This window comes from Nonomuraea sp. CA-143628 (assembly GCF_050942315.1).
Lineage (GTDB): Bacteria > Actinomycetota > Actinomycetes > Streptosporangiales > Streptosporangiaceae > Nonomuraea.
Map to the genome: position 1 here is coordinate 10863772 of NZ_CP192072.1, position 230686 is coordinate 11094457.

Genomic DNA, 230686 nt, shown 5'->3' on the forward strand with positions numbered 1-230686 from the left:
GCAGCCGCACCGGGTGTTTCTCGGGGAGCTGGCGATGAAGGTGCTGCGGGCGTCGACGTGTCCCGTCACCGTGCTGCCGCGCGGATTCTCCTGACGTCCGCGTAATGCTCCAGGTCACCGTGCTGCCGTGCGAGCCCTCCCGACCTCCTCATACAGCTCCAGGTAGCGCTCGGCCATGACGGCCGGTGAGAAGCGGCGGCGGGCCTCCCGGCGGCACTCCTCGGGGTCGATCTCCGCCACCCGCAGCACCCACTCGGCCAGCTCCTCCTCGGTGTCGGCGAGGAACCCGGTCCGCCCGTGGTCGATGATCTCGGGCAGGCAGCCGCGGCGCAGCCCCACGGGCGGCACGCCCAGGGCGAGGGCCTCGACGACGGCGGTGCCGCCGGGCTCGTCCCACTGAATGGGGAAGAGGGCAGCGCGGGCCGAGGCGTAGAGCTGGTCGCGGGCCTCGCCCCCCACGGAGCCGACCCATCTGACCAGGTCGCCGTCGAGGTAAGGGGTGACCGCGTGCACGTGGTAGCGGACGTCGGGGTGGCCGTTCAGCGGGTGGTCCGGGTCCTGGACGACGGCGTCCAGCTCGGCGGGGGTGTTCAGGCCGCTCACCGGGCCCGCCAGGACCAGTGGGAGGCCGAGCTTCTGACAGAGTCTGGCCGCCACGTGCGTGCCCTTGAGCGCGCAGACACGGCCCATCGCGACGAGGTGCTCGCCGTGTTCGCTACGCACGTCGCGGTCGGCGAGCGGGGTGGCCAGGTGGATCGCGCCGAGCGAGGCGGCGCGCAGCGCGTCGGGCGCGCGGGCGAGCTGGGAGTTCGAGACGCCGTTGACCGCGATCGAGCGCGGGAAGGCCCCGTAGAAGGCGGCGTGCTTGCGCAGGTCCCAGTGCAGGGTGTGCAGGACCGGCGGGCCGCCGAGCGCGGACAGCACGGCCGGGCCGACCACCTCCAGGTGGTCGTGGACGAGGTCGAGGTCGTCGCGGCGGCCGATTTCGCGCGCCACGCGGGCCTGGTGCGCGTGCGCGAGGCCCATCACCTGGTTGTACGGCTTCTGCAGCTCGGCGAACTGGCCGTCGTCGAAGACGTTGATCAGCTCGTCCACCTCGAGCGTGCTCGATCCCACGGAGGCCAGGACCACCCGCACCCCGCGCTCGCGCAGGGCGGGGACCAGCGTGGCCACCACGTTCTCGATCCCGCCGTAACCCGGTGGCGGCACCCGCAGCCACGGTCCGGCGTTCACCAGGATGTTCATGCCACGTCCTCGACGGCGAGGGAGGCCAGCGGCGGGCGCTCGGCCACGGACATGTCCACCAGGTCGACCTGCCCGTCGAGCCCGAACTGCAGCAGCCTGCGGTCGGGGGACGTGGCGGACAGCACACGGCCCTGGCGCTCCAGCCGTGACCACGCGGTGAGCATGATCTGGCCGGCCATCCGGCCGAGCGCGGGCATGGCCTGGTGCCCGTGTGCCCGGACACCCAGGTCCACCTGGGCCATCGCGTCCAGCCCGACCAGCTCCAGCAGGTCCACCAGCAGCCCGAACTCCACCCCGTACTCGGTGACGAACGGGACCCGTTCCAGCGCCGCGCGACGGGCGGCGTACTCCCCGCCGAGCGGCTGGACGAAGCCGGCCAGCTCCGGCCAGAACATGTTGATCAGCGGCCTGGCGACCAGCTCGGTCACCCGCCCGCCCCCGCCGCGCCACACCACCCCGTCCGCGCCGGTGAAGGGCCGCTCGTAGGCGGCCTTGACGAACTGGATGGCGTTGTCGGCGAGCAGCGGCCCGAGCAGCCCTGAGACGAAGTGCGCGCCGAAATTACGCAGATCGGCGTCCACGAACACGACCAGATCCCCGCTGGAGGCCGCCAGCCCCTTCCACAGCGCCTCCCCCTTGCCGCTCAGCTGCGGCAGGTGCGAGAGAACGGCGCCCTGCGCCACCACGCGGGCCCCCGCCGCGGCCGCTCGAGCGGCGGTCGCGTCGGTGGAGTTCGAATCGACCACGATGATCTCGTCCACGAGCGGCGCCCGCTCGACGAGGTCGCGACGGAGCACGGTGACGATCTCGCCGACCGTCCGCTCCTCGTCGCGAGCGGGCAGGATGACGGCGACCGTGGTCCTGCCTTTGGCCCGGAGGAGCGCCTCTACCGGCCACTCGGCCGCAACGCTCGAGTGGGGTCCGTACCAGTCCTGGACCCTGGCCAAGGCGCGCAGATCTGTCTCCATACGGTTAGCCCCGATCTCATCTGGTCAGGTTGGCGGCATCTGCCCCGACGATGCATCGTCGAACATGTTTGTTTCATTCTCCGTAAATGTGGGATAAGCCGGTCTGTGTTCCCCATCACGCGGGTCGGCATCATCGGTGCCGGAAATGTCGCCGCTCGCCACGCGGAGGTCCTGTCAGGTTTCTCCGACGTGGTGATCGCGGGAATCGCCGACACAGATCCCCGAAGGGCCGGGGCTCTGGCCGCACGGCATGGCTCCCCTGCCTACGGCAGCCATGCCGACCTTCTGGATGCCGGCGGATTGGACGCGGTCTATATCTGTGTTCCTCCTTTTGCGCACGGTAACCCGGAAAAGGAGGCTCTAGCCTGCAACCTGCCGATTTTTGTAGAAAAGCCGCTTTCACTTGACCTGTCGACAGCGGAAAAGATCGCCGATGAAATTGACCGCCGGGGCTTGCCTTCGGCCGTCGGACATCATTGGCGTTACCTGGACATCGTTGACCAGGCACGCGAAGTACTGGGCGACCGTCCAGTACGGCTGGCCCTGGGCCACTGGCTGGACAAGGTACCGCCGGTCGGCTGGTGGCTGAAGCCTGAGATGTCGGGCGGCCAGCTGGTCGAACAGGCCATCCACATCCTCGACCTGGCCAGAGTCCTGGTGGGCGAGGTGACGATGGTGCATGCCGTACCGGCGGACAACGAGACGGACGGCGAGGTCGACCGGGCCACGGCGGCGGTGCTGCGGTTCGCGGGCGGCGCGGCGGGGCTGCTCGCCGCGACCAGCCTGCTCGCGCGCAAGCACCGGGCGGGGCTGGAGGTGCACGCCGAGGGCGTCTCGCTCGACCTGAGCGAGGACCGGCTGCTGGTGGACGGCGAGACCACCGTCCAGGACGGCGGGGCCGCGAAGGTACGGGTGGACCGGACCTTCATCGACGCCGTACAAGGCAAGGAGGCCGACGTGCGCGTGCCCTACCGGGAGGCGCTGAAGACCCACCGGCTCGCGCTGGCCCTGGCGCGGTCCGCGGCGTCACGGAAGCCGGTGACGACGAGCGATGGGTAAGGTGCTCGATGGGTGAGGTGCTGAGCATAGAGGCGCCCGGCGAGGTCAGGCTGGTCGGGGAGAAGCTCGGCGCCGTTTCCGAGGGCGGGTTCCGGGTGGTCACCACGCACAGCGGGATCTCGGCGGGCACCGAGCTCACCTACGTCAAGGGCAACAACCCTTACCTGGCCGCGACCTGGGATCCGGCGCTCGGCCTGTTCGCCGAGGGCACCCCGTCGATCGGCTATCCGGTGCGCGGCATCGGGTACATGCAGGTGGGCCGGGTGGTCGAGACGCGCACCCGGGCCGTCCGCGAGGGCGCGCTGGTCGCGATGGCCTACGGGCACCGCACCGGCTATGTGGCCGACCCGATGAACGACCGGTTCGTGGAGCTGCCCGGCGACCTCGACCCGATGCTCGGCGTCTTCGTCGCCCACATGGGGCCGATCTGCGCGAACGGGCTGCTGCACGCGGCCACCGACCTGCACGGTCCCGGTGTCGCGGAGCTGGGTGACGGGGTACGCGGGCGGCGCGTGGCCGTCGTCGGCGCGGGCGTGGTCGGCCTGCTCACCACCTCCTTCGCCCTCGCGTACGGCGCGGCGGAGGTCGTGGTGGTGGACGAGACCCCGGCCCGGCTGGACATCGCCGAGGCGCTCGGCGCCGAAACCCTGGCCTTCGACGAGGACCCGGCCATCGAGCTGAAGCGACGCTGGCGGCACGCGGCCGGCGACCGTGGCGCCGACGTGGTCTTCCAGTGCCGTGGCAGGCCCCGCGCCCTCGCTCTGGCGCTGAAGCTGCTCAGGCCGCAGGGCACGGTGATCGACCTGGCCTTCTACACCGACGGCGCCGACGAGGTGCGGCTGGGCGAGGAGTTCCACCACAACGGCCTGTCGCTGCGCTGCGCCCAGATCGGCCGGGTGCCGCGCGGGCTGGCCCACGCCTGGGACCGGGAGCGTCTGTCGTACGAGACGATCGCGCTGCTCAGGCGGCGCGGCGACCTGCTACGCGAGCACCTGATCACCGATGTCGTCGGTTTCGCCGACGCCCCCCAGCTCCTGGCCGATCTCGCCGCCCGCAGGAGGCATACCGTCCAGGCCGTGCTCCGCGACCACGTCGAGGATGAGCGCGGCTGACCAGCTGAAGTCGCGGCAGCCGTGGCCCTGGAGGGTGAACGGGTCGAAGTACTCGCGGAAGCCGGACTCGGTGACCGCCCTGATCATGCCGTCGGCCAGCGGATCGGCCAGGTCCGGGCGGCGCTCCCGCAGGCCCTGCCAGACCAGCCAGGTCAGGTTGATCCAGCTCGGCCCGCGCCAGTAACGCGCCGGGTCGAACTCCGGCGCGGCCGGTGCGAAGCTGGGCAGCACGCCGTCCTTCAGCCCGAACCGGTCGAGCGCCGTGCCGATCAGTGCGTTGACGATGTCGCGTGGCAGGTCGGGCAGCATGAGCGGGACCAGCCCGGCGGCGCTGTTGGAGCGGATCGGGCAGCCGGTGAGCACGTCGCGGGCATGGAACAGGCCGTCGTCGTAGAGGTGCTCGACCATGGCCGCGGTGACCGCGGCGGCCTCGCGCAGGTGCGGCTCCGGGTCGCCGCCGCACACCTTGGCGATCTCCGCCAGGGTCAGCTCCGCCACGCCGTACGCGGCGTTGAACAGCGGATCCTCGACGCAGAACTCGCCGGCCCGGCGGTAGCCGGTGTCGCGGTAGGCGCGGGCGAGCGCGATGTAGCGCTCGTAGTCCAGGTCGGTCGGCCGCTCGTCGGCGCTGACGGAGTCCAGGTCCCGGCGCGTGAACGCGACGGACCCCGCCTCGACGGCGGCCAGCGGGACGTCCCAGGCCGGGCTGTTGTCCATGCCCGACTCCCACGGGTGCACGATCGAGATCAGCCCCTCGGGAGAGCGCCGCGCGTTGCGCAGGTATTGCTGCTGCGCCACCAGCCGGGGATAGAGGCGGCGCAGGAAGGTCGGGTCCGGCTCGGCCTGGTGTACCCGCCAGACGGCCAGGGCGTGCACGGGCGGCTGCACGATGCCGGAGGTCGCCGACCCGGACGGGGCCTGTGACTGCCAGAACTCGGGGCCGGGGAAGTAGGCGCCCTCGGGCACCCTGGGGTTGAACGCGATGTGCGGCACCCTGCCGTCGCGCCACTGCGAGCCGAACAGGGCCAGCAGCTCCGACCTGGCCCGGCGCGGGGACCAGCGGGCGTTGCCGATCGCGACGAAGGCGGAGTCCCAGCTCCACTGATGGGGATAGAGACGCCGGGAGGGAACCGTGTAGCTGCCGTCCCAGTTGGCCACCAGCACGCGCACGGCGTCGCGGAGGATCACAGGAACTTCCTGATGAAGGCGGCCGTCTGCGGCAGGACGATCTCGGGCTCGCCGCGCAGGCGGCATTCGAGCGCGAGGTAGCCGTCATAGCCGAGGGCGTCGAGTGTGGCCAGCTGCGCGCCCCAGTCGAGATGGCCGGTCCCGGGCTCGTTCCGGTTGGACTCGCTGATCTGCATGTGCGCGAGGTAGGGGGCCGCCTCGATCAACGAACGGCAGGGATCGTCCTCCTCGATGTTCATGTGGTAGGTGTCGCCGACGACCTTGATGGAGTCCATCGAGCAGTAGGACACGGCGTCGGCGAGGGTGTTGACCATGTGGTTCTCGTAGCGGTTGAGCGGCTCCAGCATGATCAGCACGCCGTTGCGCTGCGCGTGCTCGCCGAGCACCCCCAGCGCCTCGGTGAGCACCTCGCGGTCCTCCGCCGCGCTGCGCGGCGGCTCGAACGGCGGCAGCCGGCGCGAGAACTGGCCCCAGGAAGCGGGCGTCATCACCCCGACACCACCGAGCTCGGCGATGACCGTGAGCTGCGATCTGAGCTGCTGGATCGCGTCCGTGCGCTTGGCGGGGTCGAAGTCGCCGATGAAGTGCGGCATGTCCACGCACACCGTCGGCATGACCACGCCGTCGGCCAGCGCCCGCTTGAGCTCGGTCAGGCGGTTGGCGAAGTGGAAGTCGCCCTTCCCGCGCAGCTCGATCGCGTCGAACCCGGCCTCGGTCGCGAACGCGAACTTCTCCTGCAGGGAACGGCCGGGCAGCAGCTGCTCCTGTGCCGCGAGCTTCACAGTGACTCCTCCTGTTGCGGTGCCTCTTCTCGCCAAGGCTCCTGCTCCTCTTCAAAAGCGAAGACGAGCTGGAGCACCTCGGACGGGTGCTTGTCGAGCAGATCGAAGGCCTCGGGAGCGCTGCCGACGGGTACGACGTGGCTGATCAGGCCGGTCACGTCGACCTCGCCCGTGTATATGAGGTCCATGAACGTGCGCTGCAGGCGTTCGACGTCCCAGCGGTGGGCCAGCCAGGAGGCGACGCCGCCGATCTGGGAGGAGACGAGCTGCACCTGGTTGTGGTGGAACTCCTCGCCCAGCCGCAGCCCGATGCCTTCGCCCTGGTAGAAGCCGCCGGCCACGACCCGGCCACCCTTGCGGACGGTCCTGATCGCCTCGTGCAGGCCCAGGTTGCTGCCGCTCAGCTCGATGGCGGTGTCGGCGCCCTCGATCCGCTTGCGGACGAACTCGGCGACGGAGCCGGACGCGATGTCGAACGTCTCGGACGCGCCGTATCGCCTGGCGAGTTCGAGGCGGGCGGGGATCGCGTCGGCGGCCACCACCCGGGCACCGCTCAGCACGGCGAGGCGGGTGGCCAGCAGGCCGATGACGCCCTGTCCGAAGATCGCGACCTGGTCGCCCAGGTGCACGTCGGCGGCGTGCACGGCGTTGAGCGCGATGGCGCCCACGCGGGCGAAGACACCTCTCAGCGGATCGGCGCCCGGCGGCAGCACGTGGCCGACCAGCTTCTCGGCGGGCACCACGGCCTCGGCCCGGTGACCCCAGACGCCCCAGACCAGGTGGCCGACCGGCGGATCGGTGACGTCGGGCGCCGCCTCCACCACCTCACCGACCTCCTGGTAGCCCCAGCCGGTCAGCGGGTAGGCGTGCGTCTGGCCGTCGAGGAACAGCCGCTGCTCCGTGTCCCACTTTCTGGTGAGATAGGGATTTGTGCCGCGATAGGCGGTCAGTTCGGTGCCGGCGGAGACGCCCGAGTAGATCGTGCGGACCCGCACGCAACCCGGTTCAAGCTCGGCGGGCGACTCCAGGCTGACGCGGACACGGCCTGGCTCTTCAAAGGTGATGACGCGCATTCCCCACACTTACGCTTTATGATCAATCGCAACTTAAAGGTTTAGTAGGTGTTTCTATACCATAGTTGCTCTCCCGGCACCCTTAAGTCAAATGACGGCCACCGCCGGCAACTTGCGAATTAGGGTTTCTCCCCGACGGTCTTCCGGTAAGCGATCTTACCGACATAACCCGCCCGGAGATCGCTTTCCGTGATCGACGCGCCAGAAAGCCCGGGACGGAACACGGACGGAGTACAGACGGATCTCGGAATCGCCTACGTAGTTGCGACTTCTCGCATGGGGGTAAGTCCGGCATATCCCCGGACGTAGGAGCGCGCCATGCCGAAGAAGGTAGTCGCCGTCCTCTCCATCGCGCTGCTGGCCGCCGCCTCGACCGCCGCGTGTGGCGATGACAGCAAGAAGGCCGCCAACGAGATCACGGTCTGGACCGAGGAGAACCTCGACGACCGCATGACCGTGCAGAACCAGATCATCGCCGACTTCACCCAGAAGACCGGCATCAAGGTCAAGCTGGTCGGCGTGGCCGAGGACCAGTTCAGTCAGGTGGTCACCGCCGCCGCGGCCGCGGGTGACCTGCCCGACGTGATCGGAGCCCTCCCCCTGGCCTCCATCAGGGAGCTGGAGGCCAACGACCTGCTCGACATGGAGACACCGGGCCAGGTCGTCGACAAGCTGGGCAGGAGCGACTTCTCAGCGCGGGCCCTGGAGCTCGACAGTGCGGGCGGGAAGCTGCTGGCCGTACCGAGTGACGCGTGGGCGCAGCTGATCCTCTACCGCAAGGACCTGTTCCAGAAGGCCGGGCTGGAGCGGCCCGACACCTACGAGGCGCTGGAGGCGGCGGCCGCGAAGCTCAACGCGAGTGGGGTCGCGGGCATCACGCTGGCCATCGCGCCGAAGGACTCGTTCACGGCGCAGAGCTTCGAGCATGTGGCGCTGGCCAATGGCTGCCAGCTGGTCGACAATTCCGGAAATATCACTCTTTCCTCCCCGCAGTGCGTGAAAGCGTTCGCGTACTACGCGAAGCTGGCGAAGGACTACTCGGTCAAGGGCAAGCAGGACGTCGACTCCACCAGGGCCACCTACTTCGCCGGCAAGGCGGCGATGACCATCTGGTCGTCGTTCATCCTGGACGAGCTGGCGGGGCTGCGTAACGACGCGAAGCCCAGCTGCGCCGAGTGCGGGACCGACCCCGAATGGCTGGCCAAGAACACCGGCGTGGTCACAGCGTTAAAGGGCCCCGACGGCACGCCCGCCCAGTACGGGGAGATCGTCTCCTGGGCCGTCACCCGGGACGCCGCCAAGGATGCCGCCGCGCAGTTCGTCACGTACATGATGGACGAGGGATACGAGCGGTGGATCGGAATGGCGCCCGAGGGCAAGTTCCCGATCCGGAAGAGCTTCGCGGACAAGTGGAACAAGCTGCCCGCCGGGGTCGACGCCAAGAAGCCGCTCGCGGACGTCTACCCGGCCGAGGTGCTCGACGCGCTGCGCGAGAGCCCTGACACCTTCGCCCGCTGGGGCATCCCCCAGAGACAGGGCAAGCTGGTCGGCGCCACGATGGGCGAGCTGCCGGTGCCCAAGGCGCTGAGCGCGGTCGTGGACGGCTCGCTCACCCCGCAGGCCGCGGCGGTGCGGGCCAAGACCGACGTGGAGACCATCAAGCGCGGGATCCGGCAGTGACGGGACGGCGTGGCGGGACACTACGGGAGCAGGAGGGCAGGGCGGGGCTGGCACTGATCTCCCCGACGCTGATCATCACACTCGTCGTGGTGGTGCTGCCGCTGCTCTGGGCGATCATGCTGGCGTTCCAGGACGCGCGGCTGATCAACGTCCGCCGGGTGGGCGTCTTCGGGCACTACACGCTGGAGAACTTCGGCTACGTCATGTCCGAGCCGGGATTCTGGACGTCCCTGGTCAACACGCTCGTCTACACGGTGGCGGGTACCGCGCTGTCGATCGCGATCGGGCTGGTGGCCGCCCTGGCGCTGCGCGACCGCTTCCGGGGCCGTACGTTGGTCAGGGCCTCGATCCTGGTGCCGTACGTGGCGCCGGTGGTGGCGGTGGCCTTCCTGTGGGACACGATGCTGAACCCCCAGTTCGGCATCCTGAACTCCTGGCTGAGCACCCCCATCGCCTTCCTCACCCAGGCCAAGGGCACCTTTCTCGGCATCCAGGTGCCGGTGGCGCTGCTCACCGTGATCGCGTTCGAGGCGTGGCGGTATTTCCCGTTCGCCTTCCTGTTCATCCTGGCCCGACTGCAGGCGCTGCCGGCCGAACTGGACGAGGCGGCCGTGGTCGACGGCGCCACGCCGACGCAGCGCTTCCGGCACGTGATCCTGCCGCAGCTCTGGCGGATCATCGCACTGCTGTCGGTGCTGCGGTTCGTGTTCACCTTCACCAAGTTCGACGACGTCTACCTGCTCACCGGCGGCGGGGCCGGCACGGAGGTGGTGAGCGTGCGGGTCTACAACTTCCTGACCGCGCGCGACGACATCGGCGCCTCGGCCGCCCAGGCGATCGTGCTGGCCGTCGTCCTGGTCGTGTTCCTGATCCTTTATCTCCGGTTCTTCTCGGGAGGTGAGCGCGACCGATGAGCAGGGATCGGTTCGAGCGCGCGCTGTTTCGGGTGCTGAAGCCGTTGGTGATCCTCTTTCTGTTCGTGATCACCGCTTTCCCGTTCTTCTACATGGTGACGCTGTCGCTCCGCGACATCCAGGAGCTGATCCTGGACCCCGGCTCGATATGGCCGCGCGGTCTCACTTTCGATACCTACGCGAACGTACTGACCAAGCAGGGTTTCCTGACCTTCATGCGAAACAGCGCCATTGTGGCGGTCACGTCAGTGGCGATCACGCTGCTGATCTCGATCCCGGGCGCGTACGCGGTGGCCAGGCTGCGGTTCTTCGGGCGGCGGCAGGTGCATTTCGTGTTCCTGGCCGTGTACCTGTTTCCGGCGATCGTGCTGGCCATTCCGCTGTTCGTGCTCTTCACGATGCTCGGACTTCGCGGGTCTCTGCTGGGTTTGATCCTGGTTTATTGCGCGCAGACGGTGCCGGTCACGGTATACATGCTCCGCAATTACTTCGAGACCGTGCCACAGAGCGTGGAGGAGGCGGCGGCAATCGACGGCTGCACGCGCCTGTCGACCATCTGGCGGGTGGTGCTCCCCTTGTCCAAGCCCGCGCTCATGGCCACCGGCCTCTACGCGTTCATGATCGCCTGGAACGAGTTCCTGTTCGCCTTGCTCTTCCTCGTCGAGAAACGGGAGAGCTGGACGGTCTCGCTGGGGCTCTCCCAGCTGGCGGGCAGTATCGAGATCCCGACGACGGTTCTCATGGCAGGATCGGTGGTTCTGACGCTGCCGATCGTGATCGTGTTCTTCGCCGGCGAGCGGCTCCTGACCGAAGGACTCACGGCGGGGGCGGAGAAGGGATAGACCATGCTGACGGCAGGGCAGATCCTTCAGCTGATCCGCGATGGCACCTGCCGTACCCGCAAGGAACTCATCGCCTACACCGGGCTGTCCCGCTCGACGATCACCGAACGGGTGGACCGGCTGATCGAGGCCGGATACATCCACGAGTCCGGCTTCGCCATCTCCGGGGGCGGGCGACCGCCCTCGGTGCTCGACATCGACGCGACGAAGCGCCTGGTGCTGGTGGCCGACCTGGGCGCCAGTCACGTACGGGTGGCGCTGACCGACCTCGCGGCCCGGTCGCTGGTCGACGAGCACACCGAGCTGCGCATCGACCGCGGCCCCGAGGCCGTCCTGTCCTGGGTACGCCAGGCGTTCCAGCGCCTGCTCGACCGCTCGGGACGGGCCTCTGACCAGGTGTGCGGCATCGGCCTGGACCTGCCCGGCTCGGTCGACCACGCCTCCGGCCGGGTGATCAGGTCGTTCCTCATGCCCGGCTGGGACGACCATCCGATCGGCCAGACGCTGCGGGAGGCGTTCGACGTGCCGATCCTGATCGAGAACGACGCCAACGCGATGGCCTTCGGCGAGTGGTGGTCCTCCTGGCGCCGGAGCCGGTCGCTGATCCTCGTCAAGGTCTCCACGGGCATCGGCACCGGCATCGTCCTGGACGGCCGGATCTACCGCGGCGTCGAGGACGCGGCCGGGAGCATCGGCCACGTCCGCCTGCGCGAGAGCGACGACCGCGTCTGCACCTGCGGCTCCCGGGGCTGCGTCGCCTCGCTGGCCAGCGGCCGGGCCCTCGCCGCCGACCTCGGCAGGCAGACCAGCCGCGAGGTCGTACGCCTGGTCCAGGCCGGCGACCCGACGGCCATCGCCCTCACCCAGGAGGCCGGCCGAACGGTCGGCATCGTCCTCGCCACGGCGGTCAGCCTGCTCAACCCCTCCGTCCTGGTGCTGGCCGGCGACATGGCCGAGACCAGGGAGCACTACCTGACGGGCATCAGGGAGAGCGTGTACCGCCGCAGCCTGCCGTTCACCACCCGCAACCTGGAGATCGTGACGAGCACACTGGGCGACCGCGCGGGGATCGTGGGGACCGCGGTGATCGTCATCGACCACGTGCTGTCCCCCGCCGCCGTGGACGCCGCCTTCGCCAGTCCCCCGACGACGAACGTCGTGTGACACCGCCGGTCGGCCGTCGGGCGACGCCGCCGGTCGGCCCGGCCTTCCGTCGGCCCTGGTGCTGTCAGCCCAGGTCCCGGAGGAGGCGGTCGCGCGCCTGGACGAGAGAGGGGCCGTACCAGGTCAGATCGCGTCCGCTCACCAGCGCGCACCGGTGGCCGGGAAACGACTCCGGCCCGTCCTCGGCGCTGAACGCGTAAGGCTCGTCGGGCAGGACCACCAGGTCGGCACCCTGAGCCACCAGCTCGGCCAGCGGGATCTTGGGATAGCGCTCGGCATGACCGGCGTAAAGGTTGCCCACCCCGAGCCGCGCGAGCACGTCGCCGGTGAACGTGTCGCGTCCCACCACCATCCACGGCCGCCGCCAGATCGGGATGATCGCCCTCCGGCGCACCTCCACCGGCTCGGCCCACACCGACTCCGCCCGGTCGAGCCAGCCGGGCCGCCCGGTGCGGCAGGCGTACCGGAACATCCGGTCGAGCGACCGGAACGCCTCGTCCACCGTCTCGATCCTGGTGACCCACACCGCGAGGCCCGCCGCCCGCAACGCGTCGACGTCCGGCTGCCGGTTCTCCTCGGCGTTGGCGAGCACCACGTCGGGGGCGAGCCGCCGGATGGCGTCGAGATCGGGGTTCTTGGTCCCCCGCACCCTGACCACGTCCAGGTCGGCCGGGTGCGAGCACCAGTCGGTCGCGCCGACCAGCGCCTCGGGGAGGGTCGCGGCCACGGACTCGGTGAGTGAGGGCACCAGCGACACGATCCGCCGGACGTCCGGAGGAACGGGGACGGGGACACCGGTGTCATCAAGGCTCACACTCGCACCTTAGACCGCCACCCGAACGACAAAAGGGACTAAAGGCAAGTAACGCCCAGCCTGCGGGAATATCATCGCAAGGCGGGTCACAAATCCGTAGAATCCCGAGAAAAGATCGTTAACTCTCGATCGGGGGATCGCTGGGTGGAGCGAGAACCGCTGGGCTTCGACCCGAACACGCCCAACGTCGCCCGGCTGTACGACTACTACCTCGGCGGGAAGGATCATTTCCCGGCCGACCGGCGAGCCGCTGAACGGCTGCTGCGGGTGGCTCCCGAGGTCCGTACGGCCGCCCGCGCCAACCGGGCCTTCCTCGGCCGTGCCGTACGCTTCCTCGCCGACGCCGGCGTCACCCAGTTTCTCGACATCGGTACGGGCCTGCCGACGCGGGGCAATGTCCACGAGGTGGCCAGAGCGGTCGCGCCGCAGTCGCGGGTGGTCTATGTCGACCATGACCCCGTCGTGCTGGTCCACGCCAGGGCGCTGCTGGCGGACAGCGAAGGGATCACCGTGGTGGACGGCGACCTCCGCGATCCCCACGATCTGCTGAAAAATCCGGACCTGGTGGGGGCGTTGGACTTCGACCAGCCGGTGGGGGTCCTCCTCGTCGCGATCATGCACTTCATCGGCGAGGCCGACGACCCCCTGCGCATCATGGCCGCCATCCGCGAATCCCTGGCCCCCGGCAGCTATGTCGTCATGTCCCACGGCACGAGCGACGCCCGCGCCGCCGCTGTCAGCAAGGGCACGGAGGTCTATCGCCGCGCCAGCGCTCCCCTGACCCTGCGTACCCGCCGGCGGATCGAGGAGCTGTGGGCGGGGTTCGAGCTGGTCGAGCCGGGCCTGACCTGGCTGCCGCAGTGGCGCCCCGACGAGGCCGACCTGATCGACCTCGCGGCCGGCCCCGAGTCGTCGCTCATCCTCTGCGGAGTGGGCAGGAAGAACTGAGACCCGGGGGCGGACCGGTGTGCGGCTTGGCCGAGCGCCGGAGCGGCCCGGCGGACGGCCTGATCGAGCGCCGGAGCGACCCGGCGGACGGCCTGGTCCGGCCTACTTGAGTGCGCTCAGCGCGCCCTCGTAGTCGGGCTCCTGGGTGATCTCGGGCACCAGCTCGGAGTAGATGACGCGGTTGTCGCCGTCGAGCACGACCACCGCGCGGGCGGCCAGGCCGGCCAGCGGCCCGCTCTCCTGCGCCACGCCGTAGTCGCGCAGGAACTCGCGGCCCCGCATGAGCGACAGCATGGTCACGTTGTCGAGCCCCTCGGCGGCGCAGAACCGCTTCTGCGCGAACGGCAGGTCGGCCGAGACGCACAGCACCGCGACGCCGGGGTGCGCGGCGGCCACCTCGTTGAACCGGCGCACCGAGGCGGCACAGACGCCCGTGTCGAGGCTCGGGAAGATGTTGAGCACCTTGGTCGCGGAGCCGAACCCGGCCAGCGTGGTGTCAGCGAGGTCCCCGCCCACCAGCTGGAACGCGGGCGCCTGGTCGCCGGGCTTCAGAAACGTCCCGCCCACGGTGACCGGGTTGCCCTTGAAAGTGACGTCTGACATGAATACCTCCAGTTAGCGATAGTGCGCTGACCCGCAATCCTATCGACGCCCACGGGACCCCCACGGAACCTCAATAGATCATCAACAGCCCCTCAACGGACCCTCAACAGATCCTCAACAAGCGCGAACCTACCTTCCTCTCATCAAGTACATCGAGAGAGGAACACGACCATGAACATCACCCTCCGCAAGTCGGTCGCCGCTCTGGTCATCGCCGGCGCCGCGTCCGCCGGCCTGGTCGTCGCCGCCCCCGCACAGGCCAGCGCGCTGGGCAATGTCCCGTCCTGCGTGAGCGTCTGGCAGCAGACGGGCACCATCCGCAAGACCGGCTACGCCTACAACGGATGCGGCCGCTGGATGAACATGAAGATCGTCTGGGCGCACGCCGCCGACGGGAGCTGCCAGTCCGTGGCGCCGGGAGCGACCATCAAGTCGCGCATCGGCAGGGGCCCGGCCACGTTCGACGGCGCCAAGTACTGCTGACCCAGAACGTCGCACCAGGTCAGAACGTTGCGCCGGTTCAGACGTTCCGGTGGGTCAGATGTTGCGGCGGTTCAGACGTTGCGGCGGTACTGTCCCCCGGCCTCGAACAGCGCGTCCGTGATCTGGCCGAGCGAGCAGACGCGGGCCGCCTCCATCAACACCTCGAAGGCGTTGCCATCGGTCATGGCGACGTCCCGCAACCGGGCCAGCGCCACGGGGGCCTCGGCCCGGTTGCGGTCATGGAAGGCGTGCAGGCGGTCGAGCTGGGACCGCTTCTCCTCCTCCGTCCCCCTGGCGAGCTCCACCTTCTGCTCGTGGGGCTCGTCGCCGCGCGGGTTGCGGAAGGTGTTGACGCCGATGATGGGCAGCGAGCCGTCGTGCTTGCGCGACTCGTACAGCATCGACTCGTCCTGGATCCTGCCCCGCTGGTAGCCGGTCTCCATGGCGCCCAGCACGCCGCCCCGGTCCGACAGCCGCTCGAACTCCTGCAGCACCGCCTCCTCCACCAGGTCGGTGAGCTCGTCGATGATGAACGAGCCCTGGAGCGGGTTCTCGTTGCGGGCCAGGCCCCACTCGCGGTTGATGATGAGCTGGATCGCCATCGCCCGGCGTACCGAGTCGGCCGACGGCGTGGTCACGGCCTCGTCGAAGGCGTTGGTGTGCAGGCTGTTGCAGTTGTCGTAGATGGCGATCAGCGCCTGCAGCGTGGTGCGGATGTCGTTGAAGTCCATCTCCTGCGCGTGCAGGGACCGGCCCGAGGTCTGGATGTGGTACTTCAGCTTCTGCGAGCGCTCCGCCGCGCCGTACTTCTCCCGCATCGCCACCGCCCAGACGCGGCGGGCCACCCGCCCGAGCACGCTGTACTCGGGGTCCATGCCGTTCGAGAAGAAGAACGACAGGTTCGGCGCGAAGTCGTCGATCCGCATCCCCCTCGCCAGGTACGCCTCCACATAGGTGAAGCCGTTGGCCAGGGTGAAGGCGAGCTGGCTGATCGGATTGGCCCCGGCCTCGGCGATGTGGTAGCCGGAGATCGACACCGAGTAGAAGTTGCGGACGCTGTTCTGGGTGAACCACTGCTGGATGTCGGCCATCATCCGCAACGAGAACTCCGTGGAGAAGATGCAGGTGTTCTGGCCCTGGTCCTCCTTGAGGATGTCCGCCTGCACGGTCCCCCTGACGGTGGCGAGGGTCCGCGCGCGCAGCTCGCGCTCCTCCTCCGCGGTCGGCCGACGCCCGTGTTCGGTCTCGAACCGGTCGAGGGTCTGGTCGATCGCGGCATTGAGGAAGAAGGCGAGGATCGTCGGGGCCGGGCCGTTGATCGTCATCGACACCGAGGTGCTGGGGCTCGTCAGGTCGAACCCGTCGTAGAGCACCTTCATGTCGTCCAGCGTCGCGATGGACACGCCCGACGTACCTACCTTGCCGTAGATGTCGGGCCGCAGGTCAGGGTCGTGCCCGTACAGGGTCACCGAGTCGAACGCGGTGGACAGCCTCGTCGCGGGCTGGCCCTCGGACAGCAGCTTGAAGCGCCTGTTGGTGCGGAACGGGTCGCCCTCTCCGGCGAACATCCTGGTGGGGTCCTCGTCGTCCCGCTTGAACGCGAACACACCGGCGGTGAACGGGAACCGGCCCGGCAGGTTCTCACCGCGCAGGAACCTGAGGAGCTCGCCGTGGTCGGTGTAGCGGGGCAGGGCCACGCGGGGGATGCGGTTGCCCGAGAGGGTCTCGCGCCAGAGGGGGGTGTGGATCTCCCGGTCGCGTACCTTCACGACCAGTTCGTCGGCGGAGTACTGCTCCCTGGTGGCGGGCCAGTCGTCGAGGAGCGCGCGGCTCTCGTCGCTCAGCTCCCGCTCGGTCGTGGCCGCGAGCTCGGCCAGCCTGTCCTCGGTCCGGCCCGGGTCGAGGCGACCGCCGGGCCTAGCGTCGGCGCTGTCGCCCGTACCCACGGCGCCGACGCCTGTACCGGCGGCACCGTCGCTCAGGAGGGCTTGGACGGCCGTGAGCTGCTGGCGGCGGCGAGCCACCTCCGCCTGGGCGAGCGTCTCCGCGTGATAGTCGCGGACGGTCTCGGCGATCTCGGCCAGGTAGCGGACGCGCGCCGGGGGGACGATCGCGGCGGCCACCTGGGACGTACGGCCGCGCACCGGTGCCAGCAGGCCCGGCCCGGCCCGCAGGCCCTTGTCCGCCAGCACCGCCTTCAGGTGGTGATAGAGCGCCGTGACACCGGCGTCGTTGTAGCGGGCGGCGATCGTGCCGAACACCGGCATGTCGTCGGGCGCCACCCCGAAGGCCGCGCGGTTGCGCACCATCTGGCGGCGGACGTCGCGCAGGGCGTCCTCGGCACCGCGCCGCTCGTACTTGTTGATCACGACGGCCTCGGCGAAGTCGAGCATGTCGATCTTCTCCAGCTGGGAGGCCGCGCCGAACTCCGGGGTCATGACATAGATGGGCACGTCCACGTGCGGCACGATCCCGGCGTCACCCTGCCCGATGCCCGGGGTCTCCACGATGACCAGGTCGTATCCGGCGGCCCGGCAGGCGGCGACCACGTCGTCGAGGCAGACGGGGACCTCGTTGGCGGCGCCCCTCGTGGCCAGTGAGCGGAAGTAGGTCTGCGGGCCGAGGCTGTTCATGCGGATGCGGTCGCCGAGCAGCGCTCCCCCGCCGCGCCTGCGGGTCGGGTCGATCGCGATGATGGCGACGCGCAGCTTGTCGTCGTTGTCCACCCGCAGGCGGTGCACGAGCTCGTCGGTGAGCGAGGACTTCCCGGAACCGCCCGTACCGGTGATGCCGAGCACGGGAGCGCGGTTGTCGCCCGAGCCGGGACCGGCGCGCAGGCCGTCCAGGAGCCCGGCCGGGGCGCGGCCCGACTCGATCAGGGTGATCGCCCTGGCCAGGGCCGCCTGGTCGCCGGAGCCGACGGCCTCGACCGAGGGAACGCCGTCCAGCTCGACGTCGCACTCCTCGATCAGCTTGTTGATCATGCCGGGCAGGCCGTACCGCTGGCCGTCCTCCGGCGAGAAGATGCGGGTGACGCCGCGGGAGTGCAGCAGGTCGATCTCGTCCTGGACAATGACGCCGCCGCCACCGCCGTAGACCTTCACGTGCCCGGCGCCGCGCTCGCGCAGCAGATCCACCAGGTAGCTGAAGAACTCCACGTGGCCGCCCTGGTAGGAGCTGATCGCCACACCCTGGACGTCCTCCTGGACGGCGGCGGTGACGATCTCGTCCACCGATCGGTTGTGCCCGAGATGGATGACCTCCGCCCCCTGCGACTGGAGGATCCGCCGCATGATGTTGATCGCCGCGTCATGGCCGTCGAACAGCGCCGCGGCCGTCACGAAACGGACAGGGTTCGCCGGAACGTGCACGCCTGATCACTCCTTTGTGAGGGGTCCCTTAACAAGATACTAGGACGTCCTACTAAATCCCAAGGCGTCAGGCGGGTAGCGATCCGGCATGCGAACAGGGCCAGGTTCTGGTTTCGGGAGGTCGTCAGCGATCTGTGCTGGTCAGGGCCGCTCGTACGGATTGCGGCGGGTGGTGGAACGATGGGCGGCCACGAGAGTTCTGGCCGGAGCGGGAGTCTCGTCCGGGTCGGGCGGACCACCCACCCGGACCGGCTCGGGCGGCGCCTCCGCGTAGCTGGCGGACCTCGTCTTCTTCCCGACGGCCTTCTTCTCGACGGCCTTCTTCTCGACGGCCTTCTTCTCGACAGCCTTCTTCTCGACAGTCGTCTTTCCGACGGCGGCAGCACGCGTCTCCGGCTTGCCGACGGCGGCACGCGTCTCCACCTTGACGTGGCTGCCGCGGCGGCGGCCCGCGAGACGTAAGGAGACCACGACCGTGGTGAGCACCATCATGGTGAGCAGGGCCAGCGGAGACCCCAGGACGTCCATCGGCGATCCCTGTGACACCGGCACCGGCTGGCGGGCCAGCGGCTGCTCGGTGGTCCGGATCTCGTTCAGCGTGGCGTTGGCCTTCACCAGGCGGGGTAAGCCGTAGCCCACGACCTTGTCCGTGTCACGGAACTTGCGCTTGAGCCAGACGCGGTCGACGTTGGCCTCGATCGTGTGGATCTTCTTGCCGTCGACCCGCTCCACGATGCCGACGTGGTCGATGCCCTTGTAGCTCTTGCCGCCGCCCCAGTCGTAGAAGACCAGGGCTCCGGGCTCGGGCTGCTGGGACCAGGCGCGCTGCTTGATGAACCAGGACGCGTGCGAGGGGGTCCAGGCGAACTGGCCGACGTAGTCACCGATTCCGGCCTTGTCGGCCGCCCAGGCGATGAACATGTCGCACCACGGCGCGTCCCGGTATTGCGGGTCCTTGACGCGATCCGCGTACCACTGCCCGAACTTGGTGAGCTGGCCGCCCTTCTCGCGGTAGCCGACTTCCCCACGCACCTCTTTCAGCAGATTTTCCGCGATCGGGTCCAGAGCCCACTCCTCCCAGAAAAACCGGCAGATCAGGATGGACTGTAATAGCGCTGTCCCATTTGTGCGCCGAACAATGGGAAAGTGTCAACCTATGAGCCGAAATTTCGGCTATGTGGCTGATGTGACTCCTGAGACTCCGTACTCAAGTGAGATCGTTTTCAGGCTCCCGCGCCCACCCGGAAGATCTGCTCGTCGCCCGCGCCCGGCGCCACCACGTCGGCGACGATCACGGTCACGTTGTCAGGGGAGCCGCCCTCGTTGGCCAGGTCGATCAACCGCTGGACGGCCGCCGCCGGGTCTGTCACCGTGGTCAGCACCTCGTGCAGGACCTCGGGCCCGAGCACGGTCGTCAGCCCGTCCGAACAGAGGAGGTAGCGATCATCCGGCTCGGACTCGCGCAGCGCCATGTCGGGCTCCGCCCTGCCCTCGCTGCCCAGCACGCGCAGCACCATCGATCGGCGCGGGTGCACGGCCGCTTGATCCTCTGTTATCCGTCCTTCGTCCACCATGGACTGCACAAGTGTGTGATCCTTGGTCATCTGGTAGAGAGCACCATCGCGCAGCAGGTATCCGCGGGAGTCACCAAGATGAGCAAGGGCGAACCGGTAACCGTCCCACAGCATGGCGGTCACGGTGGTCCCCATCCCCCTGCGCGCGGGGTCGATGTCGGCCAGCTCCACCAGCCTGCGGGCCGCCTCGTGCACGCCGCCCTCCAGGGCCGCCTCCAGGTCCGAGCCCGTCTCGGGAAGCGTGGCATCCAGCTCGCGCATGACTGCGATCGCGGCCGAGCTCGCCAGCTCGCCGGCCGCGTGTCCGCCCATCCCGTCGGCCACCACGAGCAATCGGCCACTCGCGTAGCCGGAATCCTCGTTCTGCTCCCTGCGGCGGCCCACGTCTGATCCGGCGGCATAGCGGATGTTGTGCTTCATACCCAGCAGTAAATCATTGGTTGAAAGACTTCACAAGCAGATGCACTGAAGACTCTTGTGAACTACTGTGGGCTCCATGACCCACGACCCGACCGTGAACGCCGGGGACATAGCCCGGCTCGCCGGTGTCGGGCGGGCCGCGGTGAGCAACTGGCGCCGCCGCCACGACGACTTCCCGCTGCCCATTGGCGGCACCGCCAATCAACCGTTGTTCTCGCTGCGCCAGGTCGAGTCATGGTTGCGGCGCTATGGGAAGTCCTACCAGGTCTCGCTGGGTGATCGCGTGTGGCAACGCCTGAAAGCCGCCGGCGATTTGCGGCTGGGCGAGTTGGTCGCGCAGGCCGGGCTGCTGCTGACCACGGGCGAGAGCAAGCTGGAGCCCGAGCTGGCCGGGCTGGTGTCCGAGCTGGCCGAGCAGCACGATCCCCTCACCGCCTACGAATTCCTCTGTGAGCGCTACCTGGAGGCGCATTCCAGGCAGCTGTCCGTCACGCGTGACGACGTGGCCGAGCTGATGGTCGGGCTGGTCCACGCCGACGACGCGACGATCCTCGACCCGGCCTGCGGCGTCGGCACGCTCCTGCTCAACTCCGGGGCGGTCAAGGTGCTCGGCCAGGACCTCAGCGAGACCTCGGCGGCCATCACCGCCGCGCGGCTGCGGCTGCGCGGCGCCGAGGCGGAGGTCGTGTCCGGCGACTCGATGCGCCACGACGGCTTCGCCGGTGTGAAGGCCGACGCGGTCGTCTGCGACCCGCCGTTCAACGAGCGGGCCTGGGGCTACGAGGAGCTGACCGGCGACCCCCGATGGGAGTACGGCCTGCCGCCGCGCGGGGAGCCGGAGCTGGCCTGGGTCCAGCACTGCCTCACCCACGTCAGGCCCGGCGGCATGGTGGCCGTGCTGATGCCCCCGGCCGCGGCCAGCCGTAAGGCGGGGCGGCGGATCCGGGCCAACCTGCTGCGCGCCGGCGCCCTGCGCGCCGTGATCGCGCTGACCGGCTCCGACCTGTGGCTGCTGCGCCGCCCGGCGGCGGGCGAGCGCCCGCCGTCCGACGTGCTGATCGTCGACGCCACGGCCGACCTGTCCGTCGTCGATCCCGCGTGGCGGGCCTACCTCGACGAGCGCTCTGACCAGACCGTACGCATCATCGACCTGCTGGCCGATGAGGTGGACATGACCCCGGCCCGCCACCAGCGCCGCGACGACCTCGGCCGGGCCTTCACCGAGGCGCGCGACCGGTTCCTGGCCGCGGCGGCCACCCCGCCCGATCTCAAGGTGCTCGACGAGCCGCTCGACCAGCCCGTCACCACGGTCGGCGACCTGATCAAGGAGGGTCTGCTGACCACGCTGCAGGCGCCGCCCAAGATGGCGACCGGCGGCGGCGACCTGCCGATGCTCACCGCCGACGACGTGACCGGCGGCGGCGCCGCCTCCGGCCGGGCTCCTGCGCAGCAGGGGCTCGTCCCGATCCAGCCGGGCGACGTGGTGGCGTCCTATTCCAGCGTGCGGGTGATGACCGAGGGCGGCTGCGTGCTCGGCCCGCATCTGACGCTCTACCGGGTCGACGCGCGCCGGCTCGACCCCGACTTCCTGGCCGGCCACCTGCGGGCCGCCGGCGGGCGCGCGACCACCGGCTCCAGCCGCTTCGACGTGCGCCGCACCCGCCTGCCCCGCCTGTCGCTCAAGGACCAGAAGTCCTACGGCGAAGCCTTCCGGCAGCTGGCGGTGCTCGAAGACGCCTTGCGTGAGACCTCGGCCCTCGGCCAGGCGCTGATCCGGCTCGGCCTCGACGGCCTGACCGACGGCCACCTGCGTCCGCAGTCCTGACGGTGTAGCTTTTTCCGGGAAAAGGCGGGGCTGGGAGGGGCAAATGGTCATCGGTGACCGCTATGTGCTCGACCATCTCCCGCTCGGTCAGGGCGGCATGGGCGCCGTCTACGCAGGTCATGATCGCCACCTCGATCGCCGGGTGGCGGTGAAGCTGCTCCACCTGCCGGGCGGCCCCGACGAGGAGCTCGAACGCCGCTTCATCCGCGAAGCCCGCATCCTGGCCCGGCTGGAGCATCCGGGCGCGCCGGTGCTCTACGACTTCGGCGCCCATGAGCAGCGTCTCTACCAGGTGATGCAGTTCATCGAGGGCGTCACGGTGGCCGACGTGGTCAGCGAGCACGGCCCGCTGCCCGTGCCATGGGCGGCCGCCATCGCGGCACAGGCGTGCGCGGTCCTGTCGGCCGCCCACGCCCTGTCGATCTGCCATCGCGACCTCAAGCCGACCAACCTGATGCTCTGCCCCGACGGCAGCGTGAAGGTGCTGGACTTCGGCCTGGCCCTGCTTCGCGACGCCGACGTCACCACGTTCACCAGGATCGGCCAGATCCTCGGCACGCCCGCGTACATGGCTCCCGAGCAGATCCAGCACGGGGTCGCCGAGCCGCGCAGCGACCTCTACGCGCTCGGCTGCGTGCTGCACGAGATGCTGACGGGGCGGCAGCTGTTCACCGGGCCGACCGACTACGTGGTCTTCGAGAAGCAGGTCAAGGAACGCCCGCCCGCGATCCCTGGCCTGCCGGACGCGCTGGGCGCGCTGCTGGCCGGGTTGCTGGAGAAGACGCCGGCCAACCGTCCCGCCGACGCCGACACGCTGTACGAGCGGCTGGAACCGTTCGCCGTCGGGCTGCCGATGCTGCCCGGCTTCCTGGCCAGGTCGCCGAGTCCGGGCCGGATGTACGCGCGGATGGTCGGCCGCGTCCTTAGTGGCTAACCGAAATCCTCTGCTCGTTCATGGGAAGAAATCTGTTAAGTCACCATACAATCGCCACAAAATGGTTACAGCAGGGAGCGGAGCCCGTTGGCTGATGCCATCTTCGGCGTCCTCGGTCCCGTTCGCGCACGTCACGCGACCGGGCGCCACATCCGTCTGAGCGGCAGGCAGCGCGCCGTGCTGGCCACCGTGCTGCTCAACGTCAACACGACCGTCTCCCGTGACCGCCTCATAGCCGCCGTCTGGGATGATCCGCCGCCGTCCGCCGTGGCCAACCTCCAGACGTACGTGGCCCAGTTGCGCAGGGCGCTGCAGCCGGAGGCCCGGCTGCACACCAGCGGAGCGGGATACCTCTTCGAGGCCGCGCCCGACGAGCTCGACCTGCTCCTGTTCGAGGACGAGGTACGGCGGGCCCGGGTCGAATCCGATCCCGCGTCGGCCGCCCGGCGACTGGAGCACGCCCTGGCCCTGTGGCGCGGCCGGCCCGCCGAGGACGCCTCGCTGGGCAACGCCATGACCCCCCGGCTGACCGAGCTGGAGGAGCGGCTGGCCGACGTCCGCGCCGACTGGGCCGACCTGCGACTCCAGCTGGGCATGCACGATGAGGTGATCGGCGCGTTACGCGTGTTCGTGGCCGAGCAGCCGCTGCGCGAGCGGGCCTGGCAGCAGCTCATGCTGGCGCTGGCGCGCTCCGGCCGCCGGGCCGAGGCGCTGGAGACCTACCGGCAGGCCCGCGAGACGCTGGTCACCGAGCTGGGCATCGAGCCCGGGCCCGAGCTGCGGCTGCTCCAGGCCGCCATCCTGTCCGGCACGCCGTCCGCGAACAGACCGGAGCAGCGGGGCGCGATCTGCCAGCTGCCGGCCGACATCGCCGACTTCGTGGGCCGGTCCGAGGAACTGACCACCATCACCACACTCCTGCGCCCCGAGATCACGCCCACCGCCCTCCCGATCGTCACCGTCACAGGGCCTCCGGGAGTCGGCAAGAGCACCCTGGCCGTGCGTGCCGCGCACCTGCTGCGCGAGGACTTCCCCGACGGCCAGCTCTACCTGCGGCTCTCCGGCGCCTCACCGGCGCCGCAGGAGCCCGGCGCGCTGCTGGCGGAGTTGCTGCGGGCCCTGCGCGTCGAGGGCGACTCGATCCCCGACACGGTGGCCGAGCGGGCCGCGCTCTACCGGTCGCTGCTCGCCGACAAGGCCGTGCTCGTGGTGCTCGACGACGCCGCCGACGGGCTCCAGGTGGCGCCGCTGCTCCCGGGTACGCCGCGCTGCGCCGTACTGGTGACGAGCAGGGGCCCGCTCATCGCGCTGCCCGGCGCGGTCGCGGTCTCGCTGGGCGTGCCACCGGAGCGCGAGGCCCGGGAGCTGCTGGAGAGCGTGGCGGGCGGCTCGCGCGTACGGGACGAACCCGACGCGGCGCGGGCCATCCTGCACGCCTGCGGGCGGCTGCCGCTGGCCGTCAGGATCGCCGGCGCCCGGCTGGCCGCCAGGCCCGCCTGGTCGCTGAAGGACCTCGCCAAGCGACTGGCCGTCACCGGGGCGCCGCTCGACGAGCTGTCGCTCGGCGCCCAGAACGTGCGGGCCCACTTCGTGGCGAGTTACGAGGTGCTGTCCGCGCCCGCGCGGCGCGCCTTCCGCCTGCTGGGGCTGGCCGGGCTGGAGAGCGCCGCGGACTGGAGCGTGGCGGCGCTGATGGGCGTACCGCGGCGCGAGGCGGAGTCCGCGGTCGAGACGCTGGCGCTGGCCGGGCTGGTCACGGCGAACGAGGTGGACGAGAGCGGCCAGCCCCGCTACCGCATGCACGACCTGCTGCGCGCCTTCGCCCGCGAGCGCGCGGAGGCGGAGGAGAGCCCGGCCGGACGGGCCGGCGCGCTCCTGGGATTCGTCGAGGAGTGCCTGGCCCGATTACGCGCGGCGGCGCTGGAGTACCCCCCGCCCATGAGGCCGCCCATGGACAGCGTGCCGCCGCCTGTGGAGTCCGCGCGGGTGGACGGCGGCTGGCAGCGGGCGTGGCTGCACGCCGAGCGCAAGACGCTGGCCGACGCCGTCGCGCTGGCCGAGCCCGTCACCGCCGCCGAGCTCGCCCAGCGGCTGGCGCCGTTCCTCGTGGCGCACGGCTTCTTCGCCGAGGCGATCGGCTTACTGGAGAACGTCGCCGAACGGACCGGCGACACCCATACGACCATGCTGATCCGCCTGGTCAGAGCCGACATCCTCACCGACCGCCGCCGGACCGCGCTGGCCGAGCCCGAGCTGCGGCTGCTGATCGACTACTTCGAGGGCGCGGGCGACCGGCACGCGGTCGCGTACGCGCTGGCCACCCTGGCCATCTGCGAGCTGATCTCCGGCCGGCACGAAAGCGCTCTCACGCTGGTCACCCGCTCCTTGCCGCTGTTCGAGGCGTACGGGGACACCAACGGGCTGATCAGCGCGCTGGTCACGACCTCCGGGATCCACCTCGACCGGGCCGAGTACGACCTGGCGATAGCGACCTGCCGGCGCGGCCTGGAGCTGGCGGCCGACCCGCGCTTCGCCGACTTCGCGATCAGATTCCGCCGCGTGCTCGGCATCGCGCACTTCGAGCTGGGCGAGGTCGAGACCGCGATCGGGCACTACGAGGCGAGCATCGAGGCCAGCCGTGAGCTGGGCTGGGGCACCGGCGAGCGGATGGCGCTGCGCAGGCTCGGCCAGGCGTACTCCGAGCTGGGCCGGTACGAGCTCGCCGCCACCACGCTCGACCGGTGCGCCGCCATGTTCGCTCAGGCGGGCGACGGCCATGGCCAGGGGATGACGTTCTACGCGCGGGGCGAGGTCAGTCTGAAGCAGGGCCGGCCCGACGAAGCGCTGCACTACTTCCGGCTCTGTCTCGACCTGGTCGAGGAGCCGATCTGGCGGACGAGGGCGGCCGAGATGGTCGAGCGACTGCGCCGCGACCCGGCCTGAACGCGCTCTCTCGACAACACGGATCGTTACCTAACTACCGTTGACAGTCCCGCGCTATGGCCACGAATCTGGCGAGAGAGCGCTCTCTCATGCAAAGTCACCCCCGAATTCTGGAGGGCTCCATGACCCCCCGCTTCCGGCAGCTCGCCGTACCCTTGCTCACCGCGTCCCTGCTCGCCCTGGCATCGGCGTGCGGAGGCGGCGCGAGCGATACCACCAACGCGGCGGCCCCACCCACGGAAAAGGTCAAGCTGACCGTCTCCCTCTTCGGCGACTTCGGCTTCAAGCCGCTCTACGAGGAGTACAAGAAGACCCACCCGAACATCGAGATCGCCGAGAACGTCACCCAGTTCAACGACCACCACAACAACCTGGTCAAGCGGCTGGCCACGAACGCGGGCGCGGGTGACGTCGAGGCCGTCGAGGTGGGCTACATCAGCACGTTCACCGCTCTGCCCGGCAAGTTCGTCGACCTCAAGCAGTACGGGCTGGACAAGCGGCAGAGCGACTACCTCGACTGGAAATGGCAGCAGGGCTTGAGCAAGGACGGGCAGCAGGTGCTGGGGCTCGGCACCGACGTGGGCGGCCTGGCCATGTGCTACCGCAAGGACCTGTTCAAGAAGGCCGGGCTGCCGACCGACCGTACCGAGGTGGGCGGGCTCTGGCCGACCTGGGAGCAGTACATCGAGACCGGCAAGAAGTTCGCGGCGGCGAACGTGGCGGGCACCAAGTTCGTGGACAGCCCCGGTGAGATCTTCCGCGCCATGGTCAACCAGGCGCCGGTCGGCCTCTACGACGCCCAGGACCAGCTCATCGTCGGCACGAACGCCGAGGTGAAGAAGGCGTGGGACCTGTCCAACCAGCTCACCCAGAACGGGCTCACCGCCAAGCTCGCGGCCTTCTCACCGCCGTGGAACACCGGCTTCGCCAAGGGATCGTTCGCCACGATCATCTGCCCGGCGTGGATGACCGGGTTCATCCAGGAGCAGGCCAAGGACGCGACCGGCAAGTGGGACATCGCTCCCGTACCCGGCGGTTCGGGCAACAGCGGCGGGTCTCACCTGATGGTCCCCAAGCAGAGCAAGCACCCCAAGGAGGCGGCCGAGCTGATCGACTTCCTCACCTCGAAGGACAACCAGGCCAAGGTGTTCAAGGAGGAGGGCACGTTCCCGTCGATCCCGGCGCTCTATGACGACCCATCGATCCAGAACTTCACCAAGCCGTTCTTCGGTGACGCGCCGATCGGCAAGATCTACTCCGAAGCCGCCAAGTCCCTCAAGCCCCAGCACCTCGGCCCGAAGGAGGCCGACGTCCGCGTGGTGATCGGGGACGGGCTCGGCCGGGTGGAGCAGGGCAAGCAGACCCCCGACCAGGCGTGGGCCCAGGTGCTCGAGGACGTCAAGAAGATCAAATGAGCTCCCTTCCGCTCACCGTCGCCAGGCGGCGCGGGCGAAGCGTGCGGCACACCCTCGACGTGAGGGTGTCGCCGTACGCCTACGTCGCGCCCTTCTTCCTGCTGTTCTGTGCCTTCGGGCTGTTCCCCCTCGCCTACACGGCCTGGGTGAGCCTGCACGACTGGACCTTGCTGTCCGAGGAGCACACGTTCGTCGGGCTGAAGAACTTCGGCACGCTGCTGGCCGACGGCTACTTCTGGAACGCGACGTTCAACACGCTGTCCATCGGGGTGCTGTCGACCGTGCCGCAGCTGTTGCTGGCCATCTGGCTGGCGCACCTGCTGAACCGGCGGCTGCGGCTGCAGACGCTGTTCAGGATCTCGCTGCTGCTGCCCAACGTCACCAGCGTGGTGGCCGTCGTGGTGATCTTCAGCCAGCTGTTCGGCCGGGACTTCGGGATGATCAACTGGGTGCTGTCCTGGTTCGGGGCCGGCCGCGTCGACTGGGCGGCGGGCACGGCGACCTCGCACATCGCGCTGTCCACGATGATCATGTGGCGCTGGACCGGCTACAACGCGCTGATCTTCCTCGCCGCGATGCAGGCCGTACCACGCGACCTGTACGAGGCCGCCACCCTCGACGGAGCGTCCGGTTTCACCCAGCTCCGCAAGATCACCATCCCGATGATCCGGCCCACGATCATCTTCGTCGTCATCGTCTCCACGATCGGCGCGATGCAGATCATCGCCGAGCCGCTGCTGTTCGGGGCGAGCAGCGGGGCCGGGGGCGGCGCCGCCAGCGGCGGGCCCGACCGGCAGTACCAGACGCTGGCGCTGTTCGTGTACGAGCAGGGGTTCACCAAGTTCGACTTCGGTTACGCCTCGGCGGCGTCCTGGCTGATGTTCCTGGCCGTGGTGGTCGTGGCGGGCGTGAACTACCTGCTGACCCGGCGGGTGAAGGGCGGGCTGGTATGAGGTTGCGCTATCTGACCTTGACCGCCGTGGCCTTCTTCTCGGCGTTCCCGCTCTACTACAGCGTGGTCGTGGCCTCCCGGCACAACTCGGCGCTGGCCGAGGTGCCGCCGCCGCTGCTGCCCGGCGGGAACTTCTTCGCCAACGTGGCCAGGGTCTTCGACACCGTGCCCTTCGGGCTCGCGCTGGCGAACTCGGTCATCGTGGCGGGGTCGATCTCGCTGGCGGTGATGTTCTTCTCGACGCTGGCCGGGTTCGCCTTCGCCAAGCTGCGCTTCCGGGGCAAGAACATCATGCTGCTGGTCACGGTCGCGACCATGATGGTGCCGACGCAACTGGGCATCATCCCGCTGTACCTGCTCATGGTGAAACTCGATTGGACCGGGACCAACTACGCACTGATCGTGCCGGCCCTGGTCAACGCCTTCGGCGTGTTCTTCATGACGCAGTACCTGTCCAGAGCCCTGCCGACCGAGTTGCTGGAGGCGGGCCGGGTGGACGGGTGCACGACGTGGGGCCTGTTCTGGCACGTCGTGCTGCCCGTCGCGCGGCCCGCGGCGGCGGTGCTCGGCATGCTGACGTTCATGTCGGCCTGGAACGACTACTTCTGGCCGCTGGTCGTCCTGACCCCGGACAACCCGACGGTGCAGGTCGCCCTGTCGACACTGGCCAGCGGGTACGTCAACGACTACGTCCTGGGACTGGCCGGCACCGCGGTGGGAACCCTGCCGCTGGTGGCCGTCTTCGCCCTGTTCGGTAAGCAGATCATCGGCGGAATCATGCAAGGAGCTGTCAAGGGATGATTTTCCCGGAGAACTTCGTCTGGGGTGCCGCCACCGCCTCGTACCAGATCGAGGGGGCGGTGAAGGAGGACGGGCGCGGCCAGTCGATCTGGGACACCTTCTCCCACGCCCCCGGGAACGTGGCGGACGGCGACACCGGGGACGTGGCCTGTGACCATTACCATCGGTATCGCGATGACGTCTCGCTGATGCGGGAGCTGGGGCTGGAGGCCTACCGGTTCTCGATCGCGTGGCCGCGGATCCAGCCCGACGGGCGGGGGAAGGCCAATCCTCAGGGGCTCGGGTTCTACTCCCGGCTGGTGGATTCGCTGCTCGACGCCGGTATTTCGCCGTACGTCACGCTTTATCACTGGGATCTGCCGCAGGCGCTTGAGGATGCAGGCGGATGGACAAACCGGGATATTTCATATTATTTCGCCGAATATGCCGCAGCCGTACACGAGAAGCTGGGAGACCGCGTCGCCCACTGGACCACCCTGAACGAGCCGTGGGTCGCCGCCTACCTCGGCTACGGCAACGGCGTGCACGCGCCCGGCCGCAGGCGGGCGGCGGACGCCATGCGCTCGGCCCACCACCTGCTCCTGGGCCACGGCCTGGCCGCCCGGCGGCTGCGCTCGCTGGGCGCCGAGAACATCATGCTCGTCGTCAACTCCGCCCCGGTGCTCACCCCCGCCCAGGTCAACGACCCGCAGGCGACCCCGGACGCGGCCGACGCCGCCGCCGTACACCGGATCCACACGCTGCTGACCAGGCAGTTCCTCGACCCGGCGGTCCACGGCGGCTATCCCGCCGAGGTCCTGGACGCGGCCGCCCGCAACGGCGGCACCGGCCACATCCTCGACGGCGACCTGGAGATCATCAACGCCCCGATCGACCAGATCGGGATCAACTACTACAACCCCTGCGTCGTGGAAGCGGGCCCCGGCTCCCCCGCCGACCCCGCGTGGCCGGGCTCGGAGGACGTACGCTTCAGCACCGCCGACGCGCCCACCACCGCGATGGGCTGGCCCATCGTGCCGAACGGCCTGTCCAGGCTGCTGGTACGGCTCTCGCGGGACTACCCGGGGGTCGGCCTGATGGTCACCGAAACGGCGCGGCCTTCGACGACGTCCTGGCGGACGGCCGGGTACACGACACCGACCGGATCGCCTACCTGGACGGACACCTGCGCGAGGTACACCGGGCCATCGCGGCGGGGGCCGATCTTCGGGGCTATCTGGTGTGGTCGCTGCTGGACAACTTCGAGTGGGCGGAGGGGTATCGGCGCAGGTTCGGGATCGTGCACGTGGATTACGGGACGCTGGCTCGGGTGCCCAAGGACAGTGCGCTGTGGTATCGGGACGTGATCGCCAGGAACGGCCTGTAGATTCCTTCCGTGCTCTCCCACATGGCGAACTCTCGCGCCGAGACGGTGGTGTGGCCGTGAGGCGGCCGACGCTGGAGGCGGTCGCCGCCCGCGCGGGGGTCTCGCGCGCCACCGCGTCCCGGGTCGTCAACGGGCAGACGACGGTGGCGCCGGACATCCGCGACGCCGTCCTGCGCGCCATCGACGAACTGGGCTACCTGCCCAACCCGGCGGCGCGCAGCCTGGTCACCCAGCGCACCGACTCCGTCGCGCTGGTCGTCTCCGAACCACCGACCAGGGTGTTCTCGGAGGACCCGCTGTTCGCCACAGCCATCCGCTCGGCCAGCGTCGAACTGGAGGCGGCCGACAAACAGGTCGTCCTCATGCTCGCCTCCTCCCCCAAGAGCCACTCGCGGGTGGAGCGCTACATCGCGGGCGGCCACGTGGACGGCGTCATGCTCATCTCCATGCACGGCGCCGACCCCCTCCCCACCGCACTGTCCCGCCTGCGCGTCCCGGTCGTCTCGTACGGCAGACCCGCCGTACCCGTCAACATCCCGTACGTCGACAACGACAACGTCGGCGGCGCCGAGGCGGCGGTCCGCCACCTGGTGGAGGCGGGCAGACGCCGAATCGCCACGATCGCCGGACCCCAGGACATGATCGGCGGTCAGGACCGCCTCACGGGCTACCGCAACATCCTGCGCGACTCCGACCGCCGCTCCATCGTCGCGGTGGGCGACTTCACCCGGCAGTCCGGCGCGGTGGCCATGCGCCAGTTGCTGGGCGACGACCCGAGTCTGGACGCCGTCTTTGTAGCGAACGACCTGATGGCGGTGGGCGCCCTGCAGTCACTCCGGCTGGCCGGACGACGGGTGCCGGACGACGTGGCGGTGGTGGGCTTCGACGACATAGAGGCCGCCAAGTACACCGAACCCCCACTGACCACGGTGCGCCACCCGGTGCCCGAACAGGCGGCGGCCATGGTGCGATTGCTGCTGGGCTTGTTCACAGGCGGCTCCGCCGAGCCCATCATCCTGCCCACCGAACTGGTCGTCCGCGAATCCGCCTGAAAGCAACGACCTCCCCTACGGGTCGGGCTGTGTTGCCGGGGGCTGACGCCCCCATTTACAAGCGCGGTCCTCGCTCTTCGCTCGGGCTGTTTTCCTAGGGGGCTTCGCCATTCGGCGGGGGCCTGCCGGCCCCCGCGGCCCCCGGCGGTTGACCACTTCCATGAGGGACTTTGATGACCCATGTCCCGAATGAGGCAATCTCGAGTCGAGTTCCCAGGCGAATGGCGCTCGCACCTGGTGAGTTCAGGCCGGGGCCGCGCCGGACGGCTCAGCGCGGCCCCGACTCGCCCGGAGACTGCGCTCCACCGGACGTATTGGTGGCGGCCCCGCGATGTCCCGCCGACCGCAGACATCGGGGCTGCGAGCCAACAAGTCGCGAGGCCACCAATCCCGACCCTCCTCGGCAAGGGGAGACGGACGGGCCGGGCGGCTTATGTGCCAAACAGGTTGTGGGCTCGGCAGTTGTGAACAAGGGCCGACTGCCAGGCCAGTGTGGCCGCCAGCGCAATCGCATCCGGTTGCCGAAGGCACTGCGCAACCCCGGCCGTCACCATGTCGAGGGTGATGGCTTGGCGCAATTCGGCTGTCCACCACATCCGGCCGGTCGGGTCGCGCTCGAAGCCGATGTCCCATCCGGGATAGGTGTGGCGCAGCACCGAGAGCTGGCGGCCTCTCAAGTCCTGCAGGACCGCCGCCTGCGCCATGGCGTCTCGGGCGCTCTGGCTGGCGTCGCGATGGAGGGCGATTAGCTCGTCATCGGTCATTGCTCCTCCGACAAATCCGCCTTTATCGACTATCAGGCTGCGGTCTTCCATTGCGTTCCGTTGCACGTATTCATCACAGCGTTACTTTTAGCCCTTGCGATAGGTGCGATTGGGGGACACTGAGGGCGGCAAGCGTGTCACCCGCTGCGATGAGGTGCGATGGCATGACCGAAGTCGGAAACGACGGGCTTCCCCCTTGGGCGGCGCGCATTCGCAACGAACGACGTATGCGGGGCTGGTCCCAGAAGCAGTTGGCCACACATATGTTCCAGGTCACCGGCAAAGACATCGTGCTGCCCGAATTCGACTCAGTTCTCCGCCGAATCAAAGATCACGAGGCGGGCAAGAACCGGCCGAAAGACCCGTACCCAGTGGTGTACTGCCGGACGTTCGACATATCGGAAGCTAAGCTGTTCGAGGCCCCGGAATCTCCACTGGTCGTTCTCGACGAGAACGACCATGACTCTGGGGCTGTGACGGTCACCTCACCTGCCCTACCTTGGATTTGGGAACCAGGACCGACAGCGGATGCCATATACGACATCACCAGAAGCGATCTCATGCTTGACCGCCGCCAAGCCGTAAAGGCCCTCGCGATAACAGCGGGTCTCCCGCTTGTGGACCCGGTGCAGCGCTGGCTTTCCAAGAGCGGGAACGAGCCCGTGACGACGTCTCAGGGCGGGCGGATCGGCACAGACGAGGTCGAACAGCTGGAGAAGAGCACCAATGTGTTCCGCACCTGGGACGACTCTCACGGAGGCGGGCTCGCCCGTAAAGCCGTGGTCGGCCAGCTGAACGAGGTGGCGGACCTCCTGAAGGACCACCATCCGCGCGAGATCACATTGCGGCTGTTCCACGTGATGGCGCAACTCTCGAAACTCGCCGCGACGATGTCTTGGGACTGCGGTATGCAGACTGCGGCCCAGAAGTACTACACGCTCGGCCTGCAGGCAGCCAAGCCCACCGGGGATCGGCCGTTCGGTGCGAGCATCCTCGCGTCCATGGCCCGCCAACTGCTCTACCTCGACCGGCCGCAGGATGCGCTTGAGCTGGTGCGTCTCGCGCTTGACGGTGTTCGTACCACTGCGACACCGCGACTGCGCGCCATGCTGCACACGCGAGAGGCGTGGGCGTACGCGAAGATGGGCAGACCCGAGGCTTTCCGCCGAACGACCGACGCCGCCGAGGTCGCATTCGCAGAGGTCCGATCGGACGACCCAGATCCGGACTGGATCGCCTACTTCGACGCTGCCGAACTCGCCGGAGTAACCGGCGGTCGCTACCTCGAAGTGTCCCAGCAGAAAGCTCAATACGCGTCCGACGCCCTCACCTACATCAGTCGAGCGTGTCAACTACGCCAGCGGTCGAGCATGCGCAGCCTCGCCCTCGATCAGCTAGGGCTGGCTTTCGCACACCTGATCAGCGGGGATCTCGACGAAGCTATTTCCGTAGGCAGCACTGCGACGGATACAGCTGGACAGGTCCACTCAGATCGGGTGCGTGTGCAGCTCCGCGAGTTCTACCTTGAAGTCAAAACTCGCAATGATCCAGCGGCGCTGGGCCTGAGCCAGCAGATCCGCGACACGCTGGCCCGGTAGGGATCACCTGACGTGAAGGGTATGGCTATGCGGATCGGCGTGACCGGCCACATGAATCTGACCGAAAGCACGAGTTCTCTCGTGTCCGCAGCGATTCGCGAACACCTCGCTCAGGTGGGCGACGACCTGACGGGCGTGTCCTGTATCGCTCGCGGCGCCGACTCGCTGTTCGCCGACGCCGTCTTGGCGGCTGGCGGCGCACTCGAAGTGGTCATCCCGTCGCGCGATTACCGGCAGGCCAAGGTGAAGGCGGACCACGCCGCGCAGTTCGACCGGCTGATAGGCGTCGCGAAGCTGGTCCGCGTCATGGACTTCGATCACGCGAACAGGGGTGCGTACGAGGCGGCCAATGAAGCCATGCTCGGGTCTGTGGACGAGATAGTCGCCGTCTGGGATGGCCGGCCAGGGACCGGGGCAGGCGGGACGGCTGAGGTGGTCGCCGAGGCTAGGACGCGCGGGGTGAAGGTGGTCGTGATCTGGCCAGAGGGTGCAGCCCGGGAATAGTGCAGTCCTGGGCCGGAGCCGCCTCGGCCCCGTCGGTGACGAAGGTGAACACATCAACGGTGGGACGGCTGTGGACACTGTCATGAATGTCCCTGGTCGGCGAGCTGGACATGGGGCAGCGGACAGTCAGGGCAGGCGCAGTGGGTCAGACTGTCGCGGCGGGCGGCGATCAGGCCGCGCCGCTCGTAATAGCGCAGGGTATGGATGCGGAGATCAGTTCCGTTCGCGACGGAAGTCGGCGGGGGTGCGGCCGTACCAGCGGTGGAAGGCGCGGCGCAGCGCTCGCACGTCGATGTAGCCGACGCGGGCGGCGATTGTGTCGATGGTGAGTCCGGTGTCGCGGAGAAGGCGGGTGGCCTCGGCCTCGCGGACTTTCTCCACCTCCTCGCGCCAGCTGGTGCCCTCCTCGTGCAGCCTGCGCTGAAAGGTGCGGGAGCTCATGGTCATCCGCTTGGCGACCCTGTCGAGCGCCGGTGGTCCGTCGGCGAAGCTCGCGGCGATCTCGGCGTGCACCTTGTCCAGCCAGCCCAGGATCAGCCTGGCGTTGGCGACCGCATGGACGGCATGGTCACGCACGATGGCCGCCAGGGCGGGGTCGGCGCCGGGCAGCGGCGCGGTCGCGTCGGGGGCGGAGAAGGTGACCGATGAGACCGGCGCGTTGAACTGGACGTCCGGCGTGCCGTACATGTCGAGGAGATCGCCGCGCGATCTGGGTGGCTCACCGGCGACGGTGATGGCGACGGGCGTGACTGGGCGGCCCAGCGCCGTGCCGGCCTGCTGGATCAGCAGGCCCAGGACGAACTCGCCGATCAGTTCGCCGACGCGGCCGAAGGTGGAGACCGGCCGGGTGGCAACGGTAAGGCGGCCCGCCGGGTCTTGCTGGACGATGAACGCGCTGTGGGGGTCGGTGATGGCGGGAATGTGCTGTGCCGCGAGTGCGAACGCCTCGGTCAGGTCGGCCGAGGACTTGATGACGTAGTCCCAGACGTGGAACCGGCCGGGAGTCCACAGCCGTGCGACCCGGGGAGCACCCCCTGCCTCGGCGAACGCGGCGGCGGAGATCTCCCAGACGCGCGTCAGCATCTTCGTCGGCACGCGGATGCCCTCCTGGTCGAGGACACCTACTCCGGGGAGACGCTTGAGCTCCTCCTCAGAGACACCCGCGGCTCTCGCCGCTTCGAGGACAAGGCGCACCACATGGGGGGGCATAGACCCTTTTGTCACGTATTGCACCCTAGGGCAGGCATTGGCGGATTCGGAGCCGTTCGTGGCGCGTTCTGGTCTCATCGCTGGCGCACCGCGATCCATACCGTTGTTCACACCGGCGACAAGTGTTCACAACGGCGACAAGGAGAGCGGAGACATCGTGCCGACCGCGAAGATGATCATCTATCCGGTCAGTGACCTCACCACGGCCAAGGAGGTGTTCACCCCGCTCATCGGGGTCGAGCCCCACGTGGACGAGGTCTACTACGTCGGTTACCGGACCGGCGATCAGGAGATCGGCTTGAACCCCCGGGGGCATCAGCAGGGCATGGCGGGACCGGTCTGCTACTGGCAGGTCGAGAACATCCGGCAGACCCTGCGGCGCCTCCTCGCCACCGGGGCCGTTCTGCGGCAGGACGTCACCGACGTCGGCGGCGGCCGCCTGGTGGCCACCGTTGCCGATGCCGACGGCAACGACCTCGGCCTCCTGCAGGACCAGTGAGCATCGCGCTCGCGACCAGTCTCACCGGCGAACAAACGCGCCGGGGTGACGTCCCGGGCCCTGCCTGCACATATCACCCAGCACCACATAACAAGGAGTAAGACATGAAGGCACACGTCAGCTCGATCCTTCTTGGCGTCCGGGACATGGACCGGGCCAAGCAGTTCTACACCGAGGGGCTCGGCTGGAAGATCCAGAGCGACTATGGCATCTCGGTGTTCTTCGAATCGGACGGCGCCTCGCCCGTCGGCTTCTACGGCCGCGCAGGCCTGGCCGACCAGGTGGGCACGGACCAGGAAGGCAGCGGCTTCAGCGGGTTGGTTCTGACCTATGTCGTCCGCAGTGAGGCGCGGGTCGACGAGATCATGGCGGAGGCCGAGAAGGCCGGCGCCACGGTCCTCAAGCCCGCCGGCGCTCTGCCGTGGGGCGGGTACGGCGGCACCTTCGCCGACCCGGACGGCTACATCTGGAGTCTCGGCTACAGCGCCCAAGGAACCGACCAGCCCTACGCGGAGTAGCCGCGACCTTTGTCTCACAGCCGTCCGGGGCGGCGGGGCGCGTGCCACTGCCGTCCCGGACAGCTGCGAGCCCGGGTGCGGGCATCGGGAGCACTGCCCTCCCGGACGGCTGTGACCTCGGGTGCGGGAAGCGGGAGCGGCGATCGGAGCCGGCCGGGCGGGATCCGTGGTGAACCGGCAGGACGAACAGGAGAAAGTCATGAAATTTCGGGCCTACGTTGAGCCACCTGAGCCCATGCGGGGTCTAGAAGTCCCGTCCGAGGTGGTGGCAGCGCTCGGCGGCACGCGGCCGCCGGTGACGATCACGGTCAACGGGCATTCCTGGAAGAGCCGGGTCGCCCTCCTGCGCGGCCGCCACTTGCTCGGCCTCAGCAATGCCAACCGGCGGGCCGCGGGTGTTGCGATCGGCGACGAGGTCGAGGTCGTACTGGAGCTCGACACCGAGCCGCGCGTCGTCGTCGAGCCAGAGGACTTCGCCCGCGCCCTGGACGAGGACCCCGTCGCCCGCGCCGCGTACGACAATCTCGCGTACAGCCACAAGCGCGAGCACGTGCGTGCGATCGAGAGCGCGAAGAAGCCCGAGACACGTCGGCGGCGTATCGAGCAGGCCATCTCCACCCTCGGGGCTGAACGCCGCTAATCGTGGCTGGTCTTTCCGGTGTGGGGTCCGCCGCACAGTCCTATCGTTGGCTGATGCGCACACACCATATTGACCGCCCAGCCGATCTCGACGTGGTACGTGAGTCCTATGACCGGGTAGCCGACAACTACGCCCACATGGTGCTGACGACGGGATTCGGCGACATCCGTACCCACCCATGGCTCAAGGCGTCAATCGACGCCTTCGCCGACACCGTGCGCGAGCTCGGGCCTGTCCTCGACGTCGGCTGCGGACCCGGAACGGTGACCGCCTACCTCACCGAACGCGGACTCGACGTGTCCGGGGTGGATCTCTCTCCCCGCATGATCGAGAACGCGCGCCGACTTCATCCGGAATGCCGCTTCAGCGTCGCCTCTGCCACCGATCTCGACCTTGATGAAGCATCCCTTGGCGGCGTGCTGGGGTGGTGGTCACTGTTCAATCTGCCCCGGGACGTCCTTCCTCAGGTTCTCGCCCTGTTCGCGCGTGCGTTGAAGCCAGGCGGACACTTCATCACCGCGACACACGTCGGCGACGAAGACGTGGTGCGCACCGAGGCCTACGGAGGTGTGCCCGTTCGTTGGACGACACGTAAATGGCGTCCGGAACAGCTTGTGGACCTGATCGAGCAGGCTGGACTGCACCCGGTCGCCGAACTTCGGCTCCCCGCGGATGAGCAGACCGGGCCGGGTGTGGTCGTCATGGCCAAGCGACCCGGCTGAGGATCAGGCGTCCTGGATCAATAGCCCGTTTATTAGGCCCCCGCGACGCCGGACCTCCCGGATCGGCCGGCGTCGCTGCCGTCCCAAAGGGCCTCTCAGGGGGTTCACGCCGACGAGACAGCCGCGTCGGCCTGCCGCTGGAGTGCGTCCAGCACGTCGACCCGCTGCTCGGGCACCCGAACCTCCAGGCCCATGGCGCCGTCGGCGATGCTGAGCGTGAAGGTGAAGAAGGAGCAGCAACCGTTCTCCCGGGCCGCCAGCTCAGCGGCCCGGGCCGCGTTCTCCGGGGTGAAGATCAGATCCAGCCGCAGCCGGGTAAGGTCTGGCCGGTGGACCGCCCGCACGACCTCGGCGAACAGCGCGTCGAACTCGGCCACCCGCAGCGGCTGCTCGGCGGTGGGCAGTGTGCATGCCGAGGGGACCCACTGCTGGCCAAGGACTATGTCCTGGTGTGTCATACCTCGACGGTAAACCTGAACCTCTACCGGACCACGCGGTACATCAGGTGCGTGACCAGACCGGTGCCCGACACCTCGCCGACCGGTTCAAGGTTGGTGTCCCCGACGCCGTCGAACAGCCGCTCGCCCCTGCCGAGGATCACCGGCGCGACATGCAGGCGCAACTCGTCGATGAGACCCGCCGCCAGGTACTGGTTCACCGTCTGCGCGCCGCCCGCGATGGCGACGTCGCGGTCTCCGGCGGCCTCGCGGGCCTGAGCCAGGGCCGCCTCGATCCCCTCAGTGACGAAGTTGAACACCGTGCCGCCCTGCATCGGCAACGGCTCGCGCGGGTGGTGGGTGAGGACGAAGACCGGCGCGTGGTACGGCGGCTCGTCGCCCCACCAGCCCTTCCAGTCCAGGTCCCAGGCGTCCCGGCCGGGGCCGAACATGTTGCGGCCCATGATGAAGGCCCCCGCCGCGGTGATGCCCTCGATCACGGCCGCGTGTGCCTCGGGCTCGTCGAACATCCAGCTGTGCAGGCGCTCCTCCGCGCCCTCGCCGAGCGGCTTCTCCAGGCTCTGGTTCGGTCCCGCTACGAAGCCGTCGACGGACATCGCGATGTCACAGGTGACCTTGCTCATCTCACTGCCTCCCACATTCCGGCGCTCGTCTCGCGCCGCTCATGAGGTAGTCGGAGCCCTCGGCGTGTTATGTACATGCCGGGCGAAATTCTTCCAGTGAGATGCCGGTCACATTCGCGGGGAACAGGTCACACTCCAGGGTGCGGCGCCGCTCTCCATTGATGACCCCGTGGCCAGGAAGGGAGGAGCGCACAATGAGCGAGCAGGCGACGAGCGTCTTCACAGGTTATCGCGAGCTGCTGTTCTCGATCGTCTACAACATGCTGGGCAGCGTCGCCGACACCGAGGACGTGCTGCAGGAGACCTGGCTGGCCTGGGCGCCCAGGAGCGAGACGGGCGAGGAGATCGTCAATCCGCGCGCGTACCTGGTGCGCATCGCCGTCAACCGGGCGCTGGCCCGGCAGGAGAGCATCAGCCGGCGCCGGGAGGACTACGTCGGTCCTTGGTTGCCTGAGCCGCTCATCACCCAGGAGCCCGATGTCGTGGATCCGGCGGTGCGGGCCGAGTCGGTGTCGATGGCGCTGCTCGTGGTGCTGGAGACGCTCACCCCGCTGGAACGGGCGGTGTTCGTCCTGAACGAGGTCTTCGGGTACGCCCACACCGAGATCGCCGGCATCCTGAACCGCAGCCCGACGGCGATCCGCCAGCTCGCTCACCGCGCCCGCGGGCACGTGCACGCCCGCCGCCCGCGCTACCAGGCCGACCCGCGGGTCCGGCAGGAGGTGACGGAGCGGTTCATCGCGGCCGTGGCCGGCGGTGACCTCGACGCGCTCATGCGGGTCCTGGCGCCGGACGTGGTCATGTGGGCCGACGGCGGGGGCAAGGCACGGGCCGCCGGGCTGCGGCCGCTCCACGGGCGGGACAAGATCGCCCGCCTGATCGTCGGCAACGCGACCCGGCATCCTGTCGATGATCTCAACATCCGCTTCCGGACCGTCAACGGCGATCCGTCGGCGCTGCTGCTGTCCGGTGACACCACGTTCGCGGTCATCGTCCTCGACCTCGTCCCCGACGGGACGCAGGTATGCGGCATCTACGCCGTCACCAACCCCGACAAACTCTCCCACTTGGAAAGAGGCACCGCATGATTCTGGTATCAGGAGCCACCGGCAACATCGGCCGTCCGCTCGTCGCCGAGCTGGCCGCCAAGGGTGTGAAGGTACGCGCCCTGACCCGTACCCCCGAGACGGCTCGCTTCCCCGAGGGAGTCGAGGCCTGCGACAGCGCCAAGCCCGACTTCGACGGCGTTACCGCCCTCGTACTGAACATCTCGGGCGGCTCCCTCGCCCTGCTGGAGGCGGCCAGGACGGCCGGAGTACGGCGGGTCGTCACCGTCTCGGCCCTGGTCGTCGCCGAGGAGGAGGATCCGGAGCAGGGCAGTAACGCGGCGATCCACCGCGAACTGGAGGTGGCGGTGGAGGCCGCCGTCCCGGAATGGACGCATCTGCGCCCCGGCGCCTTCGCCGCGAACTCCTTGCGCTGGACGCCCCAGCTCCAGGCCGGAGACGTGGTCCGCGGACCGTACGCCCAGGCTCGTACCTCGCCGATCCACGAGGCGGACATCGCCGCCGTCGCCGTGCGGGCCCTGCTCGGCGACGAACTGCTGGGCCAGGCGCCCACGCTGACCGGGCCGCAGGGGCTGTCCTTCGCCGAGCAGGTGGAGATCATCGGCTCGGTGGTGGGCCGGCCGCTGCGGTACGAAGAGATCACCCCGGAAATGGCCGCGCAGGCGATGATGGCGCACGGGGTGCGCAGGGAGCAGGCCGACTCCTTGCTGGGCTATTTCGCGGACAGCATCGGGAAGCCCGTGCCGATCACGGGCGAGGTGGAGCGGATCCTCGGCCGCCCCCCTCGCACCTTCGCCGAGTGGGTCGCTGACAACGCCGACGCCTTCCGGCAGTGACCCAGGCTGGTTACCTGCCCGTCTTCGTGGACCAGAGCGGCGTCCTGCCGTCGTAAATGACGACATTGCCGTCGTCCTGCATTTCGAGTCGTGCCCCGGGGTTCTTGCCGGTCTTGGAGTCCCACAGTGGCGTCTTGCCCAGGTAGACGACCAGATTGCCGTCCTTCTGCATCTGGGTGACGGCCCCGGGGTTGCCTCCGGTCTCGGAGCTCCAGAGGGCTCGGCGGGCGCGGTAGAGCACCAGATTGCCGTCCTCCTGCTGGACCAGCTGGTAGTCGCCGTTGCGGGAGCGGACGTACTGATTCGGCTTGAGCGCGTAGCCCGGGGCGAGCACGCTGATCGTGGCATGGCGGTTCCACACCGGCGTCTTGCCGTCGTAGATCACCAGGTTGCCGTCGTCCTGCACCGCGAGGCGGGCACCTGGGCTGTCTCCGGTGTTGGACGCCCACAGGGGCGTCCTCCCCCGGTAGACGACCAGGTTGCCGTCGCTCTGCATGGCGGCGAACGCGCCGGGGCTGTCGCCGGTCTGGCTGCTCCACAGCGGCGAGCTCCCCCGGTACAGCACCAGGTTGCCGTCCTGCTGCTGGTGCAGGACGTAGGTGCCATCGGACGAGCGTACGGAGTCGCCGGCCTTCAACGTCTGACCGGGGTTCAGCCACGTGGTACGACCGACGCTCACCGCCGCCGTCGCGCGCTCCGTCTCAGCCCAGGCCGCCGGCGAGATCGAGGCCACGGCCATCGTGCTCGCCAGCGCCAGCGCACCGATGTACATAGACGTTCTTCTCATGTGTTCCCCCTGATGGATGATCAAGCGAGAAGGACGCTATCCAGACATGGTCGACGATCGGTCCATTTCGAAATGCCTGGAACCTTCGCCGAGGTTGTCCGCGTCGGGGTCGATGATCGACAGTGGTCAGGACAGACCTGCTGATTCCTGGAGAACTCCGATGCTCACCGCGACCATCGTCCTGTCGCTACTGCTCGGCTTGCTGTTCATCGTGACGGGCGGGATGAAGATGTTGAGCGTTCCGCAGTCGCTGGCCATCCGCGACCATCTGGGCGTCAAGCCGGAGCTGTGGCGCGTAGTCGGCGTCTGTGAAGCGGCGGGCGGCGTCGGCCTCCTCGTCGGGCTCTCGCTGCCGGCCCTCGGCCTGGCGGCGTCCATCGGCCTGATCGTGCTCATGGTCGGCGCGATCGTCAGCAGAGTGCGGGTCTCCGACCCGGTCACGATGATCTCCGTCGACGTCCTGGTCCTGGCGCTGGTGGTCGCCCTCGCGACCGTACGCGCGCCGGCCGCCTGACCTCCCCCAGGCGAGGACGGCCGCGTTCGCTTCGTCACAGCGCTCCGATCACCATGGTGATCAGGATCAGGGTGACGAGGGTGAGGTGGAGGGCTGCGGCGAGGGCCGGGCGCGTGTTTCTCATGCGGGGCCCGGCCAGGGCGTTCTTCCGAAATGTAAACGACTGGCACACGTCATGCGTCAACCATAGGTTGACGTTGAGATGGCGTCAACCTCACGTTGACGCCATGCGGCCGCTCCGGCGTCAGTATCCGCTGGTGAGTCGTACGCCGGGGCCGATCGAGCGCGGGACGCCGACGTTGTCCACCAGGTTGCCGGTCGACGCGACGGACAGCGCGCCCCTGCCCCTCCTGAACAGCAGGCCGGTCTCCTGTCTGGTGCCGTGGCCGAGGATGGTGTTGCCCGTCACGGCGGCGTGTCCTCTGCCGTAGTTCACATCGTCGAGGGCGAGGAAGACGAAGCGGGCGTCCTGCTGTGCCGTCCTCGACTGGGCCATGTTGCCGAACTTGTGGATCCGATTGTTGGAGATCGTGGTGGCGGCTTCGCCCTGGAGGTCGCAGCGGACGCCGTAGTAGGTCTGCCTGGCAGCGGCCTTCGTGCCGAAGTCCTCGATGTAGTTGTCGCGGATGGAGGTGCCGAAGCAGCGGTGGGCGTCGATGGCGTTCTTCGGTGTCGCGTACAAGTGCAGGTCGCTGAACGTCCACCCGGCCGAGTTCTCCGCCTCGACGCCGCTCTCGCCGCTGAAGCCGATCCACGAGCGCTGGAACGTCCAGTCGGTCACCGCGTTGCCGGGGTCGACCACCTTGAGGCCGGAGCCGCCCGCCCGCTCGATGTAGACGTCGCTGATCACACTGTTGACCATGGTGTTGCGGAGTTTGGTGCCGTTCTTGGAGGGGTTGCTGACGCGGATGCCGTCGCTGGGTGTGCCGAGGATGTCCACGTCATAGATCCGGCTGTCCCACGAGCGCAGCATCAGGCCCACCGTGCCGGTGTTGTGGTCGCGGTTGCCGTCCAGTGTCAGGCGCTCGATGCGTACGGGGTCGGAGCTGTACGCCTGATCGGTGACCCAGGACTCCGAGGCCAGCATGGCGGGCAGGTTCGCGCCATCTGCCTGCTTGATCACCGTTCCGGCCTTGGCGTCGCCCCGGTACGTCCGGCGGCCGCGCAGGGTGATGGTCCGGTTGATCAGGCACGGGCCCTTGAGCACGACCTCGTCGCCCTCCTTGGAGGCGTCGATGGCGGCCTGGATGGTCCTGGCGTCCGCGGCCGTGTTGACACAGGTGGCGTTCACCCTTGCGGCTACGGCCGGGGCCAGTGGCTGGATCACCACCGCGCTGCCGGAGGCGGCCAGCGTCAGGGCGATGGCCCCCGCGGTCTGGCGTGGGCGAGGTTTAGGCACGTGCAATCCCCTTCCGGGCATTCCGGAAATGACCTGAGGACCGCGGCGTGTGAACGTCCCCCGACGCCCCTGCGGTCTCCGGTGCCGAGCCTCATGGAAGGACCCCGATCCGCTCGGGAGAACTCCCCAGACCTGCCCGAAATTTGGTGCCTACCGGGATCGTTCCAGGCGCTGGCGACCGTGCCTGCCGCACTCGCCCTGTGCGAGCGGGCCGGTCGACCTGCTCACGATCTCGCGAGAAAGCCGCCCACCTCCCTGGCGAACCCCTCCACGTTGTCGATCATGATGTTGTGGCCGGCGTCTGGGACGGCGATCAGCCGTACCCCGGAAGCCACCAGCTCGGCCGCCCGGATGGGCTCACCGTCGGCCTCCGGGTAGAGGTAGGCGCGTGGGATCGGCAGACTCCGCAGCCGTTCCCGCGCGTTCGCACGCGTGAGGTGGACCGCGCTCCGGTGCAGCGCCTCCCGTCCGGCAAGCCTCATTGTGGCCGCCCACCCTGGCCCGACCCGCGCCAGCGTCTCGTCCCAGCCGTGCCGTACGAAGTCTTCCTCGGTGTAGGTGGCGATGCCCGAGCTGCCCGGCCGTAGCGCGGGTTCGATCGGGTCCAGATTGGAGTCCACCAGCACCAGCTCGGCCACCAGTTTCGGATGACGCTCGGCCAGGCGCACCGCGATCGTCCCGCCCATGCTGTGCGCGACCACCTGCGCCGCGCGCACGTCCGCCGTCCGCAACGCGGTCGCGAGCGCGTCCGCGTGCTCCTCCATGGTGTAGCCGAACGTGGCGGGTCGATCGCTGGTCCCGAACCCCAGCAGGTCCACGAACAGGCTCCGGTGCCCGGCCAGCTCCGGCCGGCTGGCGACTTCCAGGAAGTACGGCGCCGCTGCCGCGCCCAGCCCGTGCACGTAAACCCGGACCGGCTCCCGCCCGGCCACCTCGGCCCAGCGGATGCGGCTCCCGTCCGGCAGCACCTGCGCCTCTCTCATGACTCTCTCTTTCGATATACCTAGTCATCGATATACTAAGACGTCGATGTAGCATAGCGGGATGATTGAGCTGTCGATCCTGGGGTTCCTCTACGACGAGCCGCTCCATGGGTACGAGCTGCGCAAACGCGTCGCCGCCCTGACCGGCCATGTCCGGCCCATCGCCGACGGCACCCTCTACCCAGCGATCAAACGCCTGGAGCACGACGGCCTGCTCGAACGCGACCTGCGGCCCGGCGCCCAGGCCGCGCCCAGGCACGTGCTCACCCTCACCGACGCCGGGCGCGCCGAGTTGCGGCGGCGGCTCGCCGAACCGGCTGAGCCGTTCATCACCGACGAGAACCGCTGGTTCACGATGCTGGCGTTCCTGCGCCACCTCGACGAGCCCGCGCTCCAGGCGGGTGTGCTGCGACGCAGACTGGCCTTCCTCACCGAACCGGCCAGCTTCTTCTGGGACGGCGACCGGCCCCTGCGGGCCGCCGACTTCGACGACCCGTTCCGCAAGGGGCTGTTCACGATCGCTACCGCGACCAGCAGGACCGAGATCGGCTGGCTGCGGGAAACCTTGGCCGCGCTGGGCGCCTAGGGCGGCGAGCATGCGCCGGGGCCGGTCGTACGTGGGATGCCCGACGCCGTCCGGCCGAAGGGTTCCAGTAATTCCAGTCGCGGCCAGGCCGCGCCCGGACGATGGCCGGGCGCGGACGGTCAGTGGGGTGCGGGTGCGAGGCGGACGGTCGCCGAGTTGTGGGTGATCGACAGCACTCGTACGGTCAGCGCGCCGACCGAGCCGTTGCCACCCACGCTCAGCTGCGTGGACGAATTGACGCCGGGCCCCGTGCCCTTGACCTCTACGGTGTAGCCGATGCGCGTGATCGACAGCGTGGTGAAGCCAAGGGTGCTGGAGACGGGGAAGCTCACCGGCTTGGTGATGGTGATCTTGCACTTCCCGTCGAAGCACTCGCTGACGTCGCGCGTCTTCCCCGCCGAAGCCGCGGTCGCGGCCGAAGCCGCGGCGACGGGCGCGCCGGAGACGATGACGGCGGCGGCGAGCGCCAGGCAGGTTGTGGCCATCCGATGCATGGTGTCCCTTTCGGTGGTCTCCGTGAGATCAAGTGACCTGATGTGACTGATCAGCTACCAAGGGTAGTGACGCGAAGAACGCCTGGACGCGGAAGACACGCAGCTGGAGTGCCAGCGTGGTGTCGCAGCCGACCAGCGTGGTCGGCTCGAACACCGGAAACGTGCTATCCGTTGGGGATGCCCAACGAAGATGATCTTTATATCGGAGTGTCGGAGGAGCACGGCGACGCCGTCACCGCGGTCGCGGTCTCCCCGGATGGCCAGGTCGGGGCGACCGGCGCGCGCTCCGGCGAGATCCGGCTGTGGGATCTGCGCCATGGCCTGCTGACCGCGTATGTGGGAGGGCTGCACGACGGACCTGTGGAGAGCGCCGCGTTCATCGGCGACGCCAAGCGGCCCCAGTTACTGACCACGGGCGGATCGGCCTCGCTGTGGACGGTGACGGCCGAGGTCCTGGAATGGCGGCAACTCCCTTGGGACGGCGGGCGGCGCCTCACATCCTCGGACCGGGAGGCGGTGCTCAGGCAGTGCGGAGACCTTCGCTGGCTGGGCTTCTTCGGCCCCCTCAACGGCCGCATCCAGTCGGACTCCCCGCTGGCATTGGGGCGCAGCGGCTCCGGTCTGATCGTCGTGAGCGGTGACGAGGGCCGGATCGAGGCCTGGCGACGGCCTTCCGGGGAGACTCATGGCGACGCCGGGCTCGTCTGGGCCTTCGGCGGAGGCGATGCGGCGGATCAGCGGCTGACGCGCTGTTGCGACCGGTGGCGGCTCGTGGTGTCCCCACGGCGCGGCCGGGTGGTCGTTCTCGACGCGGAGACCGGGGCGGCCGTGACCTCGTTCGCCCCGCCCGCCCGGCCGACGGCGATCTCGGCGCATCCGGACCGGCCGCTGGTGGTGCTCGGCGGGCGGGACGGTTCGCTGTCGTGGTGGGATGCCCGCTCGGGGCACTGCCTTGGGCGCGTTCAAGCGCATGGCGGCCGCGTCCGGGCGTTGGCGCTCGCCACCGGCACGGACCTGGTGATGTCGGTTTCCCAGGATGGGACCGCCGGGCTCTGGCGGCTGCACGGCCGTGGGCCCGTCGGCCGCTTCACGCCCCCCACACCCTCCGGCCCCCGGGAGCTGACCCGTGTGGCCGGTACGCCGGACGGGCGGTGCTGGTTGATCGGCGGGCGCGGCGGCCAGGTGCACGTTCTCCACTGGTCCGGCCATGCCGGGCTCGTACCGCGACGCGTCGGCCGCCCCTCCTGGGTGCTGGACGGTGGTGACGTGGAGACCCTGCTCGACGACATCCGCCACCACTGGGACGACGGCCCGGCGAGCGTGGCAGCGGTCCGCGAGCTGGCCTGCGGCGCCGCTTCGGCGACGGCCCCAGCACGTACGAGGAAAACGGCGAGCTTGTACAGGTCTACGAGCTACATCTTGCCGACTGCATCGACGAGAAGATCGCCGAGCAGATCAAGAGGTGATCAGCCCGCGGACGTGAGAGACGACCGCGGGTCAGCGTGGGGCGAGGCGGATGGTCGCCGACTTCTGGGTAACCGACGACACCCTCACGGACAGGTTGTTGATCGTCCCCCTGCCGCCCGAGCCGAGCACCACGGTCGAAGAGACGCCGGGCCCCGTGCCCCGCACCTTCACCATGCCGGAACCGACTCGCGCGATGGACAGCCGGGTGAAGCCGTACCGGCTGGAGATGCGGAATCTCACCGCCTTGGTGATCGTGATCTTGCACTTTCCGTCGAAGCACGCGCGTACGTTCGGCGGCTTCGCGGCCGCAGTCGCGGCCGAAGCCGGAGCAGCGGCGATGGGGATGGCAGTGAGGGCGGCGAAAGCGAGTGTCAGGCAGGTTGTGGCCGTTCGATGCATGTTGTCCCTTTCGTTGATCTCAACATACGGCGGGGACGGCTCAACGGCCTAGACACGGAAGACACGCAGTTGGAGTGCCAGCGTGGTGTAGTAGCCAACCAGCGTGGTCAGCTCGAACACCACGCGCTCCCCCAACCGCGCGTACTCCGCGTCGTCGAGGTCGGCCCGTGCCACCAGCGCCCTGGTGACGCCGAGCACCGCGGCCTCCTCCGGATCCGGCAGGTCCAGCGGCGCGCCGGTGCGCAGTGCCGCGAGTTCGTCGTCGGTCAGGCCGAGGCCGCGCCCGATCTCCTCGTGTACGCGCTGCTCGAAGGCGCTGTCACAGTGGCCGGCCACGACCAGGATCGCGATCTCCCTGGCGCGGGCGCTCAGCACGGATCGGTAGCGGATCGCCGCGCCGAGCTCCTGAAGCGCGTCGCCCACCGGCGGGCTGAGCAGCATCGCGTTGAACGGGCCGATCAGTCCGCCCGCGTCGTCGAGCATCGAGGTGCCGCGTGGGCCCTCGATGATCTTCTCGTAGAGGGCCAGGGCGTCGGTGTCGAGGTGGGCCGGTGGTTTGGACGGCAGGCGCTTCACGCCAGCGATGGTAGCCAGACGGCTTCACGCCAGCGAGGTCAGCCAGACGGTCGTGTCGGACGGCAGGGCGCCATCCTCCAGGGGTCCGCTGGTCAGCAGCACCCGGCCCGGTGGCAGCGGTACGGGAGCCGTGCCGAGGTTGGACACGCAGGTCAGGCCGGACTCCCGGGTGAAGGCCAGCACGTCCGGCCCCATCGTGAGCCACTTGAGCGTGCCGTCGCCGAGGAGGTCGCGGCGGTGGGCGAGCGCGGTGCGGTAGAGGTTGAGCATCGAGCCGAGGTCGGCCGACTGGGCCTCGGCCGTGACCTTGCGCCAGCTCTCGGGCTGCGGCAGCCAGGTATCAAGACCACCGAAGCCGAACGGCGGCTCGTCACCCGCCCACGGGAGCGGCACCCGGCAGCCGTCCCTGCCCCGGTTGGTGCCGCCCGAGCGGTGGTACATGGGGTCCTGGCGCTGGTCGTCGGGCAGATCCTCGACCTCCGGCAGGCCGAGCTCCTCGCCCTGGTAGACGTACACGCTGCCGGGCAGCGCCATGGCCAGCAGGGCCGCCGCCCTGGCCCGGCGGTGGCCGAGCTCCGGGTCGGAGGGCACGCCGTGCAGGCGCCCGCCGTGCGCGAACGTCGTGTCCGCCCGGCCGTACCTGGTCACCGGGCGGGTGACGTCGTGGTTGGACAGGACCCAGGTCGGCGGGGCGCCGACCGGCGCGTGCGTGGTCAGTGTGAGGTCGATGACCCGGCGCAGCTCGGCGGGCTCCCACGGGCAGGACAGGAAGTCGAAGTTGAAGGCGGTGTGCAGCTCGTCGGGGCGCAGGTAGCGGGTGAAGCGTTCCTGGTCGGGCAGCCACACCTCGCCGATCAGCACGCGGTCGCCGTACTCGTCGGCGACCTCGCGCCAGCGCCGGTAGACCTCGTGCACCTCGTCGAGATCCTCGTACGAGGTGTCCGACTTGAACAACAGAGCCGCCGAGTCGACCCGGAATCCGTCGACGCCGCGCTCGAACCAGAAGCGCAGCACGTCCTCGAACTCGCGGTGGACCGCCGGATTGTCCCAGTTGAAGTCCGGCTGCTCGGGGGCGAAGAGGTGCAGGTACCACTGCCCGTCGGCGACCTGCGTCCAGGCGGGTCCGCCGAAGATCGACTGCCAGTCGTTCGGCTCGTCGCGGAACCAGAACCGGTCCCTGGCCCCACGGTCGGTCAGCGCCTCCTGGAACCAGGCGCTCGCCGTGGAGCTGTGGTTCGGCACCACGTCGATGATGACCTTGATGTCGAGCTCGTGCGCCTCCTCGATGAACGCCTCCGCCTCGGCCAGCGTGCCGAACACCGGCTCGATGCCCCGGTAGTCGGCCACGTCGTAGCCGCCGTCGGCCATCGGCGACGGGTACCACGGGTTCAGCCAGATGGCGTCGATGCCGAGATCCTTCAGGTACGGCAGGCGCGAGCGCAGCCCGGCGAGGTCGCCGATGCCGTCACCGTTGCCGTCGGCGAAGCTGCGCAGGTAGACCTGGTAGATCGCGGCCCCCCGCCACCACGTTTGCGACATGCGCTATCCCTTAATGCTCCCGGCGGTGAGGCCCGCCATGATGTGCCGTTGGAAGATGAAGAAAACGATGATCATCGGGATGCTGGAAATGACCAGGCCGCCCATGATCTGGTTCTGGCTCACCGCGCCGGCGGTCTGCGACAGGCCGACGCTGACCGTCATGTTCTCGCTGTCGGTCATGACCAGCAGCGGGAGCAGGAAGTCCTTGAAGGCGGTGACGATCGTGAAGATGGAGACCACGCCGAGGATCGGCCTGGAGATCGGCAGGATCACCGACCACAGGACCCGCAGCGGTCCGGCGCCGTCGATCTGGGCCGCCTCGACCAGCTCCCGTGGTATGGAGTCGAAGAAGCGCTTGAGCAGGAAGATGTTGAAGCCGTTGGCCGCCGCGGGGAACCACAGGCCCCAGGCGTTGTTCAGCAGGTGCAGGTCGACGATCGTGACGTACAGCGGGATGATCACCACCATCGGCGGGATCATCAGCGTGGCCAGCATCGCGCCCAGCACCACGTTCCCGAACATCGGCCGCAGCTTCGACAGCGCGTACGCCGCCGCGACGTCCACGGCCATGGAGAACAGCCAGGCGCCCAGCGCGTAGAACGCGGTGTTCTTCAGGAGTACGCCGATGTCGAACAGGTCCCACGCCTCGATGAAGGCGTCGAACGTGGGATGGGCGGGGAACAGGGTCGGCGGCATCTGGGCGATCTCCTCGCCCGTCTTCATGGCGCCGGTGATCATCCAGTAGAGCGGGAAGACGAAGACCAGGGTGGAGCCGGTGACGACCGCGATCAGGACGGTCCAGTAGATACGCCTGCCCCACCTGCTGTTGAGCTGGTGCGGAGAGACGATCGTACGAAACTGCACCTCGATCCGTTTGGGTGCTCTCTTCTCCCGCCTTCGCCCGGTGGCAGCCCGGGCACCGACGGAGATCATGCTTTGTCCTCCCTGGTCAGCCGGAGCTGGAAGGCCGCGAAGGCGAGCAGCACGATCATCAGCATCATGCCGAGCGCGCCACCGGCGCCGTAGTCCTGGAGCGTGAACGCGAACTGGTACATCTGGAAGGCGACGGTCATCGTGGCGTCCTCCGGGCCGCCGCCGGTGAGCATGTACGGCTCGATGAACACCTGCATGGTGGCCACGACCTGCAGCATCAGCATGAGCAGCAGGATCAGCCGGGTCTGCGGGATGGTGACGTGCCTGATCCGCTTGAAGATGCCGGCCCCGTCGAGCTCGGCCGCCTCGTACAGCTCGGGCGGGATGTTCTGCAGCGCGGCCAGATAGATCAGGGTCGCGCTGCCCATGTTCATCCAGGTCGCGACGATGACCAGGGAGATCAGCGCGGTCGATGAGGAGTCGAGCCAGGCCAGCGCCGGCAGGTGGAAGAAGTCGAGCAGCTGGTTGAACAGCCCGGGTCCGGGATCGAAGAACCACCTGAACAGCAGCACCGCGACGATCGGCGGCAGCATGACCGGCAGGTAGACCACGAACCGCAGGTAGGCCCGGGCGTGGCGCAACTCGTTGAGCACCAGCGCCATGACGAACGGCACGGCGTAGCCGCAGAGCAGGGCGAGTGCCGTGAACTCCACGGTGTTCAGCCACGCCTTGCCGAACGCCGGGTTCTGGACGACGGTCAGGAAGTTGTCCAGCCCCACCCAGGTGGGCGGGTTGACCAGGGTGGTCTTCTGGAAGCTGAGGACGAACTCCCTGATCATCGGATACCAGGCGAACACCGCGAAGCACGCCAGCGCCGCGCACAGGAACCCGTAGGCCGTCAGATTGCGCCTGAGGACACGCATTCAGGTCAGCCCTTGGTCGCCAGCATCGAGTTGGCCTTGGTCTCGGCGTCGGAGAGCAGGCTGTCGATGTTGGCGTCCTGGCGGCTCAGCACACCCGACATGGCCACGTCGAGGATGGCGTACAGCTCCTGGGCGTGCACCGGCTCGGCCTTCGGCGGGATGGTGGCGGCGGCGTCCACGTACGGCTGGTAGTTCGCGACCGGCAGCGTGGCGTTCGCCGTGCGGTCCTGCTTGATCGCCTTGCCGGTGGCCGAGTCGCCGTAGACGTCGTTGTCGGGCACGCCGACCGGGTTGCCGAGCGTCTTGCCGCGGGCGAAGTCGAACCGGCCCTTGCCCGCGGTGTTGAAGCGGAAGTCGACCCACTCCAGTCCGGCCTTGGCCTCGGCGGGGGTGGCCTTCGGGTTGATCATGTACGCCTCGCCGCCGCTCAGCGACGCCTTGGCCTCAGGGAAGCCGGTGATGCCGTAGTCGGCGACGCTGCCCTTGAACTTGTTGACGACGTCGGTGACCACGTCGGGCGCGCCGAGCATCATGCCGACCTTGCCGCTGCCCATCGCCATCATCAGCGACTCCCAGCCGACCAGGAGCTTGTTGCCCATGCTGTTGTCGACCCAGCGCATGTCGTGCAGGTTCTGCAGGACGGCCTTGCCCTCGGGCGAGTTGAACGCGGCCTTCTTGCCGTCGTCGGTCACCATGCTGCCGCCGCGGCCGTAGATGGCCTGGGTGAAGTGCCAGCCGCCGGTGTTGCCGCCGGAGTATTCGCCGTAGCCGACATATCCGGCGCCGAGTCCGGCGATCTTCTTGGCCGCCTCGCGGACCTCGGCCCACGTCTTGGGCGGGGTGTTCGGGTCGAGCCCGGCCTTGGTGAACAGCGCGCGGTTGTAGACCAGGCCCACGCCGTAGTGCACATTCGGTACGCCGTACACCTTGGCGTCCTTGGTGACCAGCTGCCTGACGTCGGGGCGCAGGTCGTTCCAGTTCTTGATCTCGCTGGTGTACGGGGTGATGTCCAGCGCCTGGCCCTGGCCGATCACGTCGTTGTAGTTCGTCACGGGCACCACGAAGACGGTCTCCATCTGGCCACCCGCCAGCTTGGGCCCGAACGTCTTGGGGTCGTAACACGGCTGCTGGTCCGTGCTCTTCACCGTCACGCCGGGGTGCGCCTTCATGAACGTGGCCACGTCGTCGTCCCAGGCCTGCCGCTCCTTGGGCGCGGACTTCGCCGGCTGGCAGGCCACCGTGATCGACATCGGGGCGGCTCCGCCCGCCGTCGACTTGGCGGGCTCGCCCGAACCACAGGCCGTGGCGGACAGGCCGAGAACGGTGACGACTAACAGTCCTGTGGATTTCTGCATGGGCTGACCCTTCTAATGCGAGGTGCCCACACCATAGGTTCGCCGACCGATCTCCGCAATATTCCGACTGCCGATTGCAAGATAACGACTGGATTAAGCCTTGCGAGCGGTGGATGCCCGTACGACCAGCTCCGGCTCGAACAGCAGCTCGTCGGCCGGGACCACGGCCTTGTCGATCTGGGCGACCAGCAGGTCCACGGCGGCCCGGCCCATCGCGTCGATCGGCTGGCGGACCGTGGTCAGGGGCGGGTCGGTGCAGTTCATCAGCGCCGAGTCGTCGAAGCCGATGACCGACACGTCGGCCGGCACGGCCAGCCCCGCGCGCCGGGCGGCCCGGACCGTGCCGAGCGCGAGCGGGTCGCTGGCGCAGATGACGCCGCTCACCCCCCGCTTGACCAGCCGCGCGGCCGCCGCGTGCCCGCCCTCCAGCGAGAACATCGTGTGCTCGACCAGCTCGGGATCGCCCCCGCCCGCGAGGAACGACTCCAGCTTGCGCCGCGACGGCATGTGGTCCTTCGGCCCGAGCACCATGCCGACGCGCTCGTGACCGAGCGCCCGCAGGTGGGCCAGGGCCATCTCGGCGGCCACGGTGTCGTCGCACGACACCTGGGGGAAGTCGAGGTGGGCGACGGCCGCGTTGACCAGGACCGTGGGCAGCTTGCGCTCGTGCAGCAGCGCGTAGTGGGCGTGCGAGGCGTCGGCCTGCGCGTAGTGGCCCCCGGCGAAGACCACGCCGCTGACCTGCTGCTGGAGCAGCAGATCGACGTAGTCGGCCTCGGAGACGCCGCCGACCGTCCTGGTGCAGAGCACCGAGGTGAAGCCCTGCTGGGCCAGCGCGCCGCCGACCACCTCGGCGAACGCGGGGAAGATGGGGTTCTGCAGCTCGGGCAGCACCAGGCCGACCAGCCGGGCCCGGTCGCCGCGCAGCTGGGTGGGGCGCTCGTAGCCGAGGACGTCGAGCGCGGTCAGCACGGCCTCGCGGGTCGCCTCGGACACCCCGGGCTTGCCGTTGAGCACGCGGCTCACGGTCGCCTCGCTCACCCCGACCTTCTTGGCCACCTCTGCGAGTCGTCGTGTCATGCGCAAACTATAAGGCCGATCACGCAAATGCTTGCAACCGCTTACGTGGATCCGACGTCTGCTGCTTGCGGCCGGTCGCCGCCGATATTGAGCGCGCCCAACGCTCTGACCAGCCGTCCCGGCGGGCAGGAGGCGGCACTTGTCAGTCAATTCTTTGCGAAATCTCGTCGAAATATTGCTGCTATCTGCTGGACATCTTATGGTTCGGCCATCGTCTTCCTCGAAGGGCCATCCCCCATGAGAGCTGTCCTAGCCGCCCTTGCGTTAGTCATCGGAGTCCTGGCCGCCCCCGCGTGGGCGGCCGACACCAACCTCTCCGCCGGCAAGACCGCCACCGCGAGCAGCTTCACCGACGTCTATCCCGCCCCCAACGTCACCGACGGCAACCAGGCGACCTACTGGGAGTCGGCCAACAACGCCTTCCCGCAGTGGGTACAGGTGGACCTCGGCTCGGCCGCCACCGTGAACCAGCTGACGCTCAAGCTCCCGAGCGGCTGGCCGAGCCGTACGCAGACGCTCACCGTGCTGGGCAGCGCGAACGGGACCAGCTTCAACACCATCAAGGACGCGGCCACCTACACCTTCAACCCCACGGCGACGATCCCCGTCAGTGCCTCCGGCACGCGCTACGTCCGCCTTCAGATCACCGCGAACAGCGCCTGGCCCGCCGGTCAGCTCTCCGAGTTCGAGGTGTACGGCGAGGCGGGCGGCCAGGATCCCGGTGACGGGACGAACCTGGCAAGCGGCAAGCCGATCACCGAGTCGTCGCACACCCACACCTACGTGGCGGCCAACGCCAACGACGGCAACGTCCAGACGTACTGGGAAGGCGCCGCCTACCCCGGCACGCTGACCGTGCAGCTCGGCGCGAACGCCGACCTCACCTCCATCGTGCTCAAGCTCAACCCCGACCCCGCCTGGGCCAGGCGTACGCAGACCATCCAGGTGCTCGGCCGCGAGCAGGGCGCCACCGGCCTGTCGAGCCTGGTGGCGCAGGCCGTCTACACCTTCGACCCGGCCACCGGGAACTCCGTGACGATCCCGGTGACGGCCAAGGTCGCGGACGTGCAGCTCAAGATCACCGCGAACTCGGGGGCACCCGGCGGGCAGGTCGCCGAGTTCCAGGTCTTCGGCACCCCGTCGGCCAACCCCGACCTCACCGTCAGCGGGCTGACCTCGTCGCCGGCCTCTCCGGTCGAGACCGACGCGGTCACGTTGTCGGCCACCGTGAAGAACTCCGGCACCGCCCCCTCCGCCGCGACCTCGGTCAACTTCTACCTGGGCAGCGTCAAGGCGGGCACCGCGAATGTGGGCGCCCTGGCCGCCGGAGCCTCGGCCACCGTGTCGAGCGCCATCGGCACGCGGGACGCGGGCACCTACCAGGTGAGCGCCAAGGTCGACGAGGACGGCAAGGTCGTCGAGCTGAACGAGGGCAACAACACGGCCACCGCCTCGCTGACCGTGAAGCCCGTCGACACCGCCGACCTGATCGCGGCACCGGTCGCCTGGACGCCGGGCAATCCCGGCCAGGGCGACACCGTGACGTTCTCGGTGGGGATCAAGAACCAGGGCACCATCGCCTCCAGCGGCGGCTCCCACGGCATCACGCTGACCGTCGCCGACGAGTCCGGCACGGTCGTCAAGACGCTGACCGGCGCCACCAGCGGCGCGATCGCACCGGGCGCCACCGCCGGACCGGCCGGGCTCGGCACCTGGACCGCGGCCAACGGCAAGTACACGGTCAAGGTGGTGCTGGCCGACGACGCCAACGAGCTGCCGGTCAAGCGGGCCAACAACACCAGCACGCAGCAGCTGTTCGTCGGGCGGGGCGCGCACATGCCGTACGACACCTATGAGGCCGAGGACGCGGCCATCGGCGGCGGCGCCACACGGATCGGCCCGAACAGGGCCATCGGCGATCTGGCCGGCGAGGCATCCGGACGCCGGGCGGTGACGCTGGGGACGAACGGCTCCTACGTCGAGTTCACCACCAGGGCGGCCACGAACACACTCGTCACCAGGTTCTCCATCCCGGACGCGGCGGGCGGCGGCGGGATCGGTTCGACGCTGAACGTCTACGTCGACGGCACCTTCCTCAAGACGATCGACCTGACCTCCCGCTACGCCTGGCTCTACGGGCCCGAGGCGGGCCCCGGCAACTCCCCCGGCTCCGGGGCGCCGAGGCACATCTACGACGAGGCCAACCTGCTGCTCGGCACCACGGTCCAGGCGGGACACAAGATCAAGCTGCAGAAGGACGCGGCCAACGGCTCGACGTACACGATCGACTTCGTCGACCTGGAGCAGGTGACGCAGATCCCGAACCCGGACCCGGCGCACTATGCCGTACCGGCCGGATTCACCCACCAGGACGTGCAGAACGCGCTCGACAAGGCGCGCCAGGACAGCACGCTCGTCGGCGTCTACCTGCCCGCGGGCGACTATCAGACGGCCAGCAAGTTCCAGGTGTACGGCAAGGCGGTCAAGGTCGTCGGGGCCGGGCCGTGGTTCACCAGGTTCGTCTCACCGGCGGGCCAGGAGAACACCGACACCGGCTTCCGCGCGGACGCCACGGCCAACGGGTCGACGTTCGCGAACTTCGCCTCCTTCGGCAACTACACCTCGCGCAACGACGGCCCCGGCAAGGTCTTCGACCTGGCCAATGTGGCGAACATGGTGATCGACAACATCTGGGTGGAACACCAGATGTGCCTGCTCTGGGGCACCAACACCGACAACATGACGATCAAGAACTCGCGCATCCGCGACACGTTCGCGGACGGCGTCAACATGACCAACGGCAGCACCGGCAACCTGGTCACGAACATCGAGGCCCGCTCGACCGGCGACGACAGCTTCGCGCTGTTCTCCGCCATCGACATCAACAACGGCGAGCAGCGGGACAACGTCTTCGAGAACCTGACCTCGCTGCTCACCTGGCGGGCCGCCGGTGTGGCGGTCTATGGCGGGTACGCCAACACGTTCCGGAACATCTACGTCGCCGACACGCTGGTCTACTCGGGCGTCACGATCAGCTCGCTGGACTTCGGCATCCCGATGCTCGGGTTCGGGGCCAGCCCGCCCACGAGCTTCGAGAACATCTCGCTGGTCAGGGCCGGCGGGCACTTCTGGGGGCAGCAGACCTTCCCGGCTATGTGGGTGTTCTCCGCTTCCAAGGTGTTCCAGGGGATCAGGGTCAGCAACCTGGACATCGTCGATCCGACCTACCACGGGATCATGTTCCAGACGAACTACGTGGGCAACCAGCCGCAGAACCCGGTCAAGGACACGATCTTCACGAACGTGTCGATCAGCGGGGCGCAGAAGAGTGGTGACGCCTTCGACGCCAAGTCCGGCTTCGGGGTCTGGGCCAACGAGCTGCCTGAGCCGGGGCAGGGGCCGGCTGTGGGGGCTGTGACGTTCAACAATCTGCGGTTCGGTGGCAACGCGCAGAACATCAAGAACACTACGTCTACCTTCACGATCACGGTCAACCCCTGACAACCCGGGGGTCCGCCACGCGACCGTCTCGATCCGTGTGACGGTCGCGTGGTGGCTGGGGTCCCTCGGGAGGGATACCCGGGCGCCGTGCTAGATGTCGGCCCTGATGGGGAGGCCCTGCCAGTCGCTGGCGCTGGTTACCGCGGCGGCGCTCAGTAGCGTCCCGCGGTGCAGGCGCTCCGGCGGGGTCAGGCCGTCCAGGGCCGCGCTGATGTAGCCGGCCACGAAGGCGTCGGCCGCGCCCGCGGTGTCCACGATCGGCACCTGCAGGCCGGGCGCGTCGTAGCGCATGCGGTCCGCCCGTACGCTCGCGCCCTTCAGGCCGCGGTTCACCACGACCTCGCGCTCCGGCGTGAGTGCGGGCTTGACCAGGTCGAGCTCATCCTGGCCGAGGAAGAGCAGGTGGGAGGCACAGGCCAGCTCGCCCAGCACCTCCTCGGCCTCGCGCACCGACGGCCAGAGCTCCGGTACGTAGTCGACGGCGAAGGAGATGGCCACCTCGGCGGTCTTGGCCGCGTTCACGGCCGTGCGGACCGCCTCCAGGGTGTCCCTGCCGAGCCCTGCCGTCAGGCCGGTGATGTGCAGCATCTTCGCCGCGCCGATCCGGTCGATGGGCACGTTGCCGGGCTTCAGGCTCGTACCGGCCGATCCGGTGCGGTAGTGCGTGAGGCGCTGTTCGCGGCCCACGCGCGCCTCCCGGAGCAGCAGCCCGGTGTGCGCGCCCTCGATGACCCTGACGTCCGCCGCGTCGACGCCCTCGCCCCTCAGCACGCTGAGGACCCTGGCGCCCAGTTCGTCGTTGCCGACTTTGCCCAGATAGGCGGACTTATGTCCAAGCCGGGACAGGGCGATGGCGAGGTTGAACTCCGGGCCGGTGACGTCCAACCGGGCTTCGGTCTCATGACGCACCCGGCCACTGGACACGACCCCCAGCGCCTCGCCGAGCGTGTAGACGTCGGTCATGCGGCAGACTGTAGTCGGTCACGGGATCACAAATCGTATTTTTTGGTAACGGTCCTGGTCAAGAGCGTGATCAAAAATTTTCTGTAACTTTAGCCAACCTTTTCCCCATCTTGTGCCTCAAAGTAGTAGACGAGGTTGGCTATCCCGAGCCGGCCTCAGCGAAACGGGGAACGAGAGGAATCAGCACCCTCATGAAGAACATCGCTGTAGGACTCGTCTCTGCCCTTGTGGGCGGGACACTTCTGATCTCGGGCGCCGGGGCAGCGTCGGCTACGACGAAGGCTCCGAGCGTCGACATCAGGGACATTTCGCCGAACCCGGTCGTGGTCAAGGCCGGTAGCGAGACGGAGGCCTTCTTCAAGGTCGACGCCAGCTCGGACGTCGAGAAGGTCCAGCTCAGTGTGGAGCCGGTCAACCCGGTCGCCCGCACCCTGCGGGCCAAGGACGTCAACAAGGTCGAGAGCTGGCGCTTCTCCGTCCCGTTCAACGAGAACGACCAGGACGGCAAGTGGAAGGCCACCGCCCAGGCGTTCGGCAAGGACGGCAAGGTCGTCGACACCGACACCGCGTTCTTCGCCGTCGAGATCGAGAAGGGCAAGGCGGAGACGCGCATCTCGCGCTTCAGCGCCGACCCGTCGAAGGTCCGCAAGGGCAGGACCATCTGGTTCTCCGGTCGTCTCCAGGTCAACGACGACGACCGCTGGAAGGGCGTCCGCGGTGAGCGGGTCAGCATCTTCTACAAGGCCAACGGCTCCAGCGGCTGGAAGTGGGTCGCCTCCGACCGTACCGGCTGGAACGGCAAGTTCGAGGCCCGGACGCGCGCCTACAAGAGCGGCCTGTTCAAGGCCGTGTACGCGGGCGACGACGAGCTCGAGGGCGCCACGAGCGACACGGACTACGTGCGGGTCGTCCCGCGCTGGTACCGCTGAACAAGCTGACTCCGCCGAGCGGTAGCTCGGCTGGTCACATCTGAGCGGAAGCCCGGTCCCCGTATGGGGGCCGGGCTTCCGTCTTGTCCGGAGCTTGACCGTTCCGCGCCGCGCCTTTCGTGAGAGAGGACAGCCGACGGGTAGCTTCGAGGTATGGCTGATGATCTGTTGAAAGAGTTCGATCCGTTCGACATCTTCGACGCGGAGGCGGCCAGACTCGACCGCTTCTTCGCCGGTCTCGACGAGGCCGGATGGGCGCGGCCGTCGCGCTGCGAGGGATGGTCCGTCCGCGATGTCCTGGGTCACCTGGCGGGTGAGGAGCTGTACAACCACGCCTGCCTCGACGGCAACGTGCAGGACCTGCTGGCCCGCCTGGCCAGGGAGGGCGTCAACGGCTTCCACGACTTCAACGAGTGGAGCGTACGACAGCGCCGGGACATGCCCGTCGAACAGGTGCTGGCCGAATGGCGGAGCGAGAACGCCGACACCCGGCGCCGCATGCGCGAGCTCGGCCGGGACGCCTCGCTCGACACGATGGCCGGCCCGTACCCGGTGGGGTTGCAGGCCTTCCACTACGACTCCGAGTACGCCACGCACGCCGACGACGTCGGCGCGCCGGTGACAGATGTGGAGGCCGAGGGCCGGACGCGCTGGCGGGTGGCGGTGGGCCGGTTCGCCCTGTCTGAGCAGGAGGCGGATGTCCAGGTGGAGCAGACGGCCGAAGAGCAGGTCGTGGTACGCACGGACGGGTTGAGCGCGACGCTGTCGCCGACGGAGTTCGTCGAGGCCACGGTGGGGCGCCTGCCGGCCGACCACGGTCCAGACCCGCGGATCGCCTCGGCCCTGAGGTGCCTGGCCTGAGCTCAAAGGTGTGTTCGCTCAGGCGGTGATGACAGCTAGCACGAGCAAAAGTACGGCGATCACCCCGAGCAGCGCGATCAGCCAGATGTGCGCCCCGGCCCACGACTGCATGCGCTCGCGGTACGCTCCCGCGTCCGACCCTGTCTCGATCTTGTTGATTGCGGCTACCCGCCGCGCCATGTCGGGGTCTTCCAGCTCAAGTGCCTGCTCGATTTCCCCGAGGATGCGGCGTTCCCTTCCAGATAGACTCATTCTGACCACCATCACTCCACGCCGGTGAAAGCCATGTACCCACTAGTAACCGGCACATGCGGGCTTCCACCGGCGGAAGTAGCGATCAGACCTTGCCGTAGCGCTGCTTGAAGCGCTCGACGCGACCGGCGGTGTCGAGGACCCGTCCGCGCCCGGTGTAGAAGGGGTGGCTCGCCGAGGAGACGTCGACGTCGACGACCGGGTAGGTGTGGCCGTCCTCCCACTCCACGGTCCTGTCACTCGTCAGGGTCGAGCGGGTGAGGAAGGCGAACCCGACGCTCGGGTCGCGGAAGACGACGGGCTGGTACGAGGGGTGCAGGTTCTTTCTCATGGTCCCTGCAACCGTACGACAATGGTTTTCATTCCCTCGATTCTGGATCGAGTCCGAGTGCCGCGCGGCCGCCGTCCACCGGGAGGGTCGCGCCCGTGACGAAGGCGGCGCCGTCCGAGAGGAGGTACGCCACCGCGTCGGCCACCTCGTCCGCCCCCGCGACCCTGCCGAGGGGGTGCAACCTGGCCATCTCCGCCTCGATTCCCGCCGCCACCTCGGGCGGCTGCGCGGCCAGGAACTCGGCGTACCTCTCCGTCGCCACCGAACCGGGCGCCACCGCGTTGACCCGGATGCCGCGCCTGCCGTACTCGACGGCTAACGCCCTGGTCAGGCCCTCGATGGCGGCCTTCGCGGTCGAGTACGGCAAGCTGCCGGGCACCGCCCTGCGCGCCTGGTGGGAGGTGATGTTGACGATGGCTCCGGCCGTACCGGACCGGAGGAAGCGCCGCACGGCGGTGGCGCAGCCGACGACGGCGAGGTCCAGGTTGACGGCGATCAGGGCGCGGATCTCCGCGGTCGTGGCGGTGTGCACGGAGGCGTCCCTGAAGACGGCGGCGTTGTTCACCCACCCGGACAGCCTGCCCGCGCCCTGGGCGAGGTCGGCGGCCCGCTCGGTGACCGTCTCGTCCGCCGCGTCGCCGACGACCGGGATCACCCGGGGGCCCGCCCAGTCCAGCGCGGCGGAATCGCGTTCGACGGCCACCACGGTGGCCTCGTCATCCTTGATCTCGTCCTTGAGGAGCCGTTCCACCACGGCCCGGCCGATGCCCCGGCCGCCACCTGTGACGACATAGGTGCGATTCATGTCACAGTGTCCATAGCTTGATGAACGGGAACGAAACCATTCGTGATCGCCTCGTCTGCTCGCTTGGTCGGTGCGCTGGCGATCACCCAGACCGCCGGGTACGGCATCCTTTACTACGCTTTCTCGGTCTTCATCACCCCGATGGCGCGCGATATGCACGCGGGGGTCGCCGAACTCACCGGCGCGATAACGCTGGCCGTACTCGTGTCGGCGCTCGTGGCGCCGCCCATCGGCCGCTGGCTCGACCGGCGCGGCGGGCGGGGCCTGATGACGGCGGGCTCGGCACTCGGCGCGCTGGCCGTGCTCGCCTGGTCGCAGGTGCACACTCTGCCCCAGCTCTACCTGGTCTGCGTGGTGCTCGGCGTCGCCTCCGGAATGGTGCTGTACGAGGCCGCGTTCGCGGTGATCGTCGCCTGGTTCGACGCGGCGCGACGCTCGCGGGCCCTGCTCGCCGTGACCGTCGTGGCCGGCTTCGCCTCCAGCATCTTCCTGCCCTTGACCGGCTTCCTCGTCGATCGGTACGGCTGGCGGCAGGCCCTGGTCATCCTGGCCATCGGATATGCCTTCACGGCCGTACCCCTGCATTTCCTGGCGGTGCGGAGCCGTCCTTCTTCCAAGGTCGTAGACCGGGATGTCGTCGGGGCGGCGCTGCGTGAGCGGCCGTTCTGGCTGCTGGCGGCGGCGTTCCTGACGCAGACGGGCGCCGTGTCGGTCATGGGCGTGCTGCTGGTGACGTACCTGATCGCGCTCGGCCACTCGCCCCTCTTCGCGGCGACCGTGGCGGGCCTGCTCGGCGTGCTGTCGGTGACCGGGCGGCTGGTGACCACGGGGCTGCAGGGGCGGTGGCCGGTGGCGCTGATCACCGCGACCGTGTTCGGGCTACAGGGCGCCGCCGCGCTACTGCTGCCTCTGACCGGGCGGAGCGTGGCGGGCGCGATCTGCGGGGTGGTCCTGTTCGGGCTGGGGTTCGGGGTGGCGACGATCGCCCGTCCCGCACTGCTCACCGAGCGGTACGGCACCAGCGCGTACGCGACGCTGAGCGGGGCCCTGGCCCTGCCGATCACCGTGGCCAAGGCCGTCGCCCCGCTGCTCGCGGCGGGCGTCGCGCAACTGGCCGGATACCCGGCGGTGATGGTGGCGCTGGCGGCCGCCTGCGGGCTCGGCGCCCTCTCCCTGGTTGCCTACGATCGCCGTGGGCGAAAAGAACGAACGGCCTCCGGCGAACACGTAAGGTAGCCGCATGGATACCCCCACCGAGGCTCTCCACCGCGTGTTCGGCTACGACTCGTTCCGGGCCGGGCAGCAGGAGATCATCGATCACGTCGTCGACGGCGGCGACGCGCTGGTGCTCATGCCGACCGGCGGCGGCAAGTCGCTGTGCTACCAGATCCCCGCGCTGGTCCGCGCCGGGGTCGGGGTGGTCATCTCACCGCTGATCGCGCTGATGCAGGACCAGGTCGACGCGCTGACGGCGCTCGGTGTGCGCGCGGGGTTCCTCAACTCCACCCAAGACTTCGACGAGCGACAACGGGTCGAGGCGGCCTTCCTCGCCGGCGAGCTCGACCTGCTCTATCTGGCGCCGGAGCGGCTGCGGGTCGAGTCGACGCTGCGGTTGCTGGCCAAGGGCGAGATCTCGGTGTTCGCCATCGACGAGGCGCACTGCGTGTCGCAGTGGGGGCACGACTTCCGCCCCGACTACCTGGCGCTGTCGGAGCTGCACGAGCGCTGGCCGGAGGTGCCGCGCATCGCGCTGACCGCCACCGCCACCCCGGCCACCCACGCCGAGATCGCCTCGCGGCTCCGGCTGGAGCAGGCCCGGCATTTCGTGGCCAGCTTCGACCGGCCCAACATCCACTACCGCATCGCCACCAAGAGCGAGCCGAAGCGCCAGCTCCTCGACTTCCTGCGCACCGAGCACGACGGCGACGCGGGCATCGTCTACTGCCTGTCGCGCTCCTCGGTCGAGAAGATCGCGGCCTTCCTGGTCGACAACGGCATCGCCGCCGTGCCCTACCACGCGGGCCTCGACAACCGCACCCGCGCCGCGCACCAGGCGCGCTTCCTGCGTGAGGACGGGCTGGTCGTGGTGGCCACGATCGCGTTCGGCATGGGCATCGACAAGCCCGACGTACGCTTCGTCGCCCATCTCGACCTGCCCAAGTCCGTCGAGGGCTACTACCAGGAGACCGGCCGGGCCGGGCGCGACGGGCTGCCCGCGTCCGCCTGGATGGCCTACGGGCTGCAGGACGTGGTCCAGCACCGGCGGCTGGCCATGGAGGGCGACGAGGCCCACCGCCGCCGCCAGGTGCTCCACCTCGACGCGATGCTGGCGCTGTGCGAGACGGTCGGGTGCCGCCGGGTGATGCTGCTCGACTACTTCGGGCAGAAGGACTCCCAGCCGTGCGGCAACTGCGACACCTGCCAGGCGCCGCCCGAGTCGTGGGACGGCACGGTCCCCGCCCAGAAGGTGCTGTCCACGGTGCTGCGGCTGCGCCGCGAGCGGGGGCAGAAGTTCGGCGTCGGGCAGATCGCCGACATCCTGCTCGGCAAGAAGACGGCCAAGGTGCTGCAGCACGGCCACGACTCGCTGAGCGTGTTCGGGGTGGGCGCCGATCTGGGCAACACCGAGTGGCACGGGGTGGTGCGCCAGTTGCTGGCCCAAGGGCTGCTGGCCGTCGAGTCCGACTACGGCGCGCTGGTGCTCACCGAGGCGAGCGCCGCTGTGCTGCGCGGGCAGCGCGAGGTGCGGCTGCGCCGCGACCCCGAGCGGGCGGCGCGGGCGAAGACCGCCAAGACCGCCGGCAAGGACCGTCCCGTGGTGGAGCTGCCGGCCGATGCCGCGCCGATCTTCGAACGGCTGCGCGCGTGGCGGGCGGCGACGGCCAAGGAGCAGGGGGTGCCGGCTTACGTGATCTTCCATGACGCGACACTGCGGGAGATCGCGACACTGTCGCCGTCGACGCTGGCGGAGCTGGGGACGGTAAATGGGGTGGGCGAGAACAAACTGGCCAAATATGGCGAACAGGTTTTGGAGACGCTCGCGTCGTGACGTTGCGTGCTCGTGACCCTGGCGGGTGGCGGCTTGTGGCGGGGTGGTGGGCTGCTGGTGGGCGGCCGTTAGTGGGGGCGACGGCCGCACGAAGATCGGCCGTCGCCACCACGCTGCTCGCCCTGGTCTCGGCGCTGGGCTTCACCGCCGCGTCGACAGGGCCGCACATGCACTCATCGGTCTGGTACGGCCTGGGGTTCACGGCCGCCCTCGCACTCATGCGCCGCTATCCGTACCCGCATCTCGGCCGGATCATCCGTCGGCGAACCCCTGATTAACGAACAGATCACCCATCAGTGCTCTGTTTCCCCACAGATGGGTGGATAGCGATGACCAGACGGTGGGGCCGACCGCCCTCGGCCTGTTCGTCGTGATACTTGCTGACCAGCGCGGTCACCGCTCCGGACAGCTCCTCGGCGAAGGCGGCACGGTCGGCGGCCGAGGCGAAGCGGACCTCGCCGTCGATGCCGAACGTCGCCACCCGCCTCTTGGCCTTCGTGGCACCGGTGATGAGGGCGCCCACGTCGCGCACCAGGCGAGCGGCGAGGGCGAGCAGCCAGCGGGCCGAGAGCTGGTCGGGGGAACGGGACGGGTCGGGCTGGACCGCCGACAGGGCCGTCGGCGAGATGACGTAGGAGGCGGCCGATGCTCGCATGACGCGTTCGGTGCAGTTGCCCTTGCGCCGCTCTTCGACCAGTTCGACCAGACCGTGGCTTTCCAGGGCTCGCAGGTGGTAATTCACCTTCTGCCTGGCCAGACCGACCTTGGCGGCCAGCATCGTGGCCGAGCCCGGCTCGGCGAGCTCAGCCAGGAGCCGGGCGCGTATCGGATCCAGCGACGCCTCGGCGGCGGCCGGGTCCTCGATCACCGCGACTTCGTACATGGTTTCACGCTGACACCGACAATTTATGCTGTCAAGCTACTTCCCGTTGTCAGTCCAGTGGGGGTCGCGGCCCAGGTAGGCGAGCAGACGGTCCTGAGCCGGGGCTCGGGGGGCGGCGTTCAGGGGTACGGCGAAGCGGGCCGGGCGGTCGGCATCTGTGACGAAGAGCCGGGCCAGCGGGAGGAGCTCGGCCGCCACGTCGTCCGGGATGGGACGGGGGTGGCCGCACGCTCTGGCCACGTCCCAGGCATGCACGGCCACCTCGACGGCGCCAACGGCGGAGACCATCGCGGCCGTCAACGGGCAACCGCCGACGGAGACCGTCGCGTCCGTGGACCCCGCCCAGGCGCGGAGCAGGCGGGTGGCGCGGTTTCGCAAGCTGTCATGGTCATCGCCGTAACCGTGGCGGTCGTTGTCGTCGTCGCTCAGCGGGGGAACGAGGGCGACGTGCCCTAACGCTGCGGCTTCTGTCAGTGCCGCGAACGAGTCGTTCGTATGTGCCAGCAACGTCCGTAGGTCCCAGCCGTGGCACGGGGTGGGACGGTCCAGATCGGCGGACGTGACGAGGCGCAGGCAGTTCAGCGCGTAGTCGGCGGCCCGGCCCAGCAGGGCGACCCCGCCGAGCCAGGCGTCACCGGCGGTGTCGGCGCGAGTCGTGGGTGGGAGCTTTCGCATCTTCGCCGCCTTCTCGTCGGTCCTTGTCCGTCTCGTCTGTGCAGACAAGGCAGCGAGGAGAAAATCACCGGTCTCACGTGGTGACGGTCTCTGCCGTCGTTGGCCGACTCCGTGCGTGCGCGAACGACCTCGAAGACCCTCCAACCGCCCTTGGTTCCGTTGAAGCAACATCCTTCTCACCGACAGCGACCGTTCCTTCCGCCCCAGAGCTCTACTCTGGAGGTCGAGCGGGAGGACTTCACATGAGCGTGCTCGGCAGGCTGTTCGACAGGTTCCTCGGGCTGCCGGAGGCGGTGGTCGAGGATGTGGCGGTCACTCGTGATCTGCGGGTCTCGATGCCCGACGGCGTGGCGCTGCTCGCCGATCGCTACCGGCCGCGCGGTGCCGGGCCGCTGCCCGTGGTGTTGATGCGCACGCCGTACGGGAAGCACAAGATCGACGCGAAGGCGTTCGCGAGCGTGCTGGTCAGGCGCGGGATGCAGGTCGTCGTCCAGAACACCCGGGGTGTCTTCGGCTCCGGTGGCCGCTTCCACGCCTTTCACCAGGAGAAGGACGACGGCCTGGCCACGGCGGCGTGGTTGCGCGCGCAGCCGTGGTGTGACGGACGGCTGGCCATGGCGGGGGCCAGTTATCTCGGCTACACGCAGTGGGCGATCGGGCCCTACCTGGACCCGCCGCTGGAGGCGATGGGGCTCGGGATCACGACCAGCGAGTTCGTCAGCACGTTCTATCCGGGTGGCGTGATGGGCCTGCACAACACGCTGACCTGGTCGGCGCTGATCGGCACCCAGGAGGAGGCGCCGCTGGGCGGCCTGCTGCCCGACCCCCGCAAGGAGCGGCGCGTACGGCGGGCCATGGCGCACGTCCCCATCGGTACGTCCGACCTGGCAGCGATCGGCAAGCCCGTACCGTTCCTGCGCGAGGTGGCCGCGCACGCGGAGCCGGGCGACGACTTCTGGGCGGCCACCGACCACCGCGCGGCGGCGGCCGAGATGACCACGCCGACGAGCATGGTGACCGGCTGGTGGGACCTGTTCCTGCCCGCGCAGCTGCGTGACTTCGCCGCGCTGCGGCAGGCGGGGCGGCGCAGCCGGATCACGATCGGCCCATGGGGCCATGATCCGGGCGCGCTGCGTGCCGTGCTGCTCGACCAGGTGTCGTGGCTGTCGGCGCACCTGCTCGGCGACACCGCCCAACTGCACCAGGCACCTGTACGCCTCTACCTGCAGAAGGCCAACCGCTGGCTGGACTTCGACCGATGGCCGCCCGCGGAGTCCACTCCCACTCCGCTCTATCTGGGCCACGGCCGGGGGCTCGGCTGGGAGGTGCCGGACAAGAGCTCTTCCGACACGTTCGTCTATGACCCGACGCACCCCACGCGGTCACCAGGCGGTCCGATGCTGTCCGCCCAAGAGACCGGCCAGCGCGACAACCGGGAGGTGGAGCGCCGGTCCGACGTACTCGTCCACACCACCGCGCCGCTCCCCCGCGATCTCGACCTGATCGGTCCGGTCTCGGCGGTCGTGCACGTACGCACCGACACGGGGCATGCCGACCTGTTCGTACGGCTCTGCGACGTCGATCCTGCGGGCGTCTCCCGGAACGTCACCGACGGCATCGTGCGCCTGCCCCGGGACTCGCAGAGCGTGACCCGGGCGGAGGTCGAACTCCACCCAACCGGCTACCGCTTCCGCAAGGGCCACCGCCTGCGGATACAGGTGGCGGGGGGCGCGTTCCCGAGGTTCGCGCGCAACCATGGGACCGGGGAGCCGGCGGCGGAGGCCGTACGGACCCGGCGTACCCGGTTCGAGATCTTTCATGGTCAGGAATATCCGTCCGCGTTGATCCTTCCCATCCTCGGAAATAGATAAATGCCACAAATGCCCCTCTCTTACAGCCATGGTCAATTATTCGAGGCGAGAGGGAAGTAGCCTCTTAGCATGGATCCAGATCGTGGTCGTCACGAATGGGGCGATCGAGGCAGAAAACGAACAGTCATCACAGGCTGCCTGGTGGTCTGCGGCATCGGCGCCATTATCTGGCTCATTGCCCTGGGCGTGATCTGGTATTTCTTTTTACGATCATAAATCTCCTGCCGGGGCCTGGGGACAGGCAAGGGTGCAGGGATCTTCCTACCGGCAGCCGGGCAGCGTCCTTCGTCGGAAGCCCTTTCTGTGACTGGACCGATATCGCGGCCGTGACCATCTGGCCAGGGCATCGCGATGTCCGTTAAATTTGATCTCCAAAGCGCGGGCGAAAGCGTCGGACGATTTCAGCTGGGTTGCTGATTATGGCGGATTTCCGAATCGCGAGACGCATAGGAGCTTGACCGCTTCCGCGTGACGAACTCCGCCGGGCTCCGGGCGGCTGACCGCGGAAGGCATGCGGCGAGAAGGCATCCGGTGACAGGTGGAACAGGATGGAACGCCTCTCAGACGTAAGCCCCAACGATCGAAGCTCGGGGAGATCAAATGAAGTACCTGACCAAAAAGCTGCTGGTCGCATTGGCTGCGACGACGCTGGCCGGTTCCGGCATCGTCGCGGGTGCCCTCGTCGCCGCTCTGCCCGCCTCCGCCGACACCTCCACCAGCATCAACGCCGGGATCGGCGCGCTGTTCGACGGGTTCGGCAAGGGCATCGAGGAGGACGCCGCACTTGCCAGCGCCGAGGCCGCCGCCAGGCAGAACGCGCTGAACCACGGGTTCACGTCGTGCGAGGTGTTCGAGTCGGTGACGTCCCAGGACGCGCGTACGCATGTGTGGTTCGCGATCGTCACGGTCCGCTGCGAGGACGCGTCGAAGGGCGCCAACTGAGTACAGGTGCCAGCCGACTACGGGCGCCACTGGGTACGGGCGCCAGCTGGCTACGGGCCTCTCGCTCCATGGGCGGGAGGCCCGTTGGCCTTCCAGACCTACGCCGCGCCGAACCTGAACCAGGAACCTCTTGCCGCTCTCCGGAGTACGTGTCGTGAGAGCGAGGAGGTTCGATGAGGCGGATGACAATCGGAGCGGTGCTCGTAGTGGTCGCGGGGTGCGCCACCGGCGGCCCAGCGACCCAGGCCCAACCGCCCTCGGCGACCATGGCGCCCGCCGCCACCGGCGGGACCGGGACGCCAAGCAGGGCGGAGACACCGGCCGAGACGCCGCCCGTGGACGAGGAACCGGCTGGGTCGCCGACCGAGACGCCGGCGGTGTCTCAGGAGCCGACGCCCGCCACCACTCGGGTGGCGTGCCATGGGACGCCGCTGTTCATCAATCCGGACGGGTTTCCCGAAGTGCGCGGCACGTCGCAGGACGCTGAGGTGTGGGGGCTGCTGTTCGCTCCGGTTCCGTTCGGGCGGGGCAAGGAGGTCAAGATCGTGTGGCGGATGACCGGTGAAGGGCCGCTGAAGGTCACGGCCGCGCTGCCCGACGGTACCCGCGCGAAGCCCACGTTCGGTCCCGAGCAGCACACCGGCTCAAGCTGGCGGCGGCCGGGTGAGGAGTGGGGCACGGGCTTCGTCTTTCCCAAGGCCGGCTGCTACCGGGTGGACCTGACCCGAGCCCGCGGATCCGGACACCTGTGGCTGCCGGTGCGGTGAAATGACCCGGCCGCGACGGCCGCCATCGAGAGGGCACAGGAGGCAGTTGCAACGTGGCTGAGACGGCAGCCAAGCAGCGTCAGTGACCCAGGACCCGGTCGATGAAGGTCGTGACGTCCGTCAGGACCTCGTCCCGGTTCGTCTCGTTGAACACCTCGTGCCGGGCGTCGGGATAGATCCGCTCCGTCAGGTCGTCGCCGCGGATCGTCTCGATCCCCTTACGGCTGGAGGTCAGCGGCACGAGCTGGTCGTCGGCGCCGTGGATCCAGAGCGTCGGCAGGCTGCCGAGCGAGCCGCCCTCGGCGATCGTGACGATCGTCGTGGCGAACGCCTCCAGCGTGGGCCGCTTGAACGGTCCGTGCCAGACCAGCGGATCCTCGGCGTAGGCGACGCCCACGGCCGGGTCGCGGGAGAGCGTGGCCGGGTCGATGGGGATGTCGGGCAGTTCGTCGAGGGCGAGCAGGACAGGGATCACCTCCCATTCGCCGATCACCGGGCCCGACAGTACGAGCGCGGCCAGCCCGTCGCCGTAGCGCTGGGCGTAGCGGGCGGCGATCATGCCGCCCATCGAGTGGCCGATCAGCACGACCGGTACGCGCGGGTGGTCGGCCCGGGCCTGCTCCTCCACGGCGTGTACGTCGGTCACCACGTCCTCGAAGTCGATGACGAGCACCCGGTCGCCTTCCGACTTGCCGTGGCCGACGTGGTCGAGCCCGTACACCGCGGCGCCGTGCCGGACCAGGGTGTCGGCCACGTACTCGTAGCGGCCGATGTGCTCGCCGTACCCGTGGACCAGGACGGCGACGTAGCGCGGCTGCTCGTGAGGCCATTCGCGCACCACGTTCGCGGCGCGGGTGCCGGTGAAGGTGCGTTCCCTCGACGTGGCCATGTCACTCCCTGTCCCCGAATTGCGGCGAGCGTACGCCCGATCCGGCTGATCGGTCCAGGAGGCCGGCGCCAGACCATGAAAACTTGTGCCATGCGTGACAAGTGTGGCGAAAACTGTTTTAATCCCACGCTAGGTGCCACCGGGGCGGCACAGGCCCCGAGTGACCGTTTTTCCTCGAAATCACGGCTTCGTGGGAAAGGCAGGCCCGTGGGAGCTCCAAGTGGCGAAGTCATCGTCACGGGCGGTCTCGGTTTTATCGGCTCACATCTGGTGGACGCGTATCTCGCCGCGGACCACCGAGTAACGATCATCGACTCCAACGCGGGTGCGGTGATCGACGGCGAGGACTACGACGCCGATCCTCGCTGCACGGTCGTCCGGCAGCGGGTGGAGGACTATCTGGCGGCGGGCGGCGACTTCGCCGGGGCCGACCGCGTCATCCACGCCGCCTCGTACGTCGGCCCGGCGAGCATCCTGTCCAGGGCGGGCCGGCTCGGCCACGACATCATCGGCAGTACCGCGCCTGTCATCGACGCCTGTATCCGCGCGGACGCGCCGTTGTGCATGTTCAGCTCGGCCGAGGTGTACGGCCGCAGCGGCGTGCTCGACGAGAAGGACGACATCGTCGTACCGACGCAGTACAACACCCGCATCGAGTACGCGATCGCCAAGACGCTGGCCGAGGCGATGGTCTCCAACAGCCGCCAGCACGGGCTGCGCGGGATGGTCATCCGGCCGTTCAACGTGGCGGGAGCGCGGCAGTCGCGGGCGGGCGGGTTCGTCATGCCCACGTTCGTCCAGCAGGCGCTGGCCGAGAAGCCGATCACCGTGTTCGCGGGCGGCGAGCAGGTCAGGGCGTTCATCGCGGCGAGCGACCTGACCGGGTTCCTCATCGACTACATGGACGCGGCCCTGAACTGCGATGACATCATCATCAATGTCGGCAACCCGGCGAACGCCGTCACCATCATGGAGCTGGCCCAGCGGGTCAAGGAGTTACTCGGCAGCCCGTCGCCGGTCGTCAGCGTCGACGGCAGGACCGTACATGGGCCGTACTACGCCGAGGCCGAGTCGTTCCACAAGATCCCGGCGCTGCGGGCGGCGACCGACCTGGGCTGGCGGCCCCGGATCGCGCTCGACGAGCTGATTCTGAGCACCGCCGAGTACTATCGCGCCCGCGAAGACCGGAGGGCTGTGAATGCGCCGCTTTGACCGTGTGCTGGTGATCTCCCCGCACGCCGACGACGAGGTACTCGGCTGCGGCGGCCTGATCGCCGCGCAGGTCGAGGCGGGGGCCGAGGTCCACGTCCTGTATCTGGCGGTCGACGGCATGCGGCACTACGGCCTCGACGGCGCCACCAGCTATCGGCAGCGGCTGGAGGAGATCGAGGCCGTACGGGCCACGCTGGGCTTCTCGTACGACATCGCGTACGGCGACATGGACCTGACCGAGCGGCTGGACACGCTGCCGCGCAGGGAACTGGTCGACCTGTTCGAGCGGACGCTGAACGAGCGGCGGCCCGACCTGCTCCTGCTGCCCAGCTTCGCCGACTACGACCAGGACCATCTGGCGGTGTTCGGTGCCGGGTTCGCGGCGGCCCGGCCCATCGCCCAGCAGTTCGGCAAATGGCTGGTGCCGACCGTACTGCTGTACGAGATGTCGAAGATCCAGTGGGCGGCCGAGCCAATGCCGCGCTCGACGGCCTTCTACGACATAAGCCACCATATGGAACGCAAACTGGAAGCATTGCGCGGCTACAAGAGCCAACACCGGCCCTCCCCGCACATCAGGAGCGAGGAGTCGGTGACCGCGCTGGCGACACTGCGCGGCGCGGAGATCGGTGTCACGCACGCCGAAGCGTTCGGGGTGCTGAGGGAGGTCTTATCAACTACCACCGACTGAAGCTGGTGGTTTGCTCTCTCGGTCCCGTCTGGGTGAAGGGAGGTCGGTAGCGTGTGGCTGGTTGATGGCAGCCCAGCCCGCGACGCCGCGTGTGGCGATGTTGCGGGCCGCGATGTGGTCGGCGTGCCCAGCGAGGCCACACCCTTTGCAGACGAACCGTCCCCGCGCCGGCCGGTTCGCCCTGCTGATGTGCCCGCAGTCCGGACATGCCTGGGAGGTGTAGGCGGGGTCGACCAGCACGAAGGCGATCCCGGCGTGGGCGGCCTTGTAGCGGGTGAAGGTGATCTGCTGGGCGAAGGCCCAGTTGTGCAGGGTGCGCCGCTGGAGCCGATGAGCCCTTACCCGCCCGCGGATGCCCTGCAGATCCTCCAGGGCGATGCCGCGGCCGGTGCGTTCGGCTTCGCGCACCACATATTTGCTGATTTGGTGGTTGAGGTCGGTCATCATCCGGTGCTCACGACCGGTCAGGCGGCGCAGTACCCGCCGCGCCGCCGACGTGCCTTTCTTCTGCAACCGTCGGCGTTGGCGGCGCCGCCGCTCGCGCAGGGTGCGGACGTGGCCGTTGCCGCCGATCGGGCCGGTCAGGGCGGGGCCGGGCAGCACCGCGCCATCGGAGGTGACCGCCAGGTTCGCCACCCCTTGATCCACCCCCACAAAGCCGCCGATCGGGTCACGCACCGCCGGCTTGGGCAGGGTGAGCGCGACCTGCAGCAGCCACACCCCGCGCCGACAGATCAGATCGGCCTCCCCCATCGGCAGCGTGTCCACGGCCTTGAGGTCTTCTGGTCGGCCGGTGTAGGGGATGGTGACGCGCCCGGTGGGAGTCCACAGCGACACGGTCCGGGCATCCCGATTCCAGCTCATCAGCCGGGCGTCACAGGGAACCGCGCCGTGCGGCCGGAAGATGTGCGCGCGTTTCTTGGAAGCGCGCCGGTTGGCGTAGGCGCCGGCGACCCGGGCGATCGCCCGCACGGCCGCTTGCGCACCCAGCCCGGCCACCTGCCCACGCACCTCGTAGTAGGCCAGCCGATGCAACTCCACCACGGCGAAGACGCGGTGCTGCCAGGCCAGCCGGGAGACGAGGGTGGCCGCCTGATTGCACAACAGCACCGCCGCCGCCAGGGCGTCGGCTTGGGCAGGGGCGGGTGTGAGCCGCAGTTGCACGATCGTGGGCAGGCCGTGGCGTTTGGTGGTGGAGCGGCGGATCGCCATCGCGCACCTCCTGTCACAGCGGCATCACCCACCGCACATATTACCGAACGTGACCGAGTCTTTCCATTCTGTTTTCGAGAGGAGGGGTGGCGCTTCCTCCCGGCCCTGAAGGACCGGGTCTCCGCGCCACAATTCAGGTGAAGACGTTCGCGTTCGCCACAGGCATGGAGTTCGCCGCCCCCGCCGTGGACGTACTGGCCGCGCAGGGCACTCCCCCCTCGCTGCTGATCGGCTATCCGCCGAAACTGCAGCACCGCTCCGGGTATGCGCCGCTGCGGGAAGCCTCCGAGAAGCACGGCATCCCGCTGCTGGAGACCGCCGACATCAACGACGGCGAGGCGTACGAGCGGGTCAAGGAGATGGACCTGTTCGTGATCGCCGGGTGGTCGCAGCTCGTACGCGAGCCGCTGCTGTCGGTCTGCCCGCTCGGCTCGATCGGCCTGCACCCAACCCGCCTGCCGGAGGGCCGGGGACGCGCCGCGCTGCCGTGGACCATCATCAAGCGGCTGACGACGAGCGCGGTGAGCCTGTTCTTCCTCGACGAGGGCGCCGACACCGGGGACCTCATCGCGCAGCGGGAGTTCACGATCAGCCGCCGCGACGACGTCACCGAGGTGTACCGCAAGGTCACCGAGATCAACATCGAGCTGCTCGCCAAGTACGTGCCGCTGCTGCTGGCGGGACAGGTGGTAGCACGACCGCAGCCCCCGGGCGGCTCGTGGTGGGACAAGCGCCGTCCGGAGGACGGGGTGATCGACTGGTCCAAGCCGGCCGACGACCTCTACGACTGGATCCGCGCGCTGGCCGCGCCGTACCCGGGGGCCTTCACCTTCGTCGATGGCCGCAAGCTGTTCGTGCACAGCGCCGACCTGATCGAATACGGCGGCCAAGAACCACCCGGCACCGTGCTCGCCCCCGTCTGGTCCACCGGCGTCGCCGGGGTGCTGGTGGCGTGCGGCTCGGGGCTGCTGGTCGTCCGCGAGGTGCAGTGGGACGGCGGGGAACGGCGCGACGCCCTCGACCTGGTGGAGTCGGGCGAGCTAGCGGTAGGCGCATGCCTGGGCACGTGAAGCTGACTGGTGCGGTGATGGCGCATCCCCAGCGTAGGGAGGCGGCCATCCGGCTGGCCGGTGGCGTCTTCGACGTCGTCACCGATCCCGATCCGGCGGGGCGTCCGTCGGCGTTCCGTACCTCGCTGCTCGCCTGGTCCAGCATCCCGTCGGACGCCACGCACCATCTGCTGCTGCATGACGACATGGTGCTTTCGGGCACGTTCTTCGAACGCGCCGAGAGTGCCGCCCGCGCCATGCCGCACGCCGCGCTCGCCCTGTTCGCCTTCTGGAACTCACGCAACGGCGCCGCCGTCCGGCAGGGCGCGCTCGCCGGGGCGCGGTGGGTGCCCGGGGCCGGCGAGTACACGCCGGTGGCGGCCCTGCTGCTGCCCAGACAGGTCGCGGGCGGGTACGTGGAATGGGCCCGCGACCGGGGCGACACCTGGCCCGACGACGTGCTCATGGGGCGGTACCTGCGCCAGGCGGGGGTGCCCGTGTTCGTGGCGGTGCCGAGCCTGGCCGAGCACGAGGACCTGGCGAGCCTGGTGGACAACGACTTCCAGGGGCTGCGGCGCTCCCCCTGCTTCTTTGCCGACGACCCGCAGGGCTTCTTCCCGGACGGCTCGGAGGGCTTCCCTCCCGATGACGCGCAGGCGGGCCGGTCCTCCTTCGAGGAGAGCGTGCTCGGGGAGCTGCCGGTGATCCCGTTCTTCAAGCGTGGGGTGGCCCAGTGCGCCGTTCGCGTCCCCGGGACCGGGCGTTGGCGGGACATTCGCTGCGAGGACTACCTGGCGGGGCGGGGCATCGACGCCGACTCGCTGCGGGCCGGGGCGGCGACTCGGCACTGGCCGCTCTGGCTCACGGCCTACACCATGGGCATCGTCCACAGCCAGACCGGTCGAGACGGTGCCCTGGACGGCGCTCGGGACGACGACGATCCGCGCAATGTGTACGGCGCCGACCCGCGCGTGCAGGACCGAGGTGACATGCGTGGCGGAGTGGGCGGCGACCCGCGCGTGTTGGACCAGGCCGACTCGCGCGACGGGGTGCGCGTGTTGGATCAGGTCGACGTGCGTGGCGGGGTTCGCGCCGATCCGCGCGTGCTGGACCGGGCGCTCGCCACGATGGGTCCCGGCGGGCTCTGCCATGAGCTCGGGGCCCGGGAGCTCGCCCGGCTCACGCCCGAGCTGCACGAGGTGGCCCGTGCGGGCCTGGAGGCGGGTCTCGCCAACCGACCTGGACACCGTCCCCGGGCTCCCCGAGCCTTCGCTGACCATCCCCGGGTTCCCCAGGCCTTCGCCGACCGTCCCATGGTGGCCCTGACGGGCGCCGACACGTTCGTGCGCGACCACCTGGTGGGCGCGCTCGCCGACCACGGCTGTCGAACCGTCGGTCCCGAGGCGGGCGCCGCCGTGGTGGTGCACGTCTGCGCGCTCGGCTGGGACGAGGACGCCGACCCGGAGGAGGAGCTGCGCCTGGCGCGAGCGGCCTTCGCCGACGGACGCGGCGGCGTCCTGCTCAGCTCGTGCGCCGTCTACGGGCACGGGAACCACGCGGCCTCCTCGCCACCCGGGGACGCCGCCCCCGCCCCGCCACTCACGGAGACTCCTGCCGCCCCGCCACTCACGGAGGCCCACTCCGCTCCGCTGCTCGCGGATTCCCCCGCCGCCCCGCCATTGGTGCGGGCCATTCGTCAGGTCGAGGCGGCGGCGGGTGGCGCCGTGGTGTTGCGGCTGGGCGAGCCCTACGGGCCCGGGATGCCGCAGCGGGGCGCGGTCGCGGAGCTGGTCCTGCGGTCCTCGCTCAACCGTCCCGCGCCCGTCACGGGCTCCCCTGCGCAGTTGGTGCACGTCCAGGACGTCGCTCGCGCGGTGCTGGCGGCGCTGGCGGGGAATCCGGTGTCGCGCATGTTCAACATCGCCAACCCGGAACGGCTGGGCATGCGGGAGTTGGCCGAGGCGGTGTCAGGTGCGGTGCGGCCGCTGGACGTCGAGACGTCGGACGGCCCGCCGAAGCCGCTGGTCGATGTCGAGCGGGCCGCCGCCGAGCTGGGCTGGCGGCCGAGCGTGACACTGGACTACGGGCTGCACACCTGCGCGCAGTGGCTGGCTTACGAAAGCGACCGCCCGTAGAAGCGGTCTACGAAAGCCACCGCTCCCAGACGCGGCCCTTGTGAACGACCGTCCGTAGAAGCGGCCTCCGCGAGTGACCGTCTGTGGAAGCGGCCTCCGTACGATCCCCGGCGACACGCCCCGCCCAAGACCCACCCCTGCGGACGCTCGCCGCCTAACCTGCAGAAACAGAGTCGCACGAAGATCCACTGTCCGTGGGACGTGATCGGCCATCGCCGACCAACTGTAGGGAGAGACATGACCTACGAAGCCAACGTTGCCGCCCAGCAACGCTTCGCCACCGCGGTGATGAGCGGCGACTTCGCCATCTTCGACGAAGTGGTCGCGCCCGATGCCGTGGACCACGATCCCGCCCCCGGGCAAGGGCCGGGTCCCGACGGTTACAAGGCGATGTTCGGCGAGATGCGTGCCGCGTTCCCGGACCTGCGCGTCGAGGTCGAGCACCTGATCGCCACCGATGATGAGCTGGCCTTCGCCTACACCATCAGCGGCACCCACCTCGGCGACCTCATGGGCCATCCGGCCACCGGCAAGAAGGTGAGTTACCGGGGCATGCAGATCAGCCGCTTCGCCGACGGCAAGCTGGTGGAACGGTGGGGCAGCAGCGACCAGCTCGGCATGCTCGGCCGGCTCGGTCTCCTCTGATCATGCATAAGTAAGCCGTCTGACCAGGCATGGGTGAGCCGTCTGACCAGGCATGGGTGAGCCGCCTGACCAGGCATGGGTGAGCCGCCTGATCAGGCAGAGGTGAGCCGCCGCCAGGAGAGGCCGGTCCCCGGTCCGATGCCGATGAGTCGTCCGGCGGAGGCGGCGAGGACGGTGTGGCCCCCCGCCGGGCCCAGGTCCTGCCATGCGGTCTCGTGCCGCTCGGCCGGCCTGGTCAGGATCCGGTCGGCGGAGACGGCGAACAGGCGCCCGTTCATCGCGGTCAGGCTCACCGCGCCCCCGGCCGAGCCTGCTCGGGCCCAGTCGTGGGTGTCGAGCCGCCGGATGGGGAGGTGCCACAGCTCGCCCGCCGAGGTGACGGCGAACAGCCCCTCGTCCACGGCGGCCAGGCCGGTGGTGCCCTCGGGGGCCCGGCTCACGTCCTGCCAAGTGGACCTGGTCAGGACGGGGTCGCGGTAGCGGATCGTGCCGTCGGGTGCCACCCCGTACAGGCCGGCGGGTGGGCCGCCGTGCGCCTCCCGAGGGGCCGCCAGAGCGATCACGTCGGTCTCGTCGATCACCCGCCACGGCAGGTTCTGTCCGGAGATGTCGCGGACGGCGAGTGTCCCGTCCGAGCAGGCGGCGAAGAGCCGGTTGTCGCAGGCGACCAGAGCACGCGTGCCACCACCGACACCATCAAGAGATGGGCCGGTCGGGACAGAAGACGGGCCGGTTGAGGCGGAGCCGATCGGAGCGAGGCCGGGGCCGGTCGATGCGGGGCCGGTCGATGCGGGGCCGGTCGATGCGGGGCCGATCGGGTCCCAGGAGGGTGGGTGGCTTGGGGGTTGGGACAGGCGGTCGAGGACGTTTCGGGTGATTCTCTCCAGGACGGGGTCGTGGAGGGAGTTGCCCCAGTTGATGGTGCCGGCGTTGAAGACGGTCCCCGCGCCGAGGCGGTGTACGCCCATCGTGGCCGCGCCGCCCTTCCCATACCGGCGCCAGTGGCTCAGGTCGGCCGTGGCGAGTACGACGAACGACGGCGGTGTGCCGTCGCGGCCCGTCGCCCTTGGCACCCCCTCCACCCATTCGAGGTCGGCGGCGTCCGTCTCGTAGCCGAGCGCGCCCCTGCCGAAGGTGTCGCCGTCGGCCAGTCCGGTGCCGTCGAACACCCAGTGGCCGGCGAAGCGGGCCGTGTACGACTCGTGGGCCATCACCCGTGAGTCGACCCAGCAGCCCGCGCCGTTCCGGAAGGTGAGGCCGGTCAGGGCGTTCTCCGGGCGGTTGACGGGTTCGCTGGGCCATTCGACGGTGGCCCGGCCGGGGTCGGTGGCGGTGAGGGGGTCGGCGACGGCGTCGCGGTAGCAGACCATCGTGCGGAGGTCGTCCTCGAAGCGGACCTGCCACCAGCAGGTGTTGCCGGAGAATATAGCGATATTTCCACCGGCCCGCGCGAACGCCTCCACCGCGTCCCGCATCTCCCACGACCAGTACTCGTCGTGCCCGTTGATCACCAGCAACCGGTAACGGCTCAGCAGGTCGAGACCGTCGTGCAGGTCCAGCCCCGAGCAGTAGTCGACCGGGTAGCCCGACGGCCCGAGCCACCGCAGCAGCCCCAGCTCCCACTCCTCGATCTGCGGCCCCGCCCCCGGCCGGTCGAAGCTGACCTTGACCGCCCGATCGGGCTGCTCGGCCTGGTAGAGCCCTTCACCGGGTACGCCGGGCCGGTTGTACGCCTCCCAGGTGGGAAAGGGGATCGCCACCATCACCGGCGAAGCGGGCACAGCCGCACGTACGACGAAATATGCGGACTCGTCGCCCAAGACGGCGCGGTAGAGCGAGCTGGGCCAGTCCGTGCCCACCTTCAGCGTCCAGGTGTCGCCCTCGGCGCTGTCCCGAAGCACGACGTCCCGGAGTACGACCCGCCCCGACGGCACGTCCTCGACGGTGATCGGGCCGCAGCCCCCGAGCAGGTGGAACCGGAGCGACTCCCCCTGCGCGCACGACGTGGCCGCCGCGTACAGACTCATGCGAACGCCGCCTCGACCAGCGTCGACTCCATGTCGTACAGGAAGCGTTCGATCCCCGGCGGCGCGAGCAGCCCGGTGTCGGCGTACAGCGACACCTCCATCCGCCCCGGCTCGCCGCCGACGTGCAGCCGGAAGTCGCAGATGTTGCGGTCCATGGTGTCCGTCCAGACCAGCTCGGTCCGCTCCATCGAGGCGCGTACGGCCCGTTCGTCCAGACCTGTCGCCTCGTCGCGCTGCACCAGCCGCTGGTCGTTGAAGCAGCCGAACGACCTGATCCCCGGCCCCATGCCCGACACCGCCTCCTCCATCGCGTACGGGTCGAACTGGGCCTGCCGGTAGGCCCGTAAGGCCACCTGCCAGCCCTGCCGTACCAACTGCCCGAAGTCCGGCGAACCCAGGTCGAGCAGGACGAGCCCCTCCTGCGAGATCGTGGAGACCACGTCGCGGCGTTCGGCCGCGAACCGATTGTTGACGATCACCCGCATGCCGCAGAACCGCTGGCCCGTGAGCCGCCCGGCGAGCCGGATCGCCGCCGTGAGCAGCACCGTCGAGGAGCTCACCCGCTCGCGGGCGGCCACGGCCTGCGCCGCCGCGGCGATGGCCGCCGAGGTCATCGTGGCCTCCCAGAACCGGGGGCGCCGCGGGACGTCCGTCAGGGTCACGGGGTCCATGCGGCGGTATTCGGCCGTCCAGAAGGCCAGGGCCTCCTCAGAGGTACGCCTGCCCTCGGCCGAGCGCTGCCACTCGGCCAGCTCGCGCGGCGTGGCGCTGTCCGGCGGTGGCAGCGAGTCGCGCAGCAGGAGCAGCCGGAAGTCCTTCACCAGGAGATCGGCCGCGTGCCCGTCAGCGGCCAGATGGCAGAGCACCAGCACGACATGCCGGACGTAGTCACCGGTGACGAGGAACGCCACCCGCAGCGGCCACTCCTCCCAGTAGTCGAACGGCTCGCTCGACAGCCGGTCGCACACCACCTGAGCGGATTCGTCCGTCACCTCGACGTAGGGCCGGGCGATGGGCGAGATCCGCTGCCGGGGGCAGTCGCGCGGCCCGCTGAGCCGGGTGCGCAGCGCCTCGTGCCTGGCGACGAGGTCGTCCAGGGCCTTGACGGCGCGTTCGACGGTGACGGGCCGCTTCGGCGCGGCGAAGATCCGGCCGATGTTGAGATAGTGCTCCTGGGGCCGCGCCGCCTCCACGGCCCGCCAGATGTCCTGCTGCCCCCAGGTCAGCGGCGACTCAAGCATGGAGCCGTAAGTAGTCCACCAGCTCGTCCAGGCTGTCGGCCGAGGTCATGTCGAGCTCGATGCCGAACTCCGCCTCCACCGCGTCGATCAACCTGAGATAGCCGAGCGAGGTGACGCCGAGATCGGCCAGCCTGGCCTCCCCGGCCAGCACCTCGGCGGCCTCGACCGCGCCGTCGGTGGCCTCGGCCACCATGTCGGCGAGGCGTCCGCGTAGTTCCCCGTCCGTCTGCACCTGGCGAAGCCCTCCCGTTTCCAGGGAAATCCGGGGCGAGTGTGTCACGCGGGGCCAGACGGCGGCAAGCGTCTGGCGGTAAGGGGTTGACGCAATTGTGCATTTTTTCTAGCGTCTTGCGACATCCCGATAATAATTTTGGGGGGTGGTTCAGTCGGCCCGTCCTGTCCCTGCTCTGCTGAGCTCACGAGCCGCCACCGACCCCGACCACGAGGCCCTCATCGTCGCCGGAACGGGCGGCCTGACACTCCGCGAGTGGGACGAGCGCTCTGACGCCGCCGCCCACCGCCTGCTCGACCAGGGCGTACGGCCAGGAGATCGAGTCGCGCTGGTGTTCGGCGGCCGTGACTGGCCCGACTACGCGGTCAGCTGGATGGCGGTGCTGAAGGCGGGCGCGGTCGCGGTCCCGCTGTCGGACCGCCTGGCCGAGCCGGAGCTGGCCCGCCTGATCAAGCACTGCGGGGCGACGACGATGATCCGGAGCGGCGACGAGCTCGGCGGCCCGACCGGCCCGGTCCCGGTCAAGGTCGATCCGCTCGGCTACGCCCAGATCCTCTACACCTCCGGCACCACCGGGCAGCCCAAGGGCGTGGCGGCCAGCCACGCGAACCTCACCTCCCCGCCCGTACACCCCAAACGCCGCCCGTTCGCTCACTCCAGGCATCTCGTGCACGCCTTCCCCATCGGCACGAACGCCGGCCAGGTCATGCTGCTCCACGCGCTGAGCGCCGCCCCCACGGTGGTCACGCTGCCGCTGTTCACGCCGGCCCGCTTCGCGGCGCTCATCGAGTCGTACGCGGCCGGGACCGTGTTCGTGGTGCCCGCGATGGCCATCGAGCTGCTCGGCGCGCGCGTCCAGGACCGTCACGACCTGTCGAGCGTGCAACTGCTCGGCTCGGCCGCCGCCGCGCTGCCGCCGAGGGTCGCGGCCGAGCTGACCGAGGCGTTCCCGAACGCGACGGTCGCGAACTACTACACCTCGACCGAGGCGGCCCCCGCCCAGACCGTCATGATCTACGACCCCGACCGGCCGGGCGCGCTCGGGCACGCCGCCGGCAGCCTGCGGATCTTGACCGCCGACGGCGACCCGGCCGCGCCCGGCGAGACCGGCGAGGTGTGGCTGCGCGCCGCCGCGCACTCCCGCTCCTACTACCGCGAGCAGCGGCAGGACGTCTTCCAGGACGGCTGGGTACGCATGGGCGACCTCGGCTACCTCGACGACGACGGCTACCTCTACCTGGTCGACCGGGAGAGCGACGTCATCAAGTCGGGCGCCTTCAAGGTCTCGACGCTCCAGGTGGAGGCCGCGCTGCACGAGCATCCGGCCGTCTCGGAGGCGTCGGTGTTCGGCGTGACGCATCCGGTCATGGGCATGGTGGTGGCGGCGGCGGTGGTGTCCCGCGAGCCGGTGACGCTGGCCGGCGTACGCGCCTTCCTGGCCGAGCGGCTCGCCCAGCACGAGCTCCCCACCCGGCTGCTGTGCGTGAACGCGCTGCCCAGGAACGCCGCCGGAAAAGTGATCAAGCGAGAACTGCGCAGTATGGCAGAGGAGTGAGCATGGTCCTGGCGTCACAGGCCCAGCACGGGATGTGGATCACCGAGGTGCTGCACGGCACCGGCACGGCGTACCACATGCCGTTCGCCATGTGGTTCGACGGACCGTTGGAGCGGGAGGCGATGCTGGCGGCGTGCCGGGCGGTGCTCGCGCGGCATCCGGTGCTGGGCCACGCCTTCGAGGAGCGCGACGGCGTGCTGCACCTGGTGCCCGCCAGGGAGCTCCCGCCGGTCGCGTTCGTGGTGGAGCCGGACCCGGAGGCGCTGATCGAGCGGGAGATCGCGCGGCCCTTCGAGCTGTCTTCCGGGCCGCTGGCCCGGTTCACGCTGGCGGAGGTCGCGCCGTCGCGGCATCTGCTGCTGTTCGTGGGGCATCACCTCGTCTTCGACGGCATGTCGAAGGACCTGCTCGTACGGGATCTCGCCGCCGCCTACTCCGGTGCCGCCCGCCCTCCGCTGCCCATGCCGTACGGGCGGGAGGAGATGCCCTCGCCGGAGGCGGAGGCGTATTGGCGGGCGCGCTGGCGCGAGGTGCCGCAGGTGGTGATCAACGGGGTGTCCAGGACACCCCGGCTGGCCTCACACGGCGAGACCGTCCTGCGCGACCTGACCCACGACATGCCTGACCTGCCCGGCCTGACAAGGTTCGAGGTCTTTCTCGCGGCCGTGCACGCCCTCCTTCACCGGTACGGCAACGCCGACACGTCCGTGGCCATAGCCATGTCGACCAGGACCGCCGAGACCCGGGACCACATCGGCCTGTTCGCCACCGAGCTGCCGGTGTTCTCGTCGTTCTCCCTTGGAGGGTCTTTCCGCGAGCTGGCCCTGGGCATCAGGAGCGAGCTACGTGAGCTGAACTCCTTCCGCGAGGTGCCCGTGGCACGGGCGGTGGGCGGCATCAAACCGAGGGTGGCGCTGTCCCCGGTGTCCATCAGCTTCCGGCGGCGCGCGCCCGAACAGGTCTTCCCCGACCTGAAGCTGTCGGTGGAGTGGAAGATGTCCAACCACATGGTCAGGAACTCGCTCCATCTCCAGGCCGTCGACGGTGCCGACGGGCTGCTCCTGACGCTGCACTACAGCCCGGACGTCATCTCGCGGCAGGACGTCGAGCTGGCCGGGGACCATCTGGCGACGGTGCTGCGCGCGGTCGCCGCAGACCCTGACGTGCGGCTCGCCGACCTGCCGCTCCCGGCCACCCCGCAGGTCGCCCTCGCGGCCCCGGAGGAGACCGGACCCACCCACGGCGAGGCCGACGCGGAGCTGATCGAGCAGGTGCGGCTGATCTGGATGGAGGTCCTGCGGATGGATCACATCGCGCCGGACGAGGACCTCTACGACCTCGGCGGGCACTCGCTGACCATCACACAGATCAGCGCGCGGATCAGGAAACGGCTCGGGGTGGAGGTGCCGTTCGACGTGTTCCTCGACGATCCGACGATCACCGGGGTGGCGGCGGCCATCGGCGGGCTGCGGCCATGATCTCCATGGGCCAGGAGCGGCTCTGGTTCCTGCAGCGGCTCGATCCGTCGGACGCGGCCTATCGGGTGGCGGCGGTGCGGCGGTTGCGGGGGGCGCTCGACGTCGGGGCGCTTACGGGGGCGTTCGGGGATGTGGTGGCGCGGCATGAGTCGTTGCGCACGAGGTTCCCCGAACAGGACGGGCTACCGATCGCGGTGATCGACCCGCCGGGGGCGGCGGTGCCGGTGGAGTTCGTGGCCCTCGATCCGGTGGTCCCCGGCAACCCCTCGGGCGTCGAGCCGGGCGAGTCCGAGGTCGTGCGGCTGCTGGAGGAGCGGGTCAACACGCCCTTCGACCTGGCCGCCGCTCCGCCCTTGCGGATCACGCTGGTCCGGCTGGCGGACGACGACCACGTGCTGTGCGTGGTGCTGCACCACATCATCGGCGACGGCTGGTCCCTGAACGTGCTGCTGAGCGACCTGGCCGTCTACTACCTCGCCCGCACGGAGGGCGAACCGGTCACGCTGCCCGAGCTGCCCATCAGCTACGCCGACACCCAGCGGGTCTCCCAGTCCGACGCCGACTACTGGACGGCAAAGCTCGCCGGGGCGACGCCCCTGGAGCTGCCCACGGATCGGCCGCGTCCCGCGCAGCGGAGCAGCGCGGGCGGCGAAGCGCACTTCGACCTGCCTCCCGAAGTCGCCGGGGCGCTGTCCCGGCTGGCCAGGGCCGAGCGCTCGACGGTGTTCATGGTGCTGCTGGCCGCCTACCAGGTGCTGCTGGCCCGGCATGCCGGGCAGGACGACATCGTGGTCGGCTCGCCCACCGCCGGACGCGACCGGCCGGAGTTGGAGCCGATGGTCGGTCTGTTCGCCTCCACGCTGGTGCTCCGGGGGGATCTGTCGGGGGATCCGCCGTTCAGCGAGCTGCTGCGCCGTACCCGCCGGACCGTGCTGGAGGCGATGGCGCACCGCGAGGTGCCGATCGAGCGGGTGCTGTCCGCGCTCGACATCGAGCGCGACCTGTCGCGTACGCCGCTGTTCCAGGCGATGCTGGCGCTGCACAACTCCGCTGTCGGGTACGCGGAGGCGGAGTCGTTCGCCGGGATGGAGAGCCTGCCGTTTCCGCACGGGACGCCGCCGGCCATGGTGGACCTGCGGATGGATCTCTGGCCGTCGGGCGGGGGCTGGCACGGGGCGTTCTTCTACAGCGCCGAGTTGTTCGACCGGGAGACGGTGACCCGGCTCGTGGCCCGCTTCCAGACGCTGCTCGCCTCGATCGTCGCCGCTCCCGAGGCTCGTCTGTCGGAGCTGGACCTGCTGCCCACCGCCGAACGCGAACTGCTCGACCGGGCCTGGAACAGCACCGCCCTGGACGTGCCAGCGGCGACTGTGGTGGACCTGGTCATGCGGCAGGCAGAGCTGCGGCCGGAAGCGACCGCCGTCTCGTGCGGCGACCGCCGCCTGTCCTACGCGGAGCTCGTCGCCCAGGCCTTACGGGTGGCGGGCGGGCTGCGGGAGCGCGGCGCGGGGCCCGGATCCGTGATCGCCGTACGCGGGCGGCGGTCGGTGGAGTTGCCGGGGACTCTGCTCGGTGTGCTGTTGGCCGGAGCCGCCTACCTGCCGATCGACCCGGCGCTGCCGGGCGACCGGGTGGCCTACATGCTGGCGGACTCGGGAGCCCGGTTCACCCTGGACGACGACACCTGGCTCCCAGTTGCCGACACCGACGTCGCGAACGGCAGCGCCCATCCGGCCAGCCCCGAATCCAGCCCCGAGCCCGTCGCTGCCGGGCCCGACGGCGGATCGGCCGCCTACGTGCTCTACACCTCCGGCTCGACCGGCCGCCCGAAAGGGGTGGTCGTCCCTCACTCGGCGCTGGTGAACCTGCTGGCCGGGATGGAGCACCTGCTCGGCTCCAAACCGGCGGACGTGTGGCTGGGCAGCACTTCGTTGTCCTTCGACATCGCGGGCCTGGAGCTGTACCTGCCGTTGGTGACCGGCGGGCGGCTGGTGCTGGCCGACGACGAGACCGTCAGGGACGGCGCAGCGCTCGCCGGGCTGATCTCCGCGTCGGGCGTCACGCACGTCCAGGCCACCCCCTCGGGCTGGAACATGCTGCTCTCCGCCGGGCTCGACGCCTCCGGGCTGGTGGCGCTGGCGGGCGGCGAGGCGCTGCCGCTCGCCCTGGCCAGGCGGCTGCGGCGGCGGGTGGCGCGGTTGTTCAACATGTACGGGCCGACGGAGACCACGATCTGGTCCACGGCCTGGGAGGTGCCCGCCGAGCCCGGCCGGGTGAGCATCGGGCGGCCGATCGCCAACACCCGCGTCCACGTGCTCGACGGCTCCGGCCGACCGGCGCCGATCGGCGTACCTGGTGACCTCGCGATCGGCGGGGCCGGGCTCGCGCTCGGCTACCTGGGCCGGCCGGAAGCGACCGCCGAGCGCTTCGCGAACGGGCTCTACCGGACCGGCGACCGAGTCCGGTGGCTCGGCGACGGCACCCTGGAGTTCCTGGGCCGGGGCGACGGACAGGTGAAGCTGCGCGGGCACCGGATCGAGCTGGGCGAGATCGAGACCGCGCTGGAGTCACATCCGGGCGTACGGCGGGCGGCGGTCGTCGTCCGCGGGGACGAACTGGTCGCCTACGTAGAGACCACGCCGGACGTGGTGACCGGGCCGGACGTAGTGACCAAAGCGGACGTGGTGACCACAGCGGACGTGGCGATCACGCCGGACCACCGCACCGACCTGCTCGAACACGCGGCCGCGTGGCTGCCCGCCTACATGGTGCCCGGTGTCGTGGTGGTGCTGGACGCGTTGCCGATGACGCCCAACGGCAAGGTCGATCGGCTGTCGCTGCCCGAGCCGGCCGGGCCGGTGGCGGGACGGGGCGGCCCGCCGCGTACCGCGCGGGAGCGGCAGGTGGCCAGGATCTTCGGCGACGTGCTCAGGATCGGCGACGTCGGCGCGGACGACGACTTCTTCGCCCTGGGCGGGCACTCGCTGCTGGCCACCCAGGTCATCGCCAGGCTGGCGGCGGCTGGGACGACGGTGCCGTTGCGGACGTTGTTCGGGCGGCCGACGGTGGCCGGGTTCGCGGCGACGCTGGAGGGGCTGCCTGAGGGCCCTGGCCTCTCGCTCGCCCCGCGCCCGCCCGGCACGCTGCCCCCGCTGTCGGCGGGCCAGGAGCGGCTGTGGTTCCTGCATCGGCTGGATCCGGACGACGCCTCGTACAACATGTACATCGTGCGCCGGCTCCGGGGTTCCCTCGATCCTGAGGCGCTGCGCAGGGCGCTGACCGCGTTGCTCGCCCGGCACGAGTCGCTGCGCACGCGCTTTCCCGAGGTGGACGGGCGGCCGGTCGCCGTCGTCGAGCCCGCCGGACGGCCCGCCGACGTGGAACTGCTCGACGCGGGTGACGAGGCGGAGGCCCGCGCGCTGGTCGCCGCGCGCACCAACGCTCCCGTGGACCTCGGTGCGGCACCGCCGCTCCGGATCACGCTGATCCGCCTGGGCAGGGATGACCACGTGCTGTGCGTGGTGCTGCACCACATCATCGCCGACGGCTGGTCGATCACCGTCCTCCTGGACGACCTGGCCAGGCTGTACGCCGGGCCGGGGAGCCTGGCACCGCTGGCCGTACAGCATGGGGACGTCGCGCGCTGGCAGCGGGAGCAGGACGGGAGCGCGGCACTGGAGTACTGGCGGGAACGCCTCGCCGACCCGCCCACGCTGGCGCTGCACACCGACCGCCCGCACACGCCGGGTCCGGCGCGCGGCGACTTCCTCCTGCTGGACATCCCCGACGACCTGGCCAAGGCGCTGGACGCGACGGCGCGGCGGCAGCGGAGCACGTTGTTCATGGTGCTGCTGGCGGCCTACCAGGTGCTGCTGGCGCGGCACACCGGGCAGACGGACATCATGGTCGGCTCGCCCACCGCCGGGCGGGATCGGGTGGAGCTGGGGCCGATCGTCGGCTACCTCAGCACCACGCTGGTGCTGCGCGGCGACCTGTCGGGCGATCCGACGCTGGACGAGCTGCTGACCAGGACGCGGCGGACGGTGCTGGAGGCGATGGCGCATCAGGAGGTGCCGTTCGAACGGCTGCTGGCGGAGCTGGACATCGAGCGGGACATCACCAGGAAGCCGATGTTCCAGACCATGCTGACGCTGCACAGCCAGACGCCCGATGGGGAGCGGGATCGGCTCGCCGACAATATGGAAATGTCGTACTTCGACGATGGGTATCGGCAGGCCAAGTTCGACCTGGTGGTGGAGGCGTGGCAGGCGCCGGGGCGGCTGCGGGTGGCGTTCGGGTACGACGCGGGGCTGTTCGACGCGGAGACGGTGGCGGGACTGGCGGAACGGTTCGCGGTGCTGTTACGTGGGATCGCCGACCCGGACAACCGGCACGCCCCCGTGTCGGCCCTGCCGGTGCTCACCACGGCCGACTCGGCACTCATCGCCTCGACCGGCGGCGACGGAATGATCGAAGCGGGTGGAGACAGGACCGCCGAGCCGGGCGTGCCGGAGATGGTCGCGGCGGCCGTCGCCGCCCACTCCGGTGAGACGGCCGTCGTCTGCGGGTCCGAGAGCGTGACCTACGGCGAGCTGGCCGAGCGGGTGGCCCGGCTGTCCACCGAGCTGGCCGGGCGCGGCGCGGGCCCTGGCGACATAGTCGGCCTCCGTCTCGGCCGGTCGGTCGACGCGGTGGTGGCGATGCTGGCGATCTGGCGCGTCGGAGCCGCCTACCTGCCGCTCGACCCCGCCTGTCCGTCCGTCCGTCTGCAGCACATGACCGCTATGAGCGGCGCCCGCCTGACCGTCCCGGACGACCTGACCACCACGAGCGGCACCGGCCCGGTCGTCTCGGACGCCCAGCGAGCCGCGGACGACCTGGCGGCCGCATACGGCCTGACCGCCGTGGACGACCCCCGCGCCCAGGCGCCGGGCCTCGCCTACGTCATCTACACCTCCGGCTCCACCGGCACTCCCAAGGGCGTGGCGGTCGAGCACGCCGGGCTGGCCGCCCGGGTCCGGTGGATGCGGCACGAGTACGGCCTGCGCCCCGGCGACCAGGTCGTCCAGCTGGCCTCCCTCAGCTTCGACACCCACGCCGAAGAGCTCTACCCCGCCCTGACCACCGGTGCCACGGTCGTCCTGGTGCCCGATGGCGGCGCCACCCTCCCCGACCTGCTCGCCGAACGGCCCGACATCACCGTCCTCGACCTGCCGACGGCGTACTTCCACCACCTCGTGGACCTGATCGACGAGATCGCCTGGCCTGCGGCGCTCCGCCTGGTCGTCATCGGTGGCGAGCAGGTGCACGCCACCGCCGTGGCCCGCTGGCGGCGGCGGTTCGGCGACCGGGTACGCCTGGTCAACACCTACGGTCCCACCGAGACCACGATCGTCGCGACCGCCGCCGAGCTGACCGGCGACGACCCGCACCCGCCGATCGGCCGCCCCATCCACGCCACCACGGTACGGATCCTCGACCCACACGGCACGCCCACTCCGCCCGGCGCCCCCGGCGAGCTGTACATCGGCGGCCCCGGCGTCGCCCGCGGCTACCTCGGCGCGCCCGAGCTGACGGCCCAGCGCTTCGTCCGGCTCCCCGACGGCTGCCGGTACTTCCGTACCGGAGACCGGGTGCGGCTGCGTCCCGACGGGCTGCTGGAGTTCCTCGGGCGCGTCGACGAGCAGGTCAAGGTGCGGGGTTTCCGCATCGAGCCGGGCGAGGTGGAGCACTGCCTGCGCACGCATCCGGACGTACGGCAGGCCGTGGTGGTCGCCAGGCACGGCGAGCTCGTCGCCTACGTCGTGGGCGAGACGGCCGAGCTGGCCGACCACGTGGCCGGGCGGCTCCCGCCGTACATGGTCCCCGCTCATTGGGTGGTGCTCGACTCGCTGCCGCTCACCGCGAACGGCAAGCTCGACCGCGGCGCCCTGCCGGAGCCGGGCCGCGCCGGGAGCACGGACGCAACTCCGCCGCGTTCGGACGCGGAGGAGCTGGTCGCCGACGTCTGGGGCGAAGTGCTCGGGGCGGACAAGGTCGGCGCGTTCGACGACTTCTTCGCGCTCGGCGGGCACTCGCTGCTCGCCATCAGGGTGGCGGCCCGGCTGCGGGCGATCGCGGGTGTGGAGCTGCCGATCCGGACGCTGTTCGCCCGCCGTACCGTCGCCGAGCTGGCGCGCGCCGTCGAGGAGGCGCTGGTGGCGGAGGTGGCCGGGCTGTCCGACGAACAGGCGCTCAGCATGCTCGACCCGGAGGACACGTAGTGACCGAGCTGACCGAGGCCCAGCGGGCGCTGCTGACCCAGCGGTTACGGCGGCGCAAGAGCGCGCCGACGATTCCGGCGCTGCCGGACGGTCAGGCGCCGCCGCTGTCGTACGCGCAGGAGCGGCTGTGGTTCATGGAGCAGTACGCGCCGGGGAACCCCGCTCACACGGTCCCGTTCGTGCGGCGGCTGCGCGGCCCGCTCGTCACCTCCGTGCTGGGCGACGCGCTGAACGGGGTCGCCGCCCGGCACCAGGCGTTGCGGACCCGTTTCCCGGTCGGTGACGACGGACAGCCAACGGTGACGGTCACAGCCTCCGACGTCCCGCTCACTGTGGCCGCCGCCGACGACGTGGACGAGGCACGGGCGCTGGTCGACCGCTTCCTCGCCGAGCCGTTCGACCTGGTGACCGGGCCGGTGGTAAGGGCGCTGCTGGTACAGCTGGGTGCCGACGACCACGTGCTGGCCATCGCCGTCCACCACATCGCCGCCGACGGCTGGTCGGCGAACATCCTGCTCCGCGAACTCCTGACCGGCTACGACCGGGAGCCTCTCCCCGATCTGCCCGTCACCTACGGCGACTTCGCCGCCTGGCAGCGCGAGCGGCCCGGCGACGCGGCCGACGTGGCCTACTGGCGGGAACGACTGGCCGGGCTGTCGCCGCTGGAGCTGCCCACGGACTTCCCTCGGCCGCCCGAGCTGACCTACCTTGGCGCGGCGCACTCTTTCACCATCGACCCCGCTCTGGTCGCGCGGCTGGAGCGGCTCGGGCGGGAGCACGGCGCCACGCCGTACATGGTGCTGCTGGCCGCCTTCGCCGCACTCCTCGGCCGGTACGCCGGGCAGGAGGACGTGGCCATCGGCTCCCCCGTGGCCGGTCGGTCGCTGCCGGAGCTGGACGGGCTGATCGGCTGCTTCATCAACATGCTCGCGATGCGGGTGGATCTGTCGGGGGATCCGTCGTTCCTTGGGCTGCTGCACCGGGTGCGTGACCTGGCCATGGACGCGTACGCGCATCAGGAGCTGCCGTTCGAGCGGCTGGTGTCGGAGCTGAACGTGCCTCGGGAGGTGTCGCGGTCGCCGCTGTTCCAGGTCCTGTTCGCGATGCAGAACTATGGCGGTGAGCCGTCGTCCGGTGGGCTGACCGTGGAGGGGTTCTCGCCGGGGGTGTGGGCCACCAGGTTCGATCTGGAGCTGTACACCGGTGGCGATGGTTCGTTCCTGTTCGTGTACAACGTCGCGTTGTTCGGGGCCGAGCGGATCTCGCGCCTGGCCGGGCATTTCGCCGCCCTGCTCGGCGGGATCGTGGCCGACCCGTCAGCCCCCGTCTCCACGATCGAGCTGCTCACCGCGCCGGAGCGAGAGGAGCGGGAGCAGTGGAACGACACCGGGCTCGACCTCGGCGACCCCGGCCTCCTGCACCGCCCGTTCGAGGAGCGGGTGCCGCATTCACCCGATGCCGTCGCGGTGGCCCACCCCGGCGGCGAGATCACCTACGCGGAGCTGGCACGCCAGGCCGGGCTGCTGGCCGCCGAGCTGACGTCGGCGGGCGTCGGGCGCGGGGAGCTGGTCGCGGTCGTGATGGAGCGGGGGTGGGAGCAGGTCGTGGCGGTGCTGGGCATCAACATGGCCGGGGCGGCGTACCTACCGATCGACGCGGATCTGCCGGAGCAGCGGCGCTTCGAGCTGATGGCACGCGGCGAGTGCCGGGTCGCGGTGACCCAGCCGTGGCTGGACCTGACCTGGCCCGCCGACCTGACCCGCCTTTCGGTGACTCCCCCGTCAACGCCCCTGTCCACCCTGGCTCCCCTGCCTGACCCGTCCAGCCCTCTGACGCCCCCCGGCTGCCCCGCCACGCCCGACGACCTCGCGTACGTGATCTTCACCTCGGGCTCCACCGGCGCCCCGAAGGGCGTGATGATCGAGCACCAGGCCGCCCTGAACACCATCCGCGACCTCAACCACCGCTTCCACGTCGGCCCGCACGACCGGATCCTCGCGCTGTCGGCCCTCAGCTTCGACCTGTCCGTGTACGACATCTACGGCGCCCTGGCCACCGGCGCCACGCTCGTCATGGGCGAGCCGTCGGCCGACAAGGACCCCGCCGCCTGGGCCCGCCTGGTCACCGAGCACCGCGTCACCATCTGGAACTCGGTCCCCGCCCTCATGGAGCTCCTGGTCGACCATGCCGAGCACGAAGGCACCGACCTGAGCTCGCTGCGCCTGGTGCTGCTGTCCGGCGACTGGATCCCGCTGACGCTCCCCGACCGGATCCGCGCCCTCGCCCCGGCGGCCGAGATCATCAGCCTGGGCGGAGCCACCGAAGGCTCGATCTGGTCCATCTCCTACCCGATCGGCGAGGTGGTGCCGGGCTGGTCGTCCATCCCGTACGGCCGTCCGCTGGCCAACCAGTCCTTCCACATCCTGGACCGCGGCCGGTGTGACGTGCCCATCGGCGTACCCGGCGACCTGTACATCGGCGGCGTCGGCGTGGCCACCGGCTACTGGCGTGACCCGGAACGCACCGCCGCCGCCTTCATCAGCCACCCCCGCACCGGCGAGCGCCTCTACCGAACGGGCGACCTGGGCCGCTACACCGCGGACGGCACGATCGAGTTCCTCGGCCGCGCCGACGCGCAGGTGAAGATCCGCGGCTACCGCATCGAACTGGGCGAGATCGAGACCCACCTCGCCCGCCACCCGGACGTGACCGAGTGCGTGGTCACCACCCATGGCTCGGGCACTCAGGCGCAGTTGGTGGCGTACGTGGTGGGCCAGGCGGATCCGGCCCGCCTGCGCGGCCACCTCGCCGAGAGCCTGCCCGCGTACATGATCCCCACCCGTTTCGTCCCCCTCCCCCAGCTGCCCCTGACCGCCAACGGCAAGGTGGACCGGCGCCGCCTGCCCGCCCCCACGTCATCGGCGGACGGCGCGGAACCGGGCCGGCGCGTCCCCCCGGCCACGGAGGCGGAGCGCCTGGTCGCCGCGGTCTGGGCCGAGGCGCTGGACATGGCCGATTTGGGGGTGGACGGCTCCGGAGTCGATGGCTTCGGAGTGGACGACGACTTCTTCGACGTCGGTGGGCACTCGCTGCTGGCGATCAAGGTAGTGGCCAGGCTGCGCAGGGCGCTGCCGCCCGGCGCCGCGCCGATCGCCGTGGTGGACCTGTTCAAGCACCCGACCGTCCGCGAGCTGGCCGCGCTCGTCGACGGCACCGCCACCGCCTCGCGCGGGCTCCTGCACGAGCTGACGCCGCGCCGTACCTCTCCCGCCGAGCTCACCTATGTGTGCGTGCCGTACGGCGGCGGCGCGGCGGTGGTGTACCAGCCGCTCGCCGACGCCCTGCCCTCGACGTACGCCCTGTGGTCGGTGGCCATCCCCGGGCACGACGTCGGCCTGGACGAGGAGCGGCTGCCCCTGGACGAGGTGGCGGCCCGGTGCGTGAGTGAGATCCAGGAGAAGGTACGCGGGCCGGTCGCACTGTACGGGCACTGTGGCGTCGGGTCGGCCCTGATCGTCGAGATCGCGCGACGGCTGGAGGCGGCCGGCCGCGAGCTCGAAGCGGTGTACATCGGGGCGATCTTCCCCTTCGCCCGCCCGGGTAAGGGGCCCATGGCGCTGCTGTCCAAGCTCGCCCGGCGCGAGTTCCTCCGTAGTGACCGGAGCTACGCCAACTGGCTGATGTCCATGGGGCTGGACATGGGCGACCTGGAGCCGGGGCAGGCTCGGCACATCATCAGGAACATGCGGCGCGACAGCGAGGCTTCGGAGGAGTACTTCACCGGGCTGTTCGCGAGCTCGGTGGAGCGGCTGCGGGCGCCGATCGTCAGCGTGGCGGGAGAGCACGATCCGGCGACCGAGTACTTCGAGGAACGGTACCGCGAGTGGCACTTCCTCGCGCCCACGGCCGCCGTGGTGGAGCTGGACGAGGCCGGACACTTTTTCCTGAAATATCGGGCGGCCGAGCTCGCCGAGATCGTCACCCGTACCCACGTCGCCATCGCGTCAGGCGACGCGGAGGCGGTGAGCTCAGGCGACGCGAAGGCGGTGACCTCGGGCGACGCGGAGGCAGCGGGCTCGGGTGATGCGGAGGCGGTGAGTTCAGGCGGCGCGGAGGCGGTGAGCGGGGCCAGTTGGCGGGTGCGGGAGGTGTCGCGGGGCGGGGTGTCAGCCGTCGCGACCGGCCCGCAACCCAGCATGAAACGGTTCACGGCCGTCGCCAGTGGTCAGCTGGTGTCCCTTCTGGGGTCGGCGCTGACCGGGTTCGCCATCCCCATCTGGATCTATCTGACCACGGGCTCGCTGGCGCAGTTCGCCCTGCTGTCGGTGGTCGGGCTGGTCCCGGGGATGGTGGTGGCGCCGCTGGCGGGAGCGATCGTCGATCGCGGGAACCGGCGGGCCGTCATGCTCGGCGGTGACGCCGCCGCCGTCACCACCCAGCTCGTCTTCGGAACGCTGCTCTGGACCGGGAACCTGCAGACCTGGCACGTCTATCCGCTCCTCGCGCTGCTGTCGGTGGCGCTGACGTTCCAGCGGCTGGCCTACACCTCGGCGGTGCCGCAGCTCGTCCCCAAGCGGTACCTCGGGCACGCCAACGGCATCGTCCAGATGGCCGGCGGCATGACGCAACTGCTCGTCCCCCTGGCGGCCGTCGGGCTGATGGCCGTGATCGGGCTGGAGGGGATCCTGGTGCTAGACGTGGCCAGTTACGTGTTCGCGATCGGGGTGACACTGCTCGTGCGCTTCCCCGCCGCGATGGCCTGGCGCCGGAAGGAGCCGGTGCTGGCGGAGATGGCGGCCGGGTTCCGCTACTCCTGGGGCAACCTGGGCTTCCGTCAGATGCTCCTCTACTTCGCGGTGCTGAACGTCTTCCTGTCCCCCCTGTTCCTGCTGATCTCGCCGCTGGTGCTCTCCTTCGGCACGCTGCAGGACGTGGGCCGGATCTCGTTCGTGTCCGGCCTGGGCGTCTTCCTCGGCGGTCTGACCATGACGGCCTGGGGCGGGCCGAGCCGGGGACGGATGCGGGCGGTGCTGTGGTGCACGCTGGCGCTGGCGGCGTTCTGCCTGGTCACGGGGTTGCGGGCGGATCTGGTGACGATCGGGGTCGGGGCGTTCGGGATGTCGCTCTGGCTGACGCTGCTGAACGGCATCTACGCCACGATCGTCCAGGTCAAGGTGCCACAGCGGTTCCACGGGCGCGTCTTCGCGCTGAACACGCTGATCGCCTGGTCCACACTGCCGCTCGGCTTCGGACTCGTGGCACCGTACGGCGCGGCGGTCTTCGACCCACTACTCGCCCCCGACGGCCCACTCGCCTCCACCGTCGGGGCGCTCATCGGCACCGGCGCAGGGCGCGGAGTGGGACTGATGTATGTGCTGTTCGCCGTGGCGATGGCGGTGCTCGCGGCAGTGGCACTGCGGTCACGGCTGCCGGCCCTGCTCGACCAGAGCACCGACGCGACCCCCGACGACCTGGTCGGACTACAGGCCCTCGGGCGAACCCTCTAGGGTCTCCTTCAACGCCTGCACGATGCCCGCACCTCGTCGAGTTGCTCACCAAGCTCCTCGATCCGCTGCCGGGACTCAGCCTGCCGCCGCGCCGGGCCCCGAGCAACGACCTCATCGCCACGAATGTCTCCGGGCCCTACGCCCATCCAACTGAGTACGAATACTCATGCGTCGTTCTGGCGACCTTCATACGCTTCGATCATGTTTCTGAAACTGGCCGCCACCGGCCTGTGGCTCGGGTGGGCAGCCGCGGTCGCAGCAGCAGTTGGCCTCTGGCTCTGGTGGACGGCCCCTTGGGACCATGGCAACGACCGTTGGAAACTGGTGGCCGACGAATCGTCGGTCACCTACGGACAGGTCATCGCGACCGGCGAGCACGACGCCTGGGCCTTCGGCTGGGACATCCTCGGCGTCGGCGCATGGCTCCCGATGGCCGACGGCCCGCACCGCCCCACAGCCTTCCACTGGGACGGCGACCGCTGGACGAAAAGCGACTTCCCCGTCGAGCTCGGCAACATCGGCCTTGTCGCCGCGTCCGCCCCCTCCAACGTATGGGTCCTCGCCGGCGCCTCAGTCCGGCGCTGGGACGGACGTGCCTGGAAGATCGTTGAGAAGCTGCCCGTTGCGGCCGAGAGCCTCGCCGTCATAGCTGACAACGACGTGTGGATCTTCGGCGACCACAAGGCCTGGCACTACAACGGCGCCACCTGGTCGGAACAGAGCGTCTCCTTCCGAGCCCTCCGAGTCAGCGCCCGCTCCGCCTCCGACATCTGGGCCCTCGACAGCGACGCCCCCTGGGCGCACCACTTCGACGGCAAGGTCTGGACCCGAGTCGACCTGACCCCGGCGCTACCCAAGGCCCCACCCCCGTCTGACGGTTCCCCGCCCGTCCCGACCGGTCCTCGGCTGACCGCCATCACCGCCGACCCGTCCGGCATCTGGATCACCGGGGAGATAGGAGCGTCATCGTTCCTGCTCTCCCAGACCGGTTCCGGCTGGCGCAGCGAGGACACCTCCGCGAAGGCCGGTCGCATGGTCCGTGACCTCTCACCCGTTCCCGACGGCAGAGGCGGCCACTGGTTTCTCGGCTCCACCGACTTCAACGGTTACGATTCCGCCCTCGCCCACCGCGACCCCACCGGCCACTGGACCATGGTTCCGTCCGGCGGCGAATTGACCTCGCTGTCGGCCGTTCCCGGCGGCACGCTCCTGGCCACCGGAGTGATCGGCAAAGCGTCAGGCATGTTTCGCAACCTTCCCTGAAGAGGACCCTGCAGCCCCTCGGCCGTCATCTGCCTCGCTCACGCCGCCTCAAGGTCTTTACTCGAAAGGTAGACACCGTGCTTGCGGAACGCTGCAGGGGCCCACACAAGCGCATCCGCACGCTGACTGGCCAGCTCCGCGGGGAACCAGGGACGTCGTAACACCCGTAGCGCCGTCCACGGAGGCGGCGCTACGGACGATCGGCGCAGCACCCACCTACCTGCTGACCGACAACCCCCGCACGGTCACCGTCGAGCACATCGCCAAGATCGCGGTCCGGCACCCGCAGATGGTCGAGCTCGGCCGCCACTACGGATGCGTGGTGCACACCTGCGAGCCGTTCGACCCCGAGTCCAAAGGCGGCGTGGAGAACACCGTGAAGATCGCCAAAGCCGATCTGGTGCCCACCACCACGAACCTGCGCTCCAATTACGGCAGCTTCGCCGAACTGGAAGACGCCTGCGCCCGCTGGGCCGAGCAGGTCAACCACCGCATGCACCGGGCCACCCACCGGCTGCCCGCTCACATGCTCCACGAGGAACTCGCCCGCCTGCACCCACTGCCCGCCGAACCCTACGCGCTTGCGCTGGGCGAGGAACGCCTGGTCGGCGAGGACCGCACCGTCCGCTGGGGCGATGTCCGCTATTCGGTGCCACCCGGGCACGAAGGCCGCAAGGTCTGGTGCCGCGTCCACGGCGACGAACTGGTCATCGTCGGCCGGCGGGCGCACTGCGGCGCAGGCCTTGGGCCGGGCGAGCAGCAGAGCGGTGGCGCCGGGCTGGCCGAACTCTGGCGGCACCAGCTGTCGACTCCCGGCCGGCCCCGCATCGTCGAGGCGCACTATCCCGACCATCCCGGCGGCAACGGGCCACGTCAACCCAGACCGCGCCCGCAGACCAAGGCCGAAGAACGCTTCCTGGCCATCGGCCCGGGCGCCGAGGCTTGGCTGATCGAAGCCGCGGCCACCGGCGTGGCCCGCATCCGCGCCAAGATGGCCCGCGCGATCGAACTCGCCTCGCTGGTCAGTGCCGAGCGGGTCGACGCCGCGCTCGGCCTGGCCGCCATCCACGGCCGCTTCGGCGACAGCGATCTGGCCTCCATCTGCGACCACCTGGCCCGCAGCTCCGCAGCCGCAGGCCCGGCCGCGGTGGCCGACGAGAAGCATTCGGCCCAACCCGGCACCGCCTCCTGGGCCGCTATCCGCGCAACACCCCAGGACCGCAGAAACACGAACTGACCAGGCCGCCGATATCAACCACCACGCCGACTCGGCGGCCTGACCATCGATCAACACTTGGAGACTACACATGAGTGTTTCGCTGCCCGAGGCGCCACCCATCCCGGCCGAACTGGAAGTCCTGTTCACCCGGATGCGCTTCCCCTACGCCCGCAAAGCCGCACCCGACGTGCTGGCCACCGCCCGCGCTCAGCGCTGGGATCCCGCCGAAGTGGTGCGGGTGTTGCTCGCCGAAGAGGCCGTCGGACGAGACAACGCCACCCGCCGCAGCCGCCGCAAGAGCGCCAACATGCCCAACGGCAAGACCTTCGGCTCCTACAAGAGTGAGCTGTCGTCCATCCCGCAGGCCACCCAGAACGCCCTGCGCACCCTGGAATGGGTCAGCCGCCACGAGAACTGCGTGATCTCCGGCCCGTCCGGCACCGGCAAGAGCCACTTCATGGAAGCACTCTGCCACCAGGCCATCGACGCCGACCTACGCGTGTCCTGGTTCACCTTGGAAACCCTGGCCGTCACCATCGGCCGGGCCCAAGTCGACAGCAGCGTTGCCCGGACCATCGCCAAGATCTGCCGCTCGGACATCATCGTGGTCGACGACATCGGCCTTCTCCCGGTCGACCACGAGACCGCCGAAGCCTTCTACCGTCTCCTGGACGCCGCCTACGAACGCCGCAGCCTCGCCGTCACCAGCAACATCCACCCCTCCGGCTTCGACACGATCATGCCCAAGACCATGGCCACCGCCACCGTCGACCGCCTGATGCACCACGCCCACATGGTTGAGACCAGCGGCGAATCCCATCGCCTCGCCGAGGCCCTTGCCGGAAAGGGTGTCGTCCCGCTGACCTGACCGCCCACCCAGACGTCACGTGTCCGTCTACCTGGAGATCTCATGGCCGCCAGCCTGGATCAGGCTGGCCGTCCACCTGGAGAAATTCCTGACCGTCCACACCGAGTACGGCCGATGGCGTGGACCTGCACATGCAGGCCGACGTTCTACGAACTGTGCGCCGGCGGCGGGCAAGCCTTCATCCGCCGGACCGTCCAGTCCGACGGCAACGCCACCGTGCACGAGTCGCCGCGATGGCCGGTCAATGAAGCTCGGACCGTCTGGATGGCCCTGCTGTCCGGAGGTGTCCGGTAGACGGGCGTGGGGGCGTGGGATCTGGAGGGATGGCGCCGCCACGCCTCTCGAGGTGCCAGGGTCAAACACCGGGCGACTCCTGGCCTGCCCCCTCCCGAATCTCCTCCCTCCTCCCCCGATAACCGCCGGCCCAGTGTCCCGACTAGATCTGATACGTCAAGTCCGTCTTCACATATCCGCCCGCCCTCGACAGGTACAGCAGGCTGATCGTCCGCTCTGCAGGCCTACCAATCACCGTGCTCAGGTATCAGGTGCCGCGTTCAAGGGCTTGGCGTCGATTGCCCCAGCGCCTCGGCGGCTACCGAAATCAGCGAGCGGCACGGCCTCACCGTAGGACCCGGCAAAGACGACCGCATTAGGAGTCAGGTGAGCGCGCAACCCGGAGAATAATTCTGAGCAGGTGTTATGCACGATCAGTCTCTGCTCGTTGATGTTCCGGGGAACACATTGGGAATGACAATAGTCGTTGACGACTGCGGTCAGGGCAAGGTCACTCGATGCAGCACAGGGTTCCTCATCGTTCCTGGCTGCGGACGCCACTGTCTGTGCGCCGCGCTCTCCAAAGAATCTCAGGATTGCGGATGGAGATCATTCCCGACCTTAGCGATCGACATGCGGGCCTACCTTCGGACACGGGCACTGGCAGGGCTGGATGTCCTTAGCTATCACCATAAGACTAACCCTTTACGGGCGTTAGCAAGTGGGAGTCGACCTGTATTTTTGCCACCTCGTCCGCAAGTAGTCGGTCATTCAGCAATTCGAAATGGTCGTCTCTGCGCAGGTTAAAAATTTGGCCCATGTTTTGCCGCTTTGCTCTGGCATATATTTCGTTAAAATGGCGATCATAGTGGGCAGAGAACAGCACCCTAATTTTGGGGCATGTGGAATGCAGCCTAGCGATGCGCTGGAAGAAGAGATCATACCGCCCATCGTCATCCCAATAGTCCCACCAGTCTTCGGCGTGTCTCTGAAGATGCGCCAGATTCTTTTTGCTGATTTTGTAAAGATACTCTGACATGTTCTGAAACTCCGTTATGTTCTGCGGAATCCGCGCGACCTCCTTAAGCTCTGCCAGGGGGTCGGAGGGGTTCATGGTGGCGAATGCTCCAGATACGATCATCGAAGAATGATTGACGTTAGGATCCAGCAAGAGTGCGGCGGCGACATGCGGATCCCGCGCTGGATGAGTCTGCCAAAACTCGCTAAGCCGTATGATTATGTCAGCTCCGATCGAAAATCCGATGAGTACCATCTTTTTCTGGGGATATTTTCTACGTATACTGTTCAAGGCGCCGTTGACGAGTTCTATGTGAGTTGTGAGGCCTACGGGCTGGTACCGCTCGTTCCGTGCCTCCTCGGTGTTGAATCCGAAGAGAGTAAGAGCTGCTGTGTGCTCTCGTGCAATGTTCATATACGGCCGGAAGTCATTCGCATCGAGGCCGAGGCCGGGCAAGAGAAACGCAAGGGTCTTGGAGTCGGTGGCACGTTCAAGGTAATGCAGCTCACGCCCTATTACGGCCTCATCCTCTGGGAGATCGTCCTCGAAATCGTCCATATGGATATCGAAGGACCTGCTGAGGATGCTGCAATTGCCTTTCTTGCGTCGATCCATCACGCCGCGCACTTGCCAGGTTGCTATGCACAAGAGTGCGGCACTGAAAATTGGAATCATCAGAGACCCCACCGTCACGTACGCCCACATCCATTCGATCACTTTCCGGGCCTCGTCACTGTAAATTCCAATGACGACGCCAATTGAAGCACCCGCCGCACCGATAAACACGCGGTAGCGCTGAAACAGATATAGGAGGCCTTTCGGCCAGTTACTGCCCTCACTCACTTCCGGCCCGCTTCCGCTGCCCAATAATGAAGGGAAGATCTGTCCCTGCTATGATCGTCCCGATAAGGTGGGCGTCACTTGCATCTGCTAGTTGTAGCTCTGATGTATTTCCAACTAGCCGTCCTCGCACCTGGCACCCCGGACGAAGAAGAGCATGGCTAGGGTTCATGGTGAGGAACAGTCCTGGTGAAGCCATATTCTGTACAACACATCGCTCAACCGCCTCCTGAACGGATTGAGCGTACTGGAACAGCGCGAAGTTGCAGGTGACGACATTAAACTGGTTTGTGAGAATAAAGTCAGCCAGTCGGGGCAGGTCGAGCATGTCGAGCTCGCGGATCAGGACATCGCTCTCCACTCCCGCAGTTTGTTCGAAGGACCACATCAACTCTTGGAATCGCTCCTCGTAGTACCGAGACGGTCCATAGCAGGCACGTACCCAGTCCATGTTGGGCAACGGGGGTGCGTCAACCCCATAGCGGACCGTGAGAGGGATGACCCGATACTCGGGTTCCCACGGATCCCATACCAGATCCTTAGCGAACCGATTGTAAACTACCTCATTGTTGAGCTGGCGAGGCAGGATTCCCAGCCCTGTCCCTAGATCAAGGAAACGCACCTCGTCAATTTGGTGTTCTGCGGCAAAGCCTCCAATGATTAATTGAGGGGCTAGAAAACGGCGAGCACCTGTGAATGAATTTGACCGTCCGCATATCTGCTTGCCTAGCTCCGCCTCGTTCTGCATGACAAGTTGGCGTAGTATGTCCAGACGTGTAGCCACGTCCCTACTGCTGTCGAACAGGACAGCCGTCTCGCGCTCACGTTGGGCAATCTGCCGGACTGCGGCGCCGATCAGAGTGACGAGATGGGCGTCACTGATGTCAGGCCGAGCAGCCCAAACAGCATTCAGCAGGCGACAGAAGATGGCATCCTTCGTGGAAAGTAGGTCGTCAAGAGCCTGATGGAGGAGTGACCATCCATGGTGTCCTTGTTGATGTAGCTGAATTGCCGTAAGAGTTCGACCGAATTCTCTTTGCCGCTCATGGAACACGATGCTCCTCCGGATGGACGTCTACGACGAGGTCTCACTCACCGGGTCGGTCGGCTGGGTGTTAGCAAGCACCCTTCGGTCTACGGCCTGGGCGGTGCCCGCCAATGGCATTGTGCTCTGGCTTCTTCCGCTTGCTGTGATGTGGCACGTCCTGGCAGCGCTAAGGCGGTCATCCGCCGGACATCTTGAACGGAACGTGTAGGTGTCAGCGAAGTCTAGAACGATCGTGCGCACCCAAGCAGGTATGTCTAACCGATTCATCGCCTCGATGACCGCCGCCATGCAGTCTTGGGCAGCGCCAGCCAGACGGCGGTCAGTCATGGCGTGCCGGGCGGCGGTTATCCAATCATTTGTTAAGGCTGGAAGAAGCAGGGATTCGACAGTCCGTAGCGCTTTATCTGAGGCGCGCCGGTCGTCGAGCAATGCACTCACTGTGACGATCGGCACCACCCAATTGTCGCCTCCCTGAGCGTCGATCATTCTCAGTTCAAGATAGCCGCGTGGGCGAACAGGAGGAATCACTGATTTAAGATGATGGTGAAGGTCATCAGAGAAGGCAGGCCGCGGCCCCATTCCACGAAGCCAATTTCGCATCGTGAGGTTTCTGGGAGGATCCAACAGGACGCTCTCCTTCGGTTGCGAGATTCCTACCACCCGAGCGTCCAAGGCGTAATCCGTCCACCCTTTTCGGGGATCCCCTATCAGCGGTATGGGGCTAGTACGGGTCGGGTCTGTCCTGAATCTGAGGAGCTGTCGTCTCGATTTCCCATCAGTGCTTGCAGCGCCTGGGGAGTTGGCGAACATCGCTATGAACACGGGCCCGAGCCTGTTTGCCAGCCACCATCTGCGTCTCCAACCGCGCCAGCCTGATGACGCATCGCCGGCATCGACATTGACTTGGACAGATGCTGCATTGCACATCATGATGCAGCCATTAGGGCCATATCGGCGATAACTTCGCTCCAGGGCAATATATCTGGGTGTGTCAATAATGCGAACCGCCGGGCGATCGTCTAGTCCTGTCCCCACCAGCTTGAACCCTAAGTCGGCGACGACACTTCTAAGAAGCGCCAGGTCACGGGCTGTGGCGTCGAGGCACTCGGTTAGCGAGCCTGCAGGGGCAGTGCTTAGTTCGAGCTGTCCGCCAGCCTCGAACGAAACGCTCCCCTTCGCCGGCATGGACTCGGAATCGATTTTCAAAATCGCTTGTATCTCCGCAAGTCCGAGGCGCATGTCTGGCGATCCATAGTTGACGACCAGCCATTCTAGCTCGGCACCTACCCGCCCTACCTGAGTCCGCGAGAAGCTATTGTTATAGATCCATTCTTCCGCCACGGACTCGGTCATTGCACTGCTCACGCACCACCTCTCCCAGTGCCCTCGCCAGGGTGCGGCGATCTTATGCAAGTGCGCGCCGACTAGACTCATCCCATGTAGTCTATTAAGCCAGCAGGCGTTCTAACTGTCCATAGCAGTACAACACGTATGGATCATTGCGTCCTGCCAAAACGTCTCAAAAGGGACAATGTGCTGCAGTAAGCCTCAAGCGACTAGGGTCGCTCGACGTGTAACTCCAACCTGGATGATGACAATGAGAGCAGAACTTCCCGCTTCTCCCGTGAGGGATCAAGCGGCACACCAGTTGACCTACATTGAAAGATCTTCTCCTTCCCCCGTAATGGTGATCTTCCTGCATGGACTTGGCCTAGATGCCGACGACTACCGCGATTATCTGTCTCGGCACGACGAGTACCACAGCATCGCGATTACCCTTCTGGGCTTCGATGCCAAAAACTCGGTTTCGGGCGACCCGATATCGTTGGCCGACCACGTCCGGATGGTCTCAGAGCTGATCTGCGAGCTTAACGCGAAGAACCCTGGTAAAAGGATCTTTCTCGTCGGCTTCTCTCTTGGGGCGGACATGATTCTTCGCCTCGCCGAGCATTGGGGGACGAGCCTGTCATCGGCTCCTCCTGTAGCTGCGACGCTGCTACTGGACCCGAATGTAAACCAGACAACGATGACCATCTCGAAACTGTTTGCGAAGGCAGATCCAGAGAACCCCCTCTCCGTCTTCAAAGAGTTGATCTGCCTCTCCTCAGACTTGGATCTATTCCGCGCACTCTGCTCGTATATTCTCAAGATCTCTAGGAAGGACTTCGCTCAACTCTGGCAACTCTCCCGTGACATGCTCGACTATTGGAATCCAGACGGTTACACGCAGATCGGCGCGCGCTTGGTAACCCTAGCCAGGGTCTCCGCCGAGGTTCGCGTGGTGTTGTCTGCTCCGTACGCTGAGCATCTGCCTTCCGTGCAGAAAGCGGTCCGGCGAGAGCCGCGCATCTCGTTCGAACTTACCGACTTGGATCATTTTGGCTTGATCGACGAAGACTCTCTCTCGCATCAGTTGGCCTGCGTCCGCTGATGGCAGTTGTCGAAGCCGGTGGCGACAGCGCGACGGCGTTTGAGCTCGATTGATTCCTGTTTTGCGGGACCGCGGACACGGGACTGGAGTAGGGGGCTGCGGGGTCGCCGAGAGTCGGGGCTACCCTGTCGCGTTAAGCGCTGGGGAATATTGGCAGCGGCTGTTGACCTTGGTCGTGCTTGTTCTGGGCGCTGGCGGCCGACCGTGCATGCGCTGTGCCGCTACGGTGCGGGAGTCCAGCGCCAAGGCCTTGGCCCATGTTCGCCGCGCGGACACGCCAACCTCAGCACGACCTCGTTGTGCCGAGCGGGATTCTCGGACGCGACCTGTCCCGCCATGCAAGTCATGCGGAACTCACGCATGTCTCGAAGCGTCCTGAAACCAGACCATGACGTTACGTCATGTCCATACGCCTTGACGAAGGTGTCGTAATCCTTGGCGGTGATTCGGCCAAGGTGAGTGCCTTCGCGGCTGTGGAGGTTAGGTCCCACTCGGGCGGACCGAATGAGCAGCGTTCCAGGTCGAGCAGCACCACCTCGCCGCCGTTGGTACAGATCACGTTGCCGATCCATGCATCGCCGTGAACGACGCTGTCCGGCAGACCCTTAGGCAGTTCCGCGTACCGAGCCTCCAACTCGGCCAGGTGGCCGCGCATCCAAGCCCGGTCAGCCTCGTCGAGCGTGACTGCCCGGTCGATCCGTTCTGCCAGTCGTACGAAGGGATCCAGGAGGCCGATGTCGAAACTGGTCGGTGGTTGCAGGTCGTGAAGGCGGCGTAGCGCGTTTGCCACCAGAAGCGCCGTTCCGTGCTGATGGGGTGGCAGCTCTTGCCACCAGGTGACCGAGCGGCCGTCTACCTCGATAGGCTGGTGGTCTACGCCGGGCCATATCTGGACGGCAGGGACGTGACGTCCGTGCCCGATGTCTTCGTGAGCTGGTCACGGGTGAGGGACTCGAACTGCCGACGGGAGCCGAAGGCCGGTCAGCCGCGCGGGTTCCAGCCGGTGGTGTCGATGTCCAGCCCGAGGCGGCGGGCGATGTCGTCCCACTTCACATACTTGAAGTTGGTGTTCTCACGCACCTCGCCCTTCGAATCCAAGGCCTCGGGGGTGTTGGCGCCATCGTGCGTGACGAACAGGCCGTTGGGGAAACGGCGGCCGAGCGGCACATTGATCACCATCGTCCCGTCGCTGCCTTGCACGCTGTCGATGCCGCCGCTTTCGCCGACCTGGAAGGAGCCGATGTAGGCGTTCTTGTCCCTGCGGTCGTAGACGGTGAAGGTGTCGCTGCCCTGACTGGAGGAGATCAGGTAGCCTTTGCCGCCCTTGCCGTAGTAGATGGTCAGGCCCTCGGCGTCTGCCGTCAGGTGGTCGCCGCCGTATCCGGGGTCGGCTCCGGCGACGCACTCCTCGGTGGCGGCGTCGTAGGTGGCCGGTACGCCGTACTCACGGACACGGTCGAGCAGTACCGGTGATCCGGTGAGATCACCGGAGATGCGCCAGATGCCGACGTCCTCCTGAGCCGCGTAGAGCGTGCCGGTCTGGGCGTCGACAACCATGCCTTCGATCTGCGGGCCCACGCCCGGCTCGTCGCAGGGACTCCAGCTCTGGCCGTTCGGAAGGGTGAAGCTCGACGGGAGATCGATGGTCCGGAGCGTCGTGTAGCCGATCTTGCCGCCCGGGGCGTCGGTGAGCTTCAGCAGCGCGAGCCGCGTTGTGTGCCGGCGGCTGACCAGGACGTAGGTGCCCGAGTCCCGCTTCCACGTCGCGAGGCCGTACACGGTCTCGGCGTCGTTCACCTCCACCTGGGTCGTGTTGAAGATGAACGGCGCGGCGGGGTCGGTGATGTCGGTGAGCGGCTGCTGGCCCTGGCCCGCCTTCGCCGAAGCGACGCGGTAGATGCGCAGCTTGTCCGAACCACGATCGGAGGCAACGAAGATATCCGACCGGCCCGCCCTGGATGCGTGCCCGTAGGCGACGTCCGCGTTGTTCAGCCGGCCCGGCTCATCGTCCTCACCGGGCGCGGCCGGTGCGGGCAGGTGCTGCAGCTGCTTGCCGTCCAAGTCGTAGACGTACAGACCGCCCTCCTTGGCGGTGGCGGCGATCACGCTCTGCGCCGGAGAGGTGGGATGGACCCAGATCGCCGGGTCGTCGCCGTTGGCGTTGCCGCCGGCCTCGTCGTCGAACAGGGCCGGGGTCTCGACCCGAGGCTCGATGGGTGGTAGGTCTTGCGCAGTCGCCGGTGGGACCAGGGCACTGAACAGGCCGATCATCAACACTGTGGATGCCAGCGAGGTCAAGGGGCGCATCGGCTTCTCCTCTTCAGGGAATCTTGCAACCCTGATCCTCTTGAGAGAAACCGACTCGACGATGAACCGTACCGGAACGTCCGCTCAAATTGGGGCGCTGCCAGTAGGACAGTCTCCATTCGTTAGCTGAGCTGGGTTTACGCGGTAGCCAGGCGGGCGCGTTCGTGGAACCAGCGGGCTCGGGCTTGGTGGCAATGCCGCCAGGCTGACCAATCGGCGGCGTGTTCGCCTCACAGACGGGCGGGTGTTCGCGCTGAACACGCTGATCGCCTGGTCCACACTGCCACTCGGCTTCGGACTCGTGGCCCCGTACGGCGCTGCGGTCTTCGACCCACTGCTCGCCCCCGACGGCCCGCTCGCCCCGAACAACCGCTACGTACCCGCCCGTTCAGACTTGATGGGCAGGCGAGGTCTACCGCGAAGCGCTCGGGTTCGCCGCTCGCTCCTCTGCGGTGGTCGGGAACGACCCGACGCCCTGAGAGGTCACGACCCACCCCTGGTCGCGGAGCACCTTCATGGCCTTGCGGACGGTCGGCCTGGAGACCTGGAACTCCTCCTCCATCGCCACCTCGGAGAGCAGAGTCTCGGCGTCGTACTCGCCCGTGTCGATCCGTCTGCGGATCTCCTCGACGATCTGCGACCACTTGGGCTTGCGCGGGTCGTACCTGAACATGATCCCAAGGCTAGATATGCCTTAACTTGCAAGGATAGAAGCAGGCGTCATGTGACGTTAACTAACGTCTCTTTACAGGTGTTTACATGTGCTCCTATGATGGTGGGCGTGGTCACTTGGAGCATCCCCGCGTTCGACGTCACCCGGCGCCCTGACAGTGCCTGGGATCCCCAACTCATAGAAAACCCAATCGAGGACCCCGCGGACGCGATCGCAGGTGCCCTCAAATCCCTGGAACTGATCCGCCGCGCCAAGCGCATCGGCCGATTCCTCCGCCAGACCGGCGACCGTGACGTCTCGCCGGGAACTCACCATGACCAGGGCTGAGCCGTGCCTGAGCCCACACGTGGGGATGGCGCAACGCGACCATGTGCGGCTGGAGTGGCGGAAGCCGTACCGGACGCCCGACCGAGTACGGCCGATGGCATGGACCTGCACATGCAGGGCGACGTTCTACGAACTGTGCGCCGGCGGCGGCCAGGCCTTCATCCGCCGGACCGTCCAGTCCGACGGCAACGCCACCGTGCACGAGTCCCCGCGATGGCCGGTCAATGAAGCTCGGACCGTCTGGATGGCCCTGCTGTCCGGAGGCGTCCGGTAGACGGGCGTGGCGGCGTGGGATCTGGAGGGACGGCGCCGCCACGCCTCTCGAGGTGCCAGGGTCAAACACCGGGCGACTCCTGGCCTGCCCCCTCCCGAATCTCCTCCCTCGCCCCCCGATAACTGCCAGCCCAGTGTCCCGACCAATACGTCAAGTCCGTCTCACATATCCGCCCACCCTCGACATGTAATGCAGGTTGATTGTCCGCTCTGCTGGCGGACCAATCACCCTGCTCAGGTATCGAGTGTCGCATCCAAGGGCTTCGCGTCGATCGGCCCCAGCGCCCACGACGGCCATCGAAGTCAGCGAGCGTCGCGGCCCCGCCGTAGAACTCGACAAAGACACCCACATTAGGAGAGCGGAGGTTCCTCCGCTCATTCAAGCGCCTTGAGCTGGACAAACGGCCTATAGGACGCCTGGGCCCCAAAAGATCATCCCGCGTATATCCCCACGCAACACAAGCGGTAGAGGCCATGCCTTGCCTCTACGCCGATCACGACTAGGCGGTGCGCCTTTCTGGGAACCCTCTGGCGACTTGCCCGTTAGCGCGAGTGAGAACCGCGATGTAGGCCATTCAGCCTGTGCCCTCGCCGGTTTCCCAGATAGCGGCAACGTGCCGGAGTAGTGTCCCGTCCCGAGTCGACTGTCAATCCTGTGGAGGTCACCATGCCCGGCACGCTCGGCGTCATCTACGTGGTCCTGTTCAGTAGCGGTGTGATCAAGATCGGCCGTACCAGCCGACCGTTCTCATTGCGACTGGTCGAGCATTACCGACCTGCACATATGCACCTCCGAAGCATCGAGGACTACTGGGTGTCGGAGCCGTTCGAGGGATACAGTAAGGCCGAAACGATCCTCCGAAAGATCTGCTTCTGCTTCAGCGACGAAGCCCCAAGACGGCGCGAGTGGTTCACCGACGTGGACTTCGGCCTGGCCCGCCAATACGCAGAGTGGATGAGCACGAAGCTACGAACCCATACGGTTGCGTCGTGAGCCACGACCTTGAGGCCGTGGTCCGCCTGATGATCAGGTGAAAGAGCGGAAACCAGTCGGCGGGGTGCGGGGTCGGGCCGTTAACCTTCCGCCGACAGCGACCTGGAGTTTTCTCAAGATCGTAGGACCCCTTTAGCAGGGCTTCACCGGCCCCGGTCGGTAGCTCCTGAATCGCCACTTTTTACGTACTCGGAGAACAGGCATCTCCCCTTATGACTCGCGATCCTCCGCCTAGGAGATGTGCCCCGCGAACTTTGGTGTCCTCGGACACGATCACGGTCAAGCTTCGCCTTCCTATAAACAGGGACAGGTCGATCCTCGCGAAGCCGTCGAGTCGCAGTTCATGTAGATTAGGAAGTTCAGCGAGCAGGGCGAGATCATGAATTTCTGTGGCCTCTAGGGCGACCTTTTCAAGGCTCGGTATTTTCCAGAGGTCATTGAGACTTGCTGGATCTGCGCAGTGAATAACGCGCAACTCCGTGAGGCCTTCCCAGTCCGAAAGAAGGTGGAATTTGACGTGAGAGGAGCATCTATGAATGGTCAAAGTTCGCAGTGAGGATGGGCGCTCCGGGAGCGTGAATTGCCCGGGTACGTCGTCGAGGGTGAGATGGGATAGCTTGGGGCAGCGTGTGACGACGTCGATGCTTCCAGGTCTTCGTAGGCGAAGTTGTACCAGCTCTGGAATGGTTGCGAAATCAGCAGGTGCGGCGAGACCATCACAATCGAATCCGAGGAGCGACAATCCGGGAAGATCCAACAGATATGGGACAAGGGCGCGATCATCGAGGATCAACTCTGGATAAGGTCCAGTTAACGCTAGAACTTCCCTGAGATACTTGCTTGGCTCATAATATGACCAACACTGCAATGCTGTGGACTGAGCCACGGGAAATCGGCGCACCAGCCGTACGATGACATCGAATGCAGCGTCGCTGCGAGTCAGGGCAGCTGCCCGGACCGACAGCTCGGCCTGCCAATCTGTCAGATCGTTTTTGTCTGCGCACTCTGCCAGCGCCGCGAGTGCGAGATCGCCGAGGGAGGCCAGCGTCTGAACCATCTCTTCGGTATTTGGGGGGACGTATTCAGCTTCCAGCGACATGACGACCTGCCGCAAATCAGGATCCAACTGTAGGGCAGTATGCAGGCAACCTAAGGCGAGCAGGCCGAGACTCTCCTGGTGCCCTGGTTCTCCCCCACGGGAGAGTATCCCCTGGAGCAATTCGTCATTCTGCCGCTGCGAGCCATGTCCGCAGGCCATGATAATTACCTCACGCCATTGGTCATCGGCGGCATGGCTAAGGAGCTGGCCAATATGATCGCCCTTCACCGCGGCCCAGCCTGCAAGATACTCCTGGAAGGTCTTGTGCACGAAGGAAACCCGGCCCGGCACAGCCTGTCGCAGCAGTCCTGTTCGTTCCAAGAGGTGCCGCAATAGCGTCGAGCCATCCGCCCGTATCCCATGGATAGTCTTCGCGACCTGCTCCAGTTTCTGGGCCGCCCTATCGTTTGGCACGTCCGACCAGCCGTTCACCACCAGCCAGTACGCCAGCTCAGCCAGTAGCACGCGTTGCACTGGTGGGGCGAGAGAGAGCGCTGATTCTGGGCTAGCGCCCGGCTCGTGGACGAGAGGGGCTACGGTGGATTCTTTCCAGGTCAGACGACGCCGTACCTCACCTATGACGCCGGTACAGGAGGCGCCCGTAGATAATGCGCTGCGCCACGATGCCAACCATCGGTCTGCGGATGTATCCGGCCCTTGACTTCAGGGAGTCAGGCTGCCGACTCGTGGCCACGACAAGGCTCCACAAGGCCACGAACTGGGCGAATGCGCTTCGACAAGCGCGGACCCATGCGACCTGCGATCACGGAGCATCTCGTTCCCGATACTGAAAACGATCTTTACTTTTACCGCAACCTTATGTCACGATCAAATCTGTTTTGCCACGTTTGTTCGAAAGGATGCGAGTGAACCCACGCCGATTAGCGTCCGGCTTATCTGGCCGGACGCGCCGCCGCGCTGCCCTGATCGCGACTCTGACACTGCCGCTCTCGCTCATGAGCGCACCCGCGATCGCCCAGAGCCCTACGCCATCCCCTACCTCGACACCCAAATCAACAGCCGCCACCACGGAGCCGACGCTCAAGGCGGCCTGGGAAGAGGCGGCCAAGTCCGGTAAACCCGTCGAGGTTCCCTCCCGCTCCACCGAGACTATGAAGGTCTGGGCGAATCCCGACGGCAAGAACATGCGAGCCGAGCTGCACACCCGGCCCGTCCAGCTCAAGAACCCGGCCAGCGGCGCCTGGGAACCCATCGACACCCGCATCGTCACCCGCGACGGTAGGCTGCAGGCCGCCCGGGTCAAGACCCCGCTGACCCTTGGCGCACGAGGCACCAAGCACCTGGTCTCCGCGACCGGGAACCACGGCGAGATCGGCCTGGATGTGACCCGTGCGCTCCCGGAACCCAAGATCTCCGGCAACGCGGTCACCTACCCCGACGCCGTCGCGCCAGGGGCGGACCTGGTGGTGCTCGCTCAGGCCGACGGCTTCATCTCCCAAGTGGTCTTCCGGCAACGCCCGACCGGCCCTGTCACCGTACGACTGCCGCTCACCCTGCCCGAAGGCACCACCTTCGGCAAGACCCCTCAAGGACTGCCGCAACTTAAGGACGCCAAGGGCAAAGCCAAGGCCGCGCCGATCGTGCTGACCGCGACGGACGCCAAAGTAGAAGCCGCCCCCGAACAGGGCAGAACCTCCTCCGTCAGAGCTCAGGTCGAGACTTCCGGTAAGACGTCGGAGCTGGTGTTCTCCCCGGATGAGAAGTTCCTGGCCGACCCCGCGGTGACCTACCCAGTGACCGTTGCCGCGTCCTCCATCTGGTTCGGCGGCGGCGCCCCCGACGACGCCTGGATCAGCAAGAACGATCCCTACAACAACAACGCCGCAGCCGGGTACCTTCGCGCGGGCACCACATCCACCAGCGCGGACATCGCCCGTGTGTACATGAAGTTCGACACCACCGACCCCGTGTTGCAGGGCGCCACCGTCAACGACGCCGACCTGCGGATATGGAACTACAAGTCCGGCGGACCCAACGGACAGCTGTGCGGGGAGACCATGGGCACCGGCATCCGGGCCGCGCGCGTCACCGGCGACTGGACCCTCGACGGGACGATCGACAGCCTGGACTGGTACAACCAGCCCTCAAACACGGCAGCCGAGACGGTGAACAAGGCCGGCTACAACTACGACGCCGACCCCGCCACATGGTGTGCCAAGGACGAGGAACTCTTCTACGAGGTCACCGCCATGACCCGTGCCTGGATCCAGCAAGGCGTGGCCAACCACGGGATTGTGCTGAAGGCCGCCAGCGAGACCGCCGCCATCAACTGGCGCCAGTACTACTCCAGCCAATTCGGCGGCGGCAACCCCTACCCGGGCTACCGCCACCCACCCGCCCTCATCATCGACTACACGCCTGCGGTCAAGCGGACCATCGTGGTGCCCCGCGCTTTTGAGGGCGCCACGCCGCCTGAGACCTCCTATGAAGAGGACAAGGCGTGGCTGGAATCGGGCAACGTCTACTTCGACGAGCTTCCTCCCGCCCAGGCCAGGTCCCACGAAGAGGCGATCGCTGAGGCGCAGGCTAAAGGCGACTCGGCCAAAACGCGTCTGGTGGACGCGTTCTACCCGGACGATCTCACCGACCAGCAGTTGGAAGACGCCCACGACCCTGATTTGCTTCCCCCTGAGGAGCCAGGGCTGCCCGAACCGAATCCCATGCCTAAGGACAGCAAACCGCCAAGTGTCCTGAGCACCGAGCCCACGAATGGGCAGTCGGGAGCCCCGGTCAACAACCCGGTGACAGCGTTCTTCAGCGAAGAGGTGACCGACGCTCAGATCGTTGTCAAGAATGCGCAGGGCGCCGCAGTGGCCGGCAGCGCGGCCATGGACGACATAGGCGACACGCTGATCTTCACACCGAACGCGCCCTTGGCCACCAATACGACCTACACTGCGGAAATCAGCGCGGGCAAGGACCTTGCTGGCAACCAAATGGGGTCCTATTCCTGGTCGTTCACGACTGGGGAGCCTGACGCCGCACCACCGACTGTGACCGGCACCGAGCCGGGCAGGAACGCCACGGACGTGCCGGTGAGCGCAGCCGTGAAGGTGACGTTCAACGAAGCAGTGTCGGAGGTCGCGCTCACCGTGAAGAACCCGGCGGGCACGCCGGTTCAGGGAGCGCTACAGGGCGGTGGCAGCAATGCCACATGGACCTTTACCCCGACATCTAAGCTCTCCGCACAGACCGCGTATCAAGTCGAGGTGAGCGGTGCCAAGGATACGTCGGGCAATGTCATGGCACCCTACACCTGGTCGTTCACCACGGGCGCGGATACGCCGCCTCCGGTTCAGGGGCTGGTGGCGGCCTATGGTATGAACGAGGGCTCGGGCACGAGCGTGGCCGATTCCTCTGGGAAGAACAACACCGGTACGGGCAATGGCATTGGCTGGACGACGGGCAAGTTCGGCAAGGCGCTGTCGTTCAACGGTTCCTCCAGCATGGTCACGGTCGCGCATGCCGCGTCGTTGCGCTTGACGACCGGGATGACGCTCTCGGCCTGGGTCAATCCGATCACGGTGACCGGCACGCCTTGGAAGAGCGTGGTGACCAAGGAGCTGAACGCCGATGGGGCTTCCTATGCCCTGTATGCCGCCAACGGTGATGCGGTTCCGTCCGGCTGGGTGCAAACCGCTCCGGTGGTCTCGTCGACGGCCAACGGAACCTCACCGTTGCCGGTGAACAGCTGGAGCCACCTGGCGCTCACCTACGACGGCACCACCCTGCGGTTGTTCGTCAACGGCCAGCAGGTCAACCAGACCGCGCTGAACGCCGGCCTCTACGACGACGGCAGCCCGCTGCGGATCGGCGGCAACACCGTCTGGCGCGAATACTTCAGCGGCCTGATCGACGAGGTGCGCATCTACAACCGCGCCCAAACCACCGCCGAAATCCAAACCGACATGACCACCCCGATCGGCCAGGCGGCGCCGCCGGACACCCAAGCGCCGACCGCGCCCGGCTCGCTCGCCGCGACGGGCGGCCCCGGCAACGCGCAGCTCACCTGGACGGCCTCAACGGACAACGTGGGCGTTAACGGCTACACGATCCACCGCTCCACGACGCCCGGATTCACCCCATCGGCCGCGAACCAGGTCGGCTCGTCGCCGGCCACCACGTTCACCGACGGGGGCCTCGCGGCGGGGACGTACTACTACCGGGTCCGCGCCTCCGACGCGGCCGGCAACCTCAGCCCGTCCTCGAACGAGGTCTCGGCCGCCGTCACGGCTGCGCCGACGAACCCGGGCCTGGTGGCCGCGTACGGCATGGAAGAGGGCACGGGCACGACCGTGGGCGACTCCTCCGGGAAGAACAACACCGGAGCGGCCACCGACACCACCTGGGCAAACGGTAAGCACGGCAAGGCCCTGTCCTTCAACGGCTCCTCGAGTTGGGTCACTGTCCCGCACGCCGAGTCGCTGCGCTTGACGAACGCACTGACGCTCTCGGCGTGGGTCCAGCCGACGGCAGTGGACGACTGGCGCACCGTGCTGATGAAAGAAAACGACGATGGCCCCGCCTACGGCCTGTACGCGGCCTACGATGGCGGTCCACTGGGCTGGCTGCAGAACGCCACCACTTCCAAGACGGTGGTGGGTCACGATCCGCTGCCACTCAACCAATGGAGTCACCTGGCCGTCACCTACAACGGCACAATCATCACCCTGTACCTGAACGGCACCCAGATCGACCAGACACCGATGACCGGCAACCTCGCCGACGACGGTGGTGCGCTACGCCTCGGCGGAAACAATCTCTGGGACGACGAGTTCTACAGCGGACTGATCGACGACGTACGCATCTACAACCGCGTTCAGACTGCGACCGAAATCCAGACCGACATGAACACCCCCGTAGGCACAGCTGCCGCAACGCGAGCGACAGCCCAGCGACTGCGTACGAGCGCCAGCCTCGCCCCCGCGATCGAAAAGCTGACAGTGGACGACAGCCGCTCCGTGGGCGGCGGCTTCGTCACCGCATCTCTCACCCCCCACCTGACCGCCTGGCTCTCTGCTCAGCGCAGCGGTGAGACCAAGGTAGAGGTGGAGGTCGCCAACAAGCCCATCAAGGCACTCAAGTCCTCCAAGATCAACGAAATGGAGAAGGCAGCTAAGACAGCAGAAGACAAGCTACCGATCTGGGCTGGCCAGGCCACCGCCAAGCCTGGCGACGCCCGAGTGACGTTGCAGATCCCTAAAGGTAAGCTACGCGCTGGGCTGGAGTTGAGATGGCGCGCGCGTCTTACTGGCGCAGGCAGCACCGGCGGCTGGACCGAATGGCGCTCACTGGGCATCGAAACTTCTCGAGCGCCGCTTAAGACCGCCGCCGCGCAAGCACAGGGTCGTCGGATGTCGGCGGATGAAATCAAGCGAATCCTCCGTGCCGCACCCCAGGGCGTGGTACCCACTCCGACCCTGGCCCAATGCCAACGGGAAACAGCTTCCGGCGACGCGCCTTACGCGTGGAGCCTGAACCGGTTCAACCACTGTCGATACTCCAGCTATAAGGTGGTGTTCTGGGAGGAATATCTCGACCTCGGCGTATGGAAGGTCGGCCGTAAGATCGGGACGCTCACAGGTAACGTAATGACCTATCTGGAGGGAAAGCTCAACCGGCGCGAATTCTACGTGCGTCAGCACTATTACATCACCAGGGTCGAGGGCGACATCGGCAGCACTTATGTCGGGTTCTCGATGACTCCGCGCGCAAAGACGGGCAACTGCCCCCGAGTTTCCGGTGGCAACGGGACGTCCGTCTTCAAGACCATTGACCAGTGGAAGCGAGAGTCTGGAACCGAGTGGCATGAGACGCAACTCTTCACCTCGGGCCCGGGCACGGGTTATCACCTGGTCAGCGAGTGCACCATGAACTACGCCGTGATCACGAAGCACCCGATCGACTCCAAGGAGACCACCACCTCGTACTCATCACTGAGTACGTTCCGCTGCGACGCATCGCCCCTGCAGCGCTGGCACAAGGGCGGAGGCTGCGTCGTATCAAACGCCGTTCCTGCATTCACGATGAGCAGGAACGACGTCAGCACTACCGGTGTGTCGTACAAGGAAATGTACGATCACATTAAAAAGGCCATCACACGACCTCAGGAGACTGTCCCCAAGCCGGGCGGCGCGTCTTTCCCGGACCTGCAGGGAATCAAGGACATCAAGGGTGGAAGCGAACTCAGGCCGCTGCGTCGTAACGGGTACGAACCCATGCAAAACGGCAGTCGAAGTACCGCAAAGACGGTTTGCGACCTCGAACTCGCAGACGACAAAAAGAAGGGGATGGATTGCGACGAATTCCCGTTCGCCTCAACTCTGGAAGGGGCCCAGCGCGCCACTCCTTTCTTCAACTTCTCCGTCCAATGGGTGAACCAGGCGGCGAACCGATCACACGGAACGGTGCTCAACGCCTGGTACGACAATAACCGAATGCTGAACTTCGACAAGTTCTGGGTAGACCTGCTTGATTAGCTCGTAATCCCCCCGAGCCGGGCCGCACCGCCGTACCAGACGGTTGGCCCGGCTCCACGCGAACGCGACACAGAGCTGAATATCAGGACGTCTCATGGCAAAAATTATCAGCGAAATGCTTGATCGACGCGAGATTCAGAAGTATCTAGAAGGCGTCGTGGACCCCGATATGGAATGGGTGCTCGCGGACATCCACGCCGACGCAGAAGAATGGATCGCCGCTGTCGATAACGGGATATCCATCAACGAGGACGACAGCGAGCGATGCCTCCTCAAATACGAACTCTGGGATGGGCCGCCTCCCCTGCTCACCTCGTGGGACAGGACCTGGACCGGAAGTGTGCTCCTGACCTCAGGAAGGATCGTTGCCGTCAGCGGCTATTCGGGTGGAACGTCATATGGTGCGGCATTCGACCTTGGCCGTAGGGACACCATCTGGAATATCGCAATCCACCGGAAATCCCTCGGGCACGACGAGTTCACACCGGACATCGTCAGCTTCACCCTGCTGAAACTGCGGTTCTGGCCCACAACGGTGTAAGACCTTCTGGGAGGGGGATCCACGCGGGACGCCCCCTCCTTCGAGGGATCAGCCACGAATGGACTGCTGTCTGACCTGTGAATGGGTACCGACGCTTACCGATAGGGCGACAAAGCCTCTTGCGGTGCTTTGAGCTCACTTGCTCCAGTGACTCTTTTTCATCCTCAGGCCGCCTGGGCGACGCGGTGGTTCTGAAGGACGGCGATGGCCTTGCAGAGGTGGCCGGCCTTGGACGGGCTACAGCGTAGCTTGCGGAGGATTTTCCAGCTCTTCAGCTGGGCATTTGCTCGTTCGCCGGGGCCGCGAAGGTGGGCGTGGGCGCGGTTGGCCTGCTTCTGGGAGGCGGGCTTGTTCTTGCCCTTGTATGGGGTGCGGACCGGGCCCTCTGCTCCTTGATACGCCTTGTCGGCCAGGGTGATGATCCCGGCCTGCTCCAGCGTCCGCAGGATGCCCCAGATCCGGGCGGCGCTCAGATCGTGAGCCTTGCCGGGCAGCGCGCCGGAGGTCCACAGGATGGTTCCGTCCGGTGAGGCGATGACCTGCACGTTCATGCCGTGCACGCGGTGCTTGCCGGAGAAGTAGGGCCGGTCGGCCTTGACCCGGTCGGTGTGGATCAGCGTGCCGTCCAGGACCAGGTAGTGCAGCCCGTCCTGCTTCGCCTTGCGCAACGCCCCCGTGAGCTTGGGCGAGCGGGCCGACAGCAGCGCGATCGTCTCCTCCACATACCGCCACGCGGTCGCCGTTGACACGCCGAACCCCGCTCCGAGCTCGGTGAACGTCTCGCTCTTACGCAGGTAGACCAGCACCAGCAGTGCCTGCTGACCGGGGTTGAGCCGGCGCCAGACCGACCTCATGGACTTACGGTGGCGCCGGATCACCCCGGCGACGTAGTTCAGGGTCTGATGCGACAAATCGACGGCGGCACGGTAGAACAGCACCTGAAGCTCCTGGTTGCGACGGTGTGGGTTGTGGTGATCAACCCGTCTACCAGGAGCTTCTTCATGTCACCGGCCGAACACCGGCATCGCGATCATGCTGTGACCAGGGCGCCCGCCAAGGAGCCTGAAAAAGGTTCAGTGTACGACGGGGAATTCCGTCAGCATCGACTATAGCGAACGGCCCCTGCTCTAGATCGCAGCCGTCGGCGTAATGCAGAACAACGTTCACCACACCGATCCATGGACCCGGATCCTCGCCGCCTGTCTCAGGGCCTATTGTGAGGGTGAATCGCTGATGCTGCCCTGCGGGGATCGAAAAGTTGAGCCCTTGGTGACGTTCGTTGACGTCACCGCGCCATCAGGCAGAGCGACTTCATAATTGAACGACCCTATCAGGGGGCCCTCCGATGCCTGTGAAGCACGCGCTGACGGAGCTGCTCGACCAGAGCGCTGATGCGACCCGGACGACCTGGTCTGGCTACAGGCTCTCGGGCGAAGTCTCTAGGGTCTCCTTCAGCGCCTGCAAGAACAGGACGACGTCCCGGCCGTTGATCAGCCGGTGGTCGTAGGCCAGGCCGATTGCCGCTGCCATCCGCTCCCCGTCCGGCTGCGGTGAGGTGAGCGCGATGGCGCACGCCTGGCCGGGGAAGATGATCGGGATGGCCATGATGATGTCGGCGTCGTGGTGGAGGGTGACGACGATGTTCCCGCCGGTGAGGTGCGCCTCGGTGAAACCGCCGTGCTGGGCGAGCCCACGGAATTCGGCCAGGCGTTCGGCGATGTCCGGTACGGCCAGACGGTCGCGGATCACCGGCACGTAGAGCCCGGCGCCCATGTCGATCGTCACGCCTATGCGTGGCTGGTCGGGGATGTGGGCGGTTCGGTCGTCGATGAGTTCGGCGAAGAACATCGGGAAGTCGGCGTGCAGCCGGGCGACGGCCGCGATGACCAGGTCGGGCAGGCCGACCAGCTTGCGTAGCCGCCTGGTCAAGGCTCGGGCTGCCTTCTGGGCCGGGGTTACGTCTACTTTTATTGCGGTGTATCCGGCGGGGATGGTCTGGTGCGACAGGGTCACGGTTCTGGCGACCGCGCGCTGGTGGTTGGGCAGCGTGCGGGTCTGGCCGCTTTTGGGAAGTGCTGCCGCGAGCCGTTCCACGTCTGCTCGGCGTACCACTTTGACGTCCAACCCGGCCACCAGCGCTGGGTCGAGGCCGAGTTCGTCCAGCAGCGCGCGGGCCGGTGCCGTGATGATCGGCCCGCCTTCGACGGCGGGCACCGGCTCCTCCGCGTCGGGCCGGGTCGGCTTCGGGCCGATCCGGGCGATCAGCTGGCCGGGAGCGCATGACGCGCCGGCCGGTAGCAGCTGGGTGAGCACGCCGTCCTCCTCCGCGATCAGCTCCTCCACCGCCTTGGACGTCTCCAGCGTCACCAGCGGGTCATTCCGCCACACCCGCGTGCCGTCTGCCGCCAGCCACTCCAGCAGTGTGTACTCCGAGTCGTTGTTGTTCAGTTTCGGGACCCGGATCTCACCCATCGAGCGCCTCCAGTACGGCCCTGCTGATCGTGCTGTCCTGCAGCACCACGTCACGCTCCAGGTGGGCGGCCGTGGGAATCACGCTGTCGGCCGAGCTGACCAGGCGGATCGGCCGCCGGAGCGAGCCCCACAGCCGGGTGTGCAGGTCAGCGGCAATGTGACCGCCCCAGGTGCCGCCCGCGCTGCCGTCCTCCGCCACGCAGACCAGCCCCACCTGACCAAGCAGCGGCAGCACGGCGGTGGGGTCGAACGGGTACAGGCGTGACGGGACGAGCAGCGCCCCGGCGAGGTCGTGGGAGAGCAGCAGCGTACGCATGGCGGCGATGGCCCGGTGCGCCACGCCGCCGGGGGCGATCACCACGTAGTCGAGGTCGCCGTCGAACCGCACCACGGCCACGTCCTCGACCAGGTCCCAGGAGAACAGCTCGTCCACCTCGTACATCCGGCGGGTGTACAGGACCTTGTCCTCGAAGAGCAGGCAGGGCTCTTCGAGGGCGAGCATGCGGTCGAGGACGGCGCGATTGTCGTGGAACGGCGACATCTCGAACAGCGAGAGGCCGGGCACGCCGATGAAGTGCTTCTGGAGGTTCTGGCTGTGGGTGGGGCCGTAGCCGCGGTTGCCGCCCGAGGGGCAGCGGATGACCAGCGGCATCGGGACGCGCCGGCCGTACATGGAGACCGACTTGCTGGCGAAGTTCACGATCTGGTCGAAGGCGAGCGCGGCGAAGTCGCCGAACATCATCTCGACGACGGCCTTCTCCCCCGCCAGCGCGAGGCCGGAGGCTGTGCCGACGATCGCGCCCTCGCTCAGCGGCGTCGTCAGGACCCGGTCGGGGAAGCGGGTGGAGAGACCGCGGGTGATCTTGAAGGCGCCGCCGTAGGGGTCGAGGAGGTCCTCGCCGAGCACGTAGACGGCGGGGTCGTCGCCGAGCAGGCCGTGCAGGGCCTGGTTGAGGTTCTCGCCGACCCTCACGCGGGGGTCCCGACGGCTGAGGGTCGGGCGGTGGGATTCCAGACGGCTGGGGGCCGGGCGGCCACCTCTTCGGCGATCATGTCGACTCGAGCGCGGGCCGCCGCTTCGAGGCGGGCCGACTGGTCGGGGTGTTCGGCCTGGTAGGCGGCGTACCAGTCGGGGCGTACGACGTCCGGCGGGCGGGTGTCGTCGCCCTTGCTGTGCGGTCCGAGGCGATGCGTGGCGAACTCCACCACCAACGGCGCACCACCCCTCACCGTCTCCACCAAAGGCGCGAGATACCGCCTTATTTCGGAAATATCAAAGCTAGTCACCCGGGTGTGCTCGATCCCGAAGGCCGCCGCCCGGCCCGCGATGGTCCCCGCCATCTGGAGCTCCGTCGGCGTGGACTGGGCGATGCCGTTGTGCTCGACCACCACGAGCAGCGGCAGCCGCCACAGTTGCGCCATGTTCAACGCCTCGTACACCGCCCCCTCACCCCACGTACCGTCACCGATGTAGACGCAGGCGAGCCCGCCGGGCTCGCGCCGCTTCAGGTGCAGGGCGACCCCGGTGGCCACCGGCAGGCTCTGCCCCTGCACCCCGGTCGACAGATAGCGGTCGCGGCGCAGATGCTGACTGCCCCCCACCCCGTCGCACACGGCGCCCTTGCGGCCCATGATCTCGGCCAGCAGCCCTTCGGGATCCTCGAACCGGGCCAGGTAGTGGCCGTGACCGCGATGGTTGCTGAAGACCCAGTCACCGGCACGCAGCAGCGGGCGCAGGGAGACGGGGACGTACTCCTGCCCGAGGCAGGTGTGGGTGGTGCCGTTGAGCTCGCCCCGCTCGAAGAGCGCGAGCAGCTTCCGTTCGAAGGACCGGATCAGCAGCAGCAGCGCCAAGTCCTCGTCAGCCAGCCTGTTCATAGGCCCCTTGAGTCCCGGGAGAACCTCCAGAAAGGCTATACAACACCCACATACCACGTCTAGCTCACCGGGAGAGCAGCCACCGCCAGCGCGGCAGCTCCAGTACCACGGTTACCACGGCCAGCACGGACACCAGCACGGCGGCGAACATGTGCCAGGCGGCCCACGCCGCCACCAGGGCGGCCACGACCTGAAGGACGACCAGCGCGATCGTCACCCACCCCGGCACCGCGACGATCACATTCCGCTTGTCCCCCGGAGTGGAGAACAGCGTCGGCAACCCGATCAGCACCACCACCGACAGCACGGCCAGCGGTACCGAATGGGCGGCCAGGGCCCACGGAGTCGCGACCCAGGCGACCAGTTCAGTGGCGAATCGGAAGGCGGACGCGACGCGATCGTCCGGACGCGATGTGGAGGTCACTCGCGAAACATACCGTTCGCGTCCCCGCGGTGAGCGGGCGGGCCTCGGCATGCCCAGAGGTCCGAAAACCGCTGACTTTCTGGCTGGTGGCGGTGTTGTAGAGAGTATGAGCATCTACACGACGATCGACAGCCCACTGGGCGAGATCCTGCTCGTAGGCGACCCCGTACTGACCCGTGTGGCGTTCGGTGGTGCCGTGCGTCCCGAGTGGCGGCGGGACCCTGGCGCGTTCGCCGAGGCCGAGCGCCAGCTCCGCGAGTACTTCGCGGGCGAGCGGACCGCCTTCGACCTGGACCTCGCCTCCGGCGGCACCGCCTTCCAGGAGCGGGTCTGGGCCGCCGTGGACGCCGTCCCGTACGGGACCACCACGACGTACGGCGAGCTCGCCGCGAGCATCGGCGTGGCACGTGACCGGATCCGCGCGGTCGGCGCGGCCATCGGCGCGAACCCGCTGCTCGTCATCCGCCCCTGCCACCGCGTCGTCGGCGCGAACGGCTCCCTGACCGGCTACGCGGCCGGCGTCGAACGCAAGCACGCGCTGCTCACGCTCGAAGGCGCGCTGCAGCCGCAGCTCATCTGACTCGCATGGAGGAGATCATGAAGGCTGACTGGACGGCCCTGACCGAGGAGGTCAACGCGTACGGCTGCGCGCTGACGCCGCCGGTCCTCTCTCCGGCCGACTGCAAGGAGATCGCGAACCTGTACGGCGAGGTCGGCCGGTTCCGTTCCACGATCGACATGGAGCGCTACCGGTTCGGCCGCGGGCAGTACCGCTACTTCCGCGAACCCTTCCCGCCGCTGGTGGCGGAGCTGCGGGCGGCGTTCTACCCGCACCTGCTGCCCATCGCCCGCGACTGGGCCGCCCGGCTGGGACAGCCCGCGCCCTGGCCGGACGACTTCGCCGAGTGGCTGGACATGTGCCACGAAGCCGGGCAGACCAAGCCGACGCCCATCCTGCTGCGTTACCAGGAGGGCGACTGGAACGCCCTGCACCGCGACCTGTACGGGGACCTGGTGTTCCCGCTCCAGGTGGTCATCGGGCTCGACAAACCGGGCGACGACTACACCGGGGGCGAGTTCCTGCTGGTGGAGCAGCGCCCCCGGGCTCAGTCGCGCGGGACGGTGACCCTGCTGCCGCAGGGACACGGGCTGATCTTCACCACCCGGGACCGGCCCGTACGGTCCTCGCGCGGGTGGTCGGCGTCGCCGGTGCGGCACGGGGTCAGCACCGTCCGCTCGGGGTTGCGGCACACGCTGGGCCTCGTCTTCCACGACGCCTCGTGACGTACAGGCTGATCGGGGCCGACGGCTGGCCGTACGTCAGCGTGCTGCCCGGGACCCTGGGCGGGCACCGGCGGGCGCGGCTGTACGGGCGGCTGGACTGCCCGTCGGCCCTGCGGGCGATCTCGCGTGGGGGGTACGTGCGGGAGCGGGTGTTCTTCGCGGACGAGGTGACGGCCATCGCGGCGGGGTACCGGCCGTGCGCGGTGTGTTTGCCACAGGCGTACCAGGTATGGAAGTCCGAACAGGCGCTCGCTGGGCATACTGCGGCTGAGCTGGCCGGACTGCTCGGCCTGCTGGCCGCGGCCCGGCCGCGCGTGGCGGCCATCGCGATCGGTCACGGCCGCGACGCCGCCCTCTCCGCGAAGGCATTCGCCGCCGCGTGGGAGAGCGGCCCGCAGGCGGACAGCCCGTGGGATGGCGGCGCACAAACGGACATCGCGTGGGAAGGGACCGTGTTGGGGGTTGTCGACTGGCCGGAGGAGGCGGCGTCGTGGCTCCGGCAGGCCAGGCGGTTCGTGGCGGGCCCGCCGGACGCGTGGGTGGTGGCGGGGGCGCCGCTGGGCTGGGCCCGGATGAGCCAACGCCTCCGGCAGAGCACCGACTGGGACCCCGGCCGTACGTTCGGCTTCGCCTCCATCGCGCAAGCCGTCGCCCTGGCCCCGCCTGGAACACTGGAGGGTATGCGCGGAGCGGACATCGACGGCGCCACCTGGCGAATCAGCCGCAACCTGATCCACCGGGACCCGGCATGATCCCGCTTCCGATGCGGGAGATCGCTCCAGGCGCCGTCCACGTGCCCGGCTGGCTGACCCTCGACGAGCAGCGCCATCTGGTACGGGCGTGCCGCGAGTGGGCGGCGGGCCCGGTCCCGATCCGGCACACCGTACTGCCCCGAGGCGGGGTCATGTCGGTGCAGACGGTGTGCGTCGGCTGGCACTGGCAGCCGTACAAGTACACGCGTGTGGCGGGCGACGTGAACGGCCTCCCGGTCGCCGAATTCCCCAGGTGGATGGTCGCCCTGGGCCGCCGCGCCTTCACGGCGGCGTACGGCGAACCCGGCGATGACTACACGCCCGACACGGCGTTGATCAACTTCTACGACGACCAGGCCCGGATGGGCATGCACCAGGACAAGGACGAACGATCCGCCGCCCCGGTGGTGTCGCTGAGCATCGGCGACGACTGCCTGTTCCGCTTCGGCAACACGGAGACGCGCGGCAGGCCGTACACCGACGTGCGACTCGGCAGCGGCGACCTGTTCGTCTTCGGCGGCCCCTCACGCTTCGCCTACCACGGCGTCCCCAAGGTCTACCCAGGCACCGGAGACCCCGCCACCGGCCTGACCTCGGGCCGCCTCAACATCACCATGCGGGTGACCGGCCTATGACGTAGATACGTGTCTGTGAAGTCCGGGGGCGCCGGTGCCGTCACGCCGTCAAGGCGCCCCACGTTGCCTGGCCGACGCACATGACCAGGCTGACGACCACGACGAGACCGGTCAGGGAGAAGATCACTCCGGCCCTGGACGGTTTGCGGATCGGCAGATCGTCGCCCAGCAGTTGAGCGACCCTGGCCTCGGTGGCGCCGTCGAAGGCCGTGGCCGTTGCCGGTGTGAGGCCGGCGCCGTCCATGTGGGTCAGTGCCCGTGCCACCGCCTTCGCGCCCAGCCGGTCGATCGCGGCCCGGTCGGCTGACAGTTCGGCCCGTTCGCTCTGGCGCCGGAACCACCATCTCGCCAACGGCAGGTAGAACAGGACGTCAGCGGCAGCACGCAGGACAAGACGGCGCAACGGGTCACGGCGCCGGGCGTGTGCGGCCTCGTGGACGAGGATCGCGTCGAGTTCCTCGGCGGGGATCGTCTCGGCGGCCCCGGCGGTGAGGTAGAGGCGTGGCCGCAGCGCCCCCGCGCAGAAGGCCGCCGGATCCGCGCCGGCCAGACAGACGACACCTGGAACACCGCTTCTCCGTATCGCGCCCTTGAGACTGGCCGGCTCGGCCGCCCGCGGGAGTACGGCCAGAGTGCGGGCGGCGGCGACACCGAGCCAGGCGGCGCGCACGGCGACGGCCAGCAGGCTCGCCCCCGACACGACGGCGATCGAGACGAGCCAGCACTGGGCCATCGTCATCCCGGCGGGAACGTTGGGATGCCACACCACGCGGACCCCGACCAGCCCGGCCAGCACGGCCAGGCCGATGCGGTTGTGCCGCCACAGGTAGACGATCACTCGGTCAGCTCCCGGAGACGGTGCCGCTGTTCGGGCGACAGGCCGTCGAGGTGGGCGGCGAAGGCGGCCAGTGCGGCGTCGCCGTATTTGTCCACGAAGCCCGCGGCGGCCTGCCGGCTCGAATGGGACAGGAACTGGGTGGGCGTGAGGGCGGCCTGGTACTCATGGGCGCGGCGGCCCGGCTCGGCGTGAGCGGCCAGCAATCCTTTGTCGGCCAGCCGTCGCAGCGTGGTCATCACGGTGGTGTAGGCCAGCTCCGGCACGAGTTCCTGCACGTCCCGGACCACAAACGGCTCGGTGACCGCTCCGGTCCAGACGGCCCGCATGAGCCGCCCCTCCAGCGGGCCGAGAACGGCGAGCGCCCGATCAAGTTCATCCTGCACGACGGCATACTACTATCCAACATGAGTACTATCCATGGATAGTAGACCGCGCGAGAGCCATCTCGTGCATGCATGTACGAGATAAAGGAGCCTCTATGTCACACAGCGAACTCACGTCTGTCGCCAACCCCGAACAGGCCAAGGCATGGAACGACGACGACGGCCGACACTGGGTCACCCACCGGGATCGCTACGACCAGATGATGGAAAGGATCAGCGACCACCTGTTCGAGGCGGCCGCCATCGCCCCCGGGGACCACGTGCTCGACATCGGGTGCGGAAGCGGCCAGACCACCTGCGTGGCCGCTCGGGACGCACAAGGCGGCCAGGCACTCGGCATCGACCTGTCCGCTCCCTTGCTGGAGGAGGCCCGCCACCGAGCCAAGAGAGAGAACCTCGGCAACACGCGCTTCGAACAGGCCGACGCCCAGATTCACCCCTTCACCGCGGCGAGCGTCGATGTGGTGATCAGCCGTTTCGGGGTGATGTTCTTCAACGATCCCGTGGCGGCCTTCACCAACATCGCGCGGGCGACTCGCCCCGATGGGCGTCTGGCGTTCCTGTGCTGGCGCAAACCGCTCGACAACGAATGGATCGTCGAACTGGGCGCGGTCCTGGCCTCGTACATCCCCCTGTCCGGTTCCCTTGACAACGACGGCCCGGGCCCCTTCTCCCTGGCGGCAGCCAACCGGATCACCGATCTCCTGCATACAACCGGCTACACCCAGATCAGCGTGGACCCCGTGGACGAGCCCATGAGACTCGGGGACAACGTGAACGACGTGGTGGATTTCGTCTCCCAGATGGGCCTGGTGAGCAGCCTGCTCGACAAGGCCGACGAAACGACGAGAGCCAAGGTGCTCGACGCCTTCCGCGAGCGCCTCGCCTCGCACGAGACGGCAGCCGGAGTCTTCCTCAGGAGCGCCGCCTGGCTGGTCACCGCTCGACGTCCCGGATGTCCAGTGGCAGATCATGAGACCAGTGAGAGGTGAGAAAGATGGGATCGAAGCCACGCGACGAACGGTTGCGCCGCTACTGGGACAAGCACTCCGGCTCCTACGACAAGCAGATGACCTTCCTCGACCGGAAGGTGTTCGGAGACACCCGTTCGTGGATCTGCGGGCAGGCCGGCGGCGACACCCTTGAGGTCGCCATCGGGACGGGCCTGAACCTCCCCCTCTACCAGGAGGACGTACGACTGACCGGCATCGAGTGGAGCCCGGCCATGCTGGACCGCGCCCGGCGCAAGGCGGCATCCTTGGGCCGGGAGGTGGACCTGCGCGAGGGGGACGCTCAGGCGCTCGACTTTCCGGACGAGAGCTTCGACACGGTGGTCTGCACCTTTTCCCTTTGTGCGATCCCTGATGATCGGCGAGCGATCGCCGAGATGGTGCGCGTGCTCCGGCCCGGCGGTGTTCTGCTGCTGAGCGACCATGTGGCCGCGTCAGCGTGGCCGGTCCGGGCGGCTCAACGCCTGATCGAACTGGTGACCGTTCCTATGGGAGGCGAGCACTTCCTGCGCCGCCCCATCGAGCGACTACCTGATCACGGCCTGACCATCGAACGTCACGACCGGTTCAAGCTCGGCATCGTCGAACGATTGGCCGCCCGGAAAACCCCTGGGTGACCAACGTGCGCGGATCGAGCGGCCGTCATCCCGGGCCTGGAGATCCTCGCGACTGAGCAACCCCGGCCGGCGGCGGCCGGGGTGCCGCACGCGACAAACCGCCAAGACAGGGATTGACCATCGCAAGTTGGTGAATTAAAACCAATTCACCGACTCATTCTCACGCTATGGACATCAAACCTGTGCGCCGCGAGCGGCGCGGACGACGGCGGCTGGCCACTGAGAACCCCGAGGTCCAGCGGCGGTTGCTCGCTGCCGCGGGAGAGATCATCGCCTCAGATGGCTGGCCGGCCCTACGCATCGAGGACCTCGTCCGGCACGCCGGGCTGTCGGTCGGCACGTTCTACCTCTACTTCGACAACAAGGCCGACCTGTTCGTCCAGCTCGTCATCCAGCACACCGAACGGCTGCAGGCACGGCTGCGCGAAGCCTACGACGGAGAAGGCACCGCGCAGGACCGCCTCGACCGCGCCCTGGACGCCTACCTCGACTTCGTCACCGACACCGGCCCGGGCTTCCTGCACTTCCGCAACGCCGGCAACATCGAGACCACCATCGGCCCGCTGTCCACGTGGGCCTTCGAGCAACATGCGAGCGACCTGCGGCCCATCCTGGAGACGGCGATGGGTGACGGGGCGATCCGCCGCGAGGACCCGGACCTTCTCGCGCAGGCCATGCTCGCCCTGAACCAGCACATCACCGCCTTCTGGCTGGAGCACCCCGACCGGTACTCCCGTCGGCAGATCAAGCAGTTCCTCTCCGATTTCGTCGCCTTCGGCCTGAACGGCAACCGCTGATCAGGCTCATACTTCCTGGCTGAACAAGGGAGACGCACATGCGAAATCGCACCCTCGTCATGCTGGTCAGCGCGCTCCTCCTGGTGGTGATGTCCGCGCCTGTCAGGGCCGGCGCGGCATCGTACGAGCCCCCCGCCTGGAATCCGCCCGCCGGTCAGAACGTCACGACCGTCCGGTGGGGCCCCATCACCATTCCCGCCATGTCCGGCGACAAGGTCGGCGAGATCAAGAACGAGATCGCGCTCGACGGCAACTGCAACCCGCTCATCGACATCATCACCAGCTGCCGCAGCATGAAGATCGCCAAGCCGTGCGAGAACTGCTACATCACCGGCATCATGCCCGACCTCGTCTTCGCCGGGACGAACACCGGCGTCAACATGGACACCGGCGGCATGCTCCACCACGCCGTCAACGTCAACTTCAGCCGCTGGGACGCCACCTGCCCGCCCGGCCTGGGAGACTCGATCAACCGACTCGGCCTGCTCCAAGGCGGCAACGAACGCTTCTTCGCGGCCGGCAACGAACGCACGCTCAACACCCTCTATTCCACCGGCAACAACGGCTACTACGTCAAGGCCGGGGACAAGTGGGGTCTCATCTACGACCTGATGAACATGACCGAGCGGCCGATCACCGTCGAGTTCAAGTACACCTTCAGCTGGGTCCCGAACGCCACCCGGGTCGACCCGGTCTGGCTGGACATCGACCAGTGCGGCGACTCCGAGCGCTCCATCCCGGCCGGCTACTCCGACTCCCACTGGATCACGATCGCGGCGCGCGCCGGGACCCTGGTGGCGGTCGGCGGCCACGCCCACGACCACAGCATCAGCGTGTCCCTGGAGAACGCGACCAAGAACCGCTACTTCTGCACGTCAGTCGCGGGGTACGCACCGGACTCCATGGACGTGCCGGCGGGACCGGGAGCCGGTACGGACGGGCATCCGGCGAGCGCGAACACCGTTACCACGGACGGGCATCCCAACGCACCGCTGATGGCGTACATGGGATCGGTATCGGACTTCAGCACCTGCGAACCGAACCTGTCCTTCTCTCTCGGCGACCGGATCCGGGTACACACCCAGTACAACGAGCCGGCCGCCTATGACAGCGCGATGGGGATCATGGTGGCATTCGTCCGCTGGCGGTGACCAGTCGAGACCGGCCCAGGCGCTTTGGCGCGCCCGGGCCGGTCCTCACGTCGTCAGAGCCTGTCGACGATCTTCTGCGGCCGCTCGACAGATCTACCCCCGGGCAAATGACGCGCGGCTTCGTCCGGCCAGGTAGAGAGTCAGCGACAGCATGATCAGCCCGGCCACGTACAAGCCGATGCCCGCTGCGATCTGCCCGCCGGTCACTACCGCCTGACCTGCTGGAAGGTAGATGTCACGCTTCTGCCGCACGACCTTGCGGTCAATCGGGAGCCAGGCCTCGACCACACCACCCCGATAGCGCATCTCCGCGTACAGGAACCACAGGCCCTCCTGGTCGATCCGTACCTGGCCACGGCATCCACCAGGTGTCGAACTGAGCGGACCGGCGATCTCCGCTCCGGCCCGCCGAGCGACCACTCTGAGCGGCGTCATACCCGCACACCCCTCAACCGTGAGCGTCATCCTCCCAGAGCCGTCCGAGGTGCCGGTCAGCACGGCCGTAGCGACGACCTGCCCCTGTCCGGGATCGTGCGCCGAAGCGGGCTGTGGATCCAGAACGGTCAGGCCGAACGGCAGCAGAAGTGCGACGACCGCGATCGCGCCGCGTATCCGGCGCTCGCCCAAGGTCACGACCGCGCCGAGGACCGCCGCCACCAACGCGGGCACGAGCACGGCGTCAGGACCCACACTGCTGACGCCCAGCACGGAGGACAGGTAGGAAGTGACGGCGGCCCCCGCCGCTCCTGCCGCGTAGGCGGTCACGGGACGCCGCCACGGCAGGTCGATCACCGCCAGCCCGACGACGGCCAGCGGAAGGTCGGGACTGGTACGCCCGAGAGCAAGCAGCAGCCCGGTGATCACCAGCCGGGCGAGCACGTAGACGCCGACCGCTCCCACGACGAGATACCGGCGCGATGTCAGCTGCCGCAGCAGCACGGCCGCGTACATCGAAGAAACCAGCAGCACCGGGAAATACAGCACCTCGGAGAACTGCGGCACGCCCGTCTCGAACTCCATCACCGGCGTGACGGCGCTGCCCAGCAGCAATGCCCCGCCCGCCCACCACAGCGGCCGAGGGCTGTCCGGCCGCATGCCCGCGAGCACCCCGCCGATCAAGGCCAGCGTGCTGAACACGGTCAGCATGTGGCTCGGGCTCCACAGCACCGAGTCCCGCCCGAAGGCTTCGTGCCAGAGGGCGTCGACGGGCGCGGAAGCCAGCGTGGCCACGCCGCCGACAGCGGCGATGAGCAGCGGAGGTTGTCTCAGGACGGCGATCAGCGATCGCGTACGCCACAGCGCGAGCAGACCCCAGCCCGCCACTGCCAGGCCGACGACGGCCACCGCCCCGTACAGCAGCAGGTGCGGCGGTATCAGCGCGTCGTCCCTGCCGATGTCGGTGTGCCAGGCATCGTCCCAGTACGTGGCGAACAGCGAGGTGAAGCCGGCCGCCACCACGATGGCGACCGCAGCGGAAGAGAGGCGCTGTGGCGTTCTCTCGTTCGACATGTCATCAGTCATGCCGGCAGCTTGGTCCCACCGCCTCCCCGGTCGCTTGTACGGAGCGGCTGACCCTCACTCCCAGGTCATCCCGCGAGCCAGCACCGACGGTGCCAGTCCGAACATGGCATGCGTCACCCGGGTCAAATGGGCGCTGTCGGTGAACCCCGCCGCATGCGCCGCCTCCGTCAGCGAGCCACCCGCGCGTACGGTGCCCATCGCCGCGCGCAGCCGCGCCCACCGTACGTACGCCGTGAACGGCAACCCCGATTGCTCACTGAACAGATGCCCCAGCCTGCTCGGCGACAGGGCCACCCGCGCCGCCAGATCACGTAGCCGCAAAGGACCGGCGATGCCCCGCCCGACCAGCTCCATCACCTGCTGGACCACCCGGTCCGGGCCGGCGGCACGCGGCGCGCTCAGCAACGCCAGCACCGTATCGGCGAACTCCTCATCGACCGGAATCGTCAGCAGGCCGGCCACCAGGCTCTCCCCGCCATCCTCCAGAAGGGCCGGATCGAGATAGACGGACGCTCCGAACGCGTCCTCGGCGCGCATGGCGTGCGTGACACCGGCGGGTATCGCCACGGCCGACACGCTCCTCTCGGCGGCCCGCTCGTCGGTGAGGATGACCCGTCCGGAGCTGACGACAAGCAGCTGCACGGCGGCATGCGCGTGAGCGCGCGCGTCGCTGAGCCTGCCGACGTACACCAACGCACCCGGCCTCAGCCACACCGCTCCCGTCCATGGCGCCGTATCGGACATGACTACGATAATAAATAGTAGATACGCCGCTCGCCACAGAGGCAGCCTCCAAGACGAGACCTGCCCGGGCGCGGGAGCGCGCCCGGGCAGGTCTTAGGTCGTCAGAGCCTGTCGACCATCTTCTGGAGTTGTTCCACCTCGGCCTGCTGGGCGGTCTCGATGGTCTTGGCCAGTTCCTTGGCTTCCGGGTTGGAGCCGTTGGCCTGCTCGGTCTTGGCCATCTCGATCGCACCCTTGTGGTGTTCGATCATCTGCTCGGCGAACAGCTTGTCGAACGCCTTGCCCTTGGCGGCCTCCAGCTTCTTCATGTCCTCCTCGGACATGACGCCCGGCATGGCGTGCCCCATGCCACCCTCGGGCACCGGCTTGCCCCAGTCGGTCAGCCAGCCCTTCATGGTCTGGATCTCCGGGTCCTGAGCCGCCTTGATCTTGGTAGCCAGCTCCTTGACCTCCGTGTCGCCGGCGCTCATGGCGGCCATGTCGGCCATCTCGACGGCCTGCTCGTGGTGCGGGATCATCATCTGCGCGAACATCACGTCCGCGTCGTTGAACGTCGCCGACGCCGACGGCTGCGCGCCGGCCGTAGTGGCGGCCGCGGCGCTGCTGCTGGCCATTCCCTCATGTGCCACCATGGAGTCGCCGCTGCTCCCGCAGGCGGTCAGCAGGGCGAGCGCGCCCGCGGCAACGGCGTACGAAATCTTGTTCATGTTGTGTGTTCTCTCGATGTGTTGGGACTGCCGGCCTGGTCGCGGACAGCCTCAGAGGCCGTACGCGCGGGCGGCGGCCTATATGCGCAACATCGAGAGACGCGCCAGGCGCAAGGAGGTGGTCTTCGGCGGGGGCCTGGCGACCCGCCGCACAGATGCGGACGACAGGGTGTTCGCGCTGGTACGGCGCCGCTCCTTGATCCAGGCGGCCAGCACCAGCACGATCGCCAACGAGGTCAGCACCGCCAGGCACACGCTCGTCGGATCGAGCCCGGGCATGCCCCTGTCGGGCACGAACCCCTGGCTTCCCGAGGAAACGAGCTCCCGTGCCATGACGGACGCATCGCCCGGAGAACCACTGTGCCTGCACTCGGCATGCCCCAGCGTGTGCATCCCGTATACGCCCAAGGCGAGGATGACCAGCAGGAAGCCGCGCACGACCCGCACCGCGAGACGCCGCTCCAGCTCCCCCACCAGCCCTCCCTCCGACGAACGGGACTTCCCTGAGACGCATGAGTCTACTAAGGCGCCTCGTAGCATCGTGCCGGAAGCCACCAAGGAGAGGTACGGAACCCGGCAGGATGCCGTTCACCGACCGGCCTATGACGTAGATACGTGTCTGTGAAAAGGCTCGCTCCTAAGCGACCGTGAGCACGATCTTGCCTTGGATATGCCCTCGGGCGGCGCGTTCGTGCGCCGCCTGGGCATCCGCGAGCGGGAACGTGCTGTCGATCGCGACGCGGACCGTGCCCGCGTCGAGCAGGCGTCCCAGTTCGGCGAGCTGCGCGCCGTTCGAGCGGACCTGGGTGCCCGAGACGGCGACGCCCAGCTTCGCGGTCTCTTCGTCGTCGTATTCGCCGAAGAACACGGGGAACAGGGCGCCGCCGCGCTTGAGCGTACGCAGGAAGCGGCTGCTCTCGCGGCCACCGACGGCGTCGAGAACGAGGTCGACGTCGTGCACGAGTTCCTCAGGACGGCTCTTGGTGTAGTCGATGAACTCATCCGCGCCGAGCTCGCGCAGGAACGATTCGTGCGCGCCCGATGCCACCGCGATGACCCGTGCGCCCTTCCACTTCGCCAGCTGGAGTGCGAAGTGCCCCACGCCGCCCGCGGCGCCGTTGACGAGCACCGTCGTGTCGGCGTCGAGCGTCACCGGACGATGCCGGGCCGCTTGGAAGGGCGACGGGTGATCGTGTCCGAGCTCGATCAGGAACTGCCACGCCGTCAGCAGGGCCATGGGCGCCCCGGCGGCGTGCACGTGATCGATGCCGGCCGGCTTGCGTGCGAGGTCCGACGCGGGCGCGGCCACGTACTCGGCGTACGCCCTGCCGTCGAAGCTGGGAAAGCGAAGGAGACCGAAGACTTCGTCACCGACGGCGAAGCCCTCCACATCCGTGGCGACGGCCTCGACGACTCCGGACACGTCCGTCCCCGGAGTCACCGGCAAGTCGAACTTCGGCCTCGTCTCCGGAGGTATGTTGCTCAGCCCGTCGCGCAGGTACCAGTCGGGAGGATTGACGCCGACCGCGCGAACGCGAACAAGCACCTCACCCGGCCCGGGCTCGGGAATCGGCACCTCGTCGTAACGCAGAACCTCAGGTCCGCCGTGCTCATGCAGCCGGATCGCCCGCATCGTGTGTGTCGGCATCGTTCTCTCCTACCCCTGCCAGGGGATACGCTTATCGGACCAGTGATCCGTTTATCCGGACCACTGGTCCGAATATATGGAGCACTGGTCCGGATAGTCAAAACGGGAAGAGGGACAGATGCGGGCCGACGCCAAGAAGAATCGTGACCACCTGCTCGCGGTCGCCGGTGCCGTCATCACCGAGCAAGGCGTTGATGCGTCGCTGCGCGACATCGCACGCCGGGCCGGCGTGGGTTTCACCACGCTGCTCCGCCACTTCCCGACGCGCGAGGCGCTGTTCGAGGCCCTGCTCCGCACGAGCTTCGACGAGCTGACGGCAAGGGCGGGCGAGCTCGAAACGGCGGGCTCGGCCGACGATGCGCTGGTGACGTGGCTGCGCGACTTCGTCGCCTGCGCCCAGGACTATCGCGGCGTCGTGGCGTTGATGGTGGCCGCCATCGAGGACACGCAGTCCGCACTTCACGCCTCGTGCGTCACGATGCGCGCGGCCGGCACGCGACTCCTGGCCCGCGCCCAGGCTGAGGGCACGGCGCGAACCGACATCGACGGCACCGACCTGTTCGCACTGGCCGGGTCGCTGGCGTGGCTCGGCGATCAACCCTCGCTCGTGCCACGCGCCCATCACCTCTTCGACGTTGTCGTGAGCGCGATCGTGACGAGCGCGGGGAGCGGCGACGCCGAGAGGGAACGCCGCTCTCGGGTTCGTGGCTGAAATCGTCGCGCACGCGGACCAGCGAACTCGGCCGGGCGCTCGGCAAGGAGCGCTTCTCTGGGATGGCCTGGAGGCCCTGGATCAGTGCGGCGGTAGGACCTGAGCGCATGCGCGCGGGGGGCGACGCGGGCGCGTACGGGTTCAAAGGGCGATCGGGCCGAGCTCACGGGCGGTCTCGGCGAAGTCCCGGATCAGAGTGGTCTCGGTGGCGGTGCGCCAGATGAGCGCCCAGCGGGCCAGAGGGGCGTCACGGATGGGCACGTAGATGTGGTCGGGCCGGGCGTAGTAGCGGGTGGAGTGTGCGAAACACGGTGAGACGGCCTCGCCGTTCGAGACGAGGGGGATCATCTCGGCGGAGGTGGTGACGATGGGGCCGATCCGTATCGGACGCCCGCTGGGGGTGTGGGTGGGGACAAGCCAGTTGCGCCAGTAGTCCGGCCGGGCTCCGCCGAAGACGATCTCGTCGCCGAGGTCTTCGTACGACACCGATTCCCGCTCGGCCAGCCGATGGTCGGGGCCGACCACGAGCACGACCGGTTCGGTGCAGATGACGGGGCCCACGGTGAGGTCGCTCTCCCGGACGGGTAACCAGGCAATCAGCAGGTCGATGTCGCCGGAGCGCAGCAGTCTGAAGGGATCGGCGAAGCCGGCGTAGCGGAACTGGAGGTCGCATTCGGGGTTGCGGCTCTTGAAAGCGTCGAACAGCGGGCGCAGGTCCTGGGGGTTTTCGTTGACCATGCCCAGACACAGCACGTTCGACTTGCCGCGGGCGGTCAGGGCGGCGCGTTCGATGCCGTCGAGCAGCCCGCGGTACATCGGCTTGAGGTCGTCGAAGAGCTGCTGTCCGATGGGGGTCAGCGCCACACGGCGGTTGTCGCGCTCGAACAGGGCGGCGCCGACGCGGCGTTCCTGCTTCTTGATCGCCTGGCTCACGCGAGCCGGCGTCACGTGCAGCCGTTCCGCCGTGCGGCCGAAGTGGAGCTCTTCGCAGAGGGTCAGGAAGATCTCGATGTCGCGAAGTTCCACACGGCCCCGTTCGTTGTTTAGTGAGAGGTTAAGGCACGGTACCGAAACCGGCGTTGTCGTCGCGGATGGCCTGGCGGCACGCTGGTCGCGTGAACATCATCGCTTCCGCGGTGACGCTGAACGTCGACGACGTAGCGGCGTCCAGTGCCTTCTTCGCCACCCACCTGGGCTTTCACGAATCGGTGGCGAATGGGGCATATGCCTGTCTCGTTCGACCGGACACCACCGCCGACATCGTGCTGCAGCTGCGAGCGGCCGGAGAGCGGCCCGCGACCGGGGTCGTGGTGACCTTCACCGTCACCGACGTCACCGCCGAGTACGACCGGCTCGTGCGAGAGGGGGCCGCCGTCAGCGTGCCGCTGCGCAAGGAGCCGTGGGCGGAGCGGCTGTTCGAGTTGACCGACCCCAACGGCATCGTGGTCCGGCTCGTCGAATGGACAGCCCCGGCCGGCGCCTGAGTCGTGCGCATGAGTCGTGCGCATAGCAAGAACACATACGTGAAAGGACGTTCAACTATGTCGAAGGTCTCCAACTGGGATATGAAGGGCACTTGGGACAGCAAGGGCGCTTGGGAGACTCAGGGACGCTGGGAAGAGCACCAGCGCGCCCAGTTGTCCAAGGCAGGGCTGCAGCGGATGCGTGAGGTGCTGGGCGGCCACGTCGCGTCCGGCGCGGTCCCCGGCCTGGTCGCGCTGGTCAGCCTCGGAGACGACACGCACATCGAGGCGATGGGCACGATGAACGTGGGCGGTGCCGAGCCGATGCGGCGGGACACGCTCTTCCGGATGGCGTCGCTGACCAAGCCGGTCACGGCCATGGCGGTGATGATCCTCGTCGAGGAATGCCGGCTGCGACTGGACGACCCGGTCGACGAGTGGCTGCCCGAGCTCGCGAACCGCCAGGTGCTCGCCCGGATCGACGCCCCGCTGGACGAGACGGTGCCCGCGGCCCGGCCGATCACCGTACGCGACCTGCTGACCTTCACCTTCGGCTTCGGGGTCGTGCTGGCGCCGCCGGACACGTACCCGATCCAGACCGCGATCCGCGAGCTCGGCCTGGACACCACCTCGCCGGACTTCGGGCCGGAGGAGTGGATCCGGCGGCTCGGGACGCTGCCGCTGATGCGTCAGCCGGGCGAGCTGTGGCAGTACCACGTCGGGTCCGACGTGCTCGGCGTGCTCGTCGGCAGGGTGACCGGGCAGTCGCTGGAGGAGTTCGCGCGCGAGCGGCTGTTCGGGCCGCTCGGCATGAAGGACACCGGCTTCCACGTACCCGCCGACCAGATCCACCGGCTGCCCACCAGCTACGCGCACGACCCCGAGACCGGCGAACCGGTGGTGTGGGACGAGGCCGCAGGCGGGAAGTACAGCCGCCCGCCGGTGTTCCAGGCCGGCGGCGACGGGCTGGTGTCGACCGTCGAGGACTACCACGCGCTTTACCGGATGCTGCTCAACAAGGGGACCTTGAACGGCGAGCGGATCCTCTCCCCGGCCTCGGTCGCGCTCATGACGATGGACCACCTGACACCGGAGCAGAAGGCCGAGAAGGACGCCTTCGGCGACCACTTCGGCCGGCACGGCGGCTTCGGCTTCGGCATGGCGGTCCGTACCCACCGCCGCGACCTGGCCTCGCCGGGCCAGTTCGGCTGGGACGGCGGCCTCGGCACCACCGCGTACGCCGACCCTGCCCAGGACCTCGTCGGCATCCTGCTGACGCAGAGCGCGATGGACTCCGTCCACACGCCCCGCCTCCACCGCGACTTCTGGACCACCGCCTACCAGGCAGTCGGATAAAGCCGCGCCGCCGTCAACCGAATGTGATTCAGGTCATGGAATGAGTGCGCACTTCGGCCAGGAGCGTCAAGGTGCTGGACTCCAGCCGAACCACTGCGGTTAATGTGCGCAAAGTATCGTCCGGCGCGTTCACCGAAAGGATCGAGCTGAAGGCCCAGATCGACGCGGCAGGCGTCGTCCGTCATCAGCTCGTTTCCGCGCGGCTGCTCCAGAACGGCAGCCTGGTGGCCAGCCCGCTCTCCACCTCGCCCACGATCGTCCAGCCCACCGGTGGCCCCACCGACCTTGCCGGAGGGACCATCAGCGGATCGGGAGGCAGCATGGTTTTCGGGGCAAGCACCGAGATTCTCAAATGAAGCCCAGCCACACCGGCTGACGCAAAGGACCATGCGTCAACGGGCGGCGAAGTCCTGCGTCCAGTAGATCTGTCCCTGCGCGTCCTTGACCGCGCCCACCCCGATGAGGGTGTACGAGCAGTTCATGATGTTCTGCCGGTGGCCGGCGCTGTTCATCCAGGTCTTGACCACCTCGGCCGCCGATCGCTGACCCATGGCGATGTTCTCGGCCCAGGCCGAGCCGGTGAAGCCGGTCGCGCGCATGCGGTCGACCATGTCGCGGCCGTCCTGAGAGTCGTGGTCGAAGTAGTCGTTCTTCGCCATGTCGGCTGAGTGCCCGAACGCGGCCTTGCGCAGCCGCGCGTCGTGCTTGAGGGGGCGGCAGCCGCCCTTGGCCCGCTCGGCGTTGGTCAGCCGGACGACGTCGTTCTCCAGTGCCGTGCCGACGGACGTGATGGACGCCTTCCTCTCAGGAACCGTCGGCGCCTTCGTCTCCCTCGGTGCGCGGGTGGGGGTGGCGCACGTCAGCCGTACGGCCTTGGACCTGGCTGTACCGCCTCGGTAGTCCATGGCGACCGCGTAGTACGTACCCGGCACGCAGGGCAGTTGCAGGGCGATGCCGCCCTTCCTGGTGGCGCCGCTCTTCACCACCGGATCGGCGCCGGGGACGGCGCGCTTGACTCGGATGCGCAACAGCGCCGGGTGCGCACAGCCGCGGCGGGCGGCCGAGGTCCGGATCCTGAGCGCGGAGACGTCCGGCCTGACCACGCTCACGTGGCACTCGTCCGATCCAGGGGTCGACCGGGGAGCCGGCTGTGCCGGCGTCGACGCCGGTGCCGCGCCGTCCGCGAGCGCGGTCGCCTCGGGCACCGCTCCGGCCGCTCCGCCCTGCGGCAGGTCGGCGGACGGGGTGCAGGCGGCGAGGCTGGCGACGGTGGCGAGGACCCCCAGGGGTCTCAGCATGGATTCCTCCAGTGGCGGAGCGGCTGGTGGTCCCGCATTCTGTCGCCCCGTTACCGGACTTGTCACGCAAAACTGGACATTTCCCCTTGTGATTAATGTCAAGCCATCGGCCTACTAAGGCGCCTCGTAGCATCCTGCCGAGTGCCGTCAAGGAGAGGCACGGAACCCGGCAGGATGCCGTTCACCAACGAGCCGAGGACGGTCCGATCAAACGGCGGTCAGCTCGTAGCCCGCCTCTTCGACGGCGTCGCGAAGCAGGGCCTCCTCGGCGGTCCCGGCCACGGTGACCGTGCCGCTGGTCAGGTCCACCTCGACGTCGGTGACCCCGTCCACCTTGGAGATCTCCGTCTTCACCTTGCCCGCGCATCCGCCGCAGGTCATGCCGCTCACCTTGTACGTGCTGCTCATGACATCTCCTCTTGTTCGGCAAATTAACCCCTACGGGGTATTTTGCACTATATACCCCCCGTAGGTATAGTCCACGACCATGAGAACGCTGAACACCGTTGCCGTTGTCGGTGCCTCCCTGGCCGGCCTGCGTGCCGTGCAGACGCTCAGGCGGGAGGGCTTCGCGGGCGACATCACCCTGATCGGCGCCGAGCACCACCTGCCCTACAACCGCCCGCCCCTGTCCAAGAGCATGCTGCGGGGCGACGACGAGATCACCCTGCCCGGCGCCGAGGAGCTCGGCGACCAGTGGCTGAAGGGCCGCCAAGCGGTGCGTCTGGACACCTCCGACCGGCGTCTTACCTTGGACGACGGCACCGAGCTCGGCTACGACGGGCTTGTCATCGCCACGGGCGCCCGCCCGCGCCGCCTGCCCCACCACCCCGACGGCGTCCGCACCCTCCGCACCATCGAAGACGCCCTGGCCCTGCGCGCCGAGCTACAGGCCGGGCACGAGCGCGTCGTGGTCATCGGCGGCGGTTTCATCGGCGGCGAGGTGGCCTCGACCGCCCGTGGCCTCGGCCTGGGCGTCACCCTCGTCGACTCCTCCCCGTACCCCATGACGAATGTCCTGGGCGCAGAAACGGCGCGCTGGCTCGCGCGCCACCACCGCGACAACGGCGTCGAGCTGGTCGGCGACACGCGCGTGACCGGTTTCGAGGGCAACGGCCGGGTGACGGGCGTGCGGCTGGGCAACGGCCGGACGCTGCCCGCCGACCTCGTCATCGCGGGCATGGGCGTCACCCCGAACACCGACTGGCTGGAGGGCAGCGGCCTGAGGCTGAGTGACGGCGTGGTGTGCGACGAGACCCTGTACGCCGCCGACAACGTGGTGGCGGCGGGCGACGTCGCGCGCTGGCCGCACGGCCTGTTCGGCGGCGAACTCGTACGCGTCGAGCACTGGGCGAACGCCAACGACCAGGGCGCCCTCGCCGCCCTCAACCTCCTGGCCGGCCCGGAGAACGCCAAGCCGTACGCCGATCTCCCCTCCTTCGCCACCCACATGCACGGCGCCCGCATCCAGACCGCCGGACTGCCGCACCTGGCCGACGAGAGCCGCCTGGTAACCGGGGAGCCGGACGAGAACCGATTCGCGATCGCCTTCGCCCGGAACGGCGTGCTCGTCGGCGCCGTCGCCGTCAATGCCCCCAAGGACCTGATCCGCCTCAAGCGCGCCATCGCCGCGGGCGACCACCTGGACGCTGTCGGATGACCCAAGGACGCTATCTACGATAGCCAATAGTAGGCTTCGGCCATGCGACATGTGGGTCGGCGGCTGCTTTCGGCAGTCGCACTGAGCTTCGCCTTGGCCGCGTGCGGACAGGCGGCTCCAGAGCACGGCGGAACGAGCGGGCCGCCGGCCCTCGGGGTCGGCCACGTCCACGGCGTCGGCGTCGATCCGGCCGATGGCGTCCTCTACGTCGCCGGGCATTACGGGCTGTTCACCGTCACCTCCCCGACCACCGTCGCCCGCGTCGCCGACCGGAACCAGGACCACATGGGCTTCACGATCACCGGCCCCAAGACCTTCCTGGCCAGCGGCCATCCCGCCGCCGAGGACGTCTCCTCGGATCGTCCGCCGCACCTCGGACTGGTCCGCTCCACCGACGCGGGACTCACCTGGAAGACGATCTCGCAGGACGGCTCCGCCGACTTCCACTCCCTCCAGCTCGCCGGCGAAAACCTGTACGCCTTCGACAGCCAGACCTCGAAGGTCTGGCGCAGCGGAGACGGCGGCGCCAACTGGACGCAAGGCGCCGAAGACAAGATCCTCGATCTGGGCGTGAGCGCCGACGAACCCACCCGCCTGTACGCCACCACTCCAGAAGGCCTGAAGGTGAGCGAGGACGGTGGCGCGAACTTCGCCGAGGTGACGACGGCTCCGCTGCTCAGCCATGTGGACGTCCTGGCCACCGGCCTGATCGTGGGCGCGGGGGCCGACGGCCGCATCCACACCAGCCAGGACGCGGGCAAGACCTGGACCGCCGTCGGCAAGCTACCCGGCCAGGCCTCCGCGTTCACGGCCGTGGACCGTCAACGCCTGCTGGCCGCCCTGGACGACGGCACCGTCCTGGAGTCCAAGGACGGCGGCAAAACCTTCACCACGGCCTTCGCCCCCGTGAACTGACCCACCGTGGGCACGGGCGCGGGAAGATCGCTCTCTTCCCACGCGCCCGCCGCCCCCACAAGCGCGGTGGCCGACCGGCCGCGCGCCGAGCAGTAGCACCGACCGCCTGACCGGAGCGGTCGTACGCCCCTTCCTCCTCCCGGTCGTCGGTGTCGGAGAAGTCGGGCAGGTCGGGAATCTCACCGAGCCGGCGCAGGCCTTCGGCCGGTGCGGAGGAGGAGATGGCTGCCGAGCTCGAACTCGTAGGTTGACACATACCCCCGCCTAGTATAAAACGCTCTTGAGAAGAGTACCCCCCAGGGGTATATAGTTGCGGTTGCCCGGGAGGAGACGGACATGGGATTGTTCGCGATTCGCGACTACCGACGGCTGTTCAGCGCTCAAGTCATCGCGTTGTTCGGCACCGGTTTGGCTACCGTCGCGCTGGGGCTGCTCGCGTACGAGCTCGCAGGTCCGCGTGCCGGTGCGGTTCTCGCCACCGCGCTGACGATCAAGATGGTCGCGTACGTGGTCGTCGCACCGCTCGCGGCCGCGTACGTCGATCGGCTGCCCAGACGGTGGTTTCTCACGATCCTCGACGTGGTGCGGGCTCTGGTGGTGATCGCGCTGCCGTTCGTCACCGAGGTGTGGCACATCTACGTCCTGATCGGGGTTCTCCAGACCGCGTCGGCGGCATTCACCCCGACGTTTCAGGCCGTCATCCCCGACATCGTGACCAAGGAGGCCGACTACACCCGCGCTTTGTCCGCCTCGCAGGTGGCCTACACCATGGAGAGCCTGTTGAGCCCCGTGCTCTCGGCTGTGGCGCTCACCTTCATGTCGTTCAACCTGCTGTTCATCGGCACCTCCGTCGGGTTCGCCGTGTCCGCGCTGCTGGTCCTGTCCACGCGCATCCCCAACGCGCGCCCCAGTTCGCACACGAACGCCTGGGACCGGGCCGTGGCGGGGATCCGCACGTTCGCGGCCACCCCGAGTCTGCGCGGCGTCATGGCGCTGAACCTCGTGGTCGCCGCCGTCGGCTCCATCGTGGTCGTCAACACCGTGAACTACGTCCGCGACGTTCTCGGCGGAGCCCAATCCGACGTGGCCTGGGTGCTCGCCGCGTCCGGAACGGGGACGCTGCTGGTGGCCCTCGTCCTCCCGCGCGTCCTGGACCGGGTGGCGGACCGGTTCGTGATGCTGATCGGCGCCGCCGTGCTGGTATTCGCGGTCGGCGCGGCGGTCACGATGTCCGCGGCGAGCGTCGCCGCATCACTGCCGACCGTGGTGATCTGGGTGGCGATCGGCGGCGGGATGGCGCTGATCATCACGCCGACCGGGCGGGTGCTTCGCCGGGCGGTCGATCCCACCGGAATCCCCGAGGTCTTCGCCGCCCAGTTCTCGCTGTCCCACCTGGCCTGGCTGGTCACCTATCCCATCGCCGGCTGGGTCGCCACGCAGGCGGGCTTCACGATCACCTGGGCCGTGCTGGCGGGCCTGGCGGCAGTCGGAGCTGTCACGGCACTGGTGGTCTGGCCGCACGACGAGAAGGTCGAGGTCGGAGGGCGTACGGCAACGGCCGTCCAGCCTCGCGTCAGGAGGGCCGAGGTCGCAGGCCGCGCCGCGGCGGTGGTTGCTTCCGCCAGGACCGATGTCGCCACGCGGGAAGCCGCGGAGGCCGCGGAGGGCACTCTCGCGGCATGCCAGTGCGCCTGCGTTCGCACCGTCTGAGCGGGGCCGCTGTGGCGGCAGGGCGATGGCAGGCTTCCTAACTATCTACGACTTGCGCTAGTAGGGAAGTTAGACTTCGCGCCATGTGCCATGTCGATCCACGATCTCGAAAGGCCTTGCGATGAGCCCGCGTGCCGCTCTGGCGCAGCAGGCGGCGCCCAGGAGCGGCCGCGCGGGAAGGCGCCGACGTCGCTGGATACTCGTCGCGGTCGCGGCGGTCGCCGTCATGGCCGCGGCTTATGCCGTTCCCGCGATCGCTTTGGGGGGTCAGGTGCCGGCCGGCACCAGCATCGGCGGCGTGGACGTCGGCGGCCTGCCGGAGGCGGACGCTCGCGCCCGGCTGGAGCGTGAGCTCGGCAAGCGGGTCACCCGGCCGATGGCGCTGTCCGCGGCAGGCAAGACGACCCGGCTGACCCCCGCCGAGCTCGGGCTGGGGTTCGACATCCCGGCGACACTCGAGGCGGCGCTGGACGGCGCGGGCAGCCCGGCCGGAGTCGTCCGGTCGTTGTTCGGCGAAGACAGAGAGCTCCAGCCACGGATCACGGCCGACGAATCCCGCCTCACCACCCGGCTCGCCGTTCTGGCCAAGACGATCGACCTCAAGGCTCGCGAGGGTGGCCTGCGCTACCAGGGCCTCGAACCGCGGGTGATCCCCGCCAAGTCGGGCCGCGCCCTCGACCGCGACGCCGCCGCACGGCTCATCCGCGAGTCCTTCCTGGGAAACCGCGCCACGGTCACGCTGCCCCTCCGCACGCTACCGCCCCGGATCTCGTCGGCCGAGGTGCGTCGCGTCGCGGGCTCCATGGCCACCGCGGCGGTCGCCAGTCCGCTGACCTTGGTCAACGGCGACAGGAAAGCCAGCCTGACCCGCGCCCAGTTGGCCGCCGGGCTTCGCTTCGTCTCCGACGGCCAAGGCAGCTTGCGCCCTTCCTTCCGCAGCGGAGAAGTCCTCCCTGACTTGCAGAAACAGCTTGTCCCAGCCAGCCATCAGCCCCAAGACGCCTCCTTCAAGATCGTGAAGGGCAAGCCGCGCGTCCTCCCCGCCCAGCCCGGCCGGGGCATCGACGCGAAGGCTTTCGGCGGGGCCGTCTCCGCCGCCCTGGCGGCCGGCCAGCGTGAGGTGAAGGTACCGGTGGCCGAGGCGCAGCCCCGGTTGACCACCGAGCAGGCCGGAAAGCTGGAGGTCAAGAAGAAGGTCAGCACCTTCACCACCCGCTACCCGTGTTGCGCGCCACGAGTGACCAACATCCACCGCATCGCCGACATCGTGGACGGCCATGTCGTCTTGCCCGGCGAGACGTTCTCGCTCAACGGCCTGGTCGGCAAGCGCGACAAGGCGCGCGGCTTCGTCGAGGCGCCGATGATCCTGAACAACCGGTTCGTCAACGACGTCGGCGGCGGGGTGTCACAGTTCGCCACCACGATGTTCAACGCCGTGTTCTTCGGCGGATTCCAGGACGTGCAGCACATGGCGCACCAGTACTACATCACCCGCTATCCAGCCGGCCGCGAGTCCACCGTCTCCTATCCGCAGCCGGACTTCCGCTGGCGCAACGACTCCCCGTACGGCGTGCTGATCAAGACCTCCTACACGAGCACGTCGATCACCGTGGACTTCTGGAGCACCAAACGCTACGACGTCACCGCCCAGAGTTCGGCCCGCTACGACGTCAAGACCGCCCCCTCCCTCACCGACTCCGGCAAGGACTGCATTCCCATGGGCGGCGCGGAGGGCTTCGCGATCGATGTCTGGCGCATCTTCAAGAAAGACGGCAAGGAAGTGCGCAGGCAGAAGTTCCACACCGTCTACGCCGCCGAGCCGCGTTTGACATGCAAGTGAGGAAGCTCTCCGACGGTGCTTATGCTGGAGGCATGAGGCGAGCACATCGCATGGCCTTGCGCCTGATGTTGCTCGTGGCTTTGGCACTCGGCGTCGTGGCGATGCACTCCCTGGGTCATCTCAGCGAACCCGGCATGTCCCTCGACACCCACCATTCCGCCATGCAGGCCACCAGCCCCTCCCACATCGGACAGTCTGCTGCCGGGCACCACCCCACCATGGCGGGCTGGGTGTGCCTGGCGATCATGGGCATGGGTATGCTCCTGCTCTGGCTGGAGTCGCGCCGTCGCCGCACCTCCGGCGCGCCCGCTCGTACCGGCCGCTGGTCGCGGCTCTGGTCACAGGTTCCGCGCGGCCCGCCGCCGACTCGCACGGTCGTGTTGCGGATCTAGAGCGTCCCCGGGCCAGCTCTCGATCCCTTCCCTGTACGACCTTCCAAGCGAGGCATCACCATGACCATCGATCGACGCACCATGCTCAAAACCGGCCTCGGCCTGCTCGGCGGGGCCGTCCTCACAGCCTGTGGCGGCACGAGCCGTACCCCTTCCCCCTCCTTCGTCACCCCGGCGGGGCCGCAGGTGCGCGCCGCCGAGCAGGCCCGCCGCCCGGGCGCTGTCCGGGATTTCCGCCTGGTCGCCGCCGAAACCCAGGCCGACCTCGGCGGCCTGACCGTACAGACGTGGGCGTACGACGGCCGCATCCCCGCCACGCCGATCCGGGTGAACGCGGGCGAGACGGTACGCGCCCGCCTGGTCAACCGGCTTCCCGCCGACACCAGCATCCACTGGCACGGCCTGGCGCTGCGCAACGACGCCGACGGAGTTCCGGGTGTCACGCAGCAGCCGGTCAAAACGGGCACGGAGTACGTCTATGAGTTCACCGCGCCCGACCCGGGCACGTACTGGTTCCACCCGCACTCCGGCACCCAGCTCGACCGCGGCCTGTACGCGCCGATGATCGTCGAGGACCCGCGCGAGCCGCTCGCCTACGACGAGGAGTGGGTCGTCGTCCTCGACGACTGGCTCGACGGCGTCACCGGAACCCCGGAGGACGTCCTGGCCGAGCTCTCCCGAGGCATGGGCGGTATGAACCACGGCGGCATGGGCGGCGATCCCTCGCCCAGCCCTTCGCCGGGCAAGGGCGGCCACATGCTGATGGGCGCGACGAGCCCGCTGCTCGGCGGCGACGCGGGCGACGTCCGCTACCCGCACTTCCTGCTCAACGGCCGCGTCCCCACCCAACCGGCGACCTTCTCCACCAAGCCCGGCACCCGGTTGCGCATCCGCCTGATCAACGCCGGAGGCGACACCGCCTTCCGCGTCGCCCTGGCCGAACACCGCCTGACCGTCACCCACACCGACGGCTTCCCCGTACGGCACACCGACACGGATGCGCTGCTCATCGGCATGGGAGAGCGCTACGACGTGCTCGTCACCCTCAAGGACGGCGTCTTCCCCCTCGTCGCGCTGGCCGAAGGCAAGAACGCCATCGCTCGCGGCCTGATCCGCACCAGCAAGCAGTCCTCAACCCCACGCGCGGACCGGCGCCCACGCGAGCTCGACGGCACGGTGATCCGCTACGACGGCCTCCAGGCGGACGATTCCGCGCGGCTGCCGTCCAAGCAGCCGGACCGCACCGTCAAGCTGGAGCTCACCGGCGGCATGATGGCCTACGACTGGGCGATCAACGGCCGCAAGTACGACCCCAAGACCATCACGCCGATTCGGTCCGGGGAACGGGTTCGCCTGTCGTTCGTCAATCGCACCATGATGTGGCACCCCATGCACCTGCACGGCCACACCTTCGCCCTGCCGAGCGGCGCCCGCAAGGACACGGCGATCGTCCTGCCGAACAGCACCCTCGACGTCGACTTCCAGGCTGGCAACCCGGGCATCTGGATGATCCATTGCCATAACGTCTACCACGCCGAGTCCGGCATGATGACGCTGCTCGGCTACCAGCAGACCTGACCGGGCTACTGATCGGACCCAGAGCAACTTACGACGAACCGTAGTAGCCAGCGAGCCGCTGCGCAACGGTGGACATCGATGCGGCCGCCGACCAGGCGGCCGCATCGGCATCTCGCCTCCGGTATTCGCAGGTCAGCTGACTACGGGTGTCCCTTGCGGCGAATTACGGTGTTTACATAACTGGCACTTGTATCTACGGAAAATGCCTATAGAGTCGCTTGAAACGCCGCCCCTGACAACGCGGTCGTCTCGGCCTGGCATACCCCCCGGAGGTTTCTGTGCATCGCCGCCTTCTGAGTCTGATCGCTACGGCAGCAGCGCTGACGGCGCTGGCCGGCTGCGGCGCCGGCACCGCGCCACCCGCCGGCGGAAAGGCCTCGGCAGCGGCCAAGAGCCTCACCATCGCCATCTCGTCCGACGAAGGCACCTTGACCCCGTTCACCCACCAGACCGGCTACCCGGGCAACAACCTGGTGAAGCTGCTCTTCGACACGCTGGTCGTCGTCCGAGGTGACGGGGTGACTCCGCTGCTGGCCAAGGAACTGCGGACCACCGACAACAAGGTGTTCACGATGCCACTCCGCCAGGGCGTCACCTGGCACGACGGCAAACCGCTGACCGCCCAAGACGTCGCGTTCAGCATCGACTTCTACAAGAAGCACATGGAGGGCGACTCCTCGATCGACCTACGCCCGATCGACAACGTGACCGTGTCCGGCGACACGGTGACGATGACGCTCAAGGCGCCCGACCCCGAGTTCCCGCGGCGGATCCTGGCCGACATGGCGATCCTGCCCGAACACGTGTGGTCATCGGTGGCGAAGGTCAGCGAGACCGGAGCCGACAAGGCGATCGGCACGGGTCCGTACAAGCTGACCAAGTATGACAACGCCCGCGGCTACACCCTGACGGCCAACACCTCGTACCCCATGGGCAAGGCGAAGGCCGACACCGTGAAGATCGTCGTCATTCCGGAGGAGTCAACGCAGTTCGCCGCCCTGCGGACCGGTGAAGTGCACATGTCCACCAAGATCGTCCCGCCGCAACAGCTCTCCGCGCTGGAGAAGCAGCCGAACATCGGCGTGGTGAAGGGCACCGAGTTCGCCTCCACGCTGCTGGCCTTCAACACCGGCCGGGCTCCGTTCGACAAGCCCGAGGTACGCCGCGCGCTGGCCAAGGCGATCGACGTGACCGACCTGGTCAAAACCGCGCTGCTGGGTCAGGGCACGCCCGGCAACCCCGGCTTCATCCACGCGGATTCGCCCGTCAAGCCCGATCAGCTCGCTCCCCTCTACGACGTCGAGGCGGCCAAACGGGAGCTCGACGCCCTGGGCGCCAAGCCGGGCGCCGACGGGATCCGGGTGCTCGGCGGCAAGCCGATGTCGTACGAGCTGCTGGTCCAGAGCACCTCCACCGACCGGCTGCGCAGCGCGGAGCTGATCCGGGACATGCTCAAGGCGGTGGGCGTCGCGGTGAAGGTGACCGCGCTCGACCCCGACTCCCTGGACGCCAAGGTGTGGCCCGACCTCGACGTGAGCAAGGGCCGCAACTATGACATGTCGATGTGGGGCTGGTCCGCGCCGGTCATGATGAGCAGCGGATCGATCGCCCAGCTGCTCGCCTCCGATCCGAAGGACGGCTCGCTCAACGTGGTCGGGTTCAAGAACGACAAGGTGGACGAGATCATACGGACGCTGACCTCGGCCCCCACCATGGAGGGCAAGACGGCGGCGGCCAAGCAGCTTCAGGCCCAGATCGCGGAGCAGCTGCCGTTCCTCACCCTGTACTACCGCAATGGCGCCTACGCCTTCCGCAAGGACGTCTACAGCGGCTGGACGTGGCAGAACGGCTCCGCGGCGCTCAACAAGTTCTCGCTCGTCGATTTCCAGCTCTCATGAGCTGGAGATACACGGCAGGCCGGTTCGGCGAGTACGCGGCGGTGCTCGGCGTGGCGCTCACGCTCAACTTCGCGCTGCCTCGGGCCCTGCCCGGCGGGCCGCTGAAGCTGTTCGGCAGTCCCGAAGCGCTGGCCCGGCTCACCGCCGACGAACGCGCCCAGCTCGCCACCCAGTACGGCTTCGGCAAACCCCTGCCCGAACAGTTCCTCGACTACCTCACCGGCGTCTTCACCCTCAACCTGGGCACCTCGCTGTCCGACGGCCGCCCGGTCACCGAAGCGCTCGGTGAGGCGCTCCCCTGGACGCTGCTGCTGGTCGGCACCAGCACCGTGGTGACCGCGCTGCTCGGGGTCACCCTCGGCGTGGTGGGCGGGCTGCGCAGGCGCGAAGGCAAGGGCTCCGGCCTGCTGAGCACTGCGATCGTGCTGGACTCGCTCCCCCAGTTCTGGCTGGGCATGTTGCTCATCGTCCTGTTCGGGGTGCAGCTCCAGTGGCTGCCGACCTTCGGCGTGTCGGGGATCGAGGGTGTGACCGTCCAGGGTGTGCTGCTGCACCTGATCCTGCCGGTCAGTACGCTGACGCTGACCGGCCTCGGTTACCTGTTCCTGTACACCCGCTCTTCGCTGCTGACCGTCCTGACCAGCGAGCCCATCCAGCACGCGCAGGCCCGGGGCGTACCGTACGGGCGGCTCGTCCGGCGGCACGCGCTGCGTCCGGCGCTGCTTCCCGTGCACACGATTCTCATGATGGAGATCGGCTTCCTGGCCGCGGGCTCGATCGTGGTGGAGACGGTCTTCGCCTATCCCGGGCTCGGGCGGCTGACGTTCGGCGCGATCTCGGCCCGTGACTACCCGCTGATGCAGGGCGCGTTCCTGGTACTGACGCTGCTGGTCGTGCTCATGAACGCGCTGGCCGACGCCACCTACCCGCTCCTCGACCCCCGGGCCCGCCGATGATGTTCCTACGCGCACCACGCCGCCGGCTACTCGGGGTCCAGGGCCTGATCGGAGCGGGGATCCTCACGGTCGTCCTCGGGGTCGCCCTGTTCGGGACGACCCTCCCCGACGACGCGGGCCGGGCCCGAGTCGCGGAGCCGTACGCCCCTCCCGGGGGCGGGCTGCTCCTGGGCACGGACGACCTGGGCAGGAACCTGCTCGACCAGCTCATCGTGGGCGCGGGCACCTCGTTGAGCCTGGCGTTCATCGTCGCCGCGGCCACCACACTGCTCGCCGCGCTGGTCGGCGGCGCCGCCGGGATCGGGCCACGTTGGCTGTCGGCCACGCTGATGCGCGGCACCGACATCATGCTGGTGCTGCCCGAGCTGATCCTCTACATCCTCGCGGCGGCCTTCCTCGGCCAGTCGTTCGGCATGCGGGTGGCGATCTTGGCGCTGATTCTCTGGCCGGTCCCCGCCCGGGTGCTGCGCGCCGGCGTACTGACGGCGTGGTCACGAGGACATCTGGAGGTGGCCCGCGCCATGGGAGCGCCGCGCTGGTGGCTCCTCCTGCGGCACGGCTCCTACCTGATCGGCCCGCTGCTCATCCCCGTTTTCGTGCGTACGGCGATGCGGGCCGTCATCTACGACGCCACCCTGTCCTTCCTCGGGCTCGGCGACCCGACGGCGCCGAGCTGGGGCACCACGCTGTACTGGGTACAGACCAACGGCGTGTTCCTGTCGGACGCGTGGCTGTGGTGGGCGCTCCCGCCCGGCGCCGCGATCTCGCTCACCGTTCTCGCCCTCGCCCTCATCGGCACCGCCGTCGAGGAACGTCTCAACCCCGCGCTCAGAGAGGCCGCCCGATGACCCTGGCGCTGAACGAGCTCACAGTCGGCTACGGCGGCCTGACCGCGGTGGACGGGATCAACCTCGACGTCGCGGACGGCGAGATCGTGGCGCTGGTGGGCGAGAGCGGCTGCGGCAAGACCTCGCTCGTCCGCGCGCTCCTCGGGCTGCTCCCCCGCACCGCCACGGTGACCGGCTCCGCCCTGCTCGACGGCGAGCACGAGCTGACCGGCCGCGTCGACTGGCGAGGCATACGCGGCAGCCAAGTGGCGATCGTGCCACAGGGCGCGATGACCGGCCTGAGCCCCGTCCACCGGATCGAAGCACAGCTCACCGAGATGCTCACCTTGCACGGCGGCCAAGCGCGGCCCGGTGACCTGCTCGAACGCGTCGGCCTCCAGCACGGCATGCTGCGCCGCTACCCACACGAACTGTCCGGCGGGCAGAGGCAGCGGGTCGCGATCGCTCTGGCCCTGGCCGGCGAGCCCCGCCTGCTGATCGCCGACGAGCCCACCACCGGGCTGGACGCGATCACCCAGCGGCAGGTCCTCGCGCTGTTGTCCGGGCTCGGCATCAGCACGCTGATCGTGTCGCACGACCTGGCCGGGCTCATGCCGTACGCGGACCGGGCCGCGGTGATGTACGCGGGACGGCTGGCCGAGGTCCGCTCCGCCGGCACACTGTCCCGCGAGCATGCCCACCCGTACACCACGGGCCTGCTCACCGCCACACCGGTCGCCGACCGGCAGGTGCCGTGGGGCAGCATCCCCGGCTCGGCACCCGCGCTCGACCTGCTGCCGGACGGCTGCCGGTTCGCCCCGCGCTGCCCGCTCGCCACCGACCGCTGCACCTCGGAACAACCGCACCTTCGTCCGCACGGCGAGGCGCAGGTCGCCTGCCATCACCCGGACGAAGCGGCCTATCCGGTGGTGCCTCGGGCCGAGCATGCCCAGGGACCGCCGGTGGTGCGCGTCACCCAGGTGCGGCACGCGTACAGGACCCGTTCGAGAACGGTGGAAGCGCTGCGCGGCGTGGACCTCGACATCCACGCCGGGGAGATCGTCGGCTTGGTCGGCGAGAGCGGATCCGGCAAGAGCACCCTGGCCAGGATCATCCTCGGCCTGCTCCACCCCTCCGAGGGCCGGGTCGAGATCTCCGGCGAAGACCTGACCGCACGACGCGGCCGGGCGCTGCGCCGTCTCCAGCGGCGGATCGGCTTCGTGCACCAGGACCCGTACGACGCGCTCCATCCCGGCATGCGTGTCGCGAGCCTCGTAGCGGAACCGCTCGTACTGGCCGGTGTAAAAGGGGAACAACGGGTGCGGGACGCCATCATCGCTGCCGGCCTGCCCGAAACCGCCGAGTTCCTGCAGCGCTTCCCGGGTCAGCTGTCCGGCGGACAGCGGCAACGCGTGTCCATCGCGCGAGCACTCGCCGCCGACCCCATCCTCCTCATCGCCGACGAAGCCACCTCGATGCTGGACGTCTCCACCCGAGCGGGCATCGCCACCACGCTGCGCGCTCTGGCCACGGACCGCGGCTTGGCGGTCCTGTTCGTCACCCATGACCTCGGTGAGGCGGTGCAGTCCTGCGACCGGATCGTCGTGCTGCGCGACGGCACCGTCGTCGAGGACGGCGCCTCGGAGGACGTCTCCCGCGCCCCTTCCCACCCGTACACCGTGCAGTTGCTCGAAGCGGCTCAGACATGAAAAGCCTCAAGCATGAAAGACAAGGACGGCAAGTGACAGACGTCTTCACGCGACTGGAGTCCTTCGGCGAACGTTTCCGGCTCCAACAGGGGCTCGCGCCAGAAGAGGACTGGATCGCCTGTGACCGGCTGCTGGATCCGCGGTCGGCGGAGCTGGGCCGGATTCTCGAAGCCGAGCGCCAGGCGAGCGGCCAGGTTTCCGATCACGCGACCGCGCTCACGATCATGGCCGTGTACGCCGGCACCGTGACGGCGGCCGCGGTGCTGGCCTGGGCCGTCGAGGGCGTGGTGATCGACATGCGTCCCGGGAACGTCGCCATCCGGCTGTCTCCCCACCACGGCTTCGAGGCAGTCGGGCTGCGCGAGCCCCGTGTCGCGGAAGCCCCCGTGACCACCCTGGTGGAATGGATCCTGGACGACCATCTTCTGCCGCTCGCGCAGGCCATGCGGGTTCGTACCCGAGCCGGGCTCCGGCAGCTTCATGGCGGCGTGGCGCATGGCTGCGCGGCGGCCTTCTGCATCGCCAGCAGACGCGGCGGGGACGTCGATCAGCTGGAGAGCGCCTACAAGACCTTCTCGGCCGCGTCCACCATCGACCTCGACCGACTGGGCAAGGTCGTCCGGCTCACGGCAGACGACCGGAAGGGACTGTTCTACCTGCGCGACACGTGCTGCCTGTACTACACCTCCGCAGAGGAAACGAAGTGCTCCAGCTGCTGCCTGGACAGCGTGGACCAGCGCATCGCCAACTATCGGCGGGTTCTGGTCGAGCGCGTCGTCCCGCACTAGGGGAGCGAGGGCCTGGTCAGCCCTCGTCGACCACGGTCGGCTCTTCAGACCACCGGATCACCCAACGGAAGAGTCGAAGCCCGTCGGGCCTACTTCGCGCTCCAAGATTCTGACGATCTTGCCGGACTCGTCATTCTCGCCCGGGACGTAGAACGGCTTGCCGTCGCGGCCGAATGTGATCGCCGACGGGCCGCCCTCCCAGGTGCCCAGGACGTGGGAGGCCGAGTCGAAGGTCCCGAACGGCTCCAGGCCCAGCGTTCGGGCATAGTCGACCGAGCCGAAGACGAGATGCTGAGCCAGCTCGATCGGCGCCTCCTGCCAGCCCGCGTAGTCGCTGAAGAAGTACTCGCGGAACCTGCTGAGCTGCCGGCCATCGATGACGTCCGGCCCGATCAGGTCCTTGACGCCCGTGCAGTAGACGTCGGCGAGGTAGCCGCAGACCGTCATCCGGTCCCACTTGTGCCGCCGGGCCACCAGCACGCACACCTTGCCGTCCAGCCCGTCGGCATCCGGCTTCTCGTCGATCCAGCCTCGGGCGGGGTCGACGGTCAGGCCGTTGCTCCAGCCGACGTTGATCCAGCAGCCGACCACCTCGGGCTCCCCCGCCGCCGCGCTGCCCTCGGCCGCCACGGCCCGGACGAGCGGGGCCACCACCGACGGCGACACCCCCAGCGTGCGGGCGATCTCCTTGGGAGAGCGGCCTTCGGCTCGCAGCTCGCGTACCCGGTCCTTCAGTTCTGCGCTGTCCACGGAGGAAGCCTAGCGACCTCCGATGCCCCGGATGGCCGCGCAACGGCAAAGCGGAGGTGGCAGGCTGATCTTCAACTGCTCATCGGGGATCGACATCTCGGTCGGCTGACACCGGCCAACGAGAGGAAGCCCATGCTGCCCTGGTCCGACGAGTTGGCCGGCCGCCTCGACCACAACGTCATCGACAGTGCGCTGCTGCGCGGCAACCCCCTTGGGGATCCGCATGAGCGGCCTCTGTACGTGTACGTCCCCCCGGGGTACGACGACCAGCCCGACCGGCGTTACCCGGCCATCTACGTGCTGCAGGGCTACACCGGGCACGTCGCCATGTGGTTCAACCGGACGCCGTTCCGCCGGACGTACCCGGAGCTGGCCGACGGCGTGTTCTCGGCCGGTGACGTGCCGCCCGCGATCGTCGTCTACGTCGACGCGTGGACCTCGCTGGCCGGCAGCCAGTATCTCGACTCGCCCGCGACCGGCCGCTACCACTCGTACCTGTGCGACGAGGTCGTGCCGTGGGTGGACGCCCACTACCGTACGCTGGCCGGCCGCGACCACCGCGCGGTCACCGGCAAGTCCAGCGGTGGCGGCGGGGCGATGGTCACCGCCATGCTGCGGCCGGACGTGTTCGGGGCGCTGGCCACTCATGCGGGCGACTCGCTGTTCGAGGTCAGTTTCCGGTCCGGGCTGCCGGTCGTCGCGCGGCGGCTACGCGACATGTACGGCGGTTCGTACGACAAGTTCCTGTCCGACTTCCGGAGCAGGATCGCCGGGACCAGGGACGGCGACCTCGAACTGCTGGAGATGTACGCCTACGCGGCGGCGTACTCGGCCGACGAGGACGGCACGGTCCGCCTGCCGTTCGACGACACGGGGGCCGTCATACCCGAGGTGTGGGAGCGCTGGCTGGCCCGCGACCCGGTGCTCATGGCGGCGCGGCCCGAGTACGCCGAGGCGCTGCGGTCGATGCGGGCGATCTGGGTGGACGCGGGCAACCGGGACGAGTACTTCCTGGACCTCGGCGCCACCGCGTTCCGGCGGGCGCTGGAGGTGGCGGGGGTGCCCGATGAGCGGATCTACTTCGAGCTCTTCGACGCCGGGCACGGCGCCATCGAATATCGCTACCCGCTCGCCCTGGCCTGGCTGAGCCGCCGCCTCTCGCCTTAGGCTGGCGGGCGTGTCTCGACTGGCGGCCTCTTTCCGGCTGATGGCGATGACGGCGCCGTGGAGTCGGCGGACCGATGTCGTGCTGGCGGGGACGCTGGCCGGGTTGTCGTTCGTGCCCGGGATCGCTCATCAGGGCGTCGATCTGGCGGACCTGCCGGACCTGCCGCTGGACGCTGTGGGAGTGCTGCTGATTCTGGCGCAGAGCCTGCCGTTGGTCGTGCGGCGGCGGTGGCCCGCCTGGTGTCTGGCGGTGGTCGGCGGGGCGTTCATGGCGTTTCAGCTGCTGCGCTATCCCACGGCGTTCGCGGCGCTGGGGCTGATCGTCGCGTTGTACAGCGTGGGCGCCCACCTGCGGCGTCGGTCGCTCACGGTGGCCGTGGTCGCGGTGGTGGCGTATGTGGGGCTCGCCGTCGCCCTGCACGAGCTGGGGTCGCCGGAACGTCCGCTGGACTACACGACCTTCCTGCTGTTCCTGGCGGTGTGCTGGGCAACTGGTGTCGTCGTACGTGAGCGGAGCGCCGCCGAGGCGGAGCGGGTACGGCTGGCCGAGGCGGCGGTCGTCGCGGCGGAGCGTGCGCGGATCGCGCGGGAGCTGCACGACGTGGTCACCCACCATGTGACGGCGATGGTGGTCCAGGCCGACGCGGCGCAGTTCCTCGCCGGGCAGCCCGAGCGGGTCACGACCGGCCTGGAGGCGATCAGCGAGACCGGCCGCCATGCGCTGACCGATCTGCGCTACCTGCTCGGCGCGCTGGACGGTACGCCGGACGCGGACGGAGAAGGTCGCGAGCCCTCAGTGAGCAAGCTGCCCGATCTGGTGGCGCGGACCCGGAGCGCCGGGCAGCCGGTGGAACTGGTCGAGGACGGACAGCCGGGCGCCATGGAGAAGGCCGCGGAGGTGGCCGCCTACCGGGTCGTCCAGGAGGCGCTCACCAACGCGGTGAAGCACGCCGCGGGCAAGCGCACTCTGGTCCATGTACGCCATGGCGAGCAGTGGATGGACGTGGAGGTCACCACGGACGGACCCAGCCGTCCCGGGCTGGGCCGTGGCGGTGGGCGGGGGCTGGTCGGGTTGCGGGAGCGCGTCAGTGTGGTCGGTGGTGAGCTGAGCGCCGGGGTGCGGTCCGGCGGCGGGTTCACGGTCAGGGCCCGGATCCCGATGGGCCTGCGCTGAGCGCGATCCGGGCGCTGGGCTTGATGGCCGCGCAGGCTCCGGGTGCTGGGCTTGATGGCTTTCACCGGCTCTTGATGGCTTTACGGGCTTAGGTCGGCCGCGTCCTCGAGTTTCAGCCTGCCGCCCTGCTCGTACGCCGTGCCGAACGCCACCTCGCCCAGCGCCGCCACGACCACCTTGGTGACCCGCGTGATCTCGGCCGCCTCCGACGGAGCGGCAGGCGTCTGGTTGTGCTCGCGGACGCCCGCCGCCAGCCCCAGCAACCGGGCGGCCCGTTCGTGGGCGCCCCCGGCGGCCACGGCGGAGGCCAGGCCCTCCACGGCCCACGTCGCCGAGCGCGGGTCGCCGATGCGCTGCGCCGCCGTGAGCGCCTCCAGGTGCAGGTCCCTGGCGGTCGCGGCGTCGCCGCGCCGCTCGATGAGGAAGCCGAGCTCGACGAGTGTGTCCGGCAGGTGCAGGGCGGGCTCGACGCCGGGACCCCTGGCGATCCCTTCGAGCAGGTGGTTCAGGTGCCGCTCCGCCAGGTCGAGGTGGCCGCCCCGGCGCTCGGCGTAGGCGAGCCCCATCTCGGCCATGATCGAGGTCTCTCGGTGGCCCTGCCCGGAGGCGATGTGCAGGGCCCGCCCGCACAGCTCCATGGCCCGCTCGAACTCACCCGCCCCCAGCGCCATCCAGCCCAGCCAGGCGGTGCGCCCGGCCACCTCCGGCCAGAGCCCGAGGTCCTCCGCCATCCGCAGCCCGTCGGCGAACAGCCGGCCGGCCCGCTCCAGGTCGCCCCCCATCTCGGCCAGCCCGCCGAGCCACTCCGTGGCCTGGAGCACTCCCCACCGGTCGCCGAGCTGCCGGAACAGCCGCGCGCTCTCCTCACCGTCGCGTTCGAGGGCCACGAAGTCCCGTCGCGTGAAGGCGTCCCGCGCCCGGCAGCTCAGGGCCGCGGCGATCCCCCACTGGTCGTCCATCGCCCGGAACGTGGCCAGCGCGCTCGTCACCAGCTCCTGCCCGCTCACCGCGTCGGGCAGTTTCCGGCCGAAGAGCCATTCGGCTCTGGCCCGCCCGACCGGGTCTTCGATTCGGTCCAGGGCGGACCGCCAGTCGACGTCCTCCCCCAGCATGATGGCGAACCCGGCCCGCCACGCCCCCGACCTTGCCCGGGCGGGCGTCGGAACGGCGTCCCCGATGGCCAGGGCGGACTCCAGGGACCGGCGCCCCTCGGCCAGCCGGCCGCGCAGCACCCAGTACCAGGCCAGCGCGTTCACCAGCGTCAGCGCACCGGCCGCGTCCCCCGCCGCCGCGGCCGCGTCGAGCGCCGCCCGCATGTTCGCGGCCTCCGCGTCCAGTCGCAGCAGCCACTCCCGCTGGGCGTGCCCGTAGAGAAACGGCTCAGCCTGTACGGCCAGCGCCGTGTAGTAGGCCGAGTGCGCCTGTCGTACCCGATCCAGCTCACCCGCCGCCGACAGCCGCTCCAGGCAGTATTCGGCCACCGACTCCAGCAGCCGGTACCGCATGCCTCCCGTACCGTCGGCCACGACCACCAGCGAGCGGTCGACCAGCCGCGCGAGCAGGTCGAGCACGTCGAGCCCGTCCTCCGCGCAGGTCTCCTCCGCGGCCTCCAGCGTGCAGCCGTCGGCGTGGACGGCCAGGCGGCGCAGAACGGCGCGTTCGGGCTCGGTCAGCAGTTGCCAGCTCCAGTCGATCACCGCCATCAGCGTCTGCTGACGCGCCGGCGCGCCGCGCTGCCCGGAGGCGAGCAGCCGGAACCGGTCGTCGAGCCTGGCCACCACCCCGTGCACGCCGAGCGCGCGTACCCGCGTCGCGGCCAGCTCCAGAGCCAGCGGGATGCCGTCGAGCCGCCGGCAGAGCTGCGCGACCGCCCCGGCGTTTCCCTCGTCGAGGGTGAAGCCGCGAGCGGAGGCTGCGGCCCGCGCCACGAACAGCTGAGCCGCCTCGGACCGCGCCACCTCACCGGGGTCGGCGCCGACCGGCACGTCCAGCGGCGGCACGCTCCACAACACCTCACCGGCCACCGCCAGCGGTTCCCGGCTGGTGGCCAGCACGCGGAGCCCGGGGGCGGCCCGCAGCAACCGGCCGGTCAGCTCGGCGACCCGCTCGATCACGTGCTCGCAGTTGTCCAGGACGAGCAGGAGTTGCCGGGAGCGCAGCGCGTCGGCCAGCCGGTCGGCCAGCGGCGTCCCGTCGGACTCCTCCCGGATGTCGAGCGCCGCCGCGACGGTCTCCGCCACCGCCTGGACGTCGGCCTCCGGCGTGCGCGTCCCCCGGTCGAGGGGGGCCAGCTCGACCAGCCACGCGCCGTCCGCGTACGCGTCGGCGAGCCGGGTGGCGGTCTCCAGCGCCAGCCGGGTCTTGCCGACGCCGCCGCTGCCGGTCAGGGTGACGAGCCGGTTGTTCTCCAGCAGGGTACGGACCTCGGCCAGCGCGCCGTCCCGGCCGATCAGGTCGCTGAGCGAGGCAGGCAGGTTCGTGACGGGCCGGTCGGCCGGGCTGCTCAGCGCCGGGTCCTGGCCGAGTATGGCCTGGTGCAGCGCGGCCAGCTCGGGCCCGGGGTCGAGGCCGAGCTCCTCGGCCAGCCGTTCGCGCAGGTCGGCGTAGCTGGCCAGCGCCTCGCTCTGCCGTCCCGCGCGGTACAGGGCCCGCATGTGTACGGCCCGCAGCCGCTCTCTCAGCGGGTTGCGGGCCACCAGGTCACCGAGCTCGCCCACGAGCAGGCCGTGCTCGCCCAGCTCCAGCCGCGCCTCGGCCTGCTGTTCCAGGGCGGACAGCCGCTGCTCCTCCAGCCGGAGGATCGCGGACCTGGTGTACTCCTCGTCGGCGAAGTCGGCGAACGCCGGGCCGCGCCACAGCGCCAGCGCGTCGGACAGCAGCTCCGCCCTGGTCCGCGGGCTCTCGGCCGTCTCGGCGCGGGCCAGCAGGTCGGTGAATTGCGCGGCGTCGACCGTACCCTCGACGGCCTTGAGCAGGTAGCCGGGCGCGCGCGAGACGATCAGGTTCTTGCCGCCCGGCTCGGCCTCCTCCAGCGCGCGCCGCAGCTGCGAGACCCGCACCTGGAGCGCGCCCGCGGACTTGGCCGGCGGTTCGCCCGCCCACAGATCGTCCACGAGCCGGTCGGTCGACACCGGCCGGCCCTCATCCACCAGCAGGTCGGCGAGCAGCGCGCGGACCTTCAGCCCGGGGATCGTGACGGGCTCCCCCTGGTCGGTCCATACGGCCAGCGGCCCGAGCACCCCAAAGCGCATAAGGGCCACCTTAAGCGGACGAGAAGTGGATCTGAAGGCCGCTCCAGCACCGTGAAGGCATGGGAAACACGATGAACAACCTCGCCGGACGACGGGAATGGCTCGGGCTGGGCGTCCTGGCCTCGGTGGCCCTGCTCCTCTCCCTTGACGGGAGCGTCCTCTACCTGGCGCTGCCGCGGCTGAGCGCCGGTCTGGGCGCGAGCGCGCCGCAGCAGCTGTGGATCCTGGACATCTATTCGTTCATGCTGGCCGGGTTCCTGGTCACGATGGGAACGCTGGGCGACAGGATCGGCCGCCGCCGTCTCCTGATGATCGGCGCGGCCTGCTTCGGCGCCGCGTCCGTCCTGGCCGCCTTCTCGGTCAGCGCCGAGATGCTCATCGCCACCCGGGCCCTGCTGGGTGTCGCGGGGGCCACCCTGATGCCGTCGTCGATGGCGTTGCTGCGCAACATGTTCCGGGACCCGAAGCAGATGGGCGCCGCGATCGGGATCTGGTTCAGCTGCTTCATGGTCGGCATGGCGCTCGGTCCCCTGGTGGGCGGCCTGCTGCTGGAGCACTTCTGGTGGGGCTCGGCGTTCCTGCTCGGCGTGCCGTTCATGGTGCTGCTGCTGGCCACCGGGCGGGCGCTGCTGCCCGAGTATCGCGACCCGGCCGCCGGGCGGCTCGACCCGGCCAGCGTCGCGCTGTCGCTGACCGCCATCCTGCCGTTCATCTACGGGCTCAAGGACGTCGCCAGGAACGGCCTCAACCCCGTGGCCGTCGCCTCGATCGTGATCGGTGTGGCCGTCGGCGCGGTGTTCGTCCGCCGCCAGCGCCGTCTGGCCGCCCCGCTGCTCGACCTGCGCCTGTTCGGCAACCGCGCGTTCGCCGCCACCCTCGGGATCATGCTGCTCGGCGGCGTGGTCATGGCGGGCACCACGCTGATGTCCACGACGTACCTGCAGACGGTCGCCGGGCTGTCGCCCCTGAGCGCCGGGCTGTGGCTGGTGCCGCAGAACATCGTGATGATCGCCGCTCTGACGCTCGCCCCGGTCCTCGCCCGCCGGTTCGGGACGGCGTACGCGATGGCGGGCGGGCTGGTGGTCGGCGCCGTGGGGCTGTTCGCGCACACCCAGGTGCCCAGCGTCGGCGGTACGTGGCCGGTCGTGGCCGGCCTGATCCTCGCCTCCGCCGGGATCGCGGTGCCGATGGGCGCGGGCAACGGCCTGATCATGACGGCCGCCCCGGTGGAGAAGGCCGGATCGGCGGCGGCGCTCGGCGAGACCTCCGGCGAGTTCGGGGTGGCCGTGGGCGTGGCCGTGCTGGGCAGCCTCGGTACCGCCGTCTACCGCGGCCAGTTGCCGGACACGCTGCCGGTTGAGGGTGCCCGCGAGAGCATCACCGCGGCGGTGACGGTCGCCAAGGATCTGCCCGGCGTACTGGAGGTCGCCAGGGGCGCCTTCACCACCGGGCTGAACGCGGTGGCGGCGGTCGGCGTGGTGGTCTTCCTCGTCCTGGCCGCCGTCACGATCGCCGTGCTCCGCCACCACGACCGCGCCGCGCAGCCGCACGACACCCCGGCGGACGACGCCACGGCGGATGAGGCTTCGTCGGACGCGGCCACGGCGGATGGGGCCACGGCTGGTGGCGCTTCGTCGGGTGGGGCTTCATCGGACGGGCCGGAGGTGCTGACCGCCGCATGATGCCCTCATCCCATGAGACACCGGATCGGCTGAATCAGCCGGTCCGGTGTTCTGGTGTCTGCGGTGTTCTGGTGTCTGCGGTCAGGCGGGCCGGTCCAGGTCGATCCCCGCCAGGTCCGTGCGCGAGGAGACGCCCAGCTTCGGGTACGCCTTGTACAGGTGGAACCCCACCGTTCGCGGGCTCAGGAAGAGCTGGGCGGCGATCTGCCGGTTTGTGGCGCCCGTCGCGGCCAGCCGGACGACCTGCAGTTCCTGCGGGGTCAGGGTGTCGAGCGGTCTGGCTTGGCCGCCGGGCTCCGGCAGGTCGGCGCGGGCGCCGGTGGCGGCCAGTTCCGTACGGGCGCGTTCGGCCCAGGGGGTCGCGCCCAGCGCGGCGAACCGGTCCATCGCGGCACGCAGCCGCACTCCTGCATCGGACCGCCGGCGGCCCCGCCGCAGCCACTCGCCGTACAGCAACTCCGTCCTGGCCCGCTCGAACGACCGCCCGCCCTGGGCGTGCCGCTGGAGCGCCGCGGTGTAGTGCGCCTCGGCCTCGCCGGGTGGGGCGAGCAGGGCCCGGCAGCGGTACGCGACGGCGGCGGCCCACGGCTGGGCGCTGGCCGCCGCCCACGCGTCGAACCGGACGAACGCCTCAATGGCCAGTGACGGCTCGCCCAGACGGGCGCAGGCCTCGACGTAGTCGGCTATGGCGAAGGTGACGATCACGGTGTGGCCGAGCGGTCCATCGAGGACCCGCGCCATCCGCTCGGCCACGGCTTCGTGACGAGCGCGTACGAGGTCGAGCAGGGTCAGCGCGCAGCCGCCCCAGCCGGATCCGTTGCGTTCCTGGGCGGCGCCCTCGGCCTGCTGAGCGAGCCGTACGCACCTCTCGTCGTCGCCTTCTATGGCGGCCAGGCGGGCCAGGATGCCGTGCAGGTGGCGCAGCCGCCCGGCCTGCCCGGTGTCGTGTGCGATCTGCCACGCCTCGGCGCCTGAGGCCGCCGCCTCCGCGTGCCGGCCGTGGAGGATCTGCGCCTGGGTGAGGAGTTGGAGGGCATGCGGCAGAGCGCCGATCAGGCCCTGTTCGCGGCAGGTGTCCACCTGCGCGGCCGCCATCTCGCAGGCGGCGTCGTCGTCACCGGTCATCAGGGCGCTGAACACGGCGTACGTCCCGATGACCCGGCCGGCGGCGGCGGGCGTAGGAAGGCTCTCGCGTAGCGGCACGATGGCGGCGCGCAGGAGTGGGAGTCCGGCGGCCGGGTCTGCCGCGGCCACCCGTTCCATGCCGCGTACCGCTCCGGCCACCGTCGCGAGGGAGGTGTCGATCCCCGGGCCGAGAGCGGCCAGGAGCTCCGTGATCTGCCCGAGCGCGGCACGGTCGCCCGCGAACCAGGCTTCACCGGCGGCGGTGGCGAGGAGGGTGGCCGCGTCGTCCGGCGCGTTCCCGGCGATGCCCGCCGCGGCCTCGATCAGGGTGTGGGCGGCCGGCGTCGGGCCGCCGTGTTCGGCGTCGACCGCGGCCCGTACGGCGGCCAGCCGGGCCAGCACCGTGGGATCCCCGGTCAGGCGCCGCCCCCGATCGGCGGCGGCGCCCGCACGGGCCAGCTGCCCGGTGCCGATCGCCGCCTCGGCGGCCGCGGCCAGCCACTGAGCGCGCAGCCGCCGGTCGACGGTCAACTGCGCGGCCCGCTCGTACGCGGTGGCGGCCGAAGCGTGGCTGCCGCGTTGCCGGGCACGGTCCCCGGTCGCGGCCAGTACGGCCGACGTCTCCTCGTCCGGCCCGACCGCGGCGGCGGACAGATGCCAGGCGCGGCGGTCGGCCTGCTCGTCACCGTCGAGGACCCGCGCCAGCGCGTGATGGGCGGCCACCCGATGGGCGAGCGGCGCCTCGCGATACGCGGCGGTCTTGACCAGCGGGTGGCGGAACCGCAGCCGATCCTCCGAGACCCGCACCAGCTGGCGGCGCTCGGCCGGTTCCAGATCGGCCAGCCCGGCCCCAAAGCCCGCCGCCAATCCGGTCCCAAAGCCCCCTGCCGTCCCAGCCCCGACGCCATCCGCCGCCCAGCGCTCAGAATCCTCCGCGCCCCGAGGACTTTCCGCCATCCGGGGCACGAACCCCTCCCCCGCCTCGAAGCTCTGCGCCGCCCGCAGGACGAGGTCCAGGTCGCCGGAGTCCTCGGCCGCGGCGATCAGGAGCAGCCGCTGGGTGCGTTCCGGGAGCAGCCGGATGGCGGCACGCAGCGACTGTTCGAGGCGGCCGGCCAGGGAGAGCCGGGGTGGTTGCAGGGGCAGCGGGCTCAGCCGGCCGGCCCGCTGCTCGGAAGTGAGGGTCCCGGCGAACTCCAGCAGCGCCAGCGGATTCCCCTCGGCCTCCTCGATCACCCGATCCCGCGCCTCGGGCACCAGATCGGCCGCCACCTCGGCCAGCAGCGCCTCGCAGTCAGGCCGGGCGAGACCGGAGAGCCGCAGCTCGGGTACGCCGTCGACGGGTCGCTCCGTGCCGTCGTCGCGAGCGGCCAGGATCATGGTGATCCGCTCGGCGCCCAGTCGGCGGGCCGCGAACACCAGCGCGTCCACCGAGGCACGGTCCAGCCACTGCACATCGTCCACGAGGCACAGCAGGGGGCGCTCGCCGGCGAGGTCGGCGAGCAGGGTCAGCACCGCGAGGCCGACCAGGAACCGGTCCTGGGCCCCGCCCTCACTCTGGCCGAACGCGCCGCGCAAGGCGTCCCGCTGCGCCGCCGGGAGCTCCGCGATGAGCTGCCGGGCCGGGCCCAGCAGCATGTGCAGGGCGGCGAAGGGCAGCTCGGCCTCGGCCTCGACGCCGGTGACGCGGAGCACCAGCGGGTCCCCGCCTGCTGTCCGGGCGACCTCCGCCAGCAGCGCCGATTTGCCGATCCCGGCCTGGCCGTACACCACGATGGCGTTGCCCTGGCCGGCCCCGGACTCGGCGATCATCCCCCGCAGGAGGGCGATCTCCGCATGTCGGCCGATCATGCTGCCCGACCCTACCTAACCGGTGACCGAATCCCGTGAGCCGCCCTCCTGCTTACTGGTCACCGTGACGGATTCGGCCAGGACGGCGCGGCCCTTACGGTCATGAGCCATGGAACATGTGAGCCTGCAGCCGGTGGGAACCGTCGTCGGCGGGCGTACCGAGGCGTTCGACGACGACTGGAACACCGAGGAGGCCGTGATCCGGCTCGACGGGAGCCGCTTCACGCCGGACTCCCTGGCCGGTTTGGAGGCGTTCTCGCACCTGGAGGTGGTGTTCCAGTTCCACCTCGTGGATCCCGCTTCGGTGAACACCTCGGCCCGCCGTCCCAGGGGCAACCCGGACTGGCCGCTGGTGGGCATCTTCGCTCAGCGCGGCAAGAACCGCCCGAACCGGCTGGGCGTCTCCCGGTGCCGTCTGCTCGGCGTCGACGGCCTCGACGTACGCGTACGCGGTCTGGACGCCATCGACGGCAGCCCGGTCCTCGATCTGAAGCCCTATATGGCGGAGTTCGGCCCGCAGGGCGAGGTCGTGCAGCCGCACTGGTCAACCGAACTCATGCGTAACTACTACTGAGGGGACTCCACATCATGAATGCCAAGCTTCCCGCCAGTACGGATGTCCTGATCGTCGGCGCGGGCCCGGCCGGTCTCTCCTTGGCCACGGCGCTGGCCGGGCAGGGGGTGGACGCCGTACTCGTGGACAAGGCGCCGGAAGGCGCGAACACCTCGCGGGCGGCGGTCGTGCACGCCCGCACCCTGGAGGTGCTGCGCGCGATAGACGTGAGCGACGAACTGGTGGCCGCCGGTGTCACCGTGCCCCGCTTCACCGTCCGCGACCGTGACCGGGTCCTGCTGACGGTGGGCTTCGACAAGCTGCCGACCGACTTCCCGTACACGCTGCTGGTCCCCCAGAACATCACCGAGCAGGTCCTGCTGAACCGGCTGCTCGGCCAGGGCGGCACGGTCCACCGCCCGCACGAGATCGCGATCGTCGAGCAGCAGCCCACAGGCGTCACCGCCAAGACCTCCGACGGGGGGCTGATCCGCGCCTCGTACGTCGTCGGCACCGACGGCATGCACAGCACGATCCGCGAGCAGAGCGGGATCTCCTTCACGGGCGACGCCTACGCCCAGTCGTTCATCCTGGCCGACGTCCATCTCGACTGGACCGGGCCCGCCGACGAGGTGGCGTTGTACTTCGCCCCGGAGGGAGTGACCGTGGTCGCCCCGCTGCCGGGCGGCCGTCACCGGATCGTCGCGACGGTCGACGAGGCTCCCGAGCACCCCACTGTCGCCGACATCCAGGCGCTGCTCGACGCCCGTGGTCCCCACGCTCACCGATCCATGGTCACCGGCCTGGTCTGGAGCTCCCGTTTCCGGGTCCACCACCGGCTCGCCGACCACTACCGGGCGGGCCGGCTCTTCCTGGCCGGAGACGCCGCCCACGTCCACAGCCCGGCCGGCGGCCAGGGCATGAACACCGGCATCCAGGACGCGCTCAACCTGGCCGGGAAGCTCACCGCGGTGCTGCGCGACGGCGCTCCGGAGACGGTCCTGGACGAGTACGAGGCGGAGCGCCGCCCGGTCGCCGAGGAAGTGGTCGCTTTCACCCACAAGATGACGAAGATCGCGACCGTGGGCAACTCACCGCTGCGGGTCCTGCGCAACACGGCCCTGCGCGCCCTGGACTGGATCCCGGCGGTCCACCACACGATGGCGATGAACCTGTCCGAGCTGGCGACGGCCGACAGGCACTGACGCGGTCACGGGTCCGGCGACGGCCGACAGGCGCGGAGCTCACGCGGTCGCCGCCCGGCGCCCGCGCTGGGCGGCGAGCAGCATGCCCGCCGGGATCACGACGAGTACGAACGGCGTGGGCTCCAGCACCACGGCCGCGACCAGGCCCCACACGCCCACCCCAATCGCGATGTACGGCGGCGGCACCTGCCCGAGCCGCCCGAACCGGAACACCAGCGCTCCCACCAGCCCGAGCGGCACGGCGAAGCTGCCCCACACCATCCAGAAGGCGCCCGCCGCCGGCGCCGGATCGCGCAGGCCGTCGAGCCCGTCCGCTCCCAGCCACAGCGCACCGCTGAACCAGTCCGGCAGGTGCTGGGCAGTGATCACCCCGGTGATCAGCAGGTGCCCGGCGGCCAGGAACATGATGATCCCGCCCGCCCACACCACGCCTCTTACGGAAACATCAGTTTCGGAACTCATAGTTCCGTATCATGGATCCGCTTTCGCCGTTGCGCAAGCCTTTTCCGGAACTATGAGTTCCGTATACTCGCCGCCATGCGGGAACGAAAGCAGCCCCTGGGCCGCCCCCGGGACGACCGGGTGGACAAGGCCATCGCCACCGCCGCGCGCGAGCTGATCGCCGAGCACGGCTACGCGCAGCTGACGGTGGACACGGTCGCGACCAGGGCAGGCGTGGGCAAGGCCGCCATTTACCGGCGGTACGCCACCAAGCAGGAGATGATCTTCGCGGTGGCGCTGCACGACCTGGAGCTCGACACACCTCCCGACGCGGGCTCACTCCGCGCCGACCTCGCCACCCTGACCCACCTCATGGTGGACCAGCTGGCCGCCCCGCCACCCGGCGTGGTGCCCGGCCTGCTGGCCGACGTGCACGCGGACCCGGCCTTGGCGGCCAAGTTCGCCGCCACGTTCGTCGCCGCCGAACGTCGCTGCCTGGTCGAGATCCTCGACCGGGCGGTCGGGCGGGGCGAGCTGGCGCGGCGGCCCGAACCGGCGGTGGTGCACGCGCTGCTGCTCGGGCCGGTGTTCGCCTGGCTGTTCCTGCTGCTGGAAGACCGATCCGACCTACCGGCCTTCGCCACCACCGTCGCCGACGCCACCGCATCGGCGCTCACTCGCAAGCGGTGAAGGTACGTAAGCGGCTTACGCGCTGGGCGGCTGGTTGAGGGGCGGGGCCTTTCTGGCGGAGCCGCGGTAGAGGTCGGCGTCGTAGCGTCGTTCGCCCTCGTCGAGCTTGGCGTTGGCGGCCGCCACCAGGTCGACGCCGAGCACGTCCGCCAGCCGTACCAGATAGAGCGTCACGTCGGCGAGCTCCGAGCGGACCCGGGCGAGGGCCTCGGGGTCGAGGTCGGCCGACTCGTCGGGGGTGAGCCACTGGAACTCCGCCAGCAACTCCCCGGCCTCCCCCGCCAGCGCCATGGCGAGGTTCTTCGGCGTGTGGAACTGCTCCCAGTCTCGCGCACGCGCGAACTCCCGTTGCCGTTCGGCGAGTGGCTCCAACTCGTTCGTCACGCCTGACGACCTTAGCGGGGTGTCACCTGTCGAGGAGGTCGCGGATCGCCTGGAAGACGGCGTCGGGCCGGCGGAAGACGATGGAGACGTGCCCGACGTCGTCGACCAGGCGGTTCTCGCCGTGCGAGACCGACGCGGCCAGCGCGTCATAGAGTCGCCGCTTGCCGTCGATCTCCTCGCGCAGCAGCGATTCGGGGGTGCCCTGGGACACCGCTTCCTTGAAGGCGTCGATACCCGTGGCGGTGAGCACGATCAGCGGCACATCGGGCAGCGGCCCCGCACCGCGTACCTCGTCGTGGAGCTGGTAGCGGTTCGCCGCCTCCTGGGCGCCGATCCCTATCCATTCGGGGCTGACATGGCGTTCGACGAGCAGCTCGCGGGTGGCCGCCGGCCAGTCGGCCAGCACCTGCGCGAACAGGCCGCGGTAGAACTGGATGACCTCGTCGGGCAGCTCGTCGGGAACCGCCTGGTCGGGGTCCCATTCGGCCCAGGTCTCGACCAGTTTCGGGGGCATGTACGCGTCGTAGTCCTCGTGTTCGGGTTCGACCAGGACCAGGCCCGACACCTCGCCGGGGAAGCGCCGCGCGTAGTGGCGGGCGTACAGGCCGCCGAGGGAATGGCCGACCAGCAGGTACGGCGCGGGCACGCCGGCGACCCGCAGCAGCTCGCGCAGCTCATCGGTGACCTCGGCGGAGGTGCGCGGCAGCTCGGCCCGGTCGCTCCACCCCGTTCCGGCACGGTCGTAGAGCACGCTCGTGGTGAGCTCGGCGGCCCGCTCCTGGACGTTCAGGAAATCCATGCCGGACGATCCGGCCCCGGGCAGGAACACCACCGCCGGGCTCCCACCGCCCGATCGGTGCAGCGGCAACCGCCGCCCGCCCACCTCGTAGAACCGACCCAGCGGAAGCGTCGATTGGTCCTTCATCACCAGCTCCTCGTGCCGTTGCTTTCCCAAGTTTGGGAACAGTACCAGATGTGGGATCGTACCCAGATGGACACGCTTGACTTGCTCCTGCACCCGGTCCGGCTGCGCATCGTGCACGCCATGTCCGGCGGACTGACCCGCACCACGTCCGACCTGTGCGCTCGCCTGCCCGACGTCCCCAAGACCACGGTGTACCGGCACGTGGGCCTGCTGGCCGAGGCGGGAGTGCTGGAGGTGGAGGCCGAGCAGCGGGTGCACGGCGCCGTCGAACGCCACTACCGGCTACGCCGAACGCGGGCGGTGATCGATCAGGACGCGGCCGCGTCGATGTCCTTGGAAGATCACCGGCACGGCTTCGCCGCGGCCATGGCGGCCCTGCTCGCGGAGTTCAACGCCTACCTCGACCGGGAGAACGCCGACCCGACCGCGGACTCGGTGTCCTACCGGCAGTTCCCGCTCTGGCTCAACCCGGACGAACGCACCGAGATGATCAGCGAGATGGTCGGCGTCATCATGCCCCGGCTACGGAACGAACCCGCACCGGACCGCGGCCACCACCTGCTGAGCACGATCTTCTTTCCGACCGAGGATCCAACCTCAGGGTGAGTAGGACGGGGTTTCAGAGCCAGCCGGCGTCGCGGGAGATGCGGATGGCGTCGATGCGGTTGCGGGCGCCGACCTTGTTGATCGCGTTCGACAGGTAGTTGCGTACGGTGGCCTGCGACAGCGAGAGATCGGTGGCGATCTGGGCGACGCGGATGCCGGTGGCGGCGGCGCGCAGCACCTCGGTCTCACGAGGCGTGAGCGGGCTGCTGCCGGTTTCCAGGGCGGCGGCGACGAGTTCGGGGTCGATGACGCGTTCGCCGCGGGCTATGCGGCGGATGCCGTCGGTGAGGGCGTGGGCGGGGGCGTCCTTGACGATGAAGCCTCTGACGTGGACCTTCAGGGCGCGGAGGAGGTTGCCGGGCTGGCTGAGGCCGGTGAGCACGAGGGTGCGGCAGGCGGGGAGCCGGGCGGACAGTTGTTCGGCGGCGGACAAGCCGTCCAGGCCGGGCATGTCGATGTCGAGGACCGCCACGTCGGGGTGGACGCGGAGGGCGGTGGCGAGGACCTCGTCGCCGCGTTCGATCTCGGCGACGACCTCCATGTCGTCCTCCAGCGACAGCAGGGCGACCAGGGCTGAGCGGATCATGTGCATGTCCTCGGCGATCAGCACGCGGATCACGCGACCTCCTCGGGGACTTCTACCGACAGCCGGAACAGGCCGTCGTGGGCGGTGGTGAGCCACGTGCCGGAGGCGCCGCGGGTCCGCTCGGCCAACCCGGAGAGCCCTGTGCCGGGCGGGGTGCGGGTCAGGTCGGCTGCCCCAGATGAGGGCTGGACGCCGTCGTTGACGATCTCCAGTCGTACCGTGCCCTGCTGGTGGGTGAGGGTGATGGCGCAGGTACGGGCGTCGCTGTGACGTAGCAGGTTGGTGGTGCCTTCGCGGATCGCCCAGGCCAGGGCGTTCTGGGCAGGGGCCGACAGGGGCGGCAGGTCTGCCACGTCCAGGCGGGTGTCGACGCCGGCGGCGCCGAGCAGGGCCGCGGCGCCGTCGATCTCGGTGCGCAGCGAGACGGAGTGCTCGTCGCGAGTGATCGCGCGTACATCCCGCAGCGCGTCCCTGGCGACACCGGTCAGGCTCTCGACCTCGGCGCGGGCGGCGGCGCCGTCCTTCGCGAGCAGGCGGAGGGCCAGGTCGCCCTTGAGGGAGATGGCCGACAGGCTCTGGCCGAGCAGGTCGTGCAGGTCGCGGGAGACGCGGACGCGTTCCTCGCCGACGGCGGTGGCGGCCAGCTCGGTGCGGGTGGCCTCCAGCTCGTTCAGCAGCCGGACCAGGCGGGCGCCGCCGACCAGCGTGCCCGCGTACAGGATGAGGCTGAACAGGGCGTACGCGCCCAGGAGAAGTGCCTGGGGGACGGTGTAGGCGTCGTCGCGCAGCATGGCGATCACCTCCTTCGCCGGGTTGTGCAGGAGCTGCGCGATCATCGCGAACAGCATCAGACGGCCGCGCAGCAGCATCACGATCGAGGCGAGGGCGAAGGCGGTGAAGCCCTGCCAGTTCGAGCCGAACCACCACAGGGGGACGTTGGCGAGGATGACGAGCGCCGCCAGGGTCCAGGGCCAGCCCGCCGGGTGTTCGCCTCTGGAGGCGGCCAGGCTGTGTCGCAGGCTCAGCCAGAGGGCCAAGGCGCAGGCGAGGGTGGCGGCGACCGGGTTGCCGGGTGGACCGTCCATGCCGAGGGTCGTGTAGACGGGGACCTGTACGGCCAGCAGGACGTGCAGCGCGATCAGCGGCCAGAGGGGGTGGCGCACGACCCACCGCGGCGCGATCGGCGGGGTCATGGGCGGGCCTCGGAGGTGTGGATGTGGGGCCGCACGTCGATGGTTTCGATGGTGTCGTCGGCCCGCACCTCCAGGCGTACTCCGCCGGCCAGGACGGTTGCCGTGATCGTGCAGGTGCTCACTCCGTCGGTGCGCAGCAGGCCGGTGACCGTCGCGCGCAGGGCCGCGCGGGGCCGCGGTGCGATCGTGTCGGGGATGCCCGTGCGGGGCAGTCGCAGGCGGGTGTCAATACCGGCCGCGGCGAGCAGGGTGGCGGCCGTGTCGAGTTCGGCTCGGAGGGACGGCCGGCGGTAGCCGCGTACCCGCTGCCTGGCCTCGGCGAGCGTACGCCGGGAATCGTCAGCGAGCCCGGACAGCTCCGCCTCCAGATCAGCCCGCTTGTCGAGCGGGGTCGTCAGCAGGTCGGCGGCGCGTGCGCCGCGGGCCGCGAGGGACTCCAGGGCGGTGCCGAGCGTACGGCGGAGGTCGTCGTCGATGCGGCGCCGCTCCTGTGCGACCGCCCGCTGGGCGAGCACCTCCCTGGCCGACCGCAGGCGGACGAGGGCGGCGGAGAGCCAGACGAGCAGGAGTACGGCCCCGCTGCCGCAGAGCTCCGAGAGAGTGAGCCACGGCGCGGCGTTCCATGGCAGGCCCAGCAGCAGGGCGACGGGGGCCGCCGCGATCACCAGCGACAGGTACGCGACGAATGACCACGGGCCGGGCAGGACCAGGACGGCCGACACGGCGAGGCTCGCGTAGGTGCGCGGCCACAGATTCCCGGCCAGTGGAGTGGTGGCGAGGATGATGACGGCCATCACCGCGAATGTCCCGTGGCCGGCCGGGGGACGGATGGCGCGTGCCGCGTACCAGACGTGGCGCAGGTGCAGAGGCAGGTACACCGCGGTCGCCGCGAGACTCCACAGTCCGGTGCGGGCGTCGTTGCCCACATAGCTGAACGACAGCGCGACCTGCAGCAAGGGCAGCAGGCCGCTGCAGGCGACCGCGCCGACCGGAGCCAGCCGGACGACGCGGTCGGATCGCCAGAACGCCACCAGCCGAACCACCCCCCGTCCACGTGTCCCGGCTGACCAGGGTAGGTGGCCCGGCCGAGTGGCGGCCACCAGCGGCGGCCTGGCCGGGGAGAGGAGGAGGGTCATGGCTTGGCCATGCCTACGCGCCCGCCTCGTCGGCGTCGATCACACGGCCGAGGTTGTCGAGCTCGTTGGCGCGGCCGGCGGCCAGCCGCTGGGTCCACTCCTCGTCGTGCATCGCGTCCGCGGTCATCGTGACGCGGACGCCGCCCTCGACGGTCTCGAGCTCGACCACGGTGAGGAAGTCGTAGGGGTCCACGCCGGGGATGAAGTCGGCGAGCGAGGTGTAGGAGAGCCTGCCCGGCTCCGACACCTCGACGAACTTCTTGTGGGATTCGGTGCTCAGCGGCATCCCGTGGCTCTCCATGAACGCGATCTGTTCTGGCGCCGTGGCGGTCATCGTGTAGCTGAGGTCGCCGCCGGGCCGCAGGTCGAGCTTGCCGACCTCGACGGTGAAGCCGTCCGGCGACCACCAGGAGGCGATGCCCTCGGGAGTGGTCCACAGCCGCCAGACGTGCTCGGGGGTGGTCGGGTAGGTACGCGTGATACGCACGCTCTCGCGGGCCAGTGTCATGGTTTGCTCCCTAGCAAGTGGGTGATGAACCAAACCCTGCACCCCGCTGGCCAGGACAAACAGATACAGATGTCACTTTGCGCCTCGTGTATTTCGCGCACGGGCACCAAAGCCCTGGCCAGCGCCGTTCAACGGATCCCTAGCCAGCTCAAGCACTTCCACCTGCTGAGATAACGATCGAGCGTACACTCGAAGCCATGACCGCCGCCCATGACTACGACGACGTACATCACCTCGTCGAGCAACTGACCCCCGACCAACTCGTCGAGGTCCGTGCCCATGCGCTCCGGCTGGTCACAGGTCGACGGACCTTTGTGCCGTGGAGCGAAGCCAAGCGCACCGCCCGACACCTGCCGCACATCGACCACGCCGAGTTCCGTAACGACGTCGACGCCGTGCTCGACCAGGACAACCTGCTCGGCGACGATCGGTGAGCAACCCGATCAACGTCCTGCTGGACACTTCCTCAAGGCTGCAATGGGCAGAGTCCACCTTCGACCCCGTCCCCTTCGACCACGACGCGGCCCGCTCCTACGGAATCATCTACGCCCTCGTCCTGAACCTTGGCCGCCAGCCCCGCAAGCGCCTCGCCGACCTTCTCATCGCATCGGTCGCCGCAGCGAACAACCTCCCCCTGGTGACCCGCAACCCCGACGACTTCGCAGGACTGGATTCACACGTCCGGATCATTGCCGCCTGAACCAGCCGGCTCAGAGGTCGGCGTCGTGGACGAGGATGGCGGCCTGGACGCGGTTGGTCAGGCCGAGTTTGGCCAGTACCCGGCTCACGTGCGCCTTTACCGTCGCCTCCGAGAGGCGCAGGTCGCGGCCGATCTCGGCGTTCGACAGGCCGCGGGCGAGGGCCCTGATCACGTCCTCCTCGCGGCCGGTGAGCGCGGCGAGTTGCCTGCGGGCCGAGTCCGACCGCGAGGGCGCCCGGTCCACGAACGCGTCGATCAGGCGCCTGGTGACCGATGGGGAGAGCATGGCCTGGCCGGCGGCCACCGTACGGACGGCGGCGGTAAGGTCTCTCGGCGGCGTGTCCTTGAGCAGGAAGCCGACCGCGCCGAGCCGCAGCGCCTCGTGGACGTACTCGTCCAGGTCGAACGTGGTCAGCATGACGATCTTGGGCGGGTCCGGGGCGGCCAGCACGCGGGCGGCGGCGGTCAGGCCGTCCGTGCCGGGCATCCGTACGTCCATGAGCACCACGTGCGGCCTGAGCCGGGCCGCCGCCCCGACGGCCTCCTCACCGTCCCTGGCCTCGCCCACCACCACGATGTCGTCGGCCGTCTCAAGGATCATCCGCAACCCGGACCTGACCAGGGCCTCGTCGTCCACGACCAGCACCCGGATCATGCCGCGGCCCGCACGGGGATGTCGGCGGTGACGCGGTAGCCGCCCTCCCGTCTGGGGCCCGCCGCCAGCGATCCCCCGAGGAGCTCGACCCGCTCACGCAACCCCGCCAGCCCCCACCCCGCCCCGGGCAGCGCCCGCTCCGTCCCGGACGGCGCCTGCTCCGCACCCGGCCCGTTTGGCAGCGCCCGCTCCGTGCCCGGCCCGTCTGTGGTGCCCCGGTTCAGGATCTCCACCTGGAGGGTGTCGTTCAGGAAGCGCACATGTACGTCGGTGTGGGCGTCGCGGGCGTGTTTGTGCACGTTGGTGAGTGCCTCCTGAACCACCCGGTAGGCAGTCCGCTCCACCGTCGAGCCGAGTGCGCGCGGCTGACCGTGGTCGTGCCTGCGCACCGAGATGCCCAGCGCGCGCGACTGGTCGAGGAGCCGGTCGAGGTCGGCCAGCGTGGGCTGCGGGCTGAGCTCGGCGGGCTGCTGGTTCGAGCGCAGTACGCCGAGCAGCTCGCGCAGGTTGGCGAGCGCCTCCCGGCCGATGTCGCCGATCATGGACGCCGTACGGGCCGTGGGCTCGTCGGCGGCCCGTACCTCCAGGGCCCCCGCGTGCAGCACCATCAGCGAGACCCGGTGCGCGACGACGTCGTGCATCTCCCTGGCGATGCGCGCCCGTTCCTGAGTCCTGGCCTGTTCGGCCCGCATCACCTGCTCGCGTTCGAGCCGGTCGGCCCGCTCTCTGGCGGCGGCCAGCACGTCGCGCCGCGCCCGGGTCCAGAGCCCGAACACGAACGGCAGCCCCACCAGGGCCATGGCCATCAGCGCCACGTTGGCGTGGGTCGCCGTGACCATCTCCCGGCGTCCGCCGATCAGGTCGCCGACGACGACGGCCGCGCCGAGCGCCACGGCGGTGCCGCCCAGGTAGCTCGCGATGCCTCGGGATCCGCGCAGGGTCGTACCGGCGTAGTAGGAGGCGACCATCAGCGGCGGCCACATCACCAGCCACACGTAGAAGACGGCACCGAGCGCGGCGAGTGGCCACCACGACCGCCGTGCCCACCACGCCGCCACGCCCGCGGCGGCCGCCGCCGTGACGAACACCGGCGACGTCAGGCCGTCGGTCTGATCGAACGGCACCGCGGACACCACGAACACGACCGGCCCGAGCAACACCGGCAAGCCGTCCTCGATCCGTCTGCTCACCTGCATGTTCGTCAGCCTATGGCGCGAGGCGGGGCCGCCGCCCGAGCCGATCGTCGATCGGGACCGCTACGAAAGGAGGGGGTGCCGGTCGACTTCCCGGGCAAGCCGGGGCAGTGGGTACGGGCCCAGGCTGGGCCGCATGAAACGACACCTCATCGTGGCCCTGGGCGTGGCCAGCGCTTTGCTGGCGACGTCATCCGTACCGGCACAGGCTGAGACCGGCGGCACCTCGTTGCCCGCGCCCACCGGGAAGTACCCCGTCGGACTGGCCTCCCTGCATCTGGTCGACGCCGACCGTCCCGATCCGTGGGTGCCGCAGGACGGGCCGCGGCAGCTCATGGTCTCCCTGTGGTACCCGGCCGCGAAGGCGGGCACGCGGGCGGCTGCCTACGTGACGCCGCAGGAGTCGGCGCTGATCGTCAAGCCCTATCCGAACGTCCCCGCCGACACGCTCGCCAAGACCCGGACGTACGCCACAGTCGACGCGAAGCCGCTCACCCGCAGCCTGCCGCTCGTGCTCGTGTCGCCGGGTTTCAGCTTCCCCCGCGCGACGATGACCTCGCTGGCGGAGGACCTGGCCAGCAAGGGGTACCTGGTCGCGGCCGTCGAGCACACCTATGAGTCCGTGGCCACCACGTTCCCCGACGGGCGTACCACGACCTGCGCGGCGTGCGTCGGGAACAACACCGAGGAGAAAGGGATCGAGGTCGCGAAGAGCCGGGTGATCGATCTGTCGTTCGTGCTCGACCGGCTCACCGCCAAGAGCGGCTGGGGACGGCTGGTCGACAGGTCGCGGATCGGCGTGGTCGGCTTCTCGGCGGGCGGCAACACCGCCCCGCAGCTCATGGCCGCCGACAGGCGGGTGCGCGCCGGGGTGAACCTCGACGGGAGCTACAACCCGAAGCAGCCCACGGGTACGGTACGCGGGCCGCTCCTCATGATGGGCACCAAGGAGAACCACACGCCGGCCGGGGACGTGTCGTGGGTCAACTGGTGGCCGAAGGTGAACGGGTGGAAGCGCTGGCTGTCGGTCGCGGACACGGACCACGCCTCGTTCACCGACTACGCGGTGATCAGGCCGCAGGTGGGGCTGCCCGCACCGGCGCTGGACGGTGCGCGCGCCGTGTCGATCACCCGGGCGTACGTCGGCGCCTTCCTCGACCGGCACCTGCGCCAGGAGCGGGAGCCGCTGCTGGACAAGCCGTCGAAGGACTTCCCCGAAGTGACGTTCTGGCCCTGAGCCGAACCAGGCTCAGAGCGTCCCGAGAGCGTCGGTGAAGGCGTCGACGGTGGCGGCGATGTCCGCCTCCGTGTGCTCCGTGGACATGAACCACAGGCCGCGCGGCACCATGTTGACTCCTCGTTCGAGCAGCGCCGCGTGCAGCCGGGTCATCATGGCCCGGTCGGTGGCGGCGAAGTCCCGGTAGTCGCGTACGGCACGGGCGTCGGTGAAGTACGTCTGGAACACCGGCCCCGGCCCGGCCACGAGCATCGGCACGCCAGCCTTGTCCGCCGCCGCCCTGAGGCCGTCCATCAGCGCTTCGCCGCGCGCGAACAGGGTCCCGTAGACCTCCTCGCGCTGCTCGTCCAGGATGCGCAGCGTCGCCTCGGCCGCCGCGATGCCGACGGGCTGGCTGTTGAACGTGCCCGCGTGCGCGACCTTCCCCGCAGAGATGTGGTCCATGACGGCCGCCTTACCGGCCAGCGCGGACACCGGCATGCCCCCGGCCATGGCCTTGCCGAAGATCGATAGGTCGGGGGTGATGCCGAGATACTCCTGAGCGCCGCCGGGGGCGAGCCGGAAGCCGGTGATGATCTCGTCGAAGATCAGCAGGGTGCCGTGGCGGTCGCAGAGCTCGCGTACCGCCCGCAGGTAGCCGGGGTCGGGTTCGATGGCCCCGGTGTTGCAGAGCACCGGCTCGGTGATGACGGCGGCGATCTGACCGGCGTGCCGGTCCATCAGGCGGGTGAGGGCTTCGAGGTCGTTCCACGGGCAGATGATCAGGTCGTCGGAGTGGCCGTGCTGCTGACCCGCCGTACCCGGCACGGCGACCGGCGCGGCGGCGGGACCCGCGAGGTCGACGGCGGGGTGCACGCTGTACAGGACGGGGTCCAGCCAACCGTGGTAGTGGCCCTCGAACTTGAGGATCTTGGATCTCTCGGTGTAACCGCGAGCCAGCCTCAGGGCCGCGTGCACCGCCTCCGAGCCGACGGTGTTGAAGCGGACCCGCTCGGCCGAGGGCACCATGGCGCACACCCGCTCGGCCACCCGTACCTCGGCCGCGTGCTGGGCCGAGTAGACGATGCCGCGAGCGACCTGCGCGGCGACCGCCTCCGCCACCGGGGCCGGGCAGTGGCCGAGCAGCGCGGGGCCCTGGCCGAGTACATAGTCGAGGTAGACGTTGCCGTCCACGTCCCAGATCCGCGCGCCGGCCGCTCGGTCGACGTAGAGGGGGACACCGGCCGTACGGCGGGCATCGCTGGAGACGCCGCCTGCGATGAAGCGCTGGGCGGTGGCGTACAGGTCGCGGCTGACGTCCAGATTCCGGGTCATGGGAATCATCAAAGGGCGACATATCGCCCGGCGACAAGAAAGAGGGCAAGAAGAGGGTCGAGAGTGCAAATTTCGGTGCTTGTGGAGGTCGCGGGCGCTTGGTGGGCTTGCAGGCATGTTTCTCGGACGTATTCGACGGGCTCCATCCAGTCCGGTCGAGCTGGTGGCCCGGCGCGCCGGCGGCGAACTGCTCAGCCTCGGCGACCTTGGCACCGATCCCGTGGCCCTGCTGGACTCCCTCGGGCTTGAGCGGCTCACCGAAGAAGTGGACCGGCGCTGGTCCTCGGGCCCGACACTCGACGAGTCAGCAGTCCTCTTCGAGCCGCCGGTGGCCACCTGTACGAAGATCTGCTGCCTGGCCCTGAACTACCTCGCGCACGCGCAGGAGAGCGGCATGGAGGTGCCATCGGAGCCGGTGCTGTTCTTCAAGCCGCCGTCCGCGCTCACCGGACACAACCAGCCGGTGGTCGCCCCGGCGCGTACCCGTCACCTGGAACACGAGGTGGAGCTGGCGGTCGTCATCGGCAAGGTGACCCGAGACCTACCGGAAGAGCGGTGGCAGGAGGCGGTCGCCGGCTACACCGTGATCAACGACATGACGGCCCGCGACCTGCAGCTGGCCAATATCTCCCGGAACGTGCCATGGGACCAGTCGAAGGGGTTCGACACCTTCGCGCCGGTGGGTCCGTACCTGGCCACGGTGGACGAGGTGCCCGATCCCCACAAACTGGAGCTGACGCTGGAGGTGGGGGGCGAGATCAGGCAGCGGGCCAACACCGGGCAGATGGTCTTCGGCCTGCCCCGGCTGATCGCCGACCTGTCCGACGGCATGACGCTGATGCCGGGCGACCTGATCGCGACCGGCACCATAGCCGGCATAGCCCCGCTCAAGGACGGCGACACCATGCGGGCGACGGTGGCCGGAGTCGGCACACTCGTGAATACGGTCCAATTTCGGTCCGCCTAAAGTAGAGCCATGACCTATGCCGTGGCCGCGCTCGTGGATCTCGATGACTTCATGGCTGCCGAGCAGGCCCGAGGGCGGCCGTGGGCACGCCGCCAACTCGGGCATGCCGACCAGGTGGTACGGGCCGCCGCGAACGGGCGCCCGGGAGCGATGTGCCGTCCGCAACCTCCGGAGGAGTGGCTGGTCCTGCTGACCGGCGACGATCCGGACGCGCTGATGTCCGACGCGGCCGAACTGGCCGAGGAGGTACGCGCCCGGATGGTCCGCGAGACGGTGTGGACCGCCACGGTCAGCCTGGGCGCACCAAGCCTGGCCTCCGGAGCGGCGGAACAGGACGCCAGGCGGGTCAACGACTACAAGCTCGTCCTGGGCGGCGACCGGGTGATCCCCCCTCCGCCGCACGGTACGACCGATCCCCCTCCGCCGCACGGTACGGCCGCCCTGACGCCTCCCGTACGGATCGAGCAGGAACTCGCCAGGACGGTACGGGCCGGCGACCGCAACGGCGCGGCCGGGTTATTGGCCAGGTGGGTGGACCGATGCGCGAGCGAACGTGACGTCGACCCGCGCACGCTGCGCAACTGGCTCATCGGCGAGCTGCTCTTCGTGGCGGACGTGGCCAACCGGGCCAGGCTGGCCGACGGGTCGACGGACTGGGTAGAGGCCTGCGCCCGGCTGCCGATCGAGGACATCCTCATGGTCGGCGACATCCACGAGCGCTCGTACCTGCACATCTGGCTCCGGGAGACGCTGGGACGCCTGATGCCGCCGCCGTCCCGCCGGGATGTGCTCGCCCTGGCCGAGGCGTACATGGCCGAGCACTACACCGACCCGGCCCTGCGCCTGGCGACGGTGGCCGGGGCCGTGAGCGCGAGCCCGTTCTACATCTCGCACCTGTTCGCCGGGGAGCGGCGGACGACGTTCCTGCGCCACCTGACCGGGCTGCGGCTGCGGCACGCGCGCCGGCTGCTGTCCACCTCTGTCCTGCCCATCGACGTGATCGCCGCGCACACCGGCTATCCGAGTACGAAGGCGCTGCGCGCCGCGTTCCGGCGACACGTCGGCTGCTCTCCGACGGAGTACCGCCGGAACAGATTCCAGTCTGGACCGTGACCGGGGAGTGAGGCCCAAGATGGATGTGGCGATCGACGGCGGCCAGACCGGACTGCGGCTGGGCCTGGCCGTGGCCGGACGAATCCGGGAGGTACGGGAGGTCCCCGGCCTGTCATACGCGGAAGGCTCACCGGTCGATGCCGTGCTCGCCCGGATCGAGACGGCTTGGGGCGAGGCCGGCTGGAGCGGTACGAGCTGGGGTGCGACCGACCGAAGCGGGACGGACCAGCGCGAGGCCGACCGAAGTGGAGCAGGTTCTGACGAGGCCGACCGAATCGGAGCGGCCTTAGGCGAGGTCGACCGGACCGGGGCGGGCTGGGGTCAGGTCGACACGATCTGCCTGGGGTTGACCACGATCCTGGACGATCCGGACAAGCTGGCCGCCCGCCTCCTCACGATGGCCCGGCGCGTGCTGATCACCACCGACGTGGTCACGTCGCACGCGGGCGCGTTCTCCGGCGGGCCGGGCGTGGTGCTGGCCGCAGGCACCGGCGCCATCGCCCTGGGCATGGGTCCAGGCGCGGGCATGGACGTGGGCGCGGGTGCGGGCGTGGCCGAGAGCGCAGGCGCAGGGGCGGGCGATGGCGCGGGCGCAGGTGAAGGCTCGGGTGTCGGCGGGGGTGGCGAGATCCGGCAGGTGGACGGCTGGGGCTACCTCTATGGCGACGCGGGCAGCGGGTTCTGGATCGGCCGTCGCGGGCTCGACGCGGCATACCGAGGGTTCGACGGCCGCTCGGCGCCGGGCCCGCTCACCGCGAGCGCCCGCGCCGTCTTCGGCGACCTCGCCGAGCTCCCCGCGAAGCTCTACCTGGCTCCGGACGCGGTGGCGCGGGTCGCGCGCTTCGCCGTACACGTCCTGGAGCTGACCGAAGACCCTACGGCCCGCGCCATCGTAGAAGAGGCGGGCCGTGAGCTGGCGTGCACGGTGGCCGCCGCCGCCCGCTGTTTCCCGGCGGGCACCACGGTGCCCGTCGCGTGGACGGGCCGTCTGTTACGCGGCCCCGTGCTGCGTGCCGGGTTCGAGGCCGAGCTGGCGCGGCGGCTGCCCCAGGCCCGCCTGCGACCCCCCACGGGTGACAGCCTCGCGGGCGCCGCCCTGCTGGCCGCCGCCGACGACCCTGGCCGCTACGACACGATGATCAGGACGGTACGGCGATGAGAGTGGGATACGGCAGAGTCGAGTTCGCCGTGCCGGACGGCACCCCGATGGGCGGCTACCTCGACCGCCCCGGACCGTCCACCGGCCGGCTCGACCCGCTGGAGGTCAGCGCGGTCACCTGGTTCGACGGAGAGCGCCGCTTCGCGCTGGCCACCGCCGACGTCATCTGCGTCAACGAGGACCTGGCCCGGCGAGCCAGGCAGCTGGTGGGCTGCGAGCTGTGGCTCGCCGCCAGCCATACGCACGCGGGACCCGAGACCGGCTGCGTGCCGGGCGGCGGGCCGACGCCGGAACCGTGGCTCGACCGGATCGCCGAGGCGACCCGGGCCGCCGTAGGGCAGGCGATCGCCGGCGAGCGGCCGTGCGCGGGCACGGCGCACCACGGCGAGCTACGCGGGGTCGGAGCCGACCGGAGCAGGCCGTCGGCGGAGGCAGTGGTGCCGCTCGACCTGATCGCTGTCCGAGCCGATGGGCCCGCCGCCCAAGCCGGTGGGCGCGTCAACCGAGCCAGTGGGCTCGCCGGAGTCCTGGTGGTGCTGCCCGTCCATCCCACCGTGCTGCCTGCGGCGAACCGCCTCACCAGCGCCGATCTGGTGGGGTCCGTACGCCGGAGCCTGCGGGAACGGCTCGGCGAGGACGTGTGGGTCGTGGTCGCCACCGGCGCGGCCGGCGACATCAGCACCCGGCACACCCGGCGGGGCCAGGACCCGGCCGAGCTGGACCGGCTCGGCGGGGTCGTCGCGGATCGCTGTATCGAGCTGCTCGCCGGGCCCACGGCCCAGAGCAACGCCGAACCGATCGCCGCGCCCACGACCCCGGGCTGGTCGGCGGACTCGCGGATCTCCTCGGCCGAGCGGCGCCTGACGCTCCAGCCCGCCTCCGTGGCGGCCGACCCGGCGGCGCTCACCGCCGGCTACGAGGCGGCGCTGGCCGCAGGCGATCCCGTCGCCACGCGCCTGGCTCGCAGCAGGCTGGAAGGCGTACGCGCGCGCACCGCCCCCCTGGCCCCCATCGGTGTGACCGTGCACGCCACCCGTCTCGGCGGGCTCGCCATGGTCGGGCTGCCCGGCGAGCCGTTCCTCGCCGTCGCCGAGAACCTGCGCGCCCCGGAGGGGGTCGTCCTCGGCTACGTCAACGGCTATCCCGGTTACCTGCCCACGATCGACGCCTACCAGCGGACCGAGTACGAGGTGCTGGCCAGCCCGGTGGCCCCGGGCAGCGCCGAGTTGCTCGCCGAGACCGCACGACACCTCCTGGAGGAATCTTGATCGACCAGAACGCGTACGCCGAAACCGCACGAAACGCAGTGAACCGGGTGCTCGACGCGGAGCGGTCCGTGATCGAAGAGGCCGGCGGCCTGATCTTCGCGGCGCTGCGGGCGGGCGGAGTGCTCCAAGCCTTCGGCACCGGTCATTCGAGGTCGATCGCGCTCGAGCTCGTGGGCCGGGCCGGCGGGCTGGTGCCCGCCAACCAGCTCGGCATCCGCGACGTCGCCTACTACGGAGACGCCTCGCCGCGGGACATCCTCGACCCGAAGGTCGAGCGCGAGCCGGGTCTCGCCCTGCGCATCTGGGAGCTGGCCGACATCAGGCCGGAGGACATCTTCGTGATCATCTCGAACTCCGGCGGCAACGCGTCCATCGTGGAGATGGCCCGCCTGGCCAGGACGCGTGGGCACCGCGTCATCGCCATCACCTCGCGCGCCCACACCGCCGAGCTCTCCGTGGACGAGCGGCTGGCCGACCTGGCCGACGTGGTCATCGACAACGGCGCCCCGTACGGGGACGCGGCCCTGCCCCTGCCCGGCGGCGGCGCCATCTGCCCGGTCTCGAACCTCACCGGCGTGCTGATCGCCCAACTCCTGGTCGCCGAGGTCGCCGGCCGTTTCCTGGCCGCCGGACAGGCCCCGCCCGTCTTCAGGTCCGCCAACACACCCGGCGGGGACGCGTACAACGACAGGCTGCTGGAGGGCTACGGCTCCCGCGTCCGCCTCGGCGACGCCTGAACAGCAACAGGCCCTCGTACGCCGAGCGACGACAGGCGCGCGGACGCCTAAGCCTTGACGAGCCGGTACGGCTGGCGGGGCCGCCCTGCCTGTGTGCCCTTGACGGGGGGCATCGGCCAGGCCAGCCCCTCCTCCGCCAAGCTCTGCAGCACCCGGCGAGCGCTGCGCGGCGCGATGGCCAGTACGTCGGCCACGATCTCGGCGTCGACCACCATCGCGTCGGGGCCGTCGCCGAGCCCTTCGACCAGCCGGTCCAGCAGCTTGGCCGCCTTGGTGGTGGCCACCGGGCCGGTCTCGGGCTGGCGGCGCCGGCGTACCGGCAGCGAGAGCGCGGTGCCGTCCCCGCTGACCAGGTACGCCGCCGCGGCGCCGGCGTTGCGTGCCTTCTCCACGGCGATCAGCGCGTTGGCGTCGGCGTCGCGGGCGGTGCCGCCGAGGCCGATGCCGACCTCGGCCGCGACGCCGATGTCCGCGAGGATCCGGTCCATGAACGGCGCCACCCTGAACCCCTCGGTCGCCTGGCGCAGCGCGCCGAGCGTGGTGGTCACCACATAACTGTTCTCGTCGCGCGGCACCACGGTCGCGCCCATCAGCCGGGCGTCGGCCAGCAACGACTGGTGCAGCGACAGCTTGAGCTCCTGCTGCCAGTAGTTGCCCGGCCCCGAATAGCTGGGTCTCGCCGAGGCGGCCAGCTCCACCACCACGATGGCGATCTGCGCGTCCTCCAGCCGGCTGCCCGTGCCGAGCAGGGCGGCGGTGTTGAGCGCGACGCGCAGCGTATGGGACGTGGGCAGCATGCGCAGCACCGGCACCCCGGCGGCGGTCAGCTTGGTGGCCACGCTCCTGATCGTGGTCAGCGCCGCGGTGGTGGCGCCCTGCCGGTAGAGCCGTTCGTGGAACTCGATGAAGCCGCGCGCCGACTCCGGCTGGTCATACTCCGACAGATGGACCTCCGCCGTGCTGACCCCGATCTCGCCGTAGGCCTCTTCGACGTCGGCCGCGAGCAGCGAGTCGATGCTGACCCGAGCCGGGTCGAGGCCGTGGGTGAGCACCCCACGCAGCAGGCTCGCGTACAGGCTGGCCCCGCTCATCGGCACGAACGTCGCCGGAACGGGCAGCTCGCCCGTCTGCCTGGCCAGGTCGTGCTGGAGCGGCCCGGTGAACAGCACCACGTCGATGCTGTCGGAGATCTTCGAGAATTTCTCGTAGGTCTCGTGCTCCTCCGCGTGTGACGCGCCGACCAGCCGCCAGTCGGCGGCGGCGGGCAGCTCGGCCCCGATCATCATGATCTGCTGGACGAGATCGTTCGGCCCCACGATCCCGATCGCCACCCTGGACCGCGTCTCGGAACGCAGCCGATCCATGATCTTGATCACTCCCGTCCGGATCTCCACTGAAGCAGGCGGGTCATCGTGCCGCCGAGCACGGCGGCTCGGTCCTCCTCAGTGAGGCCACTGAAGATTACCCGTCCCAGCGACATCCGTAGATCAATGAACGGGAAGTCGGACCCGTAGACCACCCGGTCCGCTCCCACCTCTCTTACCATTCTGGCGATGTCGGCGCCGCTGTTGAAGGACCCGCACACCTCGAGCACCACGCCGGGACGTCGCCGTGCCACCTCGATCGCCGCGTCGAACCCGTTCGGCGTGGCGCCGGCGTGCCCGGCGAGGATCACCACGTCGGGGTAGCGGGCCGCGACCTCGTCCACCATGGGCAGGTCGTTGTACGGCGAGCCGTCATAGGTGTGCGTGAGCACCGGGCAGCCCGTGCGCTGCGCGAACTCCCACACCGGCGCGTAGCGTCCGCCGGTGAGCGGATAGTCGTGCAGGTCGGGGTGGAGTTTGATGCCACCGAACCGGTGGTCGGCGCCCCACATCTCCAGCTCTCCGGCGGGGTCCTGCCAGGGGTTCACGGTGAGGTACCCGGTGAAGCGGCCTGGCGCGCGGCCGACCACCTCGGCCGTCGCCGCGTTCCCCGCCGCGGCGTCCAGTTGGATCGCCAGGTGGCTGGAGATGACCGCGTGCGACACCCCGCACCTGTCCATCACCCTGACCATGCCGTCGGATCCCGCGTCGGGGATGAAGAAGAGGCTGTACGGGCCGACGTGGGCGTGCGCGTCGACGATCCGCACGCTGGTCTGCGGGCGCCGCTCCCACAGCGCGGACGTAAGCGCGTTCACCGCGCCACCAGCGTTCACCGGGCGGCCAGCGGCAGCAGGCCCAGCAGGGTGCCGGAGCCGATGGTGGCGACGGCGTCGTCGTCCAGTTCGGCCCACATCAGCCGGGTGACCGCCTCCGCCGGATCCCTGAGCGGCGCCCCGGTGCCGAAGACCACGCGGCCCGCCCCGTACCGCTCGACGAGCCATTCCAGCCCGCAGTGCGAGGAGAGGTTGGCCAGCCCGATGTAGACGTTGTCCGTACGGGCGAGCACCCCGGCGGCCTGCCTGAGCACGCGGTAGCCGAGTCCGCCGACAACGACGGGCAGGCCGGGGTGCCGGGCGGCGACCGATTCCAGGGCGGGCCAGCCGAGTTGGGGCGCGTCCACGAGCAGCGGCAGCCCGGCCTCGGCGATGGCGGCGAGCATCGCGGCGGCGTCCCGCCCCGCCAGGTCGTAGCCGTGATCGGCGGGATAGGCGCGGACGGCGCGTACGCCGCCGTCCAGCGCGGCGGCCACGAACTCGGCGGCCGTGCCCGTCTCGCCGCAGGTGTCGGGGAGCATCACCCAGCACGGATGCAGCCGGGGCTCGCCCGCGACCAGGCCGAGCAGCTCCCTGTTGCCCGTCGCCGGATCGTGCAGCCACGACAGGGTGTGGCTGACCATGGCCTCGGCGATGCCGAACCGGTCCATCCTGGCCATCGCCTCCGTGATCGAGCCCGTGCCGACATCCCTGCGCGGGTAGCGGCCGAGCATCGCGTCAGCGTCGATCAGCATGAACCATCCAATCCTCGGGGACTTTGGAAAGCTCGTCGCGATAAGGGAAGATCCCGACGGTGAATCTGCCGTCATGGCGGCGCAGGCCGAGCGAGTGGATCTCACCGTACGCCGCGGTCCTGGTGGCGGGGTCCGGGATCCGGGCGGGGCCGCTGCCGTACAGGACCTCGTCCGGTGGTTCCAGGGGCAGCACGAGGATGCCCGGCCCGCGTGTGCCGGCGTACCCGGCGCCGTGCGCCACCCACGGTGACAGGCCGTGCAGCTGCCAGATCGCCTCCGCGTCGATCCGGTCGGTGACCACCCAGTACGGCGACTCGCCCTTGACGAAGACGATCCGGCGGTCGTGCCGCCTGCCGTAGCCGTGGTGGTGCCCGGCGAAGACGTCCGCTTCGGGCGAGACGGAGAACACGTCGCAGGCCGCCCGGCGGTCCTCGGTGTACTCCTCGCCGGGGACCAGCAGCGTGTTGTGCGCCCTGGTCGCCTGGTACCAGTCGTAGTAGAGGGGGTCGTCGTAGGACGGCGGGCCGCCCGCCTCCCAGGCCAGGGGCACGCCCCAGCCGGACAGCACGAAGTCGAGCGCCGCGTGGTGGCTGTGCGGCTCCAGTTCGTGCCCCACGTACGGGCCGTAGTTGACCACGGTGTGGAAGCCGCCCGCCCGGAAGGTCGCGTACCCGCTGGCCTCCAGGTTGTACGACTCCTCGACCGGCCGGCCGAGCTCGGGCCAGACCACACCGCTGTCCTGGAGGTGCGGCACCCAGCCGCCCGGCGTCGCCAGGACCTCCAGCCAGTGCCGCATGGCCAGGTAGCGGGGATGCCGGGACAGCTCCGGCTCGACCGCCGCGGCCCTGTCGACGCTACCAAGGCACATGTCGTGGTAGCCGGGAGATCGCTCATGGTGCCCGCCGTCGGCACGTACGTCGTGCTCCAGGTGCTCCAGGATCCGCGCCATGGCGACCTCGGCCCACTGCGCCGCCTCCGGCAGATCGGCGAACACCCTGGAGGTGTGGAGCAGCTCGCAGGCGGTGACGAACTGCCAGTTGCCGTGCCGGAACGCGTCGTGTTCCTCGGCGGACCACCGGGCGCCGCCGAGCACCGTCTTCATCATCTCCAGCCAGCAGTCGTCGCTCAGCGCGGGCTCGTCGGCGAAGACGGCCAGCGCCTCGGTGACGTACATGGCGCGGGCGCGGACGCCGAGGGAGTACCAGACCACGTCGAGGCCCGGCCAGTCGCCCTGGACCAGGTCGCGGGCGGCGTACCACTGGCGGAACAGCCGGTCCCACTCGGCGGCGTGACGCGGGTCGCCGGTCTCGGCGTAGGCCGTGATCAGCGGGGTCATCCACCTCAGGTAGTGGAAGCCGTACAGCTGGGAACGGCCGTGACCCTTGTCCAGGAAGTCGACCTCGATCCCGTGGAGATCGTCCGCTCCCGCCGAGCCGAGGGCCGCAGGTACCGGCCGCGGCCGGCGCCAGGGCCTGGCCTCGGCGACGCTCGGCGCCCCGAGTGCTTCGAGCAGTGCCTCGTCGGTGATGTGCAGCATCCGCACGGGATCCACGTGAGGTGCTTTCTCCACCGGCATCAGAGCTTCACCGGCGATCCCGTGCGGGCGGACTCGTGCGCGGCGGCGAGCACGGCGGTCACGTGCCGCGAGCTCTCCACGCTGATCAGCGGCTCCGCGCCGGTGCGGGCGCAGTCGACGAAGTGGTGGATCGCGTCGCGGTAGGCGCCGGCGGGGACGCCGTGGACCACCCGCTGGAGCATGTTCCGCGGGTAGGCGTAGGACTTCTCGGTGGCGAGCTGGATGTTCTCCTTCTGCCGGTCGAGCTGGATGACGCCCGACTCGCCGACCACGGTGACGTAGCTGTCCACCATGGTCGGGAAGGTGTTGGGGTAGATCCAGGCCGACTCGAAGGTGGCGACCGCGCCTCGGGAGAAGCGGGCCTGGATCTGCATCGCGTCGGGGGTGTCGATGCCCAGGCCGCGCAGCTTGCCGTGGCGGGCGGTGGCGTAGACCTCGGCCACCTGGTCGTCGTACAGCCAGGTGAGCAGGTCGATGTCGTGGCTGGACAGGAACCAGGCGCAGGTCGTCTCGTCCGCCCAGCCGATCATCTCGGTGGGCACGTGGATCGTGTCGTCCTTGCGGGCGTAGCCCACGACCGGCTCGCCGATCAGCTCCATCTGCTGCTTGGCCTGCGCGTACGCGGGCACCCAGCGATGGTTGAACAGGCACATCGCGGTCACGCCCGCCCGCCGGATCGCGGCGACGGAGCGGTCGGCGTCCTCGACGGTCGTCGTGAACGGCTTCTCGACCAGGATGTGCACGCCCGCCTCGGCGGCGGCCACCATCACGTCCGCGTGCAGGTGGTCGGGCGTGGTGATCGACACGGCGTCCACCGTGCCCGAGGCGAGCAGCTCCCGGTAGCCGGGGTAGACGGTCGCGTCCTGGGCGTGCTCCAGGGCGTGCCGGGCGACCGCCGTGATCTCGACTTCGGGATGGGCGGACAGGACCTCGGCATGGCCCCGGCCCATGATCCCCGCGCCGACGATCCCGATTCTGAGCCTAGGCAAGCGCGTCATTCCATTCCTTCTCGGCGGCGTCGAGCGCCTCCTTGGCGCTCTTGGAGCCCTGGAGGAAGGCCCTGACCTCTTCGGCCAGCGACTCCCCGAGCTCGGTGTCCTTGGGCGTGCCGAGCGGGGTGTACTCGAGCTTCGGCAGCCCCTTGACGATCACCTGGCGGGCCAGGTCCATGGGGTCGTCGCCGCCACCGCCGGCGAAGAAGGCGTCCTTCGTCGAGGAGATGGTCGAGGGATAGATGGGCACGAGCTTGCAGAAGGCGAGCTGGTTGGCCCCGTTGGTGAAGAACTTGATGAACTCGGCCGCGGCCCGCTGGTGCTTGGACGCCTTCGGAATGGCGAAGGTCTGCTGGGCCAGGAGCAGGTAACCGCCGGTCTTCGTCTGGACGGGCTCGGTGATGAGCAGGTCCTTGTAGACGTCCGGGGCGTTCTTCTGGATGTTGAGCAGCGTCGCCGCGAACGTGCTCGCAGACAGGGCGAGCTGGCCGTTGTCCAGGCTCTGCGGGAAGTTGCGTACGTCCTTGGAGACCGCTCCTGGCGCGATGCCGTGCTTGTCGTAGCTCTGCTTGAACCGGTCGAGGAGGGCGGCGACCTCCGGGGTGTTGAACGCGGCCTTCTTCTTGTCGGCCGACAGCAGCTCGACGCCGTAGTAGCGCAGCACGCTGGCGGTGTTGATGCCGGGGATGTCGTTGGTGCCGTAGACCTTGGTCTTCTCGTAGACCTTGTCGGCCAGGGCGAGCGCCTCGTCGTACGTCTTGGGCGGGGTCGTGCCGTCGAAGCCGGCCTTGGCCACGACGGACTTGCGGTAGATGCCCACCGGCGTGCCGCCGTTGTACCAGGGCACGGCGTACAGCTTGCCCGACACGCGCAGCGGCTCGACCAGGTTGGGCTGGAAGTCGGCGAGGTCGGCGGCCTTGAACGCGTCGTCGAGCGGGCTCAGCGACGGGACGAACCTGCCGATGTCGGTGGAGGCGAGGTTGACCGCGTCCGGGACGTCACCGCTGGCGACCGCCGCGAGCATCTTGGTCGCGATGTCCTGGCCCGGCACGTCGACCCAGTTGATGCGGACCTTGGGGTGGTCCTTCTGGTACTGGGCGATCAGCCCTTCGATGTAGGCGCTGTAGTTCTTCTTGAGGTTGATCGTCCAGAACTCGACCTCGCCCTCGAAGGGCTGGTCGTCGGCCACCGCGGCGGAGCCGCCGGACGTGCCCGCGACGCAGCCGGACGTCACGAGGGCCAGCGCGAGCACGCCTGTCGCCAAGGCACTTCTCTTCATCACCGCGTACCTCCGCCAGAATATGGCCGTCCTTAATCTCTTCTTTCGGCACCATGCCAGTCCGGCGCATAGACCGTCAAGACATGCATCTTGACGCTCTCAATCGACCGTCTATAAGCTTCGGCCAAATTCTGGCCAGCCCTTATCGATTCTTAGGTCGGCACTATTGGCAATCCAAGGGATGTGACGCCGATGACCACCAGCCGGATCCCAGGGCAGCGCTGGTACACGCCGTACCTCTTCCCGATCCCGGCCCTGGTGCTGTTCGGCGTCTTCTTCGCGTGGCCGGCGATCACGGCGCTGCAGCTCTCGTTCACCGACTACGACGGGGTGACCCCGCCCGTCTTCGCCGGGGTGGACAACTTCGTCAAGATCATCGGTGACGCCCGGTTCTGGACGGCCCTGCGCAACTCGCTGGTGTTCCTGGTCGGGCTGTTCCCGCTGCTCGTCGTGCTCCCGCTGCCGCTGGCCGTACTGGTCAACCAGAAGCTGCCGGGCATCAGGACGTTCAGGATGCTCTACTACCTGCCGGTCGTGACCTCGATGGTCGCGGTGGCGGTGGCCTGGAACTACGTCTTCCACCAGCAGGGCGTGCTCAACTGGCTGCTCACCGGGTTCGGCGTCCTCGACGAGCCGATCCAGTATCTGCTCGACCCCGCCTGGGCGCTGCCGGCGCTGATCCTGGTGGAGGGCTGGAAGAGCATGGGCGTCTACATGATGATCTACCTCGCGGGCCTCCAGACGATCCCGGCGAATCTGTACGAGGCCGCCAGGGTGGACGGCGCGAGCGCCTGGCGCCGGATGCGGAGCATCACCGTGCCGCTGATGATGCCCTACATCGCGGTCACCATCACGATGACCATGCTGGACGCGATGCAGGCCTTCACCACGGTCTTCGTCATGACCAAGGGCGGGCCGCAGGACGCCACGCTCATGCTCGGCTACTACATCTGGTCCGAGGCGTTCGAGAAGTACGACATGGGCTACGCCAGCGCCGTCGGGCTCGTCCTCTGGGCCCTGCTGATCGTCATGGCCCTTCTCAACTATCGGCTCACCAGGGGAAAGCAGGTCGGGCATTGACCCCCAGACTCGGCTGGTGGCTGCGCCGGGCAGGCATGTACGTCCTGCTCAGCGCGATCGCCCTGGTGTTCGTCGGCCCGTTCCTGATCCTGCTGTCGGCGGCGCTGAAGCCGTCCGGCCAGGCCGTCTTCTCCTTCCCGCCCGACATCATCCCCCGCCCGCCGGTGCTCACCTGGGCCGAGGAGGCGTGGACGGCCATCCCGTTCCCGCGCTACCTGCTCAACTCGACGCTCCTGGTCGTCGTGATGGTGCCGGCCTACATCCTCGTGTCGGCGCTGTGCGCCTACCCGCTCGCGCTGATGAACTTCCGCGGCCGGAGCGTGATCTTCTTCGCGATCCTGGCCACGATGTTCATGCCCGGCGAGGTCATGCTGCTGCCCAGGTTCCTGGTGGTCTCCCAGATCGGGATGGCCGACAGCTACCTGGGGGTGATCCTCCCAGGGCTGCTCTCGGCCTTCGGGATCTTCCTGTTACGCCAGACGTTCGCCGGGGTGCCCCGCGAGGTGGTGGACGCCGCCAGGACCGACGGCTGCCACGAACTGCGCATCTTCTGGCACGTCATGCTCCCCGCCGCCCGTCCCACTCTGGCCATCCTCGGCGTCTTCGGCTTCATCTCGGTCTGGAACAGCTTCATCTGGCCGATGGTCGTGCTGAAGGACTCCGCGCTCTACCCCATCGCGCTGGGGATCGCCTACCTCGCCGGCATCACCGGCACCGACGTCCGCAGCCTCGCGGCCGGCACCGTGATCTCGATCGTGCCGGTCGTCGTCTTCTTCATGATCATGCAACGTCACGTACTCGAAGGCATGAGCGGTGCGGTAAAGGGCTGACACCGCGCACCACCCCCCGGAGGTTTCCACCGATGTTGACACGCAGGCAGTTGACGCTGGGCGCGCTGGCCGTAGGAGCTCTGAGCGCGATGCCGGGCACGGCACGCGCGGCGGGTTACGACTACACCTCCCGCGAGACGTTCGACCTGTTCGACAAGACCTTCCACGAGAGCGGCGCCGTCGGCCAGCCGACAGACACCAACGAGGTCGGCGGCCTGGGCTGGGGCGCGTCCTACGTGCTCGCCGCCTACATCAGGATGTACGAGGCCTACCGCGACACCTACTACCTGGACCGGCTCATCCACAACGCCGATCTGGTGCTCGCCCAGCGCGACTCCGAGCGCGGCGTGACCGACTACCGAGGTCTGTCGCTGCCCGCCTGGCGCAACCTCAGCTACACGGCGGGCGGCGTGAGCCTCCTGGACGCGGCCGGGCAACCACTGCTGGAGGTGCGCACCGCCCTGACCAACGTCAACGACGCGGTGGCCACCGTACGGGCGGGCACCGGCGAGGGCCGGTTCACCCTTGAGGTGGCCAACCCCAAGAAGAACCGCACGTCCACCTTCGCCGAGCTGTCGATGGACCCGGCCAGCCCCGACTACGCCGTGCGGCGGATCTTCGACGCCTACCCGTCGCCGAACATGGTCACGGCCAAGGACCTGCGCCCGTCCCCGTCGGGGAACGCGCTGCCCGCCCTGGGCACGGCCAAGCCGGCCGCCGCACCGGCGATCTTCACCGTGCACACCGGCATGATCACCTATCCGCTCGCCTCGTTCGTCCGGCTCGTCCACCAGAACCCGCGCCTGCGCGCGAACCCCCGCTACCGGAGCAAGGCCGCCGAATACCTCACCGCGGTCAAGGCCGCGGCGGCGGTGCACGACCCCGAGTGGGTACGGACCGACGCCGGGCTCGGCTACTTCATCTGGCTCAAGGGCATGCCCGTCCCGTACGACGGCGTGGAGCAGCCCCACAACCAGAGCCTCGGCCTGGGCCAGACCTACGCCGAACTGGCCGCCGCGACCGGGGACCCCGTCTTCCGCGACCGCACCCGCCGCCTGGCCCGCGGCTTCGCCGGCGACCTGCGCACCGACGCCGACGACGCCTATGTCTGGTCGTACTGGCCGACCTTCGGCAAGCTCTACAGCGGCTACACCAAGGCCGACAACATCTCCGAGTGGACCCCGTCGTACGGCACGCCGCCCAAGGGCGCGCAGCAGATGGAGGACCTGAGCCACGGCGGGATCGACGTCGAGTTCGCCGCCGTCGCCCACCGCTGGGGCCTCGGCTTCCACGACCGGGACCTGGGGCGCTTCGCCCGCACGTACACCAAGAACATGGCGACCACCGACAACGGCGTCGCCACCACCTTCGTCTCGGTGGACGGGGGCGGCGGCCTGGCCCCGGCCGGCCAGTATCTCCAGGCGCCCCGCTTCATGCCGGTGGCCCGGGGGGACAGCGCCCTGTTCCCGCACGCGCGGGCGGTGTACGTGGACCACGCCGTCGAGGCCCCCATGGGCTCGACACTGCTCTGCGTCGCGTACCTCAACTGGTACGCCCGCGGCTGCCGCTGACCACGAACACCCGCCGGGCTCCGTCCCCGAACGGGGCCCTTCCCGGGGACATCAGCCACAACAGACCGCCCTCTCCCTCTCCGCCGAAGGCGGTATCCCTCCTGAGGGACACCAGCCACAACGAACCGCCGCCTTCTTCTCCCCCGAAGGGGCGTCCCTCCCAAAGACACCAACCACAACGGACCACCGCAGAGCCCGAGACGGTCGCGTGACGAACCACCCCGGGGATCATCGCGGTATCGTGCCTGAGGTGAACGGGGTCGAGTTGTTCCTGCTCGGACGGACGCTGATGAAGATCGGCGAGGAGGCCATGCCCACCGAGGGCATCGGCGAGCACTCCACCAGCGTCCGGACCGTCCTCATCGTGGTCAGCGACATCCGGGAGCACCCCGACACCTCCGTGGGCGAGGTGGCGGCCCGCACCGGCCTGCCGCAGAGCGCCGTCTCCGGCGCCGTCGCGCGGCTCAAGACCGTTGGCGCCCTGGAGACCATGACCGACCCCCGCGACCGGCGGCGCTCCCTGATCAGGGAGTCGCCGCAGGTTTCGGCACGGCTGTCGGAGGTACGCGCCACACCCGTGGACGACGCCGTGGCCGCGGCCCTCGACACCGACGACCGGCACGACATCGCCGAGACGGTCGAGATGCTGGAGGAGCTGGCCCGGCGCCTCATCCCCAGAACGCTCAGCCGTTAGCCGTACGAGGGAGTTGATCGACATCGAACGCACCGTGATCGACGGCAGGCTCGCCGAGGCGTCGGAAGTGACGCTGGCCGTCTCGGCGAGATACGGGCACTTCACCGCGATGCAGGTCAGACAGGGCCGGGTACGCGGCCTCGACCGCCATCTCGACCGGCTCGACCGAGCCACCGAGGAGCTGTTCGGCCGCCCGCTCGACCGTGGGCTCGTGGTCGACTCCATCAGGTCGGCCCTGGGCCTGGACCATCGGCAGCCGGCCGTGCCCGACGCGTCCGTGCGGGTCTATGTGTGCGAGGTCGAACGCCTGCACGTCCTGGTGACCGCCAAGCCGCCCATCGAGATCGCCACCACCCCGCAGAGCCTCAAATCGGTCCGCTACCAGCGCTTTCTCCCGCACGTCAAGCACCTGGGCGGCTTCCCCCAGGGCTACCTGGGGCGGAAGGTGCAGGCCGAGGGCTTCGACGAGGCCCTGCTCACCGCGGACGACGGGGTGATCTCCGAGGGTTCGATCACCAATCTGGGCTGTTTCGACGGCACGCGGGTGATCTGGCCGGACGCGCCCATGCTGCACGGCATCACGATGCAGCTCATGGAGGCGGGGCTGACTCGGGCGGGTGTGCCGTACGAGAGCCGGGTGTTGCGGGTGGCGGATCTGCCGGACTTCGAGACGGTGTTCCTGACGAACTCGCACGGCGTCGTGGCCGTGGGGCAGGTCGACGATCTGACGCTGAAGGTGGACGAGGCGGCGATGGGCCGGCTGATCGGCTACTTCGAGGGCATGCCCTGGGAAGAAATCCATCATTCTTGATACATCATTCTTGATGCATTAGTGTGAGTGTCATGGAAACTGGCATGTTGCGGGTGGCCGGCGCGCATCTCTACTTCGAGGTACGGGGCACCGGCCCCGTCCTGCTGATCTCGCAGAGCGGCGAGGGTGACGCCGGACGCAGCGTCGACCTCGTGGACCGGCTCGTCGCCGACCACACGGTGATCACGTACGACCGGCGCGGGCTCTCGCGCAGCACCCTGGACGACCCGGCCCGGGGCGCGACCGTCGAGGAGCACGCCGACGACGTCCTGCGCCTGCTCGACCATCTGACCGGCGAGCCGGTGACGATGCTGGGCATGAGTTTCGGTGCCACCATCGGGCTCCACCTGGTGGCGAGCGGCCGGCTGAGCAGGCTGATCGCGCACGAGCCCGTGGCGCCGTGGCTGCTCCCCTCTGACGAGTGCGCCGGCCACCGGCGAGAACTGGCCGAGGGGCAGGAGATCTATCGGCGTGACGGTCTGCCCGCCCTGATCAAGGAGATCAGCAGGACACTCGGCATCGACCTCGCCGCCAAGGACATCGAGCCGGACCTGACCCCGCAGCCGATGACCGAGCAGCGGGCCGCCAACTTCGGCTACTTCGTGGAGCACGACTGGTCGGCGATCATCGCCGACCGGCTGGACCCGGCCACGCTGAAGGGCGCCCCGATCGTGCCCGTCGCCGGTCGCGCCACGCCGCACACGGTCTTCGACTATCGATGCGCCGGGGAACTGGCGCGGCTGCTCGGCACCGATCTCGCGCACTTCCCGGGCGGACACAACGGCAACACCTCGCACCCCAGGGCGTACGCGGCCTCACTCCGCGAACTCCTCGCGTAGCGCGGCTCCGCGAACTCCTCACGTAACGCGGCTGCGCGGACTCCTCGTGTAACGCGGCTGCGCGAGATCCCCGCGTTGCTCTTTCGCGCAGTCGGGCCCGGAGCCCGCCGTCGCTTCCACTTTTCCCGAAATATCGCCACCGCAGGTGAACTGTCGGCGATCATCCCCGCATGGACGCTGCGGAATTCCGCCCCGAAGACCTCGAACGGATCACCGCCCAAGCGGAGCAGATGCTGCTCCGCGTCGAAGAGGTCCGCAAGGAGGTCGACGTGGTCGTCGGCCGAGGCACCGGCGCGGACGGGCAGGTGCGGGTGGCCGCCGGTGCCAACGGGCGGCTGGTCGAGCTGGTCATCTCCCCGCGCGCGATGCGCCTGGACAGCCAGAAGCTCGCCGAGGAGCTGCTGCGGGCCGCCCAGCAGGCGCAGGACGAGGCCGACAGGAAAGCCAGGGAGGTCATGGCCGACACGCTCAGCGAGTCGATGCCGACCCAGCGGGAGCTCGACGACCGGTTCAGCCAGGTCCTCGAGTCCTTCGAATCGTCGATGGACGAGCGCATGCGGGCCATCGACGAGCGGCGCCGGGGCACGACCTGAGCGACACTTCGAGGTTGTTTGAAGAATGCTCCCCGCCGACCCCGCCGATCTAGGGTGTCGGCGGGTATGCATGTGCGCAAATGTCGCGGGATGTGAATTTGGTGGCCATTCGGTGGCAGAAGGCGGCACGGCGGAGAATTGCGGGCCTCGTCGCGCTCGCGGTCGTCGCCGCGCTCACGGGCATCGGGTTCTTCCTGGGCACGGGTGTGTCCAGCGCCCGGCCCAAACTCGCCGACATCGGCGCCTGGCTCGCCAGCGCGCTCAACGGTGAGGTCGTCCACGCCAACGGCCTGTCCGGCCAGGTCGACGGCCGCGTGGACCTGGCCGCCGCGAAGGGCGACGAGCTCAAGGTGGTCCAGGACGGCAACAGCGTGCTCGTCGTCGACGAGTCGACCGGCCAGGTCAGCCGCATCGACCCCACCCAGCTCGAAGTCGCCCAGACCAAGAGCCTGGGCGCCGGCGGGACGCAGCTGGTCATGGGTGCGGGCAAGGCGTACGCGATCGACCCGAAGGCGGGCACCGTCCAGCAGGTGAACCCCCTGACCGTGGACACGATCGGCGCCGCGATCACGCTCAAGGGCCCGCTCGGCCAGGCGGGCATCGACAAGAACGGAACCCTCTGGGTGCCGGTTCCGGAAGAGGGCACGCTGGCCCAGATCAACGGCGCCCAGCAGGGCAAGGCCGTGACCGTGGGCGAGCCGGGCGACCCGCTCACGCTGACCATGGCGGACGGCGTACCGCTGGTCACCAATTCCGCCGCCGCGTCGGCGATGGTCATCGGCTCGACTGGTACGCGGCTCACGGTGAGCCTGCCCAGCACGGTGACCGAGGCCGGGCGCGGCGGCATGCTGATGCCCGCCGTCGCCGAGGCCACGATCGTCCCGATGCTCGCGCCCAAACAGGGCGCGCTGGTGCTCGTGGACACCGCGAGCGGCGCGCTCAGCACCGTGTCGGTGAAGGGCGGCAAGCTCGGGGCGCCGCAGGCTCTCGGCCGCCGCGTCTACATCGCCGACGAGAGCACCGGGCGGCTCATCGTGTACGACACGGTGGCCAAGAGGTTCGACGCGGAGAAGGTGATCACCGGTAAGGCGGGGCCGCTGGAGGTGTTCGTCAAGGACGGGCTGCTCTGGGTCAACGACCAGTTCAGCGAGACCGCGCTGGTCGTCGAGCAGGACGGCCGGGCGCACCGGGTCGGCAAGTACGACGAGGCGCTCGGTCAGAAGGACACGCCTACGCCGCTGCCCGTACCCACCGGCACGCCCACCATGGCGCTCCCGACCACCGTCCCGACCCGGCAGACCACCCAGCCCACGGCCCAGCCGACGGCCCGGCCCACGGTGACGGTCACGCGTACCCCGAAGCCCACCACGACGAAGCGCTCGGAGACCCCCAGCCCACCCCCGACCAGCACTCCGACGCCTACCCCAACCCCGACACCCACCCCCACGCCGACGCAGACCCCCGGCCCGCCGGGCACCGTGACGGCGAACTCGGGACCCGGCTGGATGGAGATCGTGTTCACCCCGTCGAGCCAGGGCAAGGCCACCGGCTACACGCTCAAGGGCGCCCCGGACAGCGCGAACGTGACCCCGGACCGCGTACGCTCCGACGGCCCCTTCCAGTTCCGGGTCACCGGAGGCCGCTGCGACCAGGAGTACACCTTCCGCGTCGCGGCCCAGTACGACGGCGGCGAGTCCGTCTCCGACCCCACCATCCCGGTACGCCCCTGCGTCGCCCCGGGCAGACCGGCGAGCTTCGAGGCCAAGGGCAAGAACCACGGCGCCGACCTCACCTGGTCGGCCCCCGACAACGCCAAGGACGGCGGCGTCAGTTACGTACTCGAAGGCCCCGGCCAGCACCCCGGCACCCTCGACGGAACCAGCGCGGAGGTGACCGGCCTGAAGAACGGCCAGGACTACACCTGGACCCTGCGCGCCAAGAACGGCGCCGGCGAGGGTCAGGAGCGCGCCGAGGCCAAGGCCGGGCTGCAGCCGCCGTCGGCGCAGTTCCGCAACGCGCACAACGACAACAGGGACACCCTGATCCGGTCCGGCCCCTCGGCGGGGGCGGAGGCCGGCCGGATCCCCAAGGGCGAGTACATCACCATGACCGTGATCTGCCAGACCAAGGGCGCGGGCTTCACCGACACCGACACCGGCATGAGCAGCGACGTCTGGAACAAGGTGGAGTCCAGCCGGGGCAGCGGCTGGCTGAACGACGTGCTGATGGACACCCCGAAGGGGGGATTCCCCGCCGCCCCCCTCTGGGAGTGCGAATGATCACCAGAGCGGGCTGGGGCACCCTGGCCGCCTCCGTGCTGCTGTACGCGGTGGCGGCGCCGCTCGGCTACCAGCAGGCGGGCGCGCTGTCGGCCGGCGGGATCGCCGCCGTCGGCGCCGGTCTGCTGTGGACGCTGCGCCGTCCCCGCCTGGAGGTACGCCGCGAGGTCACACCCGTCAAGGTCGCCAGGGGCGAGGCGGCCATCGCGATGCTGCGCGTCACGAACAGGGGCCGCTGGCGGCGCGACGCCCTGGAGGCCCATGACACCTGCCGGGACACCGCGATCGTGGTCGGCGTACCGCCGCTGGCCAGGAACTCCACCGGAACCGTGTCGTACCGGCTGCCCACCCGCAGGCGCGGCGAGACCCCGGTGGGCCCGCTGCGGCTCGACCGGGCCGACCCGTTCGGCCTCGCCCGGCGCACGACCTCGTACGGCCAGGCGGACCTGCTGCTGGTCCGGCCGCGCACGGTGCCGCTGGAGCCGCTGAACTCCGGCAGGCAGCGCCACCTCGACGGCTCCGCCTCCCGCTCGCCGAGCGGCACGATCACCTTCAACGGCGTCCGCGACTACGTGATCGGCGACGACCTGCGGCACATCCACTGGCGGTCCACGGCGCGCACCGGAACCCTCATGGTCAAGGAGCTGGAAGACGTCAGCCTGCCGTACACGACCACGATCCTCGACACCCGCGCCGACTCCTACGGGGGTGACGACGAGTTCGAGCTGGCGGTGGACGCGGCCGCGTCGGTCGCCTGGTCGGCGAGCCGCCGCCGCTTCCCGGTGCGGCTGCTGACCGGCGCCGGCGAGCTGCTGTCCGTCAAGGGCGGCGCCGAGGAGGCCGAGGAGGTGCTGGACCGGCTGGCCCTGGTCGAGCGGACGGCCGACGCGGAGACGCCGGTGGACGCGGTACGCCGCGCTGGCTCGGGTGGGGCGCTGGTGCTGGTCACCGGCGCGCGAACGGCGCTCACGGGCGTCGCGTCGGTGCGGCGGCGCTTCGACCAGGTGGTCTGTGTCTGGGTCGGGGCCTCCTCCGGCGACCGGCCGCCGATGGTGCCCGGTGTGACGGTCATCGAGATCGGCGAACTGGCCGAACTGGCGGCGGCATGGCCTCGCTGACCACCCCGCCGGGCCGACCGGCCGCCCCGTCTACGCCGGACATGGGGCCCACGCCGGACGTGCGGTTGACGCCGGACGCGGGGCCCAGGCCGGACGTGCAGTTCGCGCCGGACGCGGGGCCTAGGCCGGACATGCGGCCCGCATTCGCGCCGGACATGCGGCCCGCATCGGGCATGCGGGCTACCCCGGATGTCCCGCCCACACCGGACGTGCGACCCACACCGGCCCCTCCGCCCGCGCCGGACGTGCGGTCCATGCGGTCGGGCGTGCGGCCCGCGTTGGGACTGCGGCGCTCGTTGGGACTGCGAGGCTGGTTGGGGCCGCGAGGCTGGTTGGGGCCGCGGAACGAGCCGCCGGGTGTCCAGCGGCCTGGGACGTCCGCGACCGCCGCGCCGCTGCCGCCTGTGCCCGAGTGGCGGCGGGTGGCGTCAATCGTCATCGTGATCCTGCTGGCGGGTACGGCCGGGCTGGCGTTCGACGGGGTGTTCGCTCTGAACGCCCTGATCCCCGTGGTGGCCGTGGCGGCGGTCGTGCCGGGAGTGGTGTCGTACGCGCTGGCCAGGATCTTGCCGCTGTGGGCGTCCCTGGCCGTGAACCTGCTTGCCTGGCTGGTGGCGGTGTCGGCGACCCTGTTCAGGGCGCAGGCCCTGGCCGGGTTCCTGCCGAGTCCGGCCAGTGTGCGGGCCGCGCTGCTCGGCGTGCGCGACTCGGGAAAGGCGCTGCTCACGACCATTCTGCCGGCCGAGGGGGACGGCAGGACGATCGTGCTGGCGCACTTCCTGGTCTGGGCGGCGGCGGTGGCCGGGGCCGAACTGGCCCTGCGGACCAGGGCGGTGGTGCTCCCGGTGGCACCGGCCGTACCGGTGCTGGCCGCCGCCGTCGTGCTGGGCGTGTCCGGTCCCGGCTCGCGACTGCCGGCACCGGCCGTCCTCGTCGGGCTGGCCCTGGCTCTCGCCCTGGTCCGGGCGGCCCGAGCGGCCAGGACGTTCGTGGCGGGCGTGCCGCTGCTGGCCGGCCTCGTGCTGATCGCCGTCGCGGCCGGACCGGTGCTGCCGTTCGCCGCCAAACCGTACGACGTGCGGCGGTTGGTGTCCCAGCCGCCGTCGCGCCCACTCGCCGGGGTGAGCCCGCTGGACCAGGTGTCGGCCTGGCTCCAGAACCCGTACCGCCAGCTCTTCACCGTCAGGTCCACGGCCGAGGCGAACTGGCGGCTGGCCGTACTGGACCGCTTCGACGGCGTCACGTGGACCTCCAGCGCCGGATACCTGCCGACGGGCGGCCGAGTCCCCGGCGAGGGGTCCGCAGGCTCGCTCGACGTCGTCGAGCAGCAGTTCACCCTGCAGAAGCTGGTCGGCCCCTGGCTGCCGGCAGCGGACCGCCCGCAGCAGGTGACCCTCACCGGACCGGCACCCGCCCCCACGAGCGACGCCGGGGGCGGCACCCCGACCGGCGCCACGAACGGATCCGCGACCGGCCTGATGGCAGATCCGGCGACCGGGATGCTGGCGAGTGCAGCCGCCGCCACCACCGCTCGCGAGGGCATCACGTACCGGGTCATCTCCGGCATCCGCCGCTTCTCCGCCGCAGAGCTGCGCGAGGCGGTTCCCGCCGCCGACCAGGCCGCCCTGGCACTGCCCAACGGCCCCGACGGCCGTACTCCCCCGCAACGGGCCCGCCTCGCCGCCATCGCGCGCAAGGCCACGGCCGGTGCCACCAGCCCGATGCAGCAGGCCGTACGGCTGGCCGCCTACCTGCGCAAACACGCCGAGTACGACGTCAACTCCCCGCCGGGGCACAGCTATCGCAGCATCCAGTTCTTCCTCACCGAGGCGAAGAAGGGCACGACCGAGCAGTTCGCGGCGTCGTACGCGCTGCTCGCCCGCTCGCTCGGCCTGCCCAGCCGGGTGGTCGTCGGCTTCGGTCCGGGCAAGGCGGAGGGCGGCGGCGTACGGCAGGTGCTGGCGGGTGACGTACTCGCCTGGGCGGAGGTGGAGTTCAAGGGGATCGGCTGGGTGCCCTTCTACCCAACCCCGGCGCGCAGCCACGCGGGCGAGAGCGGCGACGTCGCCGAAGGCGTGTCCAAGCAGCGCCAGGAGGTCGAGCAGGAGATCAGCAGCGAGAACGCGGAACCCGCCCCGACACCGACGCCCCGTCGGCCCACGCCGAAGCCGTCCCCCCGCAAGGAGGACGCGAAGATCGCCTGGCTGCCGGTCGCGGGCGCGGTGGCCGGGGGCCTGCTGGGCGGCTACCTGCTGGCGGTGACCGTACTGCCGCCCCTGCGCCGCCGACGCCGCCGGGCGGGCGATCCGCGGGCGCGGGTGGCGGGCGCGTGGCGGCAGACGGTGGTACGGCTGCGCGCCGCCGGGGTCCCAGCCTCGTCGCGCGTCCTGACGGCTCGGGAGGTGGCCACGCTGGGGGTGACGGCCTTGGGCGCGCACGCGTACGAGCCGCTGACCGGGCTGGCAGACCTGGCGAACCTCACCCGATTCGGCGACGCCCCGGTGGACCAGGCGGCGGCGGACACGGCCTGGCGGCACTACACGACCATCGACGTGCTGGTCAGACAGAAGGTCGCGATACCGCGCCGCCTCGCCCACCGCCTGGCACCCGGCTCACTGCTCCGCTGAGCGGGTCAGCAGATGGGCCCGTCCGTCACCACATCGGCCGGCGATCACCCGTAGAGCGAGCGGGCTCCTGGGCTGGTGCCCTTGAAGCGCCGGCCCATGGCGATCTCCTCGCCGACCACCGACCAGACGGACTCGTCGTCCTGGAAGGGGAGCGGGTCAATGCTGCTCGTCTCCTGACGGATACGCTCTACCTCGCGCTCCAGGCGCTCGAAGTCGGCTTCCTCGTCGCCGTCGTCGCCGCTGAAGGTGAACTCCTCGAGCAGGCGCTGGAGCCGGAGCGTGACCTGGACGAGGGAGGAGACGTCCGTGTGGAGTTCCCGCGCGGTCTCCTCGTCGGCGTCGAAGGCGTGCACCTTGCCCGAACGGGGGTCGAGGGCAAGGTGGGCGTTGAGCAGCCAGCCGATGACGGGCCATTCGCCCGCGTTCCCCGAGGCGTCCTCGAAGTCCTCGGGGTCGACGACGTCCTGGACGAGGGGCAGCCGGCCGGAGTCCTCGTCGGGCTCACGCAGCCAGAGCGTTCCGGTGGGGACGCCGACGGTCTGCAGGAGGCGGGCGCCCTCGGTGTCCGCGGTGGAGGGCGGGAAGGCGGTGGCGGGCAGGGTCGCGAGCCCGTCCTCGCCGAAGATGTCGGCGAGTTCGCCGCGGGTGACGTCGAAAAGCACTGCCGGAACTCCGAACTCGGCGGCGGCACGGGCGCCGCGGGCCTCTTGGCGGATGGAAGCGGTCAAAACAACAGCGTTGCGGATCGAGCCGCTTCCGGCGAATCCGATTCCGCCCTGCCATGCGCTGTCCACCCTGGGCATGACCGCGCTGCGCGTCCCCAAGGCGAGCGCGGGAGAGACCTGGAAGGAACCGGCCGCCGGCCCGCGACCGCTAGCGGCGGGTGGCGGGTGGCGTCTAGGTTGTGAGTTCCTCGATCATGGCGGTGGCCAAAGTGGCCGTGCGGTCCTCGTCGTTGTCCAGGGCGATGATGACGAAACTGGAGCGCTGATCGGCGAGGCGGACGATTTGTGCGCTCAGCCCGGCCCAGCTACCGCCGTGCTGGTATATCCGCTGGCCCGCGTGCTCACGGACGCCGAGGGCCCACGCGTAGTCGAGTTGCGTGCCGTCGTCCAGGTGGCCGGGCGTCTGCAGGAGCGCGGAGACGCCCAGCTCGTCGCGTTCCAAGGCCTGGTTCCAGCGGATGAGGTCCGGGGTGGTCGACCAGATCCCGCCGTCGCCGAGGGACAGCGGTGCCGGGTAGTGCGGGTCGAGGGGTTCGGCTCCGGGCGGATGCGGGGCCGGGCCGGACCAGTATCGGCTGTCGGCCATCCCGAGCGGGGCGAATACGTGCTCGTGTGCGAAGTCGGGCAGCGGCCGGCGCGCCGCGCGTTCGACGATGACGGCCAGGCAGACGTAGCCGGCGTTGCAGTAGCGGTGTTCGGTCCCCGGTGTGCTGACGAGGTGGTCGAGCCGGACAAGTGCGCCGATGACGCCGGCGGTGGTGCGGTCGAGCTTCGCGCGATGGAGATCGTCGAATTCGATGCCCTCAGGCAGGCCGCTGGTGTGGGAGATCAGGTGGCGCAGGCGCACGGTGGCCGCCCACGCGGGGAGCTCGGGCATCCACTGCGCCAGAGTTGATTCAATGTCCAGCCGACCCTGTTGCACGAGTAGAGCCGCGCATGCGGCCGTGATCTGTTTGGACAGCGATGCGGTGTAGACGATCGTGCCGGCGGTCAACGGTTCCCCGGCTGCGGTCCGTCCGCCGACCAGGAAGGCAGGCGGTGCGCTGCCCTGCTGCACGCCGACCATGAGTGGGTCGTGGGCGCCGTAGCCGGCCATCCTGGTCAGAGCGGCGGTCCGGTCACGAAGCAGTGTCGGAGGTGTTCGGTCGGAGTTCGATGGCAACGATTCATCGATCACCGGCTCATTATTGAAGCGCTCCTGGCGAGGTGTACAGGGAGACGGGTGCTGCGGGAATCGCATGACCTGTTGGGATCGTTGTGACCAGTGTGCTCGCCTGGCGACGGGCACCGGCTGCCGTTGTCACCACCACGCGACGCCTTGCTAACATCCCTTGATCAACCGCTGTGCCTGGAGTGTGCATGACCGACCGTCTCACCACCGCGATGATCAGCCAGGCGGCCGAACGGTTGCGGCCGGTGGTGCGCCGCACCGCGCTGGAGCCGAACCAGCGGCTGTCCGACCTGCTCGGCGGTCAGGTGCTGCTCAAGCGCGAGGACGCGCAGGTCTGCCGTTCCTACAAGGTGCGCGGAGCCTTCAACGTGATCGCCTCGCTCACGGATGAGGAGCGGCGGCGCGGTGTGGTCTGCGCGAGCGCGGGCAACCACGGGCAGGGAGTCGCGTTCGCCTGTGCGCGTCTCGGGATCAGTGGGCGCGTGTACGTACCTTCCGCCACGCCACGGCAGAAGCGCGAGCGCATCGCGGCGCTCGGCGGCGACCGGGTGGAGGTCGTGGTCGGCGGTGGCACGTACGACGAGGCGAGCACCGCCGCGCACGCCGACAGCGAGCACACCGGCGCGATCTACGTACATCCGTTCGACGACGTCATGACGATGGCCGGGCAGGGCACGGTCGGCCTGGAGATCCTGGCGCAGTCCGGGGAGGCGCCGCACACCGTGGTCGTCCCGGTCGGCGGCGGCGGCTTGATCAGCGGCATCGCCGTCTGGCTCCGCGAGCACTCACCCGCCACCCGCATCATCGGCGCCGAACCCGCCGGAGCGGCCAGCATGCGCGCCGCCCTCGACCACGGCGGGCCCCTCGCCCTGCCCGAGCTGGACACCTTCGTGGACGGCGCCGCCGTCGGAAGGGTGGGAGACGCGACGTTCCCGCTGGTCAAGGACTTGGTCGATGAGGTCGTCGCGGTCGATGAGGGTGCGGTGTGCACCGAGATGCTGGATCTGTACCAGACCGACGGCATCATCGCCGAGCCCGCCGGAGCCCTCGCGGGAGCGGCAGCCCGCGAGCTGCTGCCGTACTCCTCCGGAGGGCCGCTGGTCTGCGTGGTGTCGGGCGGCAACAACGACGTCAGCCGGTACGGCGAGGTGCTGGAGCGCTCTCTCGTCCACATCGGGCTGCGGCACTACTTCCTGGTGACCTTCCCGCAGCGTCCCGGCGCCCTGCGGCACTTCCTGGACGAGGTCTTGGGCGAGGGCGAGGACATCATCGCCTTCGAGTACGTCAAGAAGAACAACCGCGAAACCGGTCCGGCGCTGGTCGGTATCGAGCTTGAGCGGGCCAGTGATCTCGACAGTCTCCTGTTCCGCATGAAGGCCGGTCCGCTCACTGTGGAGCGCGTCCCGCCTGGCTCGCCGCTGTTCACCTTCCTTCTCTGACCTCCCGCCACGGCGTGCTGGCGGCCGACCGTAAACGATCAAAAGGCCAGCCCAAGATCGGCAATGGGTGGACTGCCTGCCCGCACAAACCGATCCCCTCTCCCGGCGGAACAGCGTGCTGGACCACCTGGCGCCCTTCCCTGGCGAACCCCGCTGTGTACGTGACAGCAGACTGGCCGGTGGCCTGACAGCTATTGGCCGGGCGTCTCGACCTCGATGGCGAGGACGCCCAGACTTTCCTTCTCGGGAGGGTAGATGCTGCGGATCACCGCGAGCAGCTCGTCGGTGTTCTTGCCGAGCTCTCCGCCGACGGCGATCGGGTCCTCATGCTCCAGCATCTCCGTGAAGGACGCATACTCGCTCACCCGCATGACCCGGGTTCGCAACCGCTCGACACCTGAGACGAAGTCGAGTTCCTGGCCAGGCTGAATCTTGCGCATGCTGGCATACCTCACCCGCACCTCCACGGTCTTGATGCCCGAGGCGATGAGGTCGAAGTACGGCTTGCGAATAGTGAGCTCCCGCCGGGCGGGGACATCGTCGCGCTCGCTCATGCTGGCGTTCCTATCGCGTAGCGGTCAGCGCCGCCCGGAACTCCGCTGCCGGGCTCGTTTCGGGATACTTCGCTGCAAGTACGGTATTCAGGTCGGCCGCCCGCGCCTGGACGGAGGCGACCAGGCGGGGCAAGGCCAATGCCCGCAGACCCAGCGCCGCCGCGTCACCGGGCGAGCCGAGGAACGCCAGCGCGATGCCCAGATCCAACTGAGCGATCGCCTCGCGGCTGAGCGATCGCTTGCCGATCGGAGTCGCTTCGTGTGCCGCGACCGCGCGCTCGGCATGGTCTCGGGCCCGCTCATAGTCGCCGAGCCAGATGTAGGACGAGGCGGTGTAGGTGGTCATCGCGTAGGTGGCCAGAGGGCCGGTGTCGATGCCGTCCGGACGGGCGGGAGTACGGCTGGGCAACGCGTTCCACAGTCGTTCGGCCTGCTGGAAGCTCTCTTCGAAGTCGTCCCGCTGACCGAGCCGGGCGTGGCCGCGCGAGGCTTGGGCATGCAGGCGTACCGCCAGCGGATGGCCGGTGGGGACGCGGCCGAGGCCCCGTAGCGCGGCCGAGACCGCGCGAGCGGGCCGATCCGCGTGCAGGGCGATGGACGCCATCGCGTCGGCGGCCCAGCCGCACAGCTCGTCGTGCCCGGCCTGGTTGGCGTGCTCGAAACAGTCGATGGCGTACGCTTCTCCGGTCAGCGAGTCGCCCAGGTCGTGGGCCAGCCAGGCCAGGATCTCTGATAGCCACGCGGCGTTGACGAACAGCTCCCGCTGTTCCTTGAGGGTGTGCGGTCCGGCGATGAGCCGATCGACTTTGCGCCGGTAGAGGCGGGCCACGGTGAACAGGTCCGCCGGTGCGCGCCGAGAGTAGCCGACCGCGATATCGCAGGCCACGCTCTGGAGATGATCCAGGGTGCCACGACCGACGGCAGAGACGCTCGCACGCCGGGTGAACTCCAATGCCTCGTCGGCGGCCTCGCCCAGCACCTGGCCCACAGCAGTGGCCAGGCCCAGTTTGAGTGCGTCGCGCCGGTTCGTGGGATCGTCCTCTTCCTGCGATCGCGGTTGTTGGTCCTCTTCCCCATTGTTCTCATGGTCGTCGAACAACATCCTCACGTCACGCGAGAAGATGCGGGCGAACAGCAGCCGGTAGCGCTCGGTCATCGTGGCGATCTCGCCGGACTCCCAGCGGCGGATGGTGCGGACGAGCGACGCGTGATCGGGTAGGGCTTCATCTCCGGCGGCGGCCCTCAGGCGTCTGGCCACGCTGTGCACGTCCCAGTCGCGGGCCTGACGTTCGTGGCGGATACGTGCCGGCCAACCCATAGTTATCACCCTAAGAACATCCGGGATACGAGGTGGCGTCCTCGCCGTCCTCTAATGATCCTCGACCATCGATTTATGCGCAGGCCCTTTACGCGGGCTACTTGTCGCGCAGCTATCAAAAACAGGAAATTTGCCTACAGACACCATCGCGCTGGACTTGTTGGGGCTAACTCCTCGAATCGGTTTCTGTTGTAGGACAGCCTCGATTACCTTCGCAATACGTGCTACTCAGGGCCTTGATCGATGTTTGTACGCCGACTCATGCCACTCTCTCGGTGATGTTCGCGCCGAGTTGCCGTAGCTTGCTCGGCAAGTCCGCGTGCCCTCGCTGTAGCTGTGCCAGGCCGGTCACGGTGGTGGTGCCGCTGGCGGCCAATCCGGCGATGATGAGGGTGGAGCCGCTAAGGATGTCGTTGGCCTTCACCCGAGCCCCAACCAGCCGCTGCGGCCCCACAAGCCGGCAGTGTGTCGCGGACAAGTGCTCGATGACCGCCCCGAGACGGGCGAGTTGCGGGATCAGGTTGCCATGCCACCCTGGATTGATGGTGTCGGCGAACAAATGCGTCCCCGGCGTCCCGAGAGCCACTGCCATCAGCGACGGCTCGAAGTCGGCATCCAGCCCGCCCGGCGCCGATGACGCGATCGCCCGCAATGGCTTCCCCGTGAGCTGGGTATCGTTGGCCCGCACCGTCACCATGTCCGATCCGGCATATGCGGCTATCCCCAGCCAGGCGAAAGCCTCCACCGCAACCGCACACGCGAGCGCCACCGCCTCGACCTTGTCGCCCGGCACCTCCCAAATGACCGGAGTGTTGCTGCCTTCGTACGGCGGCGCCAGATTGACCGCGTCCTCATCCGCACTCACCTCCCACCCCGCCTGCCGCAGAAAGGCCAGGATCTCGGTCACCTCCGGAGACAGGTTCGGCTGGAACAACGCCAGAGGACAGCAGTCGATCACCGCCCGCAGCACGGCCGCCACCGTGGCGCCCCGAGACCGGAACGGCAGCCCGAGCTCCATCTCGCTCGTCCTGCTCTCCGCCCTGTGCACTTGATAGCCCGAGCTACCCAGCAGCACTCGGTCGCCAAACGCCTCATAAATGCGGAAATGCAGGCCCCGCTCGCCGCCGGGACAGCCGCCGGGCCACGGCAGGCACGCCTGCCCGCAGGAAGCCAGAAGCGCAGGCACCAGATAGTACGGCGCGCGGATGGTCGCCACATCAGGTAGCTCGGGTGGCCGACCGGGACTGGAGATCGGCAGGATCACGACCTCTTCCGGGTTGGTGACCGAGCGCGCGGCGCTGAAGCCGCATCGCTGTAGCAGGTCGAGTGTTGTCCGCACGTCCTGGCACTGCGGCACGTTGCCCAGGTGTACTGGCCGACCCACCGCCGCAGCTGCGGCGAGCAGCGGAAGCACGGCCGTCTTCGACCCGTCCACCTGGACGCTGCCGATCAACGGCTCCCCAGGACGAATCGCTATCGCATTAGTGACGGGCACCGCCGAGGACATGGTCATGAGGGCTCCCTTCCGAGCGCGGCCGCGCCAGCAGAGGTGGCACGAGTCGCTAATCGATAACCCGTAGTAGATGACCTGCGGCGTAGCGCTGTCAGGATGACAATCGACGGCAGACACGGACACGGTCCTCCTGGTGTCCGACCTCAACGACGAGGTCTACGAATGGATCACCAGGGACTTTGATCGATCGCCGTCTGGTCGAGGAGACCCGCTGCGGGGGCGGCATGAACATCGCCTTCTCCGCTGGACGCGAGCTGGCACCCTGGCGCCATGAGCCCTGGGTGCAGGAGATCAGCGATCGGCTGTTCGGGCTGATGATCACATGATGAGGTTGGCGTATGAACCTCGACGATCAGAAGAACGCCGTAAGGGAGCGGGTGTGGTCCACCCTGATCGAGGCGAAGATCTCTACTTCCGACGCTCGTGGCCACATCCCTGACTTCATCGGCTCCGAGCGTGCAGCCCAGCTCCTGGCATCGACAGCCCCGTGGCAGCGGGCGAGGACGATCAAGGCCAACCCCGACACTGCGCAACTGCCTGTCCGAGCCCGTGCGCTGGCCGAGAACAAGCTGCTCTACATGGCGGTTCCGAAGATCGCGACTGTGCGGCCGTTCTATCTGATCGATCCGGCTCGATCGCGGATGTCACCGACAGAAGCCGCGACGAGCAGGGCCGCTGCCGCGAACAGCCCGCTCGTGGGTACGGAAGACATGCGGCCGATCGACCTCGTGGTGTGCGGGACCGTCGCCGTCAACCGCCAAGGGGTGCGGCTGGGCAAAGGGGCGGGTTACTCCGACATCGAGGTGGCACTACTCATCGAGGACGGCCTGGTCAACGACAACACCGTCATTGTGACCACCGTCCATTCACTTCAGGTTGTCGATGAGCCTCTGCCTGAGGCGGAGCACGATTTTCGCGTCGACCTCATCATCACGGAGAAGGACATCATTGCCTGCCCTTCCGCACGGCGGCCGAACGGGCTGATCTGGCCGAGCATGCCCGCGGAGAAGGTGGCTGCGATCCCAGTGCTGGGGAAGCGAGCGAAGAGACACTTCAACTAGATCCATCAATTGGTCTCCCACCGGGCGTCCCGTCGCCGGAGGTCTCCTGGGCTGCCTGGTGGCGGCGGGGCGGTGGCGGCGAGGCGGCAGGCGGTGTCGCCGAGGTTCCAGGTGCCGGAAGACTAGGATTCCGCGCATGCAGCGCCCTCTCGCCCACAAGTCGGCCGTCGGTCTGCTCGCCATCCTCTGGCCCGGCCTCATCGGTGGCATTGTGCTCGTCTGGCGGAACGACGCCGCCCCCTTCGAGATCTTCGTGGGAGTGTTCTGGAGCGCGGTCTGGTATTTCTGGCTTGCCCGGATCTGGCTGGGTGGCCCGATGGCGATCGGGCTGATGCGCAAGGCGCTCTTCGCGATCTGCCCGATCATGATCGCCGCCGCCGTGGCCGTCGGGATCACCGACGGCGAGGTGTACCCGTCGCAGCTGGTCGGGGCCGCGGCCGCATTCAAGGGTGAAGCGGCGGTCGTGGACGGAATCAGCAGATACCCGTCGGCGCGGCTCGACCTGTCCTTCTACGACCAGTCGGACGAGTACCACCTCAGGCTGCCTGACACCGCCGCCTTGCACGGCTCGATCGCGGAGGCGCTTTCGACGCACAGCCCTGAGGGCGTCTTCGCCGGCTGGGTCCCGCGAACCGACGCGACACATCCGGTCCGGTGAGTGCCTGATCTCCGCGCAGGCCAATCCAGGCGGGACTCGGCAGCTCCAGGTCGTCAGTTGCTCCCGGAAGGATGGTGATCCGGGGAGGCCGACCCTTTCCGATTGGTGATCGGACAGCGATCATCATGCGGTGGCGGCTGACCGGCTCACATCAGCCCTTGGGCGGCGTCCCGGCTACTCCAATGGGCGTACGCACCCACCTCCGAAGCCGGCGATGCAGATCGGGTGCACGTATTGAGCAGTGCGCTAAACCTCTGATGGCCAAGCCGGGCTCCTGCCGGCGCATGGATAGCGGCGCGAACGTGTGGGAACGATGGCGTCATGGAGTTGTACACCGCCGTACCGTCAGCCGAGTGGCGGGACACCAAGGCGACGCTGCACCGGTTCTGCCAGGTAGTAGGCAAGATCCGGCTCGCCTCGGCGGTGCGGCGCAACCACTGGTGGAACGCGCCGTTCCATGTCACCGGGCGAGGGATCACCACCCGTCCGATGGGGCAGGCCGACGGCAACCAGATCTTCACGATCGACTTCGACTTCGTCGGCCACCGGCTCATCATCGCCACGGTGGACGGCCGGGCGGTGTCGTTCGCGCTTCCGGGACAGTCGGTGGCGTCCTTCTACCAGCACACCATGCGGGCGCTGGCGGCCCTCGACGTGCGGGTGGACATCCCCGTGCCGCGGCCGTTCGACCTGCCCGACGCGGACCGGGCGTTCGCCGACGACACCGAGCACGCGCACTACGATCCGGCCCAGGTCACCCGCTACTGGCAGGTTCTCAGCCAGGTGAACCTCCTGCTGGAGGAGTTCGCGGCGGGCTTCTCGGGCAAGATCAGTCCGGTGCACCACTTCTGGCACACCTTCGACATCGCCTGCACCCGCTTCTCCGACCGCGTGATCGACCAGCCGTCCGGAGCCGACCCGGTGACGCGGGAAGCGTACTCGCGGGAGGTGATCAGCTCTGGCTTCTGGTTCGGTGACGACGCCTTCGCGGACCCGGCCTTCTACTCCTACACCGCTCCCGAGCCCGAGGGGCTGGACAGCGAACCCCTGGAGCCCGCGGCCGCGCGGTGGATCGAGCAGCGCGGCAGCCATCTGGCCGTGCTGCGCCACGCCGACGCCCGATCCGAGGCCGATCCGCGCGCCGCCGTCCTCGCCTTCTACGACAGCGCCTACCAGGCCGGAGCCCGGCGCGCGGGCTGGGACATCGGCCGGCTCGCCTGCCCCGGCGGGGTCACCGATCCGGAGCTGAGCGCCGGAAGGTGACAGATGCACGCTTGGCGGGCAGCTGGTGCGGAATCCTGTTCAATACCGTCACAGTGCCCGTACGGCGCCGGCTGAAGCTCATTAGCATTCGGCCATGATCTTCGACCTTTCGATTCTTCTGAGAATCGGCCTGGCCATGGCCATTCCCGCGGTGTTCGCCTGCGCGTCTGTGGCGATCGCGGGGCAGTCCGCCCCATGGAATCGCCACGTACGCATACTCCGGCGATATGTGGTCGGGGGATTGTTCCTGTCGTTCGTCGGCGTCGGGATGATGGCATTCGGTGCGTGGTCGGCGCGTGCAGATACGCGCTACGGCGGCCTCGTCTTGATTGGGATGTTCCTGGCGACTCTCATAGGCGGAGGTCTGCTACTCCTCGGTTTCGGCCCGTTCGCCTCGTTGCTGCTGGAAATCCTCGGTCGGTACGCGGAACGGCTGCCGCTGCCCGTTCGGCTGGCGGTCCGCGACCTGGCCAGTCGTCGCCCGACCACGGCTCCCGCGATCGCCGTGACGATGATGGCGACGAGCTTCGGCGTCGCGCTGACGATCGTCGCGGTCGGCATGACGGCGCAGGACAGGGCCGCCTACTCCCCCAGCGCCCGGCCGGGCACCCTCGTGGTGCGGCTTTTCTCGGGGGACCAGGCCGGTGCCGTACGTGCGGCGATCCAGCGGGAGTTACCCGGGGTTCCCATCGCCCAGAGTGAGGGTCCGCGTGAATACCGACATTTCAACACGTATGCCGAGAACGTCGGCCTGCTGGAAGAGTCCGTCTACCCGCACGAAGTCATCGGCGACGAGGCACTGCTGCGGTACATCACGGGCGACCAGTCAACGCCCTACGACGAGGGCAAGGCCGTGGTGGTCATGAACGCCGACGTGAAGGTCGACTCCGTCGAGATCGGCTACGACGTGACTGGGAACAACGGCCCGCTGGCGACCAAGACCATCCCGGCGATCGCCGCCAGAACCGTCGATCCGAATATGCAGACGATCTTCGTTCCGGCGAAGGTCGTCCGGAATCTCGGCTATCAGCTGGAGCCGGACGAACTGATCATCGATCCCTCCCTCCATCGCATCTCGGCGGGCGAACAGGCGCGGCTCGACAGCCGGCTGGGCGACGTCGCGGAAACCTATGTCGAGCGAGGATTCCAGGCTGAGACCACCTGGCTGGTCGTCGCCGCGGCGACTCTCCTCATCGCCCTCTGCGGTGCATGGGCCGCCGGGGACGGCAAGGACACGAGCTCGCGAGCGGTTCGGGTGCTGAGGCGGGCCGGTGACGGATCGGCCGCGACTTTCCGGTGGTTCGCCGCTTCCCGTGCGGGGCTGAGCACGCTGTGCGGAACAGTCTTGGGCGCGGTCGCCGGGTGCCCTATCGGGATGTTGCTGCTATGGCCTTTGACGGCGTCGAACTCATGGGACTCGCCGCCACGGGTGCCCTTCGAGACCCCGTGGCCAGTGATCGCGGCCGTCGTCGTGGGGCTGCCCGTCCTCGCCGCCGCCCTGGGCGGACTTCTCGCGCGTGAGCAAACCGGCGGCGAGCCGACCACTAATCCGTGATCAGGTGGGTGGGGTGGCCAGGGGGAGGACGATGGGCGGTTGGACCTGTTCGTCCCGGCCGCCCGGGTCGGTTTCCACCGCGCCGCGGATGCACAGGGACGGTGACCAGGCGACGGACGACGGCTGGCCGAGTCTGACCACCGTGCCGACCTTGAAGCAGTAGCCCGTGGCCGCGTCCAGGCCGCCGACCGTGAACGTGCTGCTGCCGCTCCCCGTCGACAGCACGCGGTCCCCGGGAGACTGCTGGAGCACCATGGGGAAGTCGCTCTTGCGCTGCTGCTTCCAGGACAGCGTCACGGTCGAGCCGTTGTCGGTCACCACCCTGAGGTCCTTGGGCCGCTGCGCGCTCATCGCCGCAGCGTCCAGGGTCTTGGTGGGGCGGGCGATGGAGGGCGCGGTAGACGGCAGGGCGCTGGGTGGTGGGGTCGGGGCGGTCGAGTTGGGCGGCTTGGCGGTCGCGGTGGAGTCGGCGCCGCCAGTCGTGGGGTCGGTGCCGCCACGGTCGGTGCCGCCAGGGTCGGTGCCTCCGGTTGTGGCGGACTGGGGTTCCAGGGTGATGCGCGGTGGGGTCGACGGGCGGCCGTTCATGGCGGCGGCGACGCTGGCCGCGCCGATCAGTACGGCCAGGCCGGAGGTGCCGGCGATGAACAGGGGGACCTTCTTGCTTCTGCGCCTCGGCTCCGCCGGGGCCTGCGGCTGCGCCGTACCCGGCTGGTGGGATGACGGGTAGAGCGGGCGGGGCGGTCGGGGAAGCGACGCCGAGCGGTCTGGGTCGACGGTCCAGACGAGAGCGCGCGGCATCGACGTCTCAGCGGCCGCCGCCGACGACGGCGCCGCCGCCACTGGTGGCGCCGAGGGGAACGACGGCATCGACGGCGAGCCCGGTGGCGAGTCCCCCGGCCCGGTCTGCGAGGGCGTCAGGCGGGAGCTCGGAGCGACCAGTTTGTACGTGGGTGGCGCCGCTTGGTGGACGTTGGGTGGGGCCGACTGGTCGGGGCCCGGTGGGGCGGCGTGGGCGAAGCGGGTGGCGAGGTCTGCGGCCGTAGGGCGGGAGTCGGGGGACTTGGCCATCGCCTGATTGACGGCGGACACGAGGTCGGGCGGCAGCCCGGGGGACGCCAAGGGCGGCGGCTCCTCGCTCAGCACGCCGAAGACGAACCGGGCCGAGGTGTCCGGCCCGTCCAGGGCGAACGCGGGCCGCCCGGCGAGCAGTTCGTACAGCATCGACCCGAGCGAGTACACGTCCGACGCCGGACTGGCCGAGCGGCCTTCGAGCAGCTCAGGCGGCGAGTGGACGGAGACGGACGTCCCGTCGGGCAGCTCGGCCAACGACATCAGCCCGCTCATGCCGAACCCGGTCAGCCTGGGCTCGCCTTGCTCGGGCAGGACCACGTTCTCCGGCCGTACATCGCCATGCACCCCGCCCGCCCCGTGGGTGGCCGCGAGCGCGGCGGCCACCGCGCGCCCGACCCGCAGCGCCTCGCCCGGCGGCGCGGGCAGGGTCCGGCCGGGCCGTTCGGCCAGCGTGCAGCCTCCGTGCAGCTCGGTCACCAGGTACGGGCGGCCGTCGGCGGTGGTGCCGACGTCGAGTACCGGGATCACGTTCGGATGGGCAGCGAGTACGTCCGGGAAGCGGAAGCCGCGCAGCAGCGGCTTGAGCCGGCGCTTGTCCACGCGGCGGCAGGCCAGGGACCGCAGCAGCACCGAGGCGCCGTCGCGGTCGGCCGTCGCGAGGTACGCGCTCCACGGCCCGTCCTGCCCGGCCCGCTCCTGGAGCCGGTAACCACGGACCTTCTCCGTCACCGTCACGCGTTCACTTCCCGGGGCCGGCAGCCGCCAGCCCTCTCCATCAACCGACACGTCGCCGTCATGCGATCACTGCGGGACCGCCCAGGTCGTCGGTCTCGAACGCCTCGTCCTCGATCATCGGGAACCGGGTCCGCTCGCGGTCCTGCTCCTGGCCGTTGCCGCCACCTCCCATGCCCGGCGGGTACATGCCCATCGGCATACCACCGGTCCCACCCCGCGCGGCCCCGCCGGCCGTCAGGCCGCCCGCGCCCTGCGCGGCCGTCGTGGCGGTGCCGGTCCCCGAGGGGGTGAGCGGGCCGGTGGAGGGTACGCCCGTGTTCACCCTATGGGCCAGGTCGGGCGACATGGTGTCCGGGAAGCCGGCCAGGTTCGCCTTGGTGTCGGGCAGGCCCGGGGTCTTGAGGTCGGCGGGATTCTTCAGGTCCGGGGTCTGGGGGCTCCGCAGGTCGGGGGTCTTCACACCAGTCTGGTCGAGGCCGGGGAGGTTCGGGTTCTGGGCGCCGTTGGGGTCCGGGAGGTTCGTGCTGGGATCGGTCGGGCGCTGGTTCGGGCCGGTCAGGCCGGACGGGTCCCCGACGCCGGATGACGTGGGGTCGGTCAGGCCGGACAGGCTGGAGTACGGGCTGCCGAGGCCCGTGTACGGATCCGAGACACCGCCGCCGAGCCGGCCGTTGCCGCCCAGGCCGTCGATTTTCGGCAGGTCCACGGGAGTGACACCCGCGCCGGGGGGCGGAGCCGCGCGCTGCTCCAGTTCAGGGGCGATCCGGTCGTAGACCACTCCCATGAACCTGTTGAGCTGTCGCAAGTGGTGGCGGGCCAGGGCGTGAGCGTTGCCGTCGGTGCCGAACACGCTGTCACGCAGATCGTCGTCCCAGCCCGCGCCGCCGACCTGGGGGACGTTGTCCCGGAAGAAGGGCAGCACATCACGGCCGTACCAGATGAGAGGGTTGGCGACCGTCTGAGCGCTGTAGTTCACCGCGGCGAGATCCTTCTGGAGCTCGCCGATCTTCTTGAAGACGCCCTCCAGCGGCTCCCCGCCGAGGGAGGCGGCGATGCGCTGCGCCTCCGCCTGGAGGTTCCGCATCGACTCCTCGCAGCTCGCGGCCAGGGTCGCGTAGTTGTGGCCGGCGTCCTCGATCTTCCGCGGGTCGGTGTGGTTGCGGATGAGGTCGACGATGCCCTGGCTGTTCTCGCTGTCACCCTTGCTCGTGGCGATGTCATCGGGCAGCGGACGTGTCCCGTCCTTGAGCTGGTAAAGGGTGTAACCGGTCATGTCGCCGTCCCACGCAGGCCTTGGGCCACGGCCTGGTCGGCGTCCATGGCCGCCTTCACGGTCTGGTCGAGCGTCTCCAGGATGGCCTCGTAGACCGAGCAGAGCTGGGTGACAGCGCTCTTCATACTGGTCTGCGCCTTGTCGGTGGTGAGCCTCAGGTCGGTGGCCGCCTGCCAGGTGCCCAGGTCGCGCTCGGTCAGTGCGGAGCGGGTGACGAGAACCTCCAGGCTCGGCGTGCCGCCCAGCCCCCTGAGCCGGTCGAGGTCGGCGCGGAGCTTCTCGACGGGCGAGTCGGGCCGCGGCTTGCCGGTCTCCGGATCCACGAAGTCGGCGATCTTGATGAACATCTCCTTCTTCGCCCCGCCCGGATCGACGTGGTATTTGGTCAGCAACTCATCGCGCGTCGTCTCGGAGACCCGTGGCCGGGCGGTCGGCGGGTACCCGCCGTGCCCGTAAGTCTGCAGGTAGTCGGTGTACTCTTCCTCGGTGTTGCGCGGGTCCAGCTTTACGTCGTAGACGCGCCCGTCCTCGCCCGACTCGACGCCATTGCGCTGGTCTCTCGGCAGGCCGAGGCCGTCCCTGGTGTCGTCCCGCTCGCCGCCGTCGTCAGGTGTCGGCATGAATCTCTCCCGGATATCGGTCTGCGCCCCTCCCCTCTGTATCCCGCGCCGGGCGTGCCGGGGCTTCACTTCAAAGAATTTGGAACGGAATCCGGCTTGCCGCTCAAGACCGGCAAAATCCCATTACATGGCCATTTCCTGGGCCGGAACCACCGCCCTCGCCCTGCTGCTCGCCATCACGCCTTTCACCTCCGCGTGGGCGGACGCCGCCGCTCCGCCGTGCAACCCCGAGGCCGGGGTCCAGGACGTCAGCGGCAAGCCCTGGCCGCAGGAGCGGCTGCGCTTCCAGCGGGTGTGGCGGCTGACCCGGGGCGAAGGCGTCACCGTCGCCGTGGTCGACAGCGGCGTGGACGCGCGGCACCCGCAGCTCGCCGGGGCGATCACGATCTCCGAGGACCTGACGGGCACGGACCAGCGCGACTGCGTGGGCCACGGTACGGCCGTGGCGGGCATCATCGCCGGCCGCGACCTCACCTCGCGCGGCGTACCGTTCCTCGGCGTCGCTCCGGGCGCGCGGATCCTGTCGATCAAGCAGACCGAGACGCCGGACGGCGAGGTGTCGCTGCTGGCCCGGGGCATCAGGCGGGCCGCCGAGCTCGGCGCGAAGGTCATCAACGTGTCCGTGGAGGCGCACGACCAGCCGGAGCTCAAGTCGGCCGTCGCGTACGCGCAGAGCAGGGACGTGGTGATCGTCGCGGCGGCCGGCAACGTGAAGCGTGAGGACGGCGAGGTGACGCCCTCCTACCCGGCCGACTACCCCGGCGTGATCGCGGTGGGCGCGGCCTCCCCCGACGGCACGAAGTCGGCGTTCTCCAACGGCACCACCAGGGTCTCCGTCACCGCCCCCGGCTCCGGGATCACCAGTACGTGGACGGGCGGCGGCTACCGTACGGACCTCGACGGCACCAGCTTCGCCGCGCCGTACGTGTCAGGGGTCGTGGCACTGGTCAGGGCCCGGCATCCGGAGCTCGACCTGTGGCAGGTCAAGCGCCGGGTGGAGCTGACGGCCGAGGGCGGCGGCGCCACCGGGACCGGCGCGGGCCTGGTCAACCCGCTGCTCGCCGTCACCGCCGTACTGCCCGACTCGGTGGAGAAGGCGGGCGGCGGGGTGCCCGTCGTCGTGGCCAAAGCCGTCGCCCCAGACCCGCGCACGCGCGGGCTGGCCGTGGGCATCGCGGGAGGCACGGTCGCGGTGACCGGGCTGGTGGTCTTCGTGGCGATCATGCTCCCCAAGGCCAGGCGGCGGGGCTGGCGCGCCGGGTGATCCAACATTTCCAGGAATGTTGAAGTCAGATCAGCCCCTCTGCGCACCGGCTTATGGTGCTCGCGTTGTCCCACGTTCGATACCGGGAGGTGAACCGTGGCGCAGCCGACCACTTATCAGCAGGGCAGTCAGCACGACGCGGCCGCTCGCGCGCTGACCGCGCACGAGCACATCACGCAGATCCACAACAGACTGCTCCAGATCCCCGAGCAGCTCGGCGGCTCGTGGAAGGGCGAGTCGGCGACCGTCTACACGCAGGTTCTCAACGAGTGGAACCCGCAGTTCAAGAAGGTCATCGACGCCCTCCACCAGATCGCCGAGAACCTCAAGGGCTCGGGGATCGAGTACGAGGAGGCCAGCACCTCCACCCAGGCCGTCACGAAGAACCTCATGGCCGCGCTCAACGGCGGTGCCGTCAAATGAGCGGGATCGACGTCAGGGAAGGATCTCAATGACCGGTGGCGGAGACATCATCCTCGCCGATTTCGACGAGATGGAAGAGATCGCGGCCGAGCTCGGCCGGGCGTACGCCAACCTCGTCGGCGAGCTGACCGACCTCGAGAACGACCTGAAGATCCTGGAGACCTGGGACGGCTCCGCGAAGGGCGTCTACCTGGAGGCCAAGCGCCAGTGGAACGAGGCCGTGGTGACGATGGGTGACACCATGCAGCGCTTCGGCCCGGCCCTGCATGACGCGACCGAGATCATGCGCGACGCCGAGCAGGCCAACGTCCGGCGCTGGGGCACCTGAGCCGAACGATGGCTGAAGGCGACAACGGGATACCCGCCGAGCTGGTCATCGACCCGGCGGCGGCCGGTGACCAGGCGATGTGCCGGCCGGACGCGCTGCTCGACGTCGCCGGGGCGATGTCGAGGGATCTGCTGCCCCGGCTCGAGTCGGCCGGGCACCGGGTGCCCGACCTGTCGTTCACGGCCGTCGGCGACTGGGATGTGGCACGGGGGTACGCCGAGACCATGCAACGGGCGCGCATGGCCACGGTGGACACGATGGGGTTCGTGACCGAGCTGGTCAGCAGGGTCATCGAGGACCTGGTCGCCACCGCGAACACCGTCAGGGACGCCGACCAGCGGGCCGGCGACACCGCTCGCCGTACCGGATCTGCCGAGTCTGTCGGATCTACCGGAACTGCCGGATAGAGGCGCGCGTGGGAGAACCGAAGCCGATCAAGGAGGGCGCGCTGCCGGCCGGCGCGCCCGAGAGCTACGGCGGGCGCGACTCGATCCGGCGGTTGATCATGAGCACCCGGCCGGAGGAGTTCGGCGGTGTCGCGGACGCCTACCAATCGGCCGGCACACTCCTTGACCAGACGATCAGGGAGTTGTCCCAATACGCCGCACGTCTCGTCGCCGATGGAAACTGGGGCGGCGAGTCGGCGCGGGCCATGCTCGGGCGGATGGCGCGGGTGCAGTCGTATCTCGGCACGCTGCGGAGCCAGATCGGCGACATCCCGTCATCCGTCCAGCAGGCCAGTCGTGAGCTGGCCACGGCGAAAGAGCGGTTCGAGCCGGCCACCCAGGAGCAGTACGCCACGGTGGACACCGGCTCGTACATCTCCCGTGAGCTGAGCAACGACCCCGACGCCGACGCCCGGCGCTTCCTCGCGGATCTGAACGGCCGCTTGCGGGACGCGCATGGGGTCCTGCCTGAGCGGCTGCCGTGGGACGCCAACCTGGCCTCCAGCGCGCCGTACCTGCCTCCTGTTGTGCGCGACAGCACGCCGACCGGTGGCGGGATCGACTTGGAGTCCACGCGTCCGGTCGCCCGGCTGGCCAGTGTGGATCCGGCGGCGTCACCGATCGCGTCGGGGTCGCCCGCCACGCCGCAGACCGCTCTGGGGGCGCCGCTCGCCGCGGCGGTCCCTGGAACCGCCGCTCCCCCGACTCTCGGGACGACACCGGGCCAGGTCCCCGGGCTGATCACGTCAACCGGCGGCACACCCTCCGTGGCCCAGCTCACCGGATACCCGCCGACGACCGGCACCCAGCCCGACGCCGCACGAACCGACCCCACGCGGACCGACTCCACACGGACCGACGCCGCACGAACCGACCCCACGCGGACCGACTCCACACGGACCGGCGACCCGCGTACCGACTCCACGCGAACCGACAACCCGCGGACCGACTCCGAGCGGGCCGACGGCGCGCGGACCGGCGACCGGTACCGGTCCGGCCCCACGCACTCTGTCCTTGACGAGAGCAACCCTGTCGCCGACCAGGCCCGCAGCCCGCTCGGTGGCCTCCCGCGCGAAACCGGCCCGTCCGTACGGCCCGGCGTCGTGCCGGTCGTGGACGGGACCTGGCCCGCCACGAACCCCGCATCGTCCGGCGGCCCCACAGGGGCGGCCGCCGGTACCGGTGGCATGCCGTTCATGCCGATGGGCGGCGGCCCGGCCGGGTACGAGGGTGCGCCGGTCGCGCACCGGACGGCCCCGCCGCCCCTTGATGAGCCGGGCCTGTTCCGTCCCGCGTACGATCCCGGCCAACCGGTGGTGGACTGAGTGACCAGCGACCTCAAACGCATGGAATTGAACGCCGACTCCGTCCGTGACGTTGGCCGCAACATCGCCGGCAAGCCCATGCAGCGCCTCAACGACATGACCCACGTCGTCGCGGGGCTCAACGTGCACTCCGGCGCGTACGGCCTGTTCGGCTTCTTCGGCTCGTCGCTGGCGGACGCGCTCGACCAGGTCAAGCTGGCTGCCCACCAGTACGTGTCGGCGACCAGGAACGAGCTGGCCGAGATGGAGTCGAAGGCGTTCGACACGGCCAACGCCGCCGTCCAGGGCGACGGCGCGGCCACCCGCGTCACGGCGGTCTGAGAGCCACCATCCGAGAGCCGCTGTCCGAGGGCCGCCGTCCGAGAGCAAGTCTGAGAGCGAGGACACATGCCGACACAACCGCAGTCCGTCATCGCCGGCGCAGGCATGGCCCAGCTGGGCTCGGCGCTGCTGGGCGGCGGCCGCGCGAAGTACGCCGGACTGATCATCTTCCTCACCGCCGCCGACACTCCCGAGCTACGGCGGGCCGCGCAACAGTGGGAGGAGCTGTCAGCTGGGCTACGCGAGCACCCTCAGCTGGTCCAGGAGTCCGTCAAGGACGTGCACTGGATGGCGACGAGCGCCGAGCTGTTCCACCAGACGGTCGACACGCACAGCGGCGAGGTGGCCGACAAGGCGGACCTGCCGCAGGCGACGGCGGACTCCATGCGCACCTCGGCCGACGCTCTCGACTTCGCCGGGAACCTGATGTTCGACGTGGGCGCCGCCATCCTCCTGGCGGGGGCTATCTACCAGCTCGGGCGGGTCAACCCTTATGTACGGCCCGCCGCGGAGGTGGCGGCGACGATGTTCGGCCGCCGGGCCGACCAGCAGGCCGGTCAGGGCGCCTTGAAGCTGCAGACCTTCCTCAGGGGATCGGAGAGCCTGGCCGGCAAGATCGCCGGCCGGTTCGCCGAGGTGTCGCCCCTTAAGAAGCTCGCCTTCGGCGGCGTGGCAACGATAGGCGGCGGAATGGCGGCCAATTCGGCCGCGGCCGACGACCTCAGCGAGACGGCCCTCCCGAAGGGCAACCAACCGAACCCGAACCAGCGCAACCAGCCGAACCCGACGCAGGGCACCCACCCGAATCCGACGAAGGAAGTGTGATGCCGGCTTTCGACGAAGCGGCCATCGACCGCATGATCGCCGACACCCAGCGCCCCCTGGACGGGTTCGCGGAGCTGTACGAGCAGGTCCTGGCCGTGCAGGGGTTCGCCCAGGACGCGGAGAAGCTGGTGACGGTGGAGTGCTCCACCCAGGGCGTCACCGCGTTGGACATCAACCCGCGCGCGCTCCGCTGGGGCTCGGACAGGCTCGCCACCACGATCCTGGAGCTGATCGGCGCCTCACTGGCCGACCTTCAGCAGAAGTCGAACGCGCTCATGGCCGAGCGGTGGGGCGCGGCCCCACCGGACCTCACCGAGGAGGGCAACCCGGCCGAGCTGCGCCTGCAGACCGCGCAGGACACCTACGACAGGGCCATGGAGAACGCGATGGCCGACCTCGCCCGCATCCAACGACGCGTGGACGGCTCCTAGAAGATCCTGAAGATCATGTTCTTGGTGGCCTGTGGGTAGCAAAGGCGGAATTTTCCGGAGAGTCGGAGACCCAGCGTCCGGATGTCGCCGACCCAGGCGAGCCCGAGGTCGATCAGGGTCCGGAGATTGATGGATGAGGAGGATCCGCTGGGCTGCAGGGCCTCCGCCGACAGCCAGGTGACAGCCGCCTCCAGCTACTCACTGTATTTCCGTTCCTCGACGGCCTGATCCGTCTCCCGGTCTCCTGTCACATTCGGCGCCTTCGCGGGTTCATGTCCTTGAGCCTTGACGGAGGGATGATGTGACCGATGGAGGAGACAGAGTGGCTCGCCCAGCGTTTCGAGCAGCACCGGCCCCGGCTGCGGGCGGCGGCCTACCGGATGCTGGGTTCGATGGCCGAGGCCGATGACGCCGTGCAGGACGCCTGGCTGCGGCTCTGCCGGTCCGACGCGGACCAGATCGACAATCTCGGCGGCTGGCTGACCACGGTGGTGGCTCGGGAATGCCTGCACACGCTGCGTTCCCGGCGGCACCGGCGGGAGGAGGCACGCCTGCCCGAGCCCGTCGTGATCCTGGACAGCGATCTCGACCCCGAGCAGGAGGCGTTGCTGGCCGACTCGGTGGGGCTGGCCCTGCTCGTGGTGCTCGACCGGCTCAGTCCGGCCGAGCGGTTGGCGTTCGTGCTGCACGACATGTTCGAGCTGCCGTTCGACGAGATCGCCGGGATCGTGGGCCGCACTCCGGCCACCGCACGCCAGTTGGCCAGCCGGGCACGGCGCCGGGTGAACGGCACCGAGATCCCATCGCCCGACCCGGATCTGGCGCGGCAGCGGCAGGTGGTCGACGCCTTCTATGCGGCCTCACGGGCCGGCGACTTCGACGCCCTGGTCCAGATCCTCGATCCCGACGTCGTCCTGACCTCCGATTTCGGGGCCGACGGGCAGCGTGTCGTCGTACGTGGCGCGGCGGCCGTGGCCAAGCAAGCCCGCGGCCCGCGCGGCGGGCGGCTGAGACCTGTGCTGGTCAACGACGTGGTCGGCGCGTTGATCACGGTCGACGACCAGCCGTTCGCCGTGCTGGTCTTCACCGTCGCAGGTGACCGGATCGTCGCTATCGACGGGCTCCGCGATCCCGATCGGGTCCGCCGGTTCGCCGACGCCGCCGGGATTCCGCCGCCGCCGGTCACATCGCGGACACGCGAGGGCTCATAGGGCTGACAACATTTCCCAAGCACCATTGGAGGACACCGTGGGACCACGGATCCCCGACGCCGCCACACACCTGCCCGAGATCCAGGAGTTGGCCGGCGCGATGGTCAAGGCCACCCGCAACGGCTCGGTTCCGGCGACCACGATCAGCCTGGTCTACCTGCGTGCCGGCCAGATCGTCGGCAGCACCTACCAGGTGCTGCGGCACTCGGTCGACCTGCGTAAGGCGGGCGAGTCCGAGGCCAGGATCGCCGCCGTGGCGACCTGGCGGGACGCGCCGTACTTCACCGACGCCGAGCAGGCCGCGCTGGCGCTGACCGACGCCGTTTTCCAGCCCGGCGCGCGTGGCGAGGAACGGGTACCGGACGACCTGTACAACGAGGTCGCGAAGCACTACGACGACAAGGCGATGGCCACCCTGATGACGGTGCTCGCCTCGGCCGGCTTCTGGATGAACATCGCGCTCATCAACAAGCCGACACCCGTGCCGGCCTGACCGCGGCGTCAGTCCGCGCGTTCCGCGTGCGGGTGCCACATCCTGGCGAGTACGAGGTTCTGGTCGTGGGCGGGGATGTTCGACAGGTCGATGGACATCCCCGCCCGGCCAAGCCGTTCGTCACCGATCCGCCCTTCGCCGTCATGGCAGGGGATGCCGCACGTCGACAGCAGTGAGCGGACGCTCTTCATGACACGCGTCACCTCGCGCCGGTGACATCGGTACCTTTCGAACGGGTCGCGATCGGAGGAGTCTTGTTCAAGGGCGGTCCGGGCCGGCGACGGTAGAACAGGACGAGTTGGAGGTTTCCCCTGTAGCTGCTAGACGACTGGTCTACTCATCGGCTATGGTCACTGACATGCCGGTCACCACACGCAGCAAAGACACCCGTCGGAGCATCCTCGACGCCGCCCAGCGAATCATGGCCCACAAGGGCTACTCCGCGGTCGGCCTCAACGAGGTGCTCGCGGAGGCCGGCGTGCCGAAGGGCTCCTTCTATCACTTCTTCTCCTCGAAGGACGCCTTCGGAGAAGCGATGCTGAAGAGCTACTTCGCCGACTACATCGCCGACATGGACCGTGTCCTCGCACGGCCCGACGAGTCGGCCGCCGAGCGTTTGATGGCCTACTGGCAGCAGTGGCGACAGACGCAGAGTGTTGATGAGTGTCAGGGCAAATGCCTCGCCGTAAAGCTCGGCGCCGAGGTGGCCGACCTGTCGGAGTCGATGCGGCTGGCTCTGAAGGAGGGCACAGACGCGATCGTCGACCGCATCGAGCGGGTGATCAACGCCGGCCTTGAGGACGGCTCCCTCTCGATCGACGGTGGCCCCCGCGCCGTGGCCCAGGCCCTGTATGACATGTGGCTCGGCGCGAGTGTCATGGCCAAGATTCACCGCAATCTCGCGCCACTGGACACCGCCATGGCGGTGACCCGCCAGCTCCTGCACCTGTAGGAGTCCCTGGATTTCACGCCCGGCGGCCGGGGGCGTGGGGCATTCCTTTGCCCAGCTAGAGACGACCGGTCTACTCTTTGAAAGGAAAGTCATGAAGGTTCTCATCGTTCTCACCTCGCACGACAAGCTGGGGGACACCGGCCGTAAGACCGGATTCTGGCTGGAGGAGCTGGCGGCGCCGTACTACCGCTTCAAGGAGGCCGGCTGGGAGATCGTGCTCGCCTCACCCCAGGGCGACCGGCCGCCGCTGGACCCGAAAAGCAACGAACCCGACTTCCAGACCGACCAGACCCGGCGCTTCGAGGCCGACCCGGAGGCCACCGAGGCGCTGGCACACACCGTCCGCCTGGACTCGGTCTCGGCCGAGGACTTCGACACGGTCTTCTACCCCGGCGGCCACGGCCCGCTCTGGGATCTGGCCGAGGACACCGACTCTGCCCGGCTGATCGAGACGACCCTGCGCTCCGGCAAGCCGCTGGCTCTGGTGTGCCACGCCCCCGGCGTCCTGCGCCGCACGGTCAACGAGGACGGCACGCCGCTGGTGCGGGGCAAGCAGGTCACCGGGTTCGCCAACTCCGAGGAGGAGGCGGTCCAGCTCACCAAGGTCGTCCCCTTCCTGGTCGAGGACGAGCTCAAAGACCTGGGAGGCACCTACTCCAAGGCCGGCGACTGGGAACCCCACGTCGTGCGGGACGGTCTCCTGATCACCGGACAGAACCCGGCCTCCTCGGCCCCGACGGCCGACGCCCTCATCAAGCTGGTCACTACGGCCAGCGCGTAAGCGCGTACGTAGCCATTCTCCGTCCAGCGCCTGATCTCCCACCAGGTGTCGCCGGGCGCCCTGGGTGGGCCGTCGGCCGGATTGTCGGTGGGCTGCGGCAGGATCTCGGCCATGGCAGATGAACTGGACCCGTTCGCCGGGCTCGGCGAGGTCCGGTGGAGCCGTATGCGTCACGCCTACGGCTCCGCCGGGGAGGTTCCCGAATTGCTTCGCGGCCTGGCCGACCCCGACCCCGCCGTCCGTGAGACGGCCTTGGACGGCATGTACGGCGCGGTGCACCACCAGGGCGACGTCTACCCGTGCACCCTGGCGGCGATCCCCTTCCTCCTTCGCATCGCCGCGGCCCCGGATCTGCCGGGCCGGGCGGAGGTGGTGGAGCTGCTGGCGAGCATCGCCTCGGCCGAGGACCCCACCGAGCTGAGCGGGCCGTACAAGAAGGCCAACAGGGCCGTGACCGCGTACCCGCTGTGGGAGTGCCTGCTCGGCGACCCCGACCCGAAGGTGCGCGAGGCCGTGGCCGGGCTCCTGGCCGCATGCGTGGACGGGGCGCGGGCCGCGGGGACGAGCCTGACCGGCCGCCTGGAGGGCGAGGACGACCCGCGCGTACGGGCGGCCATCGTGCGGACCGTGGCCGCGCTGGGCGGCCGCCCGAGCAGCGCGGCGGGTGGCGTGGCGGGCGCACAGGACAGCGCGGAGGACGCACAGGGCGGCGTGGAGGGCGGCGTGGAGGACGCACGCGACTGGCTGGGGCGGGTCTTGGCGACGGAGGCGGAGCCGCAGGTCAGGCTGGTGGCGCTGGCGGGGCTGTCCTCGCTGGGCGGCGGTCCGGCGGTCGAGGTCGGCGAGGCGCTCGAACTGCTCACCGCCCTCTACGAGACCGGCACGCCCCCGGTCCCCCCACACGCGGACGTCGAGACCCCGACCCTGGTCGCCCCGCACGCGGACTTCGAGACCCCGACCCTGGTCGCCCCGCACGCGGACTTCGAGACCCCGACCCTGGTCGCCCCGCACGCGGACTTCGAGACCCCGACCCTGGTCGGCGCGCTGCGGCGGGCACGTGCGGAACGCGACGTGGGCCGGCGCGCGCCACAGGCGGGCGAGCTCGTGCATACCGTGTCCAAAGGCTTGGGCGACCGCGTGGACGACCGTGTACGCCTTCTGACGGCCCTGCTGCGCTCGCCCGACTGGGAGTGCCAGGTGGACGCCATGGGCCCCGCGCACGTCCTGTTCGCCAACTGGCGCGGCGACTACGCCGGGCTCGTCTCGGCCCTCGGCGAACGCGTACGCGACGGGTGCGGAAGAGGGCGGCCGGGCGTCGTCGTGGTGTCGAGGGCGGTCGGCGCGCTGGATGATCTGGGCGAGCTGGCGGCGCCCGCCGCGGACGCCCTGGCGGAGGTCCTGGCCGCCACGAAGAGACGCGTGGCGGACCACACGAGGCCGGAAGACGCGGAGCTGCCGTGGATCATCGAATGGCCTCGCGACCAGCCGACGGTGAGCCCGGCGTTGCGAGCGCTCAGCGGCACGGGGGACGACCGCGCGCTGCCGATGCTGGCCTGGGCGCTGGAGCGCGAGCGCATGCCCAGGGACATGGCCCAGCTCGTGGGCGGGTTCGGACCGCGGGCCGCGCCCCTGTTGCCCCTGCTGCGCGGCCGCCTGCGCGACCTGCCTGCGGACAAGCCGCACGACCACCGCCACGAGAGCATCTGCTGGGCGTTGTCCAGAATCGGGCCAGGGGCCGCCGAGGCCCTGCCCGACCTGCTCGGCCGGCCGATCACCGAGGGCCTGCTGGCGGCCCTCGGGGCGATCGGGCCAGGGGCCGCCGCGGGCGCGCCGATCCTGCGGGAGGCCGCAGCCTCGCCCGAGCCAGGCCAGGCCATCCGGGCGGCGAAGGCGTTGTGGCTGGTCACAGGGGACGTGGGCGCGGCCGTCGCCGTCGTGGACCGCTACCTCGGTGGGGACGACACGTACGCCGTCCGGGCGGCGGCGGACCTCCTCGGCCACCTGGCCCCCGCCATGGCAGAGCGGGAACGGGCCGCGAAGGCCAGGATCGCCCTGCTGCGGCGGCTGGCCAAGCGCAAGGACCAGTACGGCTGGGTCCCGATGGCGGCTGCCCGCGCCCTGTACCGGCTGACCGGTGACCCCGAGGTGGCGCTGCCGGTGGTGCGGCACGTGTGGGAGCTCAACAGGCACACCCGGACGGAGGCGGCCGAGCTCTGCGCGGAGTTCGGGCGGGCCGCGATGGAGGTCCGGCCGCGCCTGGAAGCCGAGCTGAGGCGGGCGCGCAGGCACAACGCGTCCGACGACGGGTACGGCAGCGCGCAGATCGTCGATGACGAGAAACTGCTCCGCCGCTGCCGGGAAGCCCTCGACGCCATGAGCTGACCCCAGATAACAAGTGATCTTTCTAGCCCGCTTCCGGCGGGGTCAGATACGCCGTCTGGATGAGCCGCGCCCCCGAACGCCGGTCCACATAGAACCCCCGCCCTGGCGGAAGCTGCTGCGGCCGCACGTTACCGAACAGCGCCCCTTCATCCCGAGGCCCCGACAGCAGTACGGCCGGGGTGTTCATCTCCTTCAACCGCCGCACGACCGGGTCGAGCAGGCTGCGCCCCGCCCCACCCATGGCCCGCCCCAGGATCAGGTGCAGCCCGATGTCGCGGGCCTGCGGCAGCAGGTCCCCGAGCACGGCCAGCGGATTGGCGGACGTGGCCACCAGGTCGTAGTCGTCCACGATCACGTACAGGTCCTGGCCGGTCCACCAGCTCCTGGTCCGCAGCTGCTCGGAGGTGAGGTCGGGCGGCGGCAGCCGGGTCTGCATGACCTCGTGGATGCCCTTGAGCACGGTGGCCGCGGCGGTGCTGGAGGCGGCGTACCCGATCCGGTGCTCGTTGTCGGCCGTGTCGAGCAGTGAGCGCCGGTAGTCGATGATGACGATCCGCGCCTCCAGCGGCGTGAACCGGTCGACGATGCCCTCGGCGACGACGCGCAGCAGGTTGGTCTTGCCGCTCTCGGTGTCGCCGAAGACGACGAAGTGCGCGTCGGCGTCGAAGTCGAGCGAGACGGGCGCCAGGGCGGCCTCGTCGATGCCGATCGGGATGCGCGGGCCGCTCTCGTCCGGTCCGGGCAGCGTGTGCACGGGGAACAGGTCGGGCAGCAGTCGTACGGGCGGCGCCGGGGACTCGTGCCAGGCGTTCGCCGCGTCCGCCACCAGCGCGGCGACCCCTTCGGCCAGGTCGTCCACGGTGGCCTTGCCGTCCACGCGGGGCAGCGCGGCGAGGAAGTGCAGCGCCTCGCGGGTCAGGCCGCGGCCCGGCGCCCCCTCGGGCACGTTGGCGGCGGCCTTCCGGTCGATCTCCGACTCGAAGGAGTCGCCCAGCCTGAGCTCCAGCCTGGTGGAGAACATGTCGCGTACGGTGGACCGGAACTCCGACCACTTGTTGGCCGTGCCGACGACGTGGATGCCGAAACCGAGCCCTCGGGAGACCAGCTCGCTCAGCGACGCCTCCAGCGACTCGAACTCCTGGCGCATCGTGGCCCAGCCGTCCACGACGAGGAAGACGTCACCCCAGCCGTCGCCCTCGTACTCCCCCGCGGCCACGAGCCGGCGGTAGGTGGCGATCGAGTCGATGCCCCGCTCCACGAACAGCCGCTCCCTGCGCGCCAGCAGGGCGGTCATCTCCGCCACCGTACGCCGGACCCGGTTGGCGTCCAGCCTGGTCGCCACGCCGCCGACGTGCGGCAGCCCGGCCAGCGCCGACAGCGTGCCGCCGCCGAAGTCCAGGCAGTAGAACTGCACCTCCTTGGGTGTGTGGGTGACCGCGAACGAGGCGATCAGCGTACGCAGCAGGGTGCTCTTGCCCGTCTGCGGTGACCCGATGATCGCGGCGTTGCCCGCGGCGCCCGACAGGTCCAGCCAGTACGGGTCGCGCCGCTGGTCGAAGGGGCTGTCCACGATGCCCACGACGGCGTGCAGCCGGCCGGGGCGGTTCTGGCCGCTACCGGCGGCGGTCAGCCCGTGGGACGCGGTCGCCTGGAGCGGCGGCAGCAGCCGGTCGAGCGAGGCCGGCTCCTTGAGCGGGGGCAGCCAGATCCGGTGGGCGGCAGGGCCCTGCCCGTTGAGGCGGTCGACCACGATGTTGAGCAGGCTGTCCTGCTGTTCCCGGTCCTCGGCGACGGGCTCGGGCTCGACCGCGGGCGGGGGCGGCAGCGGCACCCGCTCGGTGCCGTACCAGACGATCTTGCCCTGGTGGCCGGGACGGGCGGCGACCGCGCGGTTCTCCCGCTGCGCCACCTGGTAGGGGCCGGACACGTAGGCGGCCTTGAACCTGGTCATCCCGGTCGTCTCGAACATCAGGTACGCGTTGCCCGGCTCGGGCGGCAGCGAGTACGCGTCGGCGACGCCCAGCACCGCCCGGCTCTCGGCCGCCGAGAACGTCCGCAGCCCGATCCGGTACGACAGGTGCGTGTCCAGCCCGCGCAGCCGCCCCGACTCCAGCCGCTGGGAGGCCAGCAGCAGGTGCACGCCGAGCGAGCGGCCGAGCCGCCCGATCATCACGAACAGCTCGATGAACTCCGGCTTGGCCGACAGCAGCTC

208 protein-coding genes and 3 pseudogenes (2 of these 211 running past the window's edge) are annotated in these 230686 nt (G+C 69.2%); 123 read left to right on the plus strand and 88 right to left on the minus strand.

Annotation, left to right across the window (positions count from 1 at the left end; translation table 11 throughout):
* On the plus strand, positions 1–94 hold the 3' end of the coding sequence (locus ACQP2T_RS49275; protein WP_433511709.1) for a universal stress protein. The gene continues 701 nt to the left of window position 1, outside the view; the window shows 94 of its 795 coding nt (coding positions 702–795); the start codon falls outside the window, past its left edge; its stop codon occupies positions 92–94.
* Between the two features lie 20 nt (positions 95–114).
* Here ACQP2T_RS49275 and ACQP2T_RS49280 read toward each other — a convergent pair whose 3' ends face one another.
* A complete protein-coding gene (locus ACQP2T_RS49280; protein ID WP_433511710.1) occupies positions 115–1245 on the minus strand; it encodes a glycosyltransferase in 1131 nt (376 codons plus the stop codon).
* On the minus strand, positions 1242–2213 hold the full coding sequence (locus tag ACQP2T_RS49285; protein WP_433511711.1) for a glucosyl-3-phosphoglycerate synthase: 972 nt from the start codon (positions 2211–2213) through the stop codon (positions 1242–1244). Before ACQP2T_RS49285 ends, ACQP2T_RS49280 begins: the two co-directional genes overlap by 4 nt.
* A 105-nt stretch (positions 2214–2318) precedes the next feature.
* Here ACQP2T_RS49285 and ACQP2T_RS49290 point away from each other — a divergent pair, with 105 nt between their 5' ends.
* Positions 2319–3272, plus strand: coding sequence for a Gfo/Idh/MocA family protein (locus ACQP2T_RS49290; protein ID WP_433511712.1), 954 nt, complete (start codon positions 2319–2321; stop codon positions 3270–3272).
* An 8-nt stretch (positions 3273–3280) separates the two neighbouring features.
* Positions 3281–4384 carry a zinc-dependent alcohol dehydrogenase gene (locus tag ACQP2T_RS49295; protein WP_433511713.1) on the plus strand — a complete coding sequence of 368 codons (1104 nt, stop codon included), beginning with the start codon at positions 3281–3283 and terminating at the stop codon, positions 4382–4384.
* Positions 4385–4441: 57 nt separating this feature from the next.
* Here ACQP2T_RS49295 and ACQP2T_RS49300 read toward each other — a convergent pair.
* The 3 genes and pseudogenes from ACQP2T_RS49300 to ACQP2T_RS49310 all read right to left on the minus strand — a co-directional run.
* Positions 4442–5638 (minus strand): annotated as a pseudogene (locus ACQP2T_RS49300) (MGH1-like glycoside hydrolase domain-containing protein); the annotation flags it as partial.
* Positions 5569–6354: a sugar phosphate isomerase/epimerase family protein gene (locus ACQP2T_RS49305; RefSeq protein ID WP_358177923.1), complete on the minus strand. Its 786-nt coding sequence runs from the start codon at positions 6352–6354 to the stop codon at positions 5569–5571. The pseudogene ACQP2T_RS49300 and the gene ACQP2T_RS49305, both read right to left, overlap by 70 nt.
* A complete protein-coding gene (locus tag ACQP2T_RS49310) occupies positions 6351–7427 on the minus strand; it encodes a zinc-binding dehydrogenase (RefSeq protein WP_433511714.1) in 1077 nt (358 codons plus the stop codon). Before ACQP2T_RS49310 ends, ACQP2T_RS49305 begins: the two co-directional genes overlap by 4 nt.
* Before the next feature lie 318 nt (positions 7428–7745).
* Here ACQP2T_RS49310 and ACQP2T_RS49315 point away from each other — a divergent pair, with 318 nt between their 5' ends.
* The 4 genes from ACQP2T_RS49315 to ACQP2T_RS49330 all read left to right on the plus strand — a co-directional run bounded on the left by ACQP2T_RS49315 (position 7746) and on the right by ACQP2T_RS49330 (position 12027).
* A complete protein-coding gene (locus ACQP2T_RS49315) occupies positions 7746–9107 on the plus strand; it encodes an ABC transporter substrate-binding protein (RefSeq protein WP_433511715.1) in 1362 nt (453 codons plus the stop codon).
* A complete protein-coding gene (locus ACQP2T_RS49320; RefSeq protein ID WP_433511716.1) occupies positions 9104–10021 on the plus strand; it encodes a carbohydrate ABC transporter permease in 918 nt (305 codons plus the stop codon). Before ACQP2T_RS49315 ends, ACQP2T_RS49320 begins: the two co-directional genes overlap by 4 nt.
* A 92-nt stretch (positions 10022–10113) precedes the next feature.
* Positions 10114–10863 carry a carbohydrate ABC transporter permease gene (locus ACQP2T_RS49325; protein ID WP_433511717.1) on the plus strand — a complete coding sequence of 250 codons (750 nt, stop codon included), beginning with the start codon at positions 10114–10116 and terminating at the stop codon, positions 10861–10863.
* 3 nt (positions 10864–10866) lie between these two features.
* Positions 10867–12027 carry an ROK family transcriptional regulator gene (locus tag ACQP2T_RS49330; protein ID WP_433511718.1) on the plus strand — a complete coding sequence of 387 codons (1161 nt, stop codon included), beginning with the start codon at positions 10867–10869 and terminating at the stop codon, positions 12025–12027.
* 64 nt (positions 12028–12091) lie between these two features.
* Here ACQP2T_RS49330 and ACQP2T_RS49335 read toward each other — a convergent pair whose 3' ends face one another.
* Entirely contained in the window at positions 12092–12841 is a 750-nt protein-coding gene (locus ACQP2T_RS49335; protein WP_433511719.1) for a helical backbone metal receptor, read from the minus strand.
* Positions 12842–12985: 144 nt separating this feature from the next.
* Between ACQP2T_RS49335 and ACQP2T_RS49340 the strand changes: the two genes are divergently transcribed.
* Complete coding sequence (locus ACQP2T_RS49340) at positions 12986–13789, plus strand: SAM-dependent methyltransferase (RefSeq protein ID WP_433511720.1); 804 nt, start codon at positions 12986–12988, stop codon at positions 13787–13789.
* Between the two features lie 102 nt (positions 13790–13891).
* Here ACQP2T_RS49340 and tpx read toward each other — a convergent pair whose 3' ends face one another.
* Complete coding sequence (gene tpx / locus ACQP2T_RS49345) at positions 13892–14392, minus strand: thiol peroxidase (protein ID WP_433511721.1); 501 nt, start codon at positions 14390–14392, stop codon at positions 13892–13894.
* 171 nt (positions 14393–14563) lie between these two features.
* Between tpx and ACQP2T_RS49350 the strand changes: the two genes are divergently transcribed.
* A complete protein-coding gene (locus tag ACQP2T_RS49350) occupies positions 14564–14875 on the plus strand; it encodes a hypothetical protein (protein ID WP_433511722.1) in 312 nt (103 codons plus the stop codon).
* A 71-nt stretch (positions 14876–14946) separates the two neighbouring features.
* Here the strand turns inward: ACQP2T_RS49350 and icmF are convergent, their stop codons facing one another.
* The 3 genes from icmF to ACQP2T_RS49365 all read right to left on the minus strand — a co-directional run bounded on the left by icmF (position 14947) and on the right by ACQP2T_RS49365 (position 20240).
* Positions 14947–18246 carry a fused isobutyryl-CoA mutase/GTPase IcmF gene (gene icmF / locus ACQP2T_RS49355; RefSeq protein ID WP_433511723.1) on the minus strand — a complete coding sequence of 1100 codons (3300 nt, stop codon included), beginning with the start codon at positions 18244–18246 and terminating at the stop codon, positions 14947–14949.
* Between the two features lie 141 nt (positions 18247–18387).
* A complete protein-coding gene (locus ACQP2T_RS49360; protein WP_433511724.1) occupies positions 18388–19278 on the minus strand; it encodes a CHAP domain-containing protein in 891 nt (296 codons plus the stop codon).
* 191 nt (positions 19279–19469) lie between these two features.
* A complete protein-coding gene (locus ACQP2T_RS49365; RefSeq protein WP_433511725.1) occupies positions 19470–20240 on the minus strand; it encodes a PP2C family protein-serine/threonine phosphatase in 771 nt (256 codons plus the stop codon).
* Between the two features lie 76 nt (positions 20241–20316).
* Here ACQP2T_RS49365 and ACQP2T_RS49370 point away from each other — a divergent pair, with 76 nt between their 5' ends.
* The 8 genes and pseudogenes from ACQP2T_RS49370 (at position 20317) to ACQP2T_RS49405 (ending at position 31528) form a co-directional block, all read left to right on the plus strand.
* On the plus strand, positions 20317–22065 hold the full coding sequence (locus ACQP2T_RS49370) for an HsdM family class I SAM-dependent methyltransferase (RefSeq protein ID WP_433511726.1): 1749 nt from the start codon (positions 20317–20319) through the stop codon (positions 22063–22065).
* A 43-nt stretch (positions 22066–22108) separates the two neighbouring features.
* Positions 22109–22999, plus strand: coding sequence for a serine/threonine-protein kinase (locus ACQP2T_RS49375; protein WP_225290264.1), 891 nt, complete (start codon positions 22109–22111; stop codon positions 22997–22999).
* Between the two features lie 87 nt (positions 23000–23086).
* On the plus strand, positions 23087–25942 hold the full coding sequence (locus tag ACQP2T_RS49380) for a BTAD domain-containing putative transcriptional regulator (protein WP_433511727.1): 2856 nt from the start codon (positions 23087–23089) through the stop codon (positions 25940–25942).
* Between the two features lie 122 nt (positions 25943–26064).
* Entirely contained in the window at positions 26065–27357 is a 1293-nt protein-coding gene (locus ACQP2T_RS49385; RefSeq protein ID WP_433511728.1) for an ABC transporter substrate-binding protein, read from the plus strand.
* Positions 27354–28310, plus strand: a complete 957-nt coding sequence (locus tag ACQP2T_RS49390; RefSeq protein ID WP_433511729.1) for a carbohydrate ABC transporter permease — start codon at positions 27354–27356, stop codon at positions 28308–28310. The genes ACQP2T_RS49385 and ACQP2T_RS49390 overlap by 4 nt, the downstream gene beginning before the upstream one ends.
* Positions 28307–29110, plus strand: coding sequence for a carbohydrate ABC transporter permease (locus tag ACQP2T_RS49395; protein WP_433511730.1), 804 nt, complete (start codon positions 28307–28309; stop codon positions 29108–29110). The genes ACQP2T_RS49390 and ACQP2T_RS49395 overlap by 4 nt, the downstream gene beginning before the upstream one ends.
* Positions 29107–30476 (plus strand): annotated as a pseudogene (locus tag ACQP2T_RS49400) (GH1 family beta-glucosidase). Before ACQP2T_RS49395 ends, ACQP2T_RS49400 begins: the two are co-directional and overlap by 4 nt.
* A 56-nt stretch (positions 30477–30532) precedes the next feature.
* On the plus strand, positions 30533–31528 hold the full coding sequence (locus tag ACQP2T_RS49405) for a LacI family DNA-binding transcriptional regulator (protein ID WP_433511731.1): 996 nt from the start codon (positions 30533–30535) through the stop codon (positions 31526–31528).
* Between the two features lie 431 nt (positions 31529–31959).
* Here ACQP2T_RS49405 and ACQP2T_RS49410 read toward each other — a convergent pair whose 3' ends face one another.
* Complete coding sequence (locus ACQP2T_RS49410; RefSeq protein ID WP_433511732.1) at positions 31960–32292, minus strand: hypothetical protein; 333 nt, start codon at positions 32290–32292, stop codon at positions 31960–31962.
* Between the two features lie 164 nt (positions 32293–32456).
* On the opposite strand from ACQP2T_RS49410, the gene ACQP2T_RS49415 reads away from it, so the two are divergent.
* Both ACQP2T_RS49415 and ACQP2T_RS49420 read left to right on the plus strand, forming a co-directional pair.
* Complete coding sequence (locus tag ACQP2T_RS49415; RefSeq protein ID WP_433511733.1) at positions 32457–33890, plus strand: helix-turn-helix domain-containing protein; 1434 nt, start codon at positions 32457–32459, stop codon at positions 33888–33890.
* Between the two features lie 27 nt (positions 33891–33917).
* Positions 33918–34394: a hypothetical protein gene (locus ACQP2T_RS49420; protein ID WP_433511734.1), complete on the plus strand. Its 477-nt coding sequence runs from the start codon at positions 33918–33920 to the stop codon at positions 34392–34394.
* Positions 34395–34474: 80 nt separating this feature from the next.
* Here the strand turns inward: ACQP2T_RS49420 and ACQP2T_RS49425 are convergent, their stop codons facing one another.
* Both ACQP2T_RS49425 and ACQP2T_RS49430 read right to left on the minus strand, forming a co-directional pair.
* Entirely contained in the window at positions 34475–34600 is a 126-nt protein-coding gene (locus tag ACQP2T_RS49425) for a hypothetical protein (protein WP_433519935.1), read from the minus strand.
* Between the two features lie 7 nt (positions 34601–34607).
* Positions 34608–35591, minus strand: a complete 984-nt coding sequence (locus ACQP2T_RS49430) for a helix-turn-helix domain-containing protein (RefSeq protein WP_433511735.1) — start codon at positions 35589–35591, stop codon at positions 34608–34610.
* 169 nt (positions 35592–35760) lie between these two features.
* Between ACQP2T_RS49430 and ACQP2T_RS49435 the strand changes: the two genes are divergently transcribed.
* The 4 genes from ACQP2T_RS49435 to ACQP2T_RS49450 all read left to right on the plus strand — a co-directional run bounded on the left by ACQP2T_RS49435 (position 35761) and on the right by ACQP2T_RS49450 (position 37982).
* Positions 35761–36102, plus strand: coding sequence for a VOC family protein (locus ACQP2T_RS49435; protein WP_433511736.1), 342 nt, complete (start codon positions 35761–35763; stop codon positions 36100–36102).
* A gap of 104 nt (positions 36103–36206) precedes the next feature.
* Positions 36207–36620 (plus strand): VOC family protein, encoded by a 414-nt coding sequence (locus ACQP2T_RS49440; RefSeq protein WP_433511737.1) that lies wholly within the window; start codon positions 36207–36209, stop codon positions 36618–36620.
* Between the two features lie 235 nt (positions 36621–36855).
* Entirely contained in the window at positions 36856–37260 is a 405-nt protein-coding gene (locus tag ACQP2T_RS49445) for a YdeI/OmpD-associated family protein (RefSeq protein WP_433511738.1), read from the plus strand.
* Positions 37261–37313: 53 nt separating this feature from the next.
* Positions 37314–37982, plus strand: coding sequence for a class I SAM-dependent methyltransferase (locus ACQP2T_RS49450; RefSeq protein ID WP_433511739.1), 669 nt, complete (start codon positions 37314–37316; stop codon positions 37980–37982).
* 104 nt (positions 37983–38086) lie between these two features.
* Here ACQP2T_RS49450 and ACQP2T_RS49455 read toward each other — a convergent pair whose 3' ends face one another.
* Positions 38087–38440 carry a hypothetical protein gene (locus ACQP2T_RS49455; protein WP_433511740.1) on the minus strand — a complete coding sequence of 118 codons (354 nt, stop codon included), beginning with the start codon at positions 38438–38440 and terminating at the stop codon, positions 38087–38089.
* A gap of 23 nt (positions 38441–38463) precedes the next feature.
* Positions 38464–39063, minus strand: coding sequence for a dihydrofolate reductase family protein (locus ACQP2T_RS49460; RefSeq protein WP_433511741.1), 600 nt, complete (start codon positions 39061–39063; stop codon positions 38464–38466).
* Between the two features lie 194 nt (positions 39064–39257).
* On the opposite strand from ACQP2T_RS49460, the gene sigJ reads away from it, so the two are divergent.
* Together sigJ and ACQP2T_RS49470 are read left to right on the plus strand one after the other, a co-directional pair.
* The gene (gene sigJ / locus ACQP2T_RS49465; protein ID WP_433511742.1) at positions 39258–40151 is read left to right on the plus strand and encodes an RNA polymerase sigma factor SigJ; all 894 of its coding nucleotides are present in this window, start codon (positions 39258–39260) and stop codon (positions 40149–40151) included.
* Positions 40148–40966, plus strand: coding sequence for an NAD(P)H-binding protein (locus tag ACQP2T_RS49470; RefSeq protein ID WP_433511743.1), 819 nt, complete (start codon positions 40148–40150; stop codon positions 40964–40966). The genes sigJ and ACQP2T_RS49470 overlap by 4 nt, the downstream gene beginning before the upstream one ends.
* A gap of 10 nt (positions 40967–40976) precedes the next feature.
* Here ACQP2T_RS49470 and ACQP2T_RS49475 read toward each other — a convergent pair whose 3' ends face one another.
* Entirely contained in the window at positions 40977–41753 is a 777-nt protein-coding gene (locus tag ACQP2T_RS49475; protein WP_433511744.1) for a hypothetical protein, read from the minus strand.
* A 160-nt stretch (positions 41754–41913) separates the two neighbouring features.
* Between ACQP2T_RS49475 and ACQP2T_RS49480 the strand changes: the two genes are divergently transcribed.
* Positions 41914–42267, plus strand: coding sequence for a DoxX family protein (locus tag ACQP2T_RS49480; RefSeq protein WP_433511745.1), 354 nt, complete (start codon positions 41914–41916; stop codon positions 42265–42267).
* A 244-nt stretch (positions 42268–42511) separates the two neighbouring features.
* Here ACQP2T_RS49480 and ACQP2T_RS49485 read toward each other — a convergent pair whose 3' ends face one another.
* Both ACQP2T_RS49485 and ACQP2T_RS49490 read right to left on the minus strand, forming a co-directional pair.
* The gene (locus ACQP2T_RS49485) at positions 42512–43666 is read right to left on the minus strand and encodes a hypothetical protein (protein WP_433511746.1); all 1155 of its coding nucleotides are present in this window, start codon (positions 43664–43666) and stop codon (positions 42512–42514) included.
* A gap of 224 nt (positions 43667–43890) precedes the next feature.
* On the minus strand, positions 43891–44649 hold the full coding sequence (locus tag ACQP2T_RS49490) for an alpha/beta fold hydrolase (RefSeq protein WP_433511747.1): 759 nt from the start codon (positions 44647–44649) through the stop codon (positions 43891–43893).
* Between the two features lie 61 nt (positions 44650–44710).
* Here ACQP2T_RS49490 and ACQP2T_RS49495 point away from each other — a divergent pair, with 61 nt between their 5' ends.
* Positions 44711–45235 (plus strand): PadR family transcriptional regulator, encoded by a 525-nt coding sequence (locus ACQP2T_RS49495; protein ID WP_433511748.1) that lies wholly within the window; start codon positions 44711–44713, stop codon positions 45233–45235.
* A 119-nt stretch (positions 45236–45354) separates the two neighbouring features.
* Here the strand turns inward: ACQP2T_RS49495 and ACQP2T_RS49500 are convergent, their stop codons facing one another.
* Positions 45355–45720: a hypothetical protein gene (locus ACQP2T_RS49500; protein WP_433511749.1), complete on the minus strand. Its 366-nt coding sequence runs from the start codon at positions 45718–45720 to the stop codon at positions 45355–45357.
* A gap of 186 nt (positions 45721–45906) precedes the next feature.
* Here ACQP2T_RS49500 and ACQP2T_RS49505 point away from each other — a divergent pair.
* Positions 45907–45993 (plus strand): annotated as a pseudogene (locus ACQP2T_RS49505) (hypothetical protein); the annotation flags it as partial.
* A gap of 1233 nt (positions 45994–47226) precedes the next feature.
* Here ACQP2T_RS49505 and ACQP2T_RS49510 read toward each other — a convergent pair.
* The 7 genes from ACQP2T_RS49510 to ACQP2T_RS49540 form a co-directional block, all read right to left on the minus strand.
* A complete protein-coding gene (locus tag ACQP2T_RS49510) occupies positions 47227–47595 on the minus strand; it encodes a hypothetical protein (protein ID WP_433511750.1) in 369 nt (122 codons plus the stop codon).
* Between the two features lie 48 nt (positions 47596–47643).
* Positions 47644–48171, minus strand: a complete 528-nt coding sequence (locus tag ACQP2T_RS49515) for a carboxymuconolactone decarboxylase family protein (RefSeq protein ID WP_433511751.1) — start codon at positions 48169–48171, stop codon at positions 47644–47646.
* Between the two features lie 24 nt (positions 48172–48195).
* Positions 48196–49710 (minus strand): glycoside hydrolase family 13 protein, encoded by a 1515-nt coding sequence (locus ACQP2T_RS49520; RefSeq protein ID WP_433511752.1) that lies wholly within the window; start codon positions 49708–49710, stop codon positions 48196–48198.
* 3 nt (positions 49711–49713) lie between these two features.
* Complete coding sequence (locus ACQP2T_RS49525) at positions 49714–50643, minus strand: carbohydrate ABC transporter permease (protein WP_433511753.1); 930 nt, start codon at positions 50641–50643, stop codon at positions 49714–49716.
* Entirely contained in the window at positions 50640–51506 is an 867-nt protein-coding gene (locus ACQP2T_RS49530) for a carbohydrate ABC transporter permease (RefSeq protein WP_358177871.1), read from the minus strand. The genes ACQP2T_RS49525 and ACQP2T_RS49530 overlap by 4 nt, the downstream gene beginning before the upstream one ends.
* 5 nt (positions 51507–51511) lie before the next feature.
* Positions 51512–52861 carry an ABC transporter substrate-binding protein gene (locus ACQP2T_RS49535; RefSeq protein ID WP_433511754.1) on the minus strand — a complete coding sequence of 450 codons (1350 nt, stop codon included), beginning with the start codon at positions 52859–52861 and terminating at the stop codon, positions 51512–51514.
* A 93-nt stretch (positions 52862–52954) separates the two neighbouring features.
* A complete protein-coding gene (locus ACQP2T_RS49540) occupies positions 52955–53941 on the minus strand; it encodes a LacI family DNA-binding transcriptional regulator (RefSeq protein ID WP_433511755.1) in 987 nt (328 codons plus the stop codon).
* Between the two features lie 237 nt (positions 53942–54178).
* Here ACQP2T_RS49540 and ACQP2T_RS49545 point away from each other — a divergent pair, with 237 nt between their 5' ends.
* Positions 54179–57442 carry a discoidin domain-containing protein gene (locus ACQP2T_RS49545; protein ID WP_433511756.1) on the plus strand — a complete coding sequence of 1088 codons (3264 nt, stop codon included), beginning with the start codon at positions 54179–54181 and terminating at the stop codon, positions 57440–57442.
* A 90-nt stretch (positions 57443–57532) separates the two neighbouring features.
* Here the strand turns inward: ACQP2T_RS49545 and ACQP2T_RS49550 are convergent, their stop codons facing one another.
* Positions 57533–58405 carry a sugar kinase gene (locus ACQP2T_RS49550; RefSeq protein WP_433511757.1) on the minus strand — a complete coding sequence of 291 codons (873 nt, stop codon included), beginning with the start codon at positions 58403–58405 and terminating at the stop codon, positions 57533–57535.
* A 191-nt stretch (positions 58406–58596) separates the two neighbouring features.
* On the opposite strand from ACQP2T_RS49550, the gene ACQP2T_RS49555 reads away from it, so the two are divergent.
* Both ACQP2T_RS49555 and ACQP2T_RS49560 read left to right on the plus strand, forming a co-directional pair.
* On the plus strand, positions 58597–59334 hold the full coding sequence (locus ACQP2T_RS49555; RefSeq protein ID WP_433511758.1) for a hypothetical protein: 738 nt from the start codon (positions 58597–58599) through the stop codon (positions 59332–59334).
* 153 nt (positions 59335–59487) lie between these two features.
* Complete coding sequence (locus ACQP2T_RS49560; protein ID WP_433511759.1) at positions 59488–60195, plus strand: maleylpyruvate isomerase family mycothiol-dependent enzyme; 708 nt, start codon at positions 59488–59490, stop codon at positions 60193–60195.
* Positions 60196–60213: 18 nt separating this feature from the next.
* Here the strand turns inward: ACQP2T_RS49560 and ACQP2T_RS49565 are convergent, their stop codons facing one another.
* The 3 genes from ACQP2T_RS49565 to ACQP2T_RS49575 form a co-directional block, all read right to left on the minus strand.
* Positions 60214–60447, minus strand: a complete 234-nt coding sequence (locus ACQP2T_RS49565; protein WP_225290235.1) for a DUF3040 domain-containing protein — start codon at positions 60445–60447, stop codon at positions 60214–60216.
* 85 nt (positions 60448–60532) lie between these two features.
* Positions 60533–60778: a type B 50S ribosomal protein L31 gene (locus ACQP2T_RS49570; protein WP_219526926.1), complete on the minus strand. Its 246-nt coding sequence runs from the start codon at positions 60776–60778 to the stop codon at positions 60533–60535.
* A gap of 28 nt (positions 60779–60806) precedes the next feature.
* Positions 60807–61583 carry an SDR family NAD(P)-dependent oxidoreductase gene (locus ACQP2T_RS49575; RefSeq protein ID WP_433511760.1) on the minus strand — a complete coding sequence of 259 codons (777 nt, stop codon included), beginning with the start codon at positions 61581–61583 and terminating at the stop codon, positions 60807–60809.
* 42 nt (positions 61584–61625) lie between these two features.
* Between ACQP2T_RS49575 and ACQP2T_RS49580 the strand changes: the two genes are divergently transcribed.
* Genes ACQP2T_RS49580 through ACQP2T_RS49590 form a run of 3 tightly spaced genes read left to right on the plus strand, consistent with a single transcriptional unit; the run spans position 61626 to position 64910 of the window.
* Complete coding sequence (locus ACQP2T_RS49580; RefSeq protein ID WP_433511761.1) at positions 61626–62819, plus strand: MFS transporter; 1194 nt, start codon at positions 61626–61628, stop codon at positions 62817–62819.
* 4 nt (positions 62820–62823) lie between these two features.
* Positions 62824–64632 carry a DNA helicase RecQ gene (recQ, locus tag ACQP2T_RS49585; protein ID WP_433511762.1) on the plus strand — a complete coding sequence of 603 codons (1809 nt, stop codon included), beginning with the start codon at positions 62824–62826 and terminating at the stop codon, positions 64630–64632.
* Positions 64629–64910 carry a hypothetical protein gene (locus ACQP2T_RS49590; protein WP_433511763.1) on the plus strand — a complete coding sequence of 94 codons (282 nt, stop codon included), beginning with the start codon at positions 64629–64631 and terminating at the stop codon, positions 64908–64910. Before recQ ends, ACQP2T_RS49590 begins: the two co-directional genes overlap by 4 nt.
* An 8-nt stretch (positions 64911–64918) precedes the next feature.
* Here the strand turns inward: ACQP2T_RS49590 and ACQP2T_RS49595 are convergent, their stop codons facing one another.
* Together ACQP2T_RS49595 and ACQP2T_RS49600 are read right to left on the minus strand one after the other, a co-directional pair.
* The gene (locus ACQP2T_RS49595; protein ID WP_433511764.1) at positions 64919–65515 is read right to left on the minus strand and encodes an ArsR/SmtB family transcription factor; all 597 of its coding nucleotides are present in this window, start codon (positions 65513–65515) and stop codon (positions 64919–64921) included.
* A gap of 36 nt (positions 65516–65551) precedes the next feature.
* Positions 65552–66190: a TIGR03086 family metal-binding protein gene (locus tag ACQP2T_RS49600; RefSeq protein WP_433511765.1), complete on the minus strand. Its 639-nt coding sequence runs from the start codon at positions 66188–66190 to the stop codon at positions 65552–65554.
* Between the two features lie 242 nt (positions 66191–66432).
* Here ACQP2T_RS49600 and ACQP2T_RS49605 point away from each other — a divergent pair, with 242 nt between their 5' ends.
* The 4 genes from ACQP2T_RS49605 to ACQP2T_RS49620 all read left to right on the plus strand — a co-directional run bounded on the left by ACQP2T_RS49605 (position 66433) and on the right by ACQP2T_RS49620 (position 69770).
* Positions 66433–68061, plus strand: coding sequence for a CocE/NonD family hydrolase (locus tag ACQP2T_RS49605; protein ID WP_433511766.1), 1629 nt, complete (start codon positions 66433–66435; stop codon positions 68059–68061).
* Positions 68062–68130: 69 nt separating this feature from the next.
* Positions 68131–68277, plus strand: a complete 147-nt coding sequence (locus ACQP2T_RS49610; RefSeq protein ID WP_433511767.1) for a hypothetical protein — start codon at positions 68131–68133, stop codon at positions 68275–68277.
* 384 nt (positions 68278–68661) lie between these two features.
* A complete protein-coding gene (locus ACQP2T_RS49615) occupies positions 68662–69003 on the plus strand; it encodes a hypothetical protein (RefSeq protein ID WP_433511768.1) in 342 nt (113 codons plus the stop codon).
* 173 nt (positions 69004–69176) lie between these two features.
* A complete protein-coding gene (locus tag ACQP2T_RS49620) occupies positions 69177–69770 on the plus strand; it encodes a hypothetical protein (RefSeq protein WP_433511769.1) in 594 nt (197 codons plus the stop codon).
* Positions 69771–69849: 79 nt separating this feature from the next.
* Here the strand turns inward: ACQP2T_RS49620 and ACQP2T_RS49625 are convergent, their stop codons facing one another.
* On the minus strand, positions 69850–70659 hold the full coding sequence (locus ACQP2T_RS49625) for an alpha/beta hydrolase (protein WP_433511770.1): 810 nt from the start codon (positions 70657–70659) through the stop codon (positions 69850–69852).
* Positions 70660–70929: 270 nt separating this feature from the next.
* Between ACQP2T_RS49625 and ACQP2T_RS49630 the strand changes: the two genes are divergently transcribed.
* Positions 70930–71871 (plus strand): NAD-dependent epimerase/dehydratase family protein, encoded by a 942-nt coding sequence (locus tag ACQP2T_RS49630; RefSeq protein ID WP_433511771.1) that lies wholly within the window; start codon positions 70930–70932, stop codon positions 71869–71871.
* Entirely contained in the window at positions 71858–72562 is a 705-nt protein-coding gene (locus ACQP2T_RS49635; RefSeq protein ID WP_433511772.1) for a PIG-L deacetylase family protein, read from the plus strand. The genes ACQP2T_RS49630 and ACQP2T_RS49635 overlap by 14 nt, the downstream gene beginning before the upstream one ends.
* Here ACQP2T_RS49635 and ACQP2T_RS49640 read toward each other — a convergent pair.
* Positions 72545–73774, minus strand: coding sequence for an RNA-guided endonuclease InsQ/TnpB family protein (locus ACQP2T_RS49640; protein WP_433511773.1), 1230 nt, complete (start codon positions 73772–73774; stop codon positions 72545–72547). The genes ACQP2T_RS49635 and ACQP2T_RS49640 overlap by 18 nt on opposite strands.
* Before the next feature lie 137 nt (positions 73775–73911).
* On the opposite strand from ACQP2T_RS49640, the gene ACQP2T_RS49645 reads away from it, so the two are divergent.
* The 3 genes from ACQP2T_RS49645 to ACQP2T_RS49655 all read left to right on the plus strand — a co-directional run bounded on the left by ACQP2T_RS49645 (position 73912) and on the right by ACQP2T_RS49655 (position 77603).
* Complete coding sequence (locus ACQP2T_RS49645; RefSeq protein ID WP_433511774.1) at positions 73912–74844, plus strand: methionyl-tRNA formyltransferase; 933 nt, start codon at positions 73912–73914, stop codon at positions 74842–74844.
* A 17-nt stretch (positions 74845–74861) separates the two neighbouring features.
* Positions 74862–76958, plus strand: a complete 2097-nt coding sequence (locus tag ACQP2T_RS49650) for an NAD-dependent epimerase/dehydratase family protein (protein WP_433511775.1) — start codon at positions 74862–74864, stop codon at positions 76956–76958.
* Between the two features lie 237 nt (positions 76959–77195).
* Entirely contained in the window at positions 77196–77603 is a 408-nt protein-coding gene (locus ACQP2T_RS49655) for an ester cyclase (RefSeq protein ID WP_433511776.1), read from the plus strand.
* A 92-nt stretch (positions 77604–77695) separates the two neighbouring features.
* On the opposite strand, the gene ACQP2T_RS49660 is transcribed toward ACQP2T_RS49655, so the two are convergent.
* From ACQP2T_RS49660 to ACQP2T_RS49670, 3 genes are read right to left on the minus strand one after another with little or no spacing between them, the layout of a single operon-like run.
* Complete coding sequence (locus ACQP2T_RS49660; protein WP_433511777.1) at positions 77696–79630, minus strand: N,N-dimethylformamidase beta subunit family domain-containing protein; 1935 nt, start codon at positions 79628–79630, stop codon at positions 77696–77698.
* A complete protein-coding gene (locus tag ACQP2T_RS49665; protein ID WP_433511778.1) occupies positions 79627–80871 on the minus strand; it encodes a condensation domain-containing protein in 1245 nt (414 codons plus the stop codon). Before ACQP2T_RS49665 ends, ACQP2T_RS49660 begins: the two co-directional genes overlap by 4 nt.
* Complete coding sequence (locus ACQP2T_RS49670) at positions 80864–81103, minus strand: acyl carrier protein (protein ID WP_433511779.1); 240 nt, start codon at positions 81101–81103, stop codon at positions 80864–80866. The genes ACQP2T_RS49665 and ACQP2T_RS49670 overlap by 8 nt, the downstream gene beginning before the upstream one ends.
* A gap of 145 nt (positions 81104–81248) precedes the next feature.
* Between ACQP2T_RS49670 and ACQP2T_RS49675 the strand changes: the two genes are divergently transcribed.
* From ACQP2T_RS49675 to istB, 7 genes are all read left to right on the plus strand, one after another.
* On the plus strand, positions 81249–82658 hold the full coding sequence (locus tag ACQP2T_RS49675; protein ID WP_433511780.1) for a class I adenylate-forming enzyme family protein: 1410 nt from the start codon (positions 81249–81251) through the stop codon (positions 82656–82658).
* Between the two features lie 2 nt (positions 82659–82660).
* The gene (locus ACQP2T_RS49680; protein ID WP_433511781.1) at positions 82661–84136 is read left to right on the plus strand and encodes a condensation domain-containing protein; all 1476 of its coding nucleotides are present in this window, start codon (positions 82661–82663) and stop codon (positions 84134–84136) included.
* The gene (locus ACQP2T_RS49685; RefSeq protein ID WP_433511782.1) at positions 84133–90399 is read left to right on the plus strand and encodes an amino acid adenylation domain-containing protein; all 6267 of its coding nucleotides are present in this window, start codon (positions 84133–84135) and stop codon (positions 90397–90399) included. The genes ACQP2T_RS49680 and ACQP2T_RS49685 overlap by 4 nt, the downstream gene beginning before the upstream one ends.
* On the plus strand, positions 90399–95906 hold the full coding sequence (locus ACQP2T_RS49690; RefSeq protein WP_433511783.1) for a non-ribosomal peptide synthetase/MFS transporter: 5508 nt from the start codon (positions 90399–90401) through the stop codon (positions 95904–95906). The genes ACQP2T_RS49685 and ACQP2T_RS49690 overlap by 1 nt, the downstream gene beginning before the upstream one ends.
* A gap of 201 nt (positions 95907–96107) precedes the next feature.
* Positions 96108–97169 (plus strand): hypothetical protein, encoded by a 1062-nt coding sequence (locus tag ACQP2T_RS49695; protein WP_433511784.1) that lies wholly within the window; start codon positions 96108–96110, stop codon positions 97167–97169.
* 289 nt (positions 97170–97458) lie between these two features.
* Positions 97459–98406, plus strand: coding sequence for a Mu transposase domain-containing protein (locus ACQP2T_RS49700; protein WP_433511785.1), 948 nt, complete (start codon positions 97459–97461; stop codon positions 98404–98406).
* 70 nt (positions 98407–98476) lie between these two features.
* On the plus strand, positions 98477–99256 hold the full coding sequence (gene istB, locus ACQP2T_RS49705) for an IS21-like element helper ATPase IstB (protein WP_433511786.1): 780 nt from the start codon (positions 98477–98479) through the stop codon (positions 99254–99256).
* Positions 99257–100226: 970 nt separating this feature from the next.
* On the opposite strand, the gene ACQP2T_RS49710 is transcribed toward istB, so the two are convergent.
* From ACQP2T_RS49710 to ACQP2T_RS49720, 3 genes are read right to left on the minus strand one after another with little or no spacing between them, the layout of a single operon-like run.
* Positions 100227–101390 (minus strand): alpha/beta fold hydrolase, encoded by a 1164-nt coding sequence (locus ACQP2T_RS49710; RefSeq protein WP_433511787.1) that lies wholly within the window; start codon positions 101388–101390, stop codon positions 100227–100229.
* Positions 101383–102441: a hypothetical protein gene (locus tag ACQP2T_RS49715; protein ID WP_433511788.1), complete on the minus strand. Its 1059-nt coding sequence runs from the start codon at positions 102439–102441 to the stop codon at positions 101383–101385. Before ACQP2T_RS49715 ends, ACQP2T_RS49710 begins: the two co-directional genes overlap by 8 nt.
* Before the next feature lie 21 nt (positions 102442–102462).
* On the minus strand, positions 102463–103869 hold the full coding sequence (locus ACQP2T_RS49720; RefSeq protein WP_433511789.1) for a glutamate-cysteine ligase family protein: 1407 nt from the start codon (positions 103867–103869) through the stop codon (positions 102463–102465).
* 214 nt (positions 103870–104083) lie between these two features.
* On the opposite strand from ACQP2T_RS49720, the gene ACQP2T_RS49725 reads away from it, so the two are divergent.
* Entirely contained in the window at positions 104084–104866 is a 783-nt protein-coding gene (locus tag ACQP2T_RS49725) for an alpha/beta fold hydrolase (RefSeq protein WP_433511790.1), read from the plus strand.
* Positions 104867–105260: 394 nt separating this feature from the next.
* Here the strand turns inward: ACQP2T_RS49725 and ACQP2T_RS49730 are convergent, their stop codons facing one another.
* From ACQP2T_RS49730 to ACQP2T_RS49740, 3 genes are all read right to left on the minus strand, one after another.
* The gene (locus tag ACQP2T_RS49730; protein WP_433519936.1) at positions 105261–105788 is read right to left on the minus strand and encodes a phosphotransferase family protein; all 528 of its coding nucleotides are present in this window, start codon (positions 105786–105788) and stop codon (positions 105261–105263) included.
* Between the two features lie 59 nt (positions 105789–105847).
* Complete coding sequence (locus ACQP2T_RS49735) at positions 105848–107173, minus strand: phytase (RefSeq protein ID WP_433511791.1); 1326 nt, start codon at positions 107171–107173, stop codon at positions 105848–105850.
* Positions 107174–107585: 412 nt separating this feature from the next.
* Entirely contained in the window at positions 107586–107846 is a 261-nt protein-coding gene (locus tag ACQP2T_RS49740) for a GntR family transcriptional regulator (protein ID WP_433511792.1), read from the minus strand.
* 96 nt (positions 107847–107942) lie between these two features.
* On the opposite strand from ACQP2T_RS49740, the gene ACQP2T_RS49745 reads away from it, so the two are divergent.
* The 3 genes from ACQP2T_RS49745 to ACQP2T_RS49755 all read left to right on the plus strand — a co-directional run bounded on the left by ACQP2T_RS49745 (position 107943) and on the right by ACQP2T_RS49755 (position 109440).
* The gene (locus ACQP2T_RS49745) at positions 107943–108173 is read left to right on the plus strand and encodes a hypothetical protein (RefSeq protein WP_433511793.1); all 231 of its coding nucleotides are present in this window, start codon (positions 107943–107945) and stop codon (positions 108171–108173) included.
* Positions 108160–108447 carry a hypothetical protein gene (locus ACQP2T_RS49750; RefSeq protein ID WP_433511794.1) on the plus strand — a complete coding sequence of 96 codons (288 nt, stop codon included), beginning with the start codon at positions 108160–108162 and terminating at the stop codon, positions 108445–108447. The genes ACQP2T_RS49745 and ACQP2T_RS49750 overlap by 14 nt, the downstream gene beginning before the upstream one ends.
* Positions 108448–109113: 666 nt before the next feature.
* A complete protein-coding gene (locus ACQP2T_RS49755) occupies positions 109114–109440 on the plus strand; it encodes a GIY-YIG nuclease family protein (protein ID WP_433511795.1) in 327 nt (108 codons plus the stop codon).
* Between the two features lie 181 nt (positions 109441–109621).
* Here ACQP2T_RS49755 and ACQP2T_RS49760 read toward each other — a convergent pair whose 3' ends face one another.
* On the minus strand, positions 109622–111004 hold the full coding sequence (locus ACQP2T_RS49760) for an NACHT domain-containing protein (RefSeq protein WP_433511796.1): 1383 nt from the start codon (positions 111002–111004) through the stop codon (positions 109622–109624).
* Positions 111005–111495: 491 nt separating this feature from the next.
* Between ACQP2T_RS49760 and ACQP2T_RS49765 the strand changes: the two genes are divergently transcribed.
* The gene (locus ACQP2T_RS49765) at positions 111496–117039 is read left to right on the plus strand and encodes a LamG-like jellyroll fold domain-containing protein (protein WP_433511797.1); all 5544 of its coding nucleotides are present in this window, start codon (positions 111496–111498) and stop codon (positions 117037–117039) included.
* 94 nt (positions 117040–117133) lie between these two features.
* Positions 117134–117580: a hypothetical protein gene (locus tag ACQP2T_RS49770; protein ID WP_433511798.1), complete on the plus strand. Its 447-nt coding sequence runs from the start codon at positions 117134–117136 to the stop codon at positions 117578–117580.
* Between the two features lie 164 nt (positions 117581–117744).
* Here ACQP2T_RS49770 and ACQP2T_RS49775 read toward each other — a convergent pair whose 3' ends face one another.
* From ACQP2T_RS49775 to ACQP2T_RS49795, 5 genes are all read right to left on the minus strand, one after another.
* Positions 117745–118518 carry a transposase family protein gene (locus ACQP2T_RS49775; RefSeq protein WP_433510935.1) on the minus strand — a complete coding sequence of 258 codons (774 nt, stop codon included), beginning with the start codon at positions 118516–118518 and terminating at the stop codon, positions 117745–117747.
* 478 nt (positions 118519–118996) lie between these two features.
* The gene (locus tag ACQP2T_RS49780) at positions 118997–120052 is read right to left on the minus strand and encodes a 2-oxo acid dehydrogenase subunit E2 (protein ID WP_433511799.1); all 1056 of its coding nucleotides are present in this window, start codon (positions 120050–120052) and stop codon (positions 118997–118999) included.
* Positions 120045–121025: an alpha-ketoacid dehydrogenase subunit beta gene (locus ACQP2T_RS49785; RefSeq protein ID WP_433511800.1), complete on the minus strand. Its 981-nt coding sequence runs from the start codon at positions 121023–121025 to the stop codon at positions 120045–120047. Before ACQP2T_RS49785 ends, ACQP2T_RS49780 begins: the two co-directional genes overlap by 8 nt.
* A complete protein-coding gene (locus ACQP2T_RS49790) occupies positions 121022–121930 on the minus strand; it encodes a thiamine pyrophosphate-dependent dehydrogenase E1 component subunit alpha (RefSeq protein WP_433511801.1) in 909 nt (302 codons plus the stop codon). The genes ACQP2T_RS49785 and ACQP2T_RS49790 overlap by 4 nt, the downstream gene beginning before the upstream one ends.
* 64 nt (positions 121931–121994) lie before the next feature.
* On the minus strand, positions 121995–122354 hold the full coding sequence (locus tag ACQP2T_RS49795; protein WP_433511802.1) for a hypothetical protein: 360 nt from the start codon (positions 122352–122354) through the stop codon (positions 121995–121997).
* Positions 122355–122460: 106 nt separating this feature from the next.
* Here ACQP2T_RS49795 and ACQP2T_RS49800 point away from each other — a divergent pair, with 106 nt between their 5' ends.
* The 4 genes from ACQP2T_RS49800 to ACQP2T_RS49815 are packed head-to-tail and all read left to right on the plus strand — an operon-like array spanning position 122461 to position 125025.
* The gene (locus ACQP2T_RS49800; protein ID WP_433511803.1) at positions 122461–122934 is read left to right on the plus strand and encodes a methylated-DNA--[protein]-cysteine S-methyltransferase; all 474 of its coding nucleotides are present in this window, start codon (positions 122461–122463) and stop codon (positions 122932–122934) included.
* Between the two features lie 17 nt (positions 122935–122951).
* The gene (locus ACQP2T_RS49805) at positions 122952–123638 is read left to right on the plus strand and encodes a 2OG-Fe(II) oxygenase (RefSeq protein ID WP_358177807.1); all 687 of its coding nucleotides are present in this window, start codon (positions 122952–122954) and stop codon (positions 123636–123638) included.
* Entirely contained in the window at positions 123635–124390 is a 756-nt protein-coding gene (locus tag ACQP2T_RS49810) for a hypothetical protein (RefSeq protein ID WP_433511804.1), read from the plus strand. Before ACQP2T_RS49805 ends, ACQP2T_RS49810 begins: the two co-directional genes overlap by 4 nt.
* Entirely contained in the window at positions 124387–125025 is a 639-nt protein-coding gene (locus tag ACQP2T_RS49815; protein WP_433511805.1) for an alpha-ketoglutarate-dependent dioxygenase AlkB family protein, read from the plus strand. Before ACQP2T_RS49810 ends, ACQP2T_RS49815 begins: the two co-directional genes overlap by 4 nt.
* Positions 125026–125065: 40 nt before the next feature.
* Here ACQP2T_RS49815 and ACQP2T_RS49820 read toward each other — a convergent pair whose 3' ends face one another.
* Both ACQP2T_RS49820 and ACQP2T_RS49825 read right to left on the minus strand, forming a co-directional pair.
* The gene (locus tag ACQP2T_RS49820) at positions 125066–125863 is read right to left on the minus strand and encodes a M56 family metallopeptidase (protein WP_433511806.1); all 798 of its coding nucleotides are present in this window, start codon (positions 125861–125863) and stop codon (positions 125066–125068) included.
* Complete coding sequence (locus ACQP2T_RS49825; protein ID WP_433511807.1) at positions 125860–126246, minus strand: BlaI/MecI/CopY family transcriptional regulator; 387 nt, start codon at positions 126244–126246, stop codon at positions 125860–125862. Before ACQP2T_RS49825 ends, ACQP2T_RS49820 begins: the two co-directional genes overlap by 4 nt.
* A 95-nt stretch (positions 126247–126341) precedes the next feature.
* Between ACQP2T_RS49825 and ACQP2T_RS49830 the strand changes: the two genes are divergently transcribed.
* The 4 genes from ACQP2T_RS49830 to ACQP2T_RS49845 all read left to right on the plus strand — a co-directional run bounded on the left by ACQP2T_RS49830 (position 126342) and on the right by ACQP2T_RS49845 (position 129821).
* Complete coding sequence (locus ACQP2T_RS49830; protein WP_433511808.1) at positions 126342–127238, plus strand: class I SAM-dependent methyltransferase; 897 nt, start codon at positions 126342–126344, stop codon at positions 127236–127238.
* A gap of 5 nt (positions 127239–127243) precedes the next feature.
* Complete coding sequence (locus tag ACQP2T_RS49835) at positions 127244–127873, plus strand: class I SAM-dependent methyltransferase (protein WP_433511809.1); 630 nt, start codon at positions 127244–127246, stop codon at positions 127871–127873.
* A 167-nt stretch (positions 127874–128040) separates the two neighbouring features.
* Positions 128041–128670 (plus strand): TetR/AcrR family transcriptional regulator, encoded by a 630-nt coding sequence (locus tag ACQP2T_RS49840; RefSeq protein WP_433511810.1) that lies wholly within the window; start codon positions 128041–128043, stop codon positions 128668–128670.
* Between the two features lie 38 nt (positions 128671–128708).
* Entirely contained in the window at positions 128709–129821 is a 1113-nt protein-coding gene (locus ACQP2T_RS49845) for a hypothetical protein (RefSeq protein WP_433511811.1), read from the plus strand.
* A 93-nt stretch (positions 129822–129914) separates the two neighbouring features.
* On the opposite strand, the gene ACQP2T_RS49850 is transcribed toward ACQP2T_RS49845, so the two are convergent.
* From ACQP2T_RS49850 to ACQP2T_RS49870, 5 genes are all read right to left on the minus strand, one after another.
* Positions 129915–131342 carry a hypothetical protein gene (locus tag ACQP2T_RS49850; protein WP_433511812.1) on the minus strand — a complete coding sequence of 476 codons (1428 nt, stop codon included), beginning with the start codon at positions 131340–131342 and terminating at the stop codon, positions 129915–129917.
* 54 nt (positions 131343–131396) lie between these two features.
* Positions 131397–132086 (minus strand): AraC family transcriptional regulator, encoded by a 690-nt coding sequence (locus ACQP2T_RS49855; protein ID WP_433511813.1) that lies wholly within the window; start codon positions 132084–132086, stop codon positions 131397–131399.
* 101 nt (positions 132087–132187) lie between these two features.
* Positions 132188–132793: a DUF305 domain-containing protein gene (locus ACQP2T_RS49860; protein ID WP_433511814.1), complete on the minus strand. Its 606-nt coding sequence runs from the start codon at positions 132791–132793 to the stop codon at positions 132188–132190.
* 78 nt (positions 132794–132871) lie between these two features.
* Complete coding sequence (locus ACQP2T_RS49865) at positions 132872–133267, minus strand: DUF6153 family protein (protein WP_433511815.1); 396 nt, start codon at positions 133265–133267, stop codon at positions 132872–132874.
* Between the two features lie 163 nt (positions 133268–133430).
* Positions 133431–134441, minus strand: a complete 1011-nt coding sequence (locus ACQP2T_RS49870) for an NADP-dependent oxidoreductase (protein WP_433511816.1) — start codon at positions 134439–134441, stop codon at positions 133431–133433.
* Between the two features lie 118 nt (positions 134442–134559).
* Between ACQP2T_RS49870 and ACQP2T_RS49875 the strand changes: the two genes are divergently transcribed.
* Positions 134560–135153 carry a TetR/AcrR family transcriptional regulator gene (locus tag ACQP2T_RS49875; protein ID WP_433511817.1) on the plus strand — a complete coding sequence of 198 codons (594 nt, stop codon included), beginning with the start codon at positions 134560–134562 and terminating at the stop codon, positions 135151–135153.
* A 141-nt stretch (positions 135154–135294) separates the two neighbouring features.
* On the opposite strand, the gene ACQP2T_RS49880 is transcribed toward ACQP2T_RS49875, so the two are convergent.
* On the minus strand, positions 135295–136179 hold the full coding sequence (locus tag ACQP2T_RS49880; RefSeq protein ID WP_433511818.1) for a LysR family transcriptional regulator: 885 nt from the start codon (positions 136177–136179) through the stop codon (positions 135295–135297).
* An 89-nt stretch (positions 136180–136268) separates the two neighbouring features.
* Between ACQP2T_RS49880 and ACQP2T_RS49885 the strand changes: the two genes are divergently transcribed.
* The 3 genes from ACQP2T_RS49885 (at position 136269) to ACQP2T_RS49895 (ending at position 138328) form a co-directional block, all read left to right on the plus strand.
* Positions 136269–136637, plus strand: a complete 369-nt coding sequence (locus ACQP2T_RS49885) for a VOC family protein (RefSeq protein WP_433511819.1) — start codon at positions 136269–136271, stop codon at positions 136635–136637.
* Positions 136638–136694: 57 nt separating this feature from the next.
* Entirely contained in the window at positions 136695–137972 is a 1278-nt protein-coding gene (locus ACQP2T_RS49890) for a serine hydrolase domain-containing protein (RefSeq protein WP_433511820.1), read from the plus strand.
* 71 nt (positions 137973–138043) lie between these two features.
* Complete coding sequence (locus ACQP2T_RS49895) at positions 138044–138328, plus strand: hypothetical protein (protein WP_433511821.1); 285 nt, start codon at positions 138044–138046, stop codon at positions 138326–138328.
* 36 nt (positions 138329–138364) lie between these two features.
* Here the strand turns inward: ACQP2T_RS49895 and ACQP2T_RS49900 are convergent, their stop codons facing one another.
* Complete coding sequence (locus ACQP2T_RS49900; protein WP_433511822.1) at positions 138365–139270, minus strand: CAP domain-containing protein; 906 nt, start codon at positions 139268–139270, stop codon at positions 138365–138367.
* A gap of 207 nt (positions 139271–139477) precedes the next feature.
* Positions 139478–139678: a heavy-metal-associated domain-containing protein gene (locus ACQP2T_RS49905; protein WP_433511823.1), complete on the minus strand. Its 201-nt coding sequence runs from the start codon at positions 139676–139678 to the stop codon at positions 139478–139480.
* 79 nt (positions 139679–139757) lie between these two features.
* Between ACQP2T_RS49905 and ACQP2T_RS49910 the strand changes: the two genes are divergently transcribed.
* From ACQP2T_RS49910 to ACQP2T_RS49960, 11 genes are all read left to right on the plus strand, one after another.
* Positions 139758–140930, plus strand: coding sequence for an NAD(P)/FAD-dependent oxidoreductase (locus ACQP2T_RS49910; protein ID WP_433511824.1), 1173 nt, complete (start codon positions 139758–139760; stop codon positions 140928–140930).
* A gap of 42 nt (positions 140931–140972) precedes the next feature.
* Positions 140973–141845 carry a F510_1955 family glycosylhydrolase gene (locus ACQP2T_RS49915; RefSeq protein ID WP_433511825.1) on the plus strand — a complete coding sequence of 291 codons (873 nt, stop codon included), beginning with the start codon at positions 140973–140975 and terminating at the stop codon, positions 141843–141845.
* Positions 141846–142181: 336 nt separating this feature from the next.
* A complete protein-coding gene (locus ACQP2T_RS49920) occupies positions 142182–143555 on the plus strand; it encodes an MFS transporter (protein ID WP_433511826.1) in 1374 nt (457 codons plus the stop codon).
* A 121-nt stretch (positions 143556–143676) separates the two neighbouring features.
* Entirely contained in the window at positions 143677–145395 is a 1719-nt protein-coding gene (locus ACQP2T_RS49925; protein ID WP_433511827.1) for a VanW family protein, read from the plus strand.
* Positions 145396–145427: 32 nt separating this feature from the next.
* Positions 145428–145787 carry a hypothetical protein gene (locus tag ACQP2T_RS49930; RefSeq protein WP_433511828.1) on the plus strand — a complete coding sequence of 120 codons (360 nt, stop codon included), beginning with the start codon at positions 145428–145430 and terminating at the stop codon, positions 145785–145787.
* A gap of 60 nt (positions 145788–145847) precedes the next feature.
* A complete protein-coding gene (locus ACQP2T_RS49935; protein ID WP_433511829.1) occupies positions 145848–147365 on the plus strand; it encodes a multicopper oxidase family protein in 1518 nt (505 codons plus the stop codon).
* Positions 147366–147643: 278 nt separating this feature from the next.
* Positions 147644–149263: an ABC transporter substrate-binding protein gene (locus tag ACQP2T_RS49940; protein WP_433511830.1), complete on the plus strand. Its 1620-nt coding sequence runs from the start codon at positions 147644–147646 to the stop codon at positions 149261–149263.
* Positions 149260–150219, plus strand: coding sequence for an ABC transporter permease (locus ACQP2T_RS49945; protein ID WP_433511831.1), 960 nt, complete (start codon positions 149260–149262; stop codon positions 150217–150219). Before ACQP2T_RS49940 ends, ACQP2T_RS49945 begins: the two co-directional genes overlap by 4 nt.
* Entirely contained in the window at positions 150216–151067 is an 852-nt protein-coding gene (locus tag ACQP2T_RS49950) for an ABC transporter permease (protein ID WP_433511832.1), read from the plus strand. The genes ACQP2T_RS49945 and ACQP2T_RS49950 overlap by 4 nt, the downstream gene beginning before the upstream one ends.
* Complete coding sequence (locus ACQP2T_RS49955; RefSeq protein WP_433511833.1) at positions 151064–152755, plus strand: ABC transporter ATP-binding protein; 1692 nt, start codon at positions 151064–151066, stop codon at positions 152753–152755. Before ACQP2T_RS49950 ends, ACQP2T_RS49955 begins: the two co-directional genes overlap by 4 nt.
* 32 nt (positions 152756–152787) lie before the next feature.
* Entirely contained in the window at positions 152788–153543 is a 756-nt protein-coding gene (locus ACQP2T_RS49960; protein ID WP_433511834.1) for a (2Fe-2S)-binding protein, read from the plus strand.
* A gap of 57 nt (positions 153544–153600) precedes the next feature.
* Here ACQP2T_RS49960 and ACQP2T_RS49965 read toward each other — a convergent pair whose 3' ends face one another.
* Positions 153601–154293 carry a helix-turn-helix domain-containing protein gene (locus ACQP2T_RS49965; RefSeq protein ID WP_433511835.1) on the minus strand — a complete coding sequence of 231 codons (693 nt, stop codon included), beginning with the start codon at positions 154291–154293 and terminating at the stop codon, positions 153601–153603.
* 132 nt (positions 154294–154425) lie between these two features.
* Between ACQP2T_RS49965 and ACQP2T_RS49970 the strand changes: the two genes are divergently transcribed.
* Positions 154426–155460 (plus strand): alpha/beta hydrolase-fold protein, encoded by a 1035-nt coding sequence (locus ACQP2T_RS49970; protein ID WP_433511836.1) that lies wholly within the window; start codon positions 154426–154428, stop codon positions 155458–155460.
* Positions 155461–155470: 10 nt separating this feature from the next.
* Positions 155471–156634 carry a sensor histidine kinase gene (locus ACQP2T_RS49975; RefSeq protein ID WP_433511837.1) on the plus strand — a complete coding sequence of 388 codons (1164 nt, stop codon included), beginning with the start codon at positions 155471–155473 and terminating at the stop codon, positions 156632–156634.
* Between the two features lie 80 nt (positions 156635–156714).
* Here ACQP2T_RS49975 and ACQP2T_RS49980 read toward each other — a convergent pair whose 3' ends face one another.
* The gene (locus ACQP2T_RS49980; RefSeq protein ID WP_433511838.1) at positions 156715–159885 is read right to left on the minus strand and encodes a BTAD domain-containing putative transcriptional regulator; all 3171 of its coding nucleotides are present in this window, start codon (positions 159883–159885) and stop codon (positions 156715–156717) included.
* A 59-nt stretch (positions 159886–159944) separates the two neighbouring features.
* Here ACQP2T_RS49980 and ACQP2T_RS49985 point away from each other — a divergent pair, with 59 nt between their 5' ends.
* Positions 159945–161567: an MFS transporter gene (locus tag ACQP2T_RS49985; RefSeq protein ID WP_433511839.1), complete on the plus strand. Its 1623-nt coding sequence runs from the start codon at positions 159945–159947 to the stop codon at positions 161565–161567.
* An 81-nt stretch (positions 161568–161648) separates the two neighbouring features.
* On the opposite strand, the gene ACQP2T_RS49990 is transcribed toward ACQP2T_RS49985, so the two are convergent.
* Positions 161649–164543, minus strand: coding sequence for an ATP-binding protein (locus ACQP2T_RS49990; RefSeq protein ID WP_433511840.1), 2895 nt, complete (start codon positions 164541–164543; stop codon positions 161649–161651).
* 109 nt (positions 164544–164652) lie between these two features.
* Between ACQP2T_RS49990 and ACQP2T_RS49995 the strand changes: the two genes are divergently transcribed.
* Both ACQP2T_RS49995 and ACQP2T_RS50000 read left to right on the plus strand, forming a co-directional pair.
* On the plus strand, positions 164653–165117 hold the full coding sequence (locus tag ACQP2T_RS49995) for an SAM-dependent methyltransferase (protein ID WP_433511841.1): 465 nt from the start codon (positions 164653–164655) through the stop codon (positions 165115–165117).
* Between the two features lie 14 nt (positions 165118–165131).
* The gene (locus tag ACQP2T_RS50000; RefSeq protein WP_433511842.1) at positions 165132–166301 is read left to right on the plus strand and encodes an FAD-dependent monooxygenase; all 1170 of its coding nucleotides are present in this window, start codon (positions 165132–165134) and stop codon (positions 166299–166301) included.
* Between the two features lie 39 nt (positions 166302–166340).
* Here ACQP2T_RS50000 and ACQP2T_RS50005 read toward each other — a convergent pair whose 3' ends face one another.
* Positions 166341–166763 carry a hypothetical protein gene (locus tag ACQP2T_RS50005; RefSeq protein WP_433511843.1) on the minus strand — a complete coding sequence of 141 codons (423 nt, stop codon included), beginning with the start codon at positions 166761–166763 and terminating at the stop codon, positions 166341–166343.
* 75 nt (positions 166764–166838) lie between these two features.
* Here ACQP2T_RS50005 and ACQP2T_RS50010 point away from each other — a divergent pair, with 75 nt between their 5' ends.
* A complete protein-coding gene (locus tag ACQP2T_RS50010; protein ID WP_433511844.1) occupies positions 166839–167432 on the plus strand; it encodes a TetR/AcrR family transcriptional regulator in 594 nt (197 codons plus the stop codon).
* A gap of 15 nt (positions 167433–167447) precedes the next feature.
* Here ACQP2T_RS50010 and ACQP2T_RS50015 read toward each other — a convergent pair whose 3' ends face one another.
* Positions 167448–167816: a nucleotide pyrophosphohydrolase gene (locus ACQP2T_RS50015; RefSeq protein ID WP_433511845.1), complete on the minus strand. Its 369-nt coding sequence runs from the start codon at positions 167814–167816 to the stop codon at positions 167448–167450.
* 22 nt (positions 167817–167838) lie between these two features.
* Entirely contained in the window at positions 167839–168741 is a 903-nt protein-coding gene (locus ACQP2T_RS50020) for an alpha/beta fold hydrolase (RefSeq protein ID WP_433511846.1), read from the minus strand.
* A 66-nt stretch (positions 168742–168807) separates the two neighbouring features.
* On the opposite strand from ACQP2T_RS50020, the gene ACQP2T_RS50025 reads away from it, so the two are divergent.
* Positions 168808–169347 (plus strand): helix-turn-helix domain-containing protein, encoded by a 540-nt coding sequence (locus tag ACQP2T_RS50025; protein ID WP_433511847.1) that lies wholly within the window; start codon positions 168808–168810, stop codon positions 169345–169347.
* Between the two features lie 13 nt (positions 169348–169360).
* On the opposite strand, the gene ACQP2T_RS50030 is transcribed toward ACQP2T_RS50025, so the two are convergent.
* The 4 genes from ACQP2T_RS50030 to ACQP2T_RS50045 form a co-directional block, all read right to left on the minus strand.
* Positions 169361–169966, minus strand: a complete 606-nt coding sequence (locus tag ACQP2T_RS50030) for a response regulator transcription factor (protein ID WP_433511848.1) — start codon at positions 169964–169966, stop codon at positions 169361–169363.
* The gene (locus ACQP2T_RS50035; protein ID WP_433511849.1) at positions 169963–171126 is read right to left on the minus strand and encodes a sensor histidine kinase; all 1164 of its coding nucleotides are present in this window, start codon (positions 171124–171126) and stop codon (positions 169963–169965) included. The genes ACQP2T_RS50030 and ACQP2T_RS50035 overlap by 4 nt, the downstream gene beginning before the upstream one ends.
* Entirely contained in the window at positions 171123–172157 is a 1035-nt protein-coding gene (locus tag ACQP2T_RS50040) for a hypothetical protein (RefSeq protein WP_433511850.1), read from the minus strand. Before ACQP2T_RS50040 ends, ACQP2T_RS50035 begins: the two co-directional genes overlap by 4 nt.
* 118 nt (positions 172158–172275) lie before the next feature.
* A complete protein-coding gene (locus tag ACQP2T_RS50045) occupies positions 172276–172770 on the minus strand; it encodes an SRPBCC family protein (RefSeq protein ID WP_433511851.1) in 495 nt (164 codons plus the stop codon).
* Between the two features lie 197 nt (positions 172771–172967).
* Between ACQP2T_RS50045 and ACQP2T_RS50050 the strand changes: the two genes are divergently transcribed.
* Entirely contained in the window at positions 172968–173204 is a 237-nt protein-coding gene (locus ACQP2T_RS50050) for a hypothetical protein (RefSeq protein ID WP_433511852.1), read from the plus strand.
* Entirely contained in the window at positions 173201–173470 is a 270-nt protein-coding gene (locus ACQP2T_RS50055) for a hypothetical protein (RefSeq protein WP_433511853.1), read from the plus strand. The genes ACQP2T_RS50050 and ACQP2T_RS50055 overlap by 4 nt, the downstream gene beginning before the upstream one ends.
* Positions 173471–173480: 10 nt before the next feature.
* Here the strand turns inward: ACQP2T_RS50055 and ACQP2T_RS50060 are convergent, their stop codons facing one another.
* The gene (locus ACQP2T_RS50060; RefSeq protein ID WP_357942226.1) at positions 173481–174125 is read right to left on the minus strand and encodes a response regulator transcription factor; all 645 of its coding nucleotides are present in this window, start codon (positions 174123–174125) and stop codon (positions 173481–173483) included.
* Positions 174122–175321, minus strand: coding sequence for a sensor histidine kinase (locus tag ACQP2T_RS50065; protein ID WP_433511854.1), 1200 nt, complete (start codon positions 175319–175321; stop codon positions 174122–174124). The genes ACQP2T_RS50060 and ACQP2T_RS50065 overlap by 4 nt, the downstream gene beginning before the upstream one ends.
* Positions 175322–175454: 133 nt before the next feature.
* Between ACQP2T_RS50065 and ACQP2T_RS50070 the strand changes: the two genes are divergently transcribed.
* Positions 175455–176555 carry an alpha/beta hydrolase family protein gene (locus tag ACQP2T_RS50070; RefSeq protein ID WP_433511855.1) on the plus strand — a complete coding sequence of 367 codons (1101 nt, stop codon included), beginning with the start codon at positions 175455–175457 and terminating at the stop codon, positions 176553–176555.
* A gap of 12 nt (positions 176556–176567) precedes the next feature.
* On the opposite strand, the gene ACQP2T_RS50075 is transcribed toward ACQP2T_RS50070, so the two are convergent.
* Entirely contained in the window at positions 176568–177869 is a 1302-nt protein-coding gene (locus ACQP2T_RS50075) for an aspartate aminotransferase family protein (protein ID WP_433511856.1), read from the minus strand.
* A 163-nt stretch (positions 177870–178032) separates the two neighbouring features.
* Between ACQP2T_RS50075 and ACQP2T_RS50080 the strand changes: the two genes are divergently transcribed.
* The 5 genes from ACQP2T_RS50080 to ACQP2T_RS50100 are packed head-to-tail and all read left to right on the plus strand — an operon-like array spanning position 178033 to position 183113.
* Entirely contained in the window at positions 178033–178836 is an 804-nt protein-coding gene (locus ACQP2T_RS50080) for a fumarylacetoacetate hydrolase family protein (RefSeq protein ID WP_433511857.1), read from the plus strand.
* A gap of 9 nt (positions 178837–178845) precedes the next feature.
* Positions 178846–179949: a helix-turn-helix domain-containing protein gene (locus ACQP2T_RS50085; protein WP_433511858.1), complete on the plus strand. Its 1104-nt coding sequence runs from the start codon at positions 178846–178848 to the stop codon at positions 179947–179949.
* 19 nt (positions 179950–179968) lie between these two features.
* Complete coding sequence (locus ACQP2T_RS50090) at positions 179969–181108, plus strand: N-acetylglucosamine kinase (RefSeq protein WP_433511859.1); 1140 nt, start codon at positions 179969–179971, stop codon at positions 181106–181108.
* A complete protein-coding gene (locus ACQP2T_RS50095; protein WP_433511860.1) occupies positions 181105–182376 on the plus strand; it encodes a hypothetical protein in 1272 nt (423 codons plus the stop codon). The genes ACQP2T_RS50090 and ACQP2T_RS50095 overlap by 4 nt, the downstream gene beginning before the upstream one ends.
* Positions 182373–183113 carry a sugar isomerase domain-containing protein gene (locus ACQP2T_RS50100; RefSeq protein ID WP_433511861.1) on the plus strand — a complete coding sequence of 247 codons (741 nt, stop codon included), beginning with the start codon at positions 182373–182375 and terminating at the stop codon, positions 183111–183113. Before ACQP2T_RS50095 ends, ACQP2T_RS50100 begins: the two co-directional genes overlap by 4 nt.
* 47 nt (positions 183114–183160) lie before the next feature.
* On the opposite strand, the gene ACQP2T_RS50105 is transcribed toward ACQP2T_RS50100, so the two are convergent.
* The 6 genes from ACQP2T_RS50105 to ACQP2T_RS50130 are packed head-to-tail and all read right to left on the minus strand — an operon-like array spanning position 183161 to position 189891.
* Positions 183161–184507 carry a transcriptional regulator gene (locus tag ACQP2T_RS50105; protein WP_433511862.1) on the minus strand — a complete coding sequence of 449 codons (1347 nt, stop codon included), beginning with the start codon at positions 184505–184507 and terminating at the stop codon, positions 183161–183163.
* Positions 184486–185292 carry an amidohydrolase family protein gene (locus ACQP2T_RS50110; protein WP_433511863.1) on the minus strand — a complete coding sequence of 269 codons (807 nt, stop codon included), beginning with the start codon at positions 185290–185292 and terminating at the stop codon, positions 184486–184488. Before ACQP2T_RS50110 ends, ACQP2T_RS50105 begins: the two co-directional genes overlap by 22 nt.
* 14 nt (positions 185293–185306) lie before the next feature.
* The gene (locus ACQP2T_RS50115; RefSeq protein ID WP_433511864.1) at positions 185307–186044 is read right to left on the minus strand and encodes an amidohydrolase family protein; all 738 of its coding nucleotides are present in this window, start codon (positions 186042–186044) and stop codon (positions 185307–185309) included.
* Positions 186028–187596: a heparinase II/III family protein gene (locus tag ACQP2T_RS50120; RefSeq protein ID WP_433511865.1), complete on the minus strand. Its 1569-nt coding sequence runs from the start codon at positions 187594–187596 to the stop codon at positions 186028–186030. Before ACQP2T_RS50120 ends, ACQP2T_RS50115 begins: the two co-directional genes overlap by 17 nt.
* A 23-nt stretch (positions 187597–187619) precedes the next feature.
* Positions 187620–188618 carry a Gfo/Idh/MocA family protein gene (locus ACQP2T_RS50125; RefSeq protein ID WP_433511866.1) on the minus strand — a complete coding sequence of 333 codons (999 nt, stop codon included), beginning with the start codon at positions 188616–188618 and terminating at the stop codon, positions 187620–187622.
* Complete coding sequence (locus ACQP2T_RS50130; RefSeq protein ID WP_433511867.1) at positions 188602–189891, minus strand: ABC transporter substrate-binding protein; 1290 nt, start codon at positions 189889–189891, stop codon at positions 188602–188604. The genes ACQP2T_RS50125 and ACQP2T_RS50130 overlap by 17 nt, the downstream gene beginning before the upstream one ends.
* Positions 189892–190083: 192 nt before the next feature.
* On the opposite strand from ACQP2T_RS50130, the gene ACQP2T_RS50135 reads away from it, so the two are divergent.
* The 10 genes from ACQP2T_RS50135 (at position 190084) to ACQP2T_RS50180 (ending at position 202333) form a co-directional block, all read left to right on the plus strand.
* Entirely contained in the window at positions 190084–190971 is an 888-nt protein-coding gene (locus ACQP2T_RS50135) for a carbohydrate ABC transporter permease (RefSeq protein ID WP_433511868.1), read from the plus strand.
* A complete protein-coding gene (locus ACQP2T_RS50140; RefSeq protein ID WP_433511869.1) occupies positions 190968–191801 on the plus strand; it encodes a carbohydrate ABC transporter permease in 834 nt (277 codons plus the stop codon). Before ACQP2T_RS50135 ends, ACQP2T_RS50140 begins: the two co-directional genes overlap by 4 nt.
* A gap of 32 nt (positions 191802–191833) precedes the next feature.
* The gene (locus ACQP2T_RS50145) at positions 191834–193372 is read left to right on the plus strand and encodes a hypothetical protein (protein WP_433511870.1); all 1539 of its coding nucleotides are present in this window, start codon (positions 191834–191836) and stop codon (positions 193370–193372) included.
* Between the two features lie 250 nt (positions 193373–193622).
* Positions 193623–194066, plus strand: coding sequence for a MarR family winged helix-turn-helix transcriptional regulator (locus ACQP2T_RS50150; protein ID WP_433511871.1), 444 nt, complete (start codon positions 193623–193625; stop codon positions 194064–194066).
* Positions 194067–194079: 13 nt separating this feature from the next.
* A complete protein-coding gene (locus tag ACQP2T_RS50155; RefSeq protein WP_433511872.1) occupies positions 194080–194877 on the plus strand; it encodes an aminotransferase class IV in 798 nt (265 codons plus the stop codon).
* A gap of 32 nt (positions 194878–194909) precedes the next feature.
* Positions 194910–195716, plus strand: a complete 807-nt coding sequence (locus ACQP2T_RS50160) for an alpha/beta fold hydrolase (RefSeq protein WP_433511873.1) — start codon at positions 194910–194912, stop codon at positions 195714–195716.
* Between the two features lie 170 nt (positions 195717–195886).
* Complete coding sequence (locus ACQP2T_RS50165) at positions 195887–196309, plus strand: YbaB/EbfC family nucleoid-associated protein (RefSeq protein ID WP_433511874.1); 423 nt, start codon at positions 195887–195889, stop codon at positions 196307–196309.
* Positions 196310–196410: 101 nt separating this feature from the next.
* Positions 196411–198588, plus strand: coding sequence for a hypothetical protein (locus ACQP2T_RS50170; protein ID WP_433511875.1), 2178 nt, complete (start codon positions 196411–196413; stop codon positions 198586–198588).
* Positions 198585–199706: a DUF58 domain-containing protein gene (locus ACQP2T_RS50175; protein ID WP_433511876.1), complete on the plus strand. Its 1122-nt coding sequence runs from the start codon at positions 198585–198587 to the stop codon at positions 199704–199706. The genes ACQP2T_RS50170 and ACQP2T_RS50175 overlap by 4 nt, the downstream gene beginning before the upstream one ends.
* The gene (locus ACQP2T_RS50180) at positions 199694–202333 is read left to right on the plus strand and encodes a transglutaminaseTgpA domain-containing protein (protein ID WP_433511877.1); all 2640 of its coding nucleotides are present in this window, start codon (positions 199694–199696) and stop codon (positions 202331–202333) included. Before ACQP2T_RS50175 ends, ACQP2T_RS50180 begins: the two co-directional genes overlap by 13 nt.
* Positions 202334–202377: 44 nt before the next feature.
* Here ACQP2T_RS50180 and ACQP2T_RS50185 read toward each other — a convergent pair whose 3' ends face one another.
* Positions 202378–203061, minus strand: a complete 684-nt coding sequence (locus tag ACQP2T_RS50185; RefSeq protein ID WP_433511878.1) for an SUKH-4 family immunity protein — start codon at positions 203059–203061, stop codon at positions 202378–202380.
* A gap of 169 nt (positions 203062–203230) precedes the next feature.
* A complete protein-coding gene (locus ACQP2T_RS50190) occupies positions 203231–204235 on the minus strand; it encodes a serine hydrolase domain-containing protein (protein WP_433511879.1) in 1005 nt (334 codons plus the stop codon).
* Positions 204236–204417: 182 nt separating this feature from the next.
* On the opposite strand from ACQP2T_RS50190, the gene ilvA reads away from it, so the two are divergent.
* Positions 204418–205668, plus strand: a complete 1251-nt coding sequence (gene ilvA / locus ACQP2T_RS50195; protein ID WP_433511880.1) for a threonine ammonia-lyase IlvA — start codon at positions 204418–204420, stop codon at positions 205666–205668.
* 191 nt (positions 205669–205859) lie between these two features.
* Here the strand turns inward: ilvA and ACQP2T_RS50200 are convergent, their stop codons facing one another.
* The 3 genes from ACQP2T_RS50200 to ACQP2T_RS50210 all read right to left on the minus strand — a co-directional run bounded on the left by ACQP2T_RS50200 (position 205860) and on the right by ACQP2T_RS50210 (position 209053).
* Entirely contained in the window at positions 205860–206222 is a 363-nt protein-coding gene (locus tag ACQP2T_RS50200; RefSeq protein WP_433511881.1) for an ASCH domain-containing protein, read from the minus strand.
* 10 nt (positions 206223–206232) lie between these two features.
* Positions 206233–207540 (minus strand): hypothetical protein, encoded by a 1308-nt coding sequence (locus tag ACQP2T_RS50205; RefSeq protein WP_433511882.1) that lies wholly within the window; start codon positions 207538–207540, stop codon positions 206233–206235.
* A 259-nt stretch (positions 207541–207799) separates the two neighbouring features.
* Entirely contained in the window at positions 207800–209053 is a 1254-nt protein-coding gene (locus ACQP2T_RS50210) for a hypothetical protein (protein WP_433511883.1), read from the minus strand.
* A 179-nt stretch (positions 209054–209232) separates the two neighbouring features.
* Here ACQP2T_RS50210 and ACQP2T_RS50215 point away from each other — a divergent pair, with 179 nt between their 5' ends.
* From ACQP2T_RS50215 to ACQP2T_RS50235, 5 genes are all read left to right on the plus strand, one after another.
* Entirely contained in the window at positions 209233–209379 is a 147-nt protein-coding gene (locus ACQP2T_RS50215) for a hypothetical protein (RefSeq protein WP_433511884.1), read from the plus strand.
* A 12-nt stretch (positions 209380–209391) separates the two neighbouring features.
* Entirely contained in the window at positions 209392–210114 is a 723-nt protein-coding gene (locus tag ACQP2T_RS50220; protein ID WP_433511885.1) for a 5-formyltetrahydrofolate cyclo-ligase, read from the plus strand.
* Between the two features lie 136 nt (positions 210115–210250).
* Positions 210251–210772, plus strand: coding sequence for a hypothetical protein (locus ACQP2T_RS50225; protein WP_433511886.1), 522 nt, complete (start codon positions 210251–210253; stop codon positions 210770–210772).
* A 321-nt stretch (positions 210773–211093) separates the two neighbouring features.
* Entirely contained in the window at positions 211094–212035 is a 942-nt protein-coding gene (locus ACQP2T_RS50230; protein ID WP_433511887.1) for a DUF5996 family protein, read from the plus strand.
* A 94-nt stretch (positions 212036–212129) separates the two neighbouring features.
* A complete protein-coding gene (locus ACQP2T_RS50235) occupies positions 212130–213590 on the plus strand; it encodes a hypothetical protein (protein ID WP_433511888.1) in 1461 nt (486 codons plus the stop codon).
* Here the strand turns inward: ACQP2T_RS50235 and ACQP2T_RS50240 are convergent, their stop codons facing one another.
* The 3 genes from ACQP2T_RS50240 to ACQP2T_RS50250 are packed head-to-tail and all read right to left on the minus strand — an operon-like array spanning position 213591 to position 217292.
* Complete coding sequence (locus tag ACQP2T_RS50240; protein ID WP_433511889.1) at positions 213591–215399, minus strand: protein kinase domain-containing protein; 1809 nt, start codon at positions 215397–215399, stop codon at positions 213591–213593.
* Positions 215400–215457: 58 nt separating this feature from the next.
* Positions 215458–216672 (minus strand): hypothetical protein, encoded by a 1215-nt coding sequence (locus ACQP2T_RS50245; RefSeq protein WP_433511890.1) that lies wholly within the window; start codon positions 216670–216672, stop codon positions 215458–215460.
* Positions 216669–217292 carry a hypothetical protein gene (locus tag ACQP2T_RS50250; RefSeq protein ID WP_433511891.1) on the minus strand — a complete coding sequence of 208 codons (624 nt, stop codon included), beginning with the start codon at positions 217290–217292 and terminating at the stop codon, positions 216669–216671. The genes ACQP2T_RS50245 and ACQP2T_RS50250 overlap by 4 nt, the downstream gene beginning before the upstream one ends.
* Positions 217293–217419: 127 nt before the next feature.
* On the opposite strand from ACQP2T_RS50250, the gene mycP reads away from it, so the two are divergent.
* The 10 genes from mycP to ACQP2T_RS50300 all read left to right on the plus strand — a co-directional run bounded on the left by mycP (position 217420) and on the right by ACQP2T_RS50300 (position 224359).
* Positions 217420–218556, plus strand: coding sequence for a type VII secretion-associated serine protease mycosin (gene mycP / locus ACQP2T_RS50255; RefSeq protein ID WP_433511892.1), 1137 nt, complete (start codon positions 217420–217422; stop codon positions 218554–218556).
* Positions 218557–218652: 96 nt separating this feature from the next.
* Positions 218653–218979, plus strand: a complete 327-nt coding sequence (locus tag ACQP2T_RS50260) for a WXG100 family type VII secretion target (RefSeq protein ID WP_357647091.1) — start codon at positions 218653–218655, stop codon at positions 218977–218979.
* Positions 218980–219007: 28 nt separating this feature from the next.
* Positions 219008–219307, plus strand: a complete 300-nt coding sequence (locus ACQP2T_RS50265) for a WXG100 family type VII secretion target (protein WP_357647093.1) — start codon at positions 219008–219010, stop codon at positions 219305–219307.
* An 8-nt stretch (positions 219308–219315) separates the two neighbouring features.
* Positions 219316–219714, plus strand: a complete 399-nt coding sequence (locus ACQP2T_RS50270) for a hypothetical protein (RefSeq protein WP_433511893.1) — start codon at positions 219316–219318, stop codon at positions 219712–219714.
* An 8-nt stretch (positions 219715–219722) separates the two neighbouring features.
* A complete protein-coding gene (locus tag ACQP2T_RS50275) occupies positions 219723–221078 on the plus strand; it encodes a hypothetical protein (protein WP_433511894.1) in 1356 nt (451 codons plus the stop codon).
* The gene (locus ACQP2T_RS50280) at positions 221079–221399 is read left to right on the plus strand and encodes a hypothetical protein (RefSeq protein WP_433511895.1); all 321 of its coding nucleotides are present in this window, start codon (positions 221079–221081) and stop codon (positions 221397–221399) included.
* 66 nt (positions 221400–221465) lie between these two features.
* Positions 221466–222224 (plus strand): hypothetical protein, encoded by a 759-nt coding sequence (locus tag ACQP2T_RS50285; protein ID WP_433511896.1) that lies wholly within the window; start codon positions 221466–221468, stop codon positions 222222–222224.
* Entirely contained in the window at positions 222224–222655 is a 432-nt protein-coding gene (locus tag ACQP2T_RS50290) for a hypothetical protein (RefSeq protein ID WP_433511897.1), read from the plus strand. The genes ACQP2T_RS50285 and ACQP2T_RS50290 overlap by 1 nt, the downstream gene beginning before the upstream one ends.
* 308 nt (positions 222656–222963) lie before the next feature.
* Positions 222964–223866 (plus strand): sigma-70 family RNA polymerase sigma factor, encoded by a 903-nt coding sequence (locus ACQP2T_RS50295; RefSeq protein ID WP_433511898.1) that lies wholly within the window; start codon positions 222964–222966, stop codon positions 223864–223866.
* 37 nt (positions 223867–223903) lie between these two features.
* Positions 223904–224359, plus strand: coding sequence for a carboxymuconolactone decarboxylase family protein (locus ACQP2T_RS50300; protein WP_433511899.1), 456 nt, complete (start codon positions 223904–223906; stop codon positions 224357–224359).
* An 8-nt stretch (positions 224360–224367) separates the two neighbouring features.
* Here ACQP2T_RS50300 and ACQP2T_RS50305 read toward each other — a convergent pair whose 3' ends face one another.
* Positions 224368–224550, minus strand: a complete 183-nt coding sequence (locus ACQP2T_RS50305) for a hypothetical protein (protein ID WP_433511900.1) — start codon at positions 224548–224550, stop codon at positions 224368–224370.
* 167 nt (positions 224551–224717) lie between these two features.
* On the opposite strand from ACQP2T_RS50305, the gene ACQP2T_RS50310 reads away from it, so the two are divergent.
* From ACQP2T_RS50310 to ACQP2T_RS50320, 3 genes are all read left to right on the plus strand, one after another.
* Positions 224718–225311, plus strand: a complete 594-nt coding sequence (locus ACQP2T_RS50310) for a TetR/AcrR family transcriptional regulator (RefSeq protein WP_433511901.1) — start codon at positions 224718–224720, stop codon at positions 225309–225311.
* A gap of 91 nt (positions 225312–225402) precedes the next feature.
* Positions 225403–226092: a type 1 glutamine amidotransferase domain-containing protein gene (locus tag ACQP2T_RS50315; RefSeq protein ID WP_433511902.1), complete on the plus strand. Its 690-nt coding sequence runs from the start codon at positions 225403–225405 to the stop codon at positions 226090–226092.
* A gap of 111 nt (positions 226093–226203) precedes the next feature.
* Positions 226204–228474, plus strand: coding sequence for a hypothetical protein (locus tag ACQP2T_RS50320; protein WP_433511903.1), 2271 nt, complete (start codon positions 226204–226206; stop codon positions 228472–228474).
* A gap of 22 nt (positions 228475–228496) precedes the next feature.
* Here ACQP2T_RS50320 and eccCa read toward each other — a convergent pair whose 3' ends face one another.
* Positions 228497–230686, minus strand: the 3' portion of a protein-coding gene (eccCa, locus tag ACQP2T_RS50325) for a type VII secretion protein EccCa (protein ID WP_433511904.1). It continues 1809 nt past the right edge of the window; the window shows 2190 of its 3999 coding nt (coding positions 1810–3999); its start codon lies beyond the right edge, outside the window; its stop codon occupies positions 228497–228499.

Coding starts and splice junctions, on each gene's coding strand:
- ACQP2T_RS50320 (WP_433511903.1), top strand. CDS start 226,204: ATGGCAGATGAACTGGACCCGTTCGCCGGGCTCGGCGAGGTCCGGTGG.
- ACQP2T_RS49870 (WP_433511816.1), bottom strand. CDS start 134,441: ATGCCGACACACACGATGCGGGCGATCCGGCTGCATGAGCACGGCGGA.
- ACQP2T_RS49920 (WP_433511826.1), top strand. CDS start 142,182: ATGGGATTGTTCGCGATTCGCGACTACCGACGGCTGTTCAGCGCTCAA.
- ACQP2T_RS49800 (WP_433511803.1), top strand. CDS start 122,461: ATGAGCATCTACACGACGATCGACAGCCCACTGGGCGAGATCCTGCTC.
- ACQP2T_RS49945 (WP_433511831.1), top strand. CDS start 149,260: ATGAGCTGGAGATACACGGCAGGCCGGTTCGGCGAGTACGCGGCGGTG.
- ACQP2T_RS49440 (WP_433511737.1), top strand. CDS start 36,207: ATGAAGGCACACGTCAGCTCGATCCTTCTTGGCGTCCGGGACATGGAC.
- ACQP2T_RS49950 (WP_433511832.1), top strand. CDS start 150,216: ATGATGTTCCTACGCGCACCACGCCGCCGGCTACTCGGGGTCCAGGGC.
- ACQP2T_RS50060 (WP_357942226.1), bottom strand. CDS start 174,125: ATGATCCGGGTGCTGGTCGTGGACGACGAGGCCCTGGTCAGGTCCGGG.
- ACQP2T_RS49650 (WP_433511775.1), top strand. CDS start 74,862: ATGGCGCATCCCCAGCGTAGGGAGGCGGCCATCCGGCTGGCCGGTGGC.
- ACQP2T_RS49575 (WP_433511760.1), bottom strand. CDS start 61,583: ATGAATCGCACCTATGTCGTCACAGGTGGCGGCCGGGGCATCGGCCGG.
- ACQP2T_RS49605 (WP_433511766.1), top strand. CDS start 66,433: ATGAGCGTGCTCGGCAGGCTGTTCGACAGGTTCCTCGGGCTGCCGGAG.
- ACQP2T_RS49450 (WP_433511739.1), top strand. CDS start 37,314: ATGCGCACACACCATATTGACCGCCCAGCCGATCTCGACGTGGTACGT.
- ACQP2T_RS50125 (WP_433511866.1), bottom strand. CDS start 188,618: ATGACGCGCTTGCCTAGGCTCAGAATCGGGATCGTCGGCGCGGGGATC.
- ACQP2T_RS49860 (WP_433511814.1), bottom strand. CDS start 132,793: ATGAACAAGATTTCGTACGCCGTTGCCGCGGGCGCGCTCGCCCTGCTG.
- ACQP2T_RS50205 (WP_433511882.1), bottom strand. CDS start 207,540: ATGGGTTGGCCGGCACGTATCCGCCACGAACGTCAGGCCCGCGACTGG.
- ACQP2T_RS49745 (WP_433511793.1), top strand. CDS start 107,943: ATGATGGTGGGCGTGGTCACTTGGAGCATCCCCGCGTTCGACGTCACC.
- ACQP2T_RS49295 (WP_433511713.1), top strand. CDS start 3,281: ATGGGTGAGGTGCTGAGCATAGAGGCGCCCGGCGAGGTCAGGCTGGTC.
- ACQP2T_RS50160 (WP_433511873.1), top strand. CDS start 194,910: ATGGAAACTGGCATGTTGCGGGTGGCCGGCGCGCATCTCTACTTCGAG.
- ACQP2T_RS49915 (WP_433511825.1), top strand. CDS start 140,973: ATGCGACATGTGGGTCGGCGGCTGCTTTCGGCAGTCGCACTGAGCTTC.
- ACQP2T_RS49500 (WP_433511749.1), bottom strand. CDS start 45,720: ATGGCCACAACCTGCCTGGCGCTCGCCGCCGCCGTCATCGTCTCCGGC.
- ilvA (WP_433511880.1), top strand. CDS start 204,418: ATGACCGACCGTCTCACCACCGCGATGATCAGCCAGGCGGCCGAACGG.
- ACQP2T_RS50245 (WP_433511890.1), bottom strand. CDS start 216,672: ATGACCGGTTACACCCTTTACCAGCTCAAGGACGGGACACGTCCGCTG.
- ACQP2T_RS49545 (WP_433511756.1), top strand. CDS start 54,179: ATGAGAGCTGTCCTAGCCGCCCTTGCGTTAGTCATCGGAGTCCTGGCC.
- ACQP2T_RS50000 (WP_433511842.1), top strand. CDS start 165,132: ATGAATGCCAAGCTTCCCGCCAGTACGGATGTCCTGATCGTCGGCGCG.
- ACQP2T_RS49365 (WP_433511725.1), bottom strand. CDS start 20,240: ATGAAGCACAACATCCGCTATGCCGCCGGATCAGACGTGGGCCGCCGC.
- ACQP2T_RS50225 (WP_433511886.1), top strand. CDS start 210,251: ATGCAGCGCCCTCTCGCCCACAAGTCGGCCGTCGGTCTGCTCGCCATC.
- ACQP2T_RS49455 (WP_433511740.1), bottom strand. CDS start 38,440: ATGACACACCAGGACATAGTCCTTGGCCAGCAGTGGGTCCCCTCGGCA.
- ACQP2T_RS49740 (WP_433511792.1), bottom strand. CDS start 107,846: ATGTTCAGGTACGACCCGCGCAAGCCCAAGTGGTCGCAGATCGTCGAG.
- ACQP2T_RS50200 (WP_433511881.1), bottom strand. CDS start 206,222: ATGAGCGAGCGCGACGATGTCCCCGCCCGGCGGGAGCTCACTATTCGC.
- ACQP2T_RS49635 (WP_433511772.1), top strand. CDS start 71,858: ATGCGCCGCTTTGACCGTGTGCTGGTGATCTCCCCGCACGCCGACGAC.
- ACQP2T_RS49720 (WP_433511789.1), bottom strand. CDS start 103,869: ATGAGTCTAGTCGGCGCGCACTTGCATAAGATCGCCGCACCCTGGCGA.
- ACQP2T_RS49325 (WP_433511717.1), top strand. CDS start 10,114: ATGGTGACGCTGTCGCTCCGCGACATCCAGGAGCTGATCCTGGACCCC.
- ACQP2T_RS49550 (WP_433511757.1), bottom strand. CDS start 58,405: ATGACCGACGTCTACACGCTCGGCGAGGCGCTGGGGGTCGTGTCCAGT.
- ACQP2T_RS49780 (WP_433511799.1), bottom strand. CDS start 120,052: ATGGGTGAGATCCGGGTCCCGAAACTGAACAACAACGACTCGGAGTAC.
- ACQP2T_RS49970 (WP_433511836.1), top strand. CDS start 154,426: ATGCTGCCCTGGTCCGACGAGTTGGCCGGCCGCCTCGACCACAACGTC.
- istB (WP_433511786.1), top strand. CDS start 98,477: ATGAGTGTTTCGCTGCCCGAGGCGCCACCCATCCCGGCCGAACTGGAA.
- ACQP2T_RS49750 (WP_433511794.1), top strand. CDS start 108,160: ATGACCAGGGCTGAGCCGTGCCTGAGCCCACACGTGGGGATGGCGCAA.
- ACQP2T_RS49910 (WP_433511824.1), top strand. CDS start 139,758: ATGAGAACGCTGAACACCGTTGCCGTTGTCGGTGCCTCCCTGGCCGGC.
- ACQP2T_RS49805 (WP_358177807.1), top strand. CDS start 122,952: ATGAAGGCTGACTGGACGGCCCTGACCGAGGAGGTCAACGCGTACGGC.
- ACQP2T_RS50295 (WP_433511898.1), top strand. CDS start 222,964: ATGGAGGAGACAGAGTGGCTCGCCCAGCGTTTCGAGCAGCACCGGCCC.
- ACQP2T_RS50310 (WP_433511901.1), top strand. CDS start 224,718: ATGCCGGTCACCACACGCAGCAAAGACACCCGTCGGAGCATCCTCGAC.
- ACQP2T_RS49520 (WP_433511752.1), bottom strand. CDS start 49,710: ATGTCGCAAACGTGGTGGCGGGGGGCCGCGATCTACCAGGTCTACCTG.
- ACQP2T_RS49855 (WP_433511813.1), bottom strand. CDS start 132,086: ATGTCCGATACGGCGCCATGGACGGGAGCGGTGTGGCTGAGGCCGGGT.
- ACQP2T_RS50025 (WP_433511847.1), top strand. CDS start 168,808: ATGGACACGCTTGACTTGCTCCTGCACCCGGTCCGGCTGCGCATCGTG.
- ACQP2T_RS49685 (WP_433511782.1), top strand. CDS start 84,133: ATGATCTCCATGGGCCAGGAGCGGCTCTGGTTCCTGCAGCGGCTCGAT.
- ACQP2T_RS49600 (WP_433511765.1), bottom strand. CDS start 66,190: ATGCGAAAGCTCCCACCCACGACTCGCGCCGACACCGCCGGTGACGCC.
- ACQP2T_RS50145 (WP_433511870.1), top strand. CDS start 191,834: ATGTTGACACGCAGGCAGTTGACGCTGGGCGCGCTGGCCGTAGGAGCT.
- ACQP2T_RS50210 (WP_433511883.1), bottom strand. CDS start 209,053: ATGACCATGTCCTCGGCGGTGCCCGTCACTAATGCGATAGCGATTCGT.
- ACQP2T_RS49510 (WP_433511750.1), bottom strand. CDS start 47,595: ATGCATCGAACGGCCACAACCTGCCTGACACTCGCTTTCGCCGCCCTC.
- ACQP2T_RS49370 (WP_433511726.1), top strand. CDS start 20,317: ATGACCCACGACCCGACCGTGAACGCCGGGGACATAGCCCGGCTCGCC.
- ACQP2T_RS49610 (WP_433511767.1), top strand. CDS start 68,131: ATGGATCCAGATCGTGGTCGTCACGAATGGGGCGATCGAGGCAGAAAA.
- ACQP2T_RS50315 (WP_433511902.1), top strand. CDS start 225,403: ATGAAGGTTCTCATCGTTCTCACCTCGCACGACAAGCTGGGGGACACC.
- ACQP2T_RS49695 (WP_433511784.1), top strand. CDS start 96,108: ATGTTTCTGAAACTGGCCGCCACCGGCCTGTGGCTCGGGTGGGCAGCC.
- ACQP2T_RS49790 (WP_433511801.1), bottom strand. CDS start 121,930: ATGAACAGGCTGGCTGACGAGGACTTGGCGCTGCTGCTGCTGATCCGG.
- ACQP2T_RS49310 (WP_433511714.1), bottom strand. CDS start 7,427: ATGCGCGTCATCACCTTTGAAGAGCCAGGCCGTGTCCGCGTCAGCCTG.
- ACQP2T_RS49765 (WP_433511797.1), top strand. CDS start 111,496: ATGAGCGCACCCGCGATCGCCCAGAGCCCTACGCCATCCCCTACCTCG.
- ACQP2T_RS49375 (WP_225290264.1), top strand. CDS start 22,109: ATGGTCATCGGTGACCGCTATGTGCTCGACCATCTCCCGCTCGGTCAG.
- ACQP2T_RS50285 (WP_433511896.1), top strand. CDS start 221,466: ATGCCGACACAACCGCAGTCCGTCATCGCCGGCGCAGGCATGGCCCAG.
- ACQP2T_RS49540 (WP_433511755.1), bottom strand. CDS start 53,941: ATGACACGACGACTCGCAGAGGTGGCCAAGAAGGTCGGGGTGAGCGAG.
- ACQP2T_RS49615 (WP_433511768.1), top strand. CDS start 68,662: ATGAAGTACCTGACCAAAAAGCTGCTGGTCGCATTGGCTGCGACGACG.
- ACQP2T_RS50165 (WP_433511874.1), top strand. CDS start 195,887: ATGGACGCTGCGGAATTCCGCCCCGAAGACCTCGAACGGATCACCGCC.
- ACQP2T_RS49990 (WP_433511840.1), bottom strand. CDS start 164,543: ATGATCGGCCGACATGCGGAGATCGCCCTCCTGCGGGGGATGATCGCC.
- ACQP2T_RS50075 (WP_433511856.1), bottom strand. CDS start 177,869: ATGACCCGGAATCTGGACGTCAGCCGCGACCTGTACGCCACCGCCCAG.
- ACQP2T_RS49735 (WP_433511791.1), bottom strand. CDS start 107,173: ATGCGCCCCTTGACCTCGCTGGCATCCACAGTGTTGATGATCGGCCTG.
- ACQP2T_RS50035 (WP_433511849.1), bottom strand. CDS start 171,126: ATGACCCCGCCGATCGCGCCGCGGTGGGTCGTGCGCCACCCCCTCTGG.
- ACQP2T_RS50305 (WP_433511900.1), bottom strand. CDS start 224,550: ATGAAGAGCGTCCGCTCACTGCTGTCGACGTGCGGCATCCCCTGCCAT.
- ACQP2T_RS49330 (WP_433511718.1), top strand. CDS start 10,867: ATGCTGACGGCAGGGCAGATCCTTCAGCTGATCCGCGATGGCACCTGC.
- ACQP2T_RS50005 (WP_433511843.1), bottom strand. CDS start 166,763: ATGAGTTCCGAAACTGATGTTTCCGTAAGAGGCGTGGTGTGGGCGGGC.
- ACQP2T_RS49560 (WP_433511759.1), top strand. CDS start 59,488: ATGGCTGATGATCTGTTGAAAGAGTTCGATCCGTTCGACATCTTCGAC.
- ACQP2T_RS49420 (WP_433511734.1), top strand. CDS start 33,918: ATGCGGATCGGCGTGACCGGCCACATGAATCTGACCGAAAGCACGAGT.
- ACQP2T_RS50010 (WP_433511844.1), top strand. CDS start 166,839: ATGCGGGAACGAAAGCAGCCCCTGGGCCGCCCCCGGGACGACCGGGTG.
- ACQP2T_RS49625 (WP_433511770.1), bottom strand. CDS start 70,659: ATGGCCACGTCGAGGGAACGCACCTTCACCGGCACCCGCGCCGCGAAC.
- ACQP2T_RS50130 (WP_433511867.1), bottom strand. CDS start 189,891: ATGAAGAGAAGTGCCTTGGCGACAGGCGTGCTCGCGCTGGCCCTCGTG.
- ACQP2T_RS49385 (WP_433511728.1), top strand. CDS start 26,065: ATGACCCCCCGCTTCCGGCAGCTCGCCGTACCCTTGCTCACCGCGTCC.
- ACQP2T_RS50020 (WP_433511846.1), bottom strand. CDS start 168,741: ATGAAGGACCAATCGACGCTTCCGCTGGGTCGGTTCTACGAGGTGGGC.
- ACQP2T_RS49850 (WP_433511812.1), bottom strand. CDS start 131,342: ATGACTGATGACATGTCGAACGAGAGAACGCCACAGCGCCTCTCTTCC.
- ACQP2T_RS49490 (WP_433511747.1), bottom strand. CDS start 44,649: ATGAGAGAGGCGCAGGTGCTGCCGGACGGGAGCCGCATCCGCTGGGCC.
- ACQP2T_RS49905 (WP_433511823.1), bottom strand. CDS start 139,678: ATGAGCAGCACGTACAAGGTGAGCGGCATGACCTGCGGCGGATGCGCG.
- ACQP2T_RS49655 (WP_433511776.1), top strand. CDS start 77,196: ATGACCTACGAAGCCAACGTTGCCGCCCAGCAACGCTTCGCCACCGCG.
- ACQP2T_RS50230 (WP_433511887.1), top strand. CDS start 211,094: ATGGAGTTGTACACCGCCGTACCGTCAGCCGAGTGGCGGGACACCAAG.
- ACQP2T_RS49565 (WP_225290235.1), bottom strand. CDS start 60,447: ATGAGTCTATCTGGAAGGGAACGCCGCATCCTCGGGGAAATCGAGCAG.
- ACQP2T_RS49900 (WP_433511822.1), bottom strand. CDS start 139,270: ATGCTGAGACCCCTGGGGGTCCTCGCCACCGTCGCCAGCCTCGCCGCC.
- ACQP2T_RS49475 (WP_433511744.1), bottom strand. CDS start 41,753: ATGAGAAGAACGTCTATGTACATCGGTGCGCTGGCGCTGGCGAGCACG.
- ACQP2T_RS50085 (WP_433511858.1), top strand. CDS start 178,846: ATGACCTATGCCGTGGCCGCGCTCGTGGATCTCGATGACTTCATGGCT.
- ACQP2T_RS49570 (WP_219526926.1), bottom strand. CDS start 60,778: ATGAGAAAGAACCTGCACCCCTCGTACCAGCCCGTCGTCTTCCGCGAC.
- ACQP2T_RS49390 (WP_433511729.1), top strand. CDS start 27,354: ATGAGCTCCCTTCCGCTCACCGTCGCCAGGCGGCGCGGGCGAAGCGTG.
- ACQP2T_RS49890 (WP_433511820.1), top strand. CDS start 136,695: ATGTCGAAGGTCTCCAACTGGGATATGAAGGGCACTTGGGACAGCAAG.
- ACQP2T_RS50090 (WP_433511859.1), top strand. CDS start 179,969: ATGGATGTGGCGATCGACGGCGGCCAGACCGGACTGCGGCTGGGCCTG.
- ACQP2T_RS49680 (WP_433511781.1), top strand. CDS start 82,661: ATGGTCCTGGCGTCACAGGCCCAGCACGGGATGTGGATCACCGAGGTG.
- ACQP2T_RS49830 (WP_433511808.1), top strand. CDS start 126,342: ATGTCACACAGCGAACTCACGTCTGTCGCCAACCCCGAACAGGCCAAG.
- ACQP2T_RS50050 (WP_433511852.1), top strand. CDS start 172,968: ATGACCGCCGCCCATGACTACGACGACGTACATCACCTCGTCGAGCAA.
- ACQP2T_RS49280 (WP_433511710.1), bottom strand. CDS start 1,245: ATGAACATCCTGGTGAACGCCGGACCGTGGCTGCGGGTGCCGCCACCG.
- ACQP2T_RS50220 (WP_433511885.1), top strand. CDS start 209,392: ATGAACCTCGACGATCAGAAGAACGCCGTAAGGGAGCGGGTGTGGTCC.
- ACQP2T_RS50235 (WP_433511888.1), top strand. CDS start 212,130: ATGATCTTCGACCTTTCGATTCTTCTGAGAATCGGCCTGGCCATGGCC.
- tpx (WP_433511721.1), bottom strand. CDS start 14,392: ATGTCAGACGTCACTTTCAAGGGCAACCCGGTCACCGTGGGCGGGACG.
- ACQP2T_RS49925 (WP_433511827.1), top strand. CDS start 143,677: ATGAGCCCGCGTGCCGCTCTGGCGCAGCAGGCGGCGCCCAGGAGCGGC.
- ACQP2T_RS49980 (WP_433511838.1), bottom strand. CDS start 159,885: ATGCGCTTTGGGGTGCTCGGGCCGCTGGCCGTATGGACCGACCAGGGG.
- ACQP2T_RS49315 (WP_433511715.1), top strand. CDS start 7,746: ATGCCGAAGAAGGTAGTCGCCGTCCTCTCCATCGCGCTGCTGGCCGCC.
- ACQP2T_RS49995 (WP_433511841.1), top strand. CDS start 164,653: ATGGAACATGTGAGCCTGCAGCCGGTGGGAACCGTCGTCGGCGGGCGT.
- ACQP2T_RS50270 (WP_433511893.1), top strand. CDS start 219,316: ATGGCTGAAGGCGACAACGGGATACCCGCCGAGCTGGTCATCGACCCG.
- ACQP2T_RS50115 (WP_433511864.1), bottom strand. CDS start 186,044: ATGCTGATCGACGCTGACGCGATGCTCGGCCGCTACCCGCGCAGGGAT.
- ACQP2T_RS50045 (WP_433511851.1), bottom strand. CDS start 172,770: ATGACACTGGCCCGCGAGAGCGTGCGTATCACGCGTACCTACCCGACC.
- ACQP2T_RS49985 (WP_433511839.1), top strand. CDS start 159,945: ATGGGAAACACGATGAACAACCTCGCCGGACGACGGGAATGGCTCGGG.
- ACQP2T_RS49555 (WP_433511758.1), top strand. CDS start 58,597: ATGAAGAACATCGCTGTAGGACTCGTCTCTGCCCTTGTGGGCGGGACA.
- ACQP2T_RS49395 (WP_433511730.1), top strand. CDS start 28,307: ATGAGGTTGCGCTATCTGACCTTGACCGCCGTGGCCTTCTTCTCGGCG.
- ACQP2T_RS49640 (WP_433511773.1), bottom strand. CDS start 73,774: ATGGCGATCCGCCGCTCCACCACCAAACGCCACGGCCTGCCCACGATC.
- ACQP2T_RS49460 (WP_433511741.1), bottom strand. CDS start 39,063: ATGAGCAAGGTCACCTGTGACATCGCGATGTCCGTCGACGGCTTCGTA.
- ACQP2T_RS49935 (WP_433511829.1), top strand. CDS start 145,848: ATGACCATCGATCGACGCACCATGCTCAAAACCGGCCTCGGCCTGCTC.
- ACQP2T_RS49415 (WP_433511733.1), top strand. CDS start 32,457: ATGACCGAAGTCGGAAACGACGGGCTTCCCCCTTGGGCGGCGCGCATT.
- sigJ (WP_433511742.1), top strand. CDS start 39,258: ATGAGCGAGCAGGCGACGAGCGTCTTCACAGGTTATCGCGAGCTGCTG.
- ACQP2T_RS49840 (WP_433511810.1), top strand. CDS start 128,041: ATGGACATCAAACCTGTGCGCCGCGAGCGGCGCGGACGACGGCGGCTG.
- ACQP2T_RS50290 (WP_433511897.1), top strand. CDS start 222,224: ATGCCGGCTTTCGACGAAGCGGCCATCGACCGCATGATCGCCGACACC.
- ACQP2T_RS49480 (WP_433511745.1), top strand. CDS start 41,914: ATGCTCACCGCGACCATCGTCCTGTCGCTACTGCTCGGCTTGCTGTTC.
- ACQP2T_RS49835 (WP_433511809.1), top strand. CDS start 127,244: ATGGGATCGAAGCCACGCGACGAACGGTTGCGCCGCTACTGGGACAAG.
- ACQP2T_RS49665 (WP_433511778.1), bottom strand. CDS start 80,871: ATGCTTGAGTCGCCGCTGACCTGGGGGCAGCAGGACATCTGGCGGGCC.
- ACQP2T_RS49700 (WP_433511785.1), top strand. CDS start 97,459: ATGGTCGAGCTCGGCCGCCACTACGGATGCGTGGTGCACACCTGCGAG.
- ACQP2T_RS49285 (WP_433511711.1), bottom strand. CDS start 2,213: ATGGAGACAGATCTGCGCGCCTTGGCCAGGGTCCAGGACTGGTACGGA.
- ACQP2T_RS49755 (WP_433511795.1), top strand. CDS start 109,114: ATGCCCGGCACGCTCGGCGTCATCTACGTGGTCCTGTTCAGTAGCGGT.
- ACQP2T_RS50175 (WP_433511876.1), top strand. CDS start 198,585: ATGATCACCAGAGCGGGCTGGGGCACCCTGGCCGCCTCCGTGCTGCTG.
- ACQP2T_RS49530 (WP_358177871.1), bottom strand. CDS start 51,506: ATGCGTGTCCTCAGGCGCAATCTGACGGCCTACGGGTTCCTGTGCGCG.
- ACQP2T_RS49410 (WP_433511732.1), bottom strand. CDS start 32,292: ATGACCGATGACGAGCTAATCGCCCTCCATCGCGACGCCAGCCAGAGC.
- recQ (WP_433511762.1), top strand. CDS start 62,824: ATGGATACCCCCACCGAGGCTCTCCACCGCGTGTTCGGCTACGACTCG.
- ACQP2T_RS50065 (WP_433511854.1), bottom strand. CDS start 175,321: ATGCAGGTGAGCAGACGGATCGAGGACGGCTTGCCGGTGTTGCTCGGG.
- ACQP2T_RS49495 (WP_433511748.1), top strand. CDS start 44,711: ATGATTGAGCTGTCGATCCTGGGGTTCCTCTACGACGAGCCGCTCCAT.
- ACQP2T_RS49445 (WP_433511738.1), top strand. CDS start 36,856: ATGCGGGGTCTAGAAGTCCCGTCCGAGGTGGTGGCAGCGCTCGGCGGC.
- ACQP2T_RS49875 (WP_433511817.1), top strand. CDS start 134,560: ATGCGGGCCGACGCCAAGAAGAATCGTGACCACCTGCTCGCGGTCGCC.
- mycP (WP_433511892.1), top strand. CDS start 217,420: ATGGCCATTTCCTGGGCCGGAACCACCGCCCTCGCCCTGCTGCTCGCC.
- ACQP2T_RS49930 (WP_433511828.1), top strand. CDS start 145,428: ATGAGGCGAGCACATCGCATGGCCTTGCGCCTGATGTTGCTCGTGGCT.
- ACQP2T_RS49525 (WP_433511753.1), bottom strand. CDS start 50,643: ATGATCTCCGTCGGTGCCCGGGCTGCCACCGGGCGAAGGCGGGAGAAG.
- ACQP2T_RS49845 (WP_433511811.1), top strand. CDS start 128,709: ATGCGAAATCGCACCCTCGTCATGCTGGTCAGCGCGCTCCTCCTGGTG.
- ACQP2T_RS49660 (WP_433511777.1), bottom strand. CDS start 79,630: ATGAGTCTGTACGCGGCGGCCACGTCGTGCGCGCAGGGGGAGTCGCTC.
- ACQP2T_RS49535 (WP_433511754.1), bottom strand. CDS start 52,861: ATGCAGAAATCCACAGGACTGTTAGTCGTCACCGTTCTCGGCCTGTCC.
- ACQP2T_RS49470 (WP_433511743.1), top strand. CDS start 40,148: ATGATTCTGGTATCAGGAGCCACCGGCAACATCGGCCGTCCGCTCGTC.
- ACQP2T_RS49770 (WP_433511798.1), top strand. CDS start 117,134: ATGGCAAAAATTATCAGCGAAATGCTTGATCGACGCGAGATTCAGAAG.
- ACQP2T_RS50095 (WP_433511860.1), top strand. CDS start 181,105: ATGAGAGTGGGATACGGCAGAGTCGAGTTCGCCGTGCCGGACGGCACC.
- ACQP2T_RS49815 (WP_433511805.1), top strand. CDS start 124,387: ATGATCCCGCTTCCGATGCGGGAGATCGCTCCAGGCGCCGTCCACGTG.
- ACQP2T_RS50265 (WP_357647093.1), top strand. CDS start 219,008: ATGACCGGTGGCGGAGACATCATCCTCGCCGATTTCGACGAGATGGAA.
- ACQP2T_RS50070 (WP_433511855.1), top strand. CDS start 175,455: ATGAAACGACACCTCATCGTGGCCCTGGGCGTGGCCAGCGCTTTGCTG.
- ACQP2T_RS50180 (WP_433511877.1), top strand. CDS start 199,694: ATGGCCTCGCTGACCACCCCGCCGGGCCGACCGGCCGCCCCGTCTACG.
- ACQP2T_RS50250 (WP_433511891.1), bottom strand. CDS start 217,292: ATGCCGACACCTGACGACGGCGGCGAGCGGGACGACACCAGGGACGGC.
- ACQP2T_RS49350 (WP_433511722.1), top strand. CDS start 14,564: ATGAACATCACCCTCCGCAAGTCGGTCGCCGCTCTGGTCATCGCCGGC.
- ACQP2T_RS49955 (WP_433511833.1), top strand. CDS start 151,064: ATGACCCTGGCGCTGAACGAGCTCACAGTCGGCTACGGCGGCCTGACC.
- ACQP2T_RS49595 (WP_433511764.1), bottom strand. CDS start 65,515: ATGTACGAAGTCGCGGTGATCGAGGACCCGGCCGCCGCCGAGGCGTCG.
- ACQP2T_RS49620 (WP_433511769.1), top strand. CDS start 69,177: ATGAGGCGGATGACAATCGGAGCGGTGCTCGTAGTGGTCGCGGGGTGC.
- ACQP2T_RS50135 (WP_433511868.1), top strand. CDS start 190,084: ATGACCACCAGCCGGATCCCAGGGCAGCGCTGGTACACGCCGTACCTC.